Source organism: Halovivax ruber XH-70 (genome assembly GCF_000328525.1).
GTDB lineage: Archaea > Halobacteriota > Halobacteria > Halobacteriales > Natrialbaceae > Halovivax > Halovivax ruber.
Map to the genome: position 1 here is coordinate 2,825,512 of NC_019964.1, position 223,670 is coordinate 3,049,181.

217 protein-coding genes and 7 pseudogenes (2 of these 224 only partly in view) are annotated in these 223,670 nt (G+C 64.1%); 98 read left to right on the top strand and 126 right to left on the bottom strand.

The features are described 5' to 3' along the window. Positions 1 to 235, top strand: the 3' end of a protein-coding gene (locus HALRU_RS13585; RefSeq protein ID WP_015301960.1) for a DUF7845 domain-containing protein. It extends 1,391 nt beyond the left edge of the window; only the last 235 of its 1,626 coding nucleotides appear in the window; the start codon falls outside the window, past its left edge; it ends in the stop codon at positions 233 to 235. Between the two features lie 864 nt (positions 236 to 1,099). Here HALRU_RS13585 and HALRU_RS13590 read toward each other — a convergent pair. Beyond that, positions 1,100 to 1,963: a hypothetical protein gene (locus HALRU_RS13590; RefSeq protein WP_216086539.1), complete on the bottom strand. Its 864-nt coding sequence runs from the start codon at positions 1,961 to 1,963 to the stop codon at positions 1,100 to 1,102. A 56-nt stretch (positions 1,964 to 2,019) separates the two neighbouring features. Then, a complete protein-coding gene (locus tag HALRU_RS13595) occupies positions 2,020 to 2,259 on the bottom strand; it encodes a hypothetical protein (RefSeq protein WP_015301962.1) in 240 nt (79 codons plus the stop codon). Between the two features lie 415 nt (positions 2,260 to 2,674). On the opposite strand from HALRU_RS13595, the gene HALRU_RS13600 reads away from it, so the two are divergent. The 5 genes from HALRU_RS13600 to HALRU_RS13620 all read left to right on the top strand — a co-directional run bounded on the left by HALRU_RS13600 (position 2,675) and on the right by HALRU_RS13620 (position 8,306). After that, positions 2,675 to 2,956, top strand: coding sequence for a DUF7692 domain-containing protein (locus tag HALRU_RS13600; protein WP_015301963.1), 282 nt, complete (start codon positions 2,675 to 2,677; stop codon positions 2,954 to 2,956). A gap of 226 nt (positions 2,957 to 3,182) precedes the next feature. Beyond that, on the top strand, positions 3,183 to 4,214 hold the full coding sequence (locus HALRU_RS13605; RefSeq protein WP_015301964.1) for a nucleoid-associated protein: 1,032 nt from the start codon (positions 3,183 to 3,185) through the stop codon (positions 4,212 to 4,214). Positions 4,215 to 4,225: 11 nt separating this feature from the next. Continuing rightward, positions 4,226 to 5,911: a hypothetical protein gene (locus HALRU_RS13610; protein WP_148680542.1), complete on the top strand. Its 1,686-nt coding sequence runs from the start codon at positions 4,226 to 4,228 to the stop codon at positions 5,909 to 5,911. 111 nt (positions 5,912 to 6,022) lie between these two features. Continuing rightward, positions 6,023 to 6,745, top strand: a complete 723-nt coding sequence (locus HALRU_RS13615; RefSeq protein ID WP_015301966.1) for a hypothetical protein — start codon at positions 6,023 to 6,025, stop codon at positions 6,743 to 6,745. 883 nt (positions 6,746 to 7,628) lie between these two features. Next, positions 7,629 to 8,306, top strand: coding sequence for a hypothetical protein (locus tag HALRU_RS13620; protein WP_015301967.1), 678 nt, complete (start codon positions 7,629 to 7,631; stop codon positions 8,304 to 8,306). Between the two features lie 76 nt (positions 8,307 to 8,382). Here HALRU_RS13620 and HALRU_RS13625 read toward each other — a convergent pair whose 3' ends face one another. From HALRU_RS13625 to HALRU_RS13670, 10 genes are all read right to left on the bottom strand, one after another. Next, positions 8,383 to 11,340 carry a type I restriction endonuclease subunit R gene (locus HALRU_RS13625; protein WP_015301968.1) on the bottom strand — a complete coding sequence of 986 codons (2,958 nt, stop codon included), beginning with the start codon at positions 11,338 to 11,340 and terminating at the stop codon, positions 8,383 to 8,385. Beyond that, a complete protein-coding gene (locus tag HALRU_RS13630) occupies positions 11,337 to 12,668 on the bottom strand; it encodes a restriction endonuclease subunit S (protein WP_015301969.1) in 1,332 nt (443 codons plus the stop codon). The genes HALRU_RS13625 and HALRU_RS13630 overlap by 4 nt, the downstream gene beginning before the upstream one ends. Then, complete coding sequence (locus tag HALRU_RS13635) at positions 12,661 to 14,661, bottom strand: type I restriction-modification system subunit M (protein WP_015301970.1); 2,001 nt, start codon at positions 14,659 to 14,661, stop codon at positions 12,661 to 12,663. Before HALRU_RS13635 ends, HALRU_RS13630 begins: the two co-directional genes overlap by 8 nt. A gap of 251 nt (positions 14,662 to 14,912) precedes the next feature. After that, on the bottom strand, positions 14,913 to 17,957 hold the full coding sequence (locus HALRU_RS13640; RefSeq protein WP_015301971.1) for a type IV secretory system conjugative DNA transfer family protein: 3,045 nt from the start codon (positions 17,955 to 17,957) through the stop codon (positions 14,913 to 14,915). Between the two features lie 5 nt (positions 17,958 to 17,962). Continuing rightward, on the bottom strand, positions 17,963 to 19,102 hold the full coding sequence (locus HALRU_RS13645; RefSeq protein WP_015301972.1) for a hypothetical protein: 1,140 nt from the start codon (positions 19,100 to 19,102) through the stop codon (positions 17,963 to 17,965). 16 nt (positions 19,103 to 19,118) lie between these two features. Further along, complete coding sequence (locus tag HALRU_RS13650; protein WP_015301973.1) at positions 19,119 to 22,436, bottom strand: VirB4 family type IV secretion system protein; 3,318 nt, start codon at positions 22,434 to 22,436, stop codon at positions 19,119 to 19,121. A 5-nt stretch (positions 22,437 to 22,441) separates the two neighbouring features. Beyond that, positions 22,442 to 23,638, bottom strand: coding sequence for a hypothetical protein (locus HALRU_RS13655; RefSeq protein WP_015301974.1), 1,197 nt, complete (start codon positions 23,636 to 23,638; stop codon positions 22,442 to 22,444). A gap of 2 nt (positions 23,639 to 23,640) precedes the next feature. Further along, positions 23,641 to 24,480 (bottom strand): hypothetical protein, encoded by an 840-nt coding sequence (locus HALRU_RS13660; protein WP_015301975.1) that lies wholly within the window; start codon positions 24,478 to 24,480, stop codon positions 23,641 to 23,643. Between the two features lie 30 nt (positions 24,481 to 24,510). After that, positions 24,511 to 26,274, bottom strand: a complete 1,764-nt coding sequence (locus HALRU_RS13665) for a hypothetical protein (protein WP_015301976.1) — start codon at positions 26,272 to 26,274, stop codon at positions 24,511 to 24,513. 25 nt (positions 26,275 to 26,299) lie between these two features. Further along, a complete protein-coding gene (locus HALRU_RS13670; protein WP_015301977.1) occupies positions 26,300 to 26,734 on the bottom strand; it encodes a pilin in 435 nt (144 codons plus the stop codon). A 923-nt stretch (positions 26,735 to 27,657) separates the two neighbouring features. On the opposite strand from HALRU_RS13670, the gene HALRU_RS13680 reads away from it, so the two are divergent. Together HALRU_RS13680 and HALRU_RS15775 are read left to right on the top strand one after the other, a co-directional pair. Then, positions 27,658 to 28,044, top strand: a complete 387-nt coding sequence (locus tag HALRU_RS13680; RefSeq protein ID WP_015301980.1) for a hypothetical protein — start codon at positions 27,658 to 27,660, stop codon at positions 28,042 to 28,044. Between the two features lie 240 nt (positions 28,045 to 28,284). Continuing rightward, complete coding sequence (locus HALRU_RS15775; protein ID WP_015301981.1) at positions 28,285 to 28,425, top strand: hypothetical protein; 141 nt, start codon at positions 28,285 to 28,287, stop codon at positions 28,423 to 28,425. Positions 28,426 to 28,820: 395 nt separating this feature from the next. Here the strand turns inward: HALRU_RS15775 and HALRU_RS13685 are convergent, their stop codons facing one another. From HALRU_RS13685 to HALRU_RS13695, 3 genes are read right to left on the bottom strand one after another with little or no spacing between them, the layout of a single operon-like run. Further along, positions 28,821 to 30,923: a type B DNA-directed DNA polymerase gene (locus HALRU_RS13685; RefSeq protein ID WP_015301982.1), complete on the bottom strand. Its 2,103-nt coding sequence runs from the start codon at positions 30,921 to 30,923 to the stop codon at positions 28,821 to 28,823. Further along, positions 30,920 to 31,174 (bottom strand): hypothetical protein, encoded by a 255-nt coding sequence (locus HALRU_RS13690; RefSeq protein WP_015301983.1) that lies wholly within the window; start codon positions 31,172 to 31,174, stop codon positions 30,920 to 30,922. The genes HALRU_RS13685 and HALRU_RS13690 overlap by 4 nt, the downstream gene beginning before the upstream one ends. Continuing rightward, positions 31,161 to 31,832, bottom strand: a complete 672-nt coding sequence (locus tag HALRU_RS13695) for a hypothetical protein (RefSeq protein ID WP_015301984.1) — start codon at positions 31,830 to 31,832, stop codon at positions 31,161 to 31,163. Before HALRU_RS13695 ends, HALRU_RS13690 begins: the two co-directional genes overlap by 14 nt. Before the next feature lie 211 nt (positions 31,833 to 32,043). Between HALRU_RS13695 and HALRU_RS13700 the strand changes: the two genes are divergently transcribed. Beyond that, positions 32,044 to 33,759 carry an MBL fold metallo-hydrolase gene (locus tag HALRU_RS13700; RefSeq protein ID WP_015301985.1) on the top strand — a complete coding sequence of 572 codons (1,716 nt, stop codon included), beginning with the start codon at positions 32,044 to 32,046 and terminating at the stop codon, positions 33,757 to 33,759. 466 nt (positions 33,760 to 34,225) lie between these two features. Beyond that, complete coding sequence (locus HALRU_RS16015; protein WP_015301986.1) at positions 34,226 to 34,462, top strand: hypothetical protein; 237 nt, start codon at positions 34,226 to 34,228, stop codon at positions 34,460 to 34,462. A 48-nt stretch (positions 34,463 to 34,510) separates the two neighbouring features. Here HALRU_RS16015 and HALRU_RS13710 read toward each other — a convergent pair whose 3' ends face one another. The 3 genes from HALRU_RS13710 to HALRU_RS13720 are packed head-to-tail and all read right to left on the bottom strand — an operon-like array spanning position 34,511 to position 35,284. After that, positions 34,511 to 34,801, bottom strand: a complete 291-nt coding sequence (locus HALRU_RS13710; RefSeq protein WP_015301987.1) for a hypothetical protein — start codon at positions 34,799 to 34,801, stop codon at positions 34,511 to 34,513. 4 nt (positions 34,802 to 34,805) lie between these two features. Continuing rightward, on the bottom strand, positions 34,806 to 35,000 hold the full coding sequence (locus HALRU_RS13715) for a hypothetical protein (RefSeq protein ID WP_015301988.1): 195 nt from the start codon (positions 34,998 to 35,000) through the stop codon (positions 34,806 to 34,808). After that, entirely contained in the window at positions 34,997 to 35,284 is a 288-nt protein-coding gene (locus HALRU_RS13720) for a hypothetical protein (protein ID WP_015301989.1), read from the bottom strand. Before HALRU_RS13720 ends, HALRU_RS13715 begins: the two co-directional genes overlap by 4 nt. Before the next feature lie 206 nt (positions 35,285 to 35,490). On the opposite strand from HALRU_RS13720, the gene HALRU_RS16020 reads away from it, so the two are divergent. Beyond that, positions 35,491 to 35,709 (top strand): hypothetical protein, encoded by a 219-nt coding sequence (locus HALRU_RS16020; RefSeq protein WP_015301990.1) that lies wholly within the window; start codon positions 35,491 to 35,493, stop codon positions 35,707 to 35,709. Positions 35,710 to 35,928: 219 nt separating this feature from the next. Here HALRU_RS16020 and HALRU_RS13730 read toward each other — a convergent pair whose 3' ends face one another. From HALRU_RS13730 to HALRU_RS13745, 5 genes and pseudogenes are all read right to left on the bottom strand, one after another. Next, positions 35,929 to 36,693 carry a hypothetical protein gene (locus HALRU_RS13730; protein WP_148680544.1) on the bottom strand — a complete coding sequence of 255 codons (765 nt, stop codon included), beginning with the start codon at positions 36,691 to 36,693 and terminating at the stop codon, positions 35,929 to 35,931. Between the two features lie 403 nt (positions 36,694 to 37,096). After that, positions 37,097 to 37,456: a hypothetical protein gene (locus HALRU_RS16025; RefSeq protein WP_245547747.1), complete on the bottom strand. Its 360-nt coding sequence runs from the start codon at positions 37,454 to 37,456 to the stop codon at positions 37,097 to 37,099. A 27-nt stretch (positions 37,457 to 37,483) separates the two neighbouring features. Next, positions 37,484 to 37,816 (bottom strand): annotated as a pseudogene (locus HALRU_RS16280) (class I SAM-dependent methyltransferase); the annotation flags it as partial. A 3-nt stretch (positions 37,817 to 37,819) separates the two neighbouring features. Then, a complete protein-coding gene (locus tag HALRU_RS13740) occupies positions 37,820 to 38,452 on the bottom strand; it encodes a hypothetical protein (protein WP_015301993.1) in 633 nt (210 codons plus the stop codon). Between the two features lie 56 nt (positions 38,453 to 38,508). Next, positions 38,509 to 38,778: a hypothetical protein gene (locus tag HALRU_RS13745; protein ID WP_015301994.1), complete on the bottom strand. Its 270-nt coding sequence runs from the start codon at positions 38,776 to 38,778 to the stop codon at positions 38,509 to 38,511. 529 nt (positions 38,779 to 39,307) lie between these two features. Between HALRU_RS13745 and HALRU_RS13750 the strand changes: the two genes are divergently transcribed. Further along, complete coding sequence (locus HALRU_RS13750; RefSeq protein ID WP_015301995.1) at positions 39,308 to 40,342, top strand: tyrosine-type recombinase/integrase; 1,035 nt, start codon at positions 39,308 to 39,310, stop codon at positions 40,340 to 40,342. A 603-nt stretch (positions 40,343 to 40,945) separates the two neighbouring features. Next, on the top strand, positions 40,946 to 42,256 hold the full coding sequence (locus HALRU_RS13755) for an MFS transporter (protein WP_015301996.1): 1,311 nt from the start codon (positions 40,946 to 40,948) through the stop codon (positions 42,254 to 42,256). 104 nt (positions 42,257 to 42,360) lie between these two features. Here the strand turns inward: HALRU_RS13755 and HALRU_RS13760 are convergent, their stop codons facing one another. Then, positions 42,361 to 42,732 carry a hypothetical protein gene (locus HALRU_RS13760; protein ID WP_015301997.1) on the bottom strand — a complete coding sequence of 124 codons (372 nt, stop codon included), beginning with the start codon at positions 42,730 to 42,732 and terminating at the stop codon, positions 42,361 to 42,363. Between the two features lie 223 nt (positions 42,733 to 42,955). Between HALRU_RS13760 and HALRU_RS13765 the strand changes: the two genes are divergently transcribed. The 3 genes from HALRU_RS13765 (at position 42,956) to HALRU_RS13775 (ending at position 47,675) form a co-directional block, all read left to right on the top strand. Continuing rightward, entirely contained in the window at positions 42,956 to 46,915 is a 3,960-nt protein-coding gene (locus HALRU_RS13765; RefSeq protein ID WP_015301998.1) for a hypothetical protein, read from the top strand. 112 nt (positions 46,916 to 47,027) lie between these two features. Next, positions 47,028 to 47,255, top strand: coding sequence for a hypothetical protein (locus HALRU_RS13770; protein WP_015301999.1), 228 nt, complete (start codon positions 47,028 to 47,030; stop codon positions 47,253 to 47,255). Between the two features lie 150 nt (positions 47,256 to 47,405). Next, positions 47,406 to 47,675: a hypothetical protein gene (locus HALRU_RS13775; protein ID WP_015302000.1), complete on the top strand. Its 270-nt coding sequence runs from the start codon at positions 47,406 to 47,408 to the stop codon at positions 47,673 to 47,675. Positions 47,676 to 47,766: 91 nt separating this feature from the next. On the opposite strand, the gene HALRU_RS13780 is transcribed toward HALRU_RS13775, so the two are convergent. From HALRU_RS13780 to HALRU_RS16285, 3 genes and pseudogenes are all read right to left on the bottom strand, one after another. Then, a complete protein-coding gene (locus HALRU_RS13780) occupies positions 47,767 to 48,006 on the bottom strand; it encodes a DUF7127 family protein (protein ID WP_015302001.1) in 240 nt (79 codons plus the stop codon). Between the two features lie 109 nt (positions 48,007 to 48,115). After that, a complete protein-coding gene (locus HALRU_RS13785) occupies positions 48,116 to 50,251 on the bottom strand; it encodes an NERD domain-containing protein (protein WP_015302002.1) in 2,136 nt (711 codons plus the stop codon). Between the two features lie 121 nt (positions 50,252 to 50,372). Beyond that, a pseudogene (locus HALRU_RS16285) lies at positions 50,373 to 50,599 on the bottom strand (nitric-oxide reductase large subunit); the annotation flags it as partial. On the opposite strand from HALRU_RS16285, the pseudogene HALRU_RS16030 reads away from it, so the two are divergent. Further along, positions 50,588 to 50,725: pseudogene (locus HALRU_RS16030) on the top strand (sulfurtransferase); the annotation flags it as partial. The pseudogenes HALRU_RS16285 and HALRU_RS16030 overlap by 12 nt on opposite strands. Positions 50,726 to 50,728: 3 nt before the next feature. Here the strand turns inward: HALRU_RS16030 and HALRU_RS13800 are convergent. Beyond that, on the bottom strand, positions 50,729 to 51,337 hold the full coding sequence (locus HALRU_RS13800) for a GNAT family N-acetyltransferase (RefSeq protein WP_015302004.1): 609 nt from the start codon (positions 51,335 to 51,337) through the stop codon (positions 50,729 to 50,731). Between the two features lie 137 nt (positions 51,338 to 51,474). Here HALRU_RS13800 and HALRU_RS13805 point away from each other — a divergent pair, with 137 nt between their 5' ends. After that, a complete protein-coding gene (locus HALRU_RS13805) occupies positions 51,475 to 51,732 on the top strand; it encodes a hypothetical protein (protein ID WP_049907241.1) in 258 nt (85 codons plus the stop codon). A gap of 43 nt (positions 51,733 to 51,775) precedes the next feature. Here HALRU_RS13805 and HALRU_RS13810 read toward each other — a convergent pair whose 3' ends face one another. The 7 genes from HALRU_RS13810 to HALRU_RS13840 form a co-directional block, all read right to left on the bottom strand. Beyond that, positions 51,776 to 52,711, bottom strand: coding sequence for a BKACE family enzyme (locus HALRU_RS13810; RefSeq protein WP_015302006.1), 936 nt, complete (start codon positions 52,709 to 52,711; stop codon positions 51,776 to 51,778). A gap of 76 nt (positions 52,712 to 52,787) precedes the next feature. Continuing rightward, positions 52,788 to 53,588: a cyclase family protein gene (locus HALRU_RS13815; RefSeq protein WP_015302007.1), complete on the bottom strand. Its 801-nt coding sequence runs from the start codon at positions 53,586 to 53,588 to the stop codon at positions 52,788 to 52,790. 227 nt (positions 53,589 to 53,815) lie between these two features. After that, positions 53,816 to 54,547: an ABC transporter ATP-binding protein gene (locus HALRU_RS13820; RefSeq protein WP_015302008.1), complete on the bottom strand. Its 732-nt coding sequence runs from the start codon at positions 54,545 to 54,547 to the stop codon at positions 53,816 to 53,818. Further along, a complete protein-coding gene (locus HALRU_RS13825) occupies positions 54,540 to 55,343 on the bottom strand; it encodes an ABC transporter ATP-binding protein (RefSeq protein ID WP_015302009.1) in 804 nt (267 codons plus the stop codon). Before HALRU_RS13825 ends, HALRU_RS13820 begins: the two co-directional genes overlap by 8 nt. Continuing rightward, positions 55,343 to 56,326 (bottom strand): branched-chain amino acid ABC transporter permease, encoded by a 984-nt coding sequence (locus tag HALRU_RS13830; RefSeq protein ID WP_015302010.1) that lies wholly within the window; start codon positions 56,324 to 56,326, stop codon positions 55,343 to 55,345. Before HALRU_RS13830 ends, HALRU_RS13825 begins: the two co-directional genes overlap by 1 nt. After that, positions 56,323 to 57,186 (bottom strand): branched-chain amino acid ABC transporter permease, encoded by an 864-nt coding sequence (locus tag HALRU_RS13835; protein WP_007701903.1) that lies wholly within the window; start codon positions 57,184 to 57,186, stop codon positions 56,323 to 56,325. The genes HALRU_RS13830 and HALRU_RS13835 overlap by 4 nt, the downstream gene beginning before the upstream one ends. A 2-nt stretch (positions 57,187 to 57,188) precedes the next feature. After that, the gene (locus HALRU_RS13840; protein WP_015302011.1) at positions 57,189 to 58,427 is read right to left on the bottom strand and encodes an ABC transporter substrate-binding protein; all 1,239 of its coding nucleotides are present in this window, start codon (positions 58,425 to 58,427) and stop codon (positions 57,189 to 57,191) included. Positions 58,428 to 58,797: 370 nt separating this feature from the next. On the opposite strand from HALRU_RS13840, the gene HALRU_RS13845 reads away from it, so the two are divergent. Then, positions 58,798 to 59,322: a ribbon-helix-helix protein, CopG family gene (locus HALRU_RS13845; RefSeq protein ID WP_007701894.1), complete on the top strand. Its 525-nt coding sequence runs from the start codon at positions 58,798 to 58,800 to the stop codon at positions 59,320 to 59,322. A gap of 24 nt (positions 59,323 to 59,346) precedes the next feature. Here HALRU_RS13845 and HALRU_RS13850 read toward each other — a convergent pair whose 3' ends face one another. After that, complete coding sequence (locus HALRU_RS13850; RefSeq protein WP_015302012.1) at positions 59,347 to 59,784, bottom strand: hypothetical protein; 438 nt, start codon at positions 59,782 to 59,784, stop codon at positions 59,347 to 59,349. Positions 59,785 to 59,971: 187 nt separating this feature from the next. On the opposite strand from HALRU_RS13850, the gene HALRU_RS13855 reads away from it, so the two are divergent. Beyond that, on the top strand, positions 59,972 to 60,577 hold the full coding sequence (locus HALRU_RS13855; protein WP_015302013.1) for a hypothetical protein: 606 nt from the start codon (positions 59,972 to 59,974) through the stop codon (positions 60,575 to 60,577). A gap of 39 nt (positions 60,578 to 60,616) precedes the next feature. On the opposite strand, the gene HALRU_RS13860 is transcribed toward HALRU_RS13855, so the two are convergent. From HALRU_RS13860 to HALRU_RS13870, 3 genes are all read right to left on the bottom strand, one after another. Beyond that, on the bottom strand, positions 60,617 to 61,675 hold the full coding sequence (locus HALRU_RS13860; RefSeq protein ID WP_015302014.1) for a CNNM domain-containing protein: 1,059 nt from the start codon (positions 61,673 to 61,675) through the stop codon (positions 60,617 to 60,619). 85 nt (positions 61,676 to 61,760) lie between these two features. Next, on the bottom strand, positions 61,761 to 64,118 hold the full coding sequence (locus HALRU_RS13865) for an ATP-binding protein (RefSeq protein ID WP_015302015.1): 2,358 nt from the start codon (positions 64,116 to 64,118) through the stop codon (positions 61,761 to 61,763). A gap of 2 nt (positions 64,119 to 64,120) precedes the next feature. Next, positions 64,121 to 65,179: a metallophosphoesterase family protein gene (locus tag HALRU_RS13870; protein WP_015302016.1), complete on the bottom strand. Its 1,059-nt coding sequence runs from the start codon at positions 65,177 to 65,179 to the stop codon at positions 64,121 to 64,123. A 252-nt stretch (positions 65,180 to 65,431) separates the two neighbouring features. Between HALRU_RS13870 and HALRU_RS13875 the strand changes: the two genes are divergently transcribed. Then, on the top strand, positions 65,432 to 65,983 hold the full coding sequence (locus tag HALRU_RS13875; protein ID WP_015302017.1) for an SRPBCC family protein: 552 nt from the start codon (positions 65,432 to 65,434) through the stop codon (positions 65,981 to 65,983). Positions 65,984 to 66,175: 192 nt separating this feature from the next. After that, positions 66,176 to 66,985 carry a 23S rRNA (uridine(2552)-2'-O)-methyltransferase gene (locus HALRU_RS13880; RefSeq protein WP_015302018.1) on the top strand — a complete coding sequence of 270 codons (810 nt, stop codon included), beginning with the start codon at positions 66,176 to 66,178 and terminating at the stop codon, positions 66,983 to 66,985. Positions 66,986 to 67,036: 51 nt separating this feature from the next. Here HALRU_RS13880 and HALRU_RS13885 read toward each other — a convergent pair whose 3' ends face one another. Together HALRU_RS13885 and HALRU_RS13890 are read right to left on the bottom strand one after the other, a co-directional pair. Beyond that, the gene (locus tag HALRU_RS13885) at positions 67,037 to 67,213 is read right to left on the bottom strand and encodes a ribbon-helix-helix domain-containing protein (protein WP_007701880.1); all 177 of its coding nucleotides are present in this window, start codon (positions 67,211 to 67,213) and stop codon (positions 67,037 to 67,039) included. Positions 67,214 to 67,264: 51 nt separating this feature from the next. Beyond that, positions 67,265 to 69,628, bottom strand: a complete 2,364-nt coding sequence (locus tag HALRU_RS13890; RefSeq protein ID WP_015302019.1) for a twin-arginine translocase subunit TatC — start codon at positions 69,626 to 69,628, stop codon at positions 67,265 to 67,267. Positions 69,629 to 69,774: 146 nt separating this feature from the next. Between HALRU_RS13890 and HALRU_RS13895 the strand changes: the two genes are divergently transcribed. After that, positions 69,775 to 70,992 (top strand): twin-arginine translocase subunit TatC, encoded by a 1,218-nt coding sequence (locus HALRU_RS13895; RefSeq protein WP_015302020.1) that lies wholly within the window; start codon positions 69,775 to 69,777, stop codon positions 70,990 to 70,992. A gap of 97 nt (positions 70,993 to 71,089) precedes the next feature. Continuing rightward, positions 71,090 to 71,632 carry a DUF6789 family protein gene (locus HALRU_RS13900; RefSeq protein ID WP_015302021.1) on the top strand — a complete coding sequence of 181 codons (543 nt, stop codon included), beginning with the start codon at positions 71,090 to 71,092 and terminating at the stop codon, positions 71,630 to 71,632. 85 nt (positions 71,633 to 71,717) lie between these two features. Here the strand turns inward: HALRU_RS13900 and HALRU_RS13905 are convergent, their stop codons facing one another. From HALRU_RS13905 to HALRU_RS13950, 10 genes are all read right to left on the bottom strand, one after another. Then, positions 71,718 to 72,731: an NAD-dependent epimerase/dehydratase family protein gene (locus HALRU_RS13905; RefSeq protein ID WP_015302022.1), complete on the bottom strand. Its 1,014-nt coding sequence runs from the start codon at positions 72,729 to 72,731 to the stop codon at positions 71,718 to 71,720. A gap of 138 nt (positions 72,732 to 72,869) precedes the next feature. Next, positions 72,870 to 73,913 (bottom strand): DUF354 domain-containing protein, encoded by a 1,044-nt coding sequence (locus tag HALRU_RS13910; RefSeq protein ID WP_015302023.1) that lies wholly within the window; start codon positions 73,911 to 73,913, stop codon positions 72,870 to 72,872. Between the two features lie 2 nt (positions 73,914 to 73,915). Beyond that, positions 73,916 to 75,088 (bottom strand): carboxylate--amine ligase, encoded by a 1,173-nt coding sequence (locus HALRU_RS13915; RefSeq protein ID WP_015302024.1) that lies wholly within the window; start codon positions 75,086 to 75,088, stop codon positions 73,916 to 73,918. After that, entirely contained in the window at positions 75,085 to 75,549 is a 465-nt protein-coding gene (locus HALRU_RS16290; RefSeq protein WP_015302025.1) for an acyltransferase, read from the bottom strand. The genes HALRU_RS13915 and HALRU_RS16290 overlap by 4 nt, the downstream gene beginning before the upstream one ends. A 78-nt stretch (positions 75,550 to 75,627) precedes the next feature. After that, positions 75,628 to 76,614, bottom strand: a complete 987-nt coding sequence (locus tag HALRU_RS13925; RefSeq protein WP_015302026.1) for a polysaccharide deacetylase family protein — start codon at positions 76,612 to 76,614, stop codon at positions 75,628 to 75,630. After that, entirely contained in the window at positions 76,607 to 77,662 is a 1,056-nt protein-coding gene (locus tag HALRU_RS13930; RefSeq protein ID WP_015302027.1) for a glycosyltransferase family 2 protein, read from the bottom strand. Before HALRU_RS13930 ends, HALRU_RS13925 begins: the two co-directional genes overlap by 8 nt. 34 nt (positions 77,663 to 77,696) lie before the next feature. Next, on the bottom strand, positions 77,697 to 79,016 hold the full coding sequence (locus HALRU_RS13935) for a nucleotide sugar dehydrogenase (RefSeq protein WP_015302028.1): 1,320 nt from the start codon (positions 79,014 to 79,016) through the stop codon (positions 77,697 to 77,699). A 377-nt stretch (positions 79,017 to 79,393) separates the two neighbouring features. Next, the gene (glmS, locus tag HALRU_RS13940) at positions 79,394 to 81,328 is read right to left on the bottom strand and encodes a glutamine--fructose-6-phosphate transaminase (isomerizing) (RefSeq protein WP_015302029.1); all 1,935 of its coding nucleotides are present in this window, start codon (positions 81,326 to 81,328) and stop codon (positions 79,394 to 79,396) included. Beyond that, positions 81,328 to 82,545 carry a sugar phosphate nucleotidyltransferase gene (locus tag HALRU_RS13945; RefSeq protein ID WP_015302030.1) on the bottom strand — a complete coding sequence of 406 codons (1,218 nt, stop codon included), beginning with the start codon at positions 82,543 to 82,545 and terminating at the stop codon, positions 81,328 to 81,330. The genes glmS and HALRU_RS13945 overlap by 1 nt, the downstream gene beginning before the upstream one ends. A 186-nt stretch (positions 82,546 to 82,731) precedes the next feature. Then, a complete protein-coding gene (locus tag HALRU_RS13950; RefSeq protein ID WP_015302031.1) occupies positions 82,732 to 84,966 on the bottom strand; it encodes a hypothetical protein in 2,235 nt (744 codons plus the stop codon). A gap of 124 nt (positions 84,967 to 85,090) precedes the next feature. Between HALRU_RS13950 and HALRU_RS13955 the strand changes: the two genes are divergently transcribed. From HALRU_RS13955 to HALRU_RS13965, 3 genes are read left to right on the top strand one after another with little or no spacing between them, the layout of a single operon-like run. Then, positions 85,091 to 86,659, top strand: coding sequence for a DUF58 domain-containing protein (locus HALRU_RS13955; protein WP_015302032.1), 1,569 nt, complete (start codon positions 85,091 to 85,093; stop codon positions 86,657 to 86,659). Then, positions 86,656 to 87,195 (top strand): hypothetical protein, encoded by a 540-nt coding sequence (locus HALRU_RS13960; RefSeq protein WP_148680548.1) that lies wholly within the window; start codon positions 86,656 to 86,658, stop codon positions 87,193 to 87,195. Before HALRU_RS13955 ends, HALRU_RS13960 begins: the two co-directional genes overlap by 4 nt. Continuing rightward, on the top strand, positions 87,192 to 88,187 hold the full coding sequence (locus HALRU_RS13965; protein WP_015302034.1) for a hypothetical protein: 996 nt from the start codon (positions 87,192 to 87,194) through the stop codon (positions 88,185 to 88,187). Before HALRU_RS13960 ends, HALRU_RS13965 begins: the two co-directional genes overlap by 4 nt. Before the next feature lie 61 nt (positions 88,188 to 88,248). Here HALRU_RS13965 and HALRU_RS13970 read toward each other — a convergent pair whose 3' ends face one another. The 3 genes from HALRU_RS13970 to HALRU_RS13980 all read right to left on the bottom strand — a co-directional run bounded on the left by HALRU_RS13970 (position 88,249) and on the right by HALRU_RS13980 (position 91,410). Next, positions 88,249 to 89,253 carry an AAA family ATPase gene (locus tag HALRU_RS13970; protein ID WP_015302035.1) on the bottom strand — a complete coding sequence of 335 codons (1,005 nt, stop codon included), beginning with the start codon at positions 89,251 to 89,253 and terminating at the stop codon, positions 88,249 to 88,251. Next, a complete protein-coding gene (locus tag HALRU_RS13975) occupies positions 89,246 to 90,358 on the bottom strand; it encodes a DUF4350 domain-containing protein (RefSeq protein ID WP_245547748.1) in 1,113 nt (370 codons plus the stop codon). Before HALRU_RS13975 ends, HALRU_RS13970 begins: the two co-directional genes overlap by 8 nt. A gap of 308 nt (positions 90,359 to 90,666) precedes the next feature. Then, positions 90,667 to 91,410 (bottom strand): DNA polymerase sliding clamp, encoded by a 744-nt coding sequence (locus HALRU_RS13980; RefSeq protein WP_007700373.1) that lies wholly within the window; start codon positions 91,408 to 91,410, stop codon positions 90,667 to 90,669. Between the two features lie 333 nt (positions 91,411 to 91,743). Between HALRU_RS13980 and HALRU_RS13985 the strand changes: the two genes are divergently transcribed. From HALRU_RS13985 to HALRU_RS13995, 3 genes are all read left to right on the top strand, one after another. Continuing rightward, positions 91,744 to 93,051 carry a hypothetical protein gene (locus tag HALRU_RS13985; protein ID WP_015302037.1) on the top strand — a complete coding sequence of 436 codons (1,308 nt, stop codon included), beginning with the start codon at positions 91,744 to 91,746 and terminating at the stop codon, positions 93,049 to 93,051. An 81-nt stretch (positions 93,052 to 93,132) separates the two neighbouring features. Further along, on the top strand, positions 93,133 to 93,480 hold the full coding sequence (locus HALRU_RS13990; RefSeq protein ID WP_015302038.1) for a cupin domain-containing protein: 348 nt from the start codon (positions 93,133 to 93,135) through the stop codon (positions 93,478 to 93,480). A 113-nt stretch (positions 93,481 to 93,593) separates the two neighbouring features. Beyond that, positions 93,594 to 94,997, top strand: a complete 1,404-nt coding sequence (locus HALRU_RS13995; protein WP_015302039.1) for a cryptochrome/photolyase family protein — start codon at positions 93,594 to 93,596, stop codon at positions 94,995 to 94,997. Between the two features lie 135 nt (positions 94,998 to 95,132). On the opposite strand, the gene HALRU_RS14000 is transcribed toward HALRU_RS13995, so the two are convergent. From HALRU_RS14000 to HALRU_RS14010, 3 genes are all read right to left on the bottom strand, one after another. After that, positions 95,133 to 96,476, bottom strand: a complete 1,344-nt coding sequence (locus HALRU_RS14000) for a sodium-dependent transporter (protein ID WP_015302040.1) — start codon at positions 96,474 to 96,476, stop codon at positions 95,133 to 95,135. A 117-nt stretch (positions 96,477 to 96,593) separates the two neighbouring features. Then, positions 96,594 to 97,250, bottom strand: a complete 657-nt coding sequence (locus tag HALRU_RS14005; RefSeq protein ID WP_015302041.1) for a trimeric intracellular cation channel family protein — start codon at positions 97,248 to 97,250, stop codon at positions 96,594 to 96,596. 110 nt (positions 97,251 to 97,360) lie between these two features. Then, positions 97,361 to 98,650: an MFS transporter gene (locus HALRU_RS14010; protein ID WP_015302042.1), complete on the bottom strand. Its 1,290-nt coding sequence runs from the start codon at positions 98,648 to 98,650 to the stop codon at positions 97,361 to 97,363. 248 nt (positions 98,651 to 98,898) lie between these two features. Here HALRU_RS14010 and HALRU_RS14015 point away from each other — a divergent pair, with 248 nt between their 5' ends. Then, positions 98,899 to 99,633, top strand: coding sequence for a helix-turn-helix domain-containing protein (locus HALRU_RS14015; RefSeq protein ID WP_015302043.1), 735 nt, complete (start codon positions 98,899 to 98,901; stop codon positions 99,631 to 99,633). Between the two features lie 91 nt (positions 99,634 to 99,724). Here HALRU_RS14015 and HALRU_RS14020 read toward each other — a convergent pair whose 3' ends face one another. After that, on the bottom strand, positions 99,725 to 100,399 hold the full coding sequence (locus HALRU_RS14020) for a helix-turn-helix domain-containing protein (protein WP_015302044.1): 675 nt from the start codon (positions 100,397 to 100,399) through the stop codon (positions 99,725 to 99,727). A 145-nt stretch (positions 100,400 to 100,544) separates the two neighbouring features. Between HALRU_RS14020 and HALRU_RS14025 the strand changes: the two genes are divergently transcribed. From HALRU_RS14025 to HALRU_RS14050, 7 genes are all read left to right on the top strand, one after another. Next, positions 100,545 to 100,778, top strand: a complete 234-nt coding sequence (locus tag HALRU_RS14025) for a DUF2249 domain-containing protein (protein WP_015302045.1) — start codon at positions 100,545 to 100,547, stop codon at positions 100,776 to 100,778. A 221-nt stretch (positions 100,779 to 100,999) separates the two neighbouring features. Then, complete coding sequence (locus tag HALRU_RS14030) at positions 101,000 to 101,266, top strand: DUF2249 domain-containing protein (RefSeq protein ID WP_015302046.1); 267 nt, start codon at positions 101,000 to 101,002, stop codon at positions 101,264 to 101,266. Further along, complete coding sequence (locus HALRU_RS14035) at positions 101,259 to 102,752, top strand: heme o synthase (protein ID WP_015302047.1); 1,494 nt, start codon at positions 101,259 to 101,261, stop codon at positions 102,750 to 102,752. Before HALRU_RS14030 ends, HALRU_RS14035 begins: the two co-directional genes overlap by 8 nt. A gap of 201 nt (positions 102,753 to 102,953) precedes the next feature. Beyond that, entirely contained in the window at positions 102,954 to 103,103 is a 150-nt protein-coding gene (locus HALRU_RS15780) for a hypothetical protein (protein ID WP_007700399.1), read from the top strand. A 4-nt stretch (positions 103,104 to 103,107) separates the two neighbouring features. Then, complete coding sequence (locus HALRU_RS14040) at positions 103,108 to 103,653, top strand: heme/copper-type cytochrome/quinol oxidase subunit 2 (protein WP_015302048.1); 546 nt, start codon at positions 103,108 to 103,110, stop codon at positions 103,651 to 103,653. Position 103,654: 1 nt separating this feature from the next. Next, positions 103,655 to 105,400 carry a cytochrome c oxidase subunit I gene (locus tag HALRU_RS14045; protein WP_015302049.1) on the top strand — a complete coding sequence of 582 codons (1,746 nt, stop codon included), beginning with the start codon at positions 103,655 to 103,657 and terminating at the stop codon, positions 105,398 to 105,400. A 34-nt stretch (positions 105,401 to 105,434) separates the two neighbouring features. Then, positions 105,435 to 106,157 carry a hypothetical protein gene (locus tag HALRU_RS14050; protein WP_015302050.1) on the top strand — a complete coding sequence of 241 codons (723 nt, stop codon included), beginning with the start codon at positions 105,435 to 105,437 and terminating at the stop codon, positions 106,155 to 106,157. A 237-nt stretch (positions 106,158 to 106,394) separates the two neighbouring features. Here HALRU_RS14050 and HALRU_RS14055 read toward each other — a convergent pair whose 3' ends face one another. Together HALRU_RS14055 and HALRU_RS14060 are read right to left on the bottom strand one after the other, a co-directional pair. Further along, positions 106,395 to 109,049 carry a heavy metal translocating P-type ATPase gene (locus HALRU_RS14055; protein ID WP_015302051.1) on the bottom strand — a complete coding sequence of 885 codons (2,655 nt, stop codon included), beginning with the start codon at positions 109,047 to 109,049 and terminating at the stop codon, positions 106,395 to 106,397. 60 nt (positions 109,050 to 109,109) lie between these two features. Continuing rightward, positions 109,110 to 109,574, bottom strand: a complete 465-nt coding sequence (locus tag HALRU_RS14060) for a DUF3054 domain-containing protein (RefSeq protein ID WP_015302052.1) — start codon at positions 109,572 to 109,574, stop codon at positions 109,110 to 109,112. A 617-nt stretch (positions 109,575 to 110,191) separates the two neighbouring features. Between HALRU_RS14060 and nirK the strand changes: the two genes are divergently transcribed. The 5 genes from nirK (at position 110,192) to HALRU_RS14085 (ending at position 113,671) form a co-directional block, all read left to right on the top strand. Continuing rightward, on the top strand, positions 110,192 to 111,280 hold the full coding sequence (gene nirK, locus HALRU_RS14065; protein WP_148680550.1) for a copper-containing nitrite reductase: 1,089 nt from the start codon (positions 110,192 to 110,194) through the stop codon (positions 111,278 to 111,280). A 110-nt stretch (positions 111,281 to 111,390) separates the two neighbouring features. Further along, positions 111,391 to 111,966: a plastocyanin/azurin family copper-binding protein gene (locus HALRU_RS14070; RefSeq protein ID WP_015302054.1), complete on the top strand. Its 576-nt coding sequence runs from the start codon at positions 111,391 to 111,393 to the stop codon at positions 111,964 to 111,966. Between the two features lie 58 nt (positions 111,967 to 112,024). Then, positions 112,025 to 112,873: an SCO family protein gene (locus HALRU_RS14075; protein ID WP_015302055.1), complete on the top strand. Its 849-nt coding sequence runs from the start codon at positions 112,025 to 112,027 to the stop codon at positions 112,871 to 112,873. Then, the gene (locus tag HALRU_RS14080; protein WP_015302056.1) at positions 112,870 to 113,406 is read left to right on the top strand and encodes a TlpA family protein disulfide reductase; all 537 of its coding nucleotides are present in this window, start codon (positions 112,870 to 112,872) and stop codon (positions 113,404 to 113,406) included. The genes HALRU_RS14075 and HALRU_RS14080 overlap by 4 nt, the downstream gene beginning before the upstream one ends. Positions 113,407 to 113,533: 127 nt before the next feature. Beyond that, the gene (locus tag HALRU_RS14085; protein ID WP_216086567.1) at positions 113,534 to 113,671 is read left to right on the top strand and encodes a DUF7560 family zinc ribbon protein; all 138 of its coding nucleotides are present in this window, start codon (positions 113,534 to 113,536) and stop codon (positions 113,669 to 113,671) included. Between the two features lie 123 nt (positions 113,672 to 113,794). Here HALRU_RS14085 and HALRU_RS14090 read toward each other — a convergent pair whose 3' ends face one another. Next, positions 113,795 to 114,259 carry a pyridoxamine 5'-phosphate oxidase family protein gene (locus HALRU_RS14090; RefSeq protein ID WP_015302058.1) on the bottom strand — a complete coding sequence of 155 codons (465 nt, stop codon included), beginning with the start codon at positions 114,257 to 114,259 and terminating at the stop codon, positions 113,795 to 113,797. Between the two features lie 100 nt (positions 114,260 to 114,359). Further along, positions 114,360 to 115,097 carry a helix-turn-helix domain-containing protein gene (locus HALRU_RS14095; RefSeq protein ID WP_015302059.1) on the bottom strand — a complete coding sequence of 246 codons (738 nt, stop codon included), beginning with the start codon at positions 115,095 to 115,097 and terminating at the stop codon, positions 114,360 to 114,362. A gap of 180 nt (positions 115,098 to 115,277) precedes the next feature. Here HALRU_RS14095 and HALRU_RS14100 point away from each other — a divergent pair, with 180 nt between their 5' ends. The 3 genes from HALRU_RS14100 (at position 115,278) to HALRU_RS14110 (ending at position 116,300) form a co-directional block, all read left to right on the top strand. Then, a complete protein-coding gene (locus HALRU_RS14100; RefSeq protein WP_015302060.1) occupies positions 115,278 to 115,418 on the top strand; it encodes a DUF7560 family zinc ribbon protein in 141 nt (46 codons plus the stop codon). 83 nt (positions 115,419 to 115,501) lie between these two features. Continuing rightward, complete coding sequence (locus HALRU_RS14105) at positions 115,502 to 115,885, top strand: ArsR/SmtB family transcription factor (RefSeq protein ID WP_015302061.1); 384 nt, start codon at positions 115,502 to 115,504, stop codon at positions 115,883 to 115,885. A gap of 166 nt (positions 115,886 to 116,051) precedes the next feature. Then, positions 116,052 to 116,300: a hypothetical protein gene (locus HALRU_RS14110; RefSeq protein ID WP_015302062.1), complete on the top strand. Its 249-nt coding sequence runs from the start codon at positions 116,052 to 116,054 to the stop codon at positions 116,298 to 116,300. Between the two features lie 54 nt (positions 116,301 to 116,354). On the opposite strand, the gene HALRU_RS14115 is transcribed toward HALRU_RS14110, so the two are convergent. Continuing rightward, positions 116,355 to 116,777: a universal stress protein gene (locus HALRU_RS14115; RefSeq protein WP_015302063.1), complete on the bottom strand. Its 423-nt coding sequence runs from the start codon at positions 116,775 to 116,777 to the stop codon at positions 116,355 to 116,357. 125 nt (positions 116,778 to 116,902) lie between these two features. Here HALRU_RS14115 and HALRU_RS14120 point away from each other — a divergent pair, with 125 nt between their 5' ends. The 3 genes from HALRU_RS14120 to HALRU_RS14130 all read left to right on the top strand — a co-directional run bounded on the left by HALRU_RS14120 (position 116,903) and on the right by HALRU_RS14130 (position 119,264). After that, positions 116,903 to 117,964, top strand: coding sequence for an ABC transporter ATP-binding protein (locus HALRU_RS14120; protein ID WP_015302064.1), 1,062 nt, complete (start codon positions 116,903 to 116,905; stop codon positions 117,962 to 117,964). Then, positions 117,964 to 118,746 carry an ABC transporter permease subunit gene (locus HALRU_RS14125; RefSeq protein ID WP_015302065.1) on the top strand — a complete coding sequence of 261 codons (783 nt, stop codon included), beginning with the start codon at positions 117,964 to 117,966 and terminating at the stop codon, positions 118,744 to 118,746. Before HALRU_RS14120 ends, HALRU_RS14125 begins: the two co-directional genes overlap by 1 nt. 68 nt (positions 118,747 to 118,814) lie before the next feature. Further along, positions 118,815 to 119,264, top strand: a complete 450-nt coding sequence (locus HALRU_RS14130) for a universal stress protein (protein ID WP_015302066.1) — start codon at positions 118,815 to 118,817, stop codon at positions 119,262 to 119,264. Between the two features lie 138 nt (positions 119,265 to 119,402). On the opposite strand, the gene HALRU_RS14135 is transcribed toward HALRU_RS14130, so the two are convergent. The 5 genes from HALRU_RS14135 to HALRU_RS14155 all read right to left on the bottom strand — a co-directional run bounded on the left by HALRU_RS14135 (position 119,403) and on the right by HALRU_RS14155 (position 122,717). Next, positions 119,403 to 119,816 (bottom strand): hypothetical protein, encoded by a 414-nt coding sequence (locus HALRU_RS14135; RefSeq protein ID WP_015302067.1) that lies wholly within the window; start codon positions 119,814 to 119,816, stop codon positions 119,403 to 119,405. 64 nt (positions 119,817 to 119,880) lie between these two features. Beyond that, positions 119,881 to 120,936: an NAD(P)/FAD-dependent oxidoreductase gene (locus HALRU_RS14140; protein WP_015302068.1), complete on the bottom strand. Its 1,056-nt coding sequence runs from the start codon at positions 120,934 to 120,936 to the stop codon at positions 119,881 to 119,883. Beyond that, a complete protein-coding gene (gene trxA / locus HALRU_RS14145; protein WP_015302069.1) occupies positions 120,933 to 121,292 on the bottom strand; it encodes a thioredoxin in 360 nt (119 codons plus the stop codon). The genes HALRU_RS14140 and trxA (HALRU_RS14145) overlap by 4 nt, the downstream gene beginning before the upstream one ends. A 191-nt stretch (positions 121,293 to 121,483) precedes the next feature. After that, entirely contained in the window at positions 121,484 to 121,873 is a 390-nt protein-coding gene (locus tag HALRU_RS14150) for a hypothetical protein (protein ID WP_015302070.1), read from the bottom strand. Next, positions 121,866 to 122,717, bottom strand: coding sequence for a CPBP family intramembrane glutamic endopeptidase (locus tag HALRU_RS14155; protein ID WP_015302071.1), 852 nt, complete (start codon positions 122,715 to 122,717; stop codon positions 121,866 to 121,868). Before HALRU_RS14155 ends, HALRU_RS14150 begins: the two co-directional genes overlap by 8 nt. Positions 122,718 to 123,091: 374 nt before the next feature. On the opposite strand from HALRU_RS14155, the gene HALRU_RS14160 reads away from it, so the two are divergent. Next, the gene (locus HALRU_RS14160) at positions 123,092 to 124,252 is read left to right on the top strand and encodes an MBL fold metallo-hydrolase (protein WP_015302072.1); all 1,161 of its coding nucleotides are present in this window, start codon (positions 123,092 to 123,094) and stop codon (positions 124,250 to 124,252) included. 155 nt (positions 124,253 to 124,407) lie between these two features. Here the strand turns inward: HALRU_RS14160 and HALRU_RS14165 are convergent, their stop codons facing one another. Further along, positions 124,408 to 124,923: a DUF2243 domain-containing protein gene (locus tag HALRU_RS14165; protein ID WP_015302073.1), complete on the bottom strand. Its 516-nt coding sequence runs from the start codon at positions 124,921 to 124,923 to the stop codon at positions 124,408 to 124,410. A gap of 133 nt (positions 124,924 to 125,056) precedes the next feature. Further along, positions 125,057 to 125,785, bottom strand: coding sequence for a DsbA family protein (locus HALRU_RS14170; protein ID WP_015302074.1), 729 nt, complete (start codon positions 125,783 to 125,785; stop codon positions 125,057 to 125,059). A gap of 109 nt (positions 125,786 to 125,894) precedes the next feature. On the opposite strand from HALRU_RS14170, the gene HALRU_RS14175 reads away from it, so the two are divergent. Beyond that, positions 125,895 to 126,458 carry a hypothetical protein gene (locus tag HALRU_RS14175; RefSeq protein ID WP_015302075.1) on the top strand — a complete coding sequence of 188 codons (564 nt, stop codon included), beginning with the start codon at positions 125,895 to 125,897 and terminating at the stop codon, positions 126,456 to 126,458. After that, a complete protein-coding gene (locus HALRU_RS14180) occupies positions 126,455 to 126,937 on the top strand; it encodes a hypothetical protein (RefSeq protein ID WP_015302076.1) in 483 nt (160 codons plus the stop codon). The genes HALRU_RS14175 and HALRU_RS14180 overlap by 4 nt, the downstream gene beginning before the upstream one ends. Before the next feature lie 21 nt (positions 126,938 to 126,958). On the opposite strand, the gene HALRU_RS14185 is transcribed toward HALRU_RS14180, so the two are convergent. After that, positions 126,959 to 127,201, bottom strand: coding sequence for a hypothetical protein (locus tag HALRU_RS14185; protein ID WP_015302077.1), 243 nt, complete (start codon positions 127,199 to 127,201; stop codon positions 126,959 to 126,961). A gap of 147 nt (positions 127,202 to 127,348) precedes the next feature. Here HALRU_RS14185 and HALRU_RS14190 point away from each other — a divergent pair, with 147 nt between their 5' ends. Both HALRU_RS14190 and HALRU_RS14195 read left to right on the top strand, forming a co-directional pair. Continuing rightward, the gene (locus tag HALRU_RS14190; RefSeq protein ID WP_015302078.1) at positions 127,349 to 127,705 is read left to right on the top strand and encodes a winged helix-turn-helix domain-containing protein; all 357 of its coding nucleotides are present in this window, start codon (positions 127,349 to 127,351) and stop codon (positions 127,703 to 127,705) included. Positions 127,706 to 127,714: 9 nt separating this feature from the next. Next, positions 127,715 to 127,981 (top strand): DUF7521 family protein, encoded by a 267-nt coding sequence (locus HALRU_RS14195; RefSeq protein ID WP_015302079.1) that lies wholly within the window; start codon positions 127,715 to 127,717, stop codon positions 127,979 to 127,981. A gap of 39 nt (positions 127,982 to 128,020) precedes the next feature. Here the strand turns inward: HALRU_RS14195 and HALRU_RS14200 are convergent, their stop codons facing one another. The 5 genes from HALRU_RS14200 to HALRU_RS15785 all read right to left on the bottom strand — a co-directional run bounded on the left by HALRU_RS14200 (position 128,021) and on the right by HALRU_RS15785 (position 131,908). Next, entirely contained in the window at positions 128,021 to 129,613 is a 1,593-nt protein-coding gene (locus HALRU_RS14200; RefSeq protein WP_015302080.1) for a dihydrolipoyl dehydrogenase, read from the bottom strand. Between the two features lie 62 nt (positions 129,614 to 129,675). After that, on the bottom strand, positions 129,676 to 130,005 hold the full coding sequence (locus HALRU_RS14205) for a hypothetical protein (RefSeq protein ID WP_015302081.1): 330 nt from the start codon (positions 130,003 to 130,005) through the stop codon (positions 129,676 to 129,678). A 6-nt stretch (positions 130,006 to 130,011) separates the two neighbouring features. After that, complete coding sequence (locus HALRU_RS14210; protein WP_015302082.1) at positions 130,012 to 130,413, bottom strand: helix-turn-helix domain-containing protein; 402 nt, start codon at positions 130,411 to 130,413, stop codon at positions 130,012 to 130,014. A 304-nt stretch (positions 130,414 to 130,717) separates the two neighbouring features. After that, a complete protein-coding gene (locus HALRU_RS14215) occupies positions 130,718 to 131,758 on the bottom strand; it encodes a sulfite exporter TauE/SafE family protein (RefSeq protein WP_015302083.1) in 1,041 nt (346 codons plus the stop codon). Then, on the bottom strand, positions 131,759 to 131,908 hold the full coding sequence (locus HALRU_RS15785; RefSeq protein ID WP_015302084.1) for a DUF7512 family protein: 150 nt from the start codon (positions 131,906 to 131,908) through the stop codon (positions 131,759 to 131,761). It lies immediately after the preceding gene. Between the two features lie 461 nt (positions 131,909 to 132,369). Here HALRU_RS15785 and HALRU_RS14220 point away from each other — a divergent pair, with 461 nt between their 5' ends. Continuing rightward, positions 132,370 to 133,215, top strand: a complete 846-nt coding sequence (locus HALRU_RS14220; protein WP_015302085.1) for a universal stress protein — start codon at positions 132,370 to 132,372, stop codon at positions 133,213 to 133,215. 57 nt (positions 133,216 to 133,272) lie between these two features. Here the strand turns inward: HALRU_RS14220 and HALRU_RS14225 are convergent, their stop codons facing one another. Then, a complete protein-coding gene (locus HALRU_RS14225) occupies positions 133,273 to 133,737 on the bottom strand; it encodes a cupredoxin domain-containing protein (RefSeq protein ID WP_015302086.1) in 465 nt (154 codons plus the stop codon). A gap of 179 nt (positions 133,738 to 133,916) precedes the next feature. On the opposite strand from HALRU_RS14225, the gene HALRU_RS14230 reads away from it, so the two are divergent. Continuing rightward, a complete protein-coding gene (locus HALRU_RS14230) occupies positions 133,917 to 134,798 on the top strand; it encodes a ZIP family metal transporter (protein ID WP_148680713.1) in 882 nt (293 codons plus the stop codon). Between the two features lie 221 nt (positions 134,799 to 135,019). Continuing rightward, positions 135,020 to 135,445: an OsmC family protein gene (locus tag HALRU_RS14235; protein WP_015302088.1), complete on the top strand. Its 426-nt coding sequence runs from the start codon at positions 135,020 to 135,022 to the stop codon at positions 135,443 to 135,445. A gap of 12 nt (positions 135,446 to 135,457) precedes the next feature. Here the strand turns inward: HALRU_RS14235 and HALRU_RS14240 are convergent, their stop codons facing one another. The 3 genes from HALRU_RS14240 to HALRU_RS14250 are packed head-to-tail and all read right to left on the bottom strand — an operon-like array spanning position 135,458 to position 137,350. Next, complete coding sequence (locus HALRU_RS14240) at positions 135,458 to 135,970, bottom strand: DUF1641 domain-containing protein (protein ID WP_015302089.1); 513 nt, start codon at positions 135,968 to 135,970, stop codon at positions 135,458 to 135,460. Continuing rightward, positions 135,970 to 137,109 carry an NAD(P)/FAD-dependent oxidoreductase gene (locus HALRU_RS14245; protein ID WP_015302090.1) on the bottom strand — a complete coding sequence of 380 codons (1,140 nt, stop codon included), beginning with the start codon at positions 137,107 to 137,109 and terminating at the stop codon, positions 135,970 to 135,972. Before HALRU_RS14245 ends, HALRU_RS14240 begins: the two co-directional genes overlap by 1 nt. 1 nt (position 137,110) lies before the next feature. Beyond that, positions 137,111 to 137,350 carry a sulfurtransferase TusA family protein gene (locus HALRU_RS14250; protein WP_015302091.1) on the bottom strand — a complete coding sequence of 80 codons (240 nt, stop codon included), beginning with the start codon at positions 137,348 to 137,350 and terminating at the stop codon, positions 137,111 to 137,113. Between the two features lie 564 nt (positions 137,351 to 137,914). Here HALRU_RS14250 and trxA (HALRU_RS14255) point away from each other — a divergent pair. Beyond that, complete coding sequence (trxA, locus tag HALRU_RS14255) at positions 137,915 to 138,352, top strand: thioredoxin (protein WP_015302092.1); 438 nt, start codon at positions 137,915 to 137,917, stop codon at positions 138,350 to 138,352. Between the two features lie 80 nt (positions 138,353 to 138,432). Next, positions 138,433 to 138,993: a DUF1684 domain-containing protein gene (locus HALRU_RS14260; RefSeq protein WP_015302093.1), complete on the top strand. Its 561-nt coding sequence runs from the start codon at positions 138,433 to 138,435 to the stop codon at positions 138,991 to 138,993. 31 nt (positions 138,994 to 139,024) lie between these two features. On the opposite strand, the gene HALRU_RS14265 is transcribed toward HALRU_RS14260, so the two are convergent. Next, a complete protein-coding gene (locus HALRU_RS14265; RefSeq protein WP_015302094.1) occupies positions 139,025 to 140,668 on the bottom strand; it encodes a potassium channel family protein in 1,644 nt (547 codons plus the stop codon). 104 nt (positions 140,669 to 140,772) lie between these two features. Further along, positions 140,773 to 141,528, bottom strand: coding sequence for a ZIP family metal transporter (locus HALRU_RS14270; RefSeq protein ID WP_015302095.1), 756 nt, complete (start codon positions 141,526 to 141,528; stop codon positions 140,773 to 140,775). A gap of 187 nt (positions 141,529 to 141,715) precedes the next feature. Here HALRU_RS14270 and HALRU_RS14275 point away from each other — a divergent pair, with 187 nt between their 5' ends. The 4 genes from HALRU_RS14275 (at position 141,716) to hemH (ending at position 145,696) form a co-directional block, all read left to right on the top strand. Next, the gene (locus HALRU_RS14275) at positions 141,716 to 142,555 is read left to right on the top strand and encodes a universal stress protein (RefSeq protein WP_015302096.1); all 840 of its coding nucleotides are present in this window, start codon (positions 141,716 to 141,718) and stop codon (positions 142,553 to 142,555) included. Positions 142,556 to 142,681: 126 nt separating this feature from the next. After that, on the top strand, positions 142,682 to 143,053 hold the full coding sequence (locus HALRU_RS14280) for a hypothetical protein (RefSeq protein ID WP_015302097.1): 372 nt from the start codon (positions 142,682 to 142,684) through the stop codon (positions 143,051 to 143,053). A 221-nt stretch (positions 143,054 to 143,274) separates the two neighbouring features. Beyond that, entirely contained in the window at positions 143,275 to 144,573 is a 1,299-nt protein-coding gene (hemG, locus tag HALRU_RS14285) for a protoporphyrinogen oxidase (RefSeq protein WP_015302098.1), read from the top strand. Between the two features lie 55 nt (positions 144,574 to 144,628). Then, complete coding sequence (gene hemH / locus HALRU_RS14290; RefSeq protein WP_015302099.1) at positions 144,629 to 145,696, top strand: ferrochelatase; 1,068 nt, start codon at positions 144,629 to 144,631, stop codon at positions 145,694 to 145,696. 76 nt (positions 145,697 to 145,772) lie between these two features. Here the strand turns inward: hemH and hemE are convergent, their stop codons facing one another. Both hemE and HALRU_RS14300 read right to left on the bottom strand, forming a co-directional pair. Then, a complete protein-coding gene (gene hemE / locus HALRU_RS14295; protein ID WP_015302100.1) occupies positions 145,773 to 146,780 on the bottom strand; it encodes a uroporphyrinogen decarboxylase in 1,008 nt (335 codons plus the stop codon). A gap of 111 nt (positions 146,781 to 146,891) precedes the next feature. After that, positions 146,892 to 147,527 (bottom strand): hypothetical protein, encoded by a 636-nt coding sequence (locus HALRU_RS14300; protein ID WP_015302101.1) that lies wholly within the window; start codon positions 147,525 to 147,527, stop codon positions 146,892 to 146,894. Positions 147,528 to 147,648: 121 nt separating this feature from the next. Between HALRU_RS14300 and HALRU_RS14305 the strand changes: the two genes are divergently transcribed. Both HALRU_RS14305 and HALRU_RS14310 read left to right on the top strand, forming a co-directional pair. After that, on the top strand, positions 147,649 to 148,359 hold the full coding sequence (locus HALRU_RS14305) for a hypothetical protein (protein ID WP_015302102.1): 711 nt from the start codon (positions 147,649 to 147,651) through the stop codon (positions 148,357 to 148,359). A gap of 136 nt (positions 148,360 to 148,495) precedes the next feature. Beyond that, a complete protein-coding gene (locus tag HALRU_RS14310; protein ID WP_015302103.1) occupies positions 148,496 to 149,674 on the top strand; it encodes a PQQ-binding-like beta-propeller repeat protein in 1,179 nt (392 codons plus the stop codon). A gap of 64 nt (positions 149,675 to 149,738) precedes the next feature. Here HALRU_RS14310 and HALRU_RS14315 read toward each other — a convergent pair whose 3' ends face one another. The 8 genes from HALRU_RS14315 to HALRU_RS14345 form a co-directional block, all read right to left on the bottom strand. Beyond that, entirely contained in the window at positions 149,739 to 150,224 is a 486-nt protein-coding gene (locus HALRU_RS14315) for a hypothetical protein (protein WP_015302104.1), read from the bottom strand. 3 nt (positions 150,225 to 150,227) lie between these two features. Then, a complete protein-coding gene (locus tag HALRU_RS14320) occupies positions 150,228 to 150,770 on the bottom strand; it encodes a DUF7342 family protein (RefSeq protein WP_015302105.1) in 543 nt (180 codons plus the stop codon). Positions 150,771 to 151,024: 254 nt separating this feature from the next. Then, positions 151,025 to 151,549: a DUF7342 family protein gene (locus HALRU_RS14325; protein WP_015302106.1), complete on the bottom strand. Its 525-nt coding sequence runs from the start codon at positions 151,547 to 151,549 to the stop codon at positions 151,025 to 151,027. A gap of 193 nt (positions 151,550 to 151,742) precedes the next feature. Continuing rightward, positions 151,743 to 151,880: a hypothetical protein gene (locus HALRU_RS15790; RefSeq protein WP_015302107.1), complete on the bottom strand. Its 138-nt coding sequence runs from the start codon at positions 151,878 to 151,880 to the stop codon at positions 151,743 to 151,745. A gap of 151 nt (positions 151,881 to 152,031) precedes the next feature. Beyond that, positions 152,032 to 153,207: an inorganic phosphate transporter gene (locus HALRU_RS14330; RefSeq protein ID WP_015302108.1), complete on the bottom strand. Its 1,176-nt coding sequence runs from the start codon at positions 153,205 to 153,207 to the stop codon at positions 152,032 to 152,034. A 52-nt stretch (positions 153,208 to 153,259) separates the two neighbouring features. Beyond that, complete coding sequence (locus HALRU_RS14335) at positions 153,260 to 153,730, bottom strand: YeeE/YedE family protein (RefSeq protein ID WP_015302109.1); 471 nt, start codon at positions 153,728 to 153,730, stop codon at positions 153,260 to 153,262. Beyond that, on the bottom strand, positions 153,730 to 154,275 hold the full coding sequence (locus HALRU_RS14340) for a YeeE/YedE family protein (protein WP_015302110.1): 546 nt from the start codon (positions 154,273 to 154,275) through the stop codon (positions 153,730 to 153,732). The genes HALRU_RS14335 and HALRU_RS14340 overlap by 1 nt, the downstream gene beginning before the upstream one ends. A 20-nt stretch (positions 154,276 to 154,295) precedes the next feature. Beyond that, positions 154,296 to 155,489 (bottom strand): MBL fold metallo-hydrolase, encoded by a 1,194-nt coding sequence (locus HALRU_RS14345; protein WP_015302111.1) that lies wholly within the window; start codon positions 155,487 to 155,489, stop codon positions 154,296 to 154,298. 254 nt (positions 155,490 to 155,743) lie between these two features. On the opposite strand from HALRU_RS14345, the gene HALRU_RS14350 reads away from it, so the two are divergent. The 5 genes and pseudogenes from HALRU_RS14350 to HALRU_RS14370 all read left to right on the top strand — a co-directional run bounded on the left by HALRU_RS14350 (position 155,744) and on the right by HALRU_RS14370 (position 158,614). Continuing rightward, positions 155,744 to 155,989: a sulfurtransferase TusA family protein gene (locus HALRU_RS14350; RefSeq protein ID WP_007700612.1), complete on the top strand. Its 246-nt coding sequence runs from the start codon at positions 155,744 to 155,746 to the stop codon at positions 155,987 to 155,989. A 1-nt stretch (position 155,990) separates the two neighbouring features. Then, the gene (locus HALRU_RS14355) at positions 155,991 to 156,581 is read left to right on the top strand and encodes a DsrE/DsrF/DrsH-like family protein (protein ID WP_015302112.1); all 591 of its coding nucleotides are present in this window, start codon (positions 155,991 to 155,993) and stop codon (positions 156,579 to 156,581) included. 110 nt (positions 156,582 to 156,691) lie between these two features. After that, positions 156,692 to 156,949, top strand: a complete 258-nt coding sequence (locus HALRU_RS14360) for a HalOD1 output domain-containing protein (protein ID WP_015302113.1) — start codon at positions 156,692 to 156,694, stop codon at positions 156,947 to 156,949. A 350-nt stretch (positions 156,950 to 157,299) separates the two neighbouring features. After that, a pseudogene (locus HALRU_RS14365) lies at positions 157,300 to 157,857 on the top strand (dienelactone hydrolase family protein). Positions 157,858 to 158,326: 469 nt separating this feature from the next. Then, positions 158,327 to 158,614 carry a pro-sigmaK processing inhibitor BofA family protein gene (locus HALRU_RS14370; protein WP_015302115.1) on the top strand — a complete coding sequence of 96 codons (288 nt, stop codon included), beginning with the start codon at positions 158,327 to 158,329 and terminating at the stop codon, positions 158,612 to 158,614. 153 nt (positions 158,615 to 158,767) lie between these two features. On the opposite strand, the gene HALRU_RS14375 is transcribed toward HALRU_RS14370, so the two are convergent. After that, a complete protein-coding gene (locus tag HALRU_RS14375; RefSeq protein ID WP_015302116.1) occupies positions 158,768 to 160,153 on the bottom strand; it encodes an ADP-dependent glucokinase/phosphofructokinase in 1,386 nt (461 codons plus the stop codon). A 146-nt stretch (positions 160,154 to 160,299) separates the two neighbouring features. On the opposite strand from HALRU_RS14375, the gene ppsA reads away from it, so the two are divergent. Together ppsA and HALRU_RS14385 are read left to right on the top strand one after the other, a co-directional pair. Beyond that, the gene (ppsA, locus tag HALRU_RS14380) at positions 160,300 to 162,579 is read left to right on the top strand and encodes a pyruvate, water dikinase (protein WP_015302117.1); all 2,280 of its coding nucleotides are present in this window, start codon (positions 160,300 to 160,302) and stop codon (positions 162,577 to 162,579) included. A 183-nt stretch (positions 162,580 to 162,762) separates the two neighbouring features. Then, positions 162,763 to 163,737, top strand: coding sequence for a nucleotidyltransferase family protein (locus HALRU_RS14385; protein WP_015302118.1), 975 nt, complete (start codon positions 162,763 to 162,765; stop codon positions 163,735 to 163,737). A 64-nt stretch (positions 163,738 to 163,801) separates the two neighbouring features. Here the strand turns inward: HALRU_RS14385 and HALRU_RS14390 are convergent, their stop codons facing one another. The 3 genes from HALRU_RS14390 to HALRU_RS14400 all read right to left on the bottom strand — a co-directional run bounded on the left by HALRU_RS14390 (position 163,802) and on the right by HALRU_RS14400 (position 166,570). Beyond that, positions 163,802 to 164,692 (bottom strand): universal stress protein, encoded by an 891-nt coding sequence (locus tag HALRU_RS14390; RefSeq protein ID WP_015302119.1) that lies wholly within the window; start codon positions 164,690 to 164,692, stop codon positions 163,802 to 163,804. Between the two features lie 63 nt (positions 164,693 to 164,755). Further along, positions 164,756 to 166,006 (bottom strand): glycosyltransferase, encoded by a 1,251-nt coding sequence (locus HALRU_RS14395; protein ID WP_015302120.1) that lies wholly within the window; start codon positions 166,004 to 166,006, stop codon positions 164,756 to 164,758. A 156-nt stretch (positions 166,007 to 166,162) separates the two neighbouring features. Continuing rightward, positions 166,163 to 166,570: a universal stress protein gene (locus HALRU_RS14400; protein ID WP_015302121.1), complete on the bottom strand. Its 408-nt coding sequence runs from the start codon at positions 166,568 to 166,570 to the stop codon at positions 166,163 to 166,165. Positions 166,571 to 166,672: 102 nt separating this feature from the next. Between HALRU_RS14400 and HALRU_RS15795 the strand changes: the two genes are divergently transcribed. The 3 genes from HALRU_RS15795 to HALRU_RS14410 all read left to right on the top strand — a co-directional run bounded on the left by HALRU_RS15795 (position 166,673) and on the right by HALRU_RS14410 (position 170,053). After that, a complete protein-coding gene (locus HALRU_RS15795) occupies positions 166,673 to 166,837 on the top strand; it encodes a hypothetical protein (RefSeq protein WP_171814995.1) in 165 nt (54 codons plus the stop codon). Between the two features lie 87 nt (positions 166,838 to 166,924). After that, positions 166,925 to 167,212, top strand: a complete 288-nt coding sequence (locus tag HALRU_RS14405) for a hypothetical protein (protein WP_015302122.1) — start codon at positions 166,925 to 166,927, stop codon at positions 167,210 to 167,212. Positions 167,213 to 167,356: 144 nt separating this feature from the next. Continuing rightward, positions 167,357 to 170,053, top strand: a complete 2,697-nt coding sequence (locus HALRU_RS14410) for a cation-translocating P-type ATPase (RefSeq protein WP_015302123.1) — start codon at positions 167,357 to 167,359, stop codon at positions 170,051 to 170,053. A 414-nt stretch (positions 170,054 to 170,467) separates the two neighbouring features. Here the strand turns inward: HALRU_RS14410 and HALRU_RS14415 are convergent, their stop codons facing one another. Further along, a complete protein-coding gene (locus tag HALRU_RS14415; RefSeq protein WP_015302124.1) occupies positions 170,468 to 170,878 on the bottom strand; it encodes a universal stress protein in 411 nt (136 codons plus the stop codon). Between the two features lie 390 nt (positions 170,879 to 171,268). Here HALRU_RS14415 and deoC point away from each other — a divergent pair, with 390 nt between their 5' ends. Beyond that, on the top strand, positions 171,269 to 171,940 hold the full coding sequence (deoC, locus tag HALRU_RS14420) for a deoxyribose-phosphate aldolase (RefSeq protein ID WP_148680553.1): 672 nt from the start codon (positions 171,269 to 171,271) through the stop codon (positions 171,938 to 171,940). 312 nt (positions 171,941 to 172,252) lie between these two features. On the opposite strand, the pseudogene HALRU_RS16195 reads toward deoC, so the two are convergent. Beyond that, positions 172,253 to 172,615: pseudogene (locus HALRU_RS16195) on the bottom strand (Hsp20/alpha crystallin family protein); the annotation flags it as partial. Positions 172,616 to 172,803: 188 nt separating this feature from the next. Between HALRU_RS16195 and HALRU_RS14430 the strand changes: the two are divergent. Next, entirely contained in the window at positions 172,804 to 173,289 is a 486-nt protein-coding gene (locus HALRU_RS14430; protein WP_015302126.1) for a DUF2267 domain-containing protein, read from the top strand. 12 nt (positions 173,290 to 173,301) lie between these two features. On the opposite strand, the gene HALRU_RS14435 is transcribed toward HALRU_RS14430, so the two are convergent. Then, entirely contained in the window at positions 173,302 to 174,555 is a 1,254-nt protein-coding gene (locus tag HALRU_RS14435) for an MgtC/SapB family protein (protein ID WP_015302127.1), read from the bottom strand. Between the two features lie 368 nt (positions 174,556 to 174,923). On the opposite strand from HALRU_RS14435, the gene HALRU_RS14440 reads away from it, so the two are divergent. After that, positions 174,924 to 175,421, top strand: coding sequence for a VanZ family protein (locus HALRU_RS14440; RefSeq protein WP_015302128.1), 498 nt, complete (start codon positions 174,924 to 174,926; stop codon positions 175,419 to 175,421). Positions 175,422 to 175,737: 316 nt separating this feature from the next. Here the strand turns inward: HALRU_RS14440 and HALRU_RS15800 are convergent, their stop codons facing one another. Continuing rightward, positions 175,738 to 175,971, bottom strand: a complete 234-nt coding sequence (locus tag HALRU_RS15800) for a hypothetical protein (RefSeq protein ID WP_171814996.1) — start codon at positions 175,969 to 175,971, stop codon at positions 175,738 to 175,740. Positions 175,972 to 176,064: 93 nt separating this feature from the next. Then, positions 176,065 to 176,547: a universal stress protein gene (locus HALRU_RS14450; protein WP_015302129.1), complete on the bottom strand. Its 483-nt coding sequence runs from the start codon at positions 176,545 to 176,547 to the stop codon at positions 176,065 to 176,067. 134 nt (positions 176,548 to 176,681) lie between these two features. On the opposite strand from HALRU_RS14450, the gene HALRU_RS14455 reads away from it, so the two are divergent. The 3 genes from HALRU_RS14455 (at position 176,682) to HALRU_RS14465 (ending at position 180,368) form a co-directional block, all read left to right on the top strand. Next, complete coding sequence (locus HALRU_RS14455) at positions 176,682 to 177,587, top strand: universal stress protein (RefSeq protein WP_015302130.1); 906 nt, start codon at positions 176,682 to 176,684, stop codon at positions 177,585 to 177,587. A gap of 163 nt (positions 177,588 to 177,750) precedes the next feature. Further along, positions 177,751 to 179,217, top strand: a complete 1,467-nt coding sequence (locus HALRU_RS14460; RefSeq protein ID WP_015302131.1) for an FAD-dependent oxidoreductase — start codon at positions 177,751 to 177,753, stop codon at positions 179,215 to 179,217. Then, a complete protein-coding gene (locus HALRU_RS14465) occupies positions 179,217 to 180,368 on the top strand; it encodes an aminotransferase class V-fold PLP-dependent enzyme (protein WP_015302132.1) in 1,152 nt (383 codons plus the stop codon). Before HALRU_RS14460 ends, HALRU_RS14465 begins: the two co-directional genes overlap by 1 nt. Before the next feature lie 101 nt (positions 180,369 to 180,469). On the opposite strand, the gene HALRU_RS14470 is transcribed toward HALRU_RS14465, so the two are convergent. After that, entirely contained in the window at positions 180,470 to 180,919 is a 450-nt protein-coding gene (locus HALRU_RS14470) for a universal stress protein (protein ID WP_015302133.1), read from the bottom strand. A gap of 101 nt (positions 180,920 to 181,020) precedes the next feature. Here HALRU_RS14470 and HALRU_RS14475 point away from each other — a divergent pair, with 101 nt between their 5' ends. The 4 genes from HALRU_RS14475 to HALRU_RS14490 all read left to right on the top strand — a co-directional run bounded on the left by HALRU_RS14475 (position 181,021) and on the right by HALRU_RS14490 (position 185,457). Next, positions 181,021 to 181,713 (top strand): LiaF transmembrane domain-containing protein, encoded by a 693-nt coding sequence (locus tag HALRU_RS14475; RefSeq protein ID WP_015302134.1) that lies wholly within the window; start codon positions 181,021 to 181,023, stop codon positions 181,711 to 181,713. Positions 181,714 to 181,791: 78 nt separating this feature from the next. After that, positions 181,792 to 183,726: a NosD domain-containing protein gene (locus tag HALRU_RS14480; protein WP_015302135.1), complete on the top strand. Its 1,935-nt coding sequence runs from the start codon at positions 181,792 to 181,794 to the stop codon at positions 183,724 to 183,726. A 13-nt stretch (positions 183,727 to 183,739) separates the two neighbouring features. Beyond that, positions 183,740 to 184,546 (top strand): ABC transporter ATP-binding protein, encoded by an 807-nt coding sequence (locus tag HALRU_RS14485; RefSeq protein WP_015302136.1) that lies wholly within the window; start codon positions 183,740 to 183,742, stop codon positions 184,544 to 184,546. Beyond that, positions 184,543 to 185,457 (top strand): ABC transporter permease, encoded by a 915-nt coding sequence (locus tag HALRU_RS14490; protein WP_015302137.1) that lies wholly within the window; start codon positions 184,543 to 184,545, stop codon positions 185,455 to 185,457. Before HALRU_RS14485 ends, HALRU_RS14490 begins: the two co-directional genes overlap by 4 nt. A 74-nt stretch (positions 185,458 to 185,531) precedes the next feature. Here the strand turns inward: HALRU_RS14490 and HALRU_RS14495 are convergent, their stop codons facing one another. Beyond that, the gene (locus HALRU_RS14495; RefSeq protein ID WP_015302138.1) at positions 185,532 to 186,143 is read right to left on the bottom strand and encodes a nitrous oxide reductase accessory protein NosL; all 612 of its coding nucleotides are present in this window, start codon (positions 186,141 to 186,143) and stop codon (positions 185,532 to 185,534) included. A 270-nt stretch (positions 186,144 to 186,413) separates the two neighbouring features. On the opposite strand from HALRU_RS14495, the gene HALRU_RS14500 reads away from it, so the two are divergent. The 4 genes from HALRU_RS14500 to HALRU_RS14515 all read left to right on the top strand — a co-directional run bounded on the left by HALRU_RS14500 (position 186,414) and on the right by HALRU_RS14515 (position 190,122). After that, on the top strand, positions 186,414 to 187,301 hold the full coding sequence (locus HALRU_RS14500; RefSeq protein ID WP_015302139.1) for a DUF7351 domain-containing protein: 888 nt from the start codon (positions 186,414 to 186,416) through the stop codon (positions 187,299 to 187,301). A gap of 223 nt (positions 187,302 to 187,524) precedes the next feature. Beyond that, positions 187,525 to 188,442 carry an ABC transporter ATP-binding protein gene (locus tag HALRU_RS14505; protein ID WP_015302140.1) on the top strand — a complete coding sequence of 306 codons (918 nt, stop codon included), beginning with the start codon at positions 187,525 to 187,527 and terminating at the stop codon, positions 188,440 to 188,442. Continuing rightward, the gene (locus HALRU_RS14510) at positions 188,439 to 189,311 is read left to right on the top strand and encodes an ABC transporter permease subunit (RefSeq protein ID WP_015302141.1); all 873 of its coding nucleotides are present in this window, start codon (positions 188,439 to 188,441) and stop codon (positions 189,309 to 189,311) included. Before HALRU_RS14505 ends, HALRU_RS14510 begins: the two co-directional genes overlap by 4 nt. Before the next feature lie 106 nt (positions 189,312 to 189,417). Then, the gene (locus HALRU_RS14515; protein ID WP_015302142.1) at positions 189,418 to 190,122 is read left to right on the top strand and encodes a helix-turn-helix domain-containing protein; all 705 of its coding nucleotides are present in this window, start codon (positions 189,418 to 189,420) and stop codon (positions 190,120 to 190,122) included. A gap of 153 nt (positions 190,123 to 190,275) precedes the next feature. On the opposite strand, the gene HALRU_RS14520 is transcribed toward HALRU_RS14515, so the two are convergent. The 3 genes from HALRU_RS14520 to HALRU_RS14530 form a co-directional block, all read right to left on the bottom strand. After that, the gene (locus HALRU_RS14520; RefSeq protein ID WP_015302143.1) at positions 190,276 to 191,490 is read right to left on the bottom strand and encodes a TIGR04053 family radical SAM/SPASM domain-containing protein; all 1,215 of its coding nucleotides are present in this window, start codon (positions 191,488 to 191,490) and stop codon (positions 190,276 to 190,278) included. 127 nt (positions 191,491 to 191,617) lie between these two features. Continuing rightward, positions 191,618 to 192,862: a hypothetical protein gene (locus HALRU_RS14525; RefSeq protein WP_015302144.1), complete on the bottom strand. Its 1,245-nt coding sequence runs from the start codon at positions 192,860 to 192,862 to the stop codon at positions 191,618 to 191,620. A 392-nt stretch (positions 192,863 to 193,254) separates the two neighbouring features. Beyond that, a complete protein-coding gene (locus tag HALRU_RS14530) occupies positions 193,255 to 193,653 on the bottom strand; it encodes a CGCGG family putative rSAM-modified RiPP protein (RefSeq protein WP_015302145.1) in 399 nt (132 codons plus the stop codon). Between the two features lie 87 nt (positions 193,654 to 193,740). Between HALRU_RS14530 and HALRU_RS14535 the strand changes: the two genes are divergently transcribed. Beyond that, positions 193,741 to 195,078, top strand: a complete 1,338-nt coding sequence (locus tag HALRU_RS14535) for a hypothetical protein (RefSeq protein WP_015302146.1) — start codon at positions 193,741 to 193,743, stop codon at positions 195,076 to 195,078. Positions 195,079 to 195,125: 47 nt separating this feature from the next. Here HALRU_RS14535 and HALRU_RS14540 read toward each other — a convergent pair whose 3' ends face one another. Beyond that, entirely contained in the window at positions 195,126 to 195,827 is a 702-nt protein-coding gene (locus HALRU_RS14540; RefSeq protein ID WP_015302147.1) for a hypothetical protein, read from the bottom strand. A 164-nt stretch (positions 195,828 to 195,991) separates the two neighbouring features. Continuing rightward, the gene (locus HALRU_RS14545) at positions 195,992 to 196,219 is read right to left on the bottom strand and encodes a DUF2249 domain-containing protein (RefSeq protein WP_015302148.1); all 228 of its coding nucleotides are present in this window, start codon (positions 196,217 to 196,219) and stop codon (positions 195,992 to 195,994) included. Positions 196,220 to 196,414: 195 nt separating this feature from the next. On the opposite strand from HALRU_RS14545, the gene HALRU_RS14550 reads away from it, so the two are divergent. Further along, positions 196,415 to 196,732 (top strand): winged helix-turn-helix domain-containing protein, encoded by a 318-nt coding sequence (locus tag HALRU_RS14550; RefSeq protein ID WP_015302149.1) that lies wholly within the window; start codon positions 196,415 to 196,417, stop codon positions 196,730 to 196,732. Between the two features lie 164 nt (positions 196,733 to 196,896). Here HALRU_RS14550 and HALRU_RS14555 read toward each other — a convergent pair whose 3' ends face one another. From HALRU_RS14555 to HALRU_RS14570, 4 genes and pseudogenes are all read right to left on the bottom strand, one after another. Further along, positions 196,897 to 197,100, bottom strand: coding sequence for a hypothetical protein (locus HALRU_RS14555; RefSeq protein WP_015302150.1), 204 nt, complete (start codon positions 197,098 to 197,100; stop codon positions 196,897 to 196,899). Further along, entirely contained in the window at positions 197,100 to 198,791 is a 1,692-nt protein-coding gene (locus HALRU_RS14560) for a b(o/a)3-type cytochrome-c oxidase subunit 1 (RefSeq protein ID WP_245547812.1), read from the bottom strand. The genes HALRU_RS14555 and HALRU_RS14560 overlap by 1 nt, the downstream gene beginning before the upstream one ends. A gap of 68 nt (positions 198,792 to 198,859) precedes the next feature. Beyond that, positions 198,860 to 199,366, bottom strand: a pseudogene (locus HALRU_RS14565) (cytochrome C oxidase subunit II); the annotation flags it as partial. After that, positions 199,366 to 199,563 carry a hypothetical protein gene (locus HALRU_RS14570; RefSeq protein ID WP_015302153.1) on the bottom strand — a complete coding sequence of 66 codons (198 nt, stop codon included), beginning with the start codon at positions 199,561 to 199,563 and terminating at the stop codon, positions 199,366 to 199,368. The pseudogene HALRU_RS14565 and the gene HALRU_RS14570, both read right to left, overlap by 1 nt. 99 nt (positions 199,564 to 199,662) lie before the next feature. Here HALRU_RS14570 and HALRU_RS14575 point away from each other — a divergent pair, with 99 nt between their 5' ends. Both HALRU_RS14575 and HALRU_RS14580 read left to right on the top strand, forming a co-directional pair. Beyond that, on the top strand, positions 199,663 to 199,857 hold the full coding sequence (locus HALRU_RS14575; protein ID WP_007700702.1) for a hypothetical protein: 195 nt from the start codon (positions 199,663 to 199,665) through the stop codon (positions 199,855 to 199,857). A gap of 101 nt (positions 199,858 to 199,958) precedes the next feature. Next, a complete protein-coding gene (locus HALRU_RS14580) occupies positions 199,959 to 202,520 on the top strand; it encodes a heavy metal translocating P-type ATPase (protein WP_148680556.1) in 2,562 nt (853 codons plus the stop codon). 61 nt (positions 202,521 to 202,581) lie between these two features. Here HALRU_RS14580 and HALRU_RS14585 read toward each other — a convergent pair whose 3' ends face one another. From HALRU_RS14585 to HALRU_RS14605, 6 genes are all read right to left on the bottom strand, one after another. Next, complete coding sequence (locus tag HALRU_RS14585) at positions 202,582 to 202,761, bottom strand: hypothetical protein (protein WP_148680557.1); 180 nt, start codon at positions 202,759 to 202,761, stop codon at positions 202,582 to 202,584. Between the two features lie 196 nt (positions 202,762 to 202,957). After that, positions 202,958 to 203,638 (bottom strand): cytochrome c biogenesis CcdA family protein, encoded by a 681-nt coding sequence (locus HALRU_RS14590; RefSeq protein WP_015302155.1) that lies wholly within the window; start codon positions 203,636 to 203,638, stop codon positions 202,958 to 202,960. Beyond that, on the bottom strand, positions 203,631 to 203,768 hold the full coding sequence (locus tag HALRU_RS15805) for a hypothetical protein (protein WP_171814997.1): 138 nt from the start codon (positions 203,766 to 203,768) through the stop codon (positions 203,631 to 203,633). Before HALRU_RS15805 ends, HALRU_RS14590 begins: the two co-directional genes overlap by 8 nt. 7 nt (positions 203,769 to 203,775) lie before the next feature. Continuing rightward, positions 203,776 to 204,336 (bottom strand): TlpA family protein disulfide reductase, encoded by a 561-nt coding sequence (locus HALRU_RS14595; protein ID WP_015302156.1) that lies wholly within the window; start codon positions 204,334 to 204,336, stop codon positions 203,776 to 203,778. A 3-nt stretch (positions 204,337 to 204,339) separates the two neighbouring features. Continuing rightward, a complete protein-coding gene (locus HALRU_RS14600) occupies positions 204,340 to 205,080 on the bottom strand; it encodes an SCO family protein (RefSeq protein ID WP_015302157.1) in 741 nt (246 codons plus the stop codon). Positions 205,081 to 205,320: 240 nt separating this feature from the next. Beyond that, positions 205,321 to 205,869 (bottom strand): metallophosphoesterase family protein, encoded by a 549-nt coding sequence (locus HALRU_RS14605; protein ID WP_015302158.1) that lies wholly within the window; start codon positions 205,867 to 205,869, stop codon positions 205,321 to 205,323. 162 nt (positions 205,870 to 206,031) lie between these two features. On the opposite strand from HALRU_RS14605, the gene HALRU_RS14610 reads away from it, so the two are divergent. From HALRU_RS14610 to HALRU_RS16045, 4 genes and pseudogenes are all read left to right on the top strand, one after another. Beyond that, complete coding sequence (locus HALRU_RS14610; RefSeq protein WP_015302159.1) at positions 206,032 to 207,204, top strand: S1C family serine protease; 1,173 nt, start codon at positions 206,032 to 206,034, stop codon at positions 207,202 to 207,204. Between the two features lie 264 nt (positions 207,205 to 207,468). Beyond that, complete coding sequence (locus tag HALRU_RS14615; RefSeq protein WP_015302160.1) at positions 207,469 to 207,678, top strand: pro-sigmaK processing inhibitor BofA family protein; 210 nt, start codon at positions 207,469 to 207,471, stop codon at positions 207,676 to 207,678. 4 nt (positions 207,679 to 207,682) lie between these two features. Then, a pseudogene (locus tag HALRU_RS14620) lies at positions 207,683 to 207,897 on the top strand (type II toxin-antitoxin system RelE family toxin). Between the two features lie 525 nt (positions 207,898 to 208,422). Continuing rightward, on the top strand, positions 208,423 to 208,653 hold the full coding sequence (locus tag HALRU_RS16045; protein WP_148680559.1) for a hypothetical protein: 231 nt from the start codon (positions 208,423 to 208,425) through the stop codon (positions 208,651 to 208,653). 403 nt (positions 208,654 to 209,056) lie between these two features. On the opposite strand, the gene HALRU_RS14630 is transcribed toward HALRU_RS16045, so the two are convergent. The 3 genes from HALRU_RS14630 to HALRU_RS14640 all read right to left on the bottom strand — a co-directional run bounded on the left by HALRU_RS14630 (position 209,057) and on the right by HALRU_RS14640 (position 213,186). Beyond that, complete coding sequence (locus HALRU_RS14630) at positions 209,057 to 210,961, bottom strand: pentapeptide repeat-containing protein (RefSeq protein ID WP_015302162.1); 1,905 nt, start codon at positions 210,959 to 210,961, stop codon at positions 209,057 to 209,059. 103 nt (positions 210,962 to 211,064) lie between these two features. Continuing rightward, the gene (locus HALRU_RS14635) at positions 211,065 to 211,724 is read right to left on the bottom strand and encodes a phospholipase D family protein (RefSeq protein ID WP_171814998.1); all 660 of its coding nucleotides are present in this window, start codon (positions 211,722 to 211,724) and stop codon (positions 211,065 to 211,067) included. A 250-nt stretch (positions 211,725 to 211,974) separates the two neighbouring features. Beyond that, the gene (locus HALRU_RS14640) at positions 211,975 to 213,186 is read right to left on the bottom strand and encodes a DUF1998 domain-containing protein (protein ID WP_216086540.1); all 1,212 of its coding nucleotides are present in this window, start codon (positions 213,184 to 213,186) and stop codon (positions 211,975 to 211,977) included. Positions 213,187 to 213,375: 189 nt separating this feature from the next. On the opposite strand from HALRU_RS14640, the gene HALRU_RS15880 reads away from it, so the two are divergent. Further along, on the top strand, positions 213,376 to 213,720 hold the full coding sequence (locus tag HALRU_RS15880; protein ID WP_216086541.1) for a hypothetical protein: 345 nt from the start codon (positions 213,376 to 213,378) through the stop codon (positions 213,718 to 213,720). A gap of 133 nt (positions 213,721 to 213,853) precedes the next feature. Here the strand turns inward: HALRU_RS15880 and HALRU_RS14645 are convergent, their stop codons facing one another. The 5 genes in view from HALRU_RS14645 to HALRU_RS14665 are tightly spaced (at most 52 nt apart) and all read right to left on the bottom strand, a layout consistent with a single transcriptional unit that may run on beyond the window. After that, positions 213,854 to 217,582: a helicase-related protein gene (locus HALRU_RS14645; protein ID WP_015302165.1), complete on the bottom strand. Its 3,729-nt coding sequence runs from the start codon at positions 217,580 to 217,582 to the stop codon at positions 213,854 to 213,856. A 52-nt stretch (positions 217,583 to 217,634) separates the two neighbouring features. Next, positions 217,635 to 221,198 carry a hypothetical protein gene (locus HALRU_RS14650; RefSeq protein ID WP_015302166.1) on the bottom strand — a complete coding sequence of 1,188 codons (3,564 nt, stop codon included), beginning with the start codon at positions 221,196 to 221,198 and terminating at the stop codon, positions 217,635 to 217,637. Between the two features lie 5 nt (positions 221,199 to 221,203). Further along, on the bottom strand, positions 221,204 to 222,010 hold the full coding sequence (locus HALRU_RS14655) for a DUF6339 family protein (RefSeq protein WP_015302167.1): 807 nt from the start codon (positions 222,008 to 222,010) through the stop codon (positions 221,204 to 221,206). Beyond that, positions 222,007 to 223,077, bottom strand: coding sequence for a hypothetical protein (locus tag HALRU_RS14660; protein WP_015302168.1), 1,071 nt, complete (start codon positions 223,075 to 223,077; stop codon positions 222,007 to 222,009). The genes HALRU_RS14655 and HALRU_RS14660 overlap by 4 nt, the downstream gene beginning before the upstream one ends. 2 nt (positions 223,078 to 223,079) lie before the next feature. Beyond that, positions 223,080 to 223,670: the end of a hypothetical protein gene (locus tag HALRU_RS14665; RefSeq protein WP_148680560.1), read on the bottom strand. The gene runs 1,308 nt beyond the window's last position; 591 of the gene's 1,899 nt are visible here — the last part of the coding sequence; its start codon lies beyond the right edge, outside the window; the stop codon is at positions 223,080 to 223,082.

Here is a 223,670-nt window from a genome sequence, read left to right on the forward strand (position 1 = left end):
CGAGATGCGATACGACGACAAGACCGGTGATCCGGAGACGCTTCGGATTGACGGCATTCTATCCTGGCTGAAGACGAGTTCCTACGAGTCGGTTCAGGCGGCAGCTCGCCAGGCGATCGAGAAGTGGCGCCACTCGGGGAACGATCCGGCGGTGATCCGTGGCGCGATCATTAAGTGGCAAACGCCGGACGGCGGGACTGAGACTGGCTATATCGGCGCCGTCGCCGACCGCTGAAACGGCCCTCGTAGTGGCAACGCTTTTTTGGCACTTATTTTAAGCAAATAGACCTTCGTCTGTTAGTGTCTGTTCCAATTTTGGTTGCGTTCGAGCCGTGGGCATGGGTTCGACCGACGTGATCGAACCGCAACCCCTGCGGGTCGTTTCGCGCTGCGCGCGAAAACCCCTTGGGGCGTGTCCCCAAGGGGACAGAGCCAAAAAATTACACTGCCCCCGCCCCTCTCCGCACTGCAGATCTCCAGTTGAAGCAGTCGAAACGTTTAGACACCGATCCGACTATAGTCCTGTAAGCAGGTAATGGCTTTACTTACTCTGTTTCAACGTCTCTGCTGGTGTTCCATGTCATGTCAGCCTATACAGACTATGCACCAATCCTGGGAAGATACATTATTAATGATTCTCTGAGAACTGACTTGACAACGATGGAATCTGGAGTCGGAAACGGGTCAGCGATACAACTTATTCAACTCTTCATAGTGATTTTTGCAGGGTTTGCTACGCTACTCTGGCGGATCTATGAGACAGACGTTGAGGAAATGCAGTCCGGTAGTCCGGAGATATTAGCGTGGCTTTTCATGTCGATCAGTGTTATGCCGATATATCCAGCATTTCTGTTAAGTTTAATTCTGTTGACTCGTGGGGGTAGTGTACTAACAGAATATATCGCGTACCTGCTCGGTATTTTCATTACGATTCCAATATTGATATTGACCTCAATTAACCTTCATGTGGGGGTGATGAACAGTGAAGACATAGAATTTTCACCATATCAACGGGCGATAATTTGCGTGTCTACGATTGTAGTTTGGGCATCTCTATTAGCGATAGTTGCTTGGCATTTATCCCCGGGAGCGTTGGATTCTATATTGAACTGCTATCAATAGCCAATACCAACTCATTGGGGCCGTTCTCTTTACGATTGATGTCCATCATCTGCCTTGCCCCACCTTCATCAAGGACTTGTTTTAGTTCACTAACTTTTTCCTCAGGACCATGGCCCATCCCTCGTACGTGGATATACTCAATATCAACAGGCAGAGTGTCTAGGTGGTTGCTTTTTTGTAAGACTAGATAACGGAGTTCACCGACACTGAGATCGGCCCCTCCTGATACGAAGATGACAAAGGGGCGATTTCGGATGAGGTCATTAAACAAGTCTTGGAAATCTTTGTCTTGAGTATCGCTATCTGAAAGCTGGTCGTAGATGTCACGGAATAAGCCGTGCTCTTCAAAGTAACCAGCTGAACAAAGACTTGGCACATTCTGCGCGGGAGTATCGTATTTATCGCCTAGCTTCCCTCGACGTTCGTACTCCTCATTGGGATCCACGTTGAAGTTATCAAAATACTTGCTGAGGTGATATGCTTCCTCGAGCATACTGCTTTGTGCGGAAGTTAGAACTGGGTCAAAAAAGTCCATCACGTCGTTAACGTCGCCTTTGCTTGCCCGAATGGAGAGATAGAGCCCAAACGCCGACTCGGTGAATGCACGCCCTTTTTCTTCTCGCCAGTATTCCTTTAGTTCTTCCTTGCTATCACCCCAATCTCCTCGGGTTGGATCAACCGTTACTATCTTCTCTGTTCTATCAATATCAAACGGTTGGCTACCCGATACGTTTCCGATTTTTATTATGTATTCATCGTCAAGAACAGGTTCATCAGTCCCATGGTTGGCCGTTGCTGTATCTGATTCTGTGTCAGAACCAGACGGGGAAAAGGGACTCAAATCTGAAGGGAGGTCAGTATCTGGATAAAGCTTCCTGAAAAATTCCCGTACCACGGTTATTCTTCAACTTCGGTAGTATAGTGTAGAATATCTCCGACATCGTCCTTTACATAATGTTCGGAGCCATGATAGACAATACCAAGATCTTCAATCGTTAGCTTTTTTCCAGTATTGTCGTCTTTGACTATCTCACCAGAGTTTCGATCGCGGAGATACCCTTCATCAGTTATGATCTTATTGAAGAGATCTGCTAAATACTCTTTTCTGTCCTCTCCAAACACGATCTCTGGTGACATAGTCAACCTCTTGGTCAGTCTTTATCGGCCATGTGCCTTGAACCTTATTCTCTACTTTTTACCATGCGGCTATAGCTACAGTAGCCTACTAGAAGTTTGTAGACTATAATAAGGCTATGGGCAGTGCCGGTGATATACACGTCTGAAAAGTAGGAAACTATGGATTGATAAAATACACAAAGAGAATACCCTGTACTCCTCCACCGTCAATAATAACTCCCTGGGGTCGCACGTCGAGAGAATCCGTTTCCCGAATATGAACACGAGCACGAGCCAACGGTGTTCATATCGCGCCAATCTAACTACGATCGAGAGCGCGATCCGCACTGATCGCGGTCGTGGGCTGTAGACTACTTAAACGAATCCCGTTCCAGTGACCGTAAAAATCTAGGATTTGCGGCTCGTGTTCACGAGTATGGGACAAACTACGATCCCTTCGAGCGTTCGAATTCGTACTGACGATGGCAACAAGTGGCGGTTCCGATCAATCGAGAAAGCAGCCGAATTCTACGGCTGCAATCGGAGCGACGCGGTCGCTTACGCCTGTGAGGATCTCGTCTCGCAGGTTGGGGCCGCCAGGAAGGTCCTCAATCGCGAGGATTTAACCACCGAGCAGCGCAAAGAAATCGCCGAGACGCTGTCGACCAGAGCGGTAACGTTCGAAGTCAGCTCGGTTACTGAAATACAGAAGGGGTAAGAGTTGGAGTCACCGCACTCGACAGCTGATGGAGATAGTTTAGCCGTTCAAATGTGAAATAGTTGAGGCAACCGTATCAATGGTACTCCGGAGTGACACTGATAATCATAACAATGACGTTTGTAAATTAGGCTATAGCGGCAAATAGCTGGGTTTCACACACAAACTACTCAAATAGGGCTCAAGGGAAAAACTATTACCAATCAAGTTAATTGTACTTTCCAACATGAATTCGGAGATCCACTCGATGACCTACTCACCTGTTTCTCCTGATCTCGACAATGCAAATCAATGGAAAGAATCGGTGGGTGGAGACATCGACGAGGATTTGGAACTCTTTGAGCGGTACATCCAGCAGGTTGTGGAGAAAACCGACATAGGTGACGTCACACGTGGCGACTTCGTCACTTCAGATACGGATTCTGAAGAATGGCTAGAAACGGTGAGAATGACCGACTTTGATGACTCTCCCGATGAATTTGAAACAGCATCGAAGGCACTAGCCGAAGAATTGAATTCACAGATCCATCCTCGGGCAAAGGATGGCGTCCTTTTTATTATCAATGCCACAATTTCTGGAGATATTCTTATCGGCGATGGCGAACGTCAGATTGTTTCCGTTCTCAAACTTGATTTAGTTGAGGAACAAAGGCTGAAACTGGCGGACGATCGAGGTATCGAGGAACTTGACTTAGAAGACATTTTTCCTGAACCGAAAGAACTGCAGAAGGGCCTCATCTATCCGATTGTGCAGTCTGAAGGTTATCGACTGCCAGGAGATGTTAAATTCTACCAATCAGGCTCTGTCTCTGACTATTTTCATGAGTTCCTTCAATGTGATATAGAGGAAGGCTCTCTGGAGCAGGCAAAGAATGTGTTCGAGGTGGTGAGTGAATTAAAGAAGGAGCATACCGGCCAGAGTGCTGACGGCGCTGATACTTCACGCTTTAGAGACCTGAAAGACCGAACAGAATCGGGCATTGTTGGGATTGATGAGGTGACCGAGGTAGCCAGCGACATCGTTGGGCGAGAGGTTTCACGCGAGGAGTTAGCCGATCGCCTTGGAGCGGATAATCCAGACGCTCTCGCCATTGACACGGAAAACCTTCCAAGTACAGTGAAGTATGAAGTGGACAAACAGATACGCGTCCGCTTTCCGTCGACTGCGGAGGACATGGTTGAAAAGGAAGAAAGCGACGATGGGGTAACTGTGACAATACGTGGAACTGAACTCGACTCGGAAGTACTAGACAGCTAATGTTGTCTAACTTGGAATCGTCTATCGACCGATTTCAGGATGACTGGGCTACAGAGATCGTCGGCCGGCGTCTGAAAATCGAAGATGACGTCTCTGCCGGCGAAGTCGGCTCAGTCTTCGATATTGTTGAGAATATCCGCGAGTTTATCGATGGTCGCAACCTAGTTTTTGAACTTGACCATCAGGCTGGTTCATTCGAGTATCGGACTCTCTGGGAGACCTCGGGCGACGTAACGATTACTAATAGTATTGATAATGATGCGGACGCTGATCGATTATTTAGCCAGGCTGATTCACAGGCGGCTATTCAATCGCTTCGCAGCGACACGGTGTCTTCTAGAGCTGATCTCGAAGGCTGTATACGTTCGTTAGTGGAGACGGGTTCTGTTGACTGCCAATTTCAATACATGGTTGACGGGTCTCACATCGATGAGTACGTTCAGAGCCAGCTTGACCACAGTTGCTGTTCGAGCTACTACTTTGAGAAGTCCGGCCTAATCAATGACATTCAGGATTCCTCGTTCGCAGAACTGAAGGATGTTTTCTACTGTGATGAGGGCAAGCGGTTGTTCGTCATCAGGAATTTGAACCAGGCGGTTTCAGGCCCCGAGGTAGGATATTTCCCCCCAGAGCGTCTTGGCGAATCCGACCTAAAGTCATTCTTCCAGCGGGACTCATACATCAGCGACCAGCATCAGCGGATTCGGCGGGAATGCGCCATCGACCACTTTGACGACCAGTACCTTCCTCCAGATTACACGAAACTCGACTCCTCTTCCCAGTCTGAATTCGCAGACCAAGTTCGCACTCTGTTACGGCCCTATCGACTAGCTTCTGGGATACTTGGCATCTCGAACATTAGTCGAGTAATGGATGACGGGTGGCAAGTTCGAATAAACGGTCGTCGAGTCATTGAATCGGATCTGCTTCTGAATCACGAGGAAGGGGGACTGATACTCGAGGAAAGTGCCGTAGATGATGGACTTCTCGATACTGATCAGAATACCGTCGAGAAATTCATCGAACTGTTCAACTGGATATATAGCTCGCGGACGACCGATCGAATCAACGTATTCAGGAACATCGCTACTCTCTACTCAACCACTGTTTCCGGGATGATAACGGAGATAGATGACATCGGAGAGGGTGTCAGGTCGAACTTCGAGTTTTACATCCGAGACAGCATCGAGGAATTCGTCAAAGTCCAGCAGGATGTCACGGAGTACGTATTCAACACGCATCGAGAGCTTTCCGACATTCGAAGAGGGTTGGCCAATAACCTGAATCGAGACCTGTTCCGAATGGTTGCATACGTTGCAATCACCTGGGCGGGGATAATCTCGCAGTTGTCGGGCATCACAGCGATTCAAACTGCGCTGACTGCTTCACTAGTCCCTGTTATCGTGTATATTGCCTTGGGGCTTCGAACGGCATACAGCCTGAGTCAACAGTTCCAAGCCACTGAGGCCGGTCGTGAGCAATATTATTCGATGTACGAAAATCGAATTGACGAGAACACATTCAACGGCATCAAACAGGGCGACGGCAGCGACGACATGAAGCGGCAGTTCAAGATCGACTTGTGGATCTACTACGTACTGTTCACGCTTATGCTCATTCTCTGCGCATACGCTATCGTAGATCTGACGTGGCTTGACGGGCCCTTGACCGGAATAATTGAATCCATTGTAAATTGAGAATTGACTGTCGGCACCTCCATTCAAACACCATAGAAATCATCTTCTGACATCACAATCGAAATCCTTCTACTATATGGCTATAAAAGAGATTGTTGTGAACTGTTGGAAATGAGCATCGTCACAACGTTACTCTCAGGTGCTGTCGGTGGTCTCGTCGCAACTCTCGGAGCTAAATGGCTCTGGCGATTCTACTCCCGTCCTGAACTAAAATTTAAATCGGGGATTCTCAAGGAGGGAGAATCGCATCCACAGGAGCCGATGGCCTGGGGTCAATACCGAGTAGAGATTTCGAATATCGGTCGGTCAGTTGCCTCTAATTGTAAACCGCGGATTCGCCTCGTTGGGCTTCAGGAGACGTCCAAGAAAGTGGCTGACTTAGGCCCAGATGGGCGCGAGTTTCATGATGTGAGTATTATGAAAAGATACGTCATTGATCTAGTTCCAACTTGGAATGAGTCGGAGACTCCAACGAGAATTGATTTGAACCGTGGAGAATCCGCCCAGTTTGATCTATTCTCCGTGCACTCCGAGGCGGCTCCACCAAGCGGAAGTGATACTGACATTCGATTCGGGGATCAGAAGTCACTTGATGAGATTGAAGAGACAGGAGATATCTGGGAAACGGAGCCCATTCGGATCGAAACCTCTCAACAGGGAGATTTCTCGCGCCCCATTGTAGAAACGAAATCGGAACTAACGAAGGAGATTTTTAAGGAAATTGAATGGGTTGAACAGAGTGTTAACATCACCTCCGCAGATACGAATAAAATAGAAGGTGATTTAGACTTCGTTTGGGATGACGTCATCCCTGAGGTGAACATTCACCAATAGTTACTCAGCCGAAATTTAAGGGCACCCCAGTAAGCATCGTTGCTGGATGGATCAGCCGACCCCTCACACACCCTACGCAGATCGTTAATGAGTTCCCACTTGCCGAGATACTCAGAAACGGGTTTATTCTGATTCTACCGGTAGCGGAGAAACTGTGCCTTGTCAAGGCCGGTGAGGTCCTTGTCCCTGTCGACTCATGTTCGGAGGCCTACGTTGGTTGGAGAACCTACGGAGCCAATGCTGTCGAGATGATGCACTCCTTCTCATTTCCAGATTCTGTATCCAAGTTATTAGCTTCCCTTACGAAACCCTCCTCACTCGATGGAAGTCCATCTTTGGAACGGAGAATGGATTATTCCCTGTTTCGCACCTCTTAAGTAGGTTCTCTTCCTAATCTCGCTCTTACTGCAACGAATTTTGTAACTTGTTACCGATCAAACTCTTCATCTCAATAAGTGTTACTGGGAGCTCTATTCCACATTCACTTCGGACAGCATTGAACCCTCTTCCGATACTCTTGGGCACCCATTCCCAGAGAAAACTGTGGTTTGTTCAGCTTTGCTGTAGTAGTCGGGGCCTTGCCCCCGCTCTCAGGGTCGCTACCGGGCTCGCCCCCTCCTTAGGTAGACGGCGCGTGGTGGAACAGGGTGGGAAGGGATGCAAGTCATCAATGGGTGTTGGATATCCAGTCTCGTACTAGGGTCTCAAGTCTACAGAGAGATGAACGAGACTGTGTCATAGGTGGAACAAGCGGGTACGGATGCCAGATAATACCTGTCCCAGGTGTATTTGATCTGGACAGCTGTCGAACGTTGGACGGTGTCACCCTATCTGTACTTTTATGGGAGGGATGGCTGAACCTTCATAATAGAGACCTCCTCACATGGATGACGAAAGCCCGCACGACCCTGGAACCAAAAATGAGTCGCGATCGATTAACCCGCACCTGGGGGGCAAGGACATTCGGTTCCTGCAGGCGATACAGACAGTGAACGAACGAGCAGGATACGAACCTGGTGCTGACGATCGACCACCGGCAACGACGGGGAAGATCGCCTCCGAGGCCGATTTGAACAAGAACGAGGTGAACTATCGGTTCAATCAGCGTGGATTCGACACAACGGGCCTCGGATATATCCGGGTATACGGGTCTGAGATGCTCCCCAACGGCGCCCTCTCTGCAAAAAGTGCAGAGCTCATGGAGAAGGGCGAGGTTGCCCTCCAGGAAGTTCTCGATAGTGGGGGTCCGACTAGTGTCGATGGCGATGACGACCTGGACGATCGCCTTTCCGAGGTCGAGGAAGAAATCACCAAGCTGCGTGAGGAAAACGAACTGCTCCGTGAAACCGTTCAGCAGTTCGTCGAGAGTGAGACCGGCGCGTGGAGTCTCAAACAAGAGGAGAAGTTCGACGCCACGCTGAACGCGATGATTGCCTATCAACGGATCTTTAGCGGGGTCTTCAATATCGATGTAGGTGAGTTCCGAGACGACGGTGGGGTTTCAAAACAAACAGTTTCTGAGGCCCGCCAGCACTTGCGAGAGATGACCACCACCCATTAGTGCTTCTGTCTCCTGTAAGCCAGCCACTTTGGCTCGTTGGACAACTGAGCGGAACACCGGTTTGAGGTCCGGAGAATTATCTTGGTTGGCTCTCTTGGTACACTTGTTGACGAAGGTGTTTGGTAATCACCTTCTGGACTTCTTTGTTGTCCATGAACTCCGCAAATAACTCCTGGTTCTGGTCCATCCGCTCGATGAACATGCTAGTTAGCGCATCGTCGAACTCTAGCGCAAAGTTCTCACGACTATTCGCGCGCGCCGAGCGTCGGAGGTGATCGTCGTTGAGCGCGTCTTCCTTGAGTTGCTCGAGGAACAGTTGGTCGGCTTCCGTGAAGTCGGTCCCGAGCTTCTCGTTGATTTTCTCGACGATGGTCGAGAGCTCTACTTCATCATCTCCTTTTGAGCCTCCCGTTCCGGTCTCTGTGGGACCATCGACCTCACCACGGGTCGGACTGAGCCCGATGGATCCCTCCTCGGATTTCTCAAGTCGATAATACTGAAGGGCTAGTTCGTCGTCGAACTCGACGGAAGATTCGTGTGAATTCTTCGGCAGTTCCTTATACAGGAAACGACCGAAGGTATAGAGCTTCTCTAGGCGTGTGTCCGCATAACTAACGATTTGAGACTGAAACTTGTATAATCGCAGGAATGATCGAAGCGTCGTGCGAAAGTCCTCCTTGGTTTCCTCATTTTTGGCGATGAACCGGTCGCGAGCTGGCTGAACAATGCTACTGAGCTTCCCGTGTGATCCCTCAGTCCCCGTGTTAGACGGGTCAAAGAAAACCTTCGCGAAGCGGTCGACTTCTTCCTGTTCGTAGATACGAAATGCATCAAGATCGGACGCCAACTGTTGGATATGCTGCGGATCCATATCCTCCTTCACAGTCGTCTTCCCGTAGAAGGGTTCAAACGCCTCCTTGATCTCGTCTTGCTCGTTCTCGAAGTCCAGCACGAAAGTATCCTCTTTCCCGGGATGCTGGCGGTTCAGCCGGGATAGCGTCTGGACAGCTTGGATCCCAGAGAGCTTCTTGTCGACATACATTGTGTGGAGGAGCGGTTGATCGAAACCTGTTTGGTACTTATCAGCGACGACTAGAACCTGATACTCCTGCGTATCGAAGGCGTTAGGCAGTTCCGACTCCTTGAGGCCGTCGTTCATCCCCTTTTCTGTGTAGCTTCCATCATCCTCTTCGACCGTTCCGCTGAAGGCGACAAGCGCACTGATATTGTATCCGTTCTCCTCAATATGCTCGTCAATTGCCTTCTTATACCGGACAGCGTGAGAACGAGAGGACGTTACGATCATCGCCTTCGCCTTCCCGCCGATCTTTTGCTGGGTGTGGTTTCGGAAGTGTTCGACGATGATCTGAACCTTCTGCGAGATATTGTGTGGATGGAGCTTCAGAAACCGCGAGATAGCCTTCACTGCCTTCTGTTCGGGGACCTGCGGATCTTCTTCGACGACCTTAGCGACGTTGTAGAACGTCTCGTACGTCGTATAGTTTTGGAGGACGTCGATGATGAAGCCTTCATCAATCGCTTGCTGCATCGAGTAGAGGTGGAACGGCTCGTGGCCACCATCTCCGTCAGGTTCACCGAACGCCTGTAAGGTCTTGGCCTTAGGCGTTGCTGTAAACGCGAAAAAGCTAATGTTGGGCTGTTTGTTCCGAGCCTTCGCAATTTCTGCCATTTTGTCCTCCCAATCCTCGATATCCTCTTCGTCAACACCCGAGAGTATCCCCTTCATCTCGGCAGACATCTCTCCGGTCTGGCTACTGTGAGCCTCGTCGACGACCACGGCGTAATCTCGCTCTGGCAGTGATTGCGTGTGTTCGATGACGTACGGGAACGTCTGCAGCGTCGTAATGATAACTGGCTTGCCAGCTTCGATGGCCTCTGCGAGCTCCTCCGATTTCGATCGATTCTCACCTTTAATTGCGTGAACAACGCCAGTTTTATGATCGAGTTCGTAGATAGTATCCCGGAGCTGCTTGTCTAGAACGGTCCGATCAGTGACGACAACGACGCCGTCGAACACCGCGTCGTCTTGGTCGTTGTGCAGCGACACGAGCCGGTGGACGAGCCACGCGATGGACTTGCTCTTCCCGCTCCCCGTAGAGTGCTGGATGAGGTAGTCCTCACCAGGACCCTCTTCTTTCGCGTTGTCAACTAGCTGGCGGACACACTCCAGCTGGTGGTAGCGAGGAAAGATTATCGTCTCGTCCTCGTCGACGGTGATGCCGTCTTTCTTGATCTCCTCTATGTCAATGTGAATGAACCGCTGAATGATTTCCATCCAGCTATCCTTTGCCCAGACCTCTTTCCAAAGGTATGCAGTGCGGTGGTCGTTCTCTCGTGGGGGGTTTCCACCGCCCATTTCGTGGCCCTTGTTGAACGGGAGGAATTTGGTGTCCTCTCCATCGAGATCCGTTGTATAGTGGATCTCGTGCTGGTCGATCGCGAAATGAACCAATGCACCGCGTTTGAACCGGAAAATGGGTTCGTTCGGGTCGCGATCCTGGCGGTACTGCTCCCGGGCATCCCTGTTAGCCTGATCAGTAAAGGTATTCTTAAGCTCGGCCGTCGCGACTGGGATGCCGTTGACGCTCAGTGTGAGGTCAAGACTTAGATTCGGGTTCGTTGCCGAGTAGTGGAGTTGTTGGGTGATACCGAGGCAATTCGCTTCGTACCGAGCCTGCAGTTCGGGATTGATACCCGTATTGGGCTGGAACGTTGCGAGGTCGATCTTCGTTCCAGTGGTGTGAAGCCCATGGCGTAGGAGTTCGAGCGTGCCTTGGCGTTCGAGCGCGCTGGTCAGTTCCTGAAGAAAGCGATCGCGAGCACTGCCCTTGTGGGCGGTCTCCAGTTGTTCCCAGGCCTCGGGCTGGGTCTTTTGTACGAACGAGATAACCTCGTCGGGAAAGATGCCCCGTTCGGCGTCAAAGCCGTCGCTGGGGATGCGCGTGTAGCCGCGTTCCAGGAGAGCGGCAGCAATTTCGTTTTCAAAGGCTTCTTCGTCATATTGTTTACTCATGTGAAACTGGCCTTAGGTGCCATTTTCACTTCTGATACATCAATCTGGCCCGTGACCGCAGCGGTGATGAGTGCTTGGCGTTTCTCTTCGAGGAGATCGATAGTTTCCTCTACTCGATCGATGAGTTCCCAAAGACGTTCAGTTTCGGCCTCGATATGGTTGACGATTTCGCGCTGTTCTTCGAGCGGTGGGAGCGGAGTTTTGAACGACTTGATGTCGGGCATGTAGATAGTTTGGTGAGTAGAGCCCTGCATCAGCCGATCGAACTCCTGATCCATCGAGCGGAAGACGTAGAGCAGGTACTCCGGAATGATCTCGTCGCCACAAACCCAGTTAGCAAAGTCCTGTGAGGTCGCCATCGGCTCGCCCATGATACCGGAGAAGCCAACCGACGCAGTACGTGAAAGGAAGACAGTACCCTCAGGAAGGAGATGTGCCCCGGAATTTTCCATCCCGAATTCGCTGATCTGGTACTCGGTTTCGTAGAGATAACGCTTACGTCCTTCGCGGAAAGGCTTGATGTCGGAAGTCGTGACCCACGGAATGTCGGTGTTCTCCCAGTACTCGTCGTTAGAGCGGTCAGGAGTGTGTCCGGATTCCAGTTCGGCGACGAAGCGAGTGCGGACTATGTCCCAGTGTTTGGGGACTTCGCCTATCCAATCTACTCCTGAGTCTACGGATGTCTCGCAAGGCGATTCCGCACCCAGAATGAGTTCCCGTTGTAGGTGATCCTTCTGATTGAGTAGATCCTTCTTATATCCATTCAATCGGCCTACATTTTGTTCTATCGAATCTAACCATGGGTCTAAATAAGCACAGATTCTCTCCTGCTGGGTGATTGATGGTACGGGAATCACCATATCTGACAGGCGGCCCGTGCTAATCGCCGGATACGACACGCCTTCTGAGTTTGCGACAACCCAATCTATAAATGGAGTCGACTGCAGGACATACCAGAGATAATCCGGATTGATTCGCTCGTTGGGGCGCAATACCCCAAAACCAGAGGAGACAACCATGTTCTCGGGAGGTGATTGAATCTGAGCAATCGCCTTCAAATATGTCCTGACTGTCGAAATCAAAACATCACCGGGTTGAACTAAACGCTGTGCCCTACTCGGTGCTTCTCCAAATTCGACCATTTGAGTGTCTGTTATCTCTCCTCTTGCGTTTACAGACGAAATCTCAACATATTCAATCTCGTCTGAATCGCTAAACTGGCCAGTCACCGAATCTGGATTGACATCAACGAGATATTTTAGTCGTATTCGATCATGATCATGACGAACAGAGCTGAGCGGATCGTCGTTATCTCTCAAGTTATTCATTGTCTTCCCCTGCGCACTGTACCAGGCTCACTATTTCCGACTCCACCTGCGCAATCTCTTCATTAATATCCTCAAGTGCCCGGGGTTCCTCATACTCGTAGAAGTACCTATCAAAGTTTATCTCGTATCCCACAACTCCGAGTTCCTCATCTTGGTCGTCGTGATACTTGCTGCTCTCGTTGATCCAAGCATTTTCCAGGTACGGCGCTACCTCCTCCTCAAAGTACTCCTGTAGGTCCGTCCCAAGGGGCACGCGTTCGCGTTCACGCAAATCGCCGTCGTGCTCGGGGTTGCCGTTCCCGTCCCGACAGATCTCGGCGTCGTCGTTCTGCTCGCCAAGTGCACGCTCTATCGCGTTGTAGACACTGTTACGAACGTCGACGCCATGCATGTTGAACGTCAGTTCCACTTCGTCGATGAACTCCTCGCGGTCCATCCACTGCGTCTCCGAGTCCAACTCATAGAGCGCCTCCTTCACTGCCTCCTGTACCTCTTCGTCGCGGTTCGTGAACGCCCGCTCGTCGTCGAGGCTCTCGATGCGCTCCTCGGTCGCACGGAAACTCATTCGTAGCGGCCGGTCAATGACGATGCGGCGGTAGCCGAACTCCTCGGTGGGGACGACCTTCGAGCGCCCGTTGGCCTCCAAGTCACCGAAGATGCGAGAGATCTCGTTGATGTGTTCCTGCGTGAGCTCGTGGCGCTTCTCGCCCAGGCTTTCGTCCATCTCGGCATACAGATCCTGGGCGTCAATGAGCTGTACAACATCTTCACGCTTCTTGGGCTTGTTGTTGGAGAGCACCCAGATGTACGTCCGGATGCCCGTGTTGTAGAATAGGTTCTCCGGCAGGCCGACGATGGCTTCTAACCAATCGTTTTCCAGAATCCAGCGTCGGATGGCTGATTCTCCGCTGTTGGGTCCGCCGTTGAACAGTGGAGAGCCATTGAACACGATGGCAATACGGGAGCCACCCTCCGCGGGCCGCTTCATCTTACTGATCATGTGTTGGAGGAATAGGAACGCACCGTCGTTTGTCCGTGGCGTCCCCGCACCGAATCGTCCGGCGAACCCTTCTTCCTCGTGTTCGCGCACAATCTCGTCTTTGACCTTCTTCCAGGAGACCCCGAACGGTGGATTGGAGAGCATATACTCGAAGGTCCGACTCGGGAAGCCGTCCTCGGTGAAGGAGTTCCCGTAGATGATGTTCTCGGGCTCTTGGCCCTTGATGAGCATATCCGAGTTACAGACGGCATAGGACTCGGGATTCAGCTCCTGCCCGAAGACGTGGAGGTTTGCGTCAGTATTGAGTTCACGAACGTACTCCTCGGCCACACTGAGCATTCCACCTGTCCCACAGGCCGGATCGTACACCGTCCGGATGGCGTCCTGCTCGGTTAGGGCCTCGTCATCTTCTTGGAAGACGAGGTTGACCATCAGTTCGATGACTTCTCGCGGGGTAAAGTGCTCGCCAGCAGTCTCGTTGCTGAGTTCGTTGAACTTTCGAATGAGTTCTTCGTAGATGTAGCCCATCTCCTCGTTGGGGACCTCATCCGGATGGAGGGGGAGTTCCGCAAACTGTCGAACCACCTTGTAGAGGAGATTGGCCTCTTCGAGGCGCTGGATCTGGTGGTCGAAGTCGAACTTCTCGAAGATCTCCTTCGTCTCCTCGTCGTACTGATTTATGTAGTACTGGAGGTTCTCCGCGATGTCGTCGGGATCGTTGCACAGCGACTTGAACGTGTACTCGCTGGTGTTGTATACCTCTGCGTTGGCAGCCTGCTTCAGTGCCGGTGCGACGTTTTCGATGCCCTGTTCCTGTAGCTGCTCGTATCGCTCTCGCACCTCTTCTTGATGCCGCTCAGTAACGCAGTCAAGACGTCTGAGGACTGTTAGCGGGAGAATTACTTTTTGGTACTCTGACTGTCTGTAGTCTCCTCTGAGTAGGTCCGCAATAGACCAGATGAAATCCGCTTTCTCGTTGAAGTTCTCGACCATTATACGGTTCGATGTATGTATATCCGATAAACCCCACGGAGCATCCTCGATGAGCCACGTGTCGACGCTCTTGAAAAAGGAGTTAGTGTTACCAGAAAATCAATTCTATCGCTTATCCGGAGTATCTCCGCCATATCCGAGAAAACATTACTGGAACACTGCTATCCTCCGGAGAACAAAACCATGGTGATTGCCTAACAGAGCGCCCGGTAAAGTTTGATAGGTACATCAACTAAGAGCAATAACGAGTGTCACCGCTCGTCTTCATTAAATTTCGTTGCCATCATGCTGACGAACTCGTCGACGTCGTTTTGATCCGCATTGGATTGATCCTTCTTCTCTGATCCTCTTTCGGACGCTCTGCGCTCACTCTCAGTCCTCTCTTCGTTGCGGTCTTCTTCTCCGTCCGCAGACTCGGGGCTTCCTACATCGGCGTCTTCGTCGAAGGCGGCGTCACCGATGTCAAGCTCCTGGTGCAGCGGCTGGAGGTCGCCTTTCTCGTAGATCTGAGGTTCATCGAATTCTGAGTTATCTCCATCGGGGAAGACGACGAGTGCGAAGTCGTTTTCCGTTGGCATCCGATCAAATTCGAGTTCAGCGACGAACGGAGCGTATACGCGTTTCCAGTCAGCTTCGAACTCCTCACGTGAGTTGTAGAGGTGCTTTTCACCCTCAACCCACACGATGAACTCTCCTTCGGTGCGGTCGTACTCGTAGTACGCGGGGAAGGCATTCGTCGATGGCTCTTCGAGCTCCTCCAGGTCGTCGAACCTGGCGTGAACCGTCCCGCTGCTATCGCGACAGACGACGCCGTCGTCGGTCTCGACCCACTCAAGGGAGATCGAACGCTCCGTATCCTTGTCGTAGGCTGGCCGAAGAGCATACACGCCATCGTCGAACTCCACGAAAGACGCCTTGTTGTAGAAGTGACGGCGTCCATCGTCGTCGACGCTACTCGCGAACGTTAGCTGGCCGTGATCGATCGCCGTTTCGTTCCCATCTCGCCAAGAATCGTAGAGTACCTGTTCGGCCCGACGTCCCCAGTACCCAAATTCGTCCCTGGTGGCACTCTCGTCCTTGAGCGCGAACACACAGAATCGATCCGTGTTCACGGCTTTCCGGAGATTCGTCAGCGTCTGCTTGGGCTTCTCGATCGTCGATGTCTCCGCTTCGATGTTGACAGGCCGCCCCTCACTCAGTCTCCATATCGCGGGGTACTCTTCCCGGAGTTCATCGCGACGGGCCTCCACCTCGGCCAGCGTCTCGCCGTCCATTGGGTCGATCGGGAGATCTGCAATCCCGTCGGCAAGCTCGTCACCCTCTTGCGTCGGGAGACTGGTAACGTAGCCGAGTTTCGTGAACGCCTCGTAAGACTTCTGGAGGATAATGCGGTGGTCGTCACTTCCACCGCTCGCGCTGCTCCCGGTGTCCTGGCCGAAGAGTTCGACGAGCCCGGCACTGGTGAGCTTCACGACCGACTGCCCGCTTCGCCGATCCACTTCGGCGTACTGTCCGTCGTAGAGGGTCTGTTCGATGACGTTCGATAGCTGGGACTTGTAGCCGGTGTCGCCCATCCGACGCTCGATCTCACGCTTGGCGTCCGCGATCGCGACGAACCCCTCGTCGTCGACATCGATCTCCGGTCGGATCTGCGCGGCGAACACGCCTTCGAGGATTCGATCAGTTGGAATGCTCTTAGCATCCGCTTCCAGTTCACTCTCCTCGTCGTCATCTTCCGGCGTGAGGATCTCGTTGTACTCGCCATAGATCAGGTTCGCCCGGATCTCCTCGTCGGTGAGGACGTCGGCACCGTACCGTTGCAGACTCTCCTCGATTATCTCGTCGACGGCCTCGTGCGACCGGAGTGGCGGATAGGGTGGGAACGTCCGGAGTTTCACCGGCTCGGAGTACTTCCCACCCTCGAGCGGCAGCTTCGTCCAGACCGTGTACTGGTCGGTCGACATGAGGTCCTCGGCGGTGTAGCCTCGGAACCGCTTCATCAAGATTGCAGCGTCCTCATCGTCGTTGACGCTGAACGTGACCAGATTGTCGCAGTTGTTTTTCATCGCTTTCACGACCGATTCTTCGAGCTGTGAGGGATACTGTGAGGCGAGCGTGACCGAGAGACGCATCGATCGGGCCCGGGCGAGCATCGATTCGACATCCAGACTCTCGCTGGCGATGTCGTCGAACTCGTCCGCGAAAACGAAGTACGGCTTCGGCGTCTCGCGCATCTCGTAGGAGCGACGCTGGATCGCCGACCAGACGTTGCGCATCACGCCCAGCGTCACCATCTTCTTGATGTCCTTGTTCTCGACCGGCGTCCGGACGATTACGATACGATCCTCGTCGACGACCTCTCGGAAATCGACCGTACTCTCACGACGGGCGATGATCCGACGGATGATCGCGTTCTCGACCCAGGACTTGATCCGCTTTGTGAGCGGTCGGACGACGTCGTCTTCCATGTCCGCGATCTCCTGGCAGAACTCGGCGATGAATGGGTCCTCGACCTCCTCGGCGAACTGCTGGCGCCGCTCGGCGTTGAGGAGGATGAAGTACATATCGATCACCGAGAACTCGCGGTCGGACTTCATCATCGCCCGACCCATGGACTCGGTGATCGACTCCATGTTGATCCCCCAGTACTCGTCGGTGTCGAAGATCGCTTTCAGGTTCTCGATGCGATTCTCGATCTCGTTCTCGAGATCGGCCTCGGTCTCCGCTGCCGGCGTTTCGAGAAAGTTCAGCCCGATACTCCGGTCGTGGTCGCTCGATCCCGGCTCGACCCAGATGACGTCGTCGAGCCGATCCTTCGGGAGGCGTTGCAGAAGTTCCCGCGAGTCCTTCCCCTTGGGGTCGAAGTAGACGAAGCCGTGGCCCTGGTAGGCGAGCTGGAGCATCGAGTTGACGAGCCACGTCGTCTTCCCGTATCCCGTCGTCCCGGCGATCCAGACGTGCCGGAACAGCGAGTTGAACTTGATCGGGGCCTCTCGAAATCCGGTCTGGGCCCCGTCGTCGTAGCCAATCCAGAGGGGTTTCTCGGGCTCGTCGACGCCACTCTCGAACATCTTCCGGACGTGGGGCCCCGCGACGAGCCCTTCCTCTTCCGTATGGGTGATGACGGGCTTGCCGCCGACGCGAGTGTGGTCACGTTCGACGATCTGGTACGGCTCTCCGGTACTCGTCGACGGGCCATTATCAGCTCCCTCGTGGGACTGATCGCTCTCCGACTCTGGAGGATGGCCCTCCTGTCCGTCCGCTTCCTCGTCGTCTCCGGTGAACCGGCCAAACATCGGGCTCACCCCTCCACCGGTTCTTCGCTGATCGACTCTCGTTGCTCCGGGACGTCGGTGTCGTCGTACCGAGCCGCATCAGCGGGGATACGGTCACCGCGCTGCGTGTATCGCCAATCGATCCTCGGCGTCTCGATCTCGTCGTTGGGGATATGGGCGACGCCGGCGAGCTCGTCGACAGTCATGATCATGCGCCGGTCGAGCCACTCCCGATCGGCCATTCGCTGGACGTGGTTCCTGAGACTCCTCGCCCGTAACGTCTTCCGATGGTGCCAGACAGGTTTGTCGTCGAGTCCCTGCTCGGTGACTGCGTTGTAGTACTTCCTGTACATCCCAGAGACACCACGGGCCCGCGCCTCTGCCTCGTCGGGACTCGGCGAGATGGCGAGAATGCGGATGTTGACGTGGAACGCCTGTTCGCCGCGCTGCTCCTCGATCGTCTTCGCCGCTTGCTTGTCTTTCGCGCTGGCGGGCCGTGTCGTCGGGTCCATCCAGCCGACCGACGTTCCCTGGCGGAGCCCGTGAGCGAGGTCGTCGACGCTGTTGTGCTTGAACCGGTCGCCGTCGGTCCAGGACTGTTTCGCGGGGCGGAACACGACCTGTGTGATGACCCGGCTCTCGTCCGTCGACAGCATCTCACTCGTGATCTCGCCGTATGGATCGGTCTCCCACCCCTCGGCATTGTGGTGGCGAATCGGGTAGTACGGCATCTTCTCCATCTCCATCCACGCGCCGGCGACGTATTCGTCGGGTTCGATCACCGGGAACGCGTAGCCGTCTTCGACCGGGAACACCTCGCTGTTGGCGTAGCTGTTCCCGACGCGACGGCGGAACTTGTCGGCAGCCCCCTCCGTCGCGGCGTGCATGTAGAACTTGATCTTCCCCTCGTCGTACCAGACCTCGAACGAGTGGTGATCGCTCGTGTTCTTCCCCCGGAAGTTGGTCGTCACGTCGTGGACGGACTGGAGCAATCCGGCTCCGTCGACGACCCCCTGATTTTCCTTGTACGGGCGGATTCGGAGCAGGACCGCGGGTGCGCTTTCGGGTTGTTGGACGTATGGCTCGTCGAGCCCGGGCTTCGTCGCGACGTACTGCGGTGACCCGAAGACGGCGCGGTTGACCTTGGATACCAGTTTGGACATCATCCTTCGTCGGTAGTGCTTAGTCGCTCGTTTCGCCGCCATCCGGGCGGGCGAGCGGTTCTTCGTGTTCCTCAGCCGGTTCTGATTCGGTTCCTGACTTCGGGTTGGCGTCCTCCTCCCCATCGGCGTACGCTTCCACCTGTTCGAGGACCGATTCACTCACACCGAACCGGTTCCGGAGTGCGTTCCGCTCGGCCTCCCCTTCGAGGAACTCCTCGAAGTCGACGATCTCCTCGGGGTCGCTGTTGATCGCTCGCTCGATGATGGCCTGATCGTCGGGCGAATAATCGATCACCCGCTTCTCGAAGTCGTCGGCGACGACGTGGAGCGGGTAGGTTCCGTGTTCTTCGACGCGAACGAGCGATTGCGAGTAGCCGAGTTCCTCCTTCCCGGCGTCTGCACTCCTGACGTACTGGCGCTGTTCGCGAGTGAGGCCGACTTTGTCGGCCGTCTCGTCGTCCAGATCGGGCAGCTTGTGGAACACCTTGATCGGGCACATCCCGATGATCTTCTCGGCCTGGTCGGTCTCGTAGAACTCCTGTGCGGTCTGGGAGAGTAACACCATCCGCAGGCCAGCGTGGCGCTGGTGACGGAACGCCGTCTCGAGGAAGTCGAGATTCGCCTGATCCTCGAAGAGGTAGTGGGCCTCGTCGATCGCGACCTCCACGTTCTTGTCCGTCTTCTTCGCCTGCTGGTAGACCGTCGACAGGAGCAGTTGCATCAGGAACGTCTGGCGATCGATCCCCGACGCGGTCCCCTCGATCTGACCGAGGTCGATGTAAACGACCTTGTCGTTGCCCTCCAGGATGTCGACTTCCGAAGGTTCCGAGAGGTTTTCGTACGCGCCGCCCTCACGGAAGGGCTGGAAGGCAATCGCGAGCTCGTCAGCGTACTGTGCCGCGCGTTCGCGAGCGGATTCGGATTCGGCGATGTTGTGCTCGTCGGGGTTCTCGGCGATATCGGCGAGAACCTGGTGGACGTCCGCCATCGTTGGCGAGTTCTTCGGCGTGTGCGTACTGACGTCGTCTTCGACGACACCCGCCTGCCGGTACGCCTCGTCGATCACGTACGACAGCACACCGGTCTCGGTCCCGAGGTCGATCTCCCGGGCGGTCAGGAAGTTCTCCAGAACGGCCAGCACCTCGTCTTTCTTCGCCGAGAGTGGTGAGGCTCCGTCGTCGGATTCGAGGATTTCCTCGGGCGTCTCACGGATCTCGAGCGGGTTCAGGCGCGTGTCGCCACCGACAGTGATCGTCTTCGCGTTTAGGGCATCTGCGATCCCTTTGAAGCCACCGACGGGATCGATCATCACGAGCATCGTGTCCTGCCGGCGTTTCATCATCCGGAGCATCCGCATGATGGCGCCGAACGTCTTCCCGGCGCCGGGCATCCCGACGACGAGTTCACTGTGACCGGTCTCCAGCTCCCACGGATCGATACGTACTGGCGATCCGTTGTGGCCGTGATATCCGTACTCGACGCCCTCGTCCATCATCATGTAGTTCGACGAGAACGGGAACATGGCGCCGACCGCCTGGTTCGTCATCGTCGACATTCGGTCACGACCGAGTTCGTTCTGTCCGAGTGGTGAGACGGTCGCGAGTCCCTTCTCCTGCCAGCGACTGGCTACCTTGAGGGTGCTGTTCGCGGGGGCGTCCTTGACGATCGAGCGGAGACGCGTCGTCTTGTTGTCGAGCTCCTGCTTGCTCTCGGCGGAGAGTCGGATGAAGACCCCACCTCGGTAGAACGAGGCCTTGTTGGCGCGGACAAGCGACCGCATGACCTTCGCCCGGTCGATGTCCTCCTGGAGGTCCTCCGACTGGAGACTATTCGAGTCGTGCTGATTGACCTTCAGATCGGAGATCCACGCGGCCATCATGTCCTCTGCCGAGTGGTTGTCGAACGGATCGAGATGGATGCTGATGTCCGTCTGCAGATCCGTCTCTAACAGCAACCGTTCGAACATGCCGTTGGGCGGCTCCTCCGGGAACTGCTCGATCCAGAACGTCCGCACGTACGTCTCGTCGTTGATGACGGCGTAGGTCGTCTCCCAGTCGACCGTCGACGGGGCGATGACCGACTGGTGCATCGTCGCGGGGTCGTCGAGCCGATCCTCGGGTTCGGTGGATGGCTCGGCGTCCGACGACTCCCGGCCCTCGTCATCGTCGAACTCTTCGAGTGGGAACGTCCACTCTGATTCTTCATCGGATTCCCGATCGGCATTGTGAGGTCGCTTTCGACTCGCCGCCTCGTCGATCGCGTCGACGACGGCGTCCGGATGCGGATTCGATGGAACCTGCTCGCTTAACCCATGTGCGACGACCGGGAACGTTCCGATCGCCTCGGTGATGTCGCCGTACGTCTCCGTCTGTCCGGTCCAGTACTCCTTGGTGACGCGAACCAGCTCGTAGGCGTCGACGGTGCCGACAGAACACCGGTAGAGGGACGCACCACCACGTCGGAGCTGCGACAGACGCGATTCGAGTTTCTCCTCCTTGAGTCGCTCCCGTTCTCCGTCGGAGAGTCCGTCCGACTGGAATCGACTGAATAGGCGGCCAACGACTCGAAGATCGGCCAAGAACGCCAGCACGCTATCACCGGTTTCGTCGAGATGCTCGACGTCACTATCCCCGACAGCCGTGATGATGTAGAACTCCCGGATGGTGGTCCGTTCGGAGTCGACGTCGCCGTTCGCGTTCGTGTTCCGGGCGACGTACTCTTCCAGCAATCGCTGAAGGACCGGTCGCGAACGGATGTCGGCGTCACCGAGTCGGTGCTGGTGGTCGCGAACGGTCTCGTCCTGATCGACTTCGCGGCTGGTGATGTAGAACTTGACCGGGAAATCGACGGTTGCGTTGACGAACTCGGAGAGCGACTGGACGGCCCGCGCCCACGCCTCCTCGTCCTCCAGGGCCATGTTCGCCGGTTCGACCTTCACCGCGCCGACGAGGGCACCATCAGTCCGCTCGATAGCGTGTGGGTAGACCCGTCCGACACGGGTCAGGTACCGGACTTCGCTATTGTCCGGTCCGTGCGTGTACTCCTTGTTCTTGACCGCCCAGCCGAGCCGAGCGACCAGCCACTCGGTGAGCCACAGGTACGAGGGTTTCACTTTGTGGAGGATAGCAAGCACCAGACCGAGCATCAATCCGAAGCCGACGACCGGAATCGTGAGCGCAGCTGGAACGACTGCGGCGCCCACCAGTGTGAAGAACGCCACTCCGAGGAAAAGCAACAGTTCGTCGATCGAATAGCCGTGGAAGAACGCGGTCGTCCCGCCGAGTGTCCGGTGTATTCGCCGCGCGCTGTACTCGCCGTCGTCCGTGTTCGTACTCATAGGAGTTACCACCGGGAAACCTTGTTTTTCGTGTTTCTGAACGACTGCTTCGCCTGTGACTTCGCGATCTTCGCCGACTGACCGGCGTCGAGTTTCGCTTTGTCGCGCATTCTGCCTGTCTTGGTGTTCCGTAAGTTGTTGTACCGGTGTGCGTGATTTTTCGTCGATTGGGCTGCTGATCCTATCTTATACGTTCTTGAACCGGCATTTTCGATTGCTTTCTCCCCATCCTTGGTCACCACACTAGTGGTGTTCGTCGAGTAACCGCGATGGACGTTCCGTGCGCCCCTGACGCCCGTCCCCATACCGCGTTTCGTGGCAGCACCTGCCGCCGCTGGATTCGTCCGCTGGACGCTCTGATGAGCAAGCGCCTTCATCGCCGGCGCGGACCAGTAGACCGTCATAATCGCCGCGATGAACGCTGTGGGAATGAGCGCGAGCCCGAGCATCATACTGAACAGGCCGTCCGTGCTCGGCGACGGGTCCAGCTGCCAGCCGATCCGGAACACGACTGCACAGGGGATTCCAGCCAGGATGAGACCCGGATAGACCCCGGCAGCACGCCTAGTGAGTTGCGACGCCGGGGATATCGGCCAGATATCCATCGCCCAGAGGACGCCGAGGAGCGGCATCAGGAGCGTCAGGAGGATGATGCTGAGGTACCTGATCGCGAAGATGAACGCCCCCACGAACAGGAGGAAGTTCGAGACGAGAACGACGAGGAGGGTGACGAACACACCGCCGACTCCCGCCTTGATGAGTTCGCCGAACCCGCCGGACATATCGTCGATCGGGGCCAGCGTCATCCCGATGTCGTTCACGAGTTGTAGCGGGAGCGAGACGATCGGGAACCAGACGAACGTCCCCAGAAAGACGAGCCCGAGACGTCGAAGCAACCGTTTTCGCTTGTAGTTGCTGATCGATCCGGACCGCAGTCCGATGAAGGCGAGTGCGAGGAACAGCAGCATGATCGTCAACGGCACGACGTGCTGGAGATAGAACTCCGAATACAGCTCGTCCCAGGGGCTGTTGTCCGGTTCCCCGATGACGATGTACCGAGAGTCAGAGGTCGGCGAGGGGACCCCGACGATCGGCTTCAGGAGAGACTGGAACAGGTCATCGGCGAATCCCAGGAACGCTTCCTGGATGGATCTGATGACGCCCTCGATGGCCCCTTCGACCTCTTCACGGAGCCATCCCACCGTTACTCACCTCCGGCAGTGGACTCGACCGGTACTCCGTCGACGATGGAGAGGTCGCAGGAACCCTCCGTCTCCCCGTACTCGACAGTCTGCGAGTACGACGGATTCTCACCGGCCTGAACGATCGCCGTCGCGGTCAGTTCGTCAGTCTCGATCTCGCTGCAATCGATCGACTCACCGAACCGTCCGTCCGTTGCGTAGACGGCCGCACCGTAGATCGTAGTGGTCTCACCAGCTGGAAGGAGGACACGGTGATAGAACTCGGTCTCTGCCGGATACATCACCTTGGAGAGTGGTGCGTCCGTCCACCGGATCTGCTCTACGTACGACGGGGCAGTCCCCGTGTTCTCGATCTCGATAGCTGCGCGGTCTTCCCAGTCGGATTGGTCTTTGTCCCACTCTAGATCAGGGTGTTCCGCTGCCCACTTGACGTCCGTGATCGTGAACTCTGGATCGAGCGAAACGGTAGTCTCACCGATCGCCGAGTCTCCGTCCGACGCGACGAGACGATACTTGCCCGGTTCGTACCCGTCTTCCGTCTCACCAAGTAGCGTGAAGGACACATCCGCAGTGTCCTGTGGATGATCCCGTCTGAGCGTCTCTCCGTTCGGGTCGACGAGATCGACGTAGGTGGCCGAGACATCCGTGGCGAGCGTTGCACAAAGCGTCGGCCCATCCCAGTCGACCGAGTCGAACGTCTCGCTTTCAGGCTGATCTTCATTTGGCTCGTCTGGGGTTTCACTCGAGGTAGTGCACCCCGCGAGACCGGCAATACCACCTGCGACGCAGGCGAGGGCTGTTCGTCGGGCGATTCGTGGCTGGTTTCCGTCGTGTAATTTCATAGTATCTTCTCGTTGGTTGTTTTCTGTCGCTCACGAGTTGCGCTCGAGGCCGACCAGCTCCCCGTCAGTCACGTAGTCGAGTCCGAACACCAGGAGGCTGAGCGGGAGGAACCACAGCAGGGTCACGACGACCAGATCGACGAAGGCCTTGAAGTCGAACGTGTCTCCGCGAACGATCGTCGTGTCCTCAGCTGAGGAGTAAGCGTGGTCGGTCTGCCACCACTTCCCTGGGACGTATTCCCCGCGAACGATGTGTTCCGGGTTCGAGACCGTGATCGTGGCTTCTCCGCTCGCATCGAGCGGAACTGACTGGTTTCCGATTTTGACCTGTCCAGCCGTAACTGGCTCGTCGGTGGAGGCGTCCACCACCGTCGCCTGGACGGTCGCGGACGAGGAGTTTGACTCCTGAACAGTGAGCGAGAGCGTTGCCTCTCGAACCGTCTGTGACCTCCCCAGCGAGATCGTCTCCGACTGTCCTCTGACGATCCCGTCGACGGTGACTTCGTCCAGTGCCGCTGCATCGATCGTCTCCGAACTGAACGCGACCGAATCAGCGTTCGAGTACGGGCTGGCTGGCTCGAGGTCGATATTCGACGGGAGTGTCGGTCCCGTCCGCTCTTCGCCCCATACCTCTTCGATCTGCATCGAGGCGGATCCATCTGCAGTCGTTCCCGATACGTACGGTGCCACTTCGCTCGGGAACGCGTGGACCTCGACAGGTCGAACCGACGACGGTGACGTCGTCGACCCATCGGCCTCGTGCGTGACCAGTTCGTTCCACCCTGGCGTCCCGGCCGTGTAGAACCACCAGTTGCTGCGCGTCTGGGCGTCTTCGTCGACGGTGATCGTCGACCACTCCGTATCCGGGTTGACGACAGCGCCGACCTGACCGGGCACTGCTTCGAACTCGACACGGTTTCCGGAGAGGTTCGACAGCTCGTTCACGACGACCGATCGCGAATCCGAGACGGTCTGCTCGACGGCGATCTCGTCGTCGATGGACGACCACTCGTCACAGGTGCCGCCGGTTACGTTCCAGTCGGTACAGATCTCCTTGTCGACGTTCAACGATGCAGAGATCGTTGTCTCGACGGAGAGGTTGACCGAGCCGGACAGGTCTGAGTACTCAAGAACCGAGCGATGAGCATCGGCCTCACTCAGCGTTTCACCGTTCGCTTTGAGGGTAACCGACTCCAGCGAGGTATCGACGAGCGACCACTCTTCCTCTCGCTTTTCGTCCTCCCTGTCATCGGGGATCGCGACTCGATAATCGGTGACCGCCAGTACCTCGCCGTCTGGAGCGATGTACTGGGTTGGATCCGTTTCGTTCGTGTCGTGGAGAATCGTCGAGGACTGGATCGCCCCGATGCTCACGAACGCATCTTTGATGTAGGCGCCGTCGGTGAGCTGTGCGTTAGATGGAGCGACGGATGCCCCAGAGCCGCCTGGATTGTAGTCACTCAGATCCCCACGGTTCCAGATCTCCGGCGCCGCTGGCGGCTGTTCGAACGGGATATCGGTCGACTCTGCGAGGGCTCGTTCGAACTCCTCTTGTGAGACGTTTTCGCGGTCCTCGAGAGCGTCTTCGGGAATCTCAGCATCGTCGACGTCGTCGGACCAGAGCTTGTAGAAGTCACTGCTGTTGACACCGTATGCTGGCCCGTCTTCTGGGAGGGTCGTCTCGGAAACATTCTCGTTCGGCGCCGCGACAGGAGTGCCGCCGATCGCGAGAGAGACGGAGCTACAGACGAGCAGTGCTCCAATCAGGACGACGGCCGTTCGATGCAGGGACATGGTGGAGGGTCGAGGTTCGATGGCGCTATATCGGCTTGACGCAGTCCGAGAAGGCGAACCCCATCTGACTGCCAACCTTGTCGACGAGTTCGGGCGACACGAGGGCGGTTACGATAATCGCGAATCCGAGTCCGGACATCACGAGCTTCTGCTTCGCGTCGTTCTTTTTCTCGGGATTCCCGCCTGCTCGCATGTACGAGAGCCCTGCTCGACCGATGAAGAAGGCGGTCGCGGGCAGTCCGAGGCCGGCGAGTGCGCCGAATACCAGCGAGATGCCAGTCTCGACCCCCGTATCGCAGTAGACGTCACCGACATCGGCGGAGACGGGGTTGGTTGCGACGACGAGGAACGCCAGCCCGACTGCGAGCTGTACGACAGGCGGACGTGCGAGGGTTTGTAGTGGCGCACTCAGTGTGTTCGTGGCCGATTCAGCGGCGGTGGAGGGTGACTGCTCACTCATGACTTGCGGGTTGTGGATGATCAGTTTCTTCGAGTATTGCCTCGAGATCGTCGAGACTCGACGTGTGCTTGCACAAATCGTCGAGGTCACGGTCTCCGTCTTGGACGGTCCGTTCTACGAGCTCGATGAGGCGATTGCGGTCGATATCTCGATACGCCATCTGTTCCGATAGAGCCTCCCGAAAGAGGCCAGATGCGTTGATTCCAGCAGCCCAGCTGAGGAATACCGCATCTGCCGGTTGAATTGAGATGGACGTCGTGACTTTGGTTGATTCCATTACTGCGAATTCTTGCGGAGGTTATTTCGGCCCGTAGCAGTCTCGTACGGGTCTGGCTTCGGCCTCTGCAATTTTCCCACCGGTGCGGTGGGGTCGATTGCAATTGTTACTGTCAAACAATTCTTACCACGATTGGATCCCGAATACACAATATTATAAATGTATGCATATATTTATATTAAGCATGGTCGCGGTTGTGGTGCACCGAATTAGCTGAGGTATATACAGACTCCTCTTTCTGATCTACTCAGATAGTCCACGTTCCTTATTCCTTGAGAGTGGCGTGCTTCATTTGCCGTGGTGCACCTCTCTGGTTCCACAAGGTTTGTCATCTTCCCAACTTAGCCTCAAATCATACCGAAAGTTGAATACAGTTTACCGGCTCAAGCCTGTATGGCGTCAATTCGAGGTAGAATCACCATTTTTGCAGTAGCACTCGTCATAGCAATGCTCATGATGGAATTCAGTGGAGTCTCGGACGAATTAGGTATTCATGCAAGAGATGTGTTTTCGATAATCCCTGCAGCGATTGCCGGACCGATGATTTTGTTCGTGGGGATTCTTTGGATTCTCAACCCGGACCTGTGACGTTCGCTTTCACCCGCCCACCTCAAACTTTATTCTCAATTGACTGGTACCTGACCATATGAAATCACCAAGCGAGCCATCCGAAGCCGAACAGGTTCACGCGAAACACCTCGCGGCGTACTTCGCTCGGACGACAGACCTTACTGAAAACGAAGCTGAAACGGCCGCCTGGAAACAGTTCAGTGGGTCTGCATCGTGGGTCGCCAAGCAGACTGACACCTCACAGGGGACCGTCGAGAGTCACTGCGACCGGATCGCCGCCCAGTACGGGCTCTTTGCTATCCACCCTTCGAATCCTGACGACGGTGAAATGATCGATCTCGAGGATCCTACTCCCGAGGAGATTGATGAACTTGGACCAGACGTCCGCGATAGCTGGTTCGATCTTGTAGAAGACCACCCAGACGTTGCGCCCGAGTGGGCGGTCGAAAAGCTTGGACTCTAAACCGATCAATTCAAGTACGAATTTTTTCGGCTATCGAAATTGAGAACGAGGAACATACAGCTTGTACTATACATTTCGAGGTGACCTCAAGCTTGTACCACCCCGAAATCTTTTTTATAGCCGCGCCACAACGGATTTGTATCGCATGATCGGCAGCTCTGATTTGTCGACGGCGCACCCCACAAGCACCACTGAGAGTGCGAAGCGCCAACGAGAACGCGGTAACGAGGTGAGACAGTCATGGGATTTAGCAAAGCCAAGATGCGACGCGAGATGCGTAAGGCGATGCGCAAGGCCGAACGTGAAGCGGAACGTGAACTCCGAAAGGCCAAGCGCGAGGCCGAACGCGAGATGCGTCGTGCACGCCGACGGAACCGGTAACGGCCGTCGACCTCGAACCTGGGACTGATCCACCAGTCCCGTTGATATCTCTTTTATTTGACTGTCTCGGGTTTACCTTCCACATCCTCAGCAAAAACTTTGTCGTCAGACAATTCAACAGGTTGTCTGCCGATTTTCCTGCTTAGATTCAGTCTATTCCTTTGAATACAGGCAAAAGTTTGAGACGGCGCCGAAGTCACTAACGTCCGCTTTGATGAAGAAGTCGGTCCGGCGTACCTTGACGCCCACAATACTGGCGATACAGACCGCACCGAAGCCATCAAACTGGTTATTGAACACTATCTAACCACAGACTTGGAGGACAATCTCGCACTCTACTACGCAAATATCGGCGAACGTGTCGAACCGTCGCTGATCGGGACCAAACGGGAATTCTAAAACGCTCCGATTGTCGGTTCAACCCGGTCCGCCAGATACTCTCGGATAGTTTCTTCACGCCACCCACTCGGCGACAGCACACTCTCCGCTGCCCGAATAACCTCGGTCGCGTAGAACGCCGCGTCGTACTCCTCGATCCCCTCGTGGGGTAGTTGCACGCGTTCACGGCCAGATTTCGATTCGTCGACGACCACGTACTCGACAGGCTGCCCGGGTTCGCGACCGATCCCGGCAGCCTCGGCGCGTTCCAACGCTGCAACCGACCGAGTTGACTGCGTGTACTCTTCTAGGCGCTTTGACGAGCGAACTTCGATCACGAGGTCCATCGGGTTCACCTCGCCCGACCGAAGTCGCTGCAGTTGCCGATCGAGTCGATCACAGACGGCCTCGGGTGTCCGTGTCGAATCGTATACCTCGATCAACTCACGCTGGCAATCGGCGACGTACGGCGGCGTCGAGTGCTGGCGAACCTCGATGCCGCGGAACTTGTACTCGCCGTCGTGCTTCCGACCGAAGTACTTCGTCAGTGCACCGGCCTTGCTGTCGGCCATCGGGACGAACGCCACCCAGTCGAAGCCGCCCTCGTACTCGAGACGAATCCCAGCGTCGGCAAAGATCTCGCGAGCGACAGCTTCGAGCGCAGTCTGGGCCATCCCGTCATTGGCCTGGACCCAGAGACTATCGACGATCCCGTGGACGACTCGCCAGCCGTTGGCCTCGAGCGTTTGCTTCGCATTGAGCAAGATCTCGCGGGCATAGGCGTTGATCGCCTCGTGGCACTCGATCCGACCGAACTTCGCGTTCGAGAAGCCCTGGTAGCCGAAACACGAGACGAGGATCCACTTGATCGCGTCCGACTTCTGTTGGAGTGCCTGCTTTCGCCCTTCATCGTCGGTCTCCCGAATCTCGGCCTTGATCGCGTCCCGATCCGAAATCAGCGGTTCGAGGACGTCCGCCAGATAGCCACGTTCGTCGCAGATCGAGTAGCCAAGTCCCGGGACGTCTTCGCTATCGTGACAGTCGCAGCAGATCGTCTCCGGGCTAATGTTCCGCGTGACGATGATGTTGGGATACAGCGACGAAAAATCGAGCTCGTGGACATCCTCGTGAACGCCGACGTCGGGGGCGAACGTGTAGCCGCCGCGGTCGGCCTCGTGAAGCGTCCGCATCGACTTGAAGAATTCGTGGCGCCAGGACTTCCACGGCGTCAAGACATCTAGTTCCCGCGATTCAGTGATCTGGATCGCCGTAAGGACGTTGCCGATCGACGCCCAGGCGAGTTCCTGGAGGGGTTTCCCGGATCGTCGCGATAGGTCGAGGATCCCCTGCAGACCGGATTGATCGTAGAAGAACGTGTTCGACCGATCGATGATCGCCCGGCCAGGGACGTTGTACCGGGCGGGAGAGTGCCCGACCTGTCCATAGCTTTCGAACGTCGAGGCGCCGGCGAGCGTTTGCCAGCCAGAACGACGACCCAGGTCGAAGTCGTCGCGACCAACCACATCGGCTGCATCGTACAGCGCCGGCACGAGTTCGCTCGACGAGAGGATCAGGACATCGGGGTCGATACGGCCGAGGGCCCGGTCGACACGCTCCACGACCGCCTCTGGACTACCTGACACCCGCTCACCGTCGACCGACAGCTTCGAGAGGACATCGTCGACCATCGCGGTCGCCGGCGCGGTGAGTCCGAGCGTCCGGAGGTCCCGGGCGGGATCCGGCGTCTGTCCCGTTTCGAGACAGTATCGGAACTCCCGCGAGAAATCCACGTTGAAGCACTTCACATCTCCCGGCCGCCCGATGTCCCTGAGGTGGGAGGCGAGTTCGTCGACGGCGTCAATATCCGGGACGTCGATCCGAAGGACGGGCTCAGGATCGTGACGCCAGCCACGTCGCCACGGTTCGAGTTGCATATCCATCGCGAGCGGATGCGGATCGAGCCGATCGGCGAGCTCCTCGAACGAGTGGTCACCGTCCGGGATGGCGTAGATTGTCGGCGTGAAGTCCGTGTTCGAGACAGTCTCGACTCCGTCCGAGGTGGCGTGCCACTTGAGAACCTCGCCGTCGAGGTAGTCGACCTTGAACAGTCCCGCCGTCATGACTCGCGCTCGTCGAATTGCGTTTCCAATTCTGTGATCCGGCGCTCCTGTGCGAGTACGATCGAGACGAGCAACGCCAACATCGGATCCGTCGGATTCTGGTAGCCCGCTGCGTCGGCGTACTGCCGACCGTGTTCGAAGAGTCGATCGAAGTGTGGCTGATCCTGCCCTCGGAGCGCGCGGCGATAGTCGCCCCATCGCTCCTCGATCGACCGCACCTGATCACGGTAGGTCGGGTTAGTGCGCCCCATGAATCTGCACCTCCGTCGGGGCGTCCGCGTAGAGCGGTTCGCGGGCCCGCAGCACCTCGGCCCAGAATGCGAGCGTCGTTTGTACCCAGCCGTCCTCCTGTGGATAGACGAGCGTCTCGAAGTCTTCACCCTCGAACCGAGGACCGAGCGGGGTCGAACGACAACTCACGGTGTGCGACGCGATTTCCGATACCGGTTCCGATAGTGCGTCGTCGCGAGCACGGGTGACCAGGACTGGACACTCGTGGTCGCGGGCGAGTCGAGCCAGCCGCGCGAGTGTACGGAGCAAGAGGTTGGTCGCTTCTCCCGATCGAAGACTATCGTCGCGGTACTGCCCGTCGACGGCCGGTGCGACGATGAGCGAGGGATCGATCCGCCGTTTCGACAGCGTCGCGACGAGCTCGTGGTGTTGCTGGGGTGTAAAGCCGCGTGCGACCTCGATCCGGTCGAGTATGCGGTCCGACGGTGAGACGTCTGTCAGCGTGTCCGTACGACCGTGACCGTGACTATCGACCCAGTATCCGTTGCCGCCATCGATGAGGACGTGATCAACGACGAGGGAGTGGAGTGGCGTGATCGGGTCGTCCGCTTTCAATAGTGTGATTCCGGGTTCGAGATCCGGGAGTTCCGGGATGGCTGGCTTATCGAATCGGTGCATGAGTGATACAATCTCTTGGATTGTTGTATTGGTCGGGGCCCGATTTCCGAAATTTCCGAAGCGGGAATGGAGCCCCGGCTACAGCCGGTCGCAAGAGATCCTACGAGTCGTTCCACACTGGATAACCCCGCATCGATAGCCGTTCGTCGGGAGATTGGCGCTACGCTAGGAAGGTTATATATTATCGCACATAGACGGGGAAAACAGGATAATGGAGATACAGTATCGGCACGCGAATCCGTACTCCGGGCGTGAGTCCGTCGTCTTGCGAATCGACGGCTTGCTCGCCGACCAGACCGTCTGCGTGCTGATCGACGCCGGGGAGAACGTCTCCACGGCCGACCTCCTCGACGAAGCCGACGACGAATACCTCTCGGCGGTCTGTTTGACCCACGCTCACCTCGACCACTACCAGTCGCTCGGTGAGGCGTTGGATCACGCGGCGCCCTTGTACGCCGCCCCGGATACGGCGCAGATCCTGGAGGACGTCTTCGAGGCGGGCGAAGACCACTACGACCTCGCGGGGACGGATCGAGTGCTAGAGCAGTTGACGCCCATCGACGAGTGGACACAGATCGTCTCCGGGCTTCGAGTATGTCCGGTACCGGCGGGCCACGCGCCGGGTGCGGCGGGGTTCCTGTTCGAGGTCGAAGACGGCGACGAGCGGCGGACGATTCTCATCACTGGCGACTTCACCATGCGTCGAGCGGCCGGCTACCCCGGGTTCGATCCCGAGGCGTTCGTCGACGTCGACGCGGTCGTCCTCACCGCTGCGACGAGTGCCGACTTCGAATCAACCCTCACCGACGCCGTCGGCACCGTCTGCGAACGCGTCCGGGCGGGTTCGACCGTGCTGGCGACGGCGAGCGGGCTCACTGGAGTGCAGATCGCGTACCTCCTCGGGCACCTCACCGACGAGCGGGGTGAAGCCTGGCAGATCATTCTTGTTGGCCAAGTCGCAACGCTCTACGAGCAGCTCGGCTACGACGTGCCGAACGTCGAAGCGATTCCCGACTTTACCGATCCCTCTACCGTACTCACTCCAGGCGGCGTGACGATTGCCGGGCCTGAGGTGCCAGTTGACGGGAGTGCCGGCCGTCTCTATGAGACGATTGCGGACGATCCCGGCGCGACCCTCGTTCAGCTCACCGGTGGCGCGACCGAACCCGTGACTGGCGACGCGTGTACCACCCACCAGTTCACGCTGAGCAATCACCCAACCGAAGAAACGATCGACGATATCGTCGAGACCCTGTCGCCAGTCCACGTCGTTGTTACGCATCAACAGGGCGCTGCTGCGTCACAATACAAAGACAAGTACGACAGCTTCGTCTGGGCGACGGACGACACGCAGACGTACACGATTCTCGACGAGACGGGATGGACACCTCCACCCTGGGTGACCGAGTCGACGACGCGACGCGTGATGGCGGGGACGAACGCGACAGCGCTCCGCTTCGGCGATGGAGGAATGGATCTCGAACTCCCGTCCGTTGAACGTGCTGACGACGTCGATCTCCGCGCCGAAGGGCTGGATATCGACCGCCTTCGCGATCGACTCCACGATGAGCCGGAAGGCCTTGCGCCGAAAGGAGTTCGAGGTGAACAGACGACTGATGCCGATTGTCCGGACACGACAAACTCTGTTCCAGATCCCAACAAAGCCGGCATGCAGTCGATCGACGAAAGCGACGCTGAACCGTCACTGACCGATATCGATGCCCGGCTGCAGCGCATCGAGGCGGCGGTCGCCGATAGCGTCGTGGAGGCTCACGTCGTTGACGCCGGCGACGGGACGATCTTGCTCCGGCTCGAGGATCCGCCGGACGAACTAGAACACGGCCAGCAGCTTCGTATTAGACTTCCGGCAGACCTGGACACCGAAGACGGTCACGAACGCAATGGTCGTGACGACGTCGATCGGTGACAGGCGTCCGACTCAACTTTGGGCAGTCACCGTACCCCTTCTATTATCCCGCCGTCAGAATTCAGTAGCTGAACAAATTCCTCCGCGGTGCCCCGTCTGACCGAAGCCGCCCCTAATTGAGTACGGATTAGGTTCAATGACTAATGTTTAGACCGCATGGCGTTCACATAGTTAATGTTCGCCCCTGCCCAATAGTTATAATATTGTCCACTCCATAGATTTCGCTGGAAGTCAGCGTCTCCATCAGTCGCAGGGGACTGCGCAGAAATGTCCCGGGTGGTGGACACACCCGAGACGTCTGGCCTCCAGACGCATGCCTGGTTGCCATGTTCCGAAAGACACCATCGAGACAAAAAGGTCTCGCACGCGTGCAGTGCCAAGAGTCGGATCACTACCCGTCGCATAGTTTCGTTTTCAGGGATTGGGGGCTGAGTTACTTCGATCGGGTTAGCCGCGGGGTACTCGGATGACATCCGTCGAGCAAACGTACGACGGGGCCGGCGAGGACGTTCACGATCGCGAATGCTACCGGTGTGATCGGAATGTGGAACCAGCGCGACTCTTCCGAGTAACGGTCGAACCACCTGAGACGATGGCAGTGGAATACCGCGACTCGGAGAGATTTTGCTGTCCGGACTGCGCAGCTGCGATGAATCTCTCTGAGTTTTCTGAGGAGTGGATCGAACGTCGACGTCAAAGGTAGGCACTATCAGAACTCCTCAATGGAGATCTGGCCTTTTCTAAGAATAGCTCATTCGTGCCGTCGTGCGAGAGTCGGATCGATGCGGACTCCATCGGGGATCGACTCCTCACCGAGAGCCTGTTTGACTCGAATCTGGTGTTTGCATTCACGTCCCCGGTACATCGCGTCTGGACACTCACACGCACCCTGACGAAGATCGACAGTGTAGATGGCCGTCTCGCCCGAGTAGACGTCGAACATCCCCGGTGCTTTCGAGACGACAATCATCGCCTCGGTAGCCGCGCGAACCGCGAGTTCATCGCCACAGGACCCCAAATTGTCCGGTGAAGTTGCGCTCATAGGTTCACAACTCTACGAACGATTCCGGTTCGACATCCGCAGAGACGGTCGCCAGACACTCGACGCACGTCGCGACCACCGTGCATCCCCAGGGTCCCTCGTCGTCGAGACGGTAGTTCTCGAGCTCGAGGTCGTGGTCGCATTCGGCCTTCAGACGATCGGCGTCTGGATCACGTGGATCGACGGGTTGGATCGTCATTGCCAGATCCGCTCCGTAAGGCTCCCGAACGGGTTCTTGAAGAGCCGTTGATCGGCCCAGCCGCGCTTGTGTGCGACGTAGTCGAGCCAGGTGTTGATCGAACGGTCTGAGGTGAGATCGTAGCGATACGTCACCTCGCCGTCTTCGATGACGTGTACGGTTTCGTCGGTCGTCCGGTAGCAGTGAAACGCTCCTTCGGAATCGATACCAACGTGGATGTAGTCGGCGCGCGGGTCCGAGGACGGTTCGGCACGTTCTTGGGAACTCGTGTTTTGGACTGACATGCTTCGGTCACTCTCCGAAGCGCGGTCGGGCGTGTTGGCGCACGCCCCGGCCAGATTTTGGGCCGGTGTTCCGCGCTTCTCATTTACACCTATGCACCAGTGCACATTAAGTGTTTTGCACTAATGCAAATGTATGCGCTGGCGCAAATACTATGGCCTTCGCGGAGGAAGCTTCATTTGCAATGGCGCAAAATTCGAGGTCTGAAATGGGACGGTATCGCGCGATCATGACGGATACAGACCGGGAATACATCACAGGAGAAGGCGACCCGTCGGAGTCACAGCGCCTACAATCTATCTCTCGCGTCCGATCGCGGATCAACGACGAGCTCGTGAAAGATATCGAAGTTCTCGAAGAGCATCACCCTGATCTTCTAGAAGAGTTGCGAGAAGTAGTCTGTGAGAAACACGATTTGGGTCGATAGCCAAGTCAAGTCTCAATCAGGGTGGACAGAACCGATTCGACTAGGAAGCATCCCCAAGTCAGGCATTGAGCCGATATGAGTTCATTTCCAATATATCAAGATGAATCGACTGATGAGAAGGGGTGCACATTGACCGCCAGCGATTCTACTAGTTTTAACAAATATTCATTGTAGTGTGCTGCATAAAAGGTACGCATCCAAGAAAGTAGGTTCAACGGGCTACGGATCGGCAAAATAGTGTCCTATAACGCCAGTCGCGCCTGCACCTAACATTGCTCCTTGTATCCCTGCAAATGCCGCCCCTGCCGTTGCCCCCACTGCTGTTGGGCTGGTTTTCAGAAGATAGCTTATCCAATTTGTCCCCGGATAGTCCTTCACTAATTCCCGGAGCACAGCTATTTTTCTGACCGGTTCGTCGGGCTCCTGCTCATGACGTATTCTGGACCGACGCTCTAGTCTTCTGATTTCTTTATATACCGTTTGGCGTCTTTCCGACACTTCCTCCACACTTTCGTCAATATATTTCTGTAAATATTCTTGAGATAGTTCTACTCTGTAATCTGCTGCTTCACTTATTCTATTTATGACTTTTTTCATTCGGGCTAGAATAGGGCTCATGTTCAAACCGAATATTACTTCCTCAAATAGAACATCTGCCAACCGGAATCCACCCGGTTGATATGCCGACTCATAATCATCCTGTGGTTCGGAATTCGGAAGCGTTAATGATAAATTATTATATATTTCTGAATTCTCTTCCCCCCAATAATCGGATGCATCAAATACGGTTATATCTAATTCATCTATCCTGTGAGCAGTAGTTGATAATTGTTCGAATGATGTATTTCCTGAAAAGAAATCAAGGGTCGTTTTGTCCCCTTTGTACACTAATTGTCCTTCCCGCTCAGTTGCTTCTACCAAGAGGTTGTGGAAAGATTCCACAATATAGAATTTAAATGGCCATTTGCCAAGATCCTCTACCATATCTAAAGTGCTACCAATAGCGGAATCAACCAATAAAGATGGGTCGATACATATCGCAGTTTTTGGGAAAATGTAGTCTGAGTCCACATATATGCTACTATCATTAGGACCCGTCCGGATCCGCCCCTCCGTCAAATCACTATACACGATATCTCTTGATGGCTCAAACGCATTCATTTTTCAAGGTTCAGGTGTTATCTCGGCTTCACCAACTAATATCTGGGGATGCTATCAATTTTAGATAGAGAGTAATGTTGGTGAATACGCCTCTGTATTAAACAGATCGCTCCTGACAGGTACCTTTAGATTTTCGACAATTAAATTACACCATTCGTCTATCCAAAGCGTTCGTTACGGTTGCTTCGATTGCATCTTTTTGGAAACCTCAATAGTACACGGATGGTCACTTCATTGCCCCAACTACGGGCACACTCTTCACGTCGAAGACATGCTCGTTCCCGATAATTTTCTGTTCGAGAGCGCCCATTGCCTCGGACATCTGCTCGTAGAGGCGCTTCTCCTCCACCGAGGCATCATCACGTTCCGCCCGCGTCTTCGCGTAGTGGAGCCGGTTAGAGTGGAACACTGACCAGTACTCCCGGCGTTCAGCGCTGCTCAGGCCTACAGTATGGTAGTTCTTCAGATCCAGCCAGACGTCGCTCGGTTCCGGCGAGAGCCGCTTCATCTGGGTGGGCAACCGACGTCCGTGAGTGCGATCACTGCTTCCGGGAATATCGTCCGTGAACTCCACGAGCCACTCCATGTCTTCGTCCGGTGGATAGTGCAGGTGCTGGCCGTCGTCACAGCTGCGGACGAGCAGACACCCTCCTTCATCGACAGCATCCCAGAGTAGCGATAGGATGGACTCCTGGTTCGCGACGTGATGGAACAAGTAGGCGGCAAAGACGAGATCGAAGCTTCCGAGATCGGCGTCAGGTAGGTTGTTGACGTCCAGCCACCGATACTCGACGTTGGGCGCGGCGTACTGGTCCTTGGCGATTTTGAGGGCTGCTCGGGACTGATCGATGGCGACGACATCGAACCGGTCGTCGTTCCCAAAGCGGCTCTTCGTGACCGTACCGTATCCACACCCCGCGTCGAGGACCCGATACGGTGGATCGATTCCCTATTCCTCGAATCGTTCTACGACCCGATCGAGGTTGCGCTCGTCCTGTTCGCGATGGACATCGGCAGACAGCTCGAGCCGATCGTAATCGACCTCGACGTCGTATTCACTCGGTCCTTCGTGCTCGGACTCCACCACGAATTGTCTCCGTGGATCGGAGAGGATCTCGTCCATCATCCGGGAGAGGGACTGCTGGAGGCGACTCTCGTACTCTTCGAGGGTAGCGTACGTGAAGTATCCCGTCTTGCGGCATTCCTCTCTGAAGTCCTGGACGGCCGCATACTTATCCGGATCCAACTTGCTCGTTGGGACGTTCTGTTCCGAGAATCCGATAATCGACGGCGTATGCCCATCGAAGGCGAGCTGTCGGACTGTGTCGGTCAGGCAGTCGCTCGTGGTCCTCGCGTTCTCCACTGTCGTCCAGAAGGTCCCGAGGACTGCATCGATCTCCTCCGCGAGGTCAGTCGTGTCGAGGTTGAGGTGGACAGCTGAGACCGGCTCCAGGTAGATGTCTTGGCTCCGTCCAGTCGTCGAGTTCCAGTCGATAACGACATCTCTGGCGACGCTCCGTTCCTGATCGATGTCGTCGCCCATGACCAGGAGGACCCGGTACACGGTAGCTTCAGTCGGCATCCTTGATTCAACTACTGACCACTAAGCAAAATGAATGGCGGAACGGCCCTGGACCATTAGACGCCGGACGGGTCGAATTCCTTGAGCCGCGCTTCTTCCTCGTCCAATAGGTCGTGTTCCAGATATCGACGGCCGAGACCCGTGATTCGGTAGTACCCGCCAGTTTCGTCTTCCTTCTCGATGAGACCAGCTGCGTTCAGTATCCGGACGCGCTGCTGGATTGTCCCCTTCGTCGGATCCATGTTCTTGGCGATCGTCGCTGGCGGGGCCTTGAAATCATCCAGTTCGTGCCCGTCGAGGAACTCGAGGACGTCGAGATCGCTCATCTGAACCCACGCTATTCGTGCACGCATAGTAGATCGACTAAGTGAATACCCCACTCTGGGTGAGCATCGGCAAAAAAACCTCTGTATACACCGGCGTCACGACCTTATGCGTTCGTATACACTCAGATAAGTATATGCTGAATCACAACTAAGCATACACAATATTTAATACTACCAACGGCAAATGGTCCCGATACAAAGTCAGTACTAACCGATCCGCCCGCGGGAAGTGGGCGCCGAGCTGACGAGCGATAGACTGCCCATCACAACGGCGTCAGAAAGGGTCCGAGTGGACATCTGACCCTTCTGGCCTGAGACGCTAAAAGCTTCGCCTCCGGGTAGAGGCCTCTCTGTGTCTCTCAGGCACGAGGTGACCGCCCTCCCAGCGCCGAAATGCGGACCGAGAGCCACGCATGTCACACAATCGAGGGAGAACCCCACCGAGGGAATACGAACCGGCGACGGAACCAATCGATCCAGGAGATATTGAAATCGAGATACGCTGTCAAAACGGACCAGAGGATCGAAAATGAGTCGTCTCGAACCGATCAGCCCCAGCAACGCCATCGAGATGTACATGGAGGGGCGGCGAGACGAGCTCAGCAAAGAAACAATCCCGTCCCACGTGTACCGCCTCGAAGCGTTCGAGCAGTGGTGTGAAGAGGAGGGAATCGATAACCTGAACGACCTCACTGGACGGGACCTGTACGCATTCCGGGTGTGGCGTCGAGAAGGACATGGGAAAGGACGCCAGGAGATTGCGACGATCACCCTGCGCGGGCAGCTCGCCACCGTTCGGGCCTTTCTCCGGTTCTGTGCCGATATCGACGCCGTTCCGGAAGGGCTTCACGAGAAGGTCCCGCTGCCGAAGGTTTCTGGAAGCGAGTCAGTGAGTGATACGACACTCGATCCAGAACGGGCGATCGATATTCTCGAGTACCTCAATCGCCACCACTACGCATCTCGAAAGCACGTCACACTGTTGCTCCTCTGGCACACTGGCGCGCGAGTAGGCGGGATTCGAGGGCTCGATCTCGACGATTGCCATCTCGATTCCGACCCTTCGGGACTCGAATTCGTGCATCGGCCAGCCCAGGATACGCCACTGAAAAACGGTGAGAAAGGCGAACGGTGGAACTCTATCGGTGGCCACGTTGCCGGCGTTGTCCAGGATTACATCGACGGACCGAGAGAGTGTGTAACCGACGAGTACGACCGAGCCCCGCTTCTGACGACAACCCACGGCAGAGCGTCCCGTTCGACGTTGCGAGACACGCTGTACGACATCACCAGACCCTGCATGCGCGGTGCGGAGTGTCCACACGACCGGGATCCGGACGAGTGTGAGGCGACGAACTACGTGAAGGCGAGCACGTGCCCGTCGTCACGATCTCCGCACGATGTTCGGAGCGGTCGGGTAACGGCCTATCGACGGCAAGACGTCCCCCGCCAGATCGTCGGCGACCGGCTCGACGCGAGCGGCGACATCCTCGATAAGCACTACGACCGCCGTAGCGAGCGTCAGAAGGCGAAACAGCGACGCGACTATCTTCCAGACCAATGACCGGACTAGACACGTTACTAGAGGTAGAACCGAGTCCACAGTGCAGGTCCGACAGGGCCCATCCAGAAACTGCACGATTTGTGACCGTCCCTGGAAGTGCAGTTTCCGGGCACGTTACCACCATAAAACCCCGTTCGCTAATTCGATAATCGGGGTTCGAAAGTGGGCCTAGGTGGCGACCGCCCGAGGGTCGCCGCCGTCTTGCGATTGTTATAGCCGAAATGGGATAGTCGGTGTGAAATATCGGTTTGGGCCCTTCTGAAGGGGACGTATCGTCCTGCGTGGAACCAACACGTATTTTACCAATCAGTCAAATCTCCCTCACGATTCGTTCTATGACGAGCCGGTTCGCGGTTCGCCCGGTGTTCAAGCCTCTCTCGCCGCCCGCCGCGCGACGGGCCCGATAGCCGCAGCATTCGGGCTCGCTCCGCTACCGTCACGGTAGCTGCAGTTTCTCGCCACCAGACACGGACAGATGCCGACATCCACCGAGTCGCCGGCACCGCCGGCGCTCACACGATCTGCGATCGACAGTCGAACCGCCTTCGAGCCGCTCGCTCGAATCTCGCGCCGCCGCGTGGCTCTCAGTGGAGGGGATCATCGATGATCGCTGCGATGCGATTACTGCGGCACAATCGGGGGTTCCGGCGATTTCTCGCGGGACAGTTCGCGACGAACGCCGGGGATAGCCTCTACACCGTCGCGGTCCTGTGGCTCGCCTTCGAGCTGAGCGGGTCGACCCTCGTTACCGGCGCCCTGAACGCGATACTGCTGCTTCCCTGGCTACTGCAGGTCTTCGCCGGACCACTCGTCGACCGCCTCCCGCTGCGGGCGGTGCTGGTCGGCTCGCAGGTGGTCCAGGGAGTGGTCGTGCTCGTCCTGCCGCTCGCGGCGATCACCGGAACCCTGAGCGTCGGCCTCCTCTTCGCCGTCGTTCCGGTGCTCGTGCTCGCGTCGCTGGTGATGGCGCCGATGGAGACCGCGCTCCTCCCACGTATCGTCGAGGACGAGCGCCTCTCGGAGGCCAATTCCGCCCTCGCAACGGTTACGCTTGGATTGGACATGCTCTTCGACGCGATCGGCGGCGTATTCATCGCTGTCTTCGGCGCGACGGCGCTGTTTCTGGCCGACTCGCTCACGTTCGCCGTCGCCGCAACGCTGTTCGCGGGGATCAGCGTTGCGACACTCGATGGTCGGGAGAAGAACGCAGACGCGCCCGCGTCCAGTCGCGCCGACCCCGGCTCGAGCGTCGACGGGGCGCTCGGTTCGTACGTCTCGGATCTCCGGGCTGGCGTCGATATCCTCCGCGGGACGCTCTTCGTCGAGTTGATACTGACGACCGCGGTGGCGAACTTCACGACCGGCGTCGCGCTCGCGATACTGCCGGCGTTCGGCGGTTCCACCGGCGGACCGGCGGTCTACGGCCTGTTGCTGGGCGCGCTTGGCATCGGGCGACTCGTCGGTTCCGTCGTCGGCCCGTACGTCGAGCGAGTTCCTTACGGGCTCGTACTGGTCTCACACGGATTCGGAGCGGGGTGCTGGGTCGCAGCAGTGCTGGCTCCGTCGACGACGCTGACGGTCGTGTTGTTCGGTCTCGCGTGGGTTCCGATCGGGATATCGGGCGTGCTGACGGCGACGCTCAACCAGCGACTGTTTCCGGCCGACGCGCTCGGGCGGGTCGCCGCAACGAAAGGCACCGCGTCGGGGGCGACGCTCCCGCTGGGCTCGGTCATCGGTGGCCTCGTCGGCGAACTGCTCGGGGTGACGACGACCATGGCCCTGGCCGCGAGTGGCTTCGGCTTCACGGCCGTCTACATCCTCCTGCGACCGCGCCTTCGACAACTCCCCGCCGTCGAGGCCGCGACTCCCGCCGACTTCGACCTGCAGACCGAGTCCAACCGATCGGCAGCGTAGCGGGACTGGAAACGTCACGACCCGGTTTTTTGCTGCGTTCCGCGCCGGCGGTGGCGATGTGCTCGCCAAAGGGAGTGGAAACGGTGTGACTCAGCGCTGTACACTCAGTTTTCAGCCGGCGAATCCGGCCACAACACAGCTTCGAGTGCGGCCGCATAGCGGCCGGGCTGGACTTCGCCGAACGAGACGATACCGAGCGGTTCGTCGTGACCGTCGCCGAGACTCGCGTAGTGCAGGTCGAGCCCCGGTTCGCGTCCGCGGTACACGGGCGATCCGTCGAACGTCTCCACCGGAAAGCCGAGCGCCGACGAGAGACTGGCCGGATCGATCTCGGCAGGGTGGGCTGTGAGGGCCACGAGTGGCTGCAATTCGCGAAGCTCAATGCGCGTTTCCAGACCCGCGACATCGACTGTTAGAACGCCGGTCGACTGGTCGTCGACGTATTCGAGTTCACCGTCGACAGGTTCGAGATGCATCGGCTTCGGACGACCTCAGTAGTCGCCCCAAACCGTCTCCACAGCATAAAGATTCGCAGTCGCGCCAGCGGGAAAACGACGGAAACCCCCTCTCAGACGGGGATACTGCCCAAGGCGAGTACGGAGAAACCGTTATATCGTCCGTGAATGAATATCGATGTATCAACCATCCGTTGTCGTTCGTTCAGCAGCGCTCGCCAGCGGAGTCGGTTGCGCTGAACCCATGGATACCTCGATACAGGAAGTCGGCCCCGGCGAGCTGAGCACGGTGATCGAACCGGGCGCGGTGACGCTCGTGTTGCGGGCGCCCGGTGTCGGCGGCTCACGACAGTTGCGATCGCTCGGCGAGGCCGTGACAGGGCTCTCCGAGACCGACGATGTCGACGAGCAAGAGCTCGTGGTCGTCGAGAATTTCGTGTCGGCGGTGTGCGACCTCGCGGACGGCTCTGTAATCGACTATTGCGACCAGTTCGGTCGAGGATCGCTGTTTACCAGATCTGGCGGCACCGTCCTCGTCGCGCGCCCTCGCGGGTTCGACTGGCTCTGTCGGAGCGAACTATCGGTCTACGGCCGGTTGATCGAGCGGGTCGACGCCGTCCTCGTGGTTCGGACCCCGCCGACCGCCGCGGAACCGGCGATCAACGCCGTCCGCGAGCGGGTTTCCAAACGACCCGTGGGCGGGCTTGGAGACGAAAAACGGGCAGCCCTGCTCGAGCAGGTCGGGTATCCGGCGTACGCCTTCGAGACACCCGAGTTGCAACAGGCGCTCGGGTGGTACGACGCGACGATTACGCCCAGCGCACTACTCGCGCTCTCGAAAAACGACGAGGGGGCCGCGCTCCTGCCCGCGGACGTGAGGCGGGCGTTCGGAACGCTACACGTGTTCGGAGCTCGTGACACGGACAGCGAGCGTGCGGAGTCGACCTGGTCGATCGACGACGGACTCGCGGACGGCCTCGCCACGCTCGTCCCGAGCGGCGGCCTCCCGAGTCGCGTTCCCAGCGAGCGGTCACCTCCGGCCCTCGCCGCGGTTTCGCTCGTCGTCGCTGGACTGGCCGACGACGCAGAGTGGCTCGACTCCCTCGTCCGGTACCGCGTGGTCCCCGCAGCCGCCGAAGCGCTGGAGATCGCACTGTCCCTGCCGCCCGGAACGATCGATCACCTCCAGGTGTTCGCCGACGACCCCGCGCGAACGCTGATCCGGGAGGGGCTCGCCGACGCGACCGACGACTCGGTCGTCGACGAGGCACGCGACGTCATCGGCGAGGCGGCCGACGCACTCGGATCGTCCGCCGTCGCGTTCGAAACGATCGCGACCGACCCAGCCGAGTACGGGTCGTCGGTCCTCGTCGGTGCCTGGCACTGGGACGGCCCGGCCGCGTTACACGAAGCGGCAGCCGAACGCGAACTGCGGGCACCGCACACGAACCCTGACGGAGGGATGGACTGGCCGGCACCCGTCGACGCAGCCGAACTCCGCGACGCCGTCGACGGCGGCCTGGTCGTCCTCACCGGACCGAAGACGACTGGCAAACGGCGGGTCGCCGCGTCTCTGGCGGCGGAACTCGAAGACTGGGGCGCGACGGTCAGACTACCCGAGCTTACCCACCCCGACCACGTTCGGACGGGGATCGCGGCGACGTCGAACGCCGTCGTGATCGCCACCTACGGCGCCGAGCCAGCGCGAATCGGGAGCGAGAATGGCATTCGGGCCCTCGCCGAGTGGGTCGAGGCGGGAGACTGCACAGGAGCGGTGCTCATCTGCGACGAGTCCAACCGGGAGCGCCTCGACGACATCGCGGTACAGACTGACTGTGACGAACTGGCGACCTGGACGGATCGCACCGAGGTCGCCTTCGAGGAGACGAGCGGCGTCAGCTCGCCCGATCCTGCAACCGTCGCACGCGAACTGCTCGGTGCGATCGGCTGGGGCGAGGTTCAGACGCCGTCTCGACGGACCGTCGACGTCGAGTCGGTCACCGACCAGAGCACGGTCGCCGCGGTTTCGGGCTGTCCGGACCACGCGCTCGGCGACGAGATCGTCGGACAGATCGTCGCCGAGGTCGTCGACGTCATCACGACGACACACGGGCCTGACGCGGCCCAGCCGTGGCTCTCGTTCGTCGACGACCTCGTGGCGGACGTCGGCCGCAATCGAACGGCCGACAGCGACGACGCAATCCGATACCGGGGCGAGGTGTACGCGACGGCGATCGCGGCCGTCGCGACGGCAAACCCGACGACGGACGAGTGGGTCCACGCAGTCGCGCAAAGCGTCTTGACTCTCACCAACGAGACCGCGGCCCCACCCGGCCGGGAGTCCGTCGGCGGCGAGATGGAGCCGTTCGCCACCGCGTTCGCCGGGGCACTGTCGATGCTCGCCCAGCCGTCGGACGGATCGGCGGTAAATCACGGCGCGGTGGGCTGTGTCGATCAAGTGCTCCACGAGATGGTCGGCAGCGAGGGGTCGCAATTTCCGCTCCACCTGGTCTACGGTCGCGCCGTCGGAGCGGTCGTCCACCGCGTCGAGGCGGACGGAGAGGTAGAGGGGGAGGTGGACGAGGAGGAGGAGGAGCGGCGGGAAGCGATCGGCACTGGGCTCGCCACGATCCTCACACTCGTTCGACAGCAGGCGGCAGGCGCCGACGAGTGGGCCACAGCGAACGTGCTCACGAACGGCTTCGGCTCCGCGCTCGGAGCAGTGGCGGAGACGTGTCCACCCGCAGACCTGTCGGCCCTGATCGCCGATATCGAATCACGGGCCAGCAACGCGACCCAGCTCGTCGGTGATCCGGACACCCGAACGGCGACGCTCCAAGAGCTGTACGTCGGCGGGATCGGGCTGTGGGTGTTCGAACACGGCTGCTCGGACGAGGCGTTCGGGCCCTGGATCGAAGCCATCGGCCAGGGGCTGTGCCAGACGGCGCAAGCGATCGACGACGGCGAGCCGGAATCGTTCGTGGTCGAGGCGTACGGTCGCGCCGTTCGAACCGTCGTGGGGTCGGGCGAACGCGACCGAGCCGAACAGCTGTTCTCCGCGGCGCACCGACTCGTCGAGACGCTCGCGCGTGGCGAGTTCGTCGACGACGAGCAGGCGTTTCGAGCGGCATTACACGCGAAGGCACTGGCCGTCTTCGGCGACGTTGCCTTAGCGTCCCCGGACGAGGTCACCCAGTACCCCTACGGCAGTAACACGATCCCGTTCGACGATTCGCTCGGCTTCGAGGACTGGATCGCGCTGTACGACGAGGCCGTACTGGCCGGCGACGTAACCGACGTGATCGACGCGACCAACGCGGATCCGACACAGTATCTGACGGCCGTCTACCGCGACGCGCTGTCGACGCACGTGCAGGGCTTCGACGAGGGGACGACCGAAACCGAATCGGGCAGTCCCACGACGACCGGCTCGACAGACGGCGTGACGCCACGCGGCCAGCGGACGTGGTACGGCGGGCTCGAAGACGTGATCGAATCGAGAGCGATCGAATCGGACACCGATCCGGTTGCATTCCTCGCGGACGTCTACGGCGGGGCGGCTGCCAACTGGGCGGCCGACGGCGCGTCGAGTCGCACGCAGGAGTGGATCGACGTGCTCGTCGGATCGCTGCGGAGCGGTCGCGCGTCCATCGACGGACCAGCGGCGAGCGACTGGGACGACGCGGTCGCGTCGACGCACGCCGAGGTATTAGCGGCAGTGGTGATCCGGACCGACGTCGGGGAACGCACCCACGACCGGTTGGTCGCAGCCGTCGTCGACGAGATCGAGACGACGGCGGTCGCGCCGGCCACTGTGACCGCCCCCATCGAGTACGTCGGGTCGGTCTTCGGGAACGCACTCGCACTCGTGGCCGACGTCCCACCCGAAGAGATCCGATTCGGCGTGGCCGAAGTGCTGACGGTCGTGGACGACTCGCTCTCGCTCGACCGAATCGGCGTCGAGCGAGAAGCGCTGCTCGAACGAGTGGGTTCGACGGCAGGCGAACGAGTGCGGGCAGCTGACGGCGGAGCCCACGCGACACGTCTCGAAGACGGACTCCGTGAGGCGGGATTCGACTCCCTCGCGGACGACGTGGCCGACAGCGACGGTGTCGATGGGCCAGACGTGGCCGACGGCGACACTGTCGGTGAGGCCGACACGGGCGACGGCGGACCCGATCGGACGCCGCAGCGATCGGAGTGACGGTCGTATCGAGGCCCGAATGGCGGGTCCTCGAGTATGGTAGCCGCACAGCCGAGGAGGGGCTACGATATGAGCCCCGCTACGGACGGGCGTCCCGACGAAAGAGACTGGTATGAGTCGAGTACGCGTCGCCACGTTCAGTCTCCTTGCCCTCGGGTACGCAGCGATCGGGTTCGTCGTGGGCCGACAGATCCTTCACGGCGTCCTCGGTATCCAGCCGGCCACGCTCCTCCCGATGCCGGGACCCATGTTGCAGGTGCTCGGATTCGGGCTAGTTCTCGGCATCGTTCTCGCCGGAACGCAGGTCTCCGTCCGGTTCCTCGATCTGCACAAGATGTGACCGGTGTCGAGAGTCGACCGGTGCCGAGAGCCGGCATCGAATCGGCCGAGAGGCTGTATCGAGGCGAGACACCAAAGGGCAGCGTTCGCAAGGGTGAGGGACAGCGTTTGCAAGGGTGACGGTTTGGACCGTGCTCCGGGGAGGGCGAGTATGGCACAGACACCCGACGTCGACATGGTCGACACCGCGGACGACTACATCCACGTGCGCTTTCGCGATCCCGACCGTTACGCCGAGATTCGAACACCCGACTGGGCAGACCAACCAGCGCAGTCCGTCTCAGAGGGAAGTCAGGTCCGGACAGGAAGAGTCGACAGCACGGACGACTGGGAAATTACGAGCGTCCTGATCGAGAAACACGTCGGTGAGGAGAAAGCCAGAGAGCAAGCTCGCGAGATCGTGGAAAAGATCGAATCGTGAGTGCAGACCGGAAGATACCGCGCGACGATCGTGGGTCGAGGCGATTCAGCGGCCCGGAAGCGATCCAGCGGTTCGAAGGCGACCCCGTCGACTATTCGCTGATCGTCAGGACGCCGTTTTTCACCGACACGTCGGCCGCCTCCGGTGGACGGACGAACTCGAACTGCTGGTCGTCGGCGACGACGATCACGGTGTCGTCGACGATGTCGACAGCGACGTCGCCCGCCGCGGCACCGAAGTCGACCGCGATCACGCTACGGTCGTCGTAGTCGAGCGTACGGACGACGATGCCACGTTCGGTTGCGTTCTGTAGTGGTTGTGGGACTTTCATACACAGCGTTAGCAGGCGTTCACTGGTAAGGGGAACGCAGGCAGACGACTGGGGGGAGGCGAGCGACGTATAGTTTCCTATCGGCGCGTCCTCGTCCTGGTAACTCCCTCTACGACCCGATGAAGTCGGTTAACGCCGTCTCCTGGATATCGTCGGTCTCCTCGAACTCGTTGGCGAGTTTCTTCGGGTCAGGTATTTCGAACGAGATCGAGGGATCTGGGCGCGTAACAGCGGCCTGGACGCGCTCGGCTTCGTCGAGAATGGGCACCTCTTCCGTCGTGGTTCCCGATATCGTACACCAGGCCCGCGATCGGGAGATGGCGACGAACGCTTCGTTTCGTCTATGGACAGCACTCTCGCGGTATTCTGGGTGTTGAACCCACTCGAGGCCAACGAGGTACACCGACGCAGCTTCGTTCCCCTTGGCCCTGTGGATCCCAGTGATCGTAACGGCGTCATCCACGGCGAAGGTCTTGCCGTCCCCGTTCCAGACGCCGTTCGCGTCGAGGTCCCGGGATTCCAGTTCGTTCGCGAGCATCGCGCCGGTATCCACGTAATCGTATCCGAGGACGATGACCATGATCTGGTCAGGAGCGAGGCCTTCCGCTACGTCTCGAACGATGCGGTCGGCAACCCACTGGAGTTCCGAACCCTTGGTCGGGAACGCGTTGGTTTCGACGAACGGCTTCGCCGCCGGCGTTTCGTGAAGCGGATGCGGTGAGTGGTCGTCCGGCCGGCGGATCGTCGCTGTCTCGCCGACTTCCCTGAAGTCAGCGTCCACCTCGTACCCGAGGCTCTCCCAGCCGTCGGTGCGCGTGATCGTCTGGACCGGTCCGTCTTCGGCCATGAGGCCCATCCCGATCGCGTGTCCTGCCATGAGAACCGGTCTGGGGGATCGATAGGCCTGGCGCATGACGTGGCTCTTCTGGACGCCACCGGGGTAGCTCCCGCGCAGGTCGAGGACCGGGTCGTCGTTCTCGTCGGTGCCGAAGAGGTTCGTCGGGCTCGGGGCGGAGAGACTCGTCAGACTCTGTGCCTCGTCGTACGCCCACACGAGCCGTTGGTTCTGGGCCAGCGCTTCGAGACAGAGGGTGAAGAAGTTCGATCCGAAGTCCTGCGCCTCGTCGATGAATATCCCGTCGTAGAGCGTCGGTATCGACGCTTCGTCCAGGAGTTCCTCGCAACACGCGTCGAAGTAGTCGTCACGATCGGGAAACGCCTCACGTGCATCGTAGAACGTTCGATGGTCGCGACCGGCCGCTCGGCAGGCGTTGTAGTATATCCCGTCACCGGCCTGCGAGCCGCCCCAGGCGTGGATAATGTCGAGGTTATCCCAGTTCGGGTCGTCGTTCGCGAAGCGGCGATAGAACCGCTCGACGAGCGCCGTGAGCTGATCGTAGAGGCTCTTCGAGTGGAACGTGAACGCGAGGGACAACTCCGGGTACTTCGCGTGGGTCCGCGCCACCTTCATCGCGAGGAGGACGGTCTTTCCTGATCCGGCGATGCCACGGATCTGCTGGGGACCCGGAGGAACGAGCATCCCGATCTCCTGCTGTTGTGCGTCGAGTCCCCGGAGCCCCTTCGTCACGTGCTCGTAGTGTTCTCCACGCCGCGTCGGTGTTCGCGGTGCACTGGTCCGGTCGCCGCTGATCGGTTGGCCGCAGCTGAGGACGTCCCTGGCTGCCACGAGTTCGTCGTCCGTGAGCGGGTCGAACGTCCGGACCGCCGCCAGTGCGTCGCGAAGTGCGACCGGTGTCAGATCGTCGCTCAGCAGCGTCCGCGGAGCGGCCGGACCGTCGAATCCACGGCCTTCCCACTCGTCTCTGGTGATGTTTGGAAGCGCGACGAACGTGTTGACTGGAACCCGACAGCCGTCGAGATCGGAGAGCGCCGGTTCGCTCGTGAAGAACCGACGCAAGAACAGCGCCTGGTTGCGCGCCTGCTGGTGCGGCGTCGATCGGGACTGGCTGATATTTTGCAAGTACCACGTGTGGCCCTCGATCCGATCGATGTGGTCGATCCGATACCCCTTGACCTCGATCACGAGCAGTCCCAGGTCACGGTGGAGGAGGACGATATCTGGTTCGTGGTCGAACGTTTCACCCCCTTTGTCGACGATCGGATACTGGTGGTACGCGACGCCCTCGTCGGTCGCGTCGAACGCGCCCTTGAGGCGCTCCCAGACCGCCAGTTCGGCGTCGATCCCCGGAAGTGACTCGTCGGCCGTCGTGGGGATGAATTCCATACGCTACACTAATAGCGAACTGATATACCAGTTTCCCTACCGATACCCTTGACAGTTCTGTGGGCATCACGCCTGCCGTGTCGATCGGCGGACTTCACTCGATCGCGAACCGATCACCCCGTCAATCGTCGTCGTCAGTGCCGATGCGGTCGGGGATCGTCGTGGGAGCGTCCCCCGGCAGCGAGACGTCCCGGAGCGTAAAGCGCTTTACAACCATGTCGTAGCAGAAGACGAGCGTGCCGAGGATGATCATCGTGTCGCCGGGGAGGCGCGCCCAGAAGAGCAGCTGGACGAGTTCGCCCTCGTAGAAGGGAGGCTGCGCGCGGCGGCGTAGCTCTCGGCGAACGCGCCTCCGTCGCCTGGTTCGCTCTGCACGAACTGCTTGGCTACGAGGACACCATGAACTACGACGGGTCGTGGACCGAGTGGAGGAACCTGGTAAACGCGCCGATCGAGACGGGCGCAGCGGAGTGAAACCTATGTCGGGCCACGATCGACGGCCGCGTCGTACTGTTCTCGGGTCACCGTGTACCGGTGGAGGTCGGCGACCTCGTCGTCCATCGGGACCCAGTTCCGGAGGACGCCGTCGTACTGCCCGCCGTGGGCCTCGATGTACCGCTGGATCGCACGTTTCGATTTCTCGTTGCCATCGTTGTGACCGGCGGTCACGAGCTCCAGGTCGAGGCGGTCGAAGGCGAGTTCCATCAGCGCCGCCGCACGCTCGCCGGAGTAGCCGCGACCCCAGAACGGTTTCCCGAGGATGAGTCCGAGCCGCCCTGTCCGGCGATCCCACTCGCAGCTGAGCGTGGTCAGCCCCGCGAGTTTGCCGGCGCTGTCCTCGCCCGCCTTCGGCCGAACGACGTACTCGGCGCCCTCGGTCTCCGCCCAGCGGCGTTCGGCATCGTCAATCATCTCCTGGGCATCCTTCAGCGTCCGATACGGGCTCTGTGGGACGTGTTCGAAGACCTCGTCTACCCCCTCGCCGTAGCCGACTGCGAAGCACTCGTAGAGTTCGCGGACGTCGACCGTTTCGTGGCAGAATCGTTCGAGCCTGAGGCGGTCAGTCGCGACCGTTTCCGGGAACATGGGACATGATGAGAAGAGGACTCATATAATGCTACGCGACCACGCCGCCGACGACCCCGATGTCCGTCGCCACGCCGGCGCATTCTCGTAAGTCGACCAACAGATTCTTCTCGGCACGGGTGTATATTCAGTACGCAATGACAGTACTTTCAACAGAAGACGAAGGTAAGTTCCTGATGGACGTCCGTGGAGAGCAGATCGGCATCGTCACGGCGGTCGATCCGGTCGAGCAGGTCGCCTACGTCGATCCGGAGCCGAGCCTCACGAACGCGTGGATACAGAGCCTCGGCCGCGGCGACGCGGGTGAGGACGACATCGAGATTCCGAGCGAGAACATCGAGACGGTGACCGATTCGGAAGTTCGCGTCGACGCCGACCTCAGTAGCGAGGAGTGACGACGGTTCGAATCCGGTTGCCGGCGTGAACGCCGTCCGTCGGCTAGAAGTTCACCGCGTCCTGGCCTTTCAGGCCGAGGAACTCGCGGGTCTGGGCGGGCGTCGCAATCTCCCGCCCGGCCACCGACTTCGTCAGTTCGACCATCTTCTCGACGAGGTCGGCGTTGCTCGCGGCCAGTTCGCCGCGGCCGCGATAGAGGTTGTCCTCCAGGCCGACGCGAACGTGCCCGCCCATCGAGACGCCCTGTACGCCGAGGGGGAACTCCTGACGGCCGGCGCCGATGACCGAGAAGGAGTACTGGTCGCCGAAGAGTTTCTCCGCGGTTCGATACATGTGGGTCAGTTGCTCGGGATCGGCGCCGATCCCGCCGTGGATGCCCATGACGAACTGGATACGAAGCGGCGGATCGAGGAGACCGCGGTCGAGGAAGTGCTTGGCCGTGTAAAGGTGCCCGACGTCGTAACACTCGAGTTCCGGTTTGGTGCCACACTCGTCGAAGGTCTCGAGGAGGGATTCGATGTCGCCGAACGTGTTCCGGAAGATGAAGTCGCGGCTGTCGTCCAGATAGTCGGGTTCCCACTCGCGCTCGAACTCGTCGTAGGCGTTCAAGAGTGGGTACATCCCGAAGTTCATCGAGCCCATGTTACAGGAGGCGGTCTCGGGTTCGAGTTCGGGCACGGTCGCGATCCGTTCCTCGACGGACATCGCCGCCGACCCGCCGGTCGTCGGCTGGACGATCGCGTCCGTCTCGGCGCGGATTCCGCTCGCGATCTCGCGAAAGAGCGCGGGGTCGCTCGACGGTTCGCCCGTCTCGGGATCCCGGGCGTGGACGTGGATGATACTCGCGCCGGCCTCGGCGGCGGCGATGCCGTCTTCGATGATCTCCGCCGGTGTGACCGGCAAGTTCGGAGACATCGTCGGGACGTGGATCGCCCCGGTCAGTGCAGCCGTGATGATGACGTCGTCGTGGTGTTTCATGTGATGTGGAGTCGGGTCGTGGTGGGTGGTCGGATGGCTGGACAGCGCGATCGATACACCGACTGATCGGCGTCGATCAGCCGTCGCCGTCGACGAAGGCGACCGGGCGGACCCAGCCGCCGCTCGCGTTCTCGATCTTGATGGGGGCCGTGACGAGCGGGATCTCGGTCCGGCGTGGCAGCGCGTCGAGGTTGGCCATCTTCTCGATCTGGCAGTACTCGACGTCGCGACCCGCGAAGTGGGCCGGCCAGAGTTCGGCGTCGTCCTCGGCCTCGGCGTAGCGGGCACCCATCTCGGTGAACGGCTTGTCGAAGCCGTAGGCGTCGGTGCCGATGACGCGGATTCCCTGCTCGACGAGATGTTTCGTCGCGGCAGCGCTCATCCCGGGGAAGTCGGTCAGGTACGCCGGCGTCCCCCAGTGCTCGTCGGCGCCGGTTTCGAGCAGGACGATCTCGCCCGGCGAGAGGTCGTGGTCGATGGCGTCGAGTTGCTCGTCGATCTCGGCGGACGTGATCTCCGTGCCGGCGTCCTTCCAGGTGAAGTCGAGGACGACGGCCAGGCCGCGTGTCCACTCGAGCGGGACCTCGTCGATCGTTCGCGCGGGCTCACCGTCGACGGTTGGACCGTAGTGGGCCGGCGCGTCCATGTGGGTCCCGGTGTGGGTGATCGCGCTCACCTGCTCCCAGCCGAGTCCCATCCCGTCGGGGAAGTCCTCGGCGTAGACGTCGTAGCCCCCATCACGGAGGTTCTCCGCGAGCAGGGAGGCACCCGCCTCGTGATCGAAGTACTCGATGTCGGGCGGCCAGGGCTCGCTCTCGACGTCCGCTTCCAGGCCGATACTCAGGTCGATCGGGTCGTACTGTGTCGGGTCGAACATGCGTGTCGTGTAATCGTGTGTCGTCGGGTGGTCGTGCGTGTGTGGTCGATCGTGTTGTGTCGGGCCGCGTCGCGTGGTAGTGAGGTGGTCGTGCGTGTGTGGTCGATCGTGTTGTGTCGGGCCGCGTCGTGTGTAGTGGGGTGTGCCGTCCGAATCGGCGTAGTTGGGTGCCCTCCGTGCCGTGTGTAGTGGGGTGTGCCGCCCGCGTCTGGTTGCCTCGGGAAGCCTCACATCCCGAGGTACGCTTCACGCACCTCGTCGCTCCGTTTCAGCTCCGTCGCCGGGCCGGAGAGGGTTACCTCGCCGTTGTCGAGGACGTAGGCGCGATCGGCGATGTCGAGCGCGGAGAGTGCCTGCTGGGAGACCAGCAACACCGTCGTACCCGCCTCGTTGATCCGGCCGATCGCGTCGAGGATGTCGGCCGCGAGGTCTGGGGCGAGGCCGAGCGTCGGCTCGTCCAGGAGCAACATGTCGGGGTCGCTCATCAGGCCCCGGCTCATCGAGACCATCTGCTGTTGGCCGCCGGACATCGTCCCGACGCGCTGGTCGAGACGCGATTCCAGATCGGGGAAGATCTCGAACACGCGCTCGCGCAGGCTCGAAACGGTGTCGTCGTCGAGGCCGCGCGGCGTCGCGATCGCGAACGTCTCGGCGATGGTCATCTCCGGGAACAGCTTGCGATCCTCGGGGACGTGGACGAGGCCGCGTTCCCAGGTCTCGTTCGCCGCGAGAGACGTCACGTCTTCCCCGTCGAACCGGATCGCTCCCGAGTCGGGCGTCGACAGCCCGGAGACGTTCTCGAGCAGGGTCGTCTTGCCGGCCCCGTTCGAGCCCAGCAGCGCGACGAGTTCGCCAGGTTCGACCGAGAGCGAGACGTCCCGGAGGACGCGCGCTCGACCGTACGAGAAGTCGACGCCCTCGACGGCGAGCAGCGGCTCGCGAGCGGTCGTCTCACCCATCGAGACCACCCCCGGTTTCGGGCACGTCTTCGTCGGGCGTGGCGTCGCTGTCCGCCCCGGTCCCGACCTCGTCGCGGCCGGAGCCGAGGTAGACGTCGATCACCTGTTCGTCGTGGACGATCTCGTCGGGCACGTCTTCGGCGATGATAGTGCCGTTCGCGAGCACGCCGACGCGGTCACAGACCGTCATCGTCGCCTCCATGACGTGTTCGATCAGCAGGATCGTCACGTCGAGTTCGTCCCGAATTCCGTCAATCAGTTCGATCTGGCGCGCGACGTCCTCGTGGCTGAGCCCGGCGAAGACCTCGTCCAACAGGAGGAGTTTCGGCTCCGTGGCGAGCGCGCGGGCGATCTCGAGTCGCTTCTGCTCTGACATCGTCAGGTCACGGCTCTCCTCGTGGGCGAGATCGGCGAGATCCACGAGGTCGAGCAGTTCCAGCGCTCGGGCCCGGGCCTCGCTCACTCGATCGTAGCCGCCGGCGTAGACGAGGCCGGGCAAGAGGTTGTCCTGGGTCGTCATGCCGGGGTACGGCCGGGTGAGCTGGAAGGTTCGCCCGACGCCGTCGCGGGCGATGTGCTTCGGCGCGCGATCGGTAATGTCGGTGCCGTCGAAGACGATAGTCCCGTTATCGGCACGGAGGAGACCGGAGACGAGGTTGAACAGCGTCGTCTTGCCGGCCCCGTTCGGGCCGATGAGGCCCTGAATCGAGCCTTCTTCGACGGTCATCGAGACGCCTTCGAGGACCCGGAGGCCGCCGAAGGATTTCTCGATATCGCGCAGTTCGAGGAGCGCCATCACCGATCACCTCCCGGTGTCGCGCCGCCGAGTCTATCCGGCAATCGGCTCCGGGCGTGGCGACGGAGCCACGGGACCACGCCGTGGGGCAGATAGAGGATGACCCCGACGAGGACGAGTCCGTACATGATCTGGGCGACCTGGCCGCCGAACTGCAGGACGAGGAACTCGTCGACGACGCGGAGCGCCGCCGCCCCGACGAAGGGGCCGATCCAGTTGCCGGTCCCGCCGAGCAGCGCCATGAGGACGACCAGGATCGACACCCTGACGTCGAACATCGGCGTCGGCGTGACGTAGCCGAGGTACCAGGCGTAGATGCCGCCGGCGAGGCCGGCAAGCGCCGCCGAGAGGACGAACGCACCCACCTTCAGCCGGGTCGTGTCGATCCCCTGCGTGCTGGCGACCGCTTCGTCCTCCCTGATGGCGTAGAGGCCGATGCCGTACTTCGAGCGTTCGACGAGCCGAGCCGCGAGAATCGTCACGCCGAGGACGCCCACCATGAGCAGGTACAGCAGCACCTGGCTATGGGCCGGGTCGTCGAGCGGCGCCGGGAGGAAGACTCCCTGTGAGGCGTCGAGTCCGGGCAAGTTGGTCACGAACGCCTGGATGCCGAGCGCGATGACGAGCGTCACCAGCGCGAAGTACGGCCCTTTCAGCCGCAGGGCCGGGTAGCCGACCACGAGCGCGATGAAGCCAGCGACGGCCGCGCCGATCGGCGCGGTGAGGTAGGGCTCGAGGCCGTACTCGACGAACAGCCAGACGGACGTGTAGCCGCCGACGCCGAGGAACGCGACGTGGCCGAAGCTCTCGTAGCCGGCGTAGCCGCCCAGCACGTTCCAGCCGACGGCCAGCGAGGCGTACATGACCAGTAACATCAGGAACGAGAGGACGTACTGGTCCATCGTCAGGGCAGGCACGAGCGCCAGGAGTCCGACGACGGCGATCGCGAGCCGATCCGACGAGTCGAGTCTCTCTCGTATCATTGCTGGAAGAGTCCCTCCGGTTTGACGACGAGCAGACAGACGAGCAGGACGAAGAGGACGAAGTCGACCCAAGCGAACGGGACGACGAGCGCGCTCAGTTCGTACACCAGACCCGTGAGCAGTCCGGCGACCCCGGCGCCGACGACGCTCCCGACGCCGCCGAGGATGGTGACGATGAAGACGAACACCATCCAGTGGAGGTGCTCGCTGGGGGTGAACGACCAGAACATCGCGGTCGCGACGCCGGCGATCGCCGCCGTCGCGAGTCCGAGACCGAACGTGATCGCACTCACCCGGCGCTCGTCGATGCCCGAGAGGGCCGCCCCCTCAGCGTTCTGTGCGACCGCGAGGACCGCCCGCCCCGTGTACGTGTATTTGAGGAAGACGAACACGATCACGAGCGTGAGTAGCGCGAGGCCGGCTCCGACGAGCCGTCCGGTCGTCACCGGGACGCCGAGGACGTTCACGACGTCTCTGGTGTAGCCGGTCTGGAGTACGCGCGGGTCGGCGCTAAACTGGACGACGAGCAGGTTCTCGACGGCGATCGCCAGACCGAACGAGAGTACCATCGAGGCGAACGCCACCTCGCGGGCCCGATCGGCCAGCGGTCGGAAGAGCAACTCGTAGAGCGCGACGCCGATCACGAAGAACAGCGGCACGATCGCGACGAGTGCGAGAACGGGGTCGATGCCGTAGCTCGCGTGTGCGGTGTAGCCGAGATACGCCCCGAAGATGACGAACGCGCCGTGGGAGACGTGGATGACGTCGAGTGTCCCCCAGGTGAGGCTGAAGCCGACGCTCAGCGTCGCGTAGACCAGCCCGAGCAGGGTTCCGAGGACGATGGCTTCGATGACGGCCATCGTTAGAACTGCTCGTAGTAGGGATAGACGACGTCGTGCGTCGCCACGTCGTCGGGCGCGACGAGTTTCGCGACCCCGTCTCTGACCTGGGTGGCGTACTCGATCGGGTCCGGGAGCCCACGGTCGTCGAAGGCGTACTCGCCGCCGACCGTCTCGACGGAATTGCTCTTGAGCCAGTCGCGGATCGCACCGTTGTCGATTTCACCGGCGCCCTCGACGCCCTGCTGGAGGGTCTGCATCCAGGAGTAGCCGAAGAGGAAGTACTCGGACGTCGTGTCGCGGTCGTACTCCTCCTGGGCGATCTCGTTGAGTCGGTCGATGCCCTCGAACGGCAGATCCGGGTGCATCGACGTGCCGGAGACGACGTAGTCCCCGAGATCGCCGAGTTCGTCCTCCCAGGCCGGCGTGAGGGAGCCGATCCCCTGCAGGACGGCTTTGGGCTCGTAGCCGGTGTCGTGGATCGCCTGGATCGTCGAGACCCCGTCGCCGAAGAAACCGTTCGCGAAGAAGAGGTCGGCCCCGACGTCCGCCGCGCTCGAGACGAGACTCTGGGCGGAATCCAGTGGGAGCGTGTATCGCTCGTCCATCTCGAGCGGAATGCCGAGCCGATCCAGGTTCTTCGTCGTGCTCTCGTAGACCGCTTGCCCGACCGGGTTGTCGACCGTGATCGCTGCCGCCGTCTCCGGCCACTCGCTCTCGGGTTGGCCCTCGAGCCAGTTGAAGAAGCCGTCGTACCACCACTGGCCCATCAGCGGCGGGGCGCCGAAGGCGTACTCGAACCCCTGCTCGAACGAGGACATGTGGCCACCCATCGAGACGTACACCATGTCGTTCTGATCGGCCACCTGCATCTGGCCCGCCGCGGTGCTCCCGGGGTAGCCCCCGAGCAGCAGATCCACGCCCTCGCGGGTGATCAGCCGGTTCAACTGCGAGACGCCTTCGGAGGCCTCTGACTGATCGTCCTCGATGACGAGGTCGACCTCGCGACCGAGGAGGCCTCCGTCGTCGTTGACGTCCGAGGCCCACTGTCGGTAGCCGTCTTCGATGTACGTCGCCGTGTCGGCGTACGCCCCCGAGAGTGGGAGCGTCCCGCCGATGACGATCGCGTCACCGTCACCACCGTCCCCGAGAATGCTGTCGAAGCACCCCGCGAACGCCCCCGTCGCCCCGACGGCCGATGCCTGGAGGAAGCGCCGTCGCGAATTCGTATCATGATCTCGACTGTTGTGCCCAGATACCATGGGGCAAGTATTGCGAGTACCGGTGCATAAAGCTACGTATGGACGAATATGAGGGCTTCATACACGTTCACACAAACCATATAGAATGTGACTTGTAAATCAAGATACCTGACTGGCAGCCGGTCCGGCCGCTCGAGGACGATACCAGAGCCGACGTACGGATCGACGGGCGTGAGGGATTGAGGAGAGTGAGAGAGTGACGGGTGTGAGGGATCGACCGGCACTCGCCGCGAGCAACGAGGGGTGCCAGCGAAGCGACGCTGTCGGTTCCGCTGGGCGTCTACAGGCGAGATGGCGGTCGAGTCAGCGAAGCGGCAACCGGGACCGGGTAGCGCGCCAGATTCAAGGGGTGACCGGCTAGAGAGGCGCCATGCGCCTGACCGTCAACCTCGACGACGAGACCAGCGAGCGACTCGAGGGGCTCTCGGCGGCCGAGGGCGTGTCCAAATCGCAGATCGTTCGTGACGCGATCGGCCACTACGATCGGCTCCAGCGGGAGTGGGAGCAGGTCGAAGAGGAACGCCTGCAGTGGTACGTCCGACTGCTCGCCAGTTCCGAGCACATCATCCTCGATGTCGACCACCTCGACACCCTGTTAGACGCCGTCGAGGACCCGGAAGCGCTCGTCCCCACGTGGCGCGACATCGGCCGACGCCACGGCATCGAGTGGGGCAGCCAGTTCGACTCGCTCGAGAAGAAGCTGCGAGTCCTCGAGTACTGCAACCTCTTCCGAATCACCGCGCTCGACGACGAACAGTTCGCGCTGACGTTCAACAACGAGACCGAAGCCACCCTCATCGCCGCGTTCATCGAGGGCGAGTGCGAGGAACTCGGCTTCGACATCGATATCCGCCAGATCGATCGAAAACTCGTCGTGACGGATCGGACGGGATAGGGCCAGACTGGAGGACTACCGTCTTCACGCCTCGGGTCGGGGCATCGACTCGACCTCGCGAATCCGATCGGTTTTCTCGACGGACTCGTACTGGCGCCGCCAGGCGTCTTCGGGGAACAGCCCGTTGCGGTCGAAGAGATCGCGTGCTGCCTCGGTGAGTTCGTAGAACTTGTACGGATAGTCCCGCAGCCGGTTGCCGGGATCGATCTCGTGTTCGCGGACGACGCCGACGTCCAGCAGGGTGTGGAGGTGCCGCCGGATGGCGTCCTCGGAAAGCGGCGGGTTCATGTAGTCGAGTTCCTCGACGGTCGGCATTCCTGACGGATGGCCCACGATGTCCGCCAGGATGTCGGCCCGCTTCTGGTCCGTCGCCTTCTGTAACGCCCGCCAGGCGTCGAACGCTCCAGGGGAAGTGTTGGGCGACGGGTGGGCACCGTCGGCCGGCGGCGACTCTGGCTTCATACGCACCCATTGGACCGCAGTCAGCATAAAACCAGTTGACTCTTACTGAGGTTGGTTACGCAAATGGTCCCACAATCAGTCTACCTGCTTGTTCCAACCGGTCCCGGCCCCCGTCGATGCGGTTGGTTTCCGGCGGACGTCACGCGGACCGAATGACTCATGGCGTAGTAATTACCACCATTGTTCGATGGACGACGGCGCGGACGTGAGCGGGTCCGACACACCGTCGAGAGCCGATATCCCGGACGGAGAGACGCTGCTAGAGGGGATATCGGCCATCCAGCTCACCCCGGCCGAACACCAGCGGGTCAAGGATCTCGTCCACGGACCCCTGCTGAACCGAATCGAGCGTCACGACCGCCGCTATCTGGTCGTCGGTGCGGGCGGCGAGGTCGGTGCCGCGACCCGCCGCTCGATCGTCTACGACGAACTCGACGGGCGGACAGATCAGCCGGCGACGGCCATCCGCCTCGAGGACTTCGACCTCACTCCGGAGGAGATCCGGCTCTGGACGCGGGTCTTCGACATCCTCTGCGGACTCGCGACACACATCGTCGCCGTGCTGGAAGACTTCGACGGCGGCTACGTCTGGGAACTCGGCCTGCTGTTCGCGCCGGCGTATCGCGAGAAGGCGTGGGTGCTGAAACGACGGTACGACGATCCCGAGCGGGAGCGTGCCCGCTTCGACAACGGCATGGCCGCCTCGCACGTCGAGGCACTCCTGACCGGGGAGCGAGCGCACGAGTGGACGACGGTGGACGAACTGCGAGCCGCCGTCGACGAGATTCCGTGACGACTGGATCCACCTAACTTGGGCCGATCGGTCAGTTCACTACTCGATCAGATCCTGATCGAGCGGGTCCTCCACGTCGCCCATGATCGCCTCGAGGAGATCGGTCACCGTGACGAGACCGACGACGTCGCCGTCCTCGATGACGAGTGCAAGCTCCTGGCCCTCGGTCTGGAACTGGTCGATGGCGTCGCTGACGTCTGTATCGGGAGACAGTGTCATCGGCGGTGCCGCGAGTTCCGCGAAATCGACGTCCCCGCTCGCGAGTTCCTCCCGATGGCGGGTGAAGATCGGGAAATAGACGATGCCCCGGAAGTCCGTCAGGTCCTCGCCGACCAGCGGGTAGCGGGTCTGGGGCCGGTCTTCCATCCGCTTCGCGTTGTCAGCGAAGTCGGCCTCCGTCGAGAGCGCGACGATCTCGTCGGGCGGCACCATCACGTCACGGACCGGCTGCTCGCCGACCGCCAGTGCGTTCATCACCTCCTCACGACGTTCGTCGGGAAGCTCCCCCTGTTCGAGGACGTCACCGAGCCGGTTTCTGAGGTCGGCACGGGATTCGATCATGTCCGCTTCGGTCTCGGTCCACGCGCCCGTCATCTCGACGCCGAAGAGTCGCAGCGTCGACTTGGCCACCCAGTCGCCGAAGACGATGAACGGCTTGATGGCGACGGCGAACCAGTACAGCGGACCCGCGTACCGGGCGACCTGTTTCGAGCGTTCGACGCCGAGGTACGTGGGCGTCTGTTCGCCGTGGGTCAGGTGGATCATATTGATCAGGAAGAACGCGAGCAGTGACCCGGCGCCGGCCGACGCCAGCGCCGTGTTTTCGAAGAGTGGTTTGAAGACGGCTGCGAGCCCCGGCTCGGCCACGATCCCCAGCGCGATCGACGTCCCGGAGATCCAGATCTGGCAGGTCGTCAGGTACAGTTCCAGATCGTCGGTCATCTTCCACGCCCGTCGCAACTTCGGATCGGCGTCGAACTCCGCCTTCGAGAACTGTCGCGTCCGCGTCAGTGCGAACTCGACCGCGACGAAGTAGGCGTTGATCAGGATGAGTCCGACACCGGCGAGAATGCGCGCGGTGATCTCGATCGATTCCATCGCTGGCCAGTAGTCACGGCCGGAGTAAAGTAGTGATGGAATTCCAGGTCACGACCCCGCACACGAGGCAGCGGAGCAGTTGCGCTCAGAATTCGAGCGGTTCCATCTCGTGGACCGCACAGCCGAACTCCTCGGCCATGTCGTCGTGTACCTCCGGTTTAGCGGTGAGGTAGATGATCTGCCAGCCGTCCGCAACCAGATCCAGGAGCGTCTCGAATCCGTTCCGGAGTCGGGTTCGATCCGCGGCGAGGAACGGATCGTCGAGCAGCAGAAAGCCCGACTGGCCGCCCAAAACCTGCCCCGCGAGCGAGAGGCGAGCGGCGAAGTACAACTGATCGCGTGTGCCCTGGCTCAACTGGTCAGGCGCGAGTGTCCCGCCGTCCGATCGATGGACCGCCAGCGACCCGGCCTCCGGGTCGTACTCGACGGCGGTGTAGCGTCCGTCCGTAAGGTGGGCGAACGTCGCCGACGCCGGGCCGTCGGGCGAGAAGAGCGTCGCGGCCTTGCGTTCCTCGGCGTCGCGAATCTCGTCGACGATTCGAATCGCCTTCCGGGAGCGTTCGGCGTTCTCGGCGATCGTCTCGGACGCGTCCCGCAACTCGGCTTCGAGGGCTCGAAGGCCGTCTATGGTTCGCGCCCGTAACGACGGCGTCGTCTCGACGAACGGAGGGAGCGAGAGGTCGCCCACTCGACGGTCGAACGCGTCGAGCCGGTCGCGGTGGTCCGCGAGCTCCGCCTCGGCGGCCTCGAGGTCGGCGTCGAGGGCGTCCAGCCGCGTTTCCAGTCTATCCAGTTCGGTCTCGTCGTACTGGGCGGCATCGACCCCGTCGGCGTCCACCGCAGCTCGACGTTCTGCGAGCGCCGATTCCCAGCCTGCGATCGTGCCGTCGGGATCCGTCGCGTCCGGCTCGCCGAGCTCACGTGATAAGACCATTTCCGCTTTCGAGCGTCTGGTTTCTGCCTCTTCCAGCTGTTCGAGGCGTGTCTCGTAGGCATCGATCGAGTCCACGTCGGCGTCGGCCAGCGTCGACCGTACTGCCTCGCGTCGCCGCTCACGCTCCTCGACGGCAGCACGGCGGTCGGCCTCGAGTTCGTCGACGCGATCGGCCGTCTGGGCGACGCGTTCGTCGAGTTCGCGAACGCGCGCCTGGAGGCCCTCGAGTCGGTCCCGGTAGGCCCGACTGCGAACCGGTATCTCTTCGACCGAGTCGACGTCGAACCCGGCGTCGTGTGCCGTCTCCAGGAGCGCTCGCTCACGCTGGTCGGCCGCGACAGCACGGTCCGCCAGCCGGTGGTGGGACCACCACGACAGCGCGGCGACGGCGAACGCCACGAGAGCGATCACCCAGGCCACGAGCGCGGGGAGAGCGACGCCACCCCGCGCCACGAGCGCGCCCGCCCCACCGGCGACACCGGCCCCGACGAGCCCCGCCACCGTCAGCTGTCGGCGATGAGTGAGTCGCGATTCCAGCATCGCGTCGCCATCCGTCACCGGTTCCCGCGTCCGCTCCCGGTACGAGTCTGTGGCCCGTTCGAGGCGCGAAACCGCGTCGTCGCGCTGGGCGAGTTCCGCGTAGCGTTCGCGTTTTGTCTCCAGGGCCGACCGGTGGCGCTCCAGTGCCGTCCGCTTTCGGTCGAGTACGTCGTCGAGTTCGTCGATCCGCTCGCGAGCGTGATCGAGATCCACGTCCAGTTCGCGGAGTCGTTGCAGCGTTTCGCGGTCCACGGCGGCCGATCGGAGTGTCTCCGTCGCCGTCCGGTAGGCCGTCAGATTCGCTTCGGCCTCCTCGAGTTCGACGAGGTCCCGCGCCGTTTCCTGCGTCGTGAGGGCGGCCGCGACCGCTCGGCGCTCGCTCAGGAGCGACCGGCGCCGCCGGGCAAGCTCGTCGATCCCCTCCCTCGTCGCGGCCGCCACGTAATCTTCGACGTCGGCGGCGAGCGCGTCGACGGCCGCCTTCGCGTCTTTCGTGTCGTACTCGCGATTCGCCAGATTCAATCGGGCCTCGGTCAGCCGGCCCTCCTCGACCAGCCCGTCCCGAATCGTCTCGAGTTCCGTGGTGTGGACGTCGCCGAGGTGCTCGACCAGCGAGGTGTAGTAGTCGGCCGTCTCGGGAAGGGCGAGATCGCTGTCCCGGATGACGAACAGCGAGGAGAGGTGGGCCGGGTCGATCCGCGAGACATCACCGAGCGCCGTCCCGTTGCCGAGTTCGTGGCGTTCGGTGCCGTCGTCCAGGACGACGCGACCGACCGGCTCGCTCGCGACTCGCGGCCCGGGCTTTAGATGGTCGGCGACGGCCGGGTCAAGCAACTGGAGCAGCGCCTCGAGGAAGAGCGTCTTACCGGATTCATTCGAGCCAGCCACGATCGTGAGCCCGTCGCCGCAGGGCGGCTCGCAGCCGGCCAGTGGGCCGTATCGATCGACGGCCGTGCGCGTCAGCCGCATCGTCACTCCCCCCGCCGACCGGCGAGGGTTCGACTCGCGACCCGGAGTGTCCGCGTCCGGACCGACGCTTTCGTCTCGTCGTCCCAGTCGGTTTCCGCCAGGCGGTCCTCGAAGTCACGCATCACCGGGTGGGCGGTGACGTGGGACGCGTCGATCGTCTCGTTTCGAATCCAGCCGGGATCGGCCACGTCGTGCAGTCGGTCGGCGAAGTCGGATTCGCCCACCTCGACGACGCCGTCGACGACGATCGACGGCTCCGCAGTCGGCGTGACGGTCGTCTCGACCCACGCGGCCAGCTCCGCGAGGACGGCGTCCTCGGTTCCCGGCGTGACGGTCACGCGTTTCGCCAGGTGGTGATAGGTATCGATCGGTTCGAACGCCAGCTCCGCATCCGCCTCGAGGCGGACGACCCGTCGCCGACCGGTTTCAGACGTCCGCGTCGACGCCGGCGTCCCCGGGTAGGCGAACTCGGCACCGGACTCGAACTGCAGGTGGTGGGGTCCGTGGTAGTGGCCGGCGAGGTAGGCGTCGAAGTCCAGTTCGGCGAGTAGCGCCTCCGTCACGGGGAAGTACCGATAGGCCCCTTCGTCGCCGGCCTCCGCGTCGATCGGGGCGTCGAGACTGCCGTGGAAGAGGAGCACCTCCGTCCCGTCGAACGACGGCCGGTCCTCGAGTGCCAGCACCAGCTCGTCGGTCACCGACTCGCGGTAGGGAATCGCGATGATCCGGTACTCGCCGTCGGGGCTGTTCCAGGTGCCGTAGTCCGCTTCGTCCGCGATCACGGTACACGAATCGCCGAAGAAGAGGTCCCCGCGAAACGCCTCGATGTCGTGGTTCCCCGGGATGAGGACGATCTCGAAGGCACGATCGCTGAAGTACTGGTTCCGGAGCTCGCTCCGGAACTCGTCGACGTCCTCGGGACGATCGAAGAGGTCGCCACCGATCGTCAGGACGTCCGCGTCACGGGCCTCGGCGACCGAGAGGACGGCCTCGAGCGCATCCATCCGCTCCGGCGCGTCGGCCCGAAGGTGGACGTCGGCTGTGTGGACGAGTCGGGTCACGAGTGGGCCCCGTAGCCCTCCGTCCACAGTGTGGTCGCCGTCGTGGATCGACGGGTCGAAACTGTCCCTCCCAAGTGGGACACGGCCGCCATCCCCGATCGCGTGACCGTCCAGCGTGCGTTCACGGCTCTAACGTATCCGGTCCGGTGAAAGTATAGATTGTGGTGTGGCGGACGACGACCGCCACCCGGCGACCCGACGCCAGCGGGACACACACACACACACACACACACACACACTGGCTCGACGATCATGCACGGGGAAAGAGCCGAATACGCAGCGATCGAATTGGAGCGCATGCCCACCTACCAGACGTCGTCCGTGATCGACGCGCCGTTCGACAGGGTGTGGTCGTTCTACGACGACACCGAGGGGCTCGAAGCCCTCACGCCGGACTGGCTCGGGCTTCGCCGTCCAACCATCGTCGGGCCCGACGGCGAGCCGGAGCCGGACGCCTTTCGGCCGGGAACCGAGATACGACTCGAACTGGAACCGCTGGGCCTGTCCGGCCTCCCCGGCACCGAGTGGGTCGTCGAGATCGTCGAGCGAGAGGTCGACAACGACCGCGCCCGCTTCGTCGACGAGCAGGTCATCGGTCGCGGGCCGTTCCGGTCCTGGCGCCACACCCACCGCTTCGTCGACCTCGGCGGCGAGACACTGCTGGTCGATCGGATCGACTACCGGCTCCCGTACGCTGGGACGCTTCCGCTCGCGACACCTGCTCTCGCGGCGCTTTTGTGGTATCGACACCGCCGAACGCGGCAGTTGCTCGAAGCCGACCAGGCTGCGGGCGCCGGGCTCTGAACAGGCGTGGACGCCGAACGAGTGGGCCCGTCGTCGCGACCACCGAACTCCGGTTGGCGTCACGCCCGGGACGGCCCACCGTGACCGACGCCACTTCCGACGAGCCTTTCCGGATCGACGGCCTCGGTCGTGTACGAACGCGAAATCGCCGGCGACGCCCACCCATCTCGGCGACGCCGACGGGAGATTGCGATGACAGGAAAAGATCACTACTACAACAAGGCGAAACAGGAGGGCTACCGGGCCCGCTCGGCCTACAAGCTCCAGCAACTAGACGACCTCGAGGGACTCATCGACCGCGGCGACACCGTCCTCGACCTCGGCGCGGCGCCAGGCGGTTGGCTGCAGGTCGCCGCCGAGCGCGTCGGCCCCGAGGGGACCGTCATCGGCGTCGACTTCCAGCGGATCGACGGATTCGACGACGAGATCGACGATCGGATCGAGACGCTCCGGGGCGACGTCACCGAAGCGAAGACGCTCGATCGGATTCGACGCGCTGCCGGCGCGTCCGATGGCGAGTCGAACGGCGAACGCGGCGCCGTCGACGTCGTCCTCTCGGACATGGCGCCGAACGTCACCGGCGAGTACTCGCTGGACCAGGCCCGCTCGCTGCACCTCGCACGCACCGCCTCCGAGGTCGCCCTCGAACTCCTCGAGACGGGCGGCACCTTCGCCGCCAAGGTCTTCGAAGGTCCCGACGTCGACGACTTCAGGGCCGACCTCGAAGACGAGTTCCAGTACGTCCGCGCGACCGTGCCGAAGGCGACCAGAGACGAGTCCTCCGAACTGTACCTGCTCGGTATCGGTCGGCTAACCGCACCCGTAAGCGCCGGCGACGAACACGAAGTCGAGATCGTCGACACGGGCTCGGAAGGCGACGGGATCGCGACGGTCGAGGGATTCAGGCTGTTCGTCCCGGACGCCGAACCCGGTGAGACCGTCCGCGTCCGCGTCGACGACGTCAAACCCCACTTCGGCTTCGCAGAACGGATCGACGACTGAGAGAGTCGGTCCGGAACGTGCGACGCAGCCGCATCGAGCCGCTGTTGGTTTCTACTCCTCGTCTGCGAGGCGGCCGTGGCGCTGATCGATCTCGTCCAAGATATCCAGATTCTTCCGGATCGACGCCCGGATCGCGTCGCTTCGGTTGACGTACTTGCCCTCGTCACCGACGTGGTCGTCCAGATCCGCGAGTAACTCGCCCGGAATCTCGACGCTGATCTTCGGCATACCGGGCGTTCGAACCGGCCGGTTGTAAGTGTAGCCACCGCGGAAGCGGCCCTATTCGCCTGCGCCAGCGACGTCCGCAGCCGGGTCGGGACCCGACTCCGTGGCAGTCGTCGCGCCGCCGCCACCGAACAGGCGACCGCCGGCCGTCAGCACGTACAACACGGCGAGACCGAGCAGGTACGTCAGCGAGAGCGGGATCGCGACGGCGAACATCTTCAGGATGCCGCTGGGGCTCGCGAACATCGCCACGACGAAAATGCCGACGACGGCCGGGCGCCAGCGACGGCGCATCGTCCGATAGGAGACGATGTTCCCGACGTGGAAGAGCACCATCGTGACCAGGACGTTGAACAGGAAGCCAACGCCGAGCGTGGTGTAGATTACGAGCCAGAAGAAGCTCTTCATCCGGTAGGAGACGACCATCTCGTTCGCCAGCGCGTCGGTGATGAGATAGGAGATGACCGACGGGGCGATGTAGAAAAAGCCCAGGTAGGTGCCGGCGGCGAATCCGAGGAACAGGGACACACCCCAGACCGCGAACGTCCGCCGGTCGCCGCGAGCCAGGCCACGCTCTCTGATGGCCGGCCAGGCCCAGTAACAGACGAACGGAAGGATCGAGACAGCCGCCAGGATCGTACTGACCTTGACGATGAAGATCAGCACCTCGACGGGGTGGAGCGCGACGACGAAGCCCGAGTCCTGGAGGAGTTGGGTGAGCCCAGCCGACTCGTCGATCGTCGCGCCGTTGCTCTCGGCGACCTCCACCAGTAGCTCCCGGGGGACGCTGTCGACGAACTGCCGGAGGCTGCGCTTGATACCGCCGGCGTACAGCCAGAGGAACGACCCAGCCAGCACGGCCATGAACAGCCCGACGACGTAGATGAGCTTCGACGTGAGGCTTTCGACGATGAACGCGAGGTCGTACGCGAACCCGCCGAGGTCCTCCTCGGTCGTCTCCGACTCGGTGAACGGATCGAGCATTCCGGCAGCAGTACTGGCCAGCGGTGAGGAGTCGTCTTCGCCCTCGCTCCCGTCGGCTGGGGCTCCCTCGCTGGGTTGTGTCTCAGCCTCGCCCGGTGACGCCTCCGCTGCCGTCTCGCCCTCCTCGATGGCTGCGATCGAGTCGAACCGATCGATGATCGCCTGGGCTTTCTCGCGATCGTCGGCGTGCATCGCTTCGCGAGCGACGCTCATCATCTCGTCTTCGGACATCGACGAAAAGACCGGCGCCGGAACCCGCTTGATGTCGCTCGGGTCCAGAACGGTGAAGTCCACGTCGTCTTCGGTCTGTGCCGTTGCAAGAGCGCTCTCTCGCGGATACACCGGCGTCCGAAGGACCTGGACGGTCACGACTGCGAGCGCGAGGGCGGCGACGCCGAGGGTCAGAATCGCCGCGGCCCCCAGCAGCCCGGCGGTTCCGTGCTCGACGACGAGTTCGCCGATAATCGTCGGCTCCGCCGGTTGCACCGCCGGCGGGAGTTCCGGAACGATAGTTTCTGCGACCCAGGTCCGCGCACCGGCGGCGAGCGCGACGGCGATAGCCAGAAAGACCACGGCCACGATCGCGATCGTCTGGCCGAGTCGGCGCTTGACGTGTCCGACGCCGCTCCCGATCTCCGCGGCCCCGCGGCGGCGGGTGTTCGCGACGAGTTTCGCCAGTCCGAGGCTGAACACGTAGAGGGCGACCAGCGGCAGCGCCCACATGAGTTGCGTGATCGGATCCGGCGGGGAGAAGAAGGCGCCGAAGACGGTGATGCCGACGATCGCGTGGCGCCACTTGTCACGGAACGTCTCGTAGGAGACGATCTCGGTGTAGGAAAACGTCGCCATCAGCAGCGGGAGCTGGGCGGCGAGGCCGAACGAGATCGTCAGCAGCGAGACGAACTCGGTGAACTCCGTGATCCCCCAGCTCGGCTTGACGCCGGCATTGTACGCAATCTCGCCGAGGAAGAGGAACGTAAACGGGAAGAAGACGGTGAACGCGTAGACGATCCCAACCACGAAGAGGACGATCGAGACCAGCCCGAACGCCACGAGCCACAGCCGAGAGATCGGGACGACACTCGTAAAGCCGCGATCCTGGAGGGACCCCCGTGCGTAGTACACCAGCGCCGGAATCGCGAAGACGATCCCGACGAGCAGGCCGATCTTCGCCTGCAAGAGGATGACCTCGAACGGCGTCCGGGTGATGAGCTCGGTCGCGACGGCCACGTCGCCTTCCATATTGGTCTTGGCCGTCTGCTCTAAGAAATCCCAGACCCAGATCCGCATCGCGTAGAACGTGCCGATGAAGCCGATGACGAAGAAAATAAAGACCTTCTGCAGGTGACGTCTGGCAGTCGAGACCATCGCGCCGGCGGTCGCGCGGCCAGTGTTGATCGCCTGCGCCGTGTCTTCGTCGACGACACCACTCATGAAGTGGCGGACACTACCTTTCTTCCAGTTATCAACCTTTCGAGTCAACCGACGCGTCGGCCCTCGCGTCGCGCGTGCAATTCTCACCTCGACGGGTGCGCCGTAAGAAAAAGGCCTATAACCGACCCCGAAACAATCACACGTAGATGCCGGACGAGCGGGAGGAGTCGACGACGACCGACCCCGAGGAGCCGCGGGACCGTGACGCCGAGGCCTCGGAGGCCGACGGCGCCGTCGACGCAAAGGAACCCACCGGCGATTCCCAGTCGATCGACGAGGACGGGCCGAGTGACAACTCAGATCGCGTGCCAGACGAGGATGGGGCGAGCGACGAGTCCGAATCCGAACGCGTGCCAGACGAGGGAGAGTCAAGCGACGACTCAGATCGCGTACCGGGCGAGGGCGGACTCACGTTCGAGGGGAGTCCGTCGCAGAAGTTCGAGTGGGGTTCGTCGGAGGACCGCCCCGACTCGCCGCCAAAGCCAGCGAAAGCCGGCGACGGCGACGATCAGGACGGCGATACGACCGATTCGGCGGAGTCGAGCGGTAGCGGTGGTGGCGCAACCGCCCCGGTCCCGAGCGCCCAGACCGAACCCGTGACCGGCGGCTCGGAACGAACCGAGGAGGTCGGTGGGATCTCGACGCCGCCAGACGACGAGGAGATGCCGCTTGCGGACCACGTCGAGGAGATGATCTCTCGGCTGGCGATCGTCCTGCTCGTCGGGGCGGCGGCGACCGCCGTCGGCCTCCTCTGGGCGACCGACGCCATCGGGATCATCTGGGCCGAGGCGATCCCACAAGCGGAGGCGTGGCGGCCACACCTCTACGGCCCTCTGGAGCTCTGGCTGACTCGGATCAAGGTTGCCAGCCTGCTCGGGATCATGGTCGCGCTCCCCGTGTTCGTCTACGAGACCTATCTCTTCATGCGCCCCGGTCTCTATCCGCACGAGCGCAAGTACTACCTCGCGGCGGTGCCGACGAGCGTCGTGCTGGCCGCGATCGGGATGCTGTTTTCCTACCTGCTCGTCCTGCCGGTCCTCTTCGAGTACTTCTCGTACTACTCGCGAGAGAGCGCCGCGATCAAGTACGGGCTCGGTCCGACCTTCGACCTGATCATCACGCTCACCGCGTTCCTGGCCGTCGTCTTCCAGATCCCGCTTTTCATCATGCTCGCGGTGATGATGGGCGTGACGACCCGGCAGTGGCTCGCCGACAAGCGCCTGTACTTCTGGGCGGCGTTCGCCGGCCTCGCCTTTACCTTCACGATCGACCCGAGTGGGATGGCCGCCGGCCTCGTCGCGATCACGATGATCGTCCTGTACGAGGGGACGCTACTGGTGCTGAAGTGGGTCGGCGTCGACTGATCGGTTCGGCGCCACCGTCGACTCGTCCCTGAATAGCCCAACTGCCAGCGGCAGGGCCATGGCGCACACTTACGGAAGTCCTCGATGGATGCCGGTCATGGACGTGACAGCCGCGCTCGACCGATCGCCGTCACGAACGCAGTCCGCCGAGCACGCGTCGTCGCGGACCGAACACGCCCTCGCGGCGAGCGCCCGTGGCGTGCAGGCCGGCTTCGTCGCCACGCTCATCATGACCGCGTTTCGCCTCCCGATCCTGCGGTCGCTGCCGCCCTCCGCGCACTTCTGGGCCGCGTACGTCGCCGGCGGCGATCCCGAAGATCACTCCGTCCCCGGCCTCGTCTTGCATCTCGGCTACGGAACGGTCGCCGGAGCGATCTTCGGCGGCCTGTTCGCCGTACAGGACGCCGAAGAGGCGATCGAGGCCGAACAGCGTGGGCTGCTCTGGGGGTCGGTCTACGGCCTCGCTCTCTCGGCGTTCGGGACGCAGGTCATGCTAAAAGAGATACTCGGGCTGGAGCTCGAGGCCGACGAACTCGCCCTCTTCCACGCCGCCCACCTCGTCTACGGCGTCTCCCTCGGCGCCTGGGTTGGCTCCCGGACAGAGGGCGTCGACGATCCCGACGCCTACGGGTACGACTAGACTGGTTGTACCGAGCGTGAAAGACCGCGGCGGCGCAGTGGTGGCGCGTGGAAACGACGTACGGCCGACCGGCGACCGGACCCGGTTACCGGGCGCGGAACCACTCGATCGTCTGTGCCAGCCCATCGGCGATGGAGACGGTCGGTTCGAAATCGAGCTGCTCGCGGGCGCGGTCGATCGAGCCCGCCGAGTGGCGAATGTCGCCGGGGCGCGCGTCGTCGTGGACGATCGACGAATCGGAATCCGATAGCGCCCGAATGCGCTCGGCCAGCCGGCGAATCGAGATTGGATCCCCGGTCGCGACGTTGTAGGCCTCGCCGACGGCGTCGGTCGTCGCGGCCAGCAGATTCGCGCGGACGACGTCCGAGACGTGGACGAAGTCGCGTGTCTGCGCACCGTCGCCCTCGACCGTGATCGGTTCGTCCGCGAGCGCCTGCTCCGCGAAGACACTGATTACGCCGGCGTACTCGCCGGGCGGCTGGCCGGGGCCGTAGACGTTGAAGTAGCGCAACGCGGCGGTCTCCAGTCCGTACAGGTCGTGATACAGCCGCGCGTAGTGGTCCGCAGCGAGTTTGTCGAGACCGTACGGCGAGGTCGGTCGCTTCGACGCCGGCTCGACGATCGGCGTCGTCTCGGGTTGGCCGTACAGCGCCGCACTCGAGGCGAGTACCACCCGAGCGTCGTGGCGCCGCGCCGCCTCGAGGACGGCGAGCGTCGACGCCGCGGTGACCTCGTGACTCGCCAGCGGTTCCTCGACCGATTGGGCGACGCTCACCATCGCCGCCTCGTGGAAGACGACGTCGGCCGCTTCGACGGCGCGCTCGAGGGCGTCCCCGTCCCGCACGTCGGCCTCGACGAACGTCGCCTCGGCCGGCACGTTCGACCGGTCGCCGGACGCGAGCGAGTCGTAGACGGTGACGTCGGCGTCCGGTGTGAGCGCGTGGGTGATGTGCGAACCGATGAAGCCGGCCCCGCCAGTGACGAGCACGCGAGTGCCGCCCAGTTCGTGGGTGGGATACGTGACGAGATCGTGGGCACTCGAGCGCGGCGGTTCGACCGCTGGGGCATCAGGGTGACGGGACGACGAACGCGCGTCCATAGCGACGACTCGACACGCCCCGATTTGAGTACGGACAGACTACGGGCCCGTTTCACCGCTCCTATCGCGCCGACGAGACAGTCTCGAGAGACGGTGGTCGGCATCCAGAAGTAACGGCTCTTTGCTGGCAGCTACCGCTCACGCGTTCCGTGCCAGCACTCCAGCCACCTCGAGTTGATCGACGAGCACGGCCGTCGTGTCGGTCTTGTCGTCGAGCAACTGCTGACGGCGCGAGGCCCACGTCGACCGGTCGTAGTCCTCGAGGATCGAGAGCGTGTGCGAGAGTGCCGTCGACTGGCTCTCGGGGCCGGCGAACGACGATACCAGCCCGTACTCGTCCTCGAGTTCGTCGATGTAGCCCAGCCGGAGACTGGAGACGAAGATCGCCGGCGTCCCGAGGACGGCACTCTCGGTCGCCATCGTCGGACTCTCCCCGATGAAGGCGTCTGCTTCGGCGAGCAGGTGGTGGACCCGGTGGGGCGGGACGGAGAGGCGACGATCGTGGAGGGATGGTGGCAGCGACGATTCGGCGGTGATGCATACGCGAACGCCCGTCGACTCGAGCGCGTCGACGACGTCGGTCACGTCGTCGAACCCTCGCCCCCCGACGTCGTGAACGGCGTCCCAGCCGATGAGCCGAAGGACGACGAATCGCTCGTTCGGGCCGAGCCCCGCCTCCTCGCGAATCGACGACTCCGGGGTGAATCGCGCCGGGTGCAGATAGGCCAGTTCCTGATAGCCCGGATAGCGGACGTGATTCGACCCGATCTCCTCACTGTAGCACGTCGGCGTGCAGATCCGGTCGGCGAACGGATACGTCACGGTGTTCTGCAACGTCGCGTGCTCGGTGTCGTAGAACACCACCGATCGACCGCGGACGAGCGTCGAGACGTGTGCGATCGACGTCCCACCGATCGCCGTGAGGACGTCCGGATCGAACTCGCGCGCCGCCCGGTAGGTCGCTCGCGTGAGTCGCAGCTGGTCACGGACGCGAAACAGATCGCGCTCGGCCGGCTCACACGCCGTCTCGTAGTCGATACCGTACGCATCCAGTAGCTCCAGGGACATCTCCTTCTCCAGCGCGAGGACGCGAACCGTGTGCCCGAGTTCGGGCGCGAGTTCGACGTACGGCCGGAAGAAGTGGACGTGTGCCGGGTGCGTGATCTGGACGAGAACGCGCATGGTCACTCCCCCCGCCCGAGGACCTGGGCGCGTTTCTCCGCATCCCGGAGGAACGAGAGGCTCTGGGCGGCGACACCGGCCACGGCGTGTGGGTCGCGTCGGGACAAGACGCCGTAACACACCGGTTCATCTCGCGGCGCGAGGAACTTTTTGATGCGTGTAGCAAGGCTGTCCCCGCTGGCGACCCAGAGGAGCTGGCTCGGGAGCACCCACCGGTAGCGAAGGTCCGTCCGGTAGGACGTCACCGGCTCGGGATCACCACCGGTCGCGAGCGACAGTGTCAGCGCCGGCACGTCGACACCGGCACTGATCGTCAGGCCGACCGACATCCAGAGCCGCGGGTTGACTTCGAGCAGCTTGTACGTCCGATCCTCGGGATCGAAGAGGACGTCCATGTGGGCCGGGCCGACCCAGTCGACCGCACGCAGGATCTCCAGGAGGTCGTCGACCCAGGGCTCGACGGGGACGCTGCGGGCTTCGACGGCCGGGCCGCCGCTGTCCGGATACTGGGTCAGTTCCTCGTAGACGTGAATTGCCCGCGGTTCCGACGATCGGTCGAACACCGTCCCGATGCTGTAGTGGCCACCCGCGTGGTCGACGTACTCCTGGACGACCGCGGGGCCGCTGTCGTCGGTGACCGCCCGGTAGGTCGCCGCGAGGGCAGCCGGTTCGTCGACACGGGCGATGCCGCGTGCACCGGACGCCCGCGTCGGTTTGACCAGCACGGGAAACGTCGCCGTCGCCGCGATCTCGTCGATCGCCCGCTCGGTCGGGTCGTACGTCGTCGGAATCGGGACGCCGACGCGTTCGGCGAGACGCGCACAACTGGCCTTGTCACCGAGCCGATCGATCGTCTCCGGCGCCGAAAGTAACGTCGCGGTCCCCGCGGGGAGCGCCTGGTCGAGCGCGGCGAGCGCCCGCGTCGTCGCGTCCCGGGTCGGCACCACGAGATCGAACCGGATCGTGTCCAGAATGTCGAGCAAGGCAGCTCGGAACGCTGCTGGCTCGTCGCCCGGTGAGGGGTAGACGTGGCTCGCCGTCGCGTCGGTCGAGTAGGCAGCGACGTTGGACGCGAAGCTCTCGCCGACGTGGACCTCGACACCGTCCGCACTCAGCGAGCGAACGAACGAGAGTGCAGACAGCGACCGACCGTCGAGAACGAGGACCCGTGTCATGAGTCGGCCGCCTCCAGCCGCTTGATCGGTTCTGCCGGGACGCCGGCGACGACCGTCCGCGGCGGGACGTCCTCGGTCACGACGGCCCCAGCACCCACGATCGCCTGCTCGCCGATCGTCACGCCCCCGAGGATCGTCACGTCCGCGCCGACCCAGGCGTCGGCGCCAACGTCGATGGGAGAGCGCTCGCCGTACTCGCCCGGCACCTGCGCCTGTTCGGGGTGCATCGAACACAGGAGCGTGACGTTCGGGCTGATCGTCGACCGATCGCCGAGCGAGAGCAGCGTTCGTTCCGGCGTGTCGCCGCCGATCGGCGTGATCGTCACGGTAGGCCCGACGTAGACCGAGGAGCCGACCTCGACGAACGAGAGTCGACCCAGTGCGGCCCGACGACTCCCGGCCGTCGGGGCGGTCCGCGCGAGCCGATACCACAGGTATCGGCGGTACTTCTCGCCGATCATGGCTCCCCGGAACGTGGGCCGCGGGCTCGGCCGATCGCACGATACCGTGTGTGGCGATACTCGACTCGCAGACTGAATTCAGTGCGTTGAGACATTGGTGGATGACGTTGTCAGATCGGGTCGCGCGCCGCGGCGTCCATGTTCACCCCGACCACGGCGTCCGTGCCCCTCCCGATGGGTCTCGTACGCACGTGAGATGGTGGTGAACGAGTAGCCCCTGTGTCGAAGCGTCTCGACGACCGAACGAAGGAGCGCCGTCGAGCGGTCGACGTTCCGCTCGAAGACCGCCCGCTTCCATCGTGGAAGCAGTTCGTACGTACGAGTGCGATAGAGGTCCTGCAAGTGGGTGTTGTAGACGAGCGGCGTCGGGAGCGAGACGGATTCGAGCGCCCGGAGGAAGGGCCGCCCGAGGAGTTTCAGATAGCTGTGTGAGAGGGGAACGCGAGTCGCCGTCGTGCCGACCGGCAACTCGAGTAACTCGGTCGTCCCGTCGGGGCGATACGGTGTGCGTGGCGCGGCCAGGTTGTTGTACACGCCGGGTCGGTACGACGGAAAGACGCTGGAGTCGAAGTGAAAGCCCGCGGCCTCCAGCATCGCGAACTCGTCGGCGTCGATGTTTCCCTGCGGCGCTCTGTACCCCATCGGTTCGTACCCGAAGTGAGCGACGAACGCCTCCCTGCCCCGCCGGAGTTCTGCCTGGAAATCGTACGACTTCGAGGTGTCGTGCTGGTAGGAGTGGAGGTGAAACTCACACGTCAATTTCGACTCGAGTTCGTCGATCACGTCCGGATAGCGTTCGATCGTGCGACCGACGACGAAGAACGACACGGGGACGTCGATGTCGCGAATCAGTTCGATGTAGTCGTCGATGTACGCGAACGTGAGGTGATCGTACCCCGACTGCTCGACGTACCAGTCGTTCTCGAGATCGAGCGTGAGACAGGCGATTCGTTCCGCCGGGTCGGCGCCACAGTCGGCGTACGGGACGTCGGTGTCGGCCAGTCGACGGCCAGTGTCTTCGGCGGCCGCGGCGGCGCGCTCGCTGGAGTTCGGTCGATCACTCACGGATCTGCACCTCCTTCTGTTCGTTCACCTGCATGTCGAACAGCATCGCGAACATGAGAAACAGGCTCCCGATGAGGAACAACAGCAGACTCAGCGAGGCCCGAACGAACAGCGGATCGCCGTTCGCGTATTTGACGTAGAGCGACCACAGGCCACCGAGAACGCCGAGTGCGGCCGTCGCCGTCCCGAAGACGTAAAACAGCGCGAGCGGGTGGAAATCGAGCACCAGGTACTTCACCTTCAGCCGCCAGCAGAAGTTCTTGAAGAGCATCCAGGAGACCCGTCGAATGTACGTCGGATACGAGATCGAGGAGGCCTCGTCGCCGTAGATCGCCGGGATCGCGACGTCCGCGACGCGCATCCCCTTGGCGTTCAACTTCACCAGTAAATCGTTGCAGTAGCCGTAGTACTCGTACATCGATTCGACGCCGACGTTCGCGAGTGCGTACCCCGAAATCGCCGTATAGCCGTTCTGTGGGTCCATCGTCTTCCAGTAACCCGACGCAATCTTCGTCAGGAAGGTGAGAATCGAGTTCCCCAGAAACCGAAAGCGGGGCATGTCCTGGCGGAACTCCCTGTACAGGAGCCGGTTCCCCTTCGCGTACTCCGCCTCACCGTCGACGATCGGGTCGATGAGGCGTGGCATCTGTTCGAGATCCATCTGGCCGTCGGCGTCGACCGTGACGGTAACGTCCATGTCGTCGCCGACGGCGGCCAGATAGCCGGTCTTGATCGCCCCGCCGGCGCCACGATTTTCCCGGTGGCGAATCGGGATCACGCGCCCGACCGGATCGCCGATCGTCGCCCGCTCGGAGAGCGCCGAATCCCCGCCGTCGGCGAGCAGCGCGGTCTCCGCTACGGGCTCGTCGTCGGCCGCTGCGTCTCGCGAGGCGGCCTCCCTGATCTCGTCCCAGGTGCCATCTGTCGAGCAGTCGTCGATGACGTAGACGCGATCGACGAACTCGGGCAGATCACAGATGACGTCGCCGACGAATCCTTCCTCGTTGTAGGCGGGCATCACGACACCGACGGAGTGGTCTCGGTACATAGTGTGTGAGCGGTAGCTGTCGATCGCGGCTCGATCAGAGGGTGTAGTAGACGTACGTGTCCTCGGGAACTCGGTCGGCGAACGATCCGTCGACGTCGACGAGTACCGGCGATGCAGCCATCTCGGACGCCAGTTCGTCGAACGGGAGGCCGTAGAACTCCCCGTGGGGAGTGCCGACGAGCAGGGCGTCGAATCCGTCGGCGTCGAACGTTTCCTGAACCGGAATTGAGAACTCCTCACGCATGGCGTCGGCGTCGGCGTGCGGATCGAACCCGACCACGTCGATCCCGTAGTCGGCCAGCCGATCGATCGTCCCGCCGATGGCTGACGTCCGGATGTCGGCGACGTTCGGTTTGTAGGAGAGCCCACAGACGAGGACGCGGCTGTCCCGCAACACGTTCCCGGCCTCGTTCAGCCCCCGAATCGTCAACTCTGCCACGTGCTCGGGGACGTACTCGTTCACCTCGCGAGCTTTCCGGATCAGTTCGGGCGAGAACCCGTTCTGTTCGGTCTCGTAGATGAGATAGAACGGGTCGACGGGGATGCAGTGGCCCCCGACCAGTCCAGGTCGGTAGTCGTGGAAGTTCCACTTCGTCCCGGCGGCCTCGAGAACCGCCTCCGTCTCCAGCCCGAGATGGTCACAGGCGATCGCGAGTTCGTTGACGAGCGCGATGTTCAGGTCGCGCTGGGTGTTCTCGACCACTTTCGCGGCCTCGGCCGTCTCGATCGTCGGCGCCCGGTGGACGCCCGCCTCGACGACGGATTCGTAGAGGGTCGCGACGTCCGCGAGCGTCTCCTCGGTCATTCCGCTCACGATCTTGACGACGTTCGCCAGCCCGTGCTCGTCGTCACCGGGAACCATTCGTTCTGGCGAGTAGCCAACACCGAAGTCGACACCCGCAGTCAGTCCCGACGATCGCTCGATCGACGGGACGAACCGTTCACGCGTCGCGCCGGGGTACACCGTCGATTCGAGGACCACCGTCGCGCCCCGTTGGAGGTGGTCGCCGACGGACGCACCGGCCGATTCGACCAGTGCGAGATCGGGTTTCTCGCGGTCGTCGATCGGCGTCGGGACGGCGACGATGACGTATTCGGCGTCCGAAATCGGGGTCGGATCCGTCGTAAAGTCGATCGCCGTCGGATCGATCCGCTCGTTGCCGACGTCTCCCGTCGGATCGACGCCGGAGTCGAGCGTCTCGATCGTCTCCGGGTCGACGTCGAATCCGGCCAGTTCGTGGCCCGCCTCGGACAGCGCGACCGCCAGTGGCAGGCCGACGTAGCCGAGTCCAACGACACAGACACTCGCCGTCTCGGCCGCCGTCGGCTCGACCGACTCGAGTCGTTCGGTCACGAACGATCACCCGAGACTGGTCCGGTTCGATCTGTGGGCGCGTCTGAAACGTCTGGAGGGGTCCGTCTACACATTCTGGGGATACACCTCGGCTAACGGCAACCGTATTTGTCGATACGGACTTCCCTGTAATATATCTAGCGGAAACGGCTGCTAGTAATTATAAATAGAAACAGTATCGTCGCCACAGGATTGGCGGAGGGAAAGCACTCGAAACCGCATGACTGAACCGGTTCCTCCAGATGAGCACCGAAGCATATTCAGAATATTCTCATATCGAAGTAATATAGGTGTCGGATAAATTTTTTATATATCATCGAAACAACAGTGTGTTGTGGCGTGAATGAACTGACGACCACGACCGATGTCGTGGACGATCATTCGACGGTCACGCTCTTGGCGAGGTTGCGAGGCTTGTCGATGGAACGACCGAGCAGGTTCGCACTCCAGTACGACACCAGCTGGAGTTGGACGTTGGCCAGAACCGGCGTGAGCTCCCGACCCAGCGGTGGAACCGGGAGGACGTGCGTCGCATCCGCACCAGCAGTCTCGGGGCGATCGGTCACGGCGATGACCGGAGCGTTGCGGGCACGAACCTCTCTGACGTTTCCGAGCGTCTTCGCGACGGCGTCGTCGTCACCGGTGATCGTCGCGAAGACGGGCGTCTCCTCGGTCACGAGCGCCAGCGGGCCGTGTTTCAGTTCGCCCGCGGCGAATCCCTCGGCGTGCTTGTAGGTGATTTCCTTCATCTTCAAGGCCCCCTCGCGCGCGACGGGCGCGTCGAGTCCGCGACCGATGAAGAAGTACGCCTCCGCACCCAGGTAGGTCTCGGCCACCTCGCGAGCCAGCGACTCGTCGAGCACCTGCTGGATGCCGTCCGGGATCGCCCGCAACGACTCGACTGCCGACTGCGTCTCGCTGCCGGCGAGGACACGAGCCACCATCGCGAGGGCGACCTGCTGACTCGCGAACGTCTTCGTCGCAGCCACGCCGATCTCCGGGCCTGCGCGAATGTAGACCACGTGATCGGCTTCACGCGCGGCCGAACTCCCGACGACGTTCGTCACGGCGAGTGTCGTCGCCCCCGTGGCCGCCGCCTCCCTGAGTGCACGCATGGTGTCTGCCGTTTCACCGCTCTGAGTGACCCCCACGACGAGGGTCCCCGCCGGAACCGGAACGCGGTCGGCCCCGTATTCGCTCGCCAGAAACGCCTGGGCGGCGATGCCGTGGTCGCGAAGCAACTGTGCTCCATACAGCGCCGCGTGGTACGACGTACCGCAGGCGACGAACTGGACGCGTGCCGGCCGGGCGAGGGCGGTGAGTTCCGGCAATTCGATCGAGCCCGTCAACTCCTCGACGCGCTCGCGGAGGCAGCCGCGTATCGCGGCCGGTTGTTCGTGGATCTCCTTTAGCATGTAATGATCGTAGCCGCTCTTGCCGGCGTCCTCGGCGTCCCACTCGATCGTCTCGATATCCGCGTCGACGACCCGGCCCCGTTCGTCCGTCACGACCACCCGATCGGGCGTGACGCGGGCGTACTCGCCGTCGTCGAGGTAGATCACCCGGTCAGTGTACTCGATGAAAGCGGGGACGTCGCTCGCCAGATAGTGACCGGCTTCACCGATACCGAGCACGAGCGGCGACTCGTGTCGCGCAGCGTAGACCGTCTCGTCGCCCGCGAACACGGCCGCCACGGCGTAACTCCCCTCGAGACAGGCGACTGTCCGCCGGAACGCGGCCTCACGGACTGTCGTTGCGTCAACGGAATCTCCATCGGCTTCGGCAGCCTCTCCATCAGCGACGGCAGTCGATCCAGCCACGTCTGCGTCGGCCGTCGCCAGGTCGTCGCTGGATACCGTCGTCGTGCGTCGAACGACGTCGTCGAGATCGCCATCGAGGGCCGCTTCGAGGAGGTGCGGGACGACCTCGGTGTCGGTCTCGCTCTCGAACGAGTGCCCGGCCGCCGAGAGGGCTTCGCGGAGGTCGCGATAGTTCTCGATGATCCCGTTGTGGACCACGGCGATTCGACCGGTACAGTCGGTGTGCGGGTGGGCGTTGACGTCCGACGGCGGCCCGTGCGTACTCCAGCGCGTGTGACCGATCCCGGCGGCGCCGTCGACGCTACCGTCCGGCAGCGCAGCTTCCAGCGCGGTGACCTCCCCCTCGCACTTGTGGATCGCGATCGATCGATCGGCGACGGCCAGTCCCGCCGAGTCGTACCCCCGGTACTCGAGTCCGGAGAGGCCTGAAAGAAGGACGTCACAGACCTGTTCACCGTCGTCAGCACCGGTGTAGCCGATGATGCCACACATCAGGATCGCACCTCCGTCGCCGCCTCGATCGTCCCGTCGACCGTCGCCCCGGTCGCGAGGTGTGCGCCCGCGCCGACGACCGTCCCGGGGGCGTACGTCACGCCGCCACCGTCCGTGACGCGATCGGCGAGCAACGCACCCAGCGGTGCATCAGTGTGGACCTGCTCACCGACGCGAACGTCACCTGGGCCGCCCGGAATCGTCGAGCCGGACCCGAGTTCCACGCCGACACCGGTGACGGTGTCGCGGACGACCGCGTTCGCACCGATGCGGGTATCGCGATCGAGGACGCACCGCTCCACGACGGCGTTTGCCGCCACCGTGACGTTTGCGCCGAGTGCGACGAACGGACCGACCACCGCACCGGGCCCGATCTCGCAGTCGGGGTCGACGGCGACCGGCTGACGGAGCACCGCGGTCTCGTGTATCGTCGGCGACCCCGGGCCGTCGGTCGCTTCGACGCCACCGTTCTCGGACGGGACGACGCCATGGCCGGCTGCGCCGTCGTCCAGCAACGCGGTCGTGATAGCCAGGAGATCCCACGGATAGGTCGCGTCCGCCCAGAGCCCGTCGGTTCGGACGGCACGCACCGAATCCTCGTCGATGAGTCGATCGATCGCGTCGACGAGCGACTGCTCGCCGTGACCGGAGTCGACGGCGCGGACCGCGTCGAACACTCTGGGTTCGAGCAGGTATATGCCAGCGTTCAACAGGTAGTGACGGTCGTCACGGGGCCGTTCGACGATTTCGCGGACGCGACCGTCTTCGACGATCAACCCACCGTACTCGGCGACGTTTTCCCGATCGAGCGCCGCGAGCGTCGCCGCCGGTGACTCGGACGACTCGCTGTGGGCCGTCACGACGGCGTCGACACTCTCCGCATTCACGAGCTGATCGCCGTACACGACCAGGCACGGCCCGTCGACAGCCGACTGCGCTTGCACGAGGGCGTGACCCGTCCCGAGCTGGGTCTCCTGCGTGACGTATCTGAGCGGCACGTCTCGATACCGAGGGCCGAAGTGTGCCTGGACGCGGTTTCGGCCGTAGCCGACGACCAGCGTGATATCCGTGAGTCCGCCGTCGACGAGCGCGTCGAGGACGTGCTCGAGGATGGGTTTGGTCGCACCGGGGAGCATCGGTTTGGGTCGATGCGTCGTCAGGGGTCTGAGGCGGGTACCTTCGCCGGCGGCGAGAACCACCGCGGATGGAGGGCTCATCAGATGGAAATATCCGCCAAGGGGGTGGTATATCTTTTGCTTATGCGCGATCAATGAGATATCTAGTGATAGAGTAACATAATTCATCTTGAAGTGAAAAAATACCAGCAGGGAGTACCAGACACCCACTCGACGCCGAGAGTCCGAAGTCGACGATCGGTGTTCGGGGTGGAGGCAATCGACGACTCACTCGTCGTCGATTCGTTCGTCACTACCGCTCCCAGCCGATGCGTCCGTTGGCGCCGCTGACACTCCTGCAGCGTCGCCATCTGCCACACCGGTAGCGTCGCCATCACAGAGCTCGTCCGCATGTGCGAGCGACTCTCGGGCGACCGCTGGTTCGACCGACGACGGATCGAACGTCGCTCGCTCGTAGGCCGCCGTCAGCGATGCTAGCCGATCCGTCTCCGTCTCGTCGGGGGTCTCGTACGCGCGGAAAAACTCCCAGTGCGTGAGTCCGGTGGGTGTCTCGAGACCTGCGTCGAGCTGGCTACGAACGGCAACGTAGGCCGTCCGGACGGCGTCGTCGGGGCGGCGCGCTTCGAGCGCGTCGACAGCCTGCGAGAGAAGCTGGCCGGAAACAGCACGAGCGGTGATCGACGGATCGGAGGTCGACTCACGGTGACGGGACGCCGAGTCGCCCCGGGACCGGCGCCAGCGCCACCAGCTCGCCCCAGCCAGGACGAGGAGGACGATCGCACCCCCGATTGCGACGATACCGACGCCCGAGGAGCCCTGTGACGCCTGTTCGGCCGGGATCTCTACCGTACGGGTCGCTTCGACGGATTCGAGGTTCGTCCCAGCCCCGTCCATCGACACCGTGACCTGGTGCTCACCGACCGTCGACGGCGCTGCGACCGTCGTCCCAAACGAGCCGTCCGCTGCCGTCGTCGCCGTCGTGACCCGCTCACCGTCCACGGCCACCGTCACCTCCTGGCCGGCGACACCGACCGTGTCGACGGCGAGCGATCCGTTGATCTCGAGGTCGTCCGCACGGCGCTCGGTCTCGATCGAGAGCGACGGGGCGGTCGATTCGACAGTGACGTTCGTAGATGCCGTCGCTGTCACCGCCGGGTCGTCCGTGGGCACAGTCACACCGAGGGCGTGTTCCCCCGGTGGGATCGCCGCCGGGACGGAGACGGGCGTATCGAGAGAGCCGTTCTCCGTCTCGCCAGCCCCCACATCAGTGCCCCCGAGCGTCACGTTGAGGGGGAGGCCGTCGACCGGGTCGCCGTCGACGGAGACGTCGGCCGAGACGGAGGTCGGGTCGGCAAACGCGATCGACGAGACGTTACTCGTCAGCCCATCGATCGTCGCCGACTCCTGTGTGACCGAGACGGGGACCGTGGTCCGCGAGCCGAGATAGCGCGAGGAGGGGTCGGGTACGTACGTGATCGTCACGTTCTCGGCCGACGCGGGGATCGAGACTGGCCGATACGAAAACGAGAAGCGACCGCGCGAATCGGTCGTCGTGCGCAGCGATCGATTGCCGACCTCGAGGCCGATCGCCTCGTCGGCGACGGGCGAACCGGTCTCGCTCACGAGTCGTCCGCCCGCCCGAAGCGGCTCGGTGAACGAGATGTCCGAGTTTCGGGCTCTGACGGACAGTGCGGTCGCCTCGAACGCCTCACGCGTGATCTCGGTGTGTGTCGAGCGGATCTCCTCGGCGGTCGATTCGACCGCCTCTGTGGTCTCCGAGAAGTTCCCGGCACCGGCCGCTTCGAGATCGTCGTACTGGGTCGAGAGCGTCTCCCTCGACGCGTTGATCTCCGTCGCGATTGCCTCGAGTTCGCGGGCTCGTTCACGGGCCAGGTCGGTTGCTCCGTCGGCCATCGCCTCGTCGTAGGCGGCCTTCGTCTCCTCGTAGTCTTCGAGGAGCGACGTGAGCGCAGCCTGTTCGGTTCGCGTCTGTTCGAATAGCTCGGCAGTCCCATTCCGGTCGAGTTCGTCGGCGACGTCGACGTAGGCAGCGTACTGGGTGAGAAAGTCCTCGCCAATCGACTCGTTCGCGAGGTCGTACTCTCCCTCGCGCAACCAGTTCGCACCCGTCTCGAGGCGGGCCGCGAGATCGGCTTCGAACATGTCCGCGAGTCCAGCCGTATCACCCTCGGCATCGTACGAATCCGGGTTTCGGTGGCGGTCGGTTCGATTCGTCGAATCGACGGCCGGGGAGACATCGGGGTCGACTCCTGCGACGTCGCCCGGGTCGACGCTTGGGGCGGCTTTCTGATCCGCGTTCGGGACGGCTTCCTGATCGGCGGTCGCGGCGACTCCCGGATCACTCCGGGCGTCGGGCACTGCGCCGTCGCCAGCGACCGCAGCCGGCACGAGCGCGGTCCCAACAACGACCACGACGACGGCAACCGTCGCCCAGAACCGGAGGGGGATCGATAACCGCCCGATGGCGGGGAGGGAGGGCACAAAATATCGTACTCACGAACAGGGATAAATGTATCCACAGGCAGGTAGATAGTACAGTATAATACAGCATAGATTCTACAAAAATACCAGTAGTTTCAACACCATCGTCGTCGACCGAACGGCTATGCAGGCTACGCGCCGATCGTGGGCGGTCGCCGCCCTGACCGTCTTCCTGGTCGGCTACGGTGCCGTCGTCGGCAGTCCGGTCCCCGCCGTCGGTGCGCTTCTCGTGGGTGCGTGGTTCGTCGGCCGGCAGGTCGCGTTCGTCGAAGCGTTCGAGCGGATCAGGACCGATCTCACCGTCTCACAGCGACCTGCCCGAACGCGGGCCAGCGCCGGGGAGCGTGACCAGCTCACCCTCGTCGCCACGATGGGCGAGCGATCGGCAGCTGCCGACGACAGCGACGAATCACAGGACGGCGAGGTCGGGATGGCCCCGGACAATGACGGCGATCGTGCGCTCGCCGTCGACGTCGCCGTGACGGCCGGCGTCCCGACGGCCGCCATCGTCGAGCGACCACTGGCGGTCCGGCTCCACGCCGCCATGTCGGAAGCCACGGCGGAAAGCGCCGTCGAGTGGCCCGTCGCGGGGCGCCACGAGTTCGAGCCGGCGACGGTCCACGTCCGCAGCAAGCTGTTCACGGATACGTTCTCGATGGGAGACCAGCCCACAGTTGTCGTCGAAGCACGACAGGCCAGTTCACTTCACGTGGGCGCGGGTGGCGAACGAATCGCCGTCGGCGTCGGCACGCGCAAAGACGGACGGCGGGGACAGGGACTCGAACCGGCCGCGTTGCGAAAGTACACGGCCGGCGACAGTGCGTCCAGGATCGACTGGAAGGCCACCGCCCGACTCTCGACGCCGTACGTTCGCGAATACGAGGCCGAGACGGACCGGCGAACGGTGCTCGTCGTCGACGCCAGACGATCACCGGTTGCCGACCGACCCGGGGCTTCCCCGCTCGACCACCTCAGGTCAGTCGCCCTCTCGCTCGCCGACGACGCACACCAGCACGGAGAGCCGCTCGGGCTCGTCGTCGTCGGCGAAGACGGTATCAAAACGCGAATCCCGACGAGCAGGAGCGCCGACGTCCGCGGACGGATCCGGAACGCACTCTTCGATCTCGAACCGACCTCCGATCGCTCCGGGCGCGGTCCCGACGGGCTGGCGGCCACCGCGACACCAACGCGCGGCGGCCACACACACCAGCAGACGGGGTCCGGACACGACGGCACACACCCGCCGATCACGACGTCGGCAGACGCGCAGTCGGCCCAGGTGACACTCGACGGGACGAGCGCGTTCGATCGGCGTCTCCGACCCTTCTACGCCGATCGCACGGCCTACGTCGAACGCATCGCCGACGCACCACTGTTCACCGCCGTCGACGAGGAGCTCGGACGCGAGTCGGGCCGGATCTGGCCGGTCATCCTCACGGACGACACCGCTCGCGCCGAGGTGGCCGAAACGGTTTCGAACGCCCGGGCGCGTGGCGACGGGGCGCTCGTCGTGATCGCACCGACGGTGTTGTACGAGCGCGCCGGCCTGAGCGAGCTGGATCAGGCGTACGACCGGTACGTCGAATTCGAAGGGTTCAGACGGCAGCTCGGACGACAGGCCGGCGTCACGGCGCTCGAAGTCGGCCCGGCCGATCGGCTCGACGCCGTGCTCGAAGCGGGTGGTCGAACGTGAGTCGTCCGTCGGCACTGACCGCTCGACGACGTTCTGACGACCTGTTCGAGCGAGTCCGACACGGAGTGCCAGTCGCCGCGGCTGTCGGCATTCAGGCTGTAGTGGCCGTCGCCGTCCTGGGCCCGGCTGGTATCGTCCTCGCCGCAGTGACGGCCGCCGGATGGGCCCTCGCCGGGACGCCGTACGGCCTCGCGGCAGGCCACGTCGCCCTCGTCGGCCTCGAACCTTCCACACTCGCGCTCGGCTCGCTCGCAGCCGTCGAAGGCTGCTTCCTCGCGGTCCTCGTCGCGTCCCTCGTGCGCGGGCCAGCGACCGGCCGGTCGATCGCGGCCGCGGGAGCCGTGCTGGTCGCAGCCGGCGGCGTCGCGTGGCTCACACAGGACCACCTCGCGGCGTGGGCCACGATGACCGTGGCTGCGCTCACGGTTGCCCCCATCAGCTACGGAATCTACCGGTATCACCTCGTCCGGTACCGCACCGAGCGACGACCCGACGCACCGACCCCGACCGACGCGCCCGAAGACCCCACGACATGAATCAGCACGACACCGACCGAGACGATTCGGCGACGAACCACACACCATTCGAGCGAGCCGAGCACCGCGGAACCCAGTCGGCGACTGATGAACGGCCGGCGAACGACGCCCCAGCCGAGAGGAACACGGAGGCCAGTACCACACCCAGTTCCGGCGAACTCGCCGCGCAGGTGGAACTGCTCGCCGACGAAAACGCTCGCCTGCGGACGAAGTACGCGAGCGCGAAACGGGTCCGGTACCGCCGGACAGCCCTCGGCCTGGCCGGTGTCGGCCTCCTCGCCATCGTCGGCGCCCTCGCCGTCCCGACCGGTCAGGACGTGCTCTTCGTGCTCGGCGCCACGGGTCTCTTCGGTGCCCTCCTCACCGCCGTCCTCACACCGGAACGCTTCGTTGCAGCGTCGGTTGGTGAGCGCATCTACGAAGCGCTCGCGGCCAATCACGCTGCACTCGTCGACGAGCTCGGCCTGCGTTCGGAACCTCGCTACCTCCCGGGAACGTCGAGCGTCGCGCCGAAGGTGTTCGTCCCGCAGCGGGCGGATACCTCGTCACCAACCGGCGAGACCGGCCCCATCGTCACCGACGAGGACCGCCGTGGACTGCTCTTCGAGCCGACCGGAGCCGGACTCTACACGGCGTTCGTCCAGGCGACTCCCGACAATCCCCCAACGGCACCTGCCGTACTGGCCGGCCAGTTGGCCGACGCGGTCGTCGACCAGTTCGAACTCGCCCGGGCGGTCGACCCCGACGTCGTCGGCGATCGCGTAACCTTCGCCGTCACCGACGGCGCGTTCGGCCCGCTCGACCGGTTCGATCACCCGATTCCGTCGTTCTTCGCGGTCAGCCTCGCTGCGAGCCGCGGCCGGCCAGTCCGGCTCACCGTCTACCCCGGCGACGATCGGGCGGACTGGCTGGTCACCTGCTGGTGGGCCGACTCGTCCGACGGGACGGACGGCGATTCGACGGCACAGGAGCCGGCATCGGCGGGGTCGTAGCAATGCGAACCAACGTCCTCACCGCCCCAGCGTGGAGAATGCTGTCACGCAAAGGCGGGCGTCACGTCCGATCGGGGCCGGTCAACGTTTCCGGCGTGGCCCCCGGCGGCGAGACATCTGCCAGGATCTCGTCGACGATAGTGGCCCCAGTCGTCGAGGAGAGCGTGGCATCAGTTTCGAGAACGAGTCGGTGGACGAGCGTCGGCTCGGCGATCGATTTCACGTCGTCGGGAATGACGTACGACCGGTCGTAGATGGCCGCCCTGGCCTTGGCGCCGTCGACGAACGCGAGCGTCGCCCGTGGAGACGCACCGTGGGCGACGTCCGGGTGCTCGCGGCTCGCGGCGACGAGGTCCAGAATGTACTCCGTGATCGGCTCGGCGACGTGCACCGACTCGACGGCCTCGCGAGCGGATTCGATCGCCACGGGTGAAACGACTGGTTCGACCGCAGCCGGGCCAAGCGTCGGGTCTGCTGCGAACCGGTCCACGATCGCCCGTTCGTCGCTCCGATCCGGGAGGTCGACGGTCAGTTTGAAGGAAAAGCGGTCGCGCTGGGCCTCCGGGAGCTCGAAGACGCCCTCCATCTCGATTGGGTTCTGCGTCGCGACCACCATGAAGGGGGTCGGCAGCGCGAGCGTGTCCCCCTCGAGCGAGACCTGACGCTCCTGCATCGCTTCGAGTAGCGCCGACTGCGCCTTCGGCGTCGCCCGGTTGATCTCGTCGGCGATGACGACGTTCGTAAACACGGGCCCGCGCTGCAGTTCGAACTCGCCGGTCGATTCCCGATACACGTGCGTGCCCGTGATATCGGCTGGCAAGATGTCCGGCGTGAGCTGGATGCGCCGGGATTCGAGCCCCGTCACGCGGGCGAAGAGGGTCGCCATCGTCGTCTTGGCAACACCGGGGACCCCCTCGAGGAGGACGTGGCCGCGCGTCAGGAGGGCGATCGTCAGGTGTTCGATCTGGCGATCCGCGCCGACGAGTACCTGGCTCGTCTCGGTGCGAATCGCCTCGAAAATCGTCGACGGATCGGCTCCGGCGGGGACGTTCGAAGCGTCACTCATTCGACCGCCCTTCGGTTTGGCCAGTGTTAAGCGCTGTTATTATTCGCTGTATTCGTTCACTATCCCACTCCGGATGGCGTTCACGGAGGTGGGAACGGAGGGCATCGACGTCGGCCTGACTGCGGGCCGTCGGGTCGCCGGCGGATCGGCCCGGTCGTCCGCGAAAGCGAGCGACGAGGCGGTGGGGCCACCGGCCTGCCACCAACCCGATCACGGCGATCCCGACACCGCCGATGGCTGCCGCGAGGGGCGACGAGTTGCGGACGGCCAGGAGTGCCACGTGGGCCGGTGGCAGCTCCTCGCTGTGAGAGACGTCGACGATCACGCGATCGGCCGATTCGGACAGCGCGGCGAGAAACGCCTCGTTGTTGGCCCGATCGAACATGGCGTTGATCGTCAGGCTCGGATCGCCGATCGTCACGACGGTGCCGTTGCCGACCGGTTCGGAGACGGCGACGGGATACCGCCCGAAATCGGCCGCCGAACGGTTCGTGTCCGCGGGCCCGAGCGTCGCGTACGGACTCGTCCGACCGAGGATCGTCGCGTCGTCGCTCGCGTTGACCGCGGTCGCGTGGTTGAACACCAGCCGATCGACGGGGCGGTCGAGCGTCGACGTGTTGACGTCGGTCGCGATCGGCATCGCCGGGCCGCGATCGTACTGGTGTTCGTCACGCAGGAGACGCCCGTCGACGCGCGCCTCGGCGCCGACGGACGCGAGCAGATCGTTCCCCGCCGAGCCGAAGTTCTCGAGGACGACGAGAGTCCCGCCGTTCCTGACGAACTGGCGCACTCGTGAGGCGTCCGTCGAATCGTAGGCGTCTGCTGGCGCCGTGACGAACGCGACCGACTGGGTCGGATCGCCGGACTCGTAAACGGCCGTCTCTCGAGCGACGACGAGTTCCGTGTCGGCGTCGGCCTCGATCGCGCCGCGGAACTCGCTCGACCCGTCCCAGGTCGGGTTGAAGAGGCCGAACGCCGACGCGGAGGTCGCACCAGCGATGACGATCGTCAGCACCGTCGCCCCCAACAGTGCGGCGAGGAGTACCTGCGACCAGGGAACTGCGTCGAGGTCGAGGGCAGCCATCCGGTCGGACGGTCCGGTCACGCGGACCGGCCTCCGGGACCGAGGCACGTTGGCCCACTGAATCCACGCAGAGGCCGTCTCGACGCTGGCAGCTCGGCTCGGCCGGCACTGGTGAGTCGACCGGGGACTGAGCCTGAAGACTGCCGAGAGGCTCGTCCGGGCGGATGGGGAATCCGTCGTTCCGCCATAATTGTACTAATAGATCCTGAGTTCGAATATAAGTGTGTCGACTGTCGACGGCTCGAGACGGAACCGGCGGTGACGGACGCTGTCGAACTCGTCGGGATGAGAGAAAACAGGAATACCCGGTAGACGAAGAAGCGGAGCGGTCAGTCGCTCTGGATGCGCGGTGCGAGCATGTACGTGACCTGGCCCTGGCCCTCGGCGAAGCCGAAGTACATCTTGATGGGGAACTCCTCGCCGAGGTCGGCGGCGACCTCCGCGTCCGCGGGAATGGCCTTGTTCATGTCCTTCAGGTAGTCGAGGCTGAACAGGGAGTGTGCGGACCCGACTTCGAGGTCGATGAGGTCGTCGGCGGTGAGTTCCAGGTGGACGTCGTCGGTGTCGCCCTCCGCGTCGACGTAGAAGTACTCTTCGGCCTCGTCCACGCCGAGTGCGATGTGGTCGGAGACCATGTCGGCGGCGGTGACCGCGCGGTTGACGTCTTTGCCCTCGAGGACGACGCGGGCGGGCAGGTCGAGGTCCGGAATGTCCGGCTCCTGGCGGATGGAGTCGGGGTCGATCAGCGCGAGGGTGTACTCGAGCCCCTCGATCTGGGCGTGGAGCTTGCGGGTCTCCTCGTCGAGTTCGAGCTGGACGAGCTGGCCGGATTCGGCCATGCCGGCGATGTCTTCGAGACGAGAGAGGTCGACGCCGATGAGGCCGCCATCGGCCTCGTAGGACTCGAACGCGTCGGCGTCGAGCGAGAGATCGACCATCCCGACGTTTGCGGGGTCGACCGCCCGGATCCGGAGGCCGTCTTCCTCCAGGTGGATCTTGCACTCCTCGACCAGCACGCTCACCGAATCCAGCGCGCTCGAGAGCGTTTCCGCACTCACGATGGCCTTGAACATATGCGTCGGGATACGGAGGGTCCACATAAAAAGCCCTGCGTTCTCGCGCGGGCGACTCGACACCGCCGACCGCGTGGGGCCTGCCACAACTGGCAGGGCTGGCCCGGCACGAGCCCGAACGGATGGGTTGTCGCCGTGATGGTTCGGGTCGACGACCGTCGACGTCGCGACCTTCATATCGGTGGTCCTCGCCGTCGCACCGAGTCGAACCGACCGATTTCGGGAGTAGATTAAACGGGGCGGGCTTCGAACGGATACGGAGATGACGGGGACTTCGGCGCCTCGATGGCGAGTTTGCCCGGCGACGGCTCACAGAAGTGGTGGTGAGCGGCCGTGAATGCCGGTTCCACGACCCGCGGCTCACGAGCCTTCGTCGCCGTCGGTGTCTGCTGGTTCGTCGCGTTCAACGCAGCCGTCCTGGCCGGCACCAGCCGCTCGGCCGCGACCGTCCTCGGGCTCTACGGCTTCGTCTTCGCCGTGATCTTCGGGAAGGCCTACGCGCTCGTTCCCTCGTACTTCGACCGGCAGTTGCACTTCCCGCGGGCGCCGCTGATCCACCTTCCGCTCGCCGTGGTCGGCGTCGTGGGACTCTTCGCCGGGCGGCTGGCACCCGGCGATCCGCTGTTCGACCTGCTCTCGCGACTCGACATCGCGACGGCCCAGTTGTTCGCGGTCGGCGCCCTCGCCTGGCTCGCCGGCGTCGGCATCTTCGTCGGCACCCTCGGCTGGAGCCTTCGAGACAATCTCACCGGCGCGGAGACGGGGACGGCGGGGGCGAACCAGCACCGACGGCGGGTTGACCGCGCGGCAAACGCCGTCGTCCCGCTCGTCGCTCTCTACCTCGTCTGGGGCAGCCTCCTCCCCGTTCTCGATGCGTTCGACGTTCGTCCCGATCCGTTCGTGCTCGACCTCGGCCCGCTCTCGTCGGATCCCGTCACGGTGACCCTCGTACCGATCGGTTCGGCAGCTTCACACGTCCTCGCGGCCGGGGCGGCCACGCTGTTGCTCTTCGGGATCGGCTTCCGGCTCCTCCCGCGATTTCTCGTCGGCACGCCGCGCACGGCGCCGGTCGTCGTGGCACTGGCGACGGGTGCCCTCGCACCGCTCTTTCTCACCATCGACTTCTACGGCGGCGCCCTCTTCACCGTCGGCGCGACGCTGCTCGCCGTCGCGATTGGCGCTTACGCCGTCGTCGTCCTCGAACTCGTGGTCACCAGCGATCGCCGGCGCGTGGGCTTTCCCGCAATCGCGGCGGGTGCCATCTTCGGGCTCGCCGTCGTCGCGCTGGGCTGGGGGATGGGCGTCCACGGCCTCGACCCGACGCTCGCGGCCGCCCACTACCGACTCGCCCTCGGCGGATTCCTGGGCCTCACGATCGTCGGGGTTAGCTTCCAGTTCTACCCGCCCGCGATCGGCGAGGCACCCGGCGTCGGGGACCGCGGCGCGACGGTCGTCATCGCGGTCCTCGCGGCCGGGTTCGCCATCGAGGCGATCGGCGTCGGGCTGGGCACGGTCGATCCGTCGTCCGCGGCGGTCGTTCTCGATCCCGCGCTCGTCCGGACCGTGGGCGCCGGACTCGCCGTCACCGGGTCGCTCGGCTACGCGTGGGTCGTCCTATCGATCTTCGAACAGCGGCGGTGAGGGCGGCAACTGGGCGAACGGCGAGACAGAACCGAACAGAGTCGGCCCACCACATATACCGATCGCCACCAAATTACGACCATGACAGCGCAAGACGGCTCCGCTGACAGTCGCCCGGTCGCACCGACGGAACGCGTCACGCTCGACGAACTCGACGGACAGCCCCACGCCCACTGCTTCGAGGCAGAGCCAATGACGGTACGACTCTCGCTCGATGCCGGCGACTCGGTCCCGGCCCACCAGCATCCCGACAGGCGGATCGTCCTCCACCTCGTCGAGGGAGCGCTCTCGGTGACGCTTGGCGAGGACGCACACGAGGTTCGCGCCGGCGACATCGTCCGCTTCGACGGCAACCAGGACGTCTCGCCGGAGGCGTTGGAGGACAGTACCGCGCTACTCGTGCTGGCGAAGCGGGACGACGCGGTCTGAAGCGGGAAGCCGGCGCGCGGTCCGAAGTGGGAAGCCGGCGCACGGTCCGATAGTAGCGGATGAGACGCCGTTCCCGACCCCACGCTTAGGGTGTCGCCCGTCGTCCGCACCGTATGCGCGTTCACTGGCACCGGCAAGATCTCCGAACGGCGGACAACCGCGGGCTCTCGGTCGCGGCCGCCGACGAAGCCCTCCCGGTATTCGTCTTCGATCCCGACGTGCTGAAGGACGGATCGCCGCCGCGGGTCGCCTTCATGCTCGACGCGCTCGCACGGTTGCGAGCACGCTATCGGGACCTGGAGAGCGACCTCGTCGTGGCGTGGGGAGACCCCGCCGAAGCGATTCCGGAACTCGTCGCCGAGTACGGTGCCGACGGAGTGGTCTGGAACGAAGACTACACCGGGCTATCGCGTGCTCGCGACGAGCGCGTCCAGGAGGCCATCACCGACGCCGGTGGCGACGTCGAGCGCGTCCACGACGCCGTCTGTCACGAGCCAGGGGCAATCACGACGAGCGACGGCAAGCCGTACGCGGTGTTCTCGTATTACGGAACCAAGTGGCTCGATCGAGAGAAAGACGAACCGGTTCCGGAACCTGACGCGGGGTCGCTCGCCACCGTCGAACCTGCGGACGAGGCGCTCCCGTCCCTCCGGGATCTCGGGTTCGCGGAACCGGCCGCCGAGATCCCGCCAGCCGGAACCGGGCCAGCGCGCGACCGACTCGAAACGTTCTGTGCCGGGGATATCTACGAATACGCGGAGAAGCGCGACGATCTCGCGGACGAGGCGACCGCCCGGATCTCGCAGGATCTCGCGTTCGGCACGATCGGGATTCGCGAGGTTCACGAGCGGGTCGAGGCGACGCTCGACGGTGCAGACGAAGGTCAGGCTGCATCGGTCGAGGCGTTCAGACGACAGCTCGCCTGGCGCGAGTTCTACACGCAGGTGCTCTGGGCGAATCCGGAGAACGTCACGCGGTCGCATCGGGAGTTCCCGAACGACATCGACTGGCGCAACGACGAGGCAGAGTTCGACGCCTGGCGCGAGGGACGAACGGGATTTCCGGTCGTGGACGCCGGGATGCGGCAGTTGCGCGAGGAGGCGTACGTGCACAACCGCGCCCGACTGATCGTCGGCTCCTTCCTGACGAAGGACCTCCTGTGTGACTGGCGACGCGGGTACGAACACTTCCGGGCGACGCTCGTCGATCACGACACGGCGAGTAACAACGGCAACTGGCAGTGGGTCGCCTCGACCGGCACCGACGCGCAACCGTACTTCCGCGTCTTCAACCCGATGAAACAGGGGCGCGATCACGATCCCGACGCCGAGTACATTCGACGATACGTGCCCGAACTCGAGGGCGTCGACGCCGAGACGATCCACTCGTGGCACGAACTCGATCCGGACGAACGGGCCGAGGTCGCTCCTGACTACCCGGCACCCATCGTCGACCACGCCAGCCGACGCGAGGAGGCGATCTCGACGTTCGAACGGGCGCGCGGCGAGGGCGAGTGACCGGCTGCGGCTGTCCGGACCACGGGCGGTTCCAGAGGATGAGTCGTGCGGTCGACCGGGCGCTCGAGTACAGTCTGGGCCTCCGGACGGTGTGACGTCTCCGACCGGACCACCCAGAAGAACGGTTTTCGACGGCTAGAGGAACGGAATCGGAGGCGCCGCGTAGATGTCGGTGACGCCGAGGTACAGCGTGACGAACACGCCGGCGAGCACGTAGGTCCGGATGGACCACAGCCAGGCCGTCGCGAACGTTCCCCCGCCGTCGGTACCCTTCTTGATCTCGTCGACGGCCTCCGGGCCGTACACCCAGCCGACGAAGATGACGACCAGCAGGACCGAAACCGGGAGCAAGACGCTGTAGGCGAGCGAGTCGAACCAGCCGAGCCAGGCGATGTTCCACGCCGACAGCGTCCCCAATGCGAAGATGGCGCCGGCGAAGCCGAACGCGGTGACCGGCCGGTTATAGCCGTAATTATCGACGACGTAGGAGGTAGCGACCTCCAGTAGACTGATCGCCGAAGAGAGCGCGGCGATGAGCACGACGCCGAAGAACGCGACGCCGAACACCCGGCCGGCGAGGCCGAGATCCGCGAACACCTGCGAGACGCCGACGAACAGTGCGTCCGGTCCGCCGCCCGCAGCTACGTCGGGGACGCTCCCGAACTGCACGAACAGGAGCGGGATGACGACGAGGCCAGCGAGCAGGCCGACCGCGGTGTTCAGCACGACGATGAGACTCCCGTCGGCCGGGAGGCTGTCGTCGTCGCCGAGGTAGGAGGCGTAGGTGATCATCGCCCCCATCCCCAGCGACAGCGAGAAAAAGGCCTGACTGACGGCGAACGGGACGATGCTCCCGAAGTTGTTCGCCAGGTAGTCGAAGTCCGGCGAGAGGTAGTAGCCGTACGCCGGTCCGGACCCGTCGAGCGTGAACGCGTAGACGGCGAGCCCGACGAGCATCACGAGGATGGAGGGGACCATCAGTCTGGTCGCCTTCTCGATACCCTTCTCGACGCCGAACGCCACGATGACGGCGGTCGTCGCCATGAAGAGGCCGTGAAGCCCGATGGCTGCCCAACCCATCGAGACGTCGCCGAAGTGGCCGCCGGGATCCGTGAAGTAGGCGCCCGTCGCGCTGTCGACGATAAAACGGATGACCCAGCCGCCGACGACGCTGTAGTACGAGAGGATCCAGAGCCCCGTCAGGAGGCCGATCGCCCCGACGACGGTCCATGCCGGGTGTTTCAGCCGGTCGAACGCCTCGACGGCGTTGATGTTCGCCCGCCGGCCGATCACGAACTCACCGAGAATGGCGGGGAGGCCGATGAGGAACGCGGCGATGAGGTAGACGAAGACGAACGCCGCGCCGCCCTCCGCCGAGGTCTTGAACGGGAACTGCCAGAGGTTCCCCAGTCCAACTGCGCTTCCCACGGCCGCCAGGATGAATCCCAGCCTGGTGGCCCACGTTTCACGTTCTGCCATGATATACCACGGCGTATCCAGAGGGCGGGTAAAAACCACACGCCCGCGACGCCCGTTGCCGGAATCGTGATCGAGGCCGTGTCGGCTTCGATCGCCATGGGGAGATTGGGAACCCACTCACCGCTCGAGCAGCCCCAGCTCCTGCATCGACGGAAGGTGCAAGTCGTACGTCACGGCGACGAGCCGTGTCCCGACGGTGACGGCGGCACAGGCCCCGGCGGCGGTCCCGTCGGCGACCCCGAGGGCCCCGGCGAGCAGGTACGCCGTCCCGCCGAGGACCGCACAGCTCGCGTAGAAGTCCTCGAAGAGGATGAACGGCGCGCGATCGAGGAGGATATCTGCGGCGGCCCCACCGCCGGCCGCGTTGATCGTCGCGATCGCGACGACGCCGAACGCAGAGACGCCCGCCCCGGTCGCGACGATCGCACCGGTGGTCGCGAAGGCGGCGAGGCCGATCGCGTCGGCGACGAGCGTGATCGGGTGGGTCTCCGGCGAGGCGAGGACGACACTCAGGCCGATCGCCAGGCCGACTCCCAGGACGCCGAGGGCGACCTCGACTGGCGACTGGAGCGCGAGGGGTACCCGCATCACGAAGAGGTCCCGTGTCGCACCGCCGGCGAACGCCATCGTCAGCCCGACGATGGTGATGCCGAACAGGTCGAACTCCGCACGGATCGCCTTCGACGCGCCGACGAAGGCGAACGCGACCAGCCCGATCGTGTTCATGACGGCGAACGGATCGCCGAACAGGACGGTGACGAGGTCCTGACTCACTGTCGCTCGCTACGGACGGTCGTCTCTTGAGTGCACCGTCCGAGCAGCGTGTTGCCGATATCCGGGCAGGGCTGGGCGATCGGGGCGAAGTTGACGAACGATCCGTCGCCTTAGTCCTGCGAAACCGATCCGGCCACCTGATCGGTCGCGGGTGCCGGCGGCTCGTGCGTGCCGAAGTCGGGGTGAGTCTCCTCCATCCAGATATACACGACTGCTCCAGAGATGAACATCAGAATCGCAGTCATGTAGAACGCGGCTTCGGCGTTCACGAACTCCATCGAGAGCCCGATCAGGATCGCGCCGACGGCGTAGCCGGAATCGCGCCACATCCGGTAGACGCCCATACCCGCGGACCGCCACGTCGGGTGAGCGGCGTCGCTGGGTACAGTCATCAGATTGGGATACAGGAGCGCCATACCCAGCCCGGAGGCGGCAGCCAGAACGGCCCACGGGAGGTAGCCCTCGACGAGCACCATCCCGAGGACGCCCCCGCCTGCGAGGAACATGCCCCAGATGACCGGCGGGCGCCGGCCGATGCGGTCCGCGAGTCCGCCGGTCGCGATCTGGAAGAAGTACATCGCACTGTGGACGCCGACGACGACCCCGACGGCGGCGATTGGGAGCCCCTCGCTCGTCAGGTACAGCGGCACGGCGATCCAGAACAGCGTGTCCACGAAGTTCTCGATGTGGCCAGCCTGAGCCGCAGCGAACAGCGTCCTGTCACCGTAGGTCGCTCGCTTCACCACCTCGTTGAACGGGAGGTTCGCGTCGTGGTGATCGTCGTCACCTTCGGCCTGGGCGTACTGGACGGTCTCTTTGATCAGGAAGATCGAAATGAGGAATGCCAGCACGACGACGACGGCGAGGAAGTAGAACGGCTCGGGACGGAGACTCCACTGCCCAGCGATGACGCCAGTGAGCCACGCACCGACAGCGACACCAGTGTATCCGAACGACTCGTCGATGCCCACCGCAAGGCCACGCTGCTCGGGTCCTGCGAGATCGATCTTCGCGTTGATCGCCATACTCCACGTCAACGCCTGGTTGATACCCAGCAGGATGTTCCCGACCGTGATCCAGCCCCAGCTGGGAGCGAAGATGAGAATGAGCGGCAGCGGGAGCGCCGTCGCCCACCCGGCGACGAGAACTGGCTTGCGGCCGTACTCCTCACCCCATTTGCCAGCGTAGAGGTTGAGGATCGACTTCACAATCCCGAACGAGACGACGAACGAACCGATAACGAGGAACGACTTGACGCCGAGGACCTCCTCTCCCAGAACGGGGACGACGGTTCGTTCGGACCCGATGGTCAATCCGGTCGCGAACACCAGCAGGACGTGTAGCGAGAACTGTCCGAGGTGCTCGCGGATTCCCTGTCTGAGGTCGGCTGTGTCACTCATCGATCGGTACCGCAGCCTCGACGGTGGCGGTCATCGACGGCGCTTCCGGGGTGACAGTCGAACCAGGGTGTTCGTCGGTTCCGTCTGTCCCCGCTCCGGTTCGGCTGCGATCGCGTTCGATTGCGATTACGACGTGTGACTGGCGAAAGCGCGTGCATCGATATACCAGAAATAACAGGGAGATTCGCATATGGGCACTGCCGGACATGACCGGCACCGTTACGGCTGTACAGTCCAAAGTGGTTCGTATGAGCCTGTACGAAGCCTCGATCCGGGTCAAACACGAGTGTCCGTATCGGGCGATTTCCGAACGGCATCCGGACCTGACGATTCGCGAGTGGCCGCTTTCCGACTGCCAGGTGCTCGAACTCACCGCGGAGGGAACGCCGACCGACGCGCTACTCGACGAGATCGACCAGCTCGGAACCGTGCTGCACGAATCCGCGGACGACGACGGCTATCACGTCGTCACGCAGTCGTGTCTCTGTTCACTAGAGGAGTCCATCGTCGACCGGTTCGAGGCGCACAACTGCCTGTACCAGTCGCCGACGATCTACCGCCAGGGCTGGGAACACTACACGCTGGTCGCCTTCGATAGCGAAGACGTTCGGGCGCTGCTTGGCGATTTGCGTAGCGACAGAGAGATCGAACTCCTCTCGAAGACCTCGATTTCGGAGACACAGATCCCCCACAGCATGCTGGCCCCGGCGGGTCACCTGTTCGAGGACCTCACGGACCGCCAGCTCGCAGCGCTCCAGTTCGCGCTGGAGAGCGGCTACTACGAACAGCCGCGAGGGACCTCCCTCCGAGAGCTCGCCGACAGGACGGCCGTCGCCCGCTCGACGTACGAAGAGCACCTCCGAAAGGCCGAGAACAAACTGCTCACGAACGCGGGGCAGTTCTTGCGCCTCGTCACGGCGACGTCGACGGGTAACCCGCTGGGCGTCGACCGCTCCCGAAGGGCCGAACGAGCCGCCGACTAGCGGACCGGCAGTTTCCGGGAGAACGATCCGAACTGAGCGTCGTCTCGGCGTTCTCGACGAGTCGGAGCGGGCCGCCCACGTCGATACCCGGCTACGATTCGGCGAGCGCAGCCGCCAGTTCGCCGTCTTCGTCCTCCGTCGGGAGGTCGGCGACGAAGCGCTTGATGACCGTCTCTTCGGCCCGGTGGAGCGTCTCGCTGCAGGTCGATTTCGCGATGTCGAGGCGTTCCGCGAGTTCCGTGAGGGTACAACAGCGGGGCGTGTCGTAGTAGCCCTCCTCGACGGCGGCGACGAGAACCTCGCGCTGGCGCTCGGAGAGGAGCTGGCTGTCGTGCAGCCGTTCGCGGACGTGCTCGACGCGGTAGGTGAAGCCGAACGCTTCGAGCTGATCGGCCAACTCCGAGAGGCGAGCACGCGAGCCCGTCACGTCGACCTCTGCCTCGCCGTCGCGGATGACGATCGGTGGTTCGAGTGGCATCCCCGACTCCTTCGAGGAGAAGAGCAGGAGCGGGGCGGTCGTCTCGAAGTGGACGGTCAATTCGCCCTCGCTCACCTGCGCGGGCGTCAGTTCCGTGATCTGGTCGTGGGCCGCCATCGACTCGGCCACCGATTCGACGTCGGGGCCGGTGATGTTCACCAGGGCGAACCCGTTATCCTGGCCGGGAACCCCGGCGAGGACGCGAAACGTCGCCTCCGGATGGTCGCGAGAGATCTGTGCGATCCAGACACGCCTGGGCAGCGTCACCGAAAGCGTCGCATGTGCCATACGAACACGTTCGGGAGGAGATGCCAAAAGCTGTTGGCCCGAATATATTCGTACAGGGGTCCGTGGCCGGCGTCGCTTGCGTCGGCAACGTGCCGAACCAGTTCGGCCGAACCCCGATAGGGACCGAGGACGGAGACTGACTCGCATGACAGAACTGGACGTCCGCGACGTGCCGCCGATGGAGCGCCACCCGAAGATTCACGACGCGTTCGAGGAACTGGCCGCCGGTGAGAGCCTCACGATCGTCAACGACCACGAACCCAAACCGCTGTTCTACGAGTTCCAGGCCGAGGTCGAGACGTTCGACGCCGACGGCTACGAGGTCGAACAGGTGGGTGAAGCGGAGTTTCGAGCGACGTTTCCGAAGAGCGAGGCCTGAGCGAGCGCAGCGAGCGAAGGTCTCGGATGGCGAACGGCGACCGACGGGAGCCGTGAGCGGCGTGGAGCAGTTCCGGCGCAGCGAGCGAAGGCCTCGGATGGCGAACGGCGACCGAAGGAAGCCGTGAGCAGCGATTCGAGCGGGTAACACGGGTGCGAACAACCACACACCCGAACTCGTTCGGGGGGATGCACACACGGCTGGCGACCCGACGGACGAGCATGTACTCGATCGAGGGCGTGTTCGACCGGACCGACGCACCGGCGGATCGGCCGCGTGACCACCTGGACGTGCGGTCGATGGGGCCGCCGAATCCGCTCGCGAAGACGCTCGAACGGCTTCCCGAGCTGGACGACGATGTCGTTCTCGTCCAGCGAAACGACCGCGTCCCGCAGTTTCTTCTCCCGAAACTCGACGATCGCGGCTACGCGTACGAGTCGGTCGAGCGCGAGGACGACGTCGTGACGCTGATCTGGCGCGATGCGTAGCGCCCCACTCACCGACCGCGATCCCCAGGGCGACGGGCGCTTTCGAGTCGCCACGCTGCTCGCGGTCACGACGATCGCGGCGTACGCCCTCGTCGCCCTCGGGACGGCCGTCTCCGCCGGCGGCGGGACCACGTGTTCGACCTGGCCGAGTTGTGGAACGGATCCGACGCTCGGACCGCTCTCCGGCGAACAGTTCCTCTTCTGGGCCCACCGCGCGGCGGCGCTGGTGACCGGCCTGCTGGTCGCTGCGTCGGGGCTGGCAGTTCGACGGGCGACGCTCGGTCGGCGTATCCGCGTGGCCGTCTACGCGGCCGTCGTCGCATTTCCGGTGCAAGTGGGCCTCGGCGCCGTCATCGTCGTCGGCGGACCGTCGCTGGCGAACGACGTCCACCTCGTGCTCGCGATGGGCATCTTCGCGACGCTCCTCGTCGCGCTCGTCTGGACGCTCGACGCGGCGGCGGACGCGAGGCGGGATCGGGCGTCCAGCGTGGACCCAGTTGAGCTAGAGCCGGCAGTCGATGCGGACATCGACCAGCCAGTGGAGGAACCGTCGGTCGATGCGAGCGTCGATCCGGACGCCGAGGTCGACACACCGAACGACGGGCGCTCCCGACTGCGCCGCCTCGCGGGTGCGTACCTGACGCTGACGAAGCCGCGGCTGATGTGGCTGCTCTGTCTCGTCGCCGTCGCCGGGATGGGACTGGCCACGCTGACCGGCGCGACGCTTTCGGCGACGACCGTCCTCGCCACGCTCGCGGGGGGCGTCCTCGCTATCGGCGCGAGCGGGACGTTCAACCACGTCTACGAGCGCGACCGCGATCGGAAGATGAACCGGACGAACGACCGGCCGCTGGTCCACGAGCTGGTCCCGGTCGGGAACGCGCTGGCGTTCGCCATTGCGCTCGTCGTCGCCTCGATGGCCGTCCTCGTGACGTGGACGAACGTCCTCGCAGCGGCGCTGACGCTCGCGGCAATCGGCTACTACGCCGTGCTCTACACCGTGGTACTGAAGCCGAACACGGCGTGGAACACGGTCCTCGGCGGTGGCGCAGGTGCGCTCCCGGCAGTCATCGGGTGGGCCGCCGTCACCGGCGACGTCGGCTGGCCGGCCATCGGCCTCGCCGCGGTGATCTTCCTGTGGACGCCCGCGCACTTCTACAACCTCGCGATCGCATTCCGTGACGACTACGCGCGTGGAGGCTTCCCGATGTACCCCGTCGTGGAAGGGGTCGCCGCCGCTCGACGCCAGCTCACACTCTACCTCGGTGCGACGCTGCTCGCGGCGAGCGCACTCGGCTGGGTGGCCGGGCTCGGCTGGCTCTACACGGTGACGTCGATCGCACTCGGTGGGGTCTTCCTCCGGTCGGTGCTCCGGCAGTACCGCCACCCCACCGACGAGCGCACGCTCCGCTCGTTCTACGTCTCGAACTACTACCTCGGCGCGATACTCGTCGCCATCGTCGTCGAGACGCTCGTGTTCGCCTAAACTCGGTTCCGGCGACGGCCACTTTCCGTCGCAACCGAGCGAGTCGCCGTTCACCGAATCGTGGCACATCGACACCAGCGACGGCCCGCGTCGATCGTGCCGGATAAACTCCCGCAATTTGGCGGCCACGGGACGCGACGGCGGAATATGTGCGGGACAGGGGCTATGCACATACCGTGAGGATCGTCGGACGATTGCACTATGGCTCCCGACGACACGACCGACACCGTCCCCGTGATGCAACGGCTCTACGACCGAATCTGGCTGCTCGCAGCCGCAGCACTCCTGTTCTTCGCGATCTCGTACGTCGGCTGGGGCTGGGCAGACGTCTTCTCGATTCCCACGGGGTGATTCGATGACGTCACCACTCAAACCACCCGAAGGCGACTGGTGGAGTCAGCCGGTCAACCGGCGCGAATCGATCTGGCTGGGGCTGGGTGCCATCTGGTCGGTGATCCTCTTCGGCTGGATGAGCGTCTGGACCACCGCCGGAGAGCAAAACCCCATCGGCGAGACCTATCGGATCGAGGCCGAGGCGTTTCGCGAGAAGATGTCGGCCTACAAGGATGCGGCGACGGAGACCGACGAGGGGCTCGTCCCGCCAGGGACGGACGTCTACATCCAGGCGATGCGGTTCTACTGGGACGGCGCGCCGGTCGTCCTCGAGGCCGGCACCGAGTACGACATTCACCTGAACTCGATGGACGTCCAGCACGGCTTCTCGTTGCGACCGGAAGACGCGCTCAGCAAGCAGATCAACCTGCAGGTGCTGCCGGGCTACGAGTGGGTCGTCCCGATGACCTTCGACGAGCCGGGCACCTACCACATCATCTGTAACGAGTTCTGCGGAGAGGGCCACCGGACGATGCACGGGACGATCGTCGTGACGGAGGGGAGCTGAGATGGCACACAGATACGACGTCCTCGGCCTGTTCGACAACGAGTACGACGACGAGGGCTTCCGGACGTGTTCGGTGACCGGGCTCCGGATCCACCACACCGTCGAGAACCACGTGAAGCTGTTCGGGCTGACGGCGGTCGTCGCCCTGCTCGTCGGCGGCATCTTCGCGTTCACCGTCGCGACGACCCGGTGGGAGGCGATCGGCCTCCTCGGGCCCGACGCCTTCTACACGCACCTGAGTATGCACGCCTGGAACCTGCTCATCTTCTGGATGGTGTTCATGGAGGTGGCGATCCTCTACGTCGGCGGGCCGATGGTACTGGGTCGGAGACTGCCGTGGACGAAGGTGGCGACGGCGGGCTGGCTCACGATGGTCGCCGGTGCGGTCGCCGTCAACTACACCATCTGGACGACGTCGACGCCCAACGAGGCCCCGCTACTGACCGCGTACGTCCCGATGCCGGTCTCGCCGTGGTTCTACGCCGCGGCCTGTCTCTTCATCGTTGGCACCGTGATCGCGGCACTGCCGTTCTTCGTCGCGATGTGGCGCGAGAAGCGCGAGTATCCCGGAAAGACGCTCCCGCTCGTCGCGTTCGCCGCGTTCGTCACCTCGATCATCGCCGTCGAGGCGCTCGTCGGCGGACTCGTCGCGTTCGCGCCGGCGATGCTCTGGCGCTTAGAGATCATCGAGTGGGTCGACGCCGCCTGGTACCGGCAGATGTACTGGATCGTCGGCCACGGCACCCAGCAGATCAACCTCGTGGCGATGATCACGGTCTGGTACTTCCTCACCCACGTCGTCGCCGGCGCGGAGGTCGTCAGCGAGAAGGTCTCGCGGACGGCCTTTATCCTCTACCTCTTCTTCATCAACCTCGGGGCGGCCCACCACCTGCTGTCGGACCCCGCAGTCTCGACCGGGTGGCGCATCTGGAACACCTCCTACGCCTTTTACGGCGCGACGTTCGCCAGCCTGATCCACGCCTTCGCCATTCCGGCGGGCATCGAGGCCGGTCGCCGCAAGCGCGGCAAGGGCGGCGGCCTCTTCGGCTGGCTCACCTCCGCTCCCTGGGGCAACCCCGTCTTCTCGTCGACGATCTTCTCGATCATCCTCTTCGGCTTCCTCGGCGGGATCACCGGCGTCATGATGGGGCAGTTGCAGCTCAACATGACCTGGCACAACACGTTCGCGACGGTGGGGCACTTCCACGCGACGGTCGTCCTCGGCACAACGGTCGCGTTCATGGGCCTGCTCTTCTTCCTGATCCGGACGATGTTCAGACGCCAGTGGCTCTCGACCCGCCTCGCGGCGGTCCAGCCGTATCTCTACGCGGGCGCGATGGGCGTCGCCGTCCTCATGATGATGTACGTCGGCATCCTCTACGGCGTCCCGCGCCGGACCGTCGAAGTCGTGAGCAACATCCAGGGCACCGAGTTCGACCTCGCGGCGGCGAGTCCGCTGTTCGCCATCTTCGGGATCTTCGCGCTGCTCGCCATCGCCGCCGGGGTCCTGTTCATCCTGCTAGCCGTCGGCTCGCTGCTGTTCGGCAAGCGGATCGACGACGGGACCAACGTCTCGGACCTCGTTGCTGATGGTGGGTTAGCGATGGCTGAAGACCCCGACGATCCCGTCCACGCCTACGAGATGCGCGGGACGTTCGTCCTCTGTCTCGTCTTCCTGGCCGCGTTCGTGATCACGTACCTGCTAAACTGGTATCTGCTGACCCAGCTCTGGTCGATCGGCGCCTGACCAGCCTCTCGTCCACTTCGATCGAGTTCCCCACATGACTCCAGCCACCGACGCCGACGCGACTGTATCGCCGGTCACGACCGTAAAGCGGAGTCTCGGTCGGGCCTGGCGGGACCTGCTGAGTATCTACTACGCGATCACGCCGATCTGGCGCCTCTTAAAGAGCGTCGGCCTGCTCTTCTTCGGCTTTTTCTGCTGGTCGGCGAGTAGCCTCGTCCTCTCGTACGGCATCGACTGGGGCGTCCTCCACGTCGTCCGGGCGTACGGGTTCGTCCTCATCCTCTGGGGGCCGCTGACCCACGCCGTCATCGTCCCGTCGGTGATCAGGCTGCGCCGAACCGCCGACGGCGGCGTCCGCCGGGTGATCGCGCGCCACGGCTCGAAGCTCAACCTCTCGATCTTCCTGACGATCGTCCTGCTCCTGACGGCGGCACCGATCTCGCCGATGGTGCTCGACTTCCAGAGCGCGCTGTCGGCCGACTCGGGCCCCGACATCGATCCCGACCTGACCTGCGAGGGCGTCGACGAGGAGATCAGCTGTGAACTCTCCGATCCCACGGGGATCGAGCGCGTCGTGGTGACCAGCGGTGACGCCGAGCTCGCGCGCGTCGAGGACCCGCCCTACGAGTTCACGATCCGCGAGGACGAACTCGAGGAGGTCGTCGGCCAGAAGGAGTTCGTCGTCGAGCTGCAGGACGAAGACGGGGAGACGCTGCGGCGGTATCGGAAGTACGCGTCGTCGATCCCGACGTCCTGACCCGGCTCGCTCGCAGCGGATGGGTTCCTCCGGGAGCACCGCGCGAAGACCATCGTGACTTCCGACGTACCGCAGACACCCGATTCGACGCGAGACTCCCGACGTACCGACGGCACCCGATTCGAGTCGCACGACTTCCGACACGATGCGTGCGACCCCGATGCAATGCATGCGACCCGGCCGTATCCGCGACCGGACACACCGGTTCGACAGACGAACAGAAGGAACCGTTACCGTCTACGACCCGTCCGCAAGTACTGGCCGCGAGGAGTTCAAGACGACGATCGCACTGCTCCCCGCCATCGCGAGCGCGGCGAAGAGCGGATTGATGAGACCCGCAGCGGCGAGCGGGATCGCGACGGCGTTGTACAGCAGCGCCCAGCGAACGTTCTCCCGGATTCGCCGCCGGGTTCCCTCGGCGAGCGCGAAGACGTCCGGGACGGTCGCGAGTTCGCCGTCGGCGAGGATCGCGTCGGCGGCGTCGGTCGCACGGGCGGTCCCGCTGCCGAGTGCGATGCCGACGTCCGCCGCTGCGAGCGCAGGGGCGTCGTTCGTCCCGTCGCCGACCATCGCCGTCACACCCTCCGCGGAGAGGCGGCGAACCGTCGCGACCTTCCCCTCCGGCGGGACGCCAGCGAAGACGCGGTCGACCGCTTGCTGCTCGCGGAGTTCAGTCGTCGCCGACTCGTCGTCACCCGTGAGGACGACGACCTCGCGGTCGGCGACGGACTCGAGGACGGCTCGCCACGAGCGCCGGGGCCGATCGCCGACGACCGCCACCGCTCGTGCCCGACCGGCGTAGCCGATCACCACCGGCAGTCGGCCGCGTTCCCGGGCGTCTTCGATCGCGTCTCCGAGGTCGGCCGGGATCGGGCCGACCAGCCGCTCGATAAGTTCCGGCGTTCCGACGACGACGCGGTCCCCGTCGGTGGGGCGCTCGTCGACCCCGTCGGTCCCTGTCTCGTTGGCGTCGGCTGGTTCGTGAACGACGGCGCTGACGCCCTCACCGGGACGGCGTTCGAAATCCCGGGCATCCAGCGCGGTAGTCTCCGTGGCGTGACCGCCGTTCTCGGCGTCGTGGCCGCTCTCTTCGGACAGGACTGTCGACCCAGCCGCCGTAACGGGCTCGCCGTCCGAAACGGCCTCGCCGTCACGCTCCGTCCCGCCGTCGGGCGCGACGGCGTTTGCGGACCCCGCCGGCTCGTCGAAGTCTGCACCCGCGGCCGCACGAGCGACGATCGCGTCGGCGACCGGGTGGGTCGAGTAGCGTTCGACGGCCGCGGCGCGGTCGATCGCCGCCTCCTCGCCGACAACCGTACGGACGGTCATCTCGCCCGTCGTCACGGTCCCGGTCTTGTCGAAGACGACCGTCTCGACGGCCGGTGCCGATTCGAACAGCGTCGCGTTCGCCACGACGATCCCCCGTTCCAGGGCATCTCGCAGCCCGGAAGCGACGGCCAGCGGCGTCGCCAGCCCCATCGCGCACGGACAGGAGACGACGAGGACCGTCAACCCGGTCAGGACGGCAGTGTCCGCCGAAACGCCACTCGCGACCCGCCAGCCGGTGACGGCGACGGCGGTGGCCAGCACGAGCGGGACGAAGACGGCGGCGAGGCGATCGGCGAACCGCTGGATTCCGGGCGTCTCGCTCTGAATCTCCCACATGAGCGAGGCGATCCGATCGAGCGTGCTCTCCGCGTCGGATCCGACCTCGCAGACGAGCGCGCTGTCGGTCACGATCGCCCCGCCGACGACCGCGTCGCCTGGTCGTTTCGTGGTCGGCATCGATTCGCCGGTCACGACCGACTCGTCGACGGCGGCCGTCCCCTCACGAACCGTCCCGTCGACCGGCACCCGTTCGCCGGGGCGGACGACGACCGCCTCACCGGGTTCGAGGCGATCGACGGAGACGGTCTCGGTCTCGCCGTCGGCGGTCCGCCGGGTCGCCGCTCGCACGCCGGCGCTCGTCACGTCCGCGAGCAGCCCCGTCGCCCGGCGCTTGATCCGTCCCTCGTAGTACCCCCCCAGCGAGACGACCATGATCACGGCGACGGTCACGTCGTAGTAGAGGTGCGTCCGCCCGAAGACGAGCGCGATCGTGCTGTAGACGTAGGCCGACCCCGCAGCGATGGCGATCAGCAGGTCCATGTTCGGCCGGCCGACCCGCAGGCTGACGTAGGCACCCCTGAGCACCGGATAGCCGGTGTAGCACAGCACGCCCCCGGAGAACACCCCGAGGAGCGCCAACGGGACGGAACTCCCGGCGGCCGATCCAGCGCCAGTCGTGAGCACACCCGTCTCGATCCCGACGTAACTCGGGTAGAGGTAGAAGACGTACCAGGGCATGACGAGCATCGAGAGAAAGCCACCGACGAGCAATCGCTGGACCAGCGCCTCGTCGGCACGTGCGTCGCGGGCCGTCCCGTCGCGCAGTCGCGTCTCGTAGCCGTAGCCCGAGAGGACCGCCGGGAGTTCGTCGTGATCGAGCCGATCAGGATCGTAGACCACGCGCGCGGTATCCGTCGCGTAGCTCGCCTCGACGGTGTGGACGGCCGGTTCGCGCTCGCCTAGCAGCGAGACGAACCCCTCGCAGGTCGCACAGTGCATCCCGTCGACGGCGAGGAAGGCCGTTTCGAATCCGGTCGGGACGGCGTCCGTGCGAGCCGCCGGAGAGGCCGTCTCGTCGGCGGCATCCTCCCGAGCCGTATCGCCGACGGAATTCTCCCGGGCCGCCTCGACGCGAACACGAACGTCGCCACGATCGAGGTCGTCGGTGTCGACCAGCGTCCGACTCACCTCGAGACAGCCGCGACAGCAGAAGGTCCCGTCGACGTCCGGGTCGCTCACCGGAGGATCGGGCGTCGGGAGTTCACAGAGCGAACAGTCGCTCATTGGCGGACGATACGGCCCACCCAGGGGTAGCCGTGGTCCCGAACATGGTTGACCGCCACGCTAGTCAGCCCGGCGCCCAGCTGGAGAACGAGGCTGTCCTCGCCATCGCCGGTGGACGGCAGTCACTACGAGTCGCCACGCCAGGACGAACGCCAGCCCGAATCCCACGATGACGACCATGAAGATCGGCGTTGCCCCGCCCGGAAAGAGCGACGTCGCTCGGATCGCCCCACCGAGCAGCGAGGCGACGACCCAGGCGCCGGCGACGACGCCGGCCGTCCAGGCGAACGAACCGAGCGTGCGCTCGCTGTAGGCGCCGAGAAGCGGCGCGACGAGCAGCCAGCCGATCGCGAACGGCGTCACCGCTTTGACGGTGTAGGTCGGAAACGCCCAGGGATCCAGCCCGTGTCTGGTGAGCCCGTACCCGATGAACGTCGTGATGACGACCAGGTCGAGGACCGGCAACACGGGCGAGCGTGGGACGGTACGTGCCAACCGGCGAACGTGCGCGTGTGACTCGGACATAGGTGGTTCGAGGGAGTGTCGGCCAGTGGCCCCGGTCGGACCGACCCCGTCGCACGGAGTCTCCGGCCGTCGTCCGGATGAAGGGGATGGGACCGACACAGAACTACTCCCGAACGTGTTCCGATCGATCGGTACCGTCTTCGACCGACCACGATAGCTGGTCCGTTCGGTCACGCCACCCGAACACCCGCATTGTCGGTGCCTGTGCTGCTCGAACAGTCGCATTCTCGGTGACTGCGCTGTCGCTGGCTGCCCTACTGCTCTGTCGCTGATTGCTCTTGTTGATTCCCGCGTGTCACGTGCGACCTACCAGAGAACGACCAGGCGAGAACGAGAGCGCGGCCAGCCGAGAACGGTCGCGCCCCAGGCGGACTGAGCGTGTGGAATCGACCGGACCAGTCGGCGTGAGCGTTGGGTCGAATTGTCCCGAAACCCCGCTACGCCAGAGATCGAGTCCGTGACGACCCACTGGCGGAACACCCGAGCCCTCGGCGGGTTATACTGTGTGTCTTTTTATAGGTTTAAGAGGTCAAGCCGAACAGCTCCAGAGCGTTCTCGTTGTCAAGGAATCATCTTCAGGGTTGAACATATGTAGTCCCCTACTACCGCATGTACCAATGACTTCCCTCTCAATCGATCGACGACGACTCATGGCTGCGATGGGTGCGACCAGTGCGGTTGCGTTAGCGGGCTGCCTCAGCAGCAGTGGAAACGAGCAGGAACCGACGAACGATGCGACTGCCAAGACGAGCGACGAGGGGCTCGATCCAGCGAAACCGACGGATGTCGACCGGATCGCGGCCGATCCGACCGACCTGCCCGACCCGGTCGACTGGTCGTCCCCGCGGACCCACGAGATCGAAGTGACGACGACCGAACGCATCGCCGAGATCGAACCCGGCGTCACGTTCAAATACATGACGTTCGACGACCAGGTTCCAGGGCCGATGATCCGGGTACGGCGCGGCGACACCGTCCGGCTCACCCTGACGAACGCCGCCGAGTCGGCGGTCGTCCACAACATCGACCTCCACGCCGTCTACGGACCTGGCGGCGGCGCGGACGACACGATGGTCGACCCGGGCCAGTCGGCGACGATCGAGTTCAAAGCGATGTACCCCGGCGTCCACGTCTACCACTGTGCGGTCCCGGACATGGACATGCACATCAGCGCGGGCATGTTCGGTGCGATCCTGGTCGAGCCCGAGGACGGTCTCCCCGAGGTCGACCGCGAGCTGTACTTCGGGCAGAACGAGATCTACACGAACGGTGCCGCTGGCGAGGATGGCCACCACGAGTTCGATTACGACGGGATGGCAAGCGAAGAACCCACCTACGTCACGCTGAACGGCGAGGCGTACGCCTTCACCGAGAATGGATACGGGCCAGTCACGGTCCAGAAGGGAGAGCGGGTCCGCATCTTCCACGCCAACGGCGGGCCGAACCTCACCAGCTCCTGGCACGCCATCGGCAACGTCTGGGAGACGCTCTACCGCGACGGCGACATGGTCTCCGACCCCGCCCGATACGTCGAGACGACCCCGGTCGTCCCCGGCTCGGTCGGTGCGGCGGAGATCGACACGCCGGTTCCCGGCCCGATCAAGATCGTCGACCACGCACTCAGTCGAGTCGTCCGCAAGGGCATGCTCGGCGTGATCCAGGTCGAGGGCGAGCCGGAACCGGAGATCTTCAACCCGGAGCCCTGAGCGGGTGACGAGCCCGCCGATCCGGGGCGACTGCGGACCGATCGACCGTCCCGCGATCGGGCTATCCTGCAGGAGACCGTGATATTTCGCCGTGACAGTCCGACCACGCCATGACACCCCACTGCCTCACTCGACGCGACGCACTCGGCACTAGCGTCGGCCTTGCCGGTATCGTTCTCGCCGGTTGTCTCGACCGAGGCGACGAGACGGCCGAACCGGAAAACGCGGGCGAACTCGGTACCCCGACGGACCGGATCACCGTCACGACGACGTCCCGACCGTTCCCCGAGTTCGATCCCCAGATCGTCCACGTGAGCGAGGGGGCCACCGTCGAGTGGGTCGTCGAAACGGGCCGTCACGACGTGGCGGCCTACCACCGCGACACCCACCCACCCCACCGGACGCCCGACGGGATCGAACCCTGGGGCAGCGCGCGGCTCAGCCAGCCCGGTGAGACGTTCGAACACACGTTCGAGCGTGAAGGGGTCTACGACTACGTGGACACCCAGCAAGTCTGTACCTCACACGAGGTCGCGGGCAACATCGGGCGCGTCGTCGTCGGCTGGCCCGATCCCGACGCCGAGCCGGCGATGGACGACCCGCCGGCGGAGATGCCCCAGCGGGCTATCAACGCGCTCAGTATGTTCAACGAACGAACCCGTCCGGTGCTGGACGCCGGGCCGTGACGATCGATCGGCCAAGCAGTCCAGACCGACCCGAAACACCCCGACTCGAAGCAAGACGATGAACGTGAACGAAACGACCGTCGACAGACGAACGATGCTGCGGGTGGCCGGAGCGACTGCGATCGGCCTGCCGCTCGCGGGCTGCATCGAGCGAATCGGTGACGAGACGGGAGCGACTCGTGAGGACCTCGTATTGGCACCCCCAGCGAGTCACGACCGCGCCCGTGAAACGGACGTCCCGCACCCGATCTACGGCGACGACCTCCCGGAAGCGACCGTCCAGGCCCCACTACACGACCGCTCGGTGACGACCACCGAGTTCGTCGGCGATCGGGCGACGATGCTGACGTTCGTCTTCACGAGCTGTACGACCGTCTGTCCAGGCCTCACCTCGACGCTCCGCCGGATCCAGGCCGATTCGATCGAGCGGGGCTACGCCGACGAGATCGCGTTCCAGACGGTCACGTTCGATCCCGAGTACGACACCACGGACGTCCTCAGGGAGTACGGGGAGAAACAGGGCGTCGACTTCGACGTCGGGAACTGGTACTTCCTCAGGCCAGAGACGCCCGCGCGTGCCACGTCGGTCGTCGAAGACACGTTCGGCGTCGCGTTCGAGCGCGCGGACGAGAGCGACCCGACCGAATCGGAGAACGAGACGACCGATGACGATCACACCGAGAGTGACGGCGAAACGGGCGATACCGACCACGACGGGATGAACGAGAGCGACGGTGACACCGACGAGACCCACGACGGACACGGACGCAGCCACCGTCACTTCGTCCACACCTCGCTGGTGTTGCTGGTGAACAGAGACGGGCTGGTCGAGCGAGCCTACGCTGGCGGGCCGCCAGCCCCGCGAACCGTGCTGGACGACGCCCGCACGGTCGTCGAGGAGGGATGATCGTGCGACGACGCGAGCTGATTGCAGGCGGCGCTGCACTGGCCACCCTTGGCGGTGCAGGCGCGCTGGCCGTCACCGACTGGCAACCCGGGTCTGACGACGGGGGAGTCGAGCCGGTCGAACTCGCGGCGATCTCCGGGCAGGGCGAGGAGGGGGACACCGTTACCGTCCCCGAGCGCGGTCGAGTGAGTCTGGTCGAGCTGTTCGCGACCTCGTGTGACGTCTGTTCGCGCCAGATGGCGCCGCTCGGCCGCGTCGCAGAGCGCGTCGGCGACGACGTCCAGGTCGTCTCGGTGACGAACGAGCCCCTCGGCGGGACGGTCACCCGGGCGGACGTCGCCGACTGGTGGACCGCTCACGAGGGTACCTGGCCCGTCGCCCACGACGCAGACCTCGACCTCACGAGTGCGCTGAACGCCGTGAGCGTCCCGTACACGGTCGTTCTCGACGCCGAGAACAGGGTCGACTGGCGCCACAGCGGCTACGCCGACCACGCGACCCTGCTCGCCCGGCTCGAGGAGGCCCGGGCGTGATGCCCGCCCACCACCGCGACGGGCGGGGCCGACCACGAGCGCACGTGAACTGCCCCACGTATCGAGGGGGAACCCATATGATACCCGAGAACGAACCCAGAGTGAAGCCGACATGGAGAGCGAGTCAATGAAGGAGTACGAGTTCACGTGCCCGGCGTGCGGCCAGCAGATCGAGATCAACGGGCCGATGCGGACGGCAATCCTGTCGAACGGCTGCCCCATCTGTTCGACATCCGTCAGTGACGACAGTTTCGCCCCCGCGTGAGTACCGTCGACTCACCAGTTCGTTTTACGAAGTACCGTGGCTGCGTCCACACTCACGTTTCCCGGAGTGAACGTCGTCGAACGGAACGATTCTTTGTCGAAAATCGACCGCCAGGCGGGCGCCTCACTCGCTTTCCGTCCGATCGATCTCGGTTCGTCGCCCACTCAGATCCACCGGTTCGAGCGTGTAGAGCTGGATATCGAGATCCGGCTTCGAGTTCGCCCAGATCTCGAAGAGCGGTCGCTTCGCCTCGCCGTACTGCTCGATTCGGTCGACGGTAAGTTCCTCCGGCGGCACTTCCGTCAGCGAGCCGACGGCGACGACGCTTCGGTAACTCGATTCGGCGTCCGTCTCGTCGTAGACCACCAGCCTGGCCCGCGGCGACGAGGAGAGGTACTCACGCTTCTCGCTCTCTGGCGTCGAGACCAGCCGCAGATAGAACACGCGCTCGTCCGGATCGTAGCCGTACGAGATCGGAATCGCGTAGGGTTCGTCGTCGCGAGCGAGCGAGAGGACCCCGGTCTCCTGCCCGCCGAGGAACTCGTCCAGTTCGCCCGCCGTCATTTCCGTTTCCCGTGCGAGTGACATCGTCGTACGTTGCCCGTGCGCCCGGGCCGTCTTAATCCCACCGTCTGCCCCCGAACCGCCAGTCCGATCGGCGAACCCGAACGAGCGCGCCCTGGATCGCTTACGCACTCGGATCGAGCACGTCGTCGAGCAGTTTGCGCTGGGCGGTGACGAGGTGTTCGGTGAACGTCGACTGTGAGATACCGAGTTCGGCCGCGAGTTCCGACGCGTTGGCTCCCCTGGGCCGTTCGAAGTAGCCGTTCTCGTAGGCGGTTTCGAGCACCTCCCGCTGTCGGTCGGTGAGTTTCCCCCGGTTGACGAAGACGCCGTCGTCGGGCGTCCCCTCGAGCGGTGGCTGGAGCAGCCGTCTGACGTCGACCGACGGGAATCGGTCCCTGAGGTCACCCATCACGTCCTGCAACTGGTCGAACGATTCGGCGTGGAAGACGAGCGTCAACTCCCCGTCGTCCGCGACGTATCGATGGACGGGACAGCCGTGGGACCCGAGACACGCGCACGGACAGTCGTCGGATTCCTCGTGGGACGTGCGGTAGATCGCGGTCGATCCGTACGAGAATACGGCACCGTCGGTGGGTTCGTCCGCAGTGGACGTCGCGTCTGTGGCGGATTCGGCGTCCGCAGACGCAGTGTCGGCGTCGGGGCCACCATCCTCTGTCTCGGCGTTGACGGCAGGTTCGTCCGCCGCAGCGAGGTATTCGGTGACGCTCCCACTCGAGGCGGCCGGTGAGACGCTCGTCGACGTCTGGTCGATGACCGAGCCCGTCCGCGCCGACTCCCGGGCGATCGGACAGCCGTCGGGCGCCGTGATCGCGACCGTCGCACGTATTCCCTCGCCCATTCGTGTCCGGCGTTGGGGTCGCGCTCCCTTTAGTCCAGTGGTGGCACCACGCCGCTGGTCACCCTGGGTGACCGCTCTCCTCGCAGACGGCGAACGCCGGTGTGCCCGCGTGTGGATTCCAGCCACGCGAGAACGCACCCCAGGGCCTTATCTGTGGGTCGACTACGTTGCAATAGACCCATGGAAACTCCCCAGCACTCGACGTTCGTCTGTCCGGAGTGTGCGTCGTCGTTCGTCGTGGACGACGACAAGCGAGCGGCGCTCGTCGAACACGGGTGCGTGCGCTGTGGCACCGCACTCACCCCCGACGCGTTCGCCTGAGCGGTCCCGTGACACCGGAGTATATAAACTACCCCCAATAGCTGTGGTGTCAACTCGTCCCCCTCCGGTCCCGACAGTGTAGTATGAGCCAATCCATGCAGGCGCCGACCCAGACCCCGAAGACGCCCTACTCGACGACCACTCCCGACTACGACGTCGCCGCCGTCGTCAGTGCGTTCGACGACCCGGCCTGCCGGCAGATCCTCGAAGCGACCAGCGACGAGGCCCGTTCCGCGAAAGAGATCGCCGAGACCACCGACCTGGCACTCTCGACGACCTACCGAAAACTCGACGAGCTCGAAGAGACGGGCCTCCTCGAAGACGGACTGCGCCTCCGACGCTCCGGCAACCACACGGCCGAGTACACCGCGTGTCTCGACGAGTTCGTCCTCTCGGTCTCCCCCGAAGACGGCGTTCAATTGCGCATCGCCGAGGGAGAATCCGTCGACGGCGTCGGCGCAATCTAGCACTCGATTACGTCTCGATCGATTCGTTCCGGTCCATTCATTTTCCGTCCCACGTCGTTCCGGCTGGCCCGATTCATTCGTCCCGATCAGGTAGCAGGAACTGGTCTGGCACCCAAGGCAAGCACTGGTTTCACACCCGAGCGGATCGTCTCTGACGGTGAAAACGATGGCCGAACACTACGACCGCGTCCTCCTCGCGATCGCACTCCTCCTCGCGTCGGGGGTACTCGTCGGGGCACTCACCGCGGTGCCGATGCAACTCGCCCGAGTCGTGAGCGTCCTCGCCGCGACACCGTTCGTCTACGACGCACTCTTTCGAAATCCGCCCCGACCGACGGAGCCGGCCCCACGGGTCACCGCGGCTATCGTCTGGCAGGCGGTGGTCGTCTGGGCGATCATCGTCGCTCTCGGCTAGGGGCAACGATCAGGAACTGCCGCGACGCGATCCGACAACGCAGCGGCCGACAGCTCAGTCGTGGTTCCCGCCGGTGACGACGACCGGCCGATCCGTCTCCAGGATGACCGACTGGGCGACGCTCCCGAAGAGTGCCTTCCCGACGGGGGAGCGTTTGCGACCGCCGAGGACGATCGAGTCGACGTCGTACTCGTCGGCGACGCCGAGGATGTCCGCGACCGTGTCCCCGCTATCCTCGACGACCGTCGTCTCGATACCCCGTTCGTCCAGATGCTCGGTCGCCTCCCGCACCGACCCGACGCGCGTCGCCGAGTTGAACTGCTTCAGTTCGTCGGGGAGGTCTTCGCCCTCGCCGTGGAAGACGAAGAGCGCGATCGCTTCGACCGACTCACTCGCGTTCGGGAGGTCGGCGACGTACTGTGCCTGGGCGAGCGCACGGTCTTCGTCTTCGTCGAGTGGTAACAGGACGCGATACATACCCACTGATTCGAGCGGGCCGATATAAAACCAGGCGCCGATTCCGGCCGCCTCGATGGGGTCACCCGGCAGGTCGGCCGGGAACGGCCCCCGACAGTTACGACCCGTCGGCCCGAACTGGGCGTATGGACGCGGTCACGCTGGACGGACTGACGAAGGATTACGGCGAGGTGCTCGCGAACGACGACGTCTCGTTCGCCGTCGAGACCGGCGAGATCTTCGGCTATCTGGGGCCGAACGGGGCCGGCAAGACGACGACTATCCGGATGCTCCTCGGTCTCATCTCGCCGACGGACGGCTCGGCGACGGTGCTCGGCGCCGACGTACGCGACGAATCGGCGCTCATCGAGGCCCGCCGCCGGATCGGCTACCTGCCCGACGACCCGCAGTTCGACGAGACGGCGACCGGCCAGGAGATTATCGACCTCCACGCCAGCATCAAGGGTGATCAGCGGAGCGACGAACTGGTCGAACTGTTCGAGCCGCCGCTCGATCGCGCCATCCGTGAGTACTCCCACGGCAACGTCCGCAAGCTGGGGCTCGTACTCACGTTCATGCACGATCCCGAGCTGGTTATCCTGGACGAGCCGACGGGCGGACTCGACCCACTCATGAAACAGCGCTTCGGCGAGTTCCTCCGCCGGGAGAGCGAGAACGGCCTCACCGTGTTGTTCTCCTCGCACATCCTCGGCGAGGTCAGGCGCCTCTGCGACCGCGTCGCCATCATCCGGCAGGGCCGGCTGGTTACCGTCGAGCCGGTCGAATCGCTGCTCGAACGCAGCGGCAAGGTCGTCCGGCTGGTCGCCGCAGACGCGATTCCACAGTCGGCGCTCGCGGGCGTAGACGGCGTCCACGAGCTGGCGGCTGGCGTCGCCGGGGCGGCGGTCGGACCCGCCACAGGCGACGAGACGGGCGGGACGGCCTGGACGGACAGCGCGGGTGCTGGTGGTGAGGGGATCGCCGCCGAAGCCGACGCGGACGAGCACTTCCACGAGTATACCTTCACGTACACGGGCGAGATGGACGCGCTGCTCGCGCGCCTCGGTGAGTACTCGCTGCACGACTGCACGATCGAGGAGGCGCCGCTCGAGGACGTCTTCCTCAGATTCTACGGCGACGAATCCAGTGAGACCGGGTCACGTGCGTCGCCGCCCGCTTCCGACGCCACCGGAGGTGCGTCGCACTGATGGAGCTCGCTACCTATTACGGACGGAATCGAGTTCGCGGGAGTGTCTACCTCGCCCTCGCCATGTCGCTGCTCGCGGCGATGGTGATCTGGGTCTACCCCTCGTTCGCCGACGCCTTCGGCGAGGACGAGTTGCTAGAGGCCTATCCCCCGCAGGTCCTCCAGGTGTTCGACATCGAGACGATGGGATCGATCGAGGGGTTCCTCTCGTTCGAACTGTACACGTTCGGCTGGGTGATCCTCCTCGGGCTGTACCTCGCGTATCTGGCCGCCGGGACGATCGCCGACGACATCGACCGCGAGCGGACCGACATCCTGCTCACGCTGCCGATTTCGCGAGCCAGCGTCGTCGCCCAGACGTTCGCCGCGCTGGCCGTCCCGATCGTCGCCGTCAACGTGATCACGCCGATCGTCGTCTACGTCAGTACCCGGCTGGTCGACCATCCGATCGGCGCTGCGGACCTCGCCGCAGTGCACGCCCTCTCGATCCCGTACCTCTTCGCCTGCGCGGCGATCGGCCTGCTCGCCTCCGTCGTCGCCGATCGGGCCGCCATCGCCCAGCGGGTCGCCCTGGGCGCCATCTTCGGGCTCTACATGCTCGAATCGCTCCTGGAAGGGACCGACTACGAGGCCGTCGGCGCCATCTCGCCGACGCGGTACTTCGACCCGAACGCGATCCTCCTGGACGCCGAGTACGACCTCGTCGGCGCGGGGATCCTCGTCGCCGGAACGCTCGTCCTCGTCGTCGTCTCGCAGCTGTGGTTCCGACGGCGGGACGTGTGACGAATCCGCGGACCGTTCGGGCGACGACGAAGCCGAACGTTGACGTGACGGGCCTGCGAAGTATCACTATGTTCGAACGGATTCTGGTGCCGACCGACGGCAGCCCCCACGCGACGACCGCTATCGAGGACGCCATCGAACTCGCGGCCGATCAGGACGCCACCCTGCACGCACTCTCCGTCGCCGACAGCGGCCCGCTCGGCGACGTGCGCCTGCCCGGCGAGGCGGCGAATCCGAGCGAGGCACTGGCCGAACGGGCGCAGGGCTTCGTCGACGACGCCGTCGAACGGGCCGAAGCGGCAGGCGTCGAGGCCACCGGAACGATCCGGAACGGCCCGCCGTCGTCGGAGATCCTCGACTACGCCCGCGAGATCGACGCGGACGTCATCGTCATGGGGAGCCGCGGTCGCGGCGGCCTCCACCGCATGGCCGTCGGGAGCGTCGCCGATCACGTCATCCGGTTCGGCGAGTTCCGCGTTCTCGTCGTCGACGCCGGCGAGGACGCCACCGACACGTGAACGGTCGCTGACGCACGTGGAGGATGTGAATCGGAGCGAGTGCTATCGCTTTCGGTCGAATCGAACTCACTCGCTACCGGTCGAAGCGCGCGGTGGGTACCGATCGGACGTATCCGATCGCCCGGCAACTGGTTTTGCTTACAGTTCTTCGACGAGTCGGTTGACCGCGCGGGTTCGCTGGCCGAACGACCAGCCCACGAGCGCGAGGCCGACGTACAACGCGATCGCGAGGCCGACGTAGAGCCAGGGAACCGCTCGGGGGACGAAGCCGTAGTTGCTCAGCGCTCCGGCCAGGAGCAGCGAGAGGACGACGAGCGCGACACCGATGTCGCCGCCGCGCATGCTCGGGAGTTCCGGCGGGTCCGAGAGGACGCGCCCGAGTGCGTAGAAGAGGAGTGTAAAGGAAAGCCAGCCACTGACGACGATCGGCGCACCTTCGAGTGTGACGTCGAATCCGTACCGCGGGAGGTACCGAACGTGGGTAAAGAGCGTCCCGACGACGCCGATACCGAGCAGTAGCCAAAGAACCGTATCCGGACGATCGGTCGCCATACTGAACGGTTCGTCGGAGTGTCCGTAAAACGCGCGGTTCGCTCCCGACCGGGCCCGATCCCCCTCAGTCGGCCGAGATCGGGGCCTCGGTCAGCTCGGTCACGGCGTCGACCGTGTCGAGCCACTCCTCGGCGTCGAGTGCGGCCATGCTGCCGGTCCCGGCGGAGGTGATCGCCTGCCGGTAGTCGGGGTCCATCACGTCGCCGGCGCCGAAAACGCCCTCGACGGCCGTCTCGGTCGTCATGCCCGTGAGCGTGTCGAGGTGTCCGGACTCCGTGAGCGGCACGGGCGTCTCCGTGAGGAAGTCCGTGTTCGGGACGTGGCCGACGCCGTAGAAGATGCCGCCGACGTCGACGGTCTCTTTCGTGACGTCCTCGCCGTCCTCGTAGCGTTCCTTCGGGTAGCCCTCGGGGTGAGAGACCAGCGTCGCGCCGGTGACACCGTCTTCCTGGGAGCCACAGATCTCGAGGAGTTCCGTGTTCCAGCGGAACGAAATGTCGTCGTGCTCGCGGGCGCGATCGGCCATGATGTCGGAGGCGCGCAGTTCCTCGCGACGGTGGACGACCGTCACGCTCTCGGCGAACTTCGTGAGGAAGAGCGCCTCCTCCATCGCCGAGTCGCCCCCGCCGATCACGAGGACGTCGTCGCCGCGGTGGAACGCGCCGTCACAGGTCGCACACGTCGAGAGGCCGTAGCCCATCAGCTCGTCCTCGCCGTCGGCGCCGACCCAGCGGGCACTCGCACCAGTGGCGACGATCAGCGCGCGGGTCCGGAGGTGCTCGCCGGAGGCCAGTTCGAGCGTGAACGGCCGATCGTCGAGCGTCGCGTCCTCGACGGTCTCGTGGGCGAACTCGGCGCCGAATGCCTGTGCCTGCTCTTTGCCCCGTTGAATCAGCTCCATGCCGCCGACGCCCTCGGGGAAGCCGAGATAGTTCTCGACGTCGGTCGTCAGCGTGAGCTGCCCGCCCGGCTCCGGCCCTTCGAGGACCAGCGGCTCGAGGTCGGCGCGGGCGGCGTAGACCGCGGCCGAGAGGCCGGCGACGCCGGAGCCGACGATGACGACGTCGCGGACGGACTCGTCAGTCTCGGCTGACGGTTCGCTCATCGTCTCACCGTTCATGCCGCGGTGTAACCCTCGATCAGGTCGCGGAGCCGGTCCTCCGGCAGCGCGCCGGTCACCTGCTCAGCCTGCTCGCCGTCGGCGAAGAGTACGAGCGTCGGAACGCCACGGACGCCGTACTCGGCAGCCAGTGGCTGGTGGGCGTCGACGTCGACCTTCGCGATTACGGCGTCGGTCTCGGCGGCGAGTTTCTCGAGAGCCGGTTCGATCATCTTGCAGGGCCCACACCAGTCCGCGTAGAAGTCCGTGAGGACCACGTCGTTCTCGGCGACGACGCTATCCAGATGCTCCTGGTCGTCGATATAGACGGGTTCGTCGGTGCCTGTCTCGTTGGTTGCGGTCGTCTCGGTTGTCATCACTCACCCGTTGGGGCCGAGCGTGTTTAAAGGTTTTGTGTGTTGTGCACAATACAGCCAAATGCAACCGGCCAGCTGAGCACCACCGCCGCCGCACTCAGCACAGAATCGGCCGAAATCTGGTGGGCAAAGCGGTTGTCAGATGTGCACCAGCACCCAAATACTGATGACCCGCTCGGCGGGGCGATCGGTCACTCGAGCAGGACCACGGCCGCGACGAGGAGCAGGTTGATGGCTACGCCGGCTACGCCCTTCTCGACGAGCAGTTCGAGCCGACCGTCCCACATCGCGACGAGGACAGCCGTCGAGAGGACAGCAGCCCCGACGACGACCGGCGGCCACCAGTCCGTGCCGAGCGCGACCCCGACGCCACCGAGGACGAACCCCACCGTCACGCCGACGTACAGAACGCTGGCCGCCGCCAGTATCGTTCCTTCCGAAAACACCGGCGAAAGGAGCCACGACTGGCCGTTCCAGCCCATCTCGTCTTCCACCTCGATCCAGCCCTGGCTCAGCACGACGTACCACAGGTGGACCAGTCCGTGGGGGACCAGGAAGACACCGACGATGAGTCTACGCATCCGCGCCCTCCGCGTCGGGGGCGTAGCCCAGTCGACCGCCGGTCAGCGCGACGATGGCGACGACTCCAGCGAGGAGGACGCCCACCTGAACAGAAAGCAGGGTCGTGTACGTGGGTCCGAAGACGAGCTCGTCGGAGAACGGGACGAGGTGGACCGTGGCCGTGTTGAAGCCGCCGTGTAGCACCATCATCAGGAGGACGCTCCCCGTATGGTTGTAGATCCAGGTGTAGAAGAACGCGTAGCCGACGATCCCGACCGCCGTGAGCAGGACCAGCCCGCCGAGGACGACCGGATCGGTGATGCCGTGACTCGATCGCGGATCGACGAAGAACACCGGCAGGTGCCAGACCGCCCAGACGACCCCCAGCAGCAGCGTCGCGCCGATGGGCCCGTACCGTGACTGCAGTCGCGGCAGCGCGAACCCGCGCCACCCAGGTTCCTCGCCGAGTCCGGCCAGTAACGAGAGGCCGACGAGGGTCGGCAGGTACGTCGTCAACGGGTCGGGCAGCCGCGCCAGCACGGGATCGTACCCCAGGAGCGCGAAGCCGACGTCCGTCAGCCCGAAGAGCACCACCGGGGTCGCGAGCGTTGCGATCCACCACCGGACGGGCACGCGCCAGCGGCCGATACGGCCGATCCAGGCCCGGACGGAGCCGCCCGTGTACCCGAGGACGACGCCACCGGCGATCGCCGGCCCGAACTGGGCGACGAGCAGGTTCAGCCCCCCGAATACCTCGTCGACGCCGAGGGCCGACGGAAGGAATCCGAGCCAGGAGATGGCGTAGGCCAGCGCGAAGAAGGCCGCGACCGGATGTCGGCCGACTCGGTCGCGAAGCAGTGACATGCGGAGATGGTCAACGCACCGAGGCTTAGAACCCCACCGAGCGGGCAGTACACTAGGGAAGGCGGCGGATGGAACGGCCCATCGAGGAGAGAGAGACGGCCTCGAAGGCCCGCCGATCCAATCGTCGAGCAGTTCCACCGAGGGGATCAGCGGCCGGCGCATGCTGGATCGGCCGGCGGGCAGCGTCCCGGCGGGCTTGTGAACGGCGAATTGTATTTCGCATCCAATGCCGAGATGGGTGATCGACGAACACGGACCGAACGCTTCGGTTGTTCAACGAAGGAATCCGTGTTCCAGACCCCGGAACGGTGAAGACCTCCCCGGGAGACGCCCACCAGCAGAGTTAAAGGTGTGAGCCAGCACTATTGTACTGTATGAGCAAGACAATCGAATCCGATCCGACGATCGACCCCGACGAAGTGGCCGCTCGCCGCGACGACGACGATTTCTACGTCCTCGACGTCCGACGTGAGGAGGACTTCGACGAGTGGCACGTCGAGGGGAGCACGAACCTCCCGATCTACGACGATCTCCTGGAGAACGACCTCTCGGGACTCGAGGCCGCCATCGACGACATCCCGCAGGACGACGAGGTCACCGTCGTCTGTGCCGCAGGCGTCACCTCGGCCACCGCGGCCGCACACCTCCGCGAGCACGGCTTCGACGCCCGCTCGATGGCCGACGGAATGACCGGCTGGGGCCAGGTCCACGTAGCCTACCCAGTCGACGGTGACGGGACACGCGTCAGCGAGCCGACCACGACCGACGCGCCGTCGGTCGACGGCGTCACGCAGGTCGTCCGACCCGGAACGGGGTGTGTCTCCTACCTCGTCGAAGCCGGTGACGAGGCCGTCGTCGTCGACCCGAGCCTCTACGTCGACGAGTACCGCGCCCTCGCCGACGAGCGAGACGTCGAAATCGTCGCCGCAGTCGACACGCACGCCCACGCCGACCACGTCAGCGGCGGGCGCGTCATGGCCCAGGAGTGGGGAATCCCGTACTACCTCCACGAGGGAGACGGCGGCGAGCTCGAGGACTTCGAGTCGGTCGCAGACGGCGACTCGATCCCCGTCGGCGACCGCACGCTCGACGTACTCCACACACCCGGTCACACGCCCGGCAGCATCTCGCTACGCTGGGAAGACGGCCTCCTCTCGGGTGACACGCTGTTCATCCGCAGCGTCGGCCGGCCCGACCTCGAAGGCAACACGGAGGCCGACGTCCGCGAGGGCGCGACCGAACTCTTCTCGAGCCTCGAGACCCTCGCCGCGTTACCCGACGACACCGCCGTCCTGCCGGGCCACATGAGCGACGAGGAAATCCGCCCGCTCGCGACGACGCTCGGCGAACTCGAGGCCGAGAACGACCTCTTCGGCGAAGACGACCAGGAAGCCTTTATCCAGACAATCGTCGACGGCCTCTCCGACGAACCCGCGAACTACAACCGGATCAAGGCGATCAACTGGGGCGAGGAAGCGCTGACCGAAGAGGCCGAATCGCTCGAACTCGGCCCGAACAACTGCGCGGCGAACTAGACGGCAGTCCGTCGCTACACGTCCCGCGGGAGCGTCGCCATTTCCAGTATCGGCATCGCCTCCAGTAACATCGCCGCGTCCAGGAGCGTGGCCGCTTCCAGCAACGTCGTCGCGTCCAGTAGCGTCGCCGTCTTCAGTAACGTTGTCGCGTCCAGTTACCGCCCGGAGACGACGGCCGAGTCCGAGCGGACGATCGCGTAACCGCCGACGAGCAAGGCCACGCCGGACAGCACAAAGAGCGCGTCCCAGAGAATGGGAGGACCCGGCCCCGCCGGCCAGACGCGGTGCAGGACGAGGAGGTGGTGGTCGACGACCCCCTCGACGAGGTTGAAGAGGCCGAAGCCCATCAGCACGGAGCCGAGGAGTGTTCGCCCGGTCACCGAGACATCCGAGTGCCGCCAGGCGCGAGAGAGCAGGACGACCCCGACGATCGTGAACAGGTACGTGCCGACGTGGAAAAGCCCATCGGCGAGGACGTTCACTTCGAGCCCCGCCACGTCGGTTGGGGCGACGCGTGACGACACCATGTGGTGGACCTGCAGCACCTGATGGAGGACGATCCCGTCGAAGAAGCCGCCGAGACCGACGCCGAGGACGATCCCTGCCCGGATCGACGGTGCCGCCCGCTCGCGAACGCCCAGCCACGTTTCCTCGGATCGATCGGTCGACATCGGGTTGGAGGACAGCACGAGCGTGGATCAACCCCGAACGTGGGTCTGCAAGCCATCATCACCACCTCATGCAGCCATTACCACCACTTCACGCAGCCATCATCACCACTTCACGAAGCTATCACCCGCCGCCTCACGACTCGACGTCGTCGATCGCCGCGGTAAATCGCTCCAGGGGTTGGGCACCGACGAGAAAACTCTGTTCACGGGTATCGGCGTTCGACACCAGGAACGACGGGGTCCCGGACACGCCGAACGACGCGGCGAACTCGACGTCCGATTCGACCATCGACTGGTACCGGGCCCGGTCGTCGGCGAGGCAGGTCTGCAGTCGATCGGCGTCGACGCCGTCGACCTCGCGTGTGTACGAGACGAGGTTTCCGGCGTCCGCCCAGCCGGTGTTCTTCCCGTCCTGTCGAGCGAAGATCGCCTCGTGCCAGTCCCAGTAGGCGGCAGGGTCGTCTTCGCGCACGTGTTCCCAGACGCAGCGTGCAGCGATCGCCGCCGTCAACGAGTCCTCGCCGAAGACCGCGATCGGGACGAACACGATGCGAACCTGCCCTGACTCGACGTGGGACCTGACCAGGTCGGGAAGCGTCTCCCGTTCGAACGTCTCACAGAACGGACACTGGAAGTCGGTCCAGTAGTACAGTTCGAGCGACGCGTCCGGCTGGCCGAGGATCGGCTTGCCCGTCAGATCGACACCGACCGGCGTGGTTTCCTCGCTCCCGTGCATCGTCGGTGAGATCGGGTCGGAAGCGGCGTCCTCCTCGCCGGAACTCGCGAGAAAGAGACCGCTCCCGCCGAGGGCGAGCACACCACCGGCCACGACCGCGCGCCTGGATTTCGAATCGAGCGCCATCTAGCTAGCTGCAACCTTCGAAACAGGGACGGTAAACGAGTGGGGCGTTTCGCTGACTCGGCAAATCGAGGCAGGCAGTTTTGTCCCCGCCAGCCCTCACTGTCGGACGATGGACCGTATCGGTCGCACGCGTCGGTGGGCGTCGACAGCCGCGCGAAATCTGGTCGAAGCCGTCACCTACCCCTTCGAGTCGTGGCCCGGCACGATCGGGCTCGTCGGCGTGACGGGTGCGACGTACGTGCTCCTCGTGCTGGCGTCGATGCCCGAGTACACCCTGCAGATGCTCGGCGACGGGATCCACTGGTTCGACACCGTCATCGTCGACCTGACGGACACGATCTATCGAACCGACGGTGCCGTCGGGCTCGGGATCGTCGTCTCCTACGCGCTGCTCACCGGCGTCGCCGTCGTCAACGCCGTCGCCCAGCTTCGGCTCGTGGGTCTCGGCGGCCTGACGGATCTCACCGGCGTCCTCCCCGGGCTGCTCGCCTCCGGCTGTGCGAGTTGCGGGGCGGGACTGCTCGGCTTTCTGGGATTCGCCGGCGGCCTCGCCGTGCTTCCCTACGACGGCGCACTCGTGCGGATCGGTGGGCTCGCACTCCTCCTCTTCTTCCTCGGACGAGCCGGGCACCCGGAACGCTGTGTCGTCTCGCCGGGGGTGACCGACGGATGAGTGGCATCGGCTCCCGGCTGCGCTGGAGCGTCCGCCTCGCTCGAACGAACCGACGAGCGATCGGCTGGGGTGCCCTCGCCGCCGTCGGGGTCTTCGCACTGTTCGGTGTCGTAACGGGGCTGATCGAGAACCCGCTGTACGTCCGGATGGTCCCGCGAACGCCGGTCGACTACCTGCTCCTCACCGTGACGGCGATCCTCGCGGGCGTCTACGTCGCCCAGCGGCTGGCGACCGCGATCCCCGGGTCCGCCGACGCTGCCGGCGAGGACCGGTGGGCGATCGGCGGCCTCGTCGGCGGGTTCCTCGCCGTCGGCTGCCCGATCTGTAACGTCTTCCTGCTCGCGCTGTTCAGTTCCTCGGCGCTGATGACCTACTTCGACCCGCTACGGCCCATTCTCGGGCTCGTCTCGGTGGCGATGCTGGGCGGGTTGATCTACGTCCGGAACCGCCGATCGTGTCTCGCCTGCTCGATCGAGTGAGCGGTCCGCGACCAGTCCCGCTCACGCGTTTCGGGACTCGCAAGACGCACAGCCGGTGCGCCAGCGCACGATGGCGCCGACGACCAAGATTGCGAGTCCGACGAAGAGTGCCTCGACGATGCCGGCACCCATACCGACGGCCGCACCGCCCGACGTCGCGGCCGTGCCACCGGCGATCGCAGCCCCACCGGGCCCGAGACAGCAAAAACTCGCCAGGGCGCCGAGGCCGACGATCGATCGTCGCGACGCGGACTCGTCGTCCATATCTCGGATCAGGCGAGCGAATCCCATAGGTATTGTGGACAGTCCGCATCCGGAGAACGCAGGGCTGCTCCGTCCGCATCAGGAAAACGCGAGTGCGCTAGAGGGGAGATCGGCGGGTACTTTTGGCCGGAGATCCACGAAGTGACTATGGCCAGAGAGCCCGATCCGGCGGCGCTCTTCGACGTCCTCGCGGACGACTACGCCCGCCGGATGCTCGCCGCCGCGGACGGGTCGCCGAAGACGGCGAAGGCACTCAGCGACGCCTGCGACGCCTCACTGTCGACGATCTACCGGCGGCTCTCGATGCTCGACGAACACGATCTGATCGACGAGCGAACGACCATCGGGCCGGACGGTGCGCACCGACGGGAGTACGAGACCGCTCTGGAGGGACTGGCCATCGATCTCGCCGACGGTGAGTTCCAGGTCACCGTGGAGACGGCCGACGACCTCGCCGATTCGTTCACCGACCTCTGGACCGACCTTCGTGACGAAACGCCGTAAGGAGTGCTCATGATCGAAACACCCGTCCTCGTCGCGAAGTCGCTCACCTTCGTCCTGAGCCTCGTCGTTGCCGCGCTGGCTTACCACGGCTACCGCCGAAGCGGGGAGCAACCGATGCTGTACGTCGCCGCCGGCTTCGTCTTCATCGGTGCGGGTGCAATCTGCGAGGGACTCATCCACCTCGCGTTCGACACCTCGCTCGCCTCGGCCGGCCTCATTCAGGCGGCGATCGTCTCGAGCGGCATGGTGCTCGTGTTGCTCTCGCTCCGTTCCTGATTCGGCCGGATAGGGGCGCCGCCGACACGATCTGGACGACTACCCGCCGTCGGCCCCGGTGTCGCGCTCGTCGCCCCCGTGACCGTCGCCGTCACCGTGGCTATGATCGTGGTCGTGACTGCGATCGTGATCGTGGCTGTGCTCGTGCTCGTCACCGTTGCTGTGGTCGTGTTCGTGGCCGCCACCATGGCTATGATCGTGTTCGTGATCGTGCCCGGCCAGGACGAACTGGCTCGAGAACGCGCGGTCGACGACCTCGGGGAGCGCAGGGTGGATGTGAACCGACTCGCGGATGTCGTGGACGGTCCCCGATCCGGCTTTCATGGCGACGACGACTTCCTGAATCAGCGAGGAGGCGTCGGGTCCGACGATGTGACACCCGAGGATGGTCCCGTCGGGATCGATCAGGACTCGAACGAAGCCCTCGGCGTTCATGGCCGTCCCACGGGCCGTGTCCGCGTAGTCGTAGCTGGTCGTGGCGTACTCGCGGTCGGCCGCGACCAGTGCCTGTTCGGTCGTCCCGACGCCGGCGACCTCCGGCGAGGCGAACACGGCGTAGGGGATCGCCGTGTAGTCGATCGGGTCGAGGTCGTCGCCGAGAACGTTCCCGACGACGGTTCTGGCCTCGTGGTTGGCGTTGTGTTTCAGCAGGTACTCGCCGACGATGTCCCCGAGTGCCCAGACGTCGTCGGCCGTGGTCCGGAGGTACTCGTCCGTCTCGATGAACCCCTGCTCGTCGGTCTCGACGCCCGGGACGTCGAGCGCAAGCGTGTCCGAGTTGGGTCGGCGGCCCGCCGCGACGAGGAGCGTGTCGCCGGTGACGGTCACGTCGTCGAGTTCGGAGACGTCGTCCCACGCGGGCGGGTAGGGTCGGGCCTCGACGGTGACCGCGTCGTCGTCCCCCGAGACGGTGACGGCTTCGTAGCCGACGTGAACGTCGAATCGGTCTCTGTAGCGCTCGGTGAACGAGATACCGACGGGTTCGTCCGCGTGTGGCAACAGCCGGGGCCGACGACCGACGATGGTTACGTCGCTGCCGAAGGTGCCGAAGAAGTGCGCGAGTTCGGCCGCAACGTACCCGCCGCCGATTATCACGAGGTGCCCGGGCGGCGATTCGAGTTGCAGGCCCTCCCGACTCGTCAGGTACGGGACGTCCTCGATTCCCTCGATGTCAGGAATCGACGGTCGCGACCCGGCGGCGAGGAGGATGGTCTCCGCGCGGACGCGCTCGCCGGCGTCTCGTCCCTCGACGAGCTCGATCGTGTGGTCGTCGACGAACTGGCCCATCCCCTCGAACAGGGTGTGGCGGTTCGACGAGCGCAGTCCGCGGCGGATCGACTCGGCGCTGCCCGAGACGTCGTCGTTCACTTCGCGGACGATCTCGGCGAAATCGACGCCGGTGACGTCGGCGTGGATCCCGAACGCCTCCGCGCGGTCGATCGTCTGGCGCACGGTCGCGTGATACAGCAGCCGTTTCGAGGGGATACAGCCCCGGTTGAGACAGGTTCCCCCGAGCGGGTCCTTCTCGACGACGGCGACCGATTGGTCCTGGTTCGCCACAGCGTTCGCCACGTCGAGCCCGGATCCAGAGCCGACGACGAGGAAGTCGACCGCTTCGGTTCCTGACGTCATGGGGGTCGAACCACGGCGACGGGGATGTAACTAGCAGGCAGTCGGAGAAGCGAGAGACGGCGTCAGATCGCGTCGTCAGGGTCGTGTTCGTCGGCCATGCGCGTCGCCTCGACCGCGTAGCGCTCACGCTCGTCGTCCCGGACGGTTCCGAGGTCGTCGGCCGCCACGTCGAGGGCGGCCGTCGTCTCGCGGATATCGGTACTGCTCGTCAACGCGCGCTCCTTGCGGAAGTAGCGTTCGCCGTCGGGGGTCGCGTAGACGAGGATGATCAGGTTCTGCTCGTCGTCGGAGTAGGTTCGCTCGACGAGCCAGACGCGAACTGTCTCGTCGTCGGTCGAACTCGCTGCACTGGGCGCGGAAACTGGATCGGACCTGGGAGCAGGATCGGACATCGTGGCCTAGCTGTCGGCGACGGCGATGTCTTCGGGGGCGTCGTACTTGTTCTCGAACTCCTGGATGAGCTGGCCCATCTTCGCGTACCAGTCGTTCAACTTGCGCTGCATGTCGCTCGCGATCTGGTCGGGATCGGTGGGCCGGTAGACGTGGTAGTAGCCGCCTTGCTCGTAGTTGATCTGTTCTTTCTGGATGAAGCCACTCTGGAGGAGTCGCTGGATCGACCGGTACGCCGTCGAGCGTTCGCGGTCGACGTCGTCGGCGATCTCGTCGATCGTCAGCGGTTCGTCGCTCTCGACGACCGCCCTGAAACAGTCCTTGTCGAGTTGCTTGAGTCCGTGGATACACTCCAGCAGGCCCTCACACTCCATGTCCTGCTGAAGCTGTTCCGCCATCGACTGTGCCATTTTCTACCTGAAGGGTGGGGCCACAGCGATAAAAGGGTTGTGCGTATATTGTACAATCTCGCTGAACCGGTCGAGACCAGCTCTCCGCGGAAATTACCGGGTTGGATCGGACGGAACTCGGAGTCGATCGCCGTAGCCGTCCCGGGTTCGTCGCCGCGTGGCGGGCCCGCCGCTGGCGGGGAAGGAAACGCCGACGAAAATATGTGCGTGAAACCGCGCCGCGACCGGCGACGCCGGCGCGTTCGGTTCGAATAGAATGCGTCGGCGACGAGAAACGGACCGTCGCGCGACGAGCCGAAACCGCTTAGTCCGCGGCGGGCGCGGTCGATCGTTCGTTCGCCCGCATGGTCGCGATCGTGCTGTAGATCACGGCGCCGCCGACCATGAACGCCGAGAGTAGGATCAGGGCGAACCCGACCGTGTTCAGCAGTTCAACGGCGAAGTAGTCGCCAGCCTGCTGGAAGGCGACGGCGATCGATCCACCCAGGAGCATCAGTCCGAAGTAGATCTTGATGTCGTCCTCGTTGACGATGCTGGTCGCGGCCGAGCCGATCCGTGCGCCGAGTGCGCTCCCGGCCAGCAGCGGGGCGACGATCGAGAGGTCGACGCCGCCTTCCATCCCGTAGAGGAAGGATCCGATCCCGCCCGAGAAGACGATCTCGAACAGGTCGGTCCCCACGGCCACCGGGACGGGAACACCGATCAGGTAGAACATCGCGGGCATGCGGATGAAGCCGCCGCCGACGCCGAGGAAGCCCGAGAGTAGCCCCGTGGCGAACGCGACGCCCAGGACCATCCACAGGGAAACCTGGATCCCGCCGGCGATCGTCATCATTGGCGGGACGCGGTAGGACTGGATCTTCTTCGCGATGTCCGGGATGGCGTCGGGATCGATCTCCCCGTCTGCGGCATCGTGGTGACCGCCGCCGCCATCGTCGCTCCCGTCGTTTTTGAGGGCGTTACGGGTAACGAACACGCCGATCGAGCCAAGCAGGAGGACGTAGGTGACGCCGATGACCCCGCCCGCGAGGCCGAGATCCTCGAGGTAGAACACCCCGATTCGCCCGACCTCGATGCCGACCGTGGTCCCGACGATCATCAACCCGCCCAACTTGTAATCGACCTGTCCGAGGTCGTGGTGTTTCAGCGTCGCGATGACGGCCGTCCCGAAGACGAACGCCATCCCGCTCCCGACGGCGACGCGGGCGGGGTACCCCATCACGAGCAGCGCGGGCGTGACGAGGAAGGATCCACCCATCCCGAAGAAGCCGAACAGGACGCCGACCATAAAGCCGAAGCTCACGAAGAGGATGATCATCGTGAGCGCGATTCCGAATAGCTCCATCTATGTACTCTTGATCGCTTTGATGACTGGTGGTGCTGCGACTCGTTCGAGGAGCCCGTAGCCGCCGTAGAGGACGATGGCCTCGACGAGGACAGCGCCCACGAGGACGGCCGCCTGTACTTCCGGTGAAAGTGCGGTTAGCTCAATCATGGTATCGACCCGACTCGTCTTTCGGTTGTGCGTGAATCATGGGATTCTGCTCACCTCACCGTACCCCAAGAACACGTATAACGCTTTTGGGATAGCCACACAATATTACTGCAGAGTATGTGATCGCTAACCGACGAGAATATTCCCGTGGGTTCTCTAAATATAGCGCCTCTCCGCCGGATCCACGAGCGAGCAGGCGCGCGGGCAAACGTGACAGTCGCCGAATACTGTGCCCGTGGTGGTCCCGAATCGGAGGCACCGGAGCACGCGCGATACCTTCGGCTCCGAAGTCCACGGATCCGATCCACGCGCGGGCGTAGCAACGCCCACGACCGACGCGCGATGGGGACGCCCGCCGTTCGACCGTTCCGACCGCCGCGGCCACGTCGGCGCCGTCCCGACGGGTACCGGTATTGATCTATCCAAACAATATTATACCGTGCGTGCGTAGGAACACCTATATGAAAGCAGTCATCGCAACGGACCTCTCGGCCGCAAGCGAAGCCACGATCGAGAACGAAACCTGCCTCGAGTGTCTCGGGAACATCGGCATCGAAGAGATCCACCTCGTCACCGTCATCCCGTCGAACGTCCACGCGGGCATGCCCGGGATGGACTTCGAGAAGCGACGCCGACAGGCCCTCGACCGGTACAGCACCGTCATCGAGAACGCCGGGTTCGACGTCGAGACCCACGTCGTCCGCGGGACGCCCCACCGCCGCATCACGGGCATCGCCGAGACGATCGGTGCGAGCCTGACGGTCGTCGGGTCGCGCGGGAAGAGCCCGCTCGAGAACCGCGTCATCGGCTCGACCGCGCGCAACCTCGCGCGGACGACGGAGACGCCGCTGCTGGTCAACCGCGTCGAGCGCGAGGCCGACGAGCCCGACCTGCTCGAGTCGCACCTGTTCCAGCGGATGCTCTACGCCACTGACTTCTCCGAGAACGCCGAACACGCGTTCGAATTGTTCTCCGTTCTCAAGAACGCAACCGAGGAGGCCAGGCTGGTCCACGTACAGACCCCGAAGGATCCCGGCCTGCCGGAAGACGCGAACCCCGAGATGCGCCTCGACGAACTGGCGACCCAGCTCGAAGCGTGGGACATCGAGGTCGAGACCGAGGTTCGCGAGGGCGACCCGGCCGACGAGGTCATGGCCGCCGAAGCCGACTACGAGCCGTCGACCACCCTCGTCGGCTCGCGCGGACACAGCCGACTCCGCAGGCTGCTGCTCGGCAGCGTCTCCGAGGACATCGTCGCTCGCGCGAACGGAAACGTGCTCCTCGTGCCGCCGGGCGCGCACGTCTGAAGCGTCTCTCGTCCGTCTACTCCACGTCTCGTGTCGCCTGGCGCGGACGGCTGCGGCCTACCCGTTTCGAAGCTCGATGTCGCCGACCATCGTGGTCGGGTGGACCTCGCAGATGTAGGTCACCATCTCGCTACTGACCTCGAACTCGAGCCACTGGTCGTCGCCCGGTTCCGTGACGATCTCCGTCTGGAGGTCGTCGACGACCGCCTCGCTCTCGTCGTGGATTGCGATGTTGTGTTGGGCGCCGTCACCTTGCGTCCACCCGATCTCGTAGGTCTCGCCCTCGACGAGCGAGAGCGTCGGGTTCGTCGACCCCTCGATCGCACTCGGCGCGAGCCCTTCCCACCCGGCCGTGATGCCGTCGAGCTCGATCTGTGCGCCGGGTTCGAGTTCGGTCACGCTACTCGCACCGTTGCCGCCACCACCCGGTCCACCGCCATCGCCGCCACAACCTGCGAGAGACACCGCTGCAACCGCTGCCCCGGCTCGTAACACCGCTCGTCGAGTGAATCGAGCACTCATACCGAACAGACACCGAAACTGGTGATAAAGCGCTGGTGCCGTGCCGATGAGTCTCTCTCGATCGAGACCGACACCGACGACGGACAGTGGCGCGAATCGACCGATCGTATTTCCCGGTGGCCATCGTAAGCGTGAGATACCACCGTGATCGGACCGACGACCACGAAGGGGAGGCAACCGTGCTAGCCCTCGTCGACGCGTTCGTCGGCCTCACCGGCGAGAACCCCGTCGTGCAGGGACTCGCCGGCGGCCTCGTCATCGCCGCGTTGAACCTGTTCGGCGCGTCGCTCGTCTTCGTCTGGCGCGACCCATCCGAACGCGCGCTAGACGGCGCGCTGGGCTTCGCCGCGGGTGTGATGCTCGCCGCGGCGTTCACGAGCCTCATCATCCCTGGCATCGAGCAGTACTCCGGCGGTGACCCGATTCCGACCCTCGTCGGGGTCGCCCTCGGCGTCGCTTTCCTCGATCGAGCGGACATCCTCGTCCCCCACGCCCACTACCTCCTGACGGGCAGCAGGCGGCCCGACATCGGGGATCCGATCGCCGACGAGGGAACTGACCCCGGAGAACCGGCCGAATCGAGAGCGAGCGAAACCGCCGCAGAGCGCTCGGAGCGCCTCGCCCCCGTCGTGCTGTTCATCCTCGCCATCACGTTGCACAACATGCCCGAGGGGCTGGCCGTCGGCGTCGGCTTCGGCTCCGGCAACGTCGAGAACGCGGTCGCGCTCATGCTCGCGATCGGTATCCAGAACATTCCGGAGGGACTCGCCGTCTCCGTCGCCGCCATCAACGCGGGGCTGGACCGACGCATCTACGCCGTCTTCGCCGGGCTCCGATCCGGTGTCGTCGAGATTCCCCTCGCCGTGCTGGGCGCGCTCGCCGTGGCCACGGTCGAGCCGTTGCTCCCCTACGCGATGGGCTTTGCCGCAGGCGCGATGCTCTTCGTCATCTCCGACGAGATCATCCCCGAGACGCACACCCGCGGCCACGAGCGGATCGCTACCCTCGGCGTCATGGCCGGGGTGATCGTCATGCTGTACTTGGACGTGAGTCTTGGGTAACGACCGCGAGTGTCGCTACCGAGTCGGCCGCACTGGGCGCCGACCACCGAGAGAGAGAGAGAGAGAGACGTCGCCGGGCGACCGTCGGTTATTCCCAGTATTGTGGAAACTGAACAGGGATTAAACGACCGCGAGCACGACGTGTCGGTACGGACGGAATTCGCCGGCGACACCCCCGACTGGCGGTCGATCCGGCGACCGACCGGCACACGAACCCCACCATGACAACGACAGACTCCCTGACGACGTACGAACTGACCGGCGAGCGGTTGAGCCCGCGACGAATGCGAATCGACACCGGCGACGCGGAGTTCGTCGTCGGCGCCGACGTAAATCCCGTCGAGTACTTTCTGGGTGCCGTCCTCGGGTGTCTGAACTCCACGGGATCCGTGGTCGCCCGCGACATGGACGTCACGATCGACGAGCTGACGGTGCAGGTCGCAGGTGACGTCGACTACGCGACCTATCGCGGCGAGCCATCGGACGCGCGACCGGGACTTCAGGAGCTCGACGTGGAGATTTCCGTCGAGAGCGACGCCGACGAGGAGACCATAGACGCGTGGCTCGCCGCGGTCGAGAACCGCTGTCCAGTCACCGACAACGTCGAGAACGAGACGGCCGTCACGGTCAGCGTCGAGTCGGCCTGAGCCGGCGCGACGCTACCGCGTTTCACGCCCGACCGCCTTCGCCAGGGAGAGCAAGAAACCCACCCCGGCCTGTACTTCCGGATCCCGCATCGCTTTGACGAGCCCGATCACACCCACGGGTGCTGCCGGCTCCGCGCCCGCCTCGCCGACAGCCGCGAGCAGGGATTCGAGCGTTCGAGCCACGTCCTCGTCGGCCGCCGTGTCGGCGACCTCGCCCAGGCTGGTCCCGGTGGCCGCCAACTGGGTGACCATCTCGTCGTCCATCGCCTGCGAGCCCAGCGCGGCGACGTCCGCAAGCGCCGCCAGGTCGTCGAGCGTTCCCGACCGCTGGAGTCGAGCGAGCGTCTCGACGGCCTCGGCGAGGTCGTCGGCATTCTCACCGGTCGCCGCGCCGAGCCGATCGCGCTCGGTGGTGGCTGTGGCTTCCGCTGACGCCGCCGCGTCGGCGTCCGGGGTCGGTTCTACGTCGGTCGCGTCGTTGGAGTCGGTGGAATCGGCGTCGGTCGTGTGGTCTGAGTCAGTCATCACAGGAGCCCCCGTGCGGTGAGCCAGTAGGATTCGTTGTAGCCGAGCTTCGCCCAGTGCAGTGGGCGCGACGGCTCGCGAACGTACGGTTCCTCGCCGTAGGAGAACTCGATGAACGTCGCTTCGTCCATCCCGGCCTCGAGGAAGCAGACGGTCTTGCCGTCGTAGACGGCCGTCGGCGTCTCGCCGCGAGCGCGGGTGGCGAGACGGTCGGCGACGACGCCCGCCTCGTAGTGAGCGACGCTACCGGCCTTGCTCGTCGGCACGTCCGCGACGTCCCCGATCGCGGAGACGTCCTCGGCGTGTTCCGCTTCGAGCGTGTGCCGGTCGACGTCGACCCAGCCGTCGTCGCCGAGGCCGGCGTCGATCACGAGGTCGCTGCCCGCGTGGGGCGGAATGGCCACGAGCAGGTCGTAGTCCAGCTCGCTGCCCTCCATCGATTCGACAATCCCGGCGTCGGGGTCGACCGACTCGACGTTGAAGAACGTCTCCACGTCGACGTTACGCGCGTCGAACAGGTCGGTCGCCCACTCGGCGATCGACTCCAGCCCGTGCGCACGATTGATTGGGTACGTGTAGGTGAGGTCGACGTCCTCCCGGCGCCCGCGCTCGCGGAGCCAGTCGTCGACCATCAGCGTGAACTCGACGGGCGCGGCCGGGCACATGTGCGGCACGCCGGCGACGCTCAGCACGAGGTGGCCCTCGGTGAAGTCGGCGAGTTCGTCACGCAGCGTCTCGGCGCCGTCGGGCCCGTAGAAGTGGTGGCCACCCTCGGCGAGGCCGGGCACAGCATCGGGGTCGAGGGAGGCACCCGTCGCGAGCACGAGGTGGTCGTAACCGAGCCGCGAGCCGTCGGCGAACGTCAGCGCGTGGCCGTCCGTGTCGACGGCGGTCACCTCGGCGACGTCCAGCGCGACCCGCCGGTCGACGAGTTCGTCGATCGGTCGAGCGGCGTCGTCGACCGTCTTCTTCCCGAACGGAACGTACAGGAAGGTCGGCTTGTACACGTGCTCGGGATCGGCCGTGATCAGGCGAACCTCGACGTCGCCGGCCGCGAGTTCCGGCGCCAATTCGTCCGCGAGACGGTTCGCGAGCACCGTCCCGCCCGTCCCGCCGCCGACGATCGCGATGCGGTACATCTCAGGTCACCTCCAGATAGATGGTCCACTCGTCGTCGCCCTCGTCGATCTCGACGAGGTCGTGGCCGGCTTCGTCCAGCCACGCGGGGACGTCGGTCGTCGAGTTGCGTTCCGAGGTCCGGAGCGCGACCGTCGTCCCCGGATCGAGCGTCTTCACCCGGCCGATGAGGTCCATCAGCGGGCCAGGGCACGTCGCCCCGCGTGAATCGATCGTGACGTCGGCGTCAGATGGGTTCGTCATTGGAATCACCAGTATCCGTTCGACTGACTGCGGCCGAACACACGTTATACTACAGTATTGCACAATATAAACAACCACATGGACTCCAGCGCCGTCGGAACGGGCGACGGGTATATACGACCGGAGGCACCCGACGTCACGCGGCCGCAGCCGATCGATTCGACAGGGCTGACCCAGTCGACCGCGTCGAGTCGGTGGCCGTCAAGGCGATCGATGGGGTCGTTCAGACCCAGCGGGTCCGTCCAGTTAGGATCGAGTTGGCCAACGTGACCCGAGCCGGGCGCTCGAGCGATCCGACACGAGCCCGGGCACGGTTCGAACCGCCTCGCCTCACGGCCGGAGCCGCCAGGCGCGACCGATCACCCACGAGAGATTCCGAAAGCGGCGAGCACTCGAGAGAGAGAGAGAGAGAGAGAGAGAGAGAGAGAGAGAGAGAGCTACCGTCACCTCCTCGTGGGGCGATTCTGGCCAGTGCGTGTGCACATCGACCCAGGGGCAGCCGACACCCGTTATTGTACCCACACCACACAACCATTATGTCGATCGAGTCCGTACACGTCATCGATGAGCGAATCACTCGACGACGAACGTGCTCGTATTCGCGAGCAGAAGAAACGAGAACTCCAGGAGCGTCTCGAAAACGGCGCCAGTTTCGACGACACCGGGAGTGAGACGGCCGGGACGCCGACCGAACCGATCCACGTCGACGGCCCCGACCACCTCTCCGAGGTCGTCTCGACGAACGACGTCGTCCTCGTCGACTTCTACGCCGACTGGTGTGGCCCCTGCAAGATGCTGGAGCCGACGGTCGAGGCACTGGCCGCCGAGAGCGAGGCGGCCGTCGCAAAGGTCGACATCGACGCCCACCAGCGCATGGCCCAGCAACACGGCGTCCGTGGCGTCCCGACGCTCGTCCTCTACGCGAACGGCGAACCCGCCGAACGGACCAGCGGCGTCCAGGACCGCGCCACGCTCGAGCAGCTGATCGGGCAGTACACGTAATCGAATTCCCCGCCCGCCGGAGACGTACGTCCGACCGTCATCGACCACCCACGACCGACTGCGACACCACACCTTCACCAATGAGCCAGGACTGGAAACGAGCGATCGAGGCCCAGCGCGAGGAGAAATCGCAGTACTTCGGCGAGCATCCACACTCACCGATCCCGCCCGCCGAACGCGAGAGCTTCGACGGGCTCTCGTACTACGCGATCGACGCCGACTACCGGTTCGAGGTCCCGCTCGATCGGTACGACGACCCCGAACCCGTCATCGTCGGGACGAGCACGGACGGTGAACAGACCTACTACCGGTGGGGCGAGTTCACGGTCACGATCGACGGCGCGGACGTCGCCATCCAGGCGTACAAGGCGGATCCCGACGACGACCGACTCTGGGTGCCCTTCCGCGACGAGACCAACGGCGACGAAACCTACGGTGCCGGCCGGTACATCGACCTGGAGACCGACCATCACCGGACGACCGACGGCGAGTGGGTCCTCGACTTCGACGAAGCGTACAACCCGACCTGTGCGTACTCCGATCAGTACGAGTGTCCGCTCCCGCCGACGGAGAACTGGCTCGACGTCCCGATCGAGGCCGGCGAACGGGCGTACGAACCCGACTCGGGGCGGCCGTTCTGAGGAACCAGCTGGACACCCGTTTTGCAGGCCCTTACTCGTCGAGAAACGTCTCTTCGAATCGACGGACACTCTCGTCGGTGCCCGCGAGGACGAGCTCGTCGTCCGGTTCGAGAACGAACGACGCCGGATCGAACGACGTGATCGTCTCCCCGTCCCGAACGACGGCGAGGACGGTACAGCCGGTCTCGGCGCGCACGTCGGCGTCGACGACCGTCGATCCGGCGAGTCGTCCAGCGGGAAGTCTGACGAGGTCGATCCGCGTGTCGAACGTGAGGACCGTCTCGTCGTCGAGGACGGTCGAGGCCAGCATCCGGCCGCTGACGGTCGCCAGCGACTGCACGTAGTCCGCCCCCGCCCGGTAGAGCTTGGGTTCGCTCTCCGGGTCGTTCGCCCGCACGAGCACCTCGGCCTCGGGGTTCAGTTCCGCGACGATGAGCGTCGTGAAGATCGCCGTCGTGTCGTCGTTGACCGCGACGATGACGGCCGACGCGTCCGTGACGCCGGCCTCGCGAAAGACGTCGGGTTCCCGTGTATCGCCGACCACGTCGACCGCCGGGCCCGCTTCCCTGTCGATCACCGTCACGGCCGCTGCCGTCTCCTCGAGTTCAGAAGCGGCGGCTGCCCCGGCGTCGCCGTAGCCGGCGACGAGGACGCGACGGCCAGCGAGTGAACGGATGGTAGACGTCGCCTCCTCGCGCAACGCGGCGATCCGGTCCGGCGCCCCGGCGACCAGCAATCGGACGTCCTCGTCGAGTTCGACGGACGGCGGGATCGAGCTCTCGAAGCTCCCGCCGATCCACGCGCCGACGACGTCGACGGCGAAGCGGTCGTCGAGTTCGACCTCGCCGGCGCGGCGGTTACAGAGGTCACTGCCGGGATCGATCGAGAGTTCGATCAGTTCGAGGTCGTCTCCGAGTTCGACGCTATCCTCGACGACCGTCGTCACGCTGGTCGGCACGTGATGCGCGAGGCTCTCGCCGAGTAACTGGCGCGGTGAGAGGACGGCGTCCGCGCCGGCGATCCGATGGTAGTCGGTCACGCTGGCGTCCTCGACGAGGGTGACGACCTCGATGTCGGAAACGGCTTCCCGCGCAGTGAGGACGATACTGGCGCTCGTATCGTCCGGCGCGTCGGAAACGAGGGCCGCCGCTCGCTCGATGCCAGCGTCGCGCAGGACGTCGATCGACTCCGGATCCCCGTGGACGACCGTCCGTCCGGCGGCGTGTAAGTCGCGTGCACGGGCTTCGTCCGATTCGACGACGACGGCGTCGCGTCCGCGCGAATCGAGTTCGTCCAGGAACGCCTCGCCGCGCGAGGAGTACGTACAGAGGATCACGTGGTCGTCGGCGTCGGGCGCGGCCGTCGGGAGGCTCTCCTCGAGTGCGCGTTGCAACCACGGGACCGCGAAGACATCCACCGCCGTGAGGATGAGTCCGATTCCAGTCAGTTGCATGGTGATCACGAGGACGTTCATCTGTGGCGTGTCCCAGCCCGCGTCCTGGCCGTAGCCAGTGGTCGTGAACGACTGAAAGACTACCTCGAGTGCCTGATACCACGGACGTGGACGCCCCTCCCACGTCGCCATCCCGTATGCGTACAGGAGTGTGAAGAAGACCGTCGTCACGGCTACCAGCACGAGGTAGTAGGCGGTCCGACGGGATCGGAGCAGCGACATACGAACGAATGGGCACCCCACGGAGTTACCGATACCGGCTCTCCTGAGTACCCGTCTCGGAGCGAGCGGACCACGGTCGATCCGACGCGAACGGCGGCCGACGATCAGTGACTGTGGCCGAGCAGGGCGATCCCGTACATCACGCCGAGGCCGGCGACGAAGACGACGAAGTAGCCGAGTCGATTGCGAACCTCGGCCTCGGCGTTGATCTCCGGGATCAGGTCCGAGCTCGCGATGTAGATGAAGTTCCCCGCGGCGAACGTGAGGAGTGCGACCGGTGGTTCGCCGACGATGTCGGAAAGCGCGTAGCCGACGAGGCCGCCGACGACGACCGTGAGCGCGGTCGCGAAGTTGATGGCGAGCGCGCGCACCTTCTCGAACCCGCCGTAGACGAGGATGCCGAAGTCACCGATCTCCTGGGGGATCTCGTGTAGCGCGATGGCGAACGCGGTGACGAACCCGACTTCCACGTCGATGAGGAACGCGCCGGCGATGACGAGCCCGTCGATGAAGTTGTGCAGCGAGTCGGAGACCAACACGAGGTAGGTCACCGGTTCGTGTTCGTGGTCGGTGCCGTGGTGGTGGTGCCAGTGGATGAATTGCTCTAACACGTAGAAGAACGCGAACCCGACGACGAGCGCGACGAACAGGCCTCGCGTGTGGAGCGAGCCGTGCGAGCGGATCGCCCGCGGGAGCAGGTGGAAGAAGGCGCCCCCGAGCAGCGCGCCAGCGGCGAACGCGACGAGCCACAGGAGCAGGCGCTCGACGAGGTGGTCTGCCAGGAAGAGCGTGAAGACGCCGATCCAGGCGAACAGGCTGATAAGCAGCGTCGTGAGGAGTATCCAGCCGAGCGGACCCATATCGATACCGGGGCTTGCGAGCGGACCGCCATAGCTTCTGCGTGTTCGGTCGAGCCACGAAGCCGGGCGGTGGGCAGGGAGGTCGTCGCGATGGCGGACGGAACGACGGTCACGACCGTGGTCGAGCCAGACCGTGTCGCCGACGGCGTCCCCTACACGTATGTCACTCGCGGCCCAACCGTCTCGTATGTACGACCGAGTGCTCGTCCCCGTCGACGATCGCGAACCGTCGTCAGTCGCCCTCACGTACGCGATCGAGGTCGCGGCCGCACACGACGCGACGGCCCACCTGCTGTACGTCGCGGACACGAACAAGCCGAGTCAGGTACAGTATCAGGGCGCCGTTCTCGACATCCTCGAGCAGGAAGGCGAAGAGGTGCTCGCAGACGCCAGCGAGCGGGCGACGAATGCAGGGGTTACCGTCGACGACGAACTCGTGCAGGGCGATCCGCACCACGAGATCGTCGCCGCGTCCGAAGGCGCCGACCTCGTGGTGATGGGGACCCACGGCCGGAGCGGGATCGACGGCTACCTCCTGGGAAGCGTCACGGAACACGTCGTCAGAAAGACCGAGACGCCCGTGGTGACGGTTCGCGAGGAGGCGACGTGGACGTACCCCCACGAGCGGGTGCTCGTCCCGTTCGACGGCAGTCCCCACGCCCGCGACGCGCTCGAGCTGGCGACGACCGTCGCCGCGGACACCGGAGCGACGCTGCATCTGCTCGGCGTCGTCGACGAACCAACCTTCGGCGCCTTCGGCTCGTCGACGGGAGACGAAGACGCCCGTGAACTCCTCGACGCCGCAATGGCCGACATCGACGACGTCCCAGTCGAGACAGTCGTCGAAAGCGGCGCCGTTCTGGAGACGATTCGGGCGGTCGCGACGGACGCGGGGGCCGACCTGATCGTCATGGGCACCCACGGCCGCCAGGGCGTGAACGAGCGGCTCCTCGGCTCGACGACCGACCGCGTGCTCCGGAGTGCCCCGGTTCCCGTGCTGACGATCGGGTCCCAGACTGAGGACTGAGTCCGTCGAACGAGACGTCACCGCGCTCCCCGGCCCCCAGTTCGATCCTTCTCAATTCTACCCGAATTCATCGGCGATCCGAACGGTACACACAACCCTATCCCGCTCGGTGTCGTCTCGTTCAGCATGGCAGACACGAAGCGCGGTCGAGACAAGCAAGCGCAAGACGAGGAAGAACGCCAGCGCGAGCGGGCGCTCGAGCAGGAACTCGAACGCGGCGACGAGGCCGAGCCGGCGGCCGATAGCGAGCAGGGAGCAGTGGCCCTCGAAACCGCGGATCCGCCGACGTGTCACCGCCGAGACTGCAACGAGCCGGCGGCGTTTCGCGTGCTCGAGCGATACGAGGAGGAAACCGGCCACGGCACCGTCGCGGCGGTGGCGGCGCTGTGTCACGATCACACCGCCGAAGAAGGGCCGGCGAACCTCGACGACGCCACCCCCGACTACGTCTTTCGTATCGATCCGATCACGCCGCCGGACGCTGCGGACGGCGAGTGAGAAACCGTGCTGACTGCGAGTGGCCCTTCTGACGAGAAATGCGAGGGGTCGGACCGCGAGTGAGACCGCCGCTCGCGACGAGTGTGACGACAGCACCCACGCCGGGTCGGCCGGATCTGGTTTTCGACCGGACGGGCAACTCGTGAGCAGCCGAGCGGCACGTTGGCATAGCCGCGCGGATGCCGACACACCGAAATGTATCGACTCGAAACTCTCGAGAGATGACCGTCGGAGTCGTCGGCGCGGGGATGTCCGGACTGGCGCTCGTGCGAGCGGTAGCACAGCGCGGCGAGGAGGTAATCGCGTTCGAGGCCCGGGACGAGCCGGGGGGCGTCGTCCAGAGTCGCGAGGTTGACGGCCGGATCGTCGAGCTCGGCCCGCAACGGCTGCGCCTGACGCCGGGCCTCGAGTCGATGATCGACGACTACGACCTGCGCGAGAGCCTCCGGTACGGCGCCGACGACCAGCCGATCTACGTCTACCACGACGGCGACCTGAAGGTCGCGCCGCTGTCGGTCCGCGAGGCGATCACGACCGATCTCATCAGCCCGCTGGGCAAGCTCCGGATGCTACTCGAACCGCTGTTCGGCCCGCCCAAACCCGGCGAGACCGTCGACGAGTTCCTCGTCCGGAAGTTCGGGACGCAGGCGGCTCGGCGGTACGCCGGCCCGCTGTACAGCGGCCTCTACGGCACCGACCCGCGCGACATGCTGATGGAATACTCGCTCGGGCGCGTGCTCGAAAAACGCGGCGTCGAGCGCAGCATCCTCCTGAAAGTACTCGAATCGGTTCGATCCGACCGCGAGACGCCCCCGATCGTCTCCTTCGACGACGGGATCGGCGAACTCGTGGACGCTCTGTACGAGGCCCACGCCGATTCGATCCACCTGGGGACGCCGGTCGAGGCGATCCGGCCGGTCGACGACACGAACGGCTCCGACGCCGCCGGCTACGAACTCGAGACGGCCGACGGAATCGAGCGCGTCGACGATGTCGTCGTGACGACGCCGGCGCCGATCGCGGCCGAACTGCTCGAACCGGTCGACACCGACCTCGCTACGGCCCTCGATCGGTTCAACTACAACCCGATCGGGCTGGTCTTTCTCGACGCCGACTTCGGGGGCCGGGGCCTCGGCACGCTCGTCCCGCCGGACGCCGACGACGTCTCGATCAGCGGACTGACCTGGAACGCCAGCATCCTCGATCGCGACCGCCTCTACACCGCCTACCTCGATCCGCTGTCGTACCCGCCGCTGCTGGAGGCGACCGAGGGCGAGCTCGGCCAGGTCGCGGCGCGGGAGTTCGAGCGCATCACCGGCGCATCGGCGGAGCCGATCCACGTCCACCGCTGGGAACCGGGCATGCCCGCCTACGACCGCACCTGGACCGCGATGGACGACCTCGAACCCCCAGCAGGGATCCACCTCTGCGCCAGCTACGTGGGTCGACCCGGGATCCCCGGCCGGATCCGCAACGCCGAGGCGCTCGCCAAGCAACTCGTCGGCGGCACAAGCGAGTAACGGACCGGCCTCCGGGTCCGAAGTGGCTAAACCGCTCCGGCGGCAAGCGTCGAGCATGGAAACCGGGATCGTCCTGCTCAACTTCGGCGAACCGGCGACGCCCGACCGCGAGACCGTGCTCGAGTACCTGACGCGGATCTTCTTCGACAACGCGGATCTCGAGGCGGCCGACTCGGAGGAAGCAGCCAGGGAGCGCTCGCGTGAACTCGCGGAGCGACGCCTCCCGAGCATCATGGAGGAGTACGAGGAGATCGGCGGCTCGCCGCTCCAGGACCAGGCGGTCGCTCAGGCCGACGCGCTGGCCGAGCGCCTCGACTCGCGCGGCCACGACGTGACCGTCCGCCACGCGATGCAGTTCACCGAACCGCTGATCCCCGAGGTCGCGGCCGACCTCGCCGCCGACGGCGTCGACGAGATCGTCGCCCTCCCCATCTACCCGCTGTGTGGCCCCTCGACGACCGTCTCCTCGATCGACGCGCTCGAATCGGCGATCGACGAGCTCGACGGCTACGACCCCGAGTTCGCCTCGGTCACGGGCTGGCACCGCGTTCCGGCGTACAACCGCCTGCGAGCGGACGGCATCGCCGCGTACGCCGAGGAGACCGGTGTCGACCTGCACGATCCCGACACTGCATTCGTCTTCTCGGCTCACGGCACGCCGACGAAGTACCTGGAGGCGGGCAGCCGCTACGACGAGTACGTCGAGGAACACGCGGCCACGATGGCCCGCCTGCTCGACCTCGAGGACTACCACATCGGCTACCAGAACCACGCCAACCGCGGCATCGAGTGGACCGACCCCGAGACGGAGGACGTGGTCGAAGAGTTGGGCGACGAGGCCGACCGCGTCGTCGTCGAGCCGATGAGCTTCATGCACGAACAGTCCGAGACCCTCGCCGAACTCGACGTCGACCTCGCGGAAGACGCTGCCGACGTCGGCCTCGATCTCTACCGGGTGCCGGTCCCGCACGACGACCCGCGCTTCGCCGACCTGCTGGCCGACCTGCTCGAACCCTTCTGTGCTGGCTTCGACCCGGCGTACTACCAGCTCCGCCAGTGTGAGTGTCGAGCCGAGCCGGGAACCTACTGTCTGAACGCCGGTGTGCGGCCGGAAACGCGATAGTCACCAGTCCTATTTCCACCGAGCGGCCCATCGCTGCGCCGTCCAAAATATTGCGAAACCAGCTTCGTCATCCACACTACCGCGAGACCGACTGCGCCGCCTCGAAGAAGGCCGCGACGTTCTCGACCGGGGTGTGCCGGTCGACGCCGTGGCCGAGGTTGAGGATGTGCCCCGCCTCGCCGGCGGCGTCGACGATCTCCAGGGTGCGCTCGCGGACGGCGTCGGGCTCGCCGTAGAGCAGCGCGGGATCGAGGTTGCCCTGGATCGGTCTGTCGCCCAGTTGCTCGCGAGCCGCGGCGACGTCGACCGTCCAGTCGAGGCCGACCACGTCGGCGCCGGTGTCGGCGAGTAAGTCGAGGTTACCCGAGAGGTTCCGGGCGAAGACGATCGTGGGCGCGTCGGTCGCCTCGACGATCTCGCGGTGTAACGGGAGGACGAAGCGCCGGTAGTCTGCGGGCGAGAGGAGGCCAGCGTAGGTGTCGAACAGCTGGATCGCGTCGGCACCCGACTCGACCTGGAATTCGACGTAATCGACTATCACGTCCGTGAACGCGCGCAGGAGGCGCTCGAATGCCTCGGGGTGCTCGGCGCGCAGTCGGCGCACGGCCATGAAGCTCCGCGAGGGCTCGCCCTGGCAGGTGTAGGCGGCGAGGGTGAACGGACCGCCCGTGAAGCCGAGCGTCGCGGCGTCCGACCCGAGTTCGGCGGCAAGTCGAGAGAGCAATTCTCCGACGTAGGGGAGGTGCTCGCGGACGTCCTCGACCGTCCGGTCCGTATCGGCCGGCGACTCGACCGGGTTCTCGACGACGGGGCCCACGCCCGACTCCAGATGGTACGAGAAGCCGAGCGGTTCGAGCACCGTCAGGATATCCGAGTACATGACGACGGCATCCGGTTCGAACCGTTCGTAGGGCTGGAGGCTGATCTCGGCCGCGAGGTCGGGCGTCGAGATGGCCTCGAGGAAGGAGTAATCCGCGCGCAGTTCGCGATACTCGGGAAGGTACCGCCCCGCCTGTCGCATCATCCAGACCGGCGGCCGCTCGGTTCGCTCCCCGCGGGCCGCCCGGAGAAACAGGTCTCTCATGGGCGGTGATTCGGGGGGAGCGGGCCTAACCCTTGTGACCCGCGACGGGTTCGATCTGAACGGTCGCCGCCCTTCGATTTCAATCGAGCACCGACTATCCGTTGCGACCGGTCACCGCCCGTCGACGGCGCCGGTTTCGAGATACCGGGAGGGGACGTGTACCTTGAGCGGGGCGGGGACGTACCGGACGAGCCTGACGGCGAGGTCGGCGAGCGACTTGCGAAGGAGGACGTAGACGGTCGAGACCGCGAGGAGACCGCCAACAGGGCCCCAGGCGATCGGGCCGGCGGGCTCGGCAGCCAGGCCGATCACGGCGACGCCGGCGACGCTCGCGAGCCCGAGGTCCTCCGGCGAGCCGTCGTAGCGGACCCAGCGCCTGGCCGTGAGCCAGCGGTCGTGGTAGTGGCTGTAGACCGCGCGGTCGCTGCCGGCCTGCCAGGGCCGGAGTTCGAGGCCGGCGCCGGCGACGTCGGTCGCGGCGTGGAGCGCGGCCGCAGTGAGCGCGATCGCGACGCCCACCGTCACGGCCGACGGGGCGACCAGCGCAGCGGCGGTCGCGGGAATCGCCGCGAGCCAGCCGTAGATGGGGTAGTGGAGGGTTCGTCGATGCCCGACGTAGAGGTCGAGATCCGGCAGGAGGCCACCGACGAGGCCCGCCAGGATTGCGACCGGCGCCAGCTCCGGCGCGCCAACAACGACGGGAAGAGCGAGGGCCATTCCCAGCAACGCGTGCGTCGTCGCCATCATTGTGTACCTGAAATAGGGAGGCTGACCCTATAGCCGTTTCGCGGCCCAAAAGACGGCGATTCGGTTTTGGCTCCAATGGCAAGGATTAGGGCGCACGCGCCCCGAGGTGTGGACAACGGACGTGCCCCTCCTCTCGTCGACCTCCCTCGTGACCGTCGGCCTCGCCCTCGTCGTGGGCGGGCTAGTGACGTCGCTCTGGCTCGGCGTCGACCGGCGCGAAGCGGACGTCGCCGTCAACGCGGCCGCCGCGCTCGCCGCGACCGCGAGCCCGCTCGTCGTGGAGTACGGCATCGCCAGTCTCGTCGACACCAGCGTCGACTTCGGACCGATCCTGCCGCTGTGTATCGCCGTGGCCGGCTTTCTTCATATGCTCGGCATGCACGGGTGGTACGACACGGTCTGGTGGTGGGATCACGTGACCCACACCGTCTCGGCGGCGCTGGTCGCCGCGCTCGTCTACGCGTGGGTGGTCGTCGCCGGCGCCGACGTGTTGCCGGGCCCGCTTGGCCGGTCCGTCGGGGCGGCGACGATCGGCCTCACCCTCGCTGCCGGCGTCGCCTGGGAGGTCCTCGAACACGCCGCCAGAGTCGCCAGCGACCGCGCCGGGATCGAACGCGTCCTCGAACACTACGGCCGATTCGACACGCCGCTCGACCTCCTCTTCGACGGGATTGGTGCAATCGCCATCGTCGCACTCGACGGCCGCATCTTCACGCCGCTGTTCGAACCGATTCCCGGCCTGTCGCGGACGCTACTTTCCTGGTTCGTCGTGGCCATCGGCGCGATCGCCGCCGCCTCGGCGGTGGTCGTCGTCGCCGGACGCGAGGGGTGACGTGCGGTCGGTGCGCTCGTGTATTTCTGATTGACCGCGACGGCCGGGGACGTGACCGCCGGGACAGTCGCCGACGTACTCTTCTGCAACCGGCCGTTCGAAATGTTCTTTTTGCTGTCGGGTGGATCGAAATTCGATGTCCTCACGGAGAGCCCTCCTGGCGGCTACCGGTACGGCCGCTTCCGTCGGAACAGCCGGCTGTATCGGTCTGATTCGCCGCGAGCTTGCCGGTTATACCCCGATCGACGGCCCCTGTGACGAGCCCGCTGGCGCGTGGCCGACCGCCGGTGGCGATCCCGGACGCACCGGTCGGACCGACACCGCTCCGCCGGCGCACGACGCCGCCGCTGTGGACCTGCTCGCCGGTGTCCGTGACGATAGTCAGCAACACTCCTCGTCCCTCCCCGTGGTCGGGGATGGAACGGTGTACGTCCCCGCGACCGGAGGACTCGTCGCGATCGACCTCGACGCGCCGCTGGACGGGCCGATCTGGAATCGCGACCTCGACGACGGCATCAATGCCGTCCCGGTGCTCGCCTGCGGGGCCGTCTTCACCCCGGGAACGAATCGACTGGCCGCCCTCGACCGGGCATCGGGCGACCGGTACTGGCGAGCTGACGCCGTAAGTCACCACTACAACGATGTCACTGCCGCGGTTCTCGATGACACCATCTACGTCGCCGGATTGAGTCCCACCGCCGTCGACATATTTACCGGGACGGTCCAGTGGCTCAAGGGTGCCGGCACGACGCTTTCGCTCGACGACGGAGGCGTCTACACGACTCGCAATGACTCGCGGGTCAGCGGTATCTTCGCGTACGACCTGAACGGCGAGGAACGCTGGCACGTCTCGGGCGCGTTCGTCGGGTCCCCCACGGTCCTCGACGGAACTGCCTGGGCCGTCGACGACAGCGGGACGGTATACGCAATCGACGCCAGGACCGGGGACGTCGACTGGTCCCGCTTGCTTCCGGGTGTCGACAGAGCCGACGCCGGACTCGCGGTGGCCGGCGACGAGGTATTCGTTCCCGCCGGCACCGGGTCCACGAGCGTGGCTCTCGACGCGACCACGGGCGAGATCCGCTGGACCGCCGGCACCGGGATCGTCACCAGCCGTCCGGTGGTCGGCGACGACTGGGTCGCGTTCGGACGGACGAACGACGGAGTCACCGTCTACGACCGATCGACGGGCGAGGAACGGATCACCTGGTCGCGCGCGGCGTATCACCTCGGGACGATCGATGGGCTCGTCCCGGTTGAAGACGGGTTCGTAATCCGGGAGGGAACCTCCATGGGCCTCTCACTGCTTCGGTAACCGACACGCATCCGCAGGCAGTGTGGACTCAGTAGTCAGAGGCGGAACTGTAGTATAGCGCTCGCTACGTTTCCGAGGAGTCGTCACCGAAGGAACGCTCCGCATTCGAGAACTGGTACGCCGGTCGCACGTCCCCGAGAAGCGTTTCGACGACCTCCCAGAGAATCAGAGAAGGCGTCTCGTGTTCGAACGTGAGGCCCCATCGGTCCGTCTCATCGGCGGCGGTGTACTGGAAGTGCGCCCGTCCAAGGTCGGGGTGGTCCTCGTCCTGATGCCAACCAGCGTGAAACCCCGTATTCGGGTCGGTGAAGTCGATGCGGAACCAATCGTGTGGATCCTGACGATACCACTTAATCGTCAAGGTCGGAGACTCGGGCCCCGCCGGCGGATCGAGACGAGTCGGGTCGAACGTCGCCCGTAACTGCGTTGCCTCGATATCGTCCGGCACAAACTCGACCGCCGTTATTTGGGGAACGCGGTCGAGTACGTCACGCTTCAGTTGGGCGTAGAGATTCGCGTTCGGGTCACTGCCCGGATGCGGAACGGACATCCGTCAGCAGTTCGCCCCGGCGGGCTCCGTCGTGGGAGCCAGAAAGTCCCATTCGCGGACGGCGAACCCGACGATCTCGATGCGTCGTTGCAGGTGGTCCCACTCGCCGGCGATCTCGCGACGGCGATCCTCCTCGTCGGCGTCGAGGGCCTCGTCGGCGATGGTACCGCGAAGCTGGTTCGGTGTTTCGACGTCGAACTCGTCCTGCCACCCTCTGATCCGGGCCTTCATGTCGGTAAGGCGGTCGGTGAGTTCCTCGACAGTGTGCTCGCCGTCTCGTAGCCGCATCGACTCCTGCATCGCCTGCCGGCGGTAGTCCGGGTAGTACGTCGTGTGCGTGCCGCGGTCGTCACAGTGGAGGACCCCGTCCTCGACGAGCCGTTCGAGGACGCGGCTTGTGGGGCCGTGCGACCAGTCCGCTTCGGCGGCGATCCAGTTCGCCGTCTGTGGCTCCGACAACTGCCGGGCGACCATCCGCACGCGGTCCTCGCCGGTGGTCTGCCGGTCTCGTAGTCCCGTGTCCGTATCAAATTCGTCTTCGCTCATACGCGCTCGTTCGGCCTCTGTCTTAATATAGGTTGAGATGGTTCGTCGTATATTGAGTGGACCTCGATCCCTATCCAGATGTATTGGGTGAGAGTCGGACCGGACCACAGAACGTTCTCCACAGTGTACCAGCTTGACCCCGGCCACTGACGGTAACTGAGGGGGAGAAGACTACAGCAGAGCCCCCTACTCGTCCACCTGGAATTCCGGCCGGTAGGTGACAGTGCCGCTCACGTCCTCCAGAGCCCCATCGGTCACACGGGGACGGCGTCCCGTTCGGCGGCCCAGTCGTACTCGGAGAGGGCAGCTTTGACGACCGGAATACGGTCGGCCAGATGCTCCCACTCGCCGGCGACGTCTCGCCGAGCCGTTCGCTCGGACGGATCGTCGACGTCGGAGATGCTGGCACGCAGTTGACCGGGTGAATCGACGTCGTATTCGACTTTCCAGTCCGCGATCGTCGTCCGCATCGATTCGAGCGCGGTGGTCAACTCCTCGCGGTCGTGTTCGCGCTGGAGACTGGCGACCTCTCGGTAGGTGGCCATGAGTTGGTCGACGCAGTAGAGCGTCTGATCACCGTGTTCGAGCCGTCGAAGGACATCGTCTTCGACGAGCTGGTCGAGGTATTTCTGGGCCGTCTTCTGCGAGACGTCCGTCTCGTCCGCGACCCAGGAAGCGGTACGCGGTGTTCTGAGCGTCCGCGCTGCCGCCCGGACCCGCTCTCCGCGCGTCATCGACGGGCCGGCCGGATCGTCACCGGTTTCGGTATCGTCGGGCATGGCTGGTACTACGGCGGCGGCGGTGAACATATATCCATCGGGTAGAATATATCTCCTTCATCCGTGCGGATACGATTATTCACTGCGACCGTGAGGTCGCGAGCCCGTTTGCCGACCGAGATACACTCAGAGAGAGAGATCGCGTTCGAACTACCGGCAGTGGCTACGGTAAAAGCGTCAGGTGAAAATACCGTCACACCTGCTCGCGGAGTTCGCGGACCGCCGCCACCGAGTCAGCCTCTGGATCCGGGAGGGACTCGAAGAGAACGGTTCCCAGCGGGACCTTCTCGCTGTTCTCGCCATCGTCGGGATCTCCTGAGGGCGCCCCCATAGGAACCCGTCCGGTGACAATTGCCATCATTCTGTCGGTACTCAATCGTCAGGTACGATGGCCCCACTAATTCGCGACTCCTGCTGGCTCGAAACGGCAGTGTCCCCAGATGACAACCACCATTTGCTACGGTCACAGCTACCACGCTCCCCTACACCGCTCCGACGGCCGCCATCCCGCCGTACCCGAGGACGAACGCGAGGACGAACGAGCCGATCCAGGCGAGGACCGTCACGCCGAGCTTTCGGGGGCTGACGGACGCGGCGCCGCCGACGGCGAGGCCGCTGCCGACGATCGCGCTCACGACGATCTCGTTGAACGAGACCGGTACGCCAAGCAGGACGGCCGTCTGGGCGATGAGGAACGAGGGGACCAGCGTCGCGATGGAGCGCCGCGGGCCCAGCGAGGCGTACTCCTGAGAGACCGCCTTGATCATTCTGGGTGCACCGGTCCAGGAGCCGACGAGGATCCCCAGGCCACCGCCGAGGAGGACGACGATCGGCTGGACCATCGATACCTCGGAGAGCAGAGGCAACAGCGGTCCGACGGCGAGCCCGACCTGACTCGCACCGGCAGAGAAGGCGACGAGGCCGCCGAGGACGAGCAGGAATCGCCGGAGTCCGCCGTGTAAGTCACGGCGGACGTCCCAGCGGACGACGACCGCGGCGAGGAGTCCGACGCCGAACGAGGTCGCAATCGCGCTCGCGGTCGCGCCGATGGGCAGCGCGCGGGCGCCGCCGGCCGCGAGACTCCCGCCGATCGGCGCCAGGAACGAAAACTCCAGGTTCGCGATGACGGCCCCGACGACGCCGGCGAGGATCGGGACGCTCCGGGTCTCGGGGACGGATTGGCGGGGGAGAACGCTCGCGATTCCGTAGGCGATCCCGCCACCGACGAACGGTGTGAAAAGCCACAGCGCGCCGATCTCGACGTACTTCGCCCACGCGGGCGACCCGCCCAGGGCCAGCCCGACGCCGATCACCGACCCGGTGACGGTGAAGGCCGTCGCGATGGGGTAGCCGGTCGCGATCCCGATCGCCATCAGGCCGGCGCCGATGAGCAACACGGCGATGACGCCGGTCGGCGGGAGCGTGACGCCGTCGACGAGACCGCTGCCGACGGCCTCCGAGACGTTCGCACCCTGCGTCACCGCCCCGACGAAGCCCAGGATCCCGACGATAAAGGCGGCCCGCATCGTCGAGATGGCGTTGGCCCCGACGGCGGGGGCGAATGGGGTCGCGCCGCTCGAACCGGCGCCGATGACCCAGGCCATGAAGAGACTCGCGAGTGCGGCCAGGCCGAACAGGAGAACGGTCGCTAGATCCATCTATCGTCTCACGTATAGAAAGTGTAAGCGAGGGTGATTCAGCACGTGATGCTCAGTCGGCCGAGGCGGCCGTTGCGTCGGTGTCCTGCGAGCGGCTGCGCCAGACGCCCTGGAGGTACGCGCCGGCGAACATGCCGACGAGTGCCCACAGGATGGTGACGTTGCCGATGCCGATGCTGGCGTAGGCCGCGCCGGGACAGATCCCGGAGAGACCCCAGCCGACGCCGAAGATCGACCCGCCGATCAGCACGTTGCGATCGAAGGGCTTGAGGCGGCGTTCGTACGCGTCGCCCGTCATCGGCGCGCGATCGCGGATCCGGGGGACGAGGAAGAACGCGATCCCCGTCACGATCGCCGCACCGAACATGACGAACGGGAGCCCGAAGTCCTCGAACTGGAGGAAGTCGAGCACGACCTCCGGTCGGGCCATGTGGCTGTAGGCCAGGCCGAACCCGAAGACGAGGCCGCCGACGAGTACGAGCGGTCCGAACAGCGGGTGCTCGGTGCGGTCAGGGGCCGCCATTACGGGCTCACCCCCAGTGCGGCGACGACCTGTGCGGTCACGATCGCGACGGCGAGGAACGTGATCACGCCGACGATCGAGGTCTTCGAGGCCGAGCCGACGCCACAGACGCCGTGGCCCGAGGTGCAACCTTTCCCGATTCGGGTGCCGATGCCGACGAGCACGCCGCCGAGCAGGAGTCGCCAGGGTTGGACATCCGTCATCCAGGCGCCGCCCTGCCAGAAGACGGCGTAGACCGCCCCGCCGAGGACGATCCCGACGGTGAAGAGGACGCGCCAGTCCCGGTCGTACCGGTACTTCTGGAAGCGCGACTGCCCGGAAACGTACGACAGCGTCGACTCGAGGAAGGTGCTCGCACCGGCGATGATCCCCGTCCCGAGGTAGATGAGTACGGCGCCGAGGCCGACGAGCAGGCCCCCGATGGCGTAGCGGCCGATCCCGTTGGGGAACGGCTCTGCCGGGATCGCGAGGGGGGCGAACTCGGCGGCTGCCGAGAGCGATGTGAGGTCGGCCGCCGCCAGCAGCGGCGTGAGTTCAGGAGGCATTGCGATCTCGATCACGGTGTTCAGTCACCGGCCAGCGATTCCTGACTGGCCGCGCAGTTGTTCGGGCCGAGCTCGAGTTCGAACGCCTCGTCGTCGGTGGCGGCCTGCTGACCGAGGTTGGTCGGAATGATGTCCTCGTAGTTGGCCGGACGGGGCGGCATGTCCGAGAGGATCAGCTCGATGAAGTCGTCCTTCGCCATCGTGAGTGCGTCCATCTCGTCTTCCAATTGGCCGATCGGAGCCGTATAGGTTCCGTCTGCGGCGGGGTCGGCCGCGTCGCTGAAGTGGGCGCCGCCGATCAGCGTGTCGTCGGGCAGCGTCAGGACGCGTTCCTGGAGCGAGTCGTAGAGCTGTCCCGCGGCTTCGGGGGCGCCGTCGTCGCCCTCCTCCAGATCGGGACGAGCGACGCTCTCGATGAAGAGGCCGTCACCGGTGGCCAGCAGCGAGTCGTCGAACAGGTACGAGGTCATCCCGGAGGTGTGCCCGGGCGTGGAGACGGTCTCGATCGTCGCGTCACCGACCGCGAACTCGTCGCCGTCGGCGGCGAGCGTCAGTTCGTCGGCGTAAGTGACGCCACGGTCGACGGACGCCTCGGGGATCACGCCCTCGACACCCTCGTCGTCAAGCGCACGGACGCCGCTGATGTGGTCCGCGTGGATGTGCGTGTCGATGGCGTAGGTGAGGTCGGCGTCGAGTTCGTCGGCGTCGTCGAGGTAGCGGGTGGTGAACGCCCGAAGCGGGTCGACCACGGCGGCCTCGTCGCCGTCGACGAGGAGGTAGCCGAGACAGCCGCTCGAGGGACGCTGGTACTGGTAGAGCGTTCCGGCGCCGTCGTAGCGCGAGACCTCGACGCGCTCGTAGATGCGCGCCCAGCCGTTCATCCCGTCTTCGAGGTGGTTCGTCTCGTAGCCGCGCTCTTTGAGGACGCCGGCGACGTACTCGCTGGAGCCGCCCTTCGCACAGAGGACCGTGACCTCGCGGTCGTCGGGCACCTGGGCGAGGACGTCGTCGTCGATCTCGTCGTCCAGGAACTCGAAGTAGGGGACGTTGATTGATTCGACGGTCTCACCGTCGATCTTCCACTCGTCGTACTCCGACTCCATGCGCGTGTCGAGCAGTGTGACCTGCTCGCCGTCGTCGATCTGGGCTTTCAGCTCGCTCGGCTCGATCGATTCGATTTCCACGTCGAGTTCGGGTAAGTCCATGTCGGCCATGTTGTACACCGCTTCGTACCGGGTGCTCGCACATAAGGGTTTTCATAGTAATCCCCCATCCACACAATACTGGACAGCAATCCTGTGTGGGAGTGTTCTGTTGTTTGTTCGTATGCGTGCGTGATACGCCAATATAGACCCACCATTTCGCACCCTCGATATCACGGTTGTTCGTATCCACCCCACTAATCGACATTCTTTTATGGTCCGCCCCAATATTGTGTGGTAGCTCCAATACAGAGCACCAATACAACATGAGTTCGCAATACGACATCACCGAGACGCTCGACGTGAAAGGACAGTCCTGCCCAATGCCAGTCGTCAAGACGAAGGGGGCGGTCGACGACCTCGACGAGGGTCAGATCCTCGAAGTCGTCGCGACCGACTCCGGCAGCATGAGCGACCTCGCGGGCTGGGCCGAGGGGACCGAGGGCGTGACCCTCCTGGACCAGGTCGAGGGCGACGACGTCTACAAACACTACGTCGAGAAGACCGCGTAAGATGAGCGCAGAGAACGAACCATCCGCGACTGAAACCGCTGGTCCGGAGATCGACCCCGAGGAGTTCGCGGCGCTGCGCGAGCGCGTCGAGGAGCTCGAAGCGTCGGTCGTCGAGACCGACACCGGAGACGACGGGAAGAAGATGACCATCGTCGCCACCCAGGGCACCTTCGACATGGCCTACCCGCCGCTCATCCTGGCGAGCACGGCCGCCGCCTTCGGCTGGGACGTCGTGGTCTTCCACACGTTCTGGGGTCTCGACATCCTCCACGAGGAGAACTCACAGGACCTCAAACTGTCCGCCGTCGGCAACCCGAACATGCCGCTCCCGAACGCGATCGCTGCGCTCCCCGGCATGGACGCGATGGCGACGAAGATGATGGAGAAGAAGATCGACGAGAACGGCACGGCCACCATCGAGGAACTCATCGACCTGTCGTTAGAGAGCGGCGTCGACCTCCAGGCCTGCCAGATGACCATCGAGTTGATGGACTACGACGAGGACGACTTCTACGACGGCGTCACGACCGGCGTCGGCGCCGCAACCGCGATCCAGCACATGGCCGAATCGGACGTCCAGTTGCTGGTCTGATCGCGCGCAGACATCTCACTACGACACGCGACACCCCACTACCGTACGCGGAACTCCATGACGACAGGCTGTCACCACACTACGACTCACATCGATCTCACCTCACGAACATGAATACGGATCATCCCACGTCGACACCGACCGAACTGCCCGAGCCACCGAGCCTGCGCGTCGTCGAGGCCGTCGCCGAGGCCGACGGAGTCGATCCGGCGATGCTCGATCCGCCCCTCTACGAGGTCCTCGATCCGGAAGCGCTCGACCGCCTGTTCGCGCCCACACCGACCGACCCCTCCCGCGGGACGGTCCGGTTCGACTACCGCGGTCACGAGGTGACGGTCCGGGCGGACGGCACAGTCGACGTCACGTGAGACCCAGACGCTAAACGACCGGGCAATCGCAACCAGCAGCATTTCGATCGATCCGCCATCGCAGACCCAGCGCGGCGCCGTCGTCACGCGTCACCGGAGCGAAGTGGACCGTGGGGACGGCCGTCGAGGCCACATCTGCGAGCGAAACGACGGCCGACGATAACGCACCGCGACGCTGAGCCGGGGGTCGTCCGTTCAGACTGTGCCACAGCCCCACGAGTACACCGATTTCGTCACTTCTGGCGGATGCAGATCACCGAATACAGGATACCGGCGGCGTCCATTTTGATACGGCATCGCGTCCAGAGACGCTGGTCTCCATTCCGGTCGACGGCGTCGAACTCGAGGGCATGCTGGCGGCTCCGGCCGACGCCCCCGGCGTGGTCGTCTTCGCCCACGGGAGCGCCTCGAGCCGGAAGAGTCCCCGCAACAACTTCGTCGCGGACGTCATCCGAAAGCGAGGACTGGGAAGGCTGCTGTTCGACCTACTCACCGAACGGGAAAACCGAAACCGCGAGAAGCGCTTCGACATCCCGTTACTGACAGACCGTCTGGTCGCAGTCACCGAGTGGGTGTGGGACCGGGAGGAGACTCGCGACGCGAACGTCGGATACTTCGGTTCGAGTACGAGCGGCGCATCGGCGCTCCGAGGCGCGACGCGGTTGCAGGGCGAGATCGATGCCGTCGTCTCGCGTGGCGGCCGCGTCTACATGGCGGCCGAGGCGCTTCCAGACGTTCGAGCACCCACCTGTTCATCGTTGGGGTGCCGATACCCAGGTGCTCGAACTCAACAGGGGGCCGCCGCTCAGCTCACCTGCGAGTACGAACTCCACGTCGTGGAGGGCGCCGGCCACCTCTTCGAGGAAGCGGCCGAACTGGAGGAGGTCGCCGCAGTCGCAGCCAACTAGTTCGCAGCGGCGCTTCCCTGAGCGCTCGATGCCGGGACCGCAACTGTGGTGGGTTCGACGACTCTTCGGGCGAGTCGTCACAGCCTCAGAGCCGTGTCGCCCCGGTCCTCGGATCGCTCTCCCCGTTCGTCCTTCCCGAGGAGTGGAGAGTCAGGCGACCCGTCCGTGCATCACCTCCATGGGCAGTCGCCACACCGTCTCGATTCGGTGGTCGACGATCCGTCATCCAGCAGCGTCTCGCGGATGTAAAATCGGTCGACGGCCGCCGTAGGTCGGTAGCCGATCGTGGGCGGCTTCGTACAGAGCCGCGTGGGAATCCCCGCGTCGCTACGGGACGACGAAGAGTCACTCGCCGGGTTCGAGTACCCGCCGCCCCTCCGCCAGAACGGTGGTGATATCGGGCGTGTCGAACAGTTCGCGAACGAAAACGGTGCCAAGGCATATACTCCGGGCTCGCAGAGTCTCAGTCATGCCGATATCTGGTCTCGGACTGCTCGTCCTTCTGTTCGTCCTCGCGTTCGCGTTCGGCGCCTACCGGATCATCCGGACGATCAAGCCCTTCATCGTCAACGCCGTGGTCGGCCTGTTGGGCCTCCTGTTACTCGCCTGGCTCGGCTTCGGCGTCGAGATCACGCCGCTGGTCGTGCTCGTCGTCGCCATCGGCGGCATCCCCGGCGCGATCCTCGTCGTCCTGCTTGCCTACCTCGGGATCGGCTTCGAACCCGCTACAGTGATCGCGCTGCTCGCCGCGATCTAGCCCGTCGTCGCCGCGCCCAAGCGCAACCGGAGCGCTCCCGCTCCGGGTTTTGACCGGGCTCGACATCCATCGAGCGGTCGCGCCCGGTGGACCAGGGGTCCCGTCGGTGAACTACCGTTCACGTCCGTCGGACTGCCGGTCAGGTCCGCCGCGCTACCGGTCGCCGTCGCGATCGTTCGCGACAGCCGTTTCGATGGCGAAACTCGACGCGGAGACGATGTCGCCGATGCCGACCGTGCCGGCGGGGTCCTCGACGACCCGGTTCGGGCAGGCGACGACCGTCGGCGTCGCGAGCTGGCCGCCCTCGGTCGAGGCGCCGACATGGTCGGCGAGGCGTTCGACGGCCTCCCGGCCCTTCGCGGAGGGGTCGTACGTCAGGCCTGTCTCGAGGTCGGCTGGTGCCGTGATGTCGCCCCGTGCGGCCTTGGTCGCGGCGTTGATGGCGGCGAACTCAAGCCCGCGTCGGACCGCGTCCGGCGGGTGGTACGATTCCATCACGGCGAGGTGGTACTCCATCACGTGCAACCGGATGCAGTCGACGCCGAGTTCCGCGCGGAGCGCAGAGAGTATCTGGTAGTGGGCGAGGATCTCGTCGGGGTTGAACGGCGTCTCCTCCGTCGGTCGCGCGGGTACGACGTCCAGACCCGCGTCGTCGGCGAGCAGCGAGAGTTCGTGGGTGTCCGCCCCGATCACGTCCGCCTCCGGAAGGATCCACTCGTAGATGCTCGCTCGGAGGTCGTCGTCGTGAGTCACGGCGTACTCGACGTGGACGTCGACGTCGCCACCGGCCCGGAGCCCGCGGATCACGTCCCGGGCGTGACGCAGCCGCCCCGCGTAGTCGCCGTCGACGTGCGCCGGCGTCAGGTTGTGATAGCCGGCCAGCAGCGCCCCGTCGACGCGGGCGCCGACCTGGTCGACGGCCGCGTCGAGGGCGCCCGCTGACAGGTCGAACTCCGGGGGCCGTGACGCGGCGATGAACCGGGAGTCGTCTGTTGCCCGGACGCCGAACAGTTCGTCGCCGGTCCTGAACTCGAACACCCAGTTGATCTTCGTCCGGTCGGTGTTTACCGCCTCGGCGAGCGGGACGAGCCTGACCGTCCCGCCCTCGACGAGCGGGTACTGGACCCGGTCGGGGCGGTCGAACAGCGACACCTGGCGCTCCGAGAGCAGGTAGGTGTACGCAATCGGGGCCGCCCCCAGCGAGGAGACGAGGTTGGTCATGATACCCGTCTGACCGCCCATCTGCTGGGCGTCGGGCGAAAGCTCCGCCTCGAGGGCGGCGGCGAACGCGCCGGTCATCGCGATCTCGTCGCCCCGGCCGGCCGCCATCGTGTGCGCGATTGCCGCCGCGAGATTGCGCCGCGAGTCGAGCGGGTCCGGCGGCAGTCGATCGCCGGGTTCGGACGGTCGCTCGAGGAACGCCTCGAGGTCGTCGTCGACCCGGACGATGCCGTCCACGTTCGCGTTGTACGCGACGAACAGGGGCAATCCGTCCAGGGCGGCGATGTCGGCGTCGAGCCGCTCGCGCTCGGTGGTCATACGGCCGCCTACCACACCGATCGGATTAACGGTGTGTGGGCGAGCCCCGCCGAGCGGCCGACCGGGCCGTCGCGCGGCCGCTCATCCTCAGACTGGCCGCTCACCCACCGGCTTATTGGCGCTCGCGTGGTCGGAGTGACAGACCGATGGTAGAAAACGCGTTTACCAGGCGGTTGGCGGACGTCAGCGGCGAGGACACTGACTCGGTCGGGGGCAAGAGCGCGAACCTCGGGGAGCTCGCCGACCTGGACGTGCCCGTCCTGCCGGGATTCACGACGACGGCCGCGGCCTACGACCACTACGTCGAAGGGACCGGCGTCGGCGAGGCGATCGAGGCGGAACTCGCCGACCTCGACGCCGACGACGTGGCGGACCTCCAGCGGCGCGGCGAAACCGTCCGCGATCTCATCTCCGAGGGGGAGATGCCCGCGGACCTAGCGTCCCGAATCCTCGAGCGCTACGAGGAGCTCGCGGACGAGCTCGGGATCGACGACCCCGAGGTGGCCGTCAGGAGTTCCGCGACCGCCGAGGACCTGCCGGAGGCCTCCTTCGCCGGACAGCAGGAGACGTTCCTGAACGTCGCCGGGCGGCGGGAACTGATCGACTCGATCAAACACTGCTTCGCATCGCTGTTTACCGACCGGGCGATCGCCTACCGCGAGAACAACGACTTCGATCACTTCGCGGTCAAACTCGCCGTCGGGGTCCAGAAGATGGGGCGGGCGGACCGCGCGTCGTCGGGCGTGCTCTTCACCCTGGACCCCGACACCGGCCTCGAGGACGTCGTCACGATCGAGGCGGCCTACGGGTTCGGGGAACCGATCGTCCAAGGGGTGGTCGATCCCGACAGGTACGTCGTCTTCAAACCGACGACCGGGATCGTCGAGAAAGCGGTCGGCGGGAAGGCCCAGCGCATGGTTCGTCGGAACGGCGGCACCAAGCTCGAGTCGGTCCCGGCGGAGGAACGCGAGGCGTTCGCACTCTCCGACGACCGGATCCGGGAGCTGGCGGAGTACGCGACCCGCATCGAGGAACACTTCGGGCGGCCCCAGGACATCGAGTGGCTCGTCGACGGCGAACTGGACGAGCTGTTCGTCGTGCAGGCACGGCCGGAGACCGTCCACGGGGCGGCCGCGGGGAACGTCCTTCGCACGTACGATCTCGCGGAGACGGCCGAGGAGGTGCTCGACGGGATCGCAATCGGAAACGCCATCTCGTCCGGGTCCGTCCGCGTCCTCTCGGATCTCCGGGAGATGGACCGGGTCGAGGACGGCGACGTGCTCGTCACCGAGATGACCGACCCGGACAGGGGGCCCGTGATGAAGCGATCGAGCGCCATCGTGACCGATCGCGGCGGCAAGACGTCCCACGCGGCGATCGTCTCGCGGGAGCTCGGGGTCCCCGCGGTCGTCCGCACCGGGAACGCGACCGAGGTCCTGTCGAACGGAACCGAGGTGACGGTCGACTGCTCGACCGACACCGGACGGGTCTTCGAGGGCGAGCTCGAGTACGACGTGACCGAGGAGGCGGTCGACGAGCTTCCCGAGACGGACGCCGACGTCAGGCTGATCCTCGGGGACCCCGGCCGGGCGTTCGCGCTCGCGAACCTCCCGGTCGACGGCGTCGGACTGGCGCGCGAGGAGTTCATCGTCACGTCCCACGTGGGCTATCACCCGCTCGAGTTGCTCGAGCGCGGCGAGGAAGAGCGGTTCGTCGACGCGTTGCGGACCGGCATCGCGAAGATCGGCGCCGCATTCTACCCCGACGACGTCGTCTTCCGGCTCAGCGACTTCAAGACCGACGAGTACCGGAACCTCGAGGGCGGGTGGAAGTACGAACCCGAGGAGGCCAACCCGATGCTCGGCTGGCGGGGCGCCGCCCGGTACTACGACGAGGCGTTCCGCGAGGCGTTCCGGCTGGAGTGCGAGGCGCTCCGGCAAGTTCGCGAGGAGGTGGGCCTCGAGAACGTGGTCGTGATGGTCCCGTTCTGTCGCACGCCCGCGGAGGGCGAGCGCGTCCTCGAGCTCCTGGCTGAGTTCGGCCTGCCGCCCGCGGAGCTCGACGTCTGGGTGATGGCCGAGCTGCCCGCGAACGTCGTGCTCGCGGACCGCTTCGCGGCGCTGTTCGACGGCTTCTCCGTCGGCTCGAACGACCTCACCCAGCTCACCCTCGGCGTCGACCGGAACTCGGAGAAACTCGCGCCGCTGTTCGACGAGAGCGACGAGGCGGTCACCCGAACGATCGAGTCGCTGATCGAGACAGCCCACGACCACGACCGGCCGGTCGGGATCTGCGGCGACGCGCCCTCGACGATTCCGGAGTACACCGAGTTCCTGCTCGAGGCCGGCATCGACTCGATCTCGGTCTCGCCGGACGTCGCCGTCGAGACGTTGCTGACGGTCGCCGAACACGAGCGGAACGGGTGACGGCCGGTCCGCCACCCGGGCGCTCCCCGTCGTCGATCCCGATGAAAGGTTTACCAATAGCGTCGTGGGAGTGAGACCACTCCAGGTTCGCATGAGCACTGACTTCGCAGCTCGGACACCGCGGACGAGAGCGTCGACGCCCGCACCGACGAGTCGGCGAACCGACGCCGGTGAATCGAACCCATGAAGGCCGTCGTCCTGGCCGGCGGGTACGCCACGCGGCTCTGGCCGATCACGCGCCACCGACCGAAGATGTTCCTCCCGCTGGGCGAACGAACCGTCATCGACCGCCTCTACACCGAACTCGAGGCGGCCGATCGGCTCGACACGGTCTACGTGAGCACGAACGAGCGGTTCGCCCCCGACTTCGAGGCGCACCTGGCCGATCGTCCCTACGAGAAACCGCAGCTGTCGATCGAGGAGACGCGCGAGGAGGGCGAGAAGTTCGGCGTCGTCGGCGCGCTCGAGGAGTTGATCGACCGCGAGGGAATCGACGACGACCTGCTGGTGATCGCGGGCGACAACGTCTTCGACTTCGCGATCGAGTCCTTCCTCGCGTTCTTCGACCGGCGGGACGCCCCGACGATCGCCGCCTACGACGTCGGCGAGCCCGAGCGGGCCGGCGGCTACGGCGTCGTCGAGTTGGAGGGCGACCGCGTCGTCGACTTCGTGGAAAAGCCCGACGATCCGCCCGGGACGCGCGTCTCGATCGGGTGCTACGCGTTCCCCCGCGAGACCCTCTCACTGCTCTCGACGTGCCTCGAGGCCGGGAACGACCCGGACGAGCCGGGGCGGTTCGTCGAGTGGCTCTACGACCGGGAACCGACGTACGCGTACGCGTTCGACGGGGCCTGGTTCGACGTCGGCACCAGGGAGAGCTACCTCGACGCCGTTTCCTGGCGCCTCGGCGGCGATTCGCTGGTCGCCGACTCGGCGTCCCTCGAGACCGTCGCCGTCGGGTCGAACGTCCACGTGATGGCGGAGGCGAGCCTCGTCGACGCCGAACTCGAGCGTGCGGTGATCTTCCCAGAGGTGACGCTCGCGGGAACGACCGTCCGGCGGTCGATCGTCGACGAGGGCGCCACGCTGGAGGGACTCGACCTCGCGGACGCGATGGTCGGCGCCCACACCCGGATTCCGGACGGTTCGCGGGAGTGACGACGCCGTGGCGGTCGCACCCGCAGTGAGCGAGTCGAGACGGCGCGAGGCCCGGGCGTCCCTATCACGGCGACTCGGCGGCGACCGGGACGCAGAACACCGGCACGTCGGCCTGGCCAACGACGTTTTCGGTGACGCTCCCGAGGAACCACTGCCCGACTCCGGTCTGGCCGTGGGTCCCCATGACGATCAGGTCGGCGCCGTAGTCGCTCGCGGCCGCGGTGATCGCCGTCACCGGATCGCCCGTCTCGACGGAGTCGGAGACGCCGACTGCGGCCTCCTCCGCGCGCTCCCGGACCGTTTCGATCGCCGCCTCGCCGCGACGCTCGAGTTCCTCGCGGAGGGCGTCCGGCTCCCGGCCGCCGGGGAACGGACTCGTGTCGACGGCGGACATCACGTGGACCATCGCGTCCAGGTGCGTCGCCAGGGCGATCCCCCAGTCGGTCGCGATCGCGGCGCCCTCGCTGCCGTCGGTCGGCAGGAGGAGCCGTTCGAACGTCACGCCCGCGGCGTCGGAGACCGGGGCGTTCGGGGGGACGGCGAGCACCGGCGTGCGCGCCGTCCGGAGCACGTTCTCGGTGACGCTCCCCAGGAGAATCCTGTCGATGCCGGTCCGACCCTTCGTTCCCATCGCGATGACGTCGATCTCCCGTCTGTGGGCGTACTCCCTGATCGACTGGAACGGCGTCCCCCGCTCGACAGCGGTCACGACTTCGGTGTCCGCGTCGGCAGCCTCGACCATGCTCGCGACCGCCTCGACCGCTTCCTCCGCGTCCGCCTCGAGCTCGGCCAGGACCGTTTCGGCGTCGGCCGGGACGTGTCGGGCGTCGACGATGGTGAGGACGTGTACGTCGGCACCGGTTCGCGACGCGAGCGCGATCCCGTACTTCGCGCCCGCGAGCGCCCCCTCGCTGCCGTCCGTCGGAATCAGTATCGACTCGATGAGCCGGCTCATAGTGGTCTACTCACCGTCACGGCGGATAATGGTGCAGGGCGGCCGACGACGAGGCGGGTTCCGTCAGCCCGGGCCGTCGCGATCGAGCACCTCGGCGAAGACCGCGAGCAGGTCGGCGAGCTGGCGGGGAAGCAAGAAGTGCTCGCGAACGTGTTCTCGCGCGTTCTCGCCGTACGTCGTTCGCCGGTCCTCGTCGTCGAGGAGGGCGACGATCCGGTCGGCGGCGCCGGCGACGTCATCCGGTTCGACGAGGTACCCAGTGTGGCCGTCTTCGATCTGCAGGGGGATCCCCCCGACGTTCGAGCCGACGACCGGCGTGCGCTTCCAGAGGGCCTCCGAGACGACGAGACCGAACCCCTCGCGAAGCGACTTCTGGACGACGACGTCGGACTCGCGCTGGAGGAGGTTCACCGTCACGTCCGGGCGATCGGTCAGCACGTGGACGTCCGGTTCGTCGACCGCTTCCCTGGCGACGCGCTCGTACAGCTCCACGCCCTCCGGATCGTCGCCGGCCATGCTCCCGACCAGCGCCAGCTGGAGGTCCGGAATCTCCTCGCGAGCGCGGCGGAACGCCTCGAGAGTGCCGAACTGGTCCTTCCACGGGTCGAAGCGCGAGATTTGCGTGACGAGCGGCGCGTCGAACGACAGCGGATCCAGCCGGTCGCGCTCGGCAGCCGCCGTCTCCGCGTCGAGCGAGCGGTTCTTCGCCGTCAGCGGATCGATCGACGGGTGGACCACGCTCTGGGCCGGGACGTCGATCTCCGCCCCGTAGGCCGACCGGCTGAAGATCGCGTTGTCGACCCGAGTCGCGTACTCCGAGACGAACGCGAGGTACTCGTCGGAGGGATCGGTGAGGTCGATGTGACAGCGCCAGACGATCGGGGCCCCGGGCATCGTTCGCTCGAGCCGGTCGATCATCCCGAGGGGCTGGGGATCGTGGATCACGACGAGGTCGTACGCGCCCTCCAGCTCGGCCGCGTTTCGCTCGGTCGTCTCGCGGTAGGTGGCTTTCATCTCCTCGGTCAGCGGCTCGGCGTCACCCTGGAGCCCGTTGTGGGTCGCCTTCGTCACTTCGAAGAAGTCGTCGTCGGCGTCCATGACGAGCCAGTCGGTGTCGACGCCGAGATCGATGCACACCGGAACGATCGAAGGGAGCAACTCGGCGACGCCGCCGCCGGTCGCGGTCGAGTTGACGTGGAGGACCCGGACGTCCGAAAGCGCCGCGGCGAGCGATCGGAGCCGGTCGAGTCGATCGGCTCCCGTCACGGGTGCGTACGCCTCGATCGATCGATCCGGGAGTGATGGAGCGTGCATCGTCCGTACCCGTCGGTACGACGACGACGGTGGTATCAGTTTGGGGTCGGTCGGATCCGTCTCGGCGAGCGCATCGTCCGACTGCGACGAGCCGTCAGTCCGCCACCGCGTGCGAATCGCGATGGCGGCGCGGTCCCGACGGCTCCGGGCCTCGGCTCACCGAACGATCGTGACCGAAACGGGGGACCGACGCGTTACCGCTTCCGCGACGCTTCCGAGCACCACCCTGGAGAGGCCGGAGCGCCCGGTGCTCCCCATCACGACGTGATCGGCGTCGTGGTCGTCGATGGCCTCGACGATCGTCCGCGGGGCGTTGCCTTCGACGAGTTCGGTCTCGACGGCACGCCCGTTCGCGGCCGCCAGCTCCCTCGCCTCCTCGAGAATCGCCTCCCCCTCAGCTCGCGCGAGTTCGTAGGGCGACACTTCCGGATCGGACGGGATTCGAGTGACCTGCACCACGTGCAAGACGACGACCCTGGCGTCCGGAAACAGCTCGAAGGCTTCGGCGAGCGCATCGTCCGACTGCGACGAGCCGTCGACGGGGACGAGGACGGTGGTTCCCATACGAAACGTTCGGCCAGAAGTGGCTTAGTACCCGGGCAGGACGGGGTCGCTCCCGGACCACCCGCGAGTTCACCGCGTTCGAAGCGATCACGCGTCGTCAGGATGGACAACGACGAGTTCGCGGTCGTCCCGACGAACGGACGGGGGTACGGCCCGTCGGGGCGATGGCGATTGGTCAATCGGTGGCTCCATACCCTTCTCGGCGTCCTCCTGGCTCTTGTCGTGTTTTTGACGTATCTCGTCACGCCGCCAGATACCCTCTTCTGAACGCCCCGTGGCTCCCGTTTTATACGCGCCGGCGGGGAAGCGCTAGTCCGACGCCCTAGACCCGCGTCGTTCGTACCGCCCCTCACCATGTCACAGTACGTTCTCAGCCCGCTCGACGGATCGGACTGCGAGTTCGCCGGGCCGGCGGACGGTTTCCCGTCGGTTCTTGCCGACGAAGTCACCGCGTTACACGTCGTCGATCTCATGTCAGGCCGCGTCGCACCCGTCGGATCGAGCGACCGCGACGCGGAGTGCGACGAGGGGATCCGTCCGACCCCAGCGGGCTGGAGGAAGGCACGGCCGAGACGATGGGTGAACCCGAAGCCAGGGGCGCTTCGGTTCGCGAGCGGTCCGGACGGGAACCGCCCACCGTGACTATCTCGGGTGTTTCGACACGCATGCGATGGGCATACGGCACGGGACGGTGTCGAATCTCGCGCGACGTCGATGCGCAGAACCGAATCGCAATCCGACGAATTCGCTCGGGCGTGAGCGACTGCACCCGGCAAGGTGACGACGATGAGTGAGGCGATCACGGCAGAGTCCGACGACTGGTACGCCGCGCCCGTCGAGGACGTTTACGACGCGCACGAAACCGACGGACGGGGGCTTTCGAGCGACGACGCCGAATCCCGTCTGGAGGAGTACGGGCCGAATCGCCTCCCCCGGGCGGCCCGCACGCCGGCCTGGCGGATCGTCGCCCGACAGTTCAAAGATCCGCTCATCTACGTTCTCATCGTCGCGGGCGTCGTCTCGCTCGCCATCGGCGAACAGTTAGACGCCGCGTTCATCACGGCGGTCCTGGCGATCAACGCGGTCATCGGCAGCCTCCAGGAGTGGCAGGCCGAGAAGAGCACTCGAGCGCTGCAGGAACTGATCGAGGAGCGCGCGACCGTCGTCCGCGACGGGGAAACGCGCGATATCGACAGCGACGCGGTCGTCCCGGGTGACGTCGTGCGCCTGGAGTCGGGCGACCGGGTTCCCGCCGACGTTCGCCTGACCGCGACCGCCGACCTCAGGATCGACGAGGCGCCGCTTACGGGGGAATCCGAGCCCGTGGCGAAGGACGAGAACTGGGAAGCGACGGCGGAGACGTCGCTCGGCGACCGGCGCAACATGGCGTACGCGGGGACGAGCGTGGCACGGGGACGGGGGACAGGGGTCGTCGTCGACACCGGGACGAACACGAAGATCGGCCAACTGGCGGCGGACGTGACCACCCTCGAGGGCGAGCGACCCCCGCTCGTGACGCGGATGGAGCGATTCACGCGCGTGATCGGCGTCGCGGTCCTCGTCGCGGCGGCGCTCATCGCGGTGTTGGGAGTCGTGGTCCACGAGTACGACGTGCTCGTGATGTTCCTGTTCGCGGTCGCCCTGGCGGTCTCGGCGATCCCCGAAGGGCTTCCCGTCGGCATGACCGTCGCGCTGGGGGTCGCCAGCCGTCGGATGGCAGACGTCGGCGTCATCGTCCGACAGATGGTCGCGGTCGAAGGGCTCGGGAGCTGTACCATGATCGCGTCGGACAAGACGGGCACGCTCACCGCCAACGAACTCACCGTCACGCAGATTCGACTGGCCGACGGGACCACATACGACGTAACCGGGGAGGGGTACGAACCGGACGGGACCGTCCGCGAGAACGGCGAGGAGGTCGACGTCGAGGCCCACGACCACCTCGATCGAATCGCACGAGCGGCGGTTCTCTGTAACGAGGGAACGCTCGCTCTGCGGAACGACGAGTGGTCCTGGCGCGGCGATCCGACCGACATCGCGTTGCTCTCCCTGGGTCGCAAGCTCGGGTGGACGAGTGCCGAAGCGCGCGAGGAGTACCCTCAGGTCGGGGAGATCCCCTTCGAATCCGAGCAGCGGTACGCGGCCACGTTCCACCGGGCGGACGAGACGGTCCGGCTGTTCGTCAAGGGAGCCCCGGAACGCGTCCTGGAGATGTGCGAAGACGCGCGTCCGGACGCCTCGCTGACGGCTCTCGAAGCCGAAGCGGAGGCGATGGCGAAGGAGGGGTACCGCGTCCTCGCGGTCGCCGAACGGACGCTCGAGGAACGAGTCGATACCGAGGGACCGCCCGACGAGCCCGACGAGCTCACGTTCCTGGGGTTTCTCGGTCTTATGGACCCGCTCCGGTCGGGGGCCGAGGAGGCGGTCGCGGACGCGCGCAAAGCTGGTGTCACCGTCACGATGATCACCGGCGACCATCCCGAGACGGCCCTGACGATCGCCCGGGAACTCGGGCTGGCCGAGGAGCGAGACGACGTGATAACGGGCGCGGAACTGGCCGACGTCTCGGGCGGTGAACTGCAGGAGATACTCGAGGACACGCGGGTGTTCGCGCGGGTTTCCCCGTCGCAGAAACTCGCCATCGTCGAGGCGGCCGGCGACGCCGGCCACTACGTCGCCGTCACCGGCGACGGCGTCAACGACGCGCCGGCGCTGCGGCAGGCGAACATCGGCATCGCGATGGGGCAGATGGGAACCGACGTCGCCCGCGACGAATCGGAGCTCGTCCTCAGCGACGACAATTTCGTCTCGATCGTCGACGGGATCAGGGAGGGGCGGATCGCGTACGACAACATCCGGAAGATCGTCTACTTGCTGGTGTCGACCGGGGCGGCCGAGGTCGTCCTCATCATGCTGGCGATCCTCGCCGGATTGCCCCTCCCGCTGACGCCCGTGCAGATCCTCTGGCTCAACCTCGTCACGAACGGCATCCAGGACGTCGCGCTGGCGTTCGAACCCGAAGAGAACGACGTCCTGGACAGGCCGCCCCGCTCGCCGACGGAGCGGGTCTTCGATCGCCTCATGGTCGAACGGACGGTCATCGGGGCGCTCGTCATGGGACCACTCGCGTTCGTGGTATTCGTCTGGTTGCTCGGTGCGGGGCTCCCCGAGACGGCCGCCCGCAACCACATCCTGTTGTTGATGGTGATGTTCGAGATCGTCAACGTCGGCAACGCCCGCTCGGAGACCGTCTCGCTGTTCCGACTCTCGCCGCTTGCGAGCCCGATCCTCCTGACGGGGACGATCATCGCCTTCCTCGTCCACGTGGCCGCGATGCATCTCGAACCCCTCCGATCGCTCCTCGAAGCGGCGCCAGTTTCGCCGGGCGTCTGGCTCGGTCTGGCCGCCGTCGCACTCGCCGTCGCGGCCGCCATCGAGCTTCACAAGGTGTGGTGGAGTCGTCGGTCCCAACGGGCGGTATGAGGCCGACCCCGGGCTCGCCCGTCGACACTTCCGTCCCCGAAATCCGTCGTCGCGCCGTCGGTCCCGGGTTCGCGTTTTATAGGAGTCCGGCCGCGACGACACGGTGACCGTTGAGACGACCAAATCGCCGGCCGATCGCCACGAAGCGCGGTGAGGAGCTCCTCGACTGCGCCGACGAGCGCGCGGACGACCCGAACGGATCCGCAAAGCGGTCGTACCAGCCGCTGGTCCGATCGTACCAGTCGCGTGCGGCGGCCTTCGATCGGGGGAACGCGAGCGATCGACCCCGGTGGCGATTCGGTCGTCATCGCGAACGGGTGTTATCCGGACAGGGTTCGGTCGTCGGCGGTTCGATCAGGGTGGTCCGCCCCATACCGGACCGTCGACCAGGGCGGATGCGATTCGCAGGCCACGTCACCTGACGACCGTCACCGGGACGGGCGCCCGGCGGACGACCGTCTCGGCGACGCTCCCGAGGAGCACCCGCGATGCGCCGTCCCGGCCGTGGCTTCCCACAAGAATGTGGTCGACGGCGCGATCGTCGGCGCACGCGACGATCTCTCGCGACGGGCGACCGATCCTGACCGCGGTGTCGACGTCGCCCTCGAACGGTCGGTCCGCGACCAGCCGTTCGAGCATCCCGTGGCGTCGCTCCCGCAGGGCGTCGTAATCTTGTCCCCGCTGTTCAAGGTGAATCTCGGGCGGTCCCCCCTCGAACACGTACAGGAGCGTGATCGACGCATCCGGGAAGGCTTCGAGGGCGTAGTCGAGCGCCCGTTCTGACTGTTCCGAACCGTCGACGGGGACGAGGACGGATTTCGTCATCTGCGAGAGCCGTCCCTCCGCGGCGGACAGTCGATTCGTGCGCGAACGGACGGTTGGCCCGGTGCTCTCGCTCGCTCGTGGGCGCGCTCAGCCATGGTGATCCGAACACCGTCTACGCCTGCGAGGGAGTAAAGGTTCGATGCCGGCCCCAGCGAGTGTCAGGAAGACTGACGAGCCGCGATCGAGTTCGAGCGCTGCGCAGAGACCGCCACGGGAGGAGCGGCGCCGCGGATTCGACCGTCCCGCCGGGGGCGTTTCTCGGCGATCGGCACCGCGCCATCGCCCATGGGAACCGTTCTCGTCATCGAAGTCGACCCAGGCGCCCACCCCGCCGGCGTCGACGGCAGTTCTGCCGATGAACGTATGTGGCAGACGGTCGTAGCACCTCGCATGGCACTGATTGAGGACCTCCGGGACGATCCGGAACGCATCACCTCGCTCATTGAGCACACGAACGTCGATCCGGCCGCGACCGACGCCGAGATCCGCGAGCTCTGTGCGGAGGTTCGCGAGTACGACTTCCGATCGGCAGTCGTGGTACCGTACCACGCGAGGTTGGCCGACGAACTGCTCGGCGATCACGCGAACGTCGTGGTCGTCGTCGGCTTTCCGTACGGGATCCAGAACCCGGCGGCGAAACGCGCCGAGGTCGAGGCGTTGCAGGAGTACGCCGACGAATTCGACATGGTGATGAACCGAACAGCGTTCGCCACCGACGATCACGAAACCGTCGTCGAGGACGTCGCGGCCGTCAACGACGCGGTCGGGGGAAAGCCGTTGAAGTGCATCATCGAGTCGCCGGCACTGTCGGCGGCGGAGATCCGCCGTGCGGCGGAACTGGTCGAGCGGGGCGGCGCCGACATCGTCAAGACGGCCGTCGGCTACGACGGGGCGACGAATCCGGCGGAAGTCCGTGCCATCCGGGAGTCGGTCTCCGACGAGACGGGTGTCAAGGCCTCAGGCGGGATCAGCGACTTCGAAGCGGCCCTGGAGATGGTCGAGGCGGGGGCAACTCATCTCGGCGCGTCGTCGGGCGTCGACATCGTCGACTCGATCGAGTAGGCACCTACTCGATCTCGAGCACTTCGACGTCGAACGTCGGCGACTGGCCCGCCCGCTTGGAGTCGACGTCCACCGGTACAGACGCCTCGTCGACGGGCGCGACCTCGCCCAACGATCCGGTCGCCGCATGAATTTCCCGGGCGGTTCGCGACGGTTTCGTCGGTGTCGGCGTCTTCGAGGGCGACGAGCGCCGTCACGCAGAGTTCTCGACATCGACTCCTGGTGGACGGCTGTGACGTCCCCGTCGAGGTCGGTCGGTTCAGTCTTCGGGAGGGTGACCGTCAGGACGCCGTTTCGGCACGTGGCCTCGACGGCGTCCTCGTCGACCTCGACCGGCAATCGGACCGACCGTCGAATTGTCCGGTGGGTGCGCTCGCTCCGGAGGTACTGCTCCTCGTCATCCCGCTCCTCCCGTTCGCGTTCGGCGGTGACGTGGATCGTCCGGTCCGCGAGGCGAACGTCGATGTCCTCGCGATCGAACCCCGAGACGTCCGCCGTCAGGACGAACTGGTCCTCGCGGTCTGCCAGATCGATTCCCATGCCGGTCGTCGAGCGCATCTCCCACGCCTCGCCGAAATCCTGGCCGTTCCACCGGTCGACCAGTTCCTCGAACTGTCGTCGCATGTGTTCGAACTGTTCCTCGAGCGCCCTGAACGGATTCGAATCCGTGCGCATGACGTATCCGGGACGATGTCCCGGCAGGGACTCCACCGACCCAGTTTGTAATACGTTTACACACCACTGGTCCGTCGACGGGAGACCCGCCCGCACGGTGGCGAATTCGACCAGACAGCCCGCGTAACTGTTCCACACGCCGGGAAGAGTCACCGGGATTGACGATGCTGGTCGTCGCTGATTCTCGTATGAACTTCGACGAGTTCACCGGCGAGGTCCAGCACCGACTCGAGTTCCCGGACACCGGTCGGACCGTCCGGGCCATCCGGGCGACCCTCATGCCCCTCGGACAGCGGATCCCTGCGGGGAACGCCGAGGATCTCGCGGCGAACCTGCCCCTCGAGATCAAGTGGTACATGACCGGCGCCGTCGCCGACCACGGCCAGCGCTTCGACTGGAGCGAGTACCTCTCCCGCGTCAGCGAGATCGAGGGCGAGGGCGTCGAGGACGCCGAGGCCGTCTACCACGCCCGTGTCATCGTCGACCTGGTGGCCGAAATCGTGCCCGCTTCGGACTTCCGGCAGCTTCGCGACCAGCTCCCCGAGAGCCAGCACGACCAGAACTGGCGGAAGCTCTTCGAAATCGTCGACGCCGGCGGCTGGGACGAGACCGCCGGACGCGGCGATACCGGCGGGACGGGCCCGGAAGACCAGGCGCCGGTCGAAGAGGAGTGATCCGAAGCCGAGTCACAGCGCCACGAAGGCGAGGATACCAACCGCGGCGACGGCCGCCAGCGGGCCGGCGATCTTCGACCGGAGACGACTACTGACGAACTCGATCAGCGCGATTTTCGAGGTCACGCTCGCGACGATGCCCAGCAGGACCATGCCCGCGACGCGGTCGACGCCGACCGACCCGCCGGTCAGCACCGTCGCGGCGGTCACCGAGACGGCGGCCGAAGAGACGAGTCCGCCGGCGAAGGCCGTCGCGTACAGACCGAAATCGCTGAGGAATTCCTGCGAGAGGACGGAGACGAGCAGGATGGCGACGTAGGCGACGGCGAACTTGGCCGCCGCGGCCAGCGAGAGCGGGGAACCGAAGTCGATGTCGAAGTCGTCCCTGATGTCGCCGAAGCACCACCGGTAACCGGCGAGCGCGAGCGCGACGGTCACCATCGCGACCGTCGGCAGCCAGAGGGTTCTGAGCATCCCGACCGCGAGGACGACGGCGATCCCGACGTTCCTGACGATCATCGTCGTGGTGGCCAGCAACACCGCCGCCGATGCCGCGTCGTCCGCATCCGCGGACTGCGTCGCGAACCGGGCGAGGACGCCGGCCGCCGCGAACGAGTTCGCTCCGCCGGCGAGGAGGCCGGTGAGGGCTAGCCCCCGCGAGCCGCCGAACTGGCGCATCGAGACGTAGGACGCGAACTGGATCGCAAGCACGAAAATCGTAAACAGCAGCACTTCCCGGAGAGAGACGACGCCGTACGGGTCGACGGGTTCGGCCGGAAGCACGGGGTACAGGATGAACACCAGGGCCGCGAGTTTGAGCGAGTCGAGGAGTTCGTGATCGGAGATGGCCCCGACGTATCGGTGTAGCCGATCTCGCTCCGCCAGGAGCGCGACCAGCAGGATAGCGATGGACGTGGACTCGAAGAACGCGCCGTACCCGACGAGGAGGCCGAGGAGCGCGACGATGAAGACGGTGACAGATGTGGTGAGGCCGACATTGGCGTGGTCCAGCGAGAATCGAATGTACGCGACGAGGACGGCGATGACAGCGGCTAGGGCCAGGTAGACGCCGACGACGGCCGCCTGGCCCGCCCGGTCGCCGACGTAAACCACGATCGGGCCGGCCCCGCAGAGAAACGCCATCGTCCGCAGTCCCGCGTACTTCCGCCTCGGGAGCCGCTCGCGTTCCAGACCGATCAGCCCGCCCGTGGCTATCGCGACGAGCACCCGGATCAGCAAGTCCGGCACGGCGAGAGCATCTAGCATCGGTGATTCGAGCGTCCGGTCGGCAGCAGGCCCTCACCGAGGTGTGCCAGCGAACTCGCCGCTGAAACGCACCGCCCACGACCTGGAGAGACACCCGTCCCAGCTGTAATCGGTCCGCAGGACGCCGCGTTTGATCGGCCAGGCATACGGCCCAGTACACCGCCGACACCCTAAACGTCCCCCGCCGGTGCACCGCGTGCAGATCGGAATCGTCGACCGCCGTGGCTCCGCCGTCGCCCGGAAGGGACGAGGTTGTAGCAACTGATCCGATCAGCGACGGGGAGCACGGGGTTGGATCGCGGGGAACCCGATCCATGCAGTGAAAAAGAGCCCAGAGTATCAACTATCCCCCGGCCGATGGACAGCGTATGACGCGTTTCTATCGTCTCGCCCGGACGCAGTGGTCCGCCATCGGCCTCGTGACGCTGATCCTCGTTTGCGGATCGCTCTTCCCCCTCCCGTTCCGGCGCCGCCCGGAATTCGAGCGGTTCGGACCGGACAAGGTCCTTCACTTCCTCGGATATGCGGCCTTCGCAGTGCTGCTCACGGACGCGCTTACCGACGAGGGACTGGATTTCGCCCCGGCCGGGATCGTGTCGGTCTGTAGTTCCGCCGCGATCGCAGTCTGGACCGGCCGTCTCCAGCGGTACGTTCCGGGACGGGCCCACGAACGAGCGGACGTCGTCGCCGGAATCCTCGGGGCCTGTGGTGGCGTCCTGTGGCGATTCGCCACCGCAGACTCGCGCATCGGCGGCGGCGAGCGCGGATCCAACGGACAGGAATCCGCTCGATCGGCTGTCGACGCGCGGCGCGACCGAGAGCTCCCTCGGTGTCCGAGGCGTCGCGAGGCGAACCGGCGCGGGTAAACGCGAGCCGGGACGTTCCCGGTTGCGGGTCCGATCTGGCCGACGGGCGGCACGCGTTTCAAGCGCGTCGTCGCCGTACGTACACGAATGGACGACATCGAGTACGGGTACACGGTCGGGATAGACACCGAGGCAATCGAACGACGGCTCGCGGCACACGAGATCGGGGTACTGGCGCTCGCTGGCGGCGGGTCCGCGTACGCGATCCCAGGGGGTATCGGAACGACGGTCGGTCGCTGTGCATCCGGCTACCGGAGGACGGATCGAGCACGAAGATGGACTACGTCGAGTCGACGAGCGCCGCCACCCTCTGTCTCTACAGCGACGGCTCGGGAACGGCCAGCTGAAGCGTGCTCGCCCGCGGACCCTTGCGGAAGCTCGACGAGTCCGAACGGGTGGCGTTCGACGCGACGGCGATGAACGAGTCGTTCCCCGGCTGTACGTCTTCGACCAGGATCCCGAGGCGATCGACCTCGACCGTTACGAACTGGAGCTGGAATCGCCCACCGGCCGGTAGATGTCGGAGTGAGTCCCCGCAGCTTGACGCCACGCGGCGGACGGGCCGATCCGTCGGGGTTGGTCGGAGACCTGCGACGGACCGGGCAAGTGACCGTCCCGCGACCGGACCGCGCTACGCGGGTTCCTACGCGTCGTAGAACGCGTCGTGGCGCTCGACAGCGTCGATTCGGGGTGGGCTTGGCCGGCGGACGATGAACACATCGTAGTCGTCCTCCGCGGCGACGTGGACGCCGACGCTCGCCAGCGGCGTCACGACGCGACCGACGTTGTCGCTGCCGAGGAAGACGACGGCCGGGTCGTGTTCCAACGCCAGCGCCCCGATGTGCTCGGCGATCTCGGCCTCAGGCGGGAACTCGCGGATGCGCTCGAAATCGAACGACGCCTCCGGCGCCAGGGTTTCGACGCGCCCGCGGAGCGACTCGACCACGCGACCGGGGTCGTAGTTCTCGTCCCGGCCGATCCAGCTTTTCTCGCGCGCGTACCGCGTGCGTTCGGGAACTACCGTGACGGCGGTGACAGCAACGTCGAGCGCGGCCCCGTACTCGACGGCCCTGACGAGCGCGGCTTCCGCGAGGTCCGATCCATCGAACGGGACGACGAACGTCATACCAGCCGTAACCACACTCCGTCCAATAACTGCGGGGGGCGACCGCGTCGCGGGACCGTCAGGAACGGGAGAACAGCCAGCCATCCGACACGTTAGGCCCACTTCTAACCCGCCAGCCGTCGAACGTGCACCTGATGACGCCCCGCGCATCGATCGAGACGATACTGATACCGACCGATGGGAGCGTCGGCGCACGTGTCGGCGCGGCCCGCGGACTCGAACTGGCCGCTACCGCGGGCGCGGCCGTCCACGTGCTGGCGGTCGTCGACGAGAGCTGGATCGGTAGCGCGGTCGCTGACGACGACGCCGAGTCCGCCCGCTCGGAGCTGGTCGCGGCGGCCGAGGAAGCCGTCGAAACCGTCGAACGGATGGCCGCGGAACTGGATCCCGACCTCTCGGTGACGACGGCGGTCGAGCGCGGATCGGTCGTCGACGAAATCGTGGCGTACACCGAATCGGCCGACGTCGACGCGATCGCCATGGGGACGAAGGGGCTGACGGGACTCGACCACGTCGTGCTCGGGAGCGTCACCGAAACCGTGCTTCGCACGGTGTCCGTCCCGGTCCTAGCGATCCCGCCCGCGGCCCGCGACGGGTCGCTCACGACCGACGGCGTCGCGGACATCTTGCTACCGACGGACGGAAGCAAGGGTGCCGCGGCCGCCGTCGACTGGGGAATCGGCGTCGCCGACCGCCTGGACGCCATGGTTCATGCGCTGTTTTCGGTCGATACCAGTCGGCTGGTATCTGCGTCCGACCCGCAAGACGTCCTCTCGCACCTAGAGCGAGAAGGGCAGGACGCCCTCGGGGTGGTCCGGAATCGGGCACGTGACCGGGGCTGTAGCGTCACGGGGACGGTCGCGAGCGGGCCGGCAGTGGACGTGATCCTCGCGTACCTCGACGAACACGACATCGACCTCGTCGTCATGGGAACGCACGGTCGCTCGGGCCTCGGGCAACACCTCCTCGGAAGTACCACGGAAAACGTGGTGCGAAACGCCGCGGTGCCGCTCTTCTGTGTCCCGCTGCCGAACCGCTAGCCGGCGGTGACGAGGGGCGGCGTTGTTGGTATCGTCGCACCATCTCGCGGCGCGGCGGCCGATCGGTGCGGGTTCGCGTGCGGCGCCGTCTCCCGGGCCGACCGGTGGAACAGTATTGTACTAATTCCAAAATACTTTATCGATCGGTGCCGTAGCGGGCGGTATGAAGGACCTGTTCGTCGTTATCGGCGGAGACGCAGCCGGCATGAGTGCGGCAAGCAAGGCCAAACGCGAGGATCCGGATCGCGAGGTGATCGTCTTCGAGAAGGGCGAGTGGGTCTCCTACGCGGCCTGTGGGATGCCGTACTACGTCAAAGGCGAGGTCGAGGAACTCGACGATCTCGTCGCCGTGACGGCCGAGGCGTTCCGCGAGGAGCGTGACGTCGACCTCCGGACCGGCCACGAGGTCGTCGGGATCGACACCGACGCGGGGTCGGTCACGGTCGAGCCCGACGACGGGGAGACGTTCGAGCAGGCCTACGGCGACCTGTTGATCGGCACCGGCGCGAGCGCGATCGAGCCGCCGTTCGACGGCCTCGACCTGACGGGCGTCTTCACGATCCACGACATGGACGAGGCCGACGCGATCGAGTCGTACGTCGCCGAACACGACCCGGAGACGGCCGCCATCGTCGGCGGCGGCTACGTCGGCGTCGAGATGGCCGAAGCGCTCGACGCCCGCGGCCTCGACGTCTCGATGTACGAGATGCTCCCCCGGACCCTCCAGCCGTTCGGCGAGGAGACCGCTCGCGCCGTCGAAGACCACCTGCGCGAGCAGGGGGTGGAGCTCCACCTCGAGACCGCCGTGCAGGGCTTCGTCGGCGACGACAGCGTCGAGTCTGTGCGGTACGAGATCGACGACGGTGATGGGGCCGAGACCGACGACAGTGACGACAGCACGACCGACGACGGTGGCGAAGCGGAGGCCGACGGGGATGACCACGGCGCGACCGCCGCGGCGGACCTCGTGATCGTGGGCGTCGGCGTCGCCCCGAACACCGCCCTCGCCGAGGAGGCGGGCATCGAGCTCGGGCCGACCGGCGCGATCGCGACCGACGACTACGGCCGCACGTTCGACGCCGCAGACGGCTCCACGCTCGAACACGTCTACGCGGCCGGCGACTGCGCCGAAGCGGACAACGTCGTCACGGGCGAGCCAGACCACGTCCCGCTGGCGCTGACGGCCAACCGGGCCGGTCGGGCCATCGGCGCGACGGTCGGTGGCGACCCGACGCAGACCGGCGGCACCGCCGGAACGGCCATCGTCAAGGCGTTCGACCTGGGCGCCGCCCGGACGGGGCTCATCGACGAGGAGGTCGCCCGAGAGGCCGGCTTCGACCCCGTCTCCGTCACGATCGACGCGCCGACGCGGCCGCACTACTACCCCGGCGGGGCGAAACTCACCGTGACGCTCGTCGCCGACGCGGACTCGGCGCGTGTCCTCGGCGCGAGCGTGGTGGGTCGCGATGGCGTCAAACGCATCGACACGGTCGCGACCGCGATCACGGGCGAGTTTACCGTCGCGGAACTGCAGAACACCGACCTGGCGTACGCACCGCCCTTCAGCCCGGTCTGGGACCCAATCTTGACGGCGGCGAAGGTCCTCCGCGGACGCATGGAGGACGACTGATGACGGATCGAATCGAGACGCCGGAACCACCGACGTCCGCGGCGGCGCTCCGGGAGACGATCCCCGCGTTCGAGGACGTGACCTACATGAACTTCGGCGCCAGCGGGCCGAGTCCGCGCCCGATCGTCGAAGCCGCCGAGGCCTTCCTCGAGTACCACGAGTTCGACGCACCGAGCGGCGAGGGAATGTACCCCGCGGCGTTCGAGACCTACGACGACGTCCGCGAGACGGTCGCCGACTTCGTCGGCGCCGAGACGACCGAGATCGCGCTCACCCAGAGCACGACGGACGCGATCAACCGCGTCGCCTGTGCCCTCGAGTGGGAACCGGGCGACGCGATCGTCCGGACCGACATGGAGCACCCCGCCGGCATCCTCCCCTGGGAGCGGTTGGAACGCGAGCGCGGGGCCGAGGTGCGCGTCGTCGAGAGCGACCGCGGCCGGCTCGATCTCGACGCCTACCGCGAGGCCGTACGGGGCGCAAAACTCGTCGCCTTCAGCGCACTCACCTGGAACTACGGGACCCGCCTCCCGGTCAGCGAACTGGTCGACATCGCTCACGACGCGGGCGCGCTCGTCCTCGTCGACGCGGTCCAGTGGCCGGGCCAGGCGCCCCTCGACGTCACCGACTGGGGCGCCGACGCGGTCGCCGCGGCCGGCCACAAGTGGCTGCTCGGGACCTGGGGAAGCGGCTTCCTCTACGTCGACGAGTCCGTCGCCGACCGGCTGGTTCCCGGCCCGATCGGGTACCGCGGCGTCGTCGAGGCGACCGCCGAGCGCTACGAACTGGAACCCGGCGCCCCGCGATTCGAGATCGGGACCATCAACCCGGCCCCGCACGTCGCGCTCCGGACGGCCATCGAGACGGCCGAGTCGATCGGCGTCGAGCGGATCGAGTCGGAGATCCAGCGACTGGCGAGCCGACTCGCCGACAGCGTTCCGGACGACCGGCTGTTGAGCCCTGCCGAACCCGAATCCGGCCTGGTGACGATCGCCGTCGACGATCCGGAGGCCGCCACCGAGCGGGTCCGCGAGCACGGCATCGTCGTCCGCCCACTCCCGGCTCCCGATTCCATCCGCGCCTCCGTCCACGCCGTCAACACTGCGGACGAGGTCGACGACCTGCTGGACGCGCTGGAGCGAATTCTCTGAGAACGGTTCGAGCCGCTTTCGAACGGGCGGTTCGCCCGGTGGCGTGGCGGCGTGGTGCGGAAAATCGTCCGCGAGCGGGGGACGACAGCACCCGGAGCCACTCAGTCCTCGACCGGCGTCTTGACGACCGTGACGGGCCGCTCGGCCATCGAGGTGACACGCTCGGCGACGCTGCCGAGCAGGCGGCGGTACTCGCCCGAACGAGCCTTCGACCCGACGACCGTGAGGTCGACGTCGGCCTCGTCGGCGTAGGCGAGGATCTCCTCGTGGGGGACGCCGTGACGCAGGACCGTCTCGGTCTCGACGCCGGCCGCCTCCGCTCGCTCGGTGATCGACTCGACGGCCTCCCGGCCGGCCTGTTCGAGTGCGTGTTCCAGGCCCTCGAACTCGTGGACGTACTCGTCACCCGGATACGAGCTGTAGGCCTCGGCGTCGATGACGTACAGCACGTGCAGCGTCGCGTCGGACGCGGCCGCCGCGTCGATGGCGTACTCGACGGCGTTGTCGACGCCCGAACTCAGGTCCGTCGTGACCAGAATCGTCTCGTGCATACCGGGGTCCCTACGACGGACGACCAAATATGACTGGGTGGGACTCTCGGCCCGCTGGAACAGGGGATGAGGTTTATCGCCCCAGGAAGCGTGTCAACACCATGTCTATTGAACCGTCGTCCCGACGACTCCCGACGAGCCAGTTCCTCCTCGGGGCCCTCGTGGTCCTGATCGGCGTCATACTCCTCCTCGAAACGACCGGGCTCGCGCCCACACGAAGCCTCCTGCAGTTCGTCCCGGCATTGTTCATCCTCGTCGGCGTCTGGGCGCTCGTCACCAGTGGCTTCCGCAACTTCGTCGGCCCCCTGGTGCTGATCGGCGTCGCGAGCGGGTGGCAGCTCGTCGCCCTCGGGTACGTCACCGTCGAGCAGGTCGTCGACCTCTGGCCGCTGCTACTGATCGCGTTCGGCCTGTCGATCGTGCTCGGGCAGTACCGGTCGACCGTGCTCGACGTCGACGATTCGTTCACCTCGGCGTTCGCCGCGTTCGGGGGCGTCGAAAAGCGAAACACCTCGAAACACTTCGCAGGCGCGGACCTGACCGCCGCGTTCGGCGGTGCTGAGCTCGACCTTCGCGACGCTGCGATCGACGAGCGGCCAGGGCGGATCAACGCCGTCGCCCTCTTCGGCGGCGTGGACGTCATCGTCCCCCGCGAGTGGAACGTGCGGATGGATGTCCTGCCCGTACTGGGCGCGGCTACCGACGAGCGGCCCAGGAGCACGGATCCCAACGATGGCGTCGACCTCGTGGTGACCGGCTTCGTCGCCTTCGGCGGCGTCTCCGTCTCGGACTGAGCGACAGCCGATCGCCTGACTCCCGGCGGGCGGGAACGGACCGGACTATCTTTTTGCCCGGCGATCGAACGAACGCGCGTGAACGAACGGGTCGGGGTGGTGGCGCTCGTTGCAGTCGTCGTGCTCGCGGCGGTCGGGATCGGGGTGCTCTTCAGCGTCGAAACCGGCGCCGAGTCGCCCGAACCCGCGGCCTTCGACGACACCGTCACCGTCGGACTCACGTTAGAAGAGCAGTACGAACTGCTCGACCGGCCGAACGTCTCGCTACCGCGCGTCCAGACCTTTTACTCGCAGTACGAGTACGTCGTCGGCTACTGGGGCGTCGACACCTACCTCGCGACCCAGCGCCAGGCGGGCCACCAGGCGCGCTTTGGCTATCCGCTGGCCACCTACGTCACCGATTACGGTGGAACTGGTGTCGAGCTCTCCGAAGAGGGCTACCCGGTCGTCGAACGCGATCCCGCGTGGATCCCGGCCGACGCGGCGTGGTACGTCGTCGACAGCGAGGCGCGAACGCCGGGCGGCGAAACCATCCTCTCGTTCGACGACCGGGCCGATGCCGAGCGTTTCACCGACTCCGCCGGCGGGACGGTCGAGTCCTGGGCCCAGCTGACCGACCGGCAGTTCGAACGCGGCGACGCCGATGCAGCCCGCGAGCGCGTCTCCAGACAGGCGGCCGCGGCGAACGAAACCGTCGCGGACGCGGCCGCACACGACGATCGCCCGGTGTCGGTCGTCGTCGGCGAGGACGCGGCCACCATCCAGTCGGCGATCGAGCAGGCCCCACCGAACACCACCGTCCGCATCCCCGCGGGAACCTACGACGAGACGCTCACGATCGATCGGCCGATCACGCTCGCCGGCGACGGTGCGGTGACGATCCGCGGCGACGGGAACGGCTCCGTCGTGACGATCACCGCACCCGAGGTCGGGGTCCGGAACGTCCACGTCACGGGTACCGGAACCCGCGCACACGGCGCGGAGTCGGTCCCCGGCGACGAGGGCGATCACCCGGACGACCGCTCGCTGACCTACTACGGCGGGGCCGACGCGGGCATCAGCGCCCACGTCGCCGACGGCACCTCGATCGTGAACGTCTCCATCGAAACCCGGGCGAACGGCGTCATCCTGCGAGAGAGCCCGGACGCCGTCGTGAAAAACGTCACTGTCACCGAGGCACCCGACGCCGAGGACCCCTACGCCGGCCTGCTGGCGTTTTACTCGCCGGCCGTCGTCGAACACTCGACGTTCGTCGGCGGGCGCGACACGATCTATCTGGACGAGTCCGACGGGCTGGTCCTCCGGGATTCCGAAATTCGTGACAGCGTCCTCGGACTCCACCTGATGCACACGAACGACGCACTGCTCGCGGACAACCAGGTCCGAAACGTCACGGAGGCGGCCATCTACGTCATGACCGGCCCGACGGGAACGGCGGTGGTCGGAAACGACGTGACCGATGCCGGGGTCGGGATCTCCGTCGGCGGCACCCAGTCCTACGTCGCTCGAAACACCGTCACCGACAGTGACCTCGGTCTCCGGATCCTGGCCGAGGGGTCGCTATACGAACGGAACGTCCTCGCCGGCAACGAGGTCGGCGCCCACGCGGGAGCCGTGCTTCCGACGAACCGCGTGACCGCCAACGACTTCGTCGCCAACGACCGGCACGCGACCGCCGGGCACGGCCCGCTCCGCGTCTGGGCCGACGACGGCGACGGTAACTTCTGGCAGGGCGCGACGAGTCCGGCCGACGGCACGCCGCCGGGTCGGGCGTACTCGCCGACGGATCCGGTCGATCGACGACTCCACACGACGCCGGGGGCCGCCACGCTCGCCCGCGCGCCGGCTCTCGACGCGCTCGCCGGGCTGGAACGATCCGTCTCCGGTATGCGCTCGGGGTCCATCACGGATCCCGCGCCGAGCTGTACGCCGAACAATCCCGACCTGCTCGCCCGGACCGCGTGGGCCGACGAGGCCGTCGCGTGTGACGGAGCGACGGTTCCGGAACCGTGACGACGAGCCACACATGAAAGGAAACACATCAGATACGCCACGACAGCCCGCTCCGAACGCCAGCGATGGCGAACGGCGAACCGACCGGGCTCGCCCACCGATCCTCGAAGCCGAGTCGCTCTCGTTCGCCTACGGTGACGTCGAGATCCTCTCGAACCTCTCGCTCTCCGTCGACGCCGCCACGGTGACGGCCCTGATCGGGCCGAACGGGACGGGGAAGACGACCCTCCTCCGGACGCTGGCCGGACTGGAGGAACCGACGGCCGGCGCCGTGCACTACCACGGCCCTGACGTGCCACGCGAGATCGGCTACCTGCCCCAGCAACCGGCGTTCAGACCGGGCTTTACCGTCGCCGAAACGCTCTCGTTCTACGGGTCGCTGGTCGGCGAGTCCCGGGCTGACGTCCTGGCACGCCTCGACCGCGTCGGCCTCGGTGACGCCGCCGACAGACGGGTCGAGGCGCTCTCGGGTGGGATGACGCGGCTGGCCGGGATCGCCCAGGCGACCATCGGCGATCCGCCCGTCGTCGTCCTCGACGAACCCGGCTCCGGCCTCGATCCGGGGATGAGCCGCCGGATCTACGACGTCGCCCGCGAGATCGCCGCCGACGGCACGGCGGTCCTCGTCACGTCCCACGACATGGAACTGGTCGAGCGGTCGGCCGACGTCGTCGCCGTCCTGGCCGACGGCGGCGTCGCCGCCAGCGGTCACCCGACGACCCTCGCGGATCGCTTCGACGTCGACTCGTTGCTCGACGTCTACGAGGCGGCGGTCTCGGGTGACCACTCCCGGGTACGTGTTCGGGGTGAGACGGCATGACGGCCGAGGGCGCGGACGCCAAAGGGGTGGGGGACACTGGAACGACACCGTCGACCGATCAGCCGACTGCGAACCGGGCCACTGCCGACGAATCACGCGTTCCAGGGTCGCTCGGCCGCATCGGACGCGTCGTCGGCCGCGAGGTCCGTACCGTCGCCCGAACCCGGACGTACGTCGTCCTCGCCGTGGCACTCGCGGCGGTGCTGCTCGGGCTCACGCTCACTGGCAGTGCGACGGCGGGATACGTGCCGACCGTCGCCGACCTCCTGACGCCGCTCGAAGCGCTCGTCCCCGTCGTCGCCGTCGCGTTCGGCTACCGTGCCATCGTGAGCGACGCGGAACGGGGCGAACTCGACGTACTCGAGACGTACCCGGTCACCGCCTGGGAGCACGTGCTCGGCGTCTACGCGGGCCGTGCCGTCGGCCTCCTGGTCGCGGTCGGTGGCTCCCTCACCCTCGCCGGTGCGGCCGTCGCCGTCTCCCAGGAGGAGCCGGCCGCGATCTACGCGACCCAGCGTGGGGTCGACTCGCCGATCCTGTTCGCTCGCTTCGTCGTCCTCACGGCCGCGTTCGCGCTGGTCGTCCTCGCGGTCGCCATCGCCCTCTCGGCGCTCGCGAACGGCGCCCGGAGCGCGCTCGCACTCGCCATCGTCGCGCTGATCGGGCTGCTGGTCGGGCTCGATCTCGCGCTCGTCCTCGGCCTCGTGGAGGGCGTGATCCCGGACGCCGCGCTCGTCGACACGCTCGCGGTGAGTCCGTTGAGCGCCTATCGTGGACTGGTCTTCGAGACCGTCATCACGACCGCAGCCGGAACCGGCCCGCAGGCGGCCTCACCACTCGCCAGTCTCGTCGGGCTCGTCGCCTGGCTCGTCGGCTCGCTGGCGATCGCGAGCTGGAGCGTCGGGCGATAGCGGCGGCCAGCTCATTGATCGGAGCTGACAATCCGCAAAACAGGGTGTACGGCTATCTCATCGATGGGCGACGCCTAGCCCATCAACGACTGGATCAGTGTGGGCGAGACGTCCTCGTGGTCGTACAGTTCGCCGCCGTGCTCGGCCTGGAACGACTCGGCGTCGTCGGCGTTCGAAAAGCCCAGCACCGACCGCCCCATCGCTCCTTCGACGTCGCTGTCGACCACGAGCGTAAGGTCGGCGGCCGGTGCGAACGCGTCGGCATCGAGGTGTCGACTCATCGTTGGCGCCGCGCCGCCGGTGTCGACCGACCAGTCGACGGCCGAGTAATCGGTCAAGTAGCTCACCACCGGCTCCGCCTCGGCCTCGTTGTCGAACGTGAAAGTGTACGTACAGCGGGCGCTGCAGAACTGGGCCGGACGATCCGTGTCGTCACCGGGTCCGAGGACGGCTTCTGGGTCGTCGTAGAAAGACTGGCCGGCCGTCCCGCTGTAATCGCCGATTCGCATCGTGCAGTTGTCGCAGGCGCGATCCGGTTCGATCGTGATCGGATCGGGTGCGTCGGCGTCTCCATCCGAACCGTCGAGACAGCCGGCGAGGGCCGAGAGGCCGACAACGGCCGCGCCGGTGAGCACGGCGCGTCGGGGCCGGGCATCGCCAGACGACGGCGAGTCGCGTGTACACATAACTGGAGAGGAATACACTACCCCGGCCAATAGAGGGTGGGTTTCGTTCCCGCATCGAGGGAACCGTCCCTCTCAGGTGCGTTCGCCGCGAAGAGGCCGATATCGAGATCTCAAAATGCGTTCCTCGGCCCTGGAACGCGACCGGCGAGCGCGCTCGCGAACGACGATCACCCCGTAGACGAGCTATCGATCGACGATCGCGTGGCTGCCGACGCAGGCAGCCGAACACGAAGGCGTAACTCGGTCGGGCAACTGGGGACGGACGAAGCGATGACTCTGGACGACGCAATCGAGGGAAGCGACGAGACGGTCATCGACGCGATCGGCGTACTCGGGAACAGACGACGACTCGAAGTGCTACTCGCCCTCGCCGAGGCGGGGGAACGATCGGACGGAGCCCGGGCGACGCTGACGTTCAGCGAACTGTACGACGCCGTCGACCTCGACAGCAGTTCGCAGTTCGCCTATCACCTGGACCGACTCGTCGGGCCGTTCCTCAGTGAGACCGACGACGGCTATCGACTCACCTACAGTGCGAACAAGATCGTTCGAGCGATCCGTTCGGGCGAGTACGAGAGTACTCCCGCGTTCGAGGCCAGGGCCATCGATGGTGTCTGCGTCTTCTGCGAGTCGGCGTCGCTCGTCGCGACGCTCGAGGACGAACACTTTCTCGTCCGCTGCGACCAGTGCGCGTCGACTCTGGTCACGGACCTCTTCCCACAGAGCCAGTCGCGCGGCCGAACGCCGGCCGAGATCGTCGACAGTTTCGGCCACCGAATCTGGAGTTCGGTCGTCGAGTCGCGTGCAGCCGTCTGTCCGGAGTGTCACGGACGCGTCGACGCGACGGTCGAGTCGCTCGACCGTAGCGGCGAATCCGCGGCCGTCCTCGCGAGCACGTGTCGTGAGTGTGGTTTCACGTTCTCGCTTCCCGTCGAAGTGGCCGCCGTAGTTCATCCGGCAGCCATCTCCCACTGCTGGGAGAACGGGATCTCGCTGTGGGACGTACCCCTCTGGGAGTTCTTCGAATGGATCGTCAGCGGTGCGGTCACCGCGGACGTCGACTCACTCGACCCGGTAAACGTCCGGTTCGAACTCGCGTTCGGCGGCGACTCGCTGCACCTTCGACTCGACGACTCGCTCGCGGTCACGGTCGCGTAGCCGCATCGGGAAGCCCGGCCCGCGAACGTCGCCGACGGCGCGGTTACGGCCCCGACCGGGGCCGGTACCGACCGGACTGACGGGTCGCACTCAAGAACGTTTGAGTTGCCTCGTTGTCAATATGTTGACTCAGTAACAATACTTATCGGAGCGGGGTTCCCACTAGACGCCGTGCAACCCACAACACCGGCGATTCGAGCGACAGGCTCCGGGAGGGAGAGAGATGGCAGCGATTGAAACCAGAGGGCTGACGAAGCGATTCGGCGACGTCGTCGCCGTCTCCGACCTCGACCTCGTCGTCGAGGAGGGCGAGATCTTCGGCTTCCTCGGCCCGAACGGCGCCGGGAAGTCGACGACGATCGACATCCTGCTGGACTTCATCCGGCCCACGTCGGGGACGGTAACCGTCCTGGGCCACGACGCCCAGTCCGAGGGGCGCGCCGTCCGCCAGCGAACCGGCGTCCTCCCCGACGCCTACCACGTCTACGATCGACTCACCGGCCGCCAGCACGTCGAGTTCGCCCTGGAGATGAAGGGCGTCGAGGAAGACCCGGTGGCACTGCTCGATCGGGTCAACGTCGCCGACGCGGCGGACCGGAAGGCCGGCGGCTACTCGAAAGGGATGCGCCAGCGACTGATCCTCGCGATGGCCCTGGTCGGCGATCCCGACCTGCTCGTCCTCGACGAGCCCTCGACCGGGCTCGATCCCAACGGTGCCCGCGAGATGCGCGAGATCATCCGGGAGGAGAACGCCCGCGGGACGACGATATTCTTCTCGAGTCACATCATGGAGCAAGTCGAAGCGGTCTGTGACCGCGTGGCAATCATCGACCGCGGTGAACTCGTCGCCGTCGACACCATCGACGGACTGCGCGACGCGACCGAAACCGGGGAGACGCTGTACGTCTCGGTCGCCGAACTCGACGAGGGTGTTCGCGAGGCGGTCGCCGGTCTCGACGGCGTCGGGTCGGCCGCGATCGACGACGGCCAGCTCCGCCTCACGATCGCAGGCGACTCGAAGTTCGCCGTCCTCGAGTCCGTCGACGAGATCGCCGCCGTCCAGGACTTCTCGGTGATCGAATCGTCGCTCGAGGACCTCTTCGTCCGCTACACGACCGAGACCCAGGAGGTGGACGCGTGACCTGGCTCACCGTCGCGAAGAAGGACTTCCGGGACGCCGTCCAGTCGCGAGCGCTGTGGGCGCTCGTGGCCGTCTTCGTGATCGTCTCGGTCCTCTCTTCCTTCGCGTACGTCGAGGCGCCGGAACTGTTCGGCGAACCGGACGGCGCGACGTTCGGCGGCCTCCTCTTTTTCACCGCCGGAATCGCCAGCCTGTTCGTCCCCATCGCCGCCATCGTCGTCTGTTACAAGTCCGTCGCTGGCGAGCGCGAACTCGGGAGCATCAAGCTGCTGTGCTCGCTGCCCACCACGCGGGCCGACGTGTTCGCGGGCAAGGTGCTCGGCAGGGCTGCAGTCCTCGGATTCGGTCTCGGCGTCGGGCTGATCGTCGGTCTCGGGTTCGGAGCGGTGATGCTCGGCGCACTCGACGTCGTCGCCGCGATCACGTTCCTGCTCGTGACGCTCGCGTTCGTCGCCGTCTACGCCACGATCGTCGTCGGGCTCTCCGCGACGACGGGGTCGACGAGCCGGGCGACGACGCTCGCGCTCGGCTTCTTCGTCGTCTTCGAACTGCTGTGGGACGCCGTCGTCCTGGGAATCCTCTACGTCGCCGGTGGCTTCTCGATGCCGAACCCCGCGACGATGCCGGAGTGGGCCTTCACGGTGTCACAGATCCCGCCCTCGGCCGCGTACTTCTCGAGTATCGTCGCCCTGTTGCCCGACCTCGCCTCGCGGGCGAACGCCGAACCCGCACAGGCCGGCACCGAGGCGAGTGCCGCCGGCGGAGAACCGTTCTTCGCGTCCCCGGAGATCGGATTCGTCGTCCTCGCCTGCTGGCTAGTCCTCCCGCTCGTCGTCGGCTACGTCCGGTTCGACGCCGCCGACCTCTAGCCGCACCACCTGGCCGGGAGATACCCGGCCCGAACACGTTCGCCACGTTCTACGGCCCTGGGAACGGTGATCACCCGTTAAACCCGCGGATGCCGACTAGCCGGATATGACGGGGTACCAGGCCACGATCGTCGTCGACGACCCGGGCGGCTGTCCGGTCGCGGTCGCGGCGGACGAACTCGACGCACCGGTCGACTCGATCTCACGGTCGTCGACGCGCGACGCGGAGACGGTCGTCGAAGAGTTCACCGTCCAGGACCCGGACGGTTCGCTCGCCGGCACCGGTGAGACGGACACCCCCGGGAACCCAGAATCTGACGAACACACCCGCGAACGGGGTCACGACGTCTCCTTGCAGACGGTCGCGGCGACCGATTCGGAGCGGACGTACCGGTTCGAGCGTGACTGGTCGACGTCCTGCGTCTGCGAAGTCGTCGAACACGGCGGGAACCCGGTCTCGTCGCTGCGTGCGCGAGATGGCGCCCTGCACGTCACGGTGAACGCGCCGGACGTCGACGCCCTCTCGGAGACGATCACCGACCTCAACGCCCAGTTCGGCGGCGTCAGCCTGCAGGAACTGACCGAGAGCGACGGGAGCGGTGGGAGCGATCCCGTCCTGGTCGATCGGGCCCGCCTCACCGACAGACAGCGCCAGGTCGTCGAGACGGCCCACGAGATGGGTTACTTCGAGTATCCGAAGGGCGCGAACGCGGGAGAGGTGGCCGAGGAACTGCTGATCAGCGGCTCGACGTTCGCCGAACACCTCGCCGCCGCCCAGTCGAAACTGCTACGGGCGATTCTCGACGACTGACGAGGACGCGAGTGACGACGACGGCGGCCGCCGGAGATGGCTCCGACGGTAACTGTGGGGCGGACCCTGTCGAATACGCTGCCGACCCGTCTTATGCTGCCGATCGCAAGCACCCAGACACCGAGAACGGAGGAGGCGTCAACCGGGGGAAACTCAGTCGCTCGCCGACGATGCTGTCCCACCCTCGTCCCACGGTAACGGCCCGTCGTATCCCGCGGGGACGTACGGACAGAGCGGGTCGCTCGCGAGGGGGTCGCCCGTCGTCGCGTACGCTCGCGAGCGACTGCCGCCACAGAGCGCGCGAAACTCGCAGGCGCCACACTTGCCCCTGTAGCGGTCGCGATCGCGAAGCGAGCGGAACAGGTCGCTCTCGCGGTAGAGTTCGGTGACGGGCGTCTCCCGGACGTTGCCAGCGGATTCGGGGAGGAAGCCCGACGGATAGACCTCGCCGGTGTGACTGACGAAGCAGAAGCCGTCGCCGGCGACGATGCCGGTGCGGCGGGAGACGCCGGCGGGCGGACCGCCGCCGGATCCTCGGCTACGATCGTCACGGTCGCGTTCGGTACGGTCGCAGTCGTCACTATCGCGCTCGCCGTCCGCGGTAGTCCGTCCGCCGGCAGCTCCCCCATTTCCGGCCGCGTCCCGCCCGTGCTGAGCCACGACGCGACGGTACATCGGCGCTTCGGTCGTCTTGAGGCCGAACGACTCCTCCTGACTGACCGCGTGGAGCCACTCCATGACCGCCTCGGCGCGCTCGGGCGAGATGGGATCCAGCACGCGGCCCCGTCCCACGGGGACGAGGAAGAAGACGCTCCACATGACCGCGTCCAGTTCCCGGACGACGTCGCGGATCGCCGGGAGATCGGTCACGGTCTGGGCGCAGACGGTGGTGTTGATCTGCAGCGGGACGCCGGCCTCACGCGCGTCTTCGGCGGCCCGGATGGTCTCCGCGAAGCTGCCCGCTTCGCCGCGGAATGCGTCGTGGCGCTCGGGCGAGGCGCCGTCGAGACTGACCGCCATCCGGCGCAACCCGGCATCGGCCAGGTCGCCGATGGCGTCCGCGGTGAGCGAGGTCGTCCCGCTCGGCGTGATCGTCATGCGGAGGCCCCGATCCGTGCCGTAGGCGACGAGGTCGGTCACGTCGTCACGGACGAGCGGGTCACCACCGGAGAGGACGACGAGCTGGCCTTCACCGAAGGCGGCCGCGTCGTCGAGTAACGCCTTCCCCTCGGCGGTGGAGAGCTCGTCGGGATGGCGCGTCGGGTCAGCTTCGGCCCGGCAGTGCTCACACGCCAGGTCACAGGCCTGGGTCAGTTCCCAGATGAGCACGAGCGGGCGATCGGCCGTGTCCAGCGATCCGGTGGGCATTAGAACGAGATCGACACGCCACCGGCCTATATCGAGGTGGCCCGTCCCAGTTCGCTGGAAGACGGGCGAACTGGTTCGGGCGGCGAAACAGATGTGTCGGTGGATCCGGACTGTACCTGATCCGGGCTCAGTCCGACTTCTCGAGCATCTTCTTGTACATCTCGTACTTGCGCTTGTGTCGCATCATCTTCTTGCGAATCTCCTTCTTCGGCGGTTTCGGCTCGGGTGGTTCCGGCGGTTCGGGCGGCGTCGGTTCCGCACACGGCGCGTCGGTCGCCTGGACCTCCATATCGAACAGCGTCTCCCCGTCGTAGACGACCGTCAGGTACGACGGATCGACGTCGCCGGGGAGCGGAACGACGGCGACGCCATCGGCATCGACCGGCACGTTGTACGTTTCGACGAGTCCGTTGGTGAAGGAGACCGTAATGGAGAGTACCCCGCCCTCGGGGACATTCGTCGTCGAGACGGTGATGGCGTCGCAGGTCACGTCGACCCCGTCGAATACCGGCGGTTCGGGTGTGCACGGCGCGTCCTCGGCGACGACGGGCTGGTCGTCGAGGACGAGATCGTCGAGGAGGAGGACGAGATTCGTCGGGTTGAGGTTGCCCGGGAGGTCGAACGTCGCCGTGTCGTCCTGCACGGTCGCCTGGAACGTCACGGTGCTCTCCGTGCCCTCACCGTCGAGGAACGTCACCTCCGCTGTCAGCGTCGTCCCATCGTCGATGTTGTCCGTCGTGACGACGATCTCCTCGCAGGTCACCGTGTAGTCGATCACTGCGGGCTGGGGGTCGTCGCCGTCGCACGTGTAGAACGTCGCGTTGGAGATGTCGGGGGCGCCCGGTGGGAGGCAGAACGTGGTGTTGTCTTCGACGGGGGCGAGATAGCAGTTCTGCCCGGCTTTGAGTGTCACCCACTCGGCGCCGTCTGGGATACTAGCCGGCGTGAAACACGAACCGGTCAGGCCCGTAAAGAGCGGGTACAGTGGGTTGACCTCATCTTCTGGACATGCGGCTTCGACGCAGGCGATACACTGCTGAACCTGCGGCCCGCCGGAGAACGTCCCGCAGAACGTCGCGAGGACGGTCCCGTTCGGGTCCGCCTGGGCGTTCACCGTCTGGGCGCCCAGGCCGCTCAGGCCGGCTCCGGCACCGATCGCACCGGCCGCACCAGCCGCGCCGATCGCCTGCAGGTACGTCCGGCGCTTGACGTCCCCGTCTGCGTCCTGGTTCGCACTGCCGTCGTCGCCGGCGGACTGGTCGGTGTCCGTCGCCGGTGGATCGTCGCGGGCTGGTCGTCGCTCGTCGGTGCCCGAACTGGGTGAGTCATCGGAATCGGTACCCGGTGGCCGGGTGGAATCACGATCTGTCATCGTGTGCGGCTGAGACCGCCATATCGACCGCTATAGTTACCGTCCGATTGGCCGGACAGGCACGCAGTGCCGGGACATCGAGCCGTGAGATCGCAATCGCGGCGGGAAACTGGAGCCGATGGGACACAGCCAGTGTCGGGACGGGACGAGAGTCACACGATTGGGCACCGTGTGGCGAAAACAGTGGTCGAATCCCACTCGAACGGCGCGAGTTAGCGACTGTACGAAAGCGTTAGTCGCGGTGCCAACGGCGTTGGGTCGCGTTACGCCGGTCGGGTGCGTGAAGTACGTTCACGGTACCGTGAACACCGGCCCAGCGGTTCGCGCTGGCGACTCCGTTCGGTCGCCCCGGCGGCGTACCGTCGACCCGTCGTGTACCGACGACTTGCCGGTCAGGACACCTGCACGCGGGTCACGTGCCCACCGCATCCGCACTGATCGACGTAGCGCCACTCGAGCGACGGCGTCTCGGCCGCGTCGTCGTACGTCGACAGTTCCGGCCAGAGGTAGTCCTCAGGGTGACCGTGATCGGCGTGCGTGACGAGGTTGACGTGGTAGCCCGCCGCCGTCGCCTCGACGGCGTCGATCGCCTCCGCGACGACGAGATCGGGGTCTTCGGCGTGGCGCGGTTCTTCGAGGTTGGCCGACCACGAGTTCTCGTGGACGCGTCTGGTGATCGGTTCGCGGTCCTCGCCGGCCGCGTCGTCGGGTCCATCGTCGACCGCTTCGCCAGACCCGTCGTCGGTCGTCCGCGTTCCGGTCCCGCTCGCTCGTTGCTGGGCGTTGCTCATACGATCAGCTACGCGACCTGCGTCCCTCCTCGTGTTCCCGAACGTGTTCGCGAAGAGAGGGAGGGACGCGGCGCCACAAGGTCGTGTATGGCCGCGATACTCGGGGAGGTCGACACCGACGGGGGACCGCCGCTCGCGATCCCGATCCGGCACTTCGTCGTCGGCTTCGGCTTCCTGCTCGCCGGCGCGCTCGTCGGCGCCGCGACGGGACTCGACCGCATTCCCTGGACTGGGACGCTCGCGCACGTTCACCTGCTGCTGGTCGGCTGGGTCTGCGTAACGATCATGGGCGCGATGGTCCAGTTCGTCCCCGTCTGGTCGAACGCGACGCTTCACTCCCGACGGCTCGCCGCGGCGCAACTCCCGCTGGTCGCCGCGGGCCTCGTCGCCTTCGCCACGGCGCTGCTCACCGAACGGCTGGCCCTGCTCCCCGTCGGCGGGACGCTCATGCTGGCCGGATTCTGGGTCTTCGCGTACAACACCGGGCGAACGCTCCTCACCGTCCAACCGTGGGACGTCACGGAACGCCACTTCGCACTCGCTCTCGGCTTCTTCCTCGCGCTCACGACCTTAGGTCTCGCGCTGGCGGTCGACTTCACGCGACCCGTCTTCGTCGACTTGCCGGTCACTCGAACGAGCGTGATCGACGCCCACGTCACGCTCGCGATCTTCGGCGCCGTCCTCACGACCGTCCTCGGCGCGCTCTACCAGCTGGGGACGATGTTCACCCAGACGGATCTCCACGGCGTCGATCACTGGATCCGCCGATTCGAGACGGTAGCCTATCCGGTCGGCGTGCTCGCGCTCGCCGGTGGCCGGCTGTTCGAACACGCGCCGCTGGCCCGCGTCGGTGGACTGGCCGTCGCCGTCGCCGTGGGCGCCTACGGCGTCTTGCTCGCTCGCCGCCTCGTCGAGACGCAGGTCGCGTGGACGCCGATGCTCACCCGCTACGCCGTCGTCGCCGGCGCCATGCTCGCCTGGGCGCTCCTCGCGATTCCCGCGTGGATCGACGACCCGCTCACGTACACGACGCGCTACGGCGCGCCGGGAAGCGTCCACCTGCTCGCGTTCGGCCTCGTCGGCTTCGTCGTCCTCGGGACGCTCTACCACGTCGTCCCGTTCATCGTCTGGGTCGAACGCTACAGCGACCGGCTCGGACTGGAACCCGTCCCCATGATCGACGACCTCTACGACGACCGCCTCGCCGCCGCAGACGCCAGTTCTCTCTTCGGCGGGACCGCCGCACTCGTCGCGAGCGATTTCCTTACCCTGCCGGAGGGTGTTGCGACCGCAGGCGGGATCGCCGTCGGCGTCGGCGCCGCGCTCTTCGTCGCGAACATGGGCCTGGTGCTGTACCGCCACAGCCCCGACGGCCTTGGCCGGATCCTGTTCGGCCGACTGGCGAGCGACGTTGCGGAGAGTTGAACGACAAGAGAGAGGGAGGGAGGGAGGGACCGGGCGCCAGGACCGGCTCAGAACGGTGCGTCGACGTCTTGCGGACGATCGGTCGGCTGGTCGTACATCCCGTCCATGGCCGCGTCGCCGGGCGCCGCCCCGTCACCACCGGCTGCGTCGCCGGCCTCGACGCGCACCGACGCGTCGCCCGTCTCCAGATACGCCGCCTCCATCGCGGCGAGTTCCTCGTTGATCGACTCGCTCTTGTGATGCATCGGGTGGGCTCGCACGCGGACGAGATCGTACTCGTGGCGATCGGCGAGCCCGTTCCACGCCCGAAACGAGCCGATGGCGAGCGTGTGACACTGCGGGCAGAACGGCGTCGTCGGCGTGAACTCCGCGCGAAGGACGGACAGGTCGCCAGCCGGGAACGAGTCGTCGAGGCGGTGCGAGTCGTCGGCCTCGGACGACTCCCCCGCAGCGTCGACGAACGCGGCCGCGTCCAGTCGCTCCCGAGCGTAGCGATAGCCGGCGTCGGAGTGGCGCGTATCGAGGTTCAGCCGGGCGAGGTTGTAGTTGAACGTCATGTCGTAGACCCCCCGCTCCTCGAAGAGTTCACGCGTGAGTCGGTGGAAGGCGAGGTGATCGTCGCCGGTCAGCACGGATAGTCCCGCCAGAAAGGGCCCTGGTTGGGGGATGGTGTCCGGGACGAACTCGTCGTAGTCGTCGAAGAGGCCACCGTCGTCGCCCCTGGCGAACGGATTGGCAAATCCAGCCATACGGAGACGGACGGGCCGAAGCCTGCTACCGGTGGTGACGAACATGTTCGCGGCCGGCACCGCAGTCGAGCGCGAGTGTCCGCTGGACGCGTGCATGGGTTCGAAACGCGTCGACAGAGAGTGGCTCTCCGCCGGAGACGGTTCCGTACCGAGAACGACACCGCTCAGGCGTGGGTGATCTCGACGTGCCACTCGTCGTCGGCGACCTGTGTGGTCTCGTGGTCGAACCCGCGTTTCGAGAGGACCGCGTACAGCGGCTTCGGCTCGAAGTGATTGATCAGGAGGAACGTCTCGCCGGGGTCGAGTGCATCGAGTTCCGCGGTGATATCGGAAAACGGTTCACCGTCGATCTCGCGGGCGTCGAGCGTGCGGTCGGCCTGAACTGTCGCCATAGCTGTTCGTCCGGTGTCCGGCGGGGTGGCCCTTCCGCCGATCATATTCGCCTCGAAGTCGTCCGGATGGCCACCACCGACGACGGCCTCGAGACCGGGGACGCCGACGGACGACGCGCGCAGAGGCGACAATTCACCGCGAGCCGAACGGGTTCGGCGACACGGTTGTCCGCCCACCCGCCATTTTTCGGGTGGATGATGACCGGCGACGATCGGCTGCGGGCGACGGTGTCGGCGCTCGACGACTCGACCTGTCGGGCAATCCTCGAAGCGCTCGGCGAGCCGGCGACCGCCGCCACGCTCGCGAAGCGATGTGACGTCTCTTCCTCGACAGTGTACCGAAAACTCGAGCGACTCCAGCGTGCCGGCCTCGTCGAACGCCGCGTCGCGATCCGAGCCGATTTCCGCCAGACCGTCAGGTACGCCACGACGTTCGACGAGATCTCGATCGGTGTCGACGACCTTCGAGCCGCCCAGCTCGCGGCAGACGGTGGAGAGACAGAGCGGCGGTAGCGAGATCGAGACGGTGGCTCCGTCGATCGGGGAAACGGTCACGGTGTGTAGCGGGAAGCGGCGAGAAGTGTCATATGAGTAGAGAGACGTAACTGGCAGGGTAGCAACGCCAGAAAGCGACTGGTGCGTGTGTGCAGACCGAGACCGAGACTCCGGACGGGTGGTTAGCTGGCCGATTCGGGCCCGTTTCCGCCGGAGTCACCAGTGACCGCCCAGACGACGATCGCACCGAGTATCGCGACGCCGATGAGCACCGTCTGGAGGAGCGACAGGTCGATGCCGACCCAGGCGGCGACCGTCCGGAGTTCCACGATGAACGGCACGGCCAGCACGAGCACGACGAGCAACAGGGCGGGATCGATCCGCATCAGCGGCCCACCACCCACTCGACGAGCCCGCCGATCGTGTCGATCGGCGGCAAGACGCGGGTAATGCCGTCGATACCGGGGCCGAAGAGCCCGCCACGCTGGACGATCGCGGCCAGCGGGAGCGAGTACGCGAGGACGATCAGGACGAACGCGATCGCCGTCCAGAGTTTGAGGTTGTCGAGAATCGCCGGCGAGTGCTCCGGACCGGAGAGGGTGCCGGCGTAGGTGTTGTCGGGCACCTCGCCGCGATCACCGAGCATCGTCATGACGATCGTGACGAGGAAGATGACCGTCGAGATGGTCAGCAGGGTCCCGCCGAGAACGACCTGGGCGTCCAGCTCGCCGACGCTACCGATAGCGCCCTCGAACGCGAAGCTCTCGTACTGCGGTTCGGCCGTCCGACGCGGAACGCCGAGCAGGCCGGCGCGGTGCATCGCGTTCGACATGAACACCATCCCGAGGAACCAGAGGAGGACCTGGACGAGTCCCGCCGTCCGGTTCCACAGCGGCTTACCGGTCACCTGCGGGATGAACCAGTACGAGCCGGCCATGAACGTCAGCGCGACTGCGGTGCCGACGGTGAGGTGGAAGTGGCCGACGATCCAGAACGTGTTGTGCACGAGGTAGTTGATGTTCATCCCGGCGTTGATCATGCCGGAGAAGCCGGCCGCGGCGAACAACAGCCCCGAGAGCGCCATGCCCGTGAAGACGGGATCACGCCACGGGAGTTTTCCGAGCCAGCGGAGTTTGCCCGTCCCGCCGCGCTGGCGGGCGCCGTGTTCCATACTCGCGACGACGGTGAAGGCCGTCAGCAGGCTCGGCAGCAGGAGGAACATCGTGTTCACCATGACGATGAACTTGAATCCCTCCGCGATGCCGGGGTCCATGTACTGGTGGTGGATGCCCGTCGGCGTCGAGAGGAGCAAGAAGAGCACGAAGACCACGCGGGCGAGCGGATCGCTGAACAGTTTGCCGCCCGAGAGCTTCGGCAGCAGGATGTACCACAGCATGTACGCCGGCATCAGCCAGAAGTAGACGACGGCGTGGCCGAAGAACCAGAATAGCGTCCGGGTGAGCAGGGGATTGACCGAGTCGACGATCCCGAGCGACCACGGGAGCAAGAAGACGACGATGGCGATGGCGACACCCACCGAGGAGAGCCACCAGAACAGCATCGTCGTCAGCGCCATGAACGCCGGCAGCGGCGTCCGCTCGTCGGGGTGCTCACGCTTCCAGGCCCAGTAGGTGCGGAACCAGTCGTAGCCGGCGATCCACGTGCCGATCACGAAGATGGCCAGGCCGAGGTAGAACAGCGGGTGTGCCTGCAACGGCGCGTAGAAGGTAAACAGCACGCTCGCCGACAGTTCCTCACCCAGCAGCGTCGGCGGTTCGGTGAGAAAGCCGGCGAAGATGGCGACGACCGCCATGAGCGCACCGACGACCATCGTTCCGTACCAGCCCCACGCGAAGCGCATGCTGGGGAGGTTTCGATCGAGGCTGGTGGTGATCCCCCAGGTGAACAGGGCAACCAGGAAGAAGATGGTGAACGTCAGCGCCAGCAACACCCCGTGAGCCGTCAGCGCGGTGTAGTAATCAGCCGAGGAGAGGACGCGGACCATCCCGGTCCGGTGGAGCACCTGGAGCAATCCAAAGGTGGCCCCGACCGCCAGCGCGAGGAACGCGGAGACCATGGCGGCCTTCACGAGGCGCGCTTCCTCGGGGAACTGATCGATGTAGGACGTCACTGGCCGTCACCTCCGTCGTACTGGTCTTCGGGAACGACCTCGACCGTCCCCTCCATGTTGTGGTGATCGTAGCCGCAGTACTCGTTACAGAGCAGGCCGTACGTGTCCGGTTCGTCGAACTCGACGGTGAGTTCCGCGACTTCACCCGGGATGACCATCGTGTTGACGTTCGTCCCTGGAACGGAGAAGCCGTGGATCACGTCGGAACTGGTCACGTAGAACGTGACAGTGCTGTTTGCGGGGACCTGTATCGGGTCGAAGCCGAGCTGGTCGGAACCGGGGTTGAAGTAGAACGCGGAGGCGACGACGTTCACCTCGTACTCGTTTTCACCCACTTGCTCGACGCCCGGGTCGCCGAACCGCTCGTGATCGGCGAGGTTGTTCGGATCGACGGTGCCGCCGGAGTCGTCGACCATCGAGACGCCCGCGCCGACCGTTCCGTACGTGATCGTCGCGATGAAGAACACGATCAGGACCAGCGCGGCGCCGAGCCAGGCCTTCTCGTAGCTGTGAATGTCCATCAGCCGATCACCCCCACGACTGTCGGCCCGTTGCCGAGGAACTCCACGAAGTACGTGAAGAGCCACATGCCGACGAGGATCAAGAAGTACAGTGTGATCAGGACAGCCGTCCCGATCGGATCGAACTCGTCGTGCGTGAGTTCCCGTTCGATGACACTATCCGGTGGTGCACCGTGCTGGTCGGTTGACTGACTCATGTGTAGGGGGTGGAATAGAACCGAGATGAACGGACATCCCCGTTCCACGTCTCTGGGAATTCAAGCCAATATTAATAAAAGCCCGTGCCAAGTTGGCGTATGGATTTCGAATCGCTCGCCCCGCGAGTCGTCACGACGATCGCCGTCGCCGCACTCGTCCCCGCGCTCTGGTACGTCCTCGGCCGCCCGAGCACCGTCAGCGCCGTCGCGGCGGTCAACGTCCTGCTCATCGCCGGTTCGCTCTGGATCGCGATGGGGCCGACCGGCGCCAGTACGGCCGAGCCCGCTCACTGATCGCATCGGCCGACCCGGCGAGTGCCGCCCCAGCAACCGACCAGCCGCCCGTCGTTCCGGCGAACAGGGAGCAGTCACCCTGGATACGGTGATCTCGACACGTGACCCAGTCTTCCGCATCCACGTCGTCCGGCACTACTGCTGGCAGCTGTCGACTCTGTGGGCTGGTGACTCCCGACCCGCCGATCACCGACGACGAGGTTCCCGGCCACTTCTGCTGTGAAGGCTGTCTGCAGGTAGCGAGCGCGCTCTCCGATCTCGACGACGTCGACGAGACGAGCGTTCGCGAGCGGGTCGAGGGGCCACCGGACGATCGAGACCGCGACGGAGCCGCCCGTTCGACGGACGCCGCCCAGCCGGGATCGACGGGCCCCGAAACCGACACTGGCCACCAGGAAACGGCCAGCGTCGACACTGTATCCGACGCCACGACCGGCGAACACACCTTCCTCGCCGTCGATGGGATGCACTGTTCGACCTGCGAAGCCTTCCTCGAACTGCGAGCGGAGGGCGTGGAGGGCGTCAGCGAGGCCACGGCGAGTTACGCGAGCGACACCGTTCGCGTCGCGTACGATCCCGAGCGCGTCACCGCCGAGGAACTCCCCGACCGGCTCACCGGCTACGGCTACCAGGCGCACGACCGTGACGGCACCGTCGGCGACACTCACGGCGAGGAGACCGTCGGCCGGCTCCTGCTCGGCGGCCTGTTCGGGATGATGGTCATGCTGTGGTACGTCGTCTTCCTCTACCCCGAGTATCTCGGCTTCGACCCCGTGGTGAGCCTCGGCGGCTTCGTCGGGCCGTACCTCTACGGGAACATCTGGCTCATGACGTCGATCGTCCTGTTCTACACGGGCTACCCGATCCTCCGAGGGGCCGTCGTCAGCCTGCGGGCGCACCGGCCGAACATGGACCTGCTGGTCGCCACCGCCGCGCTGTCGGCGTACGCCTACAGCACGCTGGCGATGGTCCTCGGCCGCTCGGACCTGTACTTCGACGTCTCCGTCGCGATCGTCCTCGTCGTCACCGCGGGCACCTGGTACGAGGGCCGGGTGAAACGTCGCTCGCTCGGCCTGGTCCGCGACTTGACCGAAGGCCGGGTCAGCGAGGCGCGAGTGCTATCGGCCGTGGACGACGCCACGGCCGACGTCGAGGCGTTCGAGACCGTCCCAATCGAGGCCGTCGAGCCGGGCGACGAGCTCCTCGTCAGACCGGGCGAACGGGTGCCGCTCGACGGCACCGTCGCGACCGGAACGGCCGCCGTCGACGAGTCGTTGCTCTCGGGCGAAGCGCTCCCCGTGACGAAAGCTCCCGGCGACGACGTCCGCGGCGGGACCGTCGTCACCGACGCGCCACTCACCGTCACCGTCGGCGAGACGGCCGAGAGCACGCTCGACCGACTCGTCGAACTCCTCTGGGACGTCCAGAGCGCGACGCCGGGCGTCCAGCGGCTGGCCGACCGCCTGGCGACGATCTTCGTCCCGGTGGTGCTCGGTCTCGCCACCGTCGTGACCGTCGGCTCGCTGTGGACGGGCGCAGCGGCGTCCGACGCACTTCTCGCCGGGCTCACGGTCCTGATCGTCTCCTGCCCCTGTGCGCTCGGCCTCGCCACCCCGCTCGCCATCGCCTCGGGCGTCGGGGCGGCCGCCGATCGCGGGATCGTTCTGGCGAGCGAGCACGTCCTCGAAGCGGCCCCCGAGGCCGACGTCGTCGTCTTCGACAAGACGGGGACGCTGACGACCGGCGAGATGACGGTCCGCGACGCGGTCCCGGACGACGGCGTGTCCGCGTCGACGCTCCTCGATCGGGCGGCTGCGCTCGAAGCACACTCGGCGCACCCGATCGCCGACGCGATCGTGGCGGGAAGCGAGGGAGACCGGACTGGTGACGAGGCGGGACGTGACGGGCGCGTCGGCGACCCGGCGGCACTGCCCGACGCAAGCGACGTCGAGACGCACCGCCGGGGCGTCAGCGGGGCGGTCGACGGCGAGGCGACAGTCGTCGGCCACCCCGCATTGTTCGACGAGCGAGGGTGGATGATGCCGAACGGCCTGGTCGAAGCCGTCGAGTCGATCCGGGCAGACGGCGACGTCCCGGTCGTCGTCGGCTGGTCGGGTCGGGCTCGGGGCGTCGTGGCCGTCGGCGACGAGCCACGGCCGGGCTGGCGCGAGACGGTCGACGCACTCGCCGAGGACCGGACGGTCACCGTCCTGACCGGCGACGAGGGGGCGAGCGCCGACCGCTACCGCGAGGTGGACGCGATCGACGACGTGTTCGCGGGCGTCCCGCCCGAAGGGAAAGCCGAGACGGTTCGCCGGCTGGGTGCCCGCGGGACCGTGGCCATGGTCGGCGACGGCAGTAACGACGCCCCTGCCCTCGCGAGCGCCGACCTGGGGATCGCGATGGGAAGCGGGACCGATCTCGCGGGCGACGCCGCGGACGCCATCCTCACGACCGACGACGTGCGCGACGTACCGGCCGTCTTCGACCTCGCGAGCGCGACGAACGGCCGCATTCGACAGAACCTCGGCTGGGCGTTCGTCTACAACGCCGTCGCGATCCCGCTGGCCGTCGCGGGCCTCATCAACCCGCTGCTGGCCGCGGTCGCGATGGCGACGAGCAGTCTGCTGGTCGTCGGCAACTCGACGCGCTCGCTGACGTAGACGGCCGATCGAGGGGTTCGACCGACCGCACGGCCGATCGAGACGGGGGAGAGAAATCGAGTCACGCCGCAGCCGTTTCCGCCACCTGGAGAGACACCGAGAGGGCAGCCAGCACCAGCCCGGCCAGCAGTGCCCCATACTGGACGTACCAGACGGTCGGTTCCAGCACCGTCATCCCAACGACGGAGAGGCTCAATCCCACAACCAACGGGACGACCCACGTGTGCGCTCGCTCCGGCATACCGCTCGGTGCGAATTCCCGATAGAAGAAGCCGTTGTTTTTCGCGAGAGTCCCAGAAGCGCCCTGAGAAACCGATACGCGTCGAATCGTCGCCGATCCATCCGTTCTTCGCGTGGTCGTCGGGACGGAAAACGAACCGTAGTCCGGTCGGTACGCGGTCCCCGCTGAGAACGGCAAATCCAGCGTAGGGGGTCGTCTACGGCCCCGCGAACGTAAAGTCGACGGCGTAGTAGACGTAGAGCTGGCCGAGGCCGGCGAGGACGAGGAGGACGCCGGCAGCCTGTTCGAGGCGGCCGCGGTGGGCCATCACCCAGTCACCGCCCGCCGAGAGTCCCGTCCCGGCGGCGACGGTCACCGAAACCATGAGGATGGCGACGGTCAGGACGTAGCTCCCGATGACGGCCAGTGCGTACATCGCCGAGCCAGAGAGTGCCAGTCCGGAGACGGCGATGACGGCCGGCGCGACGCAACCGGCGGAGGCGGCGGCGTAGCCGGCGCCGAAGAGACCGAAGCCGAGGATGCCGGTCCGGCGCTTGGGAAGCTGGATCGACAACGAGGGGGCCCGGTCGAAGACGATCAGTATCCCGAGAACGATCAACGCAGCGCCGACGGCAGGTTCGACCACGGAGAGGACGTCGGCGACGCGGGAGCCGACGGCGTAGGTCGCCGCGAGGAACACACCGAGAACGACGAGGACGCCCGCACCGGCGACGAGACCCCGGAGGAGCGAGCCGGCGAGCGTGGATTCACCCTCCGAACGTCCCACGTAAAAGCCCACGTACCCCGGGAGGAGCGCGTACGCACAGGGTGAGAAGAACGTCAGCACACCGGCGGAGACGGCGAAGCCGACCGCGCCAACCGTCGTGAGATCAGCCACGGTGGCTCACCCCGCCGTCGGTCGTCGTGGCCGCAGCGTGGGGCCGGACACCACCATCGATCGACGGGGTCCCGACCAGCGCCCACGTTCGGGTGCCGACCGTCGCGCGTCGGGGAGTGTCGAGACACATGCGTCGATCACCTGACCGTGCCGCCGGCCGCCTCGATCTCTTCGAGGATGGTTTCGCTCGAGACGATGCCCGTGTGGGTCCACTGGGTCACGCCGTCGGCGTCGATGATCGCCGTCGCCGGCGTCGCAGCCGACGTAAGTTTGACCTGCACCTCGAACGTTCCGTAGCCGATCGGCCACTCGCCGCCGCCGAACTCACGCCACGTGTCTTCGATGTACTCGGGAGAGAAGTCGTCCGGGCCGACGTCCTCCGCGGTAATCGCGACGAACGCGACGTCCTCGCCGGTTCGGTCGGCCGCCGCGGTGACTTTCGGGACGGCATCTGGACAGACCGTACAGGTCGTCGCCCAGAACTCGAGGACCGTTACGGTGTCATCGATCGGCACCGTGATCGGCTCGCCGTCGCTCCAGGAGAGGTCGACCGTTGGGACGGTGACGGGGTCGTCGAGTTGCGGCTGGTCCGACCCGCCCGAGGAGCCGAACGTGGGAAAGCCGCCGACTGCCAGGGCACCGCCCGCCCCGAGCACACCCAGACTCGCCGCGCCGGCGATGGCTTCCCGTCGCTTCATGGATTAGCCTTCGATGACTGCGAGCATGTCGTCTTCGATGTCCATCGGCGTGGAGCGCTCCGTCGCACCCGGATACGAGCGTTCGACGATCCCCTGGTCGTTGACGAGCAGGATCAACACGAAGTGGGTGAACCCGTACTCGACGTCCGAATCCGTTCCTTCCGGGGCGATCTCGGAGGCGGGTGCCTGCTCGACGGGGAGGCCGAACGGGCCACCCTGCTGGTCGAACAGGAGTTCGTGTGCCGCCTCTTGTGTCTCCGGACGGAGGAAGTGCCAGTCGTCGGCCGACGGGTCGACGTTGCGATCGGTCAGATACGTCCGGAGGACGTCGGGCGTGTCGCGTTTTGGATCGAACGTCCAGGGGGCGAACGCCGCTTCGTCGCGGTAGCCCGCCTCGCGAACGCCGTCGTTTACCTCGATGAGGTATCGGAGGAGTGCCGGACACGCGCCCATGATACAGTTGGTGTAGACGAAGGTGTGCAGCTGGACGCGCTCGCCGAGGAAGTCCTCGTCGGAGACGGTCTCGCCGGAGAGGGCGTCGGGGACCGAATACGAGGGAACCTCGTCGCCGTAAGTGGGATGGGCCGACGCGCTGAGGTCGTGCTCGCGGTCCGGCGGACCGAGAACCGCGCCGTCGGCGGGTTCGGGTTCGTCGCCGGTCACCGATGAAAACGAGTCGAGACAACCCGAAAGCGCCGACAGCCCCCCAAGGCCGCTCGCGCCAAGATACGTGCGCCGCTTCATGCTCGATCCTGAGGAGACGAGCGGTAAAGAAGGGCCGGTTGTTCCCTGAGTGTGGGAAACGGGGCGCTGATGCGTTCTGCAGTCGGTGTGGGCCACCCCCTACCCCGCTCGAAGATCGAATCCAAAGCGGGCTACAAGCAGGCGGTCGAGCGAGTGAGCGATCGAGACGCAGACGGACGGTGAGAGATCAGTTCGCCAAGATGGTTCGAGGAATCGAACTCGATACGGCCGCGACGATCGTCAGGCTTCGTGGAGCGTCACGTCGATCTCGCCCTCGTCACTCTCGACGGTCAGCATCGTCGCCCGATCCGCAGGGTCGGCGCCGGTGACGGACCCGGGGTTGAGCACGCGGACGCCCTCGTAGACAGTGTCCTCGACACGATGGCTGTGGCCGCCGATTCCGACGATGCCGTCGCCGTCCCACGAGCGAGTGCGGGCGCGAGCCGTATCGGCGATCGCCCGGTTCCAGTCCTCGCCACTCATGACGAAGCCGTCGTCGCCGTAGACGGCCGCCTCCACCGGATTCAGCGTCCCGTGGGTGACGACGAACGTGACGCCGTCGATTGTGAGTTCGGCGACCGACGGCAGTCCCATATCTGCCGGATCGGCGTTCCCATGAACGGCCGTGAGCGCCGTCGCGAGGTCGCGAACCTCGTCGAGTGTCGCCGCCGTCTCGAAGTCACCGGCGTGAATCGTGTGCTCGGCGTCGGCGATACGCTCGCGGAACGAATCCGGGATGTCGGTCTCACGTTCGGGTATGTGAGAATCTGCAATGATCGCGAGTGTCACGTTCCGGTATCAGTCGGTCTGCTGAAAAATCTGCTGGGCAGCTCTCGAGTCGAATCACCGGGCAAGAATCGGCGACCGGCGCGGGACGATTCGACCCGGAGATCGGCCGGGACCGTTCGCAGGCCGACCCTATTTCCGAATCGTCGGTGGCTACTGTACGGTATGCATCGGATACGAACCCTGGCGCTCCTCCTCGTGACCCTGGCGATGGTCATCAGCGTTCCGGCCGCGGGAGTGGCGGTGGGCGGTGTGGCGACGGGAGACGAGACACGGGCGAGCGGTGACGTGACAGTTGTGAGCGACGACCAGCACGCGATTGGTGACTCGCCCACGCTACAGACCCAGTCACAGGACAATCAGTCCGGGGGCGAGCAGGCGCGAAACCGCACCGGCTGTAACTACGTCTCCCTCTACGAGGAGACGATCCCCTCGATCGTCCAGATCCAGCTCGGGCGGGGACTCGGCTCCGGATTCGTCTACGAGACGAGCGAAAACGCGACCTACATCGTGACCAACGAGCACGTCGTGGGCGGGAACGAGTCGGTCGGCATCCGCGGGAGCGAGGGCGACCTCCACAACGGCACGGTCGTCGGTGCGACGGCCTTCGCCGACCTCGCCGTGGTTCGCGTGAACGCCACGTCGGACGCCCTCGAACCGCTCGACGTCTCGAACGCGACGCCCCGGCCCGGCCAGCGCGTGGCCGCGCTCGGCAGCCCCTACGGCCTCGAGAGCACCATCACCTCGGGCATCGTCAGCGGGGTGAACCGCTCGATGCCGACCGAGGCGGGCCGGCTGCCCAACACGATCCAGACGGACGCACCGATCAACCCGGGCAACAGCGGCGGCCCGCTCGTCGACTGCGCCACCGGTGACGTCCTCGGCGTCAACCGCGCCGGCGGCGGCGAGAACATCGGCTTCGCGATCTCGGCGGCCCTCGTCGATCGCATCGTGCCCGAACTGATCGAGACCGGCGAGTACGCCTACCCCTACCTCGGCGTCCGGGCGCTCCCGCTCTCCCAGCCCATCGTCGAGGCGAACGACCTCTCGGTCACCGAGGGCGTCTACGTCGCCGGCGTACTCGGCGCGACACCCGCCAGCGACGCGCTGCAGGGCGCGGACCAGTCGGTGCAGATCGACGGCGCGACGGTCCCCGTCGGCGGTGACGTCATCGTCGCCGTGGACGACCAGTCGGTGTCGACACGCGAGGACCTGCTCTCGTACCTGCTGACCGAGACGGCACCCGAGGATACGATCGAACTGACCATCGTCCGTGATGGGCAGGAACAGACCGTCGAGGTCACGCTGGGCGAACGACCCCCGACGAACGGGGCGTGAGGGGCAGATTGGGGTAGTCTGCTCGAGAACGCAACGAACGAGATGGGCAATATTCGGTCGGCGTAGACAGGAGGGATCGGGTACGGTAGTCTCGCAGCCATCCTGCTGGCCAGGGAACATCGTGTCGGCCCGTTTGCCGTTAGATAGGCCTGAACGAGACGGTGGCTGGGCCGGGCCGATAGCGGAGGGGCGGCGTCGGTTTACTTCTCAGGGACGCTCTTGAAAGGGGCGCGTAACAAAACCTCGTGGACAGTATCGGTTAGCATGGTTTCCCTGACAGGCCTGGTGATCAATGCGGTCGTTGGCCTCGTGCTCCTGGTGCTGGCAAACGTTCTCGGGCTTGGTGTACAGATATCGATTTTGACACTCTTGATCTGTGGGATCCTCGGCATTCCCGGAGCGATCCTCGTGATAGCACTCGCGCTGCTGGACATCGCCTTCATGGCGACGATGGTTCCACTGGTCCCGCTCTAGCGCTCTGTGGCGAGACGTGATTGGCTTCGTACCCGTGATCCGAACGAGACGGCGCACCTGGACCGACCACCGGCTCGAAAGCTGAGCGGATATCCGTACTACAAGCTCCGGGCTGGGGACTATCGTGCGATTAGTACCTGGGATCGGACGGATGACGTCCTCATTGTCGAAGTGGTCGGGCATCGGCGGAACATCTACGATTGCAACCTCCCACCGTAAGTCCCGCAGCCGGTTCAAACAGTTTCGTCAGTGGATGTTCAGCTTGCCGTGCAATACTATCTCCGTGCGACGGACAGCGGCGGGATGAGAGTGGAGAAGTGCCGATTAGCGAACCGCAGAAGCCGAAGGCGACTCGCCATCTATTTCATAAACCAGTCACAGAAGGACAGGCAATCAAAGATATCGAGGAAGGGTTCCAAAATCGGCTACAGACCCAAAATCCGCCCACTATCCAATAGATATATTACACATTGCCGCATATTCAAACCCGGAAGCTCGCGTCTCCATCACGTCGCGGGGGCATGCGCGAAGAGGAAATGCCCCGGGTGGTAGGACACCCGAGGCGCGGCTTCCAAAGCATCCCGCTTTGGTTGCCATGTTCCGAAAGACACCTTCGAGACAAAAAGGTCTCGCACGCCACTGGTTTAGAGAGTCGTATCGCTATCCGTCGCAGTTCTTCGTTTTCGGGGATTGGGGGCCGAGTCACTTCGGTCGGTTCGATCGCCAGAACTGCGAGGTGCTCGGATGAAATCCGTCGAGCGAACGAGCGACGGGACCGGCGATGCGCCTCGCTCTCAGGGGTGTTACCGGTGTGATCGGAACGTGGCACCATCGCGGCTCTTTCGGGTGGACATCGAGCCACCCGAGGTGCTTGAGGGGGACTACAGACACTCAGTTCGGTACTGCTGTCCGGATTGCGCTGCCGCGATGAACTTGTCTGAGTTTTCGGATCGGGTGAAGAAGAGCGCTCGTTAGGGGCAGACCAGGTGGATATCGCAATTTTCACTTGGACCACCATTTTTCGAATGGACGCGTCAACGTTTACATCTTCAAGGCGCATCTCGTCGGGCATATCAAGACACCAATATTTCATGAAAATTAGTACTAACCCAATTTTTGGAAGGATGGATTCCGACATGACCCATCCGTTTTCCGAACGGGGAGAGTCCAAGGGACGGCGCCAGGGGTGTTTAAACGGCGCGTCAATTGCCGTTTAGGGTCCGTTCAATTGGTGAACGGGGTCGGCGTCGTCGTGAGGTTCGCTAGGAGCTCAATTGCGGTGTTGGTGTATAGTCGTTTCGTGATCTCAGTAAGGGCGAGATCTCGGTATGGATCGGAATGTTACCATCAAATCCCTATCGAAACTGGGCTACATTGGTCATCGTGAGGCCCGGGTTGACAAGACGAACACGAGGAGACCGAAGAACAGTACCCCGAATGCGGTCTGTCCCACGGCGAGTGCTTCACCGACCGAACTGACCGGTGTGAACCGCCCATACCCGAGGCCAGTGAACGCGAGAAAACTGAATAGAATTGAGTGTGCTAATTCAGTTACTCCACTATCATCTCCGATCCAGAGCCACAGATGGTCGTGTGTCTCGTGATGGAGCGTCCCCAACGCGAAGTGGAGAAGCGCGGTAAAAACCACGAAGATTAACGACCAGCCAAAGAGAGGCTTCAGTTTCGTCCCGTGACCTGTCGTGTGTTTCAGGAACCCGTCAACAACAATTGGAATGTATCGTCTGTCGTCCTTGTTGACTCTGAGAGTTGCGTTCTTCCGCTTTCGGTGGTACTTGAGTGACTCGTCTGTCAACGAGTTGTCTCTGTAGACTGCTTCGAGTGTTCGATAGACGGAAGCAGCCTTTCGTCCAGGGTGCTCCTTGTCGTCTCCTTCCCCCGAATCCAAATAGTTGTAAATACCGTTGAACGTCGTTCCGGTCCCAACCCGTGCAGAGACCAACTGGCAAGTGTATAGCCGCGCTTCGGTGAACCTGGAGTCAGTGAGGTCGGCCTGTGCGAGGGTAGCGTACTCTAGATTAGCCTCATCGAACTCAGCGCCGTCCGCTCTAACGTCGGCCATCGACACTCCGGAGAGATCACAGCCGTGAAACTTTGCGTCCGAAAGTCGCGCCTCATCGAACCGGGCCGAAGAAAAGCTCGAACCGGAGAGTACTGCATTACTGAGGTCCGAACGACCGAAGTCGAGTTTCGTCGTCTCGTGATTTTCAAGGGAGACATCAGCCATCTTGGCTCCGACGAATTCCACATATTCGAGGGTACATCCATGGAAACCTGCGTCTCGAAGGTCAGCGTCGGAGAAGTCAGTGTCGACGAAATCTGTGTCGGCAAACGTCGTGTTATATAGGTTCGCACCGACGAACGATACTTTCTCGAAGTGTGCACCTTTCGTCTTGACATCTTGCATAACCGCTCGATCGAAGGTCGCTCTCTCTGGCTCGGTATCGTGCATTTTCGCCCGTTTCAGGCGTGCACCCGAGAAGTCAGCGCCTTCGAGTGTAGCATCTCGGAGATCGACGTCCCGCATCTGTGCGCTGGTGAAAGTACAGTCGGAAACGTCAACCTCGAAGATGGCGCCATCGAGGTGCGCATCCGTGAAGTCAGCACCACCTAATTGGGTTCGCTGACCGGTGAAGGTGGCGCCCTGTAGCTGAGCGCCCCGGAAGTCGACATCTCGAAGATTGACATTACGGAAGGTGACGTTTTCGATCGACGCATCCGAGAGCGTTACACCGCGGAGCGAAACGTCGGCAAGCACCTTGTGGCCGTTTACGGTCTCTCCCGAGAAATCGGCGTCCTCAACCCCTTCTTGCCGAGTAAAGACGTCGTGAAGGGTTGGTGATGTGGATTCTTTGGCCGTGTTAGAATCTGTCTCGTGGGCGTCTGGTTCGGCACTGTCTCTTTCTGAGCCGCTGTTCCCGAAGAATGCTTCTGCAGTTACAGTCTCTTGAGCACCTGTTCTAGCGTACTTTAACGCCTCGACGATCCGTCGACTTAGCTTCGGTCTCTCTGCGAGATCTACGATGTCAGAGTCGTCGACCCACAACAAGTCATCGGAGACTGGATGCAACCGTGTGCGTATTCGTGGTGTATCGTCTTCAGAGATTCGCTCAGGTGATACGTGTGGTTCGAATTCACCGACGAGAACACTCCTTTCCAAGTCCAAAACGAACACGGTATCGTCGTCATCGAATTCGTATTCTGGGCCGTGTTCAAACACGCCTGGTTCGGTTTCCATCTGTTTCTCCAGTAACCAGGTCGTCATGTCTGAACGAGTACCGACGGCCACAACAAAAACCCTCTGTTGCGGTCGAGAAAATGACTAAGATAGGCGCTAGTCGATCGGCGACGAAAAATCATAGTGGTGATCAATCTGGCAGTGATAGCGACCGACTCACTTCGAACACTGCATCGAAGGTATCTGTTGCAACCGATACCGCACGACCAGAAGTGAGGATGCCAATTTCGAAGTTCGAAGAGAGGTTCGTCACCGTGAAGTTTGCACTGCCGAGATAGCAGTGGGTATCGTCGGTGACGACCATCTTTGCGTGCGTAGCGTACGCTTGATGACCGGCGTCGTCGAGGGCGAACAGTTCGGCGACATCGACTAATTCTCGCTCGTCCTTCGAGAGACTGTTGTTCATCGCTGAGAGCACGTCGTAGCGGTCTGTTCCTGGGCGGATTTCCCGAGTGAGTATCCGCGTCTCGACACCCCTCCGTGGCAGTGTCCGAAGTGTTTCGACTGTCGGGTGGTCCGGATCGAAGTACGGATTCGCGATCCTGACCACGTTCTCTGCGGTCAGTAACGCCGACCTCACGCGGGTGTCGAGGTTACCGACTGACGGAGGAAGGTCGACGTCGAGTTGTGGGGGAACCGTAGCCACCAGTTCTGTATCGTCTGGCCGTTGATCGGAGTCCGCCTCGCTCTCTAGAGCGGTTCGGGCGACCACCTGTTCTTTTAGGACCGTTCGTGCCTCTTCGACGTCGACTTCGAAGGTCGCGTCAACGAACGGGGTCTCACGGCCCACCTTCTCCGCCGCGTCATTGAGTACCAATCCAACGAGTAATGCCTCTGCTTCGACAGCCCCGAGAGATTGGTCAGCCGGTAGTTTCGCGTCGATATCCCCCCGCGTGATCGAGACTCGTCCAGAACCCAGTCGGTCGACAGCCGCGGCCAGTGTGCCGATACGGGCAGCCGAGTCGAACAGCGTTGCGATCGTGAACTCTTCTGAGGTCGGTGTTATCACGGTGGTATCCTTCTTAACGACCGTTCAGGGATTATAGTTCCCAGGACGGATCGGTGTCCCCGGTGCCGATCAACACACCACGGTCTAGCGCCTGGTTGTAGTACTCACAGGTGAATTCTGCGACGTGCATACAAGCGTGACAGGCTGCCCCTCCTTCTGAGCTCCGGCAGGCCGGGTCGTATATACAATTCTCGGCGTACTTTTTCGTGTCACTCACCCACTCGTTGATCCGGGTCTTGAACAGGGTGAACATGCCGCCGAGCGCGAAGTGTTCCATACTCTCGGCGTAGAGGACGATCGCCGGAACGTTCGGGAGAATGAGTTCCGAGATGCTGTCGTTGTCGAGGCCACACTGTTCGCTAGCGGTACTCATTAGCGTATGGCTCGTGGAGTGAACGAGCTGGTATATCTCTTCGGTCAACCGGTCCTCAATAGGGGTGAACGGATTCTGTGTCTCTCGCGGGTCGACGGTCTCCAAGAACCAACGTTTGAGATCCGTCTCATCTTCGAGATCTGGCGCCTCGGGTTCGATCAGTGACCCGTTCGCCAGGAGCCACTCGACGATTTTTTTCCGATCGAGTTGCAAAACAATGGCCTCCGAGGGAGACCGGTCACCATAAATCGAGACCGCATCGTCGTCGAACGGGTGGTCAAAGGCTTGGAGATCTGTTTCCGCTGCAGTCGGCGAATCACGCGTGTAGCCGTACAGAATGTTCAACAGCGGGAAGCTGTCCACAACCCAGGCGTCAGTGATCCCTAGATCGGCGAGGTTGTCCTTGTAGAACTTGGCTTGCGGGTGTTTCGCTACGAAGCTGTCGTCGTCGAGATAGTCGTCGATAGAGCTAGATGTCGGATAGTCTTCGATGTCTTCTAGGTCCTCTTCATCACCGGCGTACCCGCCCGTACAACGCATGAAAGTAAACAGCTGATCTGCGACGAGCGTGTGCCACTCGCGGTCGTCCGGTGCCTCGATATCTTCACGGTTCAATCGTACGACCGTATTCCGCGTATAGCCGTCGCCAGGCGTGAGATCTTGAACCATATCCAAGACGACATCTCGGTTCCCCTCACCGAGTTTCTCGATATATTCCTCCAATTTGTCGGGCGACATCCCTGGAACCGATGCGACGGATTCCGGTGTAATACCTTCCCTCCTGTAGTCGGGGTTACCGAGGTACCCCGCCATCAGCACTCGACACCAGTCTTCACCGTACGGGATATCACCGGTTTCAACGCCGACCATCGGCATCTCCGCGAACGCGTCTCGTTGCGGATAGTGGACCGTCCCAGCCTCTACCGGAGTTGGGAAGCCGATGTATTCACGACATTGGCTACACAATCCGCCGAGGTCCGACTCGTGATTACACCCTCTTCCACGGCACCGGAACGACCACGTACTCAGATCTTCGGGTGCTCCTCTGTTCAAACAGATGTGGTCGAAACCGTGCTGGTCACAGGGCTGTGGCTCGAGGTTTGTGACCGCACCGCAATCGTGTACCAGAACGAACTGGAGTTGCTGGAGTCGTCCTTCGCAGCCAGACCTGGGGCAACGCCCATCGGTTTCTCGGAGACTCGCTACCTTTTTTCGATAGGTCACGGCTTCACATTGCTTGCACACCACCGTACGAGGGAAGAACTCACCCTGGACCTGCTGTACGCGCCGGAAGTCAACCTCAGTGTCTCGAAAGTTGTTCCAAGGCGACTGGTCGCTGTTTCGAAACGGCTCTATCTGGCCTGCGACTCGATCTATGATACGATCGGTGTCAGCGACTTCTAGTGGTTCGGCCCGCCATCCTTCGACTTTCATCGTGATCCCACGGCGAGCGTAGCTAAAGATAGCTCCGGGTGCCATGGAGTTCATCGTCTGAGCGATACCTCGTTCCATCTCCGCTTGGTTATCTGAGCTCACGTCATTCACCTCCAGAGAACATATCTTTCAAGTCACTGGTCGCGAGACCGTGTGTGACCGGGATCTGTTCGTCGACATCGCGCAGGCTCCGCATCGGCCCCCGCAAGCCAGCGTCTTCGTCCTCCATCACGTTCCCGAGATACTTCTTGAGCCCTGCTTTCCGCGGGTCGTGGATCTCGGGCTCAGCGCTTAAGAGGTGGTTCCAGAGCTTTTCAAACTCCTTCTCGATGGCCTCGTAGTACAATCGCGCACCGATGTCACTGTCCGCGTCGTCGCCAGCGTGTTCAACGTCGTACGCTTCCAGGACGAACTGGAGCAATTCATCGTGTTCGATGACACCCTGGTCCAGAGCTTCCCGGAAGCCATCGAGGTTGTAAACTCTCCCCTCCTTGAACTCGTCTTCGTGGTAGTAGTCGTAGTATTGGATGAGTATCCCGAGGACGACGCCGGGAAGGGTACACTCGATCGCGAATTCCGCCCACCGTTCTAGCGGCGTCGCTTCGACTAGGAGGTCCTGGTACCGGTGGTAATGTTCGAATCGGGAGTAGTGTGATCGGTCGCGTGCCTTGATCGAGTCAAACAAGACGAAGACCGACCCGGTACTCTCGCGACCGACCCGAGAGTACGCTTGTATGTACTCGGCCGTGTTCCGCGGCATCCCGAAGAAGGAGATGAAGTTGAACCGGTCGACGTCCACCCCGTGCGAGATCATGCTCGTAGCGATGACGACGTCGATCGGGTTCTCTGGGTCTTCTGCCTCCAGCCTGGACAATGCACCACGCACCTCTTCCATATCTGTCTCTCCCGTGAGAGAAACTGGCGTCAACCGTTCGTGCGGATCCCCATAGGCGTCCAGCTGGCGGTTAATCATGCCCTTCACCGACCGCTGGAGGATATCACTCTGGTTTTTCGAAATGTTGTACGCGATCTGGACCTTGTAGTCGTCCAATGCCTCTAACACGCCCTCTTGGCGTTCATCGGCATCCTCTGGGAAATTGAGCGGACCAGCGACGACGTCTTCGGTCACCTCTTGCATCTCGTCGAACAGTCGGTCTGGATCCGCTTCGTAGGATTGAACGACGCGAGCGTACTCTCGAATCACAATGTTGATCGCTCGAGTTCGACCGATACTCCGCGGGAGTGCGCCGATCATCTGTCGTCCGAGTCGGTAAGGATCCTCGTAGGCGTAAAACGACTGGCGGAGACGTGGTCCTTGAGAGGGGAATTCGTTAGGTGTTTTTCGGTACAGGGCGTCCACCTGATTGTCAGCCCCTTCGATAGTCGCAGTAGCTGCGATCGTCTTCATTTCCCACTCGCCGTCGGTGTAGGCGTCGATCAACTTCTGAATGAGCGTCTCGTAGTGTGAGTCAAACGCGCCGAATTCCTCTCGGAGTAGGTGGAGCTCGTCTTGGATGAGTATAGAGGGTGGATCGGTCGGTTCGACGTCTTCCAGGGCTTCGAGCGAGGTGTTCCCACACTGATGCTCGTTGGCGACCCCTCGTTCACTGAGGAGACACTGCTCTTCCGGGGTGAAGCCGTGGTTTGGGCATCGACCTTTCAACTGTCCCAGGAGACTCCGTGCACGACGGTTCATCCCCATTACGGCGATCTTGTCGATGGTACTGACGACGAACGTTGGTGCGTACCGATAAATTTCATTGTCGGTGATGTAGATCGGTAGCTCAGCGGTGTCGCCATCCTGCCGCTGAACCTCTCTGCACTCTTCGTTCGTACACTGATGGACGATCCGAAGTCGGTCTAAGTCGCCTGTTACTTCGACTGTCTCCTCTCGACAGTATGGACACTTCGGGACGGTCAACCACTGTTGCTGGTGGTCTTCGCTTTCGGATGCGAGAGCGACGTTGTTCGTGTCTCCCCCGTCCTCGAAGATGTCGTTTGGCGTGTTCTTGTTGCCTACGAAGTACCCGATGCTGAACTGCTCGCCTCCCATCTCGTCGTGTTCTCGCCGAACTTCTTCGGCCGTACAGAGCACGTTGGCTATCCGCTGCAGCTGCTGGAGTGAGAGGAGACGAAGTGGGAACTTCGTCAAAGCGGTCATCCCGTGCCCTTTCCCTCTGAGTCGATCGAGGAACGCCGTAAAGGTCACTAACCCGAGATACGCCTCGGTCTTCCCACCACCGGTAGGGAAGAAGATGATATCACACACGTCCAGCATGTCAGGACCGTCAAGACCACGGTTAACCTGCGAGGCGATGTCCGGAATCGACATCACGATGAAAACGATCTGGAAGAGGCGCCAGTCTTCGAACTCTCTGGCGAACGTCTCGTTGAGAGCGCGGAAAGCCGTCTCCAGATCGTTGTTTTCGTCGGCTAGAAGCAGTTCTTTTCCACGTTCGAACCGATCTCTCTCTTCCTCAAACTGTTCCAACATTCCGTCGTACTCTGAGGCAGCCTTTTCGCCTTTGTGCGTTAAGACGTCCTCACGTACGACTTCGTACTGATCGCGTGCACGGTCCATCTCGAGTTGGATGTTCTCGAGGACTGCTTCGATGTCTCCCTCTGCGAGTGTCTCTGTCGGAGCCGAGACCGTATCGCGAGAGACATACTTGGGTTGTCGGTAGATGGGAACCGGCTCGGTAGTAATACTCGTAACCGGGTCGTTCTCCACGACTGCGGCCGAGCAGTTTCTTCCGATGCCGTAGATGTTTCCGTCGTATTGGTAGTGGTCTCGTACTTTCTCCGACTCGAAAGGCTCGAAGGCTGGCGTCTCGGCCGAAACCGTCACCGATGCGTCGAAGAGGAACGCCTGCCAGGACTCGTCCGGTTCGGTCGCGGTTTCCGGATCTTCGCCCTGCGTGTTCACCAACTGGACAGTAACGGCGTAGTCGCCGTCATCCCGATGGCTGACTTCCAGCCGAATCTCGGCACTCCAAAGTGGTTCTACTAGCTCGTCACTGAACACGTCGTCTAAGTGCTCCTCAAATGCCGTTTCTGACTCCAACGCTCGGGGTGGAACGTTCTGTTGCTCGTTGTACGTAGCGCTATCCCGTGGCAGGGTGACCGCTCTGTCGTCTTCCTCGAAAGTCGTTTCTGCAGCATCTAGCCCACTAGATATCGGCACCGTGATCTCTCCACCACCGTCGGCCTTGTTCCGTAGCTGGGCTTTGGAGACTTCGATAGAGTTGAACTCGGGATTCACACGCTCGTAGACGCTGACCAGTGGCTGTGATTCGTCCGGGACTGCAACAGATGAGCCACCGTCGGCTTGGAGACCAGGTTCCGGCTCGTTCACCTCTTCTTCCTCTGCCGGTCCTGCAGCTGCTAGGTCACTATGTTCTAGTTGTTCGCCGTACTCCGGGAATCGTTTATAAAACAGCTTTGCGTCTGGCTGTATTTCGAGGGGGCCGTTGAGTTCTTCCGGATCGACTTTCAACTTCAGTCCGGTCGTGAACGGCGAAATATTCCGTGTCATCGCACTGCCCGCTGCTTCTATTTCCTCGCCATCGTCGTCGGTTCGTTGTTCGTCACGGTAGTCGTACTGGTTCGAGAGAGTAGCCGCGAAGTACCGGACGCGAGGGTCTACACTGTAGAGGGTCGATTGAGTCTCTCCCCGTCCCGTGATCCGATTGATCAACCGTTCCGTTACGAGGTGATTGATGGCCTGTCGACGTCGAAACTCCTCGTCCCCTGCTTCGGCGTATCGAGCGTTAGGCGGACGAGTGTACTCCGGATCAGATTGCGGAGGAATCGAATCGAACGGTGAGGTCATAGGTAGCAGTATTACTGCTATGTCAAAAATCTTCCCGCAATAACACGTAACGTCAGAGTTCGGTCACCGAGGCAACCTCGTAAGTCGCCGCGTTGTCTCGGATCTCGTTATCTTCGAGTGAGTTCATCTCGGCTTTCACTTCGGCCCTGAAATCGTGGCCTTGTTTCATGTTCGTCCTCCGGACACGGCTCATACTCTCCTCAATACGGAGGGCGTTTTCGCCGGTGAGTTCTTCAATATCGAACGATTCACCCAGTGCGGCGATGTCCTCGGCTCTACGTGGTCCGATGGTTAGCGATGGATCACGCGCGGGTCCTAGACAGTTGTCGGCTTCTGCGGCGGATTCGAACCAATTCCAGACAGTTGATGGTTCACGCTCTATTTTGTCCACCGAGCTCGTAATCTTGCGCCCGACTTCCGGATGTGTCAGGTCTTCTATACCACTCGACGTTGCGAGACGGGATAGGATATCTCTCAACGACTCGTACCAGATCGTCAAATCTTCGAAGGTGCTCGTCTCACCATGTTCTTCTTCGTATACGTCGCTGAGCCACTCGTCCCAGCGTCGTTCAAATACATCTTTATCGATGATGGCGACCTGGTCGCCTTCACGGAGCGAGTGAGGGGAAACCCAATGATATCGGTCCTCTTCGGATGACGGGCTAGACCGCCGCCGCATAACTCTATCCCGGCGTGTAAACGTCTGGCCATCTGCAGTTTCGATCTTTACTTTGCTGCGCTCGTGCTCGTCGTATCGGCTCAACCCTCCGCTCTGGTAATCGATGGGACGTGCCTGGTCGAATAAGTCCGCGAGTTCTTTTCTGTCTGCCTCCCCGGAAGGGGCACGATCTGGCTCGACACTGGATCTTTCTCCTGGCTCCAGTGTATCCGATTTCCCGGTCTCGGTGACCTCCGTTTCGGTGGTTGGTTCGGCCTCGGCGTGCCCGTCGACTTCCACCCGTGGCGGAGCGTACGGCGAATAGTCCAAGCCTGGAGCCGCAGCATTTGTCGACTCGACGAACCGACTCGCATCACGCTCTATCATCCAGCTCCACTTGCCACGGTACGTAAGGACGACCGTTTCGTCGACCATTGGATGGACGTAGAACCCAGCGTACTGAGGCCGTTGGGGGCCGATGACGAACATTTGGTCTCTGTGTCCTAGGTCACGTGCCGAATCCGGACTGACGAACACCACACGATCGTCTTCCATGTCTGATGGAGTTACGACTCCATCTGATGTAACGATCTCCTGAACTGCCCGCCGCCACGTCTCTTTCGGGAGGAAGACAGCAACACGACGCTCGTCTGCTAAGCTCTCTTCGAGCCGGTTTGTCAGTTCTTCGTATAGCGGGTTCTTCTTTCCGATGTGCTCCCGAGCCCGGCGAAGTGCGTCGGTCGTTTCGAACAACTTGCCCGCGATCGCTGGACGACCGATTATGTCATCCGCACGTTCCTCCAGTTTGTCGATCAGAGCATTGAGTGTACGTGGTCCGAAATATCCGTCGCGCTGACACCGAACCCACTCGTTGTAGCGGTCGGCTGGGACGGGCAAACGTTCGAACATGAGCTGTCGCGAGAAAATTCTCCCAGCAGCTCGATTTTCGTCGTACTCTCGGAGGGCCGAGGACGCTTCGTACCCAGGTTCCAGATACTCAAGGAGTCCTCCGTCATCAACACCTACGACTCGAATATCTTGGGCGTCAGTGGCACGATCGAACCACGAGGAGAAATTGCCCGCAAACTCTGGTTGATTATGGTCTCGATCGGTAGCGGCCTCTAATGCATCTATGCCCGGAAGCGTGTCCGCCTCGTCTAGGTCGCGCGGTGGACCGTACCGGGGAGCCCTACGTTCCTCAAACTCGTGTTTCGTATAGTTCGAGTATAGTGGGGAAATCGAGGCATCTTCGTACTCTTCGAGGAGTTCGTCGATACCTTCTTCGAAAGTTCCCTTTGTCCGTGCCGCCAGATTAAGGAGGACCGTATCTGGTGCGTCAAGGTCCTGTAGCTCGGCGAAGCGCTTGGAGAACACGACCCTCACGTCTGCTATACCATCAGACATGGGCACGATAGATCCATCGTCAATGCGTGCATGAGGGACGATGTCGGGGAGTGGGACTGGTGGAAACTCTTCAGAGACGACCAGCCCGTAGTTCGCAAACTCGTCTCGAAGGTCACCTTTGTTCCCCCAGTGATTGCCACCACCAGGACTGAAGACGATGACGTCAGATCCCTCGTCTAAGCTACGAAGTGCCAGTTCGAGTGCCAATAGGACTGCTACACGCGGTTCGTATGCTGGCCAAACAATTGGGAGTGTCTGCCCTTCATAGACGGTGTCACCGACGTTGGCGAGCGCCCGATCCCCCGCTTCGTCGATCGAGAGCGACTGATACGAAGTCTCTCCTGTTGGGCGATACTGGAGACAATTAACAGCTTTCGCGAGGTACCCGATTACTGACCCTTCTTGGTGAGCGTTCAGTAACTGCTGTAGGTACGAAACAGTATCGTCGCTCTGTGCTTGCCCGTATCTACTTAGAACCTCTCCAGCGAGGGAGCCTTCTTCACCACCGCCTTCAGCTATTGTAGTGATCTCCTCAACGTGCTCTTGTACTGTATCTGGATCACGTTCAGCGAGGACGCGAAGCTGAGTGAGAGCGTGCTCGTGGAGTCGGACCGAATCGGCTGTAAGCCACTCGTCGGCCTTAGAGACCAGGTACGCCGAACATTCTTCCGTTTTGTTCGCCTCTATGAGGGCTTCGAGTGCGTCTTCCGCACGTCTAAGTGGGAGTTCCTCACCGTCTCTGTCTCCTGACTCAAGTATCGTATCTCCGTCCACCTTTACTGCACTTACAAGACGATCCGTGACGGTTTGGCTAATTAGACCTGTGCCTTGCGCAATCCCGCTCAGTGCAACGATAGCGATGTCTGCCTGGCTCTTTCCTAAGAGGTCGATCAATTCGTCCACATTGTCTTCGAGCCAGCTTGGATAAGTATACGAGACGTGTCGAATGATCGGGACAATATCACTGTTCGTAATCGCGGTCTCGTCGCCCTTCTGTAAGACAGAGACTGCACGATCTAACGCCATTTCCAATCCCTCCCCGGCCCGGTCAGATCGCACACCAGTTTCGTACTCCGCCATCTCCTCGAGGATCTTGAAGTCCTCGTAAGTGCCGAACTGGCGGAATAAATCGACTGCAACACGACGGCAAACCTTAGACTCGGCTTGTCGAAGTGATTTTGCATACCGTCGATTTACTGTTTCCGAGAGATCTACCCCTTGCTCTAAAACTGGTTCCAGTAATTTCCCCAAGTGCTCTAGGTACAGGTCGTCATGGTGCGGAACAGCCGTTAAGACGTCCGAAATATGTTCGGCGACTACATCCGGATAAGCTTCGGCAAGCGATTGAAGTGATATCCATATCGTTTGCCTGTGAAACTGGTTTTGAATATCGAGATAGGCAGTCAGTGTCTGTACGAGTTCCGTAACGCAGTGAGTATCAAAGTCCGCATTAGAGATAGAGAGATCGTTTAATTGGGAAAAAGCCTCGTCTCTTGTATCAGCACAGTTTAGAGTACTGGCGACATCTCTGGCACACGGTAACTCTCCACACATAACTCTTAGTCGTTGTTCGACAGTTCTGACACAACATCCTCTCTAATATCCCGTATCGTGCTTGCCAATTGGTCCTTTGTTTGGCCCTCGTACGGAAATACGGAACCTGACTTCCTAAACCGCTTGATGGTTTTGTCTAACACATTAGTTTCTGCCAACCCTCCCTCATCGTCATCTGTTTCGCCACCATCCGGTTCGTCGTAAAGTTCCTCTAACAGCGCTCTCACTGCCGGTTCGTACCGAGCCATAGGCGTGTCGAAAACCAACAACGAGAACCGGCGTTTGCTAAGAGCGCGTCGAGTTGGCTCGTAATCGACGCTCCCATCGGATTTCTCAACACACGTTAGTTCTGCAATCCACCAGGCACGTTCAAAGGTACTAGCTTTCCCATCTAACGCTCTAGCTTGTGTCCAGAACTTCTCCTTCATTGCGGAGACACTGTTGAACTCCCACCGGTGATGAACGAACCAAGGGAAGTAGAGCATCGAAAATGCGCTCCAAAGGCCCGAATCAGCCGCGTCTGACCGACTGATATCCACGTTACGGTGAACGGCGATAGCTGTCTCTGGATCTGAATCTCCTGTTTTAGGTATAGTTTCGGATTCGATCTCTCGGAGTCGACTTTCCAAGGATCCCAAGTCCGCCGTCAAATCAGTTTCAACGACGTGATCTTGAAGCTCCGAGTTCGGAATACTGTCGTAATCTCCTTTGAGGAACTCTTCGTACTTGCTCAACAAACTTTGTGCACCGTTACTGAGACAGACGAGTTCCTGCCCGTCTATCAACTCGGCATCTGGATTCCAACCCGTCATCGGTCTCCGACCCTCCTTGCGTGATTGTCAAGCTGTTGACCGGGGTTTAACAGTCCCTGAACTGCCTGTTCGATCTGTTCCGTTGCGGTCATGGGACTTTCTTCTAATTCCTCTTTTAAATACTCTGCAGCCTTCCTCGGAGATAGATCTTGATCCTCGTACAAATAATCGGTCAACATCTCGAACACAGCCGGTTGCCACTCTGGGTCCCACTCGTCTGCATCGGGATCGTACTCATGAGCAGCAACTTCCGTCATGCGACCCCAGACAGACGACATCACTTGATCCCAGATAAGTTCGGCAGTAAGATCGTCGTACCTACCCTCGCCATTCCACACTATATCCACGACCTGATCGTGGTCCTCATTGAAATAGAGGACCGGGTTGTTCGGATCTCGTTTCAGATCAAGGTAATACATACGATCGGCGGGTGGGAAGACCGTATCCTCGTTCTCGTTCTCCTCTTCAAACGAGGTACGTTCCACTTGCAGCACGTCGTCGCTACCAGCCTCTTCGTCTTCGACGGTAATCCGACACCGTCGGCCATCGGACAGGAAAGCACCGGGTTCTGTCGCGTAGTCGTGGGTTCGATCTAATCCGAGTGATCGTTCTTTCTCTTCCGAAAGTGGTTCAGAACGCAAGAGGTAGGGGTTAAGGTCAACTCGTTGAGTGATGTCCTCGGATGAAATGGTCAACGAATCGCTGACCGTCCCGGCACTGATGTCGTCGCCCAACACTGTCCCTGCTCTGGTGTAGGTGTCTACGCAGTGGCCTGCTACGATGACTTTTGCAGGATGACTGGCCGATGGACTCTCCGCAGTACTTTCGCTTGCTTCTGGGAGCACCTCCTCAAGGAGATCGGCAGGCACATCTACAGAAAGACTAAACTCAATCGTAGACCACCCACTGTAGTCAGTGAGATCTAAATTCGAATCGTCGTCTGCTTCGACCGTCTCGTCGCCATCAATGGAAAAGTTCTCGATACGAAGTTCAAGTTCCCCCAACTTACACTGGTGAGGGAACGTCTCGTATTTCAGAGATCGATTAAGTCTGAGTGTGCTACTCATGGTTACTCACCTACCTCGACTGACCCATCATCAAGTTTGAGTCGAGTCTTCGCTAAATCACCTAATCGAGCTTCGACTCCGTCAAGTTGGGCTTCGATTTCGACCGTTGCAGATCTGACGTCTCCGACGGCGTTTACGTAACTTTTCTCGCCGTTCTCACGTGTCTCGGCTACGTCAATCTGTCCACTCCCGTCCGCTACCTCTGCGTCTATGTCTTCTACGACCACTGTATCTGCCTCCCTGTTGTCTTCGAACAGAGCGACCAGTTCGAACGTAGCTTCCCACTCCTCTATCGGCCCATCACCTATCGCCTTCCGTTCCGAGTTTGGTCCAACGGTTCCGGAGAACAGCCACTCGTCACCTGCTATCCTATCGGATATGTGCCATTCGAATAGCGGAGGGATACTAGGGCTCGGCGGTTTTTTAGTCCCGCCTTCAGTCCTTAAGTCCGAACGCGTCCGAGGCAGAATATCTCGATGGGGGCGGGTTAAGGTTCCGGACCGGTCCGACCGACTGTACAGAATCTTCGAGAGAGCACTCCGAAGCGTCTTCGTTGTGAGATCCTCTGCCGGTCCCACACAGCCACTCTCGTA

Excerpts from the sequence above, each read along its gene's own strand:
- HALRU_RS13595 (WP_015301962.1), bottom strand. The coding sequence starts at position 2,259 with ATGTCACCAGAGATCGTGTTTGGAGAGGACAGAAAAGAGTATTTAGCA.
- HALRU_RS13600 (WP_015301963.1), top strand. The coding sequence starts at position 2,675 with ATGGGACAAACTACGATCCCTTCGAGCGTTCGAATTCGTACTGACGAT.
- HALRU_RS13605 (WP_015301964.1), top strand. The coding sequence starts at position 3,183 with ATGAATTCGGAGATCCACTCGATGACCTACTCACCTGTTTCTCCTGAT.
- HALRU_RS13615 (WP_015301966.1), top strand. The coding sequence starts at position 6,023 with ATGAGCATCGTCACAACGTTACTCTCAGGTGCTGTCGGTGGTCTCGTC.
- HALRU_RS13620 (WP_015301967.1), top strand. The coding sequence starts at position 7,629 with ATGGATGACGAAAGCCCGCACGACCCTGGAACCAAAAATGAGTCGCGA.
- HALRU_RS13625 (WP_015301968.1), bottom strand. The coding sequence starts at position 11,340 with ATGAGTAAACAATATGACGAAGAAGCCTTTGAAAACGAAATTGCTGCC.
- HALRU_RS13630 (WP_015301969.1), bottom strand. The coding sequence starts at position 12,668 with ATGAATAACTTGAGAGATAACGACGATCCGCTCAGCTCTGTTCGTCAT.
- HALRU_RS13635 (WP_015301970.1), bottom strand. The coding sequence starts at position 14,661 with ATGGTCGAGAACTTCAACGAGAAAGCGGATTTCATCTGGTCTATTGCG.
- HALRU_RS13640 (WP_015301971.1), bottom strand. The coding sequence starts at position 17,957 with ATGTTTGGCCGGTTCACCGGAGACGACGAGGAAGCGGACGGACAGGAG.
- HALRU_RS13645 (WP_015301972.1), bottom strand. The coding sequence starts at position 19,102 with ATGATGTCCAAACTGGTATCCAAGGTCAACCGCGCCGTCTTCGGGTCA.
- HALRU_RS13650 (WP_015301973.1), bottom strand. The coding sequence starts at position 22,436 with ATGAGTACGAACACGGACGACGGCGAGTACAGCGCGCGGCGAATACAC.
- HALRU_RS13660 (WP_015301975.1), bottom strand. The coding sequence starts at position 24,480 with ATGAAATTACACGACGGAAACCAGCCACGAATCGCCCGACGAACAGCC.
- HALRU_RS13665 (WP_015301976.1), bottom strand. The coding sequence starts at position 26,274 with ATGTCCCTGCATCGAACGGCCGTCGTCCTGATTGGAGCACTGCTCGTC.
- HALRU_RS13670 (WP_015301977.1), bottom strand. The coding sequence starts at position 26,734 with ATGAGTGAGCAGTCACCCTCCACCGCCGCTGAATCGGCCACGAACACA.
- HALRU_RS13680 (WP_015301980.1), top strand. The coding sequence starts at position 27,658 with ATGAAATCACCAAGCGAGCCATCCGAAGCCGAACAGGTTCACGCGAAA.
- HALRU_RS15775 (WP_015301981.1), top strand. The coding sequence starts at position 28,285 with ATGGGATTTAGCAAAGCCAAGATGCGACGCGAGATGCGTAAGGCGATG.
- HALRU_RS13685 (WP_015301982.1), bottom strand. The coding sequence starts at position 30,923 with ATGACGGCGGGACTGTTCAAGGTCGACTACCTCGACGGCGAGGTTCTC.
- HALRU_RS13690 (WP_015301983.1), bottom strand. The coding sequence starts at position 31,174 with ATGGGGCGCACTAACCCGACCTACCGTGATCAGGTGCGGTCGATCGAG.
- HALRU_RS13695 (WP_015301984.1), bottom strand. The coding sequence starts at position 31,832 with ATGCACCGATTCGATAAGCCAGCCATCCCGGAACTCCCGGATCTCGAA.
- HALRU_RS13700 (WP_015301985.1), top strand. The coding sequence starts at position 32,044 with ATGGAGATACAGTATCGGCACGCGAATCCGTACTCCGGGCGTGAGTCC.
- HALRU_RS16015 (WP_015301986.1), top strand. The coding sequence starts at position 34,226 with ATGACATCCGTCGAGCAAACGTACGACGGGGCCGGCGAGGACGTTCAC.
- HALRU_RS13710 (WP_015301987.1), bottom strand. The coding sequence starts at position 34,801 with ATGAGCGCAACTTCACCGGACAATTTGGGGTCCTGTGGCGATGAACTC.
- HALRU_RS13715 (WP_015301988.1), bottom strand. The coding sequence starts at position 35,000 with ATGACGATCCAACCCGTCGATCCACGTGATCCAGACGCCGATCGTCTG.
- HALRU_RS13720 (WP_015301989.1), bottom strand. The coding sequence starts at position 35,284 with ATGTCAGTCCAAAACACGAGTTCCCAAGAACGTGCCGAACCGTCCTCG.
- HALRU_RS16020 (WP_015301990.1), top strand. The coding sequence starts at position 35,491 with ATGGGACGGTATCGCGCGATCATGACGGATACAGACCGGGAATACATC.
- HALRU_RS13730 (WP_148680544.1), bottom strand. The coding sequence starts at position 36,693 with ATGGTAGAGGATCTTGGCAAATGGCCATTTAAATTCTATATTGTGGAA.
- HALRU_RS16025 (WP_245547747.1), bottom strand. The coding sequence starts at position 37,456 with ATGGAGTGGCTCGTGGAGTTCACGGACGATATTCCCGGAAGCAGTGAT.
- HALRU_RS13740 (WP_015301993.1), bottom strand. The coding sequence starts at position 38,452 with ATGCCGACTGAAGCTACCGTGTACCGGGTCCTCCTGGTCATGGGCGAC.
- HALRU_RS13745 (WP_015301994.1), bottom strand. The coding sequence starts at position 38,778 with ATGAGCGATCTCGACGTCCTCGAGTTCCTCGACGGGCACGAACTGGAT.
- HALRU_RS13750 (WP_015301995.1), top strand. The coding sequence starts at position 39,308 with ATGAGTCGTCTCGAACCGATCAGCCCCAGCAACGCCATCGAGATGTAC.
- HALRU_RS13755 (WP_015301996.1), top strand. The coding sequence starts at position 40,946 with ATGATCGCTGCGATGCGATTACTGCGGCACAATCGGGGGTTCCGGCGA.
- HALRU_RS13760 (WP_015301997.1), bottom strand. The coding sequence starts at position 42,732 with ATGCATCTCGAACCTGTCGACGGTGAACTCGAATACGTCGACGACCAG.
- HALRU_RS13765 (WP_015301998.1), top strand. The coding sequence starts at position 42,956 with ATGGATACCTCGATACAGGAAGTCGGCCCCGGCGAGCTGAGCACGGTG.
- HALRU_RS13770 (WP_015301999.1), top strand. The coding sequence starts at position 47,028 with ATGAGTCGAGTACGCGTCGCCACGTTCAGTCTCCTTGCCCTCGGGTAC.
- HALRU_RS13775 (WP_015302000.1), top strand. The coding sequence starts at position 47,406 with ATGGCACAGACACCCGACGTCGACATGGTCGACACCGCGGACGACTAC.
- HALRU_RS13780 (WP_015302001.1), bottom strand. The coding sequence starts at position 48,006 with ATGAAAGTCCCACAACCACTACAGAACGCAACCGAACGTGGCATCGTC.
- HALRU_RS13785 (WP_015302002.1), bottom strand. The coding sequence starts at position 50,251 with ATGGAATTCATCCCCACGACGGCCGACGAGTCACTTCCGGGGATCGAC.
- HALRU_RS13800 (WP_015302004.1), bottom strand. The coding sequence starts at position 51,337 with ATGTTCCCGGAAACGGTCGCGACTGACCGCCTCAGGCTCGAACGATTC.
- HALRU_RS13805 (WP_049907241.1), top strand. The coding sequence starts at position 51,475 with ATGACAGTACTTTCAACAGAAGACGAAGGTAAGTTCCTGATGGACGTC.
- HALRU_RS13810 (WP_015302006.1), bottom strand. The coding sequence starts at position 52,711 with ATGAAACACCACGACGACGTCATCATCACGGCTGCACTGACCGGGGCG.
- HALRU_RS13815 (WP_015302007.1), bottom strand. The coding sequence starts at position 53,588 with ATGTTCGACCCGACACAGTACGACCCGATCGACCTGAGTATCGGCCTG.
- HALRU_RS13820 (WP_015302008.1), bottom strand. The coding sequence starts at position 54,547 with ATGGGTGAGACGACCGCTCGCGAGCCGCTGCTCGCCGTCGAGGGCGTC.
- HALRU_RS13825 (WP_015302009.1), bottom strand. The coding sequence starts at position 55,343 with ATGGCGCTCCTCGAACTGCGCGATATCGAGAAATCCTTCGGCGGCCTC.
- HALRU_RS13830 (WP_015302010.1), bottom strand. The coding sequence starts at position 56,326 with ATGATACGAGAGAGACTCGACTCGTCGGATCGGCTCGCGATCGCCGTC.
- HALRU_RS13835 (WP_007701903.1), bottom strand. The coding sequence starts at position 57,186 with ATGGCCGTCATCGAAGCCATCGTCCTCGGAACCCTGCTCGGGCTGGTC.
- HALRU_RS13840 (WP_015302011.1), bottom strand. The coding sequence starts at position 58,427 with ATGGTATCTGGGCACAACAGTCGAGATCATGATACGAATTCGCGACGG.
- HALRU_RS13845 (WP_007701894.1), top strand. The coding sequence starts at position 58,798 with ATGCGCCTGACCGTCAACCTCGACGACGAGACCAGCGAGCGACTCGAG.
- HALRU_RS13850 (WP_015302012.1), bottom strand. The coding sequence starts at position 59,784 with ATGAAGCCAGAGTCGCCGCCGGCCGACGGTGCCCACCCGTCGCCCAAC.
- HALRU_RS13855 (WP_015302013.1), top strand. The coding sequence starts at position 59,972 with ATGGACGACGGCGCGGACGTGAGCGGGTCCGACACACCGTCGAGAGCC.
- HALRU_RS13860 (WP_015302014.1), bottom strand. The coding sequence starts at position 61,675 with ATGGAATCGATCGAGATCACCGCGCGCATTCTCGCCGGTGTCGGACTC.
- HALRU_RS13865 (WP_015302015.1), bottom strand. The coding sequence starts at position 64,118 with ATGCGGCTGACGCGCACGGCCGTCGATCGATACGGCCCACTGGCCGGC.
- HALRU_RS13875 (WP_015302017.1), top strand. The coding sequence starts at position 65,432 with ATGCACGGGGAAAGAGCCGAATACGCAGCGATCGAATTGGAGCGCATG.
- HALRU_RS13880 (WP_015302018.1), top strand. The coding sequence starts at position 66,176 with ATGACAGGAAAAGATCACTACTACAACAAGGCGAAACAGGAGGGCTAC.
- HALRU_RS13885 (WP_007701880.1), bottom strand. The coding sequence starts at position 67,213 with ATGCCGAAGATCAGCGTCGAGATTCCGGGCGAGTTACTCGCGGATCTG.
- HALRU_RS13890 (WP_015302019.1), bottom strand. The coding sequence starts at position 69,628 with ATGAGTGGTGTCGTCGACGAAGACACGGCGCAGGCGATCAACACTGGC.
- HALRU_RS13895 (WP_015302020.1), top strand. The coding sequence starts at position 69,775 with ATGCCGGACGAGCGGGAGGAGTCGACGACGACCGACCCCGAGGAGCCG.
- HALRU_RS13900 (WP_015302021.1), top strand. The coding sequence starts at position 71,090 with ATGGACGTGACAGCCGCGCTCGACCGATCGCCGTCACGAACGCAGTCC.
- HALRU_RS13905 (WP_015302022.1), bottom strand. The coding sequence starts at position 72,731 with ATGGACGCGCGTTCGTCGTCCCGTCACCCTGATGCCCCAGCGGTCGAA.
- HALRU_RS13910 (WP_015302023.1), bottom strand. The coding sequence starts at position 73,913 with ATGCGCGTTCTCGTCCAGATCACGCACCCGGCACACGTCCACTTCTTC.
- HALRU_RS13915 (WP_015302024.1), bottom strand. The coding sequence starts at position 75,088 with ATGACACGGGTCCTCGTTCTCGACGGTCGGTCGCTGTCTGCACTCTCG.
- HALRU_RS16290 (WP_015302025.1), bottom strand. The coding sequence starts at position 75,549 with ATGATCGGCGAGAAGTACCGCCGATACCTGTGGTATCGGCTCGCGCGG.
- HALRU_RS13930 (WP_015302027.1), bottom strand. The coding sequence starts at position 77,662 with ATGTACCGAGACCACTCCGTCGGTGTCGTGATGCCCGCCTACAACGAG.
- glmS (WP_015302029.1), bottom strand. The coding sequence starts at position 81,328 with ATGTGTGGCATCATCGGCTACACCGGTGCTGACGACGGTGAACAGGTC.
- HALRU_RS13945 (WP_015302030.1), bottom strand. The coding sequence starts at position 82,545 with ATGAGCCCTCCATCCGCGGTGGTTCTCGCCGCCGGCGAAGGTACCCGC.
- HALRU_RS13955 (WP_015302032.1), top strand. The coding sequence starts at position 85,091 with ATGCAGGCTACGCGCCGATCGTGGGCGGTCGCCGCCCTGACCGTCTTC.
- HALRU_RS13965 (WP_015302034.1), top strand. The coding sequence starts at position 87,192 with ATGAATCAGCACGACACCGACCGAGACGATTCGGCGACGAACCACACA.
- HALRU_RS13970 (WP_015302035.1), bottom strand. The coding sequence starts at position 89,253 with ATGAGTGACGCTTCGAACGTCCCCGCCGGAGCCGATCCGTCGACGATT.
- HALRU_RS13980 (WP_007700373.1), bottom strand. The coding sequence starts at position 91,410 with ATGTTCAAGGCCATCGTGAGTGCGGAAACGCTCTCGAGCGCGCTGGAT.
- HALRU_RS13990 (WP_015302038.1), top strand. The coding sequence starts at position 93,133 with ATGACAGCGCAAGACGGCTCCGCTGACAGTCGCCCGGTCGCACCGACG.
- HALRU_RS13995 (WP_015302039.1), top strand. The coding sequence starts at position 93,594 with ATGCGCGTTCACTGGCACCGGCAAGATCTCCGAACGGCGGACAACCGC.
- HALRU_RS14000 (WP_015302040.1), bottom strand. The coding sequence starts at position 96,476 with ATGGCAGAACGTGAAACGTGGGCCACCAGGCTGGGATTCATCCTGGCG.
- HALRU_RS14010 (WP_015302042.1), bottom strand. The coding sequence starts at position 98,650 with ATGAGTGACACAGCCGACCTCAGACAGGGAATCCGCGAGCACCTCGGA.
- HALRU_RS14015 (WP_015302043.1), top strand. The coding sequence starts at position 98,899 with ATGAGCCTGTACGAAGCCTCGATCCGGGTCAAACACGAGTGTCCGTAT.
- HALRU_RS14020 (WP_015302044.1), bottom strand. The coding sequence starts at position 100,399 with ATGGCACATGCGACGCTTTCGGTGACGCTGCCCAGGCGTGTCTGGATC.
- HALRU_RS14025 (WP_015302045.1), top strand. The coding sequence starts at position 100,545 with ATGACAGAACTGGACGTCCGCGACGTGCCGCCGATGGAGCGCCACCCG.
- HALRU_RS14030 (WP_015302046.1), top strand. The coding sequence starts at position 101,000 with ATGTACTCGATCGAGGGCGTGTTCGACCGGACCGACGCACCGGCGGAT.
- HALRU_RS14035 (WP_015302047.1), top strand. The coding sequence starts at position 101,259 with ATGCGTAGCGCCCCACTCACCGACCGCGATCCCCAGGGCGACGGGCGC.
- HALRU_RS15780 (WP_007700399.1), top strand. The coding sequence starts at position 102,954 with ATGGCTCCCGACGACACGACCGACACCGTCCCCGTGATGCAACGGCTC.
- HALRU_RS14040 (WP_015302048.1), top strand. The coding sequence starts at position 103,108 with ATGACGTCACCACTCAAACCACCCGAAGGCGACTGGTGGAGTCAGCCG.
- HALRU_RS14045 (WP_015302049.1), top strand. The coding sequence starts at position 103,655 with ATGGCACACAGATACGACGTCCTCGGCCTGTTCGACAACGAGTACGAC.
- HALRU_RS14050 (WP_015302050.1), top strand. The coding sequence starts at position 105,435 with ATGACTCCAGCCACCGACGCCGACGCGACTGTATCGCCGGTCACGACC.
- HALRU_RS14055 (WP_015302051.1), bottom strand. The coding sequence starts at position 109,049 with ATGAGCGACTGTTCGCTCTGTGAACTCCCGACGCCCGATCCTCCGGTG.
- HALRU_RS14060 (WP_015302052.1), bottom strand. The coding sequence starts at position 109,574 with ATGTCCGAGTCACACGCGCACGTTCGCCGGTTGGCACGTACCGTCCCA.
- nirK (WP_148680550.1), top strand. The coding sequence starts at position 110,192 with ATGACTTCCCTCTCAATCGATCGACGACGACTCATGGCTGCGATGGGT.
- HALRU_RS14070 (WP_015302054.1), top strand. The coding sequence starts at position 111,391 with ATGACACCCCACTGCCTCACTCGACGCGACGCACTCGGCACTAGCGTC.
- HALRU_RS14075 (WP_015302055.1), top strand. The coding sequence starts at position 112,025 with ATGAACGTGAACGAAACGACCGTCGACAGACGAACGATGCTGCGGGTG.
- HALRU_RS14080 (WP_015302056.1), top strand. The coding sequence starts at position 112,870 with ATGATCGTGCGACGACGCGAGCTGATTGCAGGCGGCGCTGCACTGGCC.
- HALRU_RS14085 (WP_216086567.1), top strand. The coding sequence starts at position 113,534 with ATGAAGGAGTACGAGTTCACGTGCCCGGCGTGCGGCCAGCAGATCGAG.
- HALRU_RS14090 (WP_015302058.1), bottom strand. The coding sequence starts at position 114,259 with ATGTCACTCGCACGGGAAACGGAAATGACGGCGGGCGAACTGGACGAG.
- HALRU_RS14095 (WP_015302059.1), bottom strand. The coding sequence starts at position 115,097 with ATGGGCGAGGGAATACGTGCGACGGTCGCGATCACGGCGCCCGACGGC.
- HALRU_RS14100 (WP_015302060.1), top strand. The coding sequence starts at position 115,278 with ATGGAAACTCCCCAGCACTCGACGTTCGTCTGTCCGGAGTGTGCGTCG.
- HALRU_RS14105 (WP_015302061.1), top strand. The coding sequence starts at position 115,502 with ATGAGCCAATCCATGCAGGCGCCGACCCAGACCCCGAAGACGCCCTAC.
- HALRU_RS14110 (WP_015302062.1), top strand. The coding sequence starts at position 116,052 with ATGGCCGAACACTACGACCGCGTCCTCCTCGCGATCGCACTCCTCCTC.
- HALRU_RS14115 (WP_015302063.1), bottom strand. The coding sequence starts at position 116,777 with ATGTATCGCGTCCTGTTACCACTCGACGAAGACGAAGACCGTGCGCTC.
- HALRU_RS14120 (WP_015302064.1), top strand. The coding sequence starts at position 116,903 with ATGGACGCGGTCACGCTGGACGGACTGACGAAGGATTACGGCGAGGTG.
- HALRU_RS14125 (WP_015302065.1), top strand. The coding sequence starts at position 117,964 with ATGGAGCTCGCTACCTATTACGGACGGAATCGAGTTCGCGGGAGTGTC.
- HALRU_RS14130 (WP_015302066.1), top strand. The coding sequence starts at position 118,815 with ATGTTCGAACGGATTCTGGTGCCGACCGACGGCAGCCCCCACGCGACG.
- HALRU_RS14135 (WP_015302067.1), bottom strand. The coding sequence starts at position 119,816 with ATGGCGACCGATCGTCCGGATACGGTTCTTTGGCTACTGCTCGGTATC.
- HALRU_RS14140 (WP_015302068.1), bottom strand. The coding sequence starts at position 120,936 with ATGAACGGTGAGACGATGAGCGAACCGTCAGCCGAGACTGACGAGTCC.
- trxA (WP_015302069.1), bottom strand. The coding sequence starts at position 121,292 with ATGACAACCGAGACGACCGCAACCAACGAGACAGGCACCGACGAACCC.
- HALRU_RS14150 (WP_015302070.1), bottom strand. The coding sequence starts at position 121,873 with ATGCGTAGACTCATCGTCGGTGTCTTCCTGGTCCCCCACGGACTGGTC.
- HALRU_RS14155 (WP_015302071.1), bottom strand. The coding sequence starts at position 122,717 with ATGTCACTGCTTCGCGACCGAGTCGGCCGACATCCGGTCGCGGCCTTC.
- HALRU_RS14160 (WP_015302072.1), top strand. The coding sequence starts at position 123,092 with ATGAGCAAGACAATCGAATCCGATCCGACGATCGACCCCGACGAAGTG.
- HALRU_RS14165 (WP_015302073.1), bottom strand. The coding sequence starts at position 124,923 with ATGTCGACCGATCGATCCGAGGAAACGTGGCTGGGCGTTCGCGAGCGG.
- HALRU_RS14170 (WP_015302074.1), bottom strand. The coding sequence starts at position 125,785 with ATGGCGCTCGATTCGAAATCCAGGCGCGCGGTCGTGGCCGGTGGTGTG.
- HALRU_RS14175 (WP_015302075.1), top strand. The coding sequence starts at position 125,895 with ATGGACCGTATCGGTCGCACGCGTCGGTGGGCGTCGACAGCCGCGCGA.
- HALRU_RS14180 (WP_015302076.1), top strand. The coding sequence starts at position 126,455 with ATGAGTGGCATCGGCTCCCGGCTGCGCTGGAGCGTCCGCCTCGCTCGA.
- HALRU_RS14185 (WP_015302077.1), bottom strand. The coding sequence starts at position 127,201 with ATGGACGACGAGTCCGCGTCGCGACGATCGATCGTCGGCCTCGGCGCC.
- HALRU_RS14190 (WP_015302078.1), top strand. The coding sequence starts at position 127,349 with ATGGCCAGAGAGCCCGATCCGGCGGCGCTCTTCGACGTCCTCGCGGAC.
- HALRU_RS14195 (WP_015302079.1), top strand. The coding sequence starts at position 127,715 with ATGATCGAAACACCCGTCCTCGTCGCGAAGTCGCTCACCTTCGTCCTG.
- HALRU_RS14200 (WP_015302080.1), bottom strand. The coding sequence starts at position 129,613 with ATGACGTCAGGAACCGAAGCGGTCGACTTCCTCGTCGTCGGCTCTGGA.
- HALRU_RS14205 (WP_015302081.1), bottom strand. The coding sequence starts at position 130,005 with ATGTCCGATCCTGCTCCCAGGTCCGATCCAGTTTCCGCGCCCAGTGCA.
- HALRU_RS14210 (WP_015302082.1), bottom strand. The coding sequence starts at position 130,413 with ATGGCACAGTCGATGGCGGAACAGCTTCAGCAGGACATGGAGTGTGAG.
- HALRU_RS14215 (WP_015302083.1), bottom strand. The coding sequence starts at position 131,758 with ATGGAGCTATTCGGAATCGCGCTCACGATGATCATCCTCTTCGTGAGC.
- HALRU_RS15785 (WP_015302084.1), bottom strand. The coding sequence starts at position 131,908 with ATGATTGAGCTAACCGCACTTTCACCGGAAGTACAGGCGGCCGTCCTC.
- HALRU_RS14220 (WP_015302085.1), top strand. The coding sequence starts at position 132,370 with ATGAAAGCAGTCATCGCAACGGACCTCTCGGCCGCAAGCGAAGCCACG.
- HALRU_RS14225 (WP_015302086.1), bottom strand. The coding sequence starts at position 133,737 with ATGAGTGCTCGATTCACTCGACGAGCGGTGTTACGAGCCGGGGCAGCG.
- HALRU_RS14235 (WP_015302088.1), top strand. The coding sequence starts at position 135,020 with ATGACAACGACAGACTCCCTGACGACGTACGAACTGACCGGCGAGCGG.
- HALRU_RS14240 (WP_015302089.1), bottom strand. The coding sequence starts at position 135,970 with ATGACTGACTCAGACCACACGACCGACGCCGATTCCACCGACTCCAAC.
- HALRU_RS14245 (WP_015302090.1), bottom strand. The coding sequence starts at position 137,109 with ATGTACCGCATCGCGATCGTCGGCGGCGGGACGGGCGGGACGGTGCTC.
- HALRU_RS14250 (WP_015302091.1), bottom strand. The coding sequence starts at position 137,350 with ATGACGAACCCATCTGACGCCGACGTCACGATCGATTCACGCGGGGCG.
- trxA (WP_015302092.1), top strand. The coding sequence starts at position 137,915 with ATGAGCGAATCACTCGACGACGAACGTGCTCGTATTCGCGAGCAGAAG.
- HALRU_RS14260 (WP_015302093.1), top strand. The coding sequence starts at position 138,433 with ATGAGCCAGGACTGGAAACGAGCGATCGAGGCCCAGCGCGAGGAGAAA.
- HALRU_RS14265 (WP_015302094.1), bottom strand. The coding sequence starts at position 140,668 with ATGTCGCTGCTCCGATCCCGTCGGACCGCCTACTACCTCGTGCTGGTA.
- HALRU_RS14270 (WP_015302095.1), bottom strand. The coding sequence starts at position 141,528 with ATGGGTCCGCTCGGCTGGATACTCCTCACGACGCTGCTTATCAGCCTG.
- HALRU_RS14275 (WP_015302096.1), top strand. The coding sequence starts at position 141,716 with ATGTACGACCGAGTGCTCGTCCCCGTCGACGATCGCGAACCGTCGTCA.
- HALRU_RS14280 (WP_015302097.1), top strand. The coding sequence starts at position 142,682 with ATGGCAGACACGAAGCGCGGTCGAGACAAGCAAGCGCAAGACGAGGAA.
- hemG (WP_015302098.1), top strand. The coding sequence starts at position 143,275 with ATGACCGTCGGAGTCGTCGGCGCGGGGATGTCCGGACTGGCGCTCGTG.
- hemH (WP_015302099.1), top strand. The coding sequence starts at position 144,629 with ATGGAAACCGGGATCGTCCTGCTCAACTTCGGCGAACCGGCGACGCCC.
- hemE (WP_015302100.1), bottom strand. The coding sequence starts at position 146,780 with ATGAGAGACCTGTTTCTCCGGGCGGCCCGCGGGGAGCGAACCGAGCGG.
- HALRU_RS14300 (WP_015302101.1), bottom strand. The coding sequence starts at position 147,527 with ATGATGGCGACGACGCACGCGTTGCTGGGAATGGCCCTCGCTCTTCCC.
- HALRU_RS14310 (WP_015302103.1), top strand. The coding sequence starts at position 148,496 with ATGTCCTCACGGAGAGCCCTCCTGGCGGCTACCGGTACGGCCGCTTCC.
- HALRU_RS14315 (WP_015302104.1), bottom strand. The coding sequence starts at position 150,224 with ATGTCCGTTCCGCATCCGGGCAGTGACCCGAACGCGAATCTCTACGCC.
- HALRU_RS14320 (WP_015302105.1), bottom strand. The coding sequence starts at position 150,770 with ATGAGCGAAGACGAATTTGATACGGACACGGGACTACGAGACCGGCAG.
- HALRU_RS14325 (WP_015302106.1), bottom strand. The coding sequence starts at position 151,549 with ATGCCCGACGATACCGAAACCGGTGACGATCCGGCCGGCCCGTCGATG.
- HALRU_RS15790 (WP_015302107.1), bottom strand. The coding sequence starts at position 151,880 with ATGGGGGCGCCCTCAGGAGATCCCGACGATGGCGAGAACAGCGAGAAG.
- HALRU_RS14330 (WP_015302108.1), bottom strand. The coding sequence starts at position 153,207 with ATGGATCTAGCGACCGTTCTCCTGTTCGGCCTGGCCGCACTCGCGAGT.
- HALRU_RS14335 (WP_015302109.1), bottom strand. The coding sequence starts at position 153,730 with ATGGCGGCCCCTGACCGCACCGAGCACCCGCTGTTCGGACCGCTCGTA.
- HALRU_RS14340 (WP_015302110.1), bottom strand. The coding sequence starts at position 154,275 with ATGCCTCCTGAACTCACGCCGCTGCTGGCGGCGGCCGACCTCACATCG.
- HALRU_RS14345 (WP_015302111.1), bottom strand. The coding sequence starts at position 155,489 with ATGGCCGACATGGACTTACCCGAACTCGACGTGGAAATCGAATCGATC.
- HALRU_RS14350 (WP_007700612.1), top strand. The coding sequence starts at position 155,744 with ATGAGTTCGCAATACGACATCACCGAGACGCTCGACGTGAAAGGACAG.
- HALRU_RS14355 (WP_015302112.1), top strand. The coding sequence starts at position 155,991 with ATGAGCGCAGAGAACGAACCATCCGCGACTGAAACCGCTGGTCCGGAG.
- HALRU_RS14360 (WP_015302113.1), top strand. The coding sequence starts at position 156,692 with ATGAATACGGATCATCCCACGTCGACACCGACCGAACTGCCCGAGCCA.
- HALRU_RS14370 (WP_015302115.1), top strand. The coding sequence starts at position 158,327 with ATGCCGATATCTGGTCTCGGACTGCTCGTCCTTCTGTTCGTCCTCGCG.
- HALRU_RS14375 (WP_015302116.1), bottom strand. The coding sequence starts at position 160,153 with ATGACCACCGAGCGCGAGCGGCTCGACGCCGACATCGCCGCCCTGGAC.
- ppsA (WP_015302117.1), top strand. The coding sequence starts at position 160,300 with ATGGTAGAAAACGCGTTTACCAGGCGGTTGGCGGACGTCAGCGGCGAG.
- HALRU_RS14385 (WP_015302118.1), top strand. The coding sequence starts at position 162,763 with ATGAAGGCCGTCGTCCTGGCCGGCGGGTACGCCACGCGGCTCTGGCCG.
- HALRU_RS14390 (WP_015302119.1), bottom strand. The coding sequence starts at position 164,692 with ATGAGCCGGCTCATCGAGTCGATACTGATTCCGACGGACGGCAGCGAG.
- HALRU_RS14395 (WP_015302120.1), bottom strand. The coding sequence starts at position 166,006 with ATGCACGCTCCATCACTCCCGGATCGATCGATCGAGGCGTACGCACCC.
- HALRU_RS14400 (WP_015302121.1), bottom strand. The coding sequence starts at position 166,570 with ATGGGAACCACCGTCCTCGTCCCCGTCGACGGCTCGTCGCAGTCGGAC.
- HALRU_RS15795 (WP_171814995.1), top strand. The coding sequence starts at position 166,673 with ATGGACAACGACGAGTTCGCGGTCGTCCCGACGAACGGACGGGGGTAC.
- HALRU_RS14405 (WP_015302122.1), top strand. The coding sequence starts at position 166,925 with ATGTCACAGTACGTTCTCAGCCCGCTCGACGGATCGGACTGCGAGTTC.
- HALRU_RS14410 (WP_015302123.1), top strand. The coding sequence starts at position 167,357 with ATGAGTGAGGCGATCACGGCAGAGTCCGACGACTGGTACGCCGCGCCC.
- HALRU_RS14415 (WP_015302124.1), bottom strand. The coding sequence starts at position 170,878 with ATGACGAAATCCGTCCTCGTCCCCGTCGACGGTTCGGAACAGTCAGAA.
- deoC (WP_148680553.1), top strand. The coding sequence starts at position 171,269 with ATGGCACTGATTGAGGACCTCCGGGACGATCCGGAACGCATCACCTCG.
- HALRU_RS14430 (WP_015302126.1), top strand. The coding sequence starts at position 172,804 with ATGAACTTCGACGAGTTCACCGGCGAGGTCCAGCACCGACTCGAGTTC.
- HALRU_RS14435 (WP_015302127.1), bottom strand. The coding sequence starts at position 174,555 with ATGCTAGATGCTCTCGCCGTGCCGGACTTGCTGATCCGGGTGCTCGTC.
- HALRU_RS14440 (WP_015302128.1), top strand. The coding sequence starts at position 174,924 with ATGACGCGTTTCTATCGTCTCGCCCGGACGCAGTGGTCCGCCATCGGC.
- HALRU_RS14450 (WP_015302129.1), bottom strand. The coding sequence starts at position 176,547 with ATGACGTTCGTCGTCCCGTTCGATGGATCGGACCTCGCGGAAGCCGCG.
- HALRU_RS14455 (WP_015302130.1), top strand. The coding sequence starts at position 176,682 with ATGACGCCCCGCGCATCGATCGAGACGATACTGATACCGACCGATGGG.
- HALRU_RS14460 (WP_015302131.1), top strand. The coding sequence starts at position 177,751 with ATGAAGGACCTGTTCGTCGTTATCGGCGGAGACGCAGCCGGCATGAGT.
- HALRU_RS14465 (WP_015302132.1), top strand. The coding sequence starts at position 179,217 with ATGACGGATCGAATCGAGACGCCGGAACCACCGACGTCCGCGGCGGCG.
- HALRU_RS14470 (WP_015302133.1), bottom strand. The coding sequence starts at position 180,919 with ATGCACGAGACGATTCTGGTCACGACGGACCTGAGTTCGGGCGTCGAC.
- HALRU_RS14475 (WP_015302134.1), top strand. The coding sequence starts at position 181,021 with ATGTCTATTGAACCGTCGTCCCGACGACTCCCGACGAGCCAGTTCCTC.
- HALRU_RS14485 (WP_015302136.1), top strand. The coding sequence starts at position 183,740 with ATGAAAGGAAACACATCAGATACGCCACGACAGCCCGCTCCGAACGCC.
- HALRU_RS14490 (WP_015302137.1), top strand. The coding sequence starts at position 184,543 with ATGACGGCCGAGGGCGCGGACGCCAAAGGGGTGGGGGACACTGGAACG.
- HALRU_RS14495 (WP_015302138.1), bottom strand. The coding sequence starts at position 186,143 with ATGTGTACACGCGACTCGCCGTCGTCTGGCGATGCCCGGCCCCGACGC.
- HALRU_RS14500 (WP_015302139.1), top strand. The coding sequence starts at position 186,414 with ATGACTCTGGACGACGCAATCGAGGGAAGCGACGAGACGGTCATCGAC.
- HALRU_RS14505 (WP_015302140.1), top strand. The coding sequence starts at position 187,525 with ATGGCAGCGATTGAAACCAGAGGGCTGACGAAGCGATTCGGCGACGTC.
- HALRU_RS14515 (WP_015302142.1), top strand. The coding sequence starts at position 189,418 with ATGACGGGGTACCAGGCCACGATCGTCGTCGACGACCCGGGCGGCTGT.
- HALRU_RS14520 (WP_015302143.1), bottom strand. The coding sequence starts at position 191,490 with ATGCCCACCGGATCGCTGGACACGGCCGATCGCCCGCTCGTGCTCATC.
- HALRU_RS14525 (WP_015302144.1), bottom strand. The coding sequence starts at position 192,862 with ATGACAGATCGTGATTCCACCCGGCCACCGGGTACCGATTCCGATGAC.
- HALRU_RS14530 (WP_015302145.1), bottom strand. The coding sequence starts at position 193,653 with ATGAGCAACGCCCAGCAACGAGCGAGCGGGACCGGAACGCGGACGACC.
- HALRU_RS14535 (WP_015302146.1), top strand. The coding sequence starts at position 193,741 with ATGGCCGCGATACTCGGGGAGGTCGACACCGACGGGGGACCGCCGCTC.
- HALRU_RS14540 (WP_015302147.1), bottom strand. The coding sequence starts at position 195,827 with ATGGCTGGATTTGCCAATCCGTTCGCCAGGGGCGACGACGGTGGCCTC.
- HALRU_RS14545 (WP_015302148.1), bottom strand. The coding sequence starts at position 196,219 with ATGGCGACAGTTCAGGCCGACCGCACGCTCGACGCCCGCGAGATCGAC.
- HALRU_RS14550 (WP_015302149.1), top strand. The coding sequence starts at position 196,415 with ATGATGACCGGCGACGATCGGCTGCGGGCGACGGTGTCGGCGCTCGAC.
- HALRU_RS14555 (WP_015302150.1), bottom strand. The coding sequence starts at position 197,100 with ATGCGGATCGATCCCGCCCTGTTGCTCGTCGTGCTCGTGCTGGCCGTG.
- HALRU_RS14560 (WP_245547812.1), bottom strand. The coding sequence starts at position 198,791 with ATGGTCTCCGCGTTCCTCGCGCTGGCGGTCGGGGCCACCTTTGGATTG.
- HALRU_RS14570 (WP_015302153.1), bottom strand. The coding sequence starts at position 199,563 with ATGAGTCAGTCAACCGACCAGCACGGTGCACCACCGGATAGTGTCATC.
- HALRU_RS14575 (WP_007700702.1), top strand. The coding sequence starts at position 199,663 with ATGGATTTCGAATCGCTCGCCCCGCGAGTCGTCACGACGATCGCCGTC.
- HALRU_RS14585 (WP_148680557.1), bottom strand. The coding sequence starts at position 202,761 with ATGCCGGAGCGAGCGCACACGTGGGTCGTCCCGTTGGTTGTGGGATTG.
- HALRU_RS15805 (WP_171814997.1), bottom strand. The coding sequence starts at position 203,768 with ATGTGTCTCGACACTCCCCGACGCGCGACGGTCGGCACCCGAACGTGG.
- HALRU_RS14595 (WP_015302156.1), bottom strand. The coding sequence starts at position 204,336 with ATGAAGCGACGGGAAGCCATCGCCGGCGCGGCGAGTCTGGGTGTGCTC.
- HALRU_RS14600 (WP_015302157.1), bottom strand. The coding sequence starts at position 205,080 with ATGAAGCGGCGCACGTATCTTGGCGCGAGCGGCCTTGGGGGGCTGTCG.
- HALRU_RS14610 (WP_015302159.1), top strand. The coding sequence starts at position 206,032 with ATGCATCGGATACGAACCCTGGCGCTCCTCCTCGTGACCCTGGCGATG.
- HALRU_RS14615 (WP_015302160.1), top strand. The coding sequence starts at position 207,469 with ATGGTTTCCCTGACAGGCCTGGTGATCAATGCGGTCGTTGGCCTCGTG.
- HALRU_RS16045 (WP_148680559.1), top strand. The coding sequence starts at position 208,423 with ATGAAATCCGTCGAGCGAACGAGCGACGGGACCGGCGATGCGCCTCGC.
- HALRU_RS14630 (WP_015302162.1), bottom strand. The coding sequence starts at position 210,961 with ATGACGACCTGGTTACTGGAGAAACAGATGGAAACCGAACCAGGCGTG.
- HALRU_RS14640 (WP_216086540.1), bottom strand. The coding sequence starts at position 213,186 with ATGGTCGGCGTTGAAACCGGTGATATCCCGTACGGTGAAGACTGGTGT.
- HALRU_RS14645 (WP_015302165.1), bottom strand. The coding sequence starts at position 217,582 with ATGACCTCACCGTTCGATTCGATTCCTCCGCAATCTGATCCGGAGTAC.
- HALRU_RS14650 (WP_015302166.1), bottom strand. The coding sequence starts at position 221,198 with ATGTGTGGAGAGTTACCGTGTGCCAGAGATGTCGCCAGTACTCTAAAC.
- HALRU_RS14655 (WP_015302167.1), bottom strand. The coding sequence starts at position 222,010 with ATGACGGGTTGGAATCCAGATGCCGAGTTGATAGACGGGCAGGAACTC.
- HALRU_RS14660 (WP_015302168.1), bottom strand. The coding sequence starts at position 223,077 with ATGAGTAGCACACTCAGACTTAATCGATCTCTGAAATACGAGACGTTC.